Genomic DNA, 230,686 nt, shown 5'->3' with positions numbered 1-230,686 from the left:
GCAAAAGATTATCTGAATTCATTGGTGAGCCATCTTTTCGTTTCTTACGGTCCAAGCGACGGGAGAATTCAATCCGACTGTAATATCGAAGAAATCTTTCTTCCTATGGACAAGGCGGTTCCCTGCGGCTTGATCGTAAACGAACTGCTTTCCAATTCTTTCAAACACGCTTTTCCCGATAAACGAAAAGGATTGATCACCATTCTCTTTCAGAAATCGGCTTCGGGCTATCTGACGTTGGAAGTGGCGGATAACGGAGTCGGCAAGGATTCCGCGGACAAGGACCCTCAGGAAGGAAGTTCTTTAGGAATGAATTTGATCGAAGCTCTTTGTATGCAACTTCGGGGTGAAATGGAAGTCGAAAAAGAAAACGGATTCCGTGTGAGAATCCGCTTTTTTCCTTAATAGGACGCCGAAAAGGATCGCCCTTTGTAAAACGGACGCGTTATGCGCTCTTTCATTTCCACGTTATGCGATCGTTTACATTCGCGCCGGACGCAAAAAGATCCGTCAAACGGAGGATTCTTTCAATCCCGATCCGGAAAGGATTCAAAACAAAGGGTTCGTTCCTTCATAAACGAATGAAACTGTTTGTGACCGGCACATTCTTCTTCGGTGCTCATAAAGTAATCGTAACCGCCCCCGGCCATTTTAATACGACAACAGCCTTGCGCGGCGGGCTTGGAAGAAGTTTCCAAACCTCGTTCGGATTCTTTTTTATCCGATTCTTTGGAAATCAAAGTTCCGCAAAGAAATAAAATCCCGATCAACACGATCCCTATTTTTTGTTCGAATCTTCTCTTCATAACAATACGACCCTTTACGTTCCGCGCATCTGATAAAAAGGCGTTTTCTTTTTTATTGTCTATAAGACGAAACGTTTTGTTTCCTTTCCATCTATCCTTTTTCCATCCTACTTTTTTAATCAAATAAAATCGAAGAACAGATTAAATTAAATTGCATTTATAATTTCTTTACTAATACTGAATCATTATTCTTGATCCACAGGAAATAGTATTCTTATGAAGTTTTTACATCAGTTTTTTTTCAGACCTCTTTTCGTTCCGTTTCGGATCGGATTCGTTCTATTCTTTCTTCCGAGCTTGTTGTTTGCGGAAACGATTCTTTTGAAAACGGGCGAACGGACGTACGCGACCGTGATCGATCAGGATCCCGAAACCGTCACGATCATCAAAGATGGAAAACGGGAAAAATTAGCAAAAACTAAAATTCTCAAGATCATTTTCAAAGAGATCAAGGACGAACAGGAAATCGCAAAGATCATCGAAACGGAAAAAAAGAAACTGAATAAGGAAGGAAAGAAAAGCGATAAGGAAGAACAACTCGACACTTTCTACTTGGAACAGATGATCAAGGAGAACAGCTATAAGATCGTTCAAAAACGTCTCGCTATGATAGAAAAATATCTGGAAGAACGGGACGGCGACTGGGAACGTTATATTTCCGCGAAACGAAATCCCTGGGAACCCGTTTGGAAATCCGCGATCCTTCCGGGTTGGGGTCACAGTTTTATGAGACAGGAAGGCTGGAGTTCCACTTACTCCACGTTATTCTTCGTTTCTTTGATTTCTTACATCGGTCTCGACGCGGCGGAAAAAGACAGAGCCAGTGCGTATAACAAAAAGATCGAAAAGATTCTCGAAACTCAGTTTACGACCAACTTGATCCCTACTTCCGGTTTACCGACCGGTTTTATGGATCAATACAATCAGATCACTCTCTTCAAAAACGTAAATTCCCTGAACGGAATTCGATCGGACGAATCGCAATACAAAAACGCGAAACATGCGGCGATCGGGGTCGCGGTCGGAGTGTATCTGATTCAATTGACGCACGCGTATTTTACGGGAAAAACTTGGGCGCAAAACAACGTGATTCAAAGCCCTACGGGAGAACCCGTCACCGAAGGTTTCGGGGTTCGCGGCAATCCTATGGTTTACAAGGAAATCGCCGGAGGTTCCAAAAGCCTCGATGTCGGCGGCCAACTGTTGTATTCCGTGTTTTTCTAATTTAGAAAAACTGAATCTATTTAAACTCAAAACCGGTCGTTCGCACAATCGGACCGGATCGGTTTTCATTTTTGAAATCGACTTCCGAATTTAGAATCGTTTTGCCGATTCGGGAACGGAAAATCCTTTCGAGGCCAGCCATTCTTCGTTGAAGATTCTGGACTGGTATCTCGCACCGGAATCGCATAACACCGTTACGATCGTTTTTCCCGGTCCGAGTTCTTTGGCGAGTTTCACGGCGGCGCCCACGTTGATTCCCGTGGAACCGCCGAGAAACAATCCGTCCTTGTGCAGTAATTGATAAACGACACCGAGACATTCTTCGTCTGTCACGCGGATCGCGTCGTCCATCGGAGCGCCTTTCATGTTCTCGGTGATTCTTCCGTTTCCGATTCCCTCGGTAAACGAACTGCCTTCCGCAAGAACCTCTCCCTTCTTTACGAAATTATAAATTCCCGAACCGTACGGATCGGCTACGATCGTTTTGATTTTGGAATTCTTTTCTTTTAAAAAGAGGGAAACTCCGGCGTAGGTTCCTCCGGTTCCGAGCGAGGTGATCCACGCATCGATCTTTCCTTCGGTCTGTTCCCAGATTTCGGGACCGGTGGTTTTGTAATGCGCTTCGCGGTTGGCGAGGTTGTCGAACTGATTGGCCCAGATCGCGTTTTCCATTTCTTCCGCAAGTCTACCCGAAACCTTGACGTAGTTGTTCGGATCCTTGTATGGAACGGCCGGAACGGTTCTTACTTCCGCACCGAGAGTTCGCAGCAGATCGATCTTTTCCTGGGACTGCGTATCGGGGATGATGATGAGGGTTTTATATCCCTTGGAATTGCAGATATGCGCGAGCCCGATTCCGGTGTTTCCCGCGGTTCCTTCCACGACGGTTCCACCGGGTTTTAAAATCCCCTTTCGTTCCGCGTCTTCGACGATATACAGAGCGGCCCGATCCTTGACGGAACCGCCGGGATTTAAGAACTCAGCTTTTCCGTAGATCTTACAACCGGTTTCTTCGCTGAAACTTTTGAGTAGAATGAGCGGTGTGTTTCCCACTGCGCTCGAAAAATCTTGCTTAACGTTCATAGCGCCTTCTTTTTTTCGTAGAATGCCCTAATCTTTCGATCGATCCCGAAACGCTTTCACAAAAAACGTTTCACTTGATTCGTATGAAACAAAATACTCCGCGGCAAGCGCGGAGTATTCGTTCTTTTCTTTCGAAACGATCGGAGCCGGTCCGAAAGAATATTCTTCTATTTGAATGTTCTAATTTCGCTTTAACGTAAAATCGAACACGTTTTTGACGAGGCGATTAGGCGATCGTCACGTCCTTGGAGAGATAAACGTCCTGAATCGCGTTCAAAAGAGCGACTCCGTCCTTCATCGGTTTTTGGAACGCCTTTCTTCCGGAAATCAGTCCCATACCGCCCGCTCTTTTGTTTACGACCGCAGCTTTTACCGCGTCGCCGAGGTCGTTCTCACCGGAAGCTCCTCCGGAGTTGATCAGACCCACTTTGCCCATGTAGCAGTTCGCCACTTGATAACGAGCCATGTCGATCGGGTTATCGGCGGAAAGAGTGGTGTACATTCTATCGTCTTTTTTACCGAATTTCAAATCCTTAAACCCGCCCGCAAAAACTTCGGGAAGTTTTTGTTTTACGATGTCCGCTTGGATCGTAGCGCCTAAGTGGTTCGCTTGTCCGGTAAGGTCTGTCGCAAGGTGATAGTCGATTTTGTCGGGTTTGAATCCGTCGTTTCTTAAGTAAGCCCAAAGGATCGTTACAAGTCCGAGTTCGTGCGCTCTGTGGAACGCTTCCGAAATTTCCTGAATCTGACGGGAGGATTCTTCCGAACCGAAATAGATGGTCGCTCCGACCGCAACCGCTCCCATATCGAACGCTTGTTCCACGTTTGCAAAAAGGATCTGGTCGAACTTGTTCGGATAAGAAAGAAGTTCGTTGTGGTTGATCTTTACGATAAAAGGAATCTTGTGCGCGTATTGTCTGGAAACGAGTCCCAAAACCCCCAGTGTGGAAGCGACCGCGTTGCAACCGCCTTCGATCGCGAGTTTTACGATGTTCGCAGGATCGAAATACGCAGGGTTTTTCGCGAAGGAAGCTCCCGCACTGTGTTCGATTCCTTGATCCACGGGAAGAATGGAAGTATAACCGGTACCGGCAAGTCTTCCCGTGTTCAGGATCGCCTGATAGTTTCTGAGAACGGAGTTGTTTCGATCGCTTTTGGAAAGAATATCGTCAACATAGTTGGCGCCGGGGAGGCTCAATGATTCCTTGGGAATCGTTTTACAAGTATGGTTTAAAAGTGAGTCCGCTTCTGCACCCAGTGCGGCTTTGATTTTATCAATCATTCCTAAGTTCCTTGCTCGATTTGAATGTTGAATACAGGTTTTTTCACTGCACTTGGTTTTTCCATCGATTTTCAGTCGCAAAATGCGAACGCCAACGGTTAAATTGAGCCCCCGCTCCGTGCGATTTCGTTTCGGGGAAGAATCGAAATTCTCCCTTAAACCGGAACTTGAATGATAAAATCCCAACCGGCATCGGATTTTTTGAGAAGAAGTTGTCCCCGGTTCGCCTGAAGAATCCCGTAACAAACCGAAAGTCCCATCCCGATTCGAGCGTCGTTGGAACGAAAGTTTTCGAACGGTTCAAAGCGGCTTTCTTCGCTGAAGTTGAGATCCACACCGAGTTTTCCCGAAACCAAAACCTTTAACGTGGAAGGTTCGCCGTCTCCGTTGTCCACGGCGGCTTTGAGATGGATCAGAGCCTTTTTTTGATTTTCGGAATAGTAATACAGAATGTTGTAAAGGACTTCTCGGATCTGATTCGGTCGGAGCAAAACTTCCAAGTCCTCCGGTATTTGTTTTTCCAATTGGATCTCTTGAGACTTGAGCATCTCGGAGATCATTCCTTCCACGGAACCCACGAGTTGTTTTACGTTCGTTTGCACCGGTTGTTCCGGGTCTTTTCGGGAGAATAACAAGAGATTGCGGATGATCGCCGCGATTCTTTCCCCTTGTTCGATGACGAGCCTCGCGTAATTCTTCGTGTCCGCGTCCCCGCCTTTGTGATTTCGGATGATATGTCCGTAGTTGATGATTCCCATCAGAGGATTGTTGATTTCGTGCGCGAGGCCCGCCGCGAGTTTCTGGATCGAATCGAGTCTCCGTTCGGATTGAATGACTTTTTCCATTTCGGAAATCTCTTTCTCGGAAACGGAAAGAGAGGAAAGTTCCGAAAGAGTAATGATGGAACCCGCAATGTCTCCTTCCTCGTCCCGAACCGGTGAAACCCGAAACGCGACTTGAATCCGACTTCCGTTCTTCCGCGTTAAAAGAGAAGGAATGTATTTTACGTGATCGGGTTTGATTCCTCCGATTTTTGTGCGGAGATTTTCTCCGTCGTCGGTCGAAAGACTCAAGACCTTATCGCCGCTTTCGCCCTGCACGTCCGCAAGAGACCAGCCGGTCAGAGCCTCCGCGGTCCGGTTCATAAATAAAATTTTTCCTTCCCGGTCGAGAGAGATCGCCCCTTCTCCGATGTTTTGGATTACGTCCCGGAATTCTTTTCCTTCTTCCCTTGCCTTTCCGAACCTTTGCTGTTGTTTGAGCGCGATTTCGATGGAGTTTTTGAGAGCCTGGGGCTGGAAGGGTTTGGAGATATAGCCGAATAGGGAGGCCTTGTCCACAGCTCGATTGAACGTTTCCTCGTCCGCAAACGCGGTCATAAAAATGACAGGAACGTCCATTCGTTTCTGGATTCGTTCCGCGGCTTGAATCCCGTCCAGTTCGCCTTCGATCCGGATATCCATCAGAATCAAATCGGGTTTCGTTCGTTCCGCGAGTTCCAAAGCCTCGTCCGCGGTCCTTGCGGTGCCCGCGATCAGATAGCCCAGCTTTTGAAGAGAAACTTGAAGGTTGAACGCAATCAGCCATTCGTCGTCCACGATGAGGATCGAAGGACCGGAATTCTTATCGTTGAGATTCATTCTGCGCTGCGCGACCTATGGCGAAAAAAATGTAGGAGTATACGTGAATTGAAAACCTTTTTTCAATTTCAACGAAAGAATTCTACCCGGAACGAAGCTTTTATTCAAAAGATATTAAGCGTTTCGACGGAAAAATTCTTGAACCCGAGGCCGAAAACCCGTAACTTTTCTAGAGATACAAAGGTAACAAATTTTCTGGACGTTGTAAGAACTTGAGATAGATTGCAAATCACACCCATTGAGGAATGCAAAACGATTGTATCGACCGATACGGAGAAGGTAATGTACGTAAAACAGATCCTGGCAAAAAAAGGCCGAAAACTTCTTTCGGTGGAACCGGAAACTTCGGTGATGGACGCGGTCAAGTTTATGACCAAATACGATATAGGATCGGTGATGATCTTAACCGATGGAAAGCTGAAAGGAATTTTCACCGAAAGGGACGTTTTGCATCTTTCCGCGGAATTGGGTCTGGACTTTTTTAAGAAATCGGTTTCGGAAGTCATGTCCACTTCCCTCACCACGATGAGCCCCGAAGACGACGTGGATGAACTCCTTTCCATCATGCTCAAAAAAAGAATCCGTCACATGCCGATTTTGGAAGACGGACTTTTGATCGGAATCATCTCCATCGGAGACGCCGTAAAAGCAAAGATCGAAAAAACGGAAGAAGAGAATAAAAACCTCAAACAATACATGTATAACGAGAACGGATTTATCTAAAAAAAACCCGTTTTACTGCGGGACGATGGAGTTCCCACAACCTGAAATTTTTCGTTTTTTTCCGATTGCCGGAAACAAAACCAGGGTCAGATTAGAATAAGTAGCTTTATGAAATTGATTCTTTTTATTCTGATGACCTATTTGGTGTATCGATTTCTCTCCCGTTTTTTCACGAACCCGGCAGAGCGCAGATCCACCGGTCCTCAGTGGAAAACGTTTTATACGAACGTTCCACCGAATTACGGGCAGCAACCGCCGAAGGAAAAAGACGTTTCCGGACAAGGCCGCGTAATCGATTCCAACTCCTTGGGAGAAAAATGAAATTTCTTTCCTCTTCCCAAAACGCCGCTTTCTGGCTCGCATTCCTTTTCACGAATCGGTTAGACGCCGCATCCGTGCCAACACAACGCGTTCTATTAAAGCGAAAAGCCTCCCCGGTGCCGTTCCGCATTCTCGCCTTTTCGCTGTTATTCGTTACTGCGACCGCCTGTTTTAAACCGACGGGAGATTTCGGTTGGGCCTTGCTCGACGAGGATAAGTTCAACGTACTCGAAAAGAAGATCATGACCGTCGGAGAATATACGATCACAAGGGAGAATCTGATTTTTCCGGACGACAAAACGATCCGTTACATTTACCGATTTTCCAGATCCGTACCCGAAACCGCGGAAACCTACGTGAGTTTGAGCCGCTTCCAACTCGGATACAACGAGATGGACGTTCTACGCAAACGACCCAATCCGATTTCCAGAACGATAGAGGGTTCGTTTCAAGGACTCACACCCGGTAAGTATTTGCTCAAGGTTGCGTATGAAGGGGATGTGATCGACGAGGTGGAATTTTTGGTGCGATCCTCGCAGGCCGCTCCTTATTCCGAAGAGCCGACCTCGCCCACCGACGACGATATCGAAAAGGCGATGAAGTGAAAACGGAACGTTCTCAATAAGAACCGAATCGTCGATCAACGCTTTTAAGCCGAATCGTTTGCCGGAACAATCGACTTTTTTACTTGCGAACGCTCTATAGTGTCACGAGCGACCTTTAGTAAATTAGAATATTCTTAGATTACAACGGTTCGCGTTTGATCCCGTCCTCCAGAATCTTATTGATTCGATCGATGTTTTTTAGGGAAAGGTTGACCTCGATCGGATTTCCGATCCTCACGATGTCCTCGTAGAGTTTTCTCGCCGAGAGAAAATCCTTTTCCTCTTCCAAAAGAATCGAAAGCTTTTTCATAGCCAAAGTCACGGGCGTAGAATTCAATTTGGTTCGAACGACTCCGAGACGGGCGGTCGAAGCTTGAAAATCCATGTTCTTGATCCGATATTCCGCCATCGTAGAATCGTCCGTTCTTTCCAAAAGATTCCGTTTGATCGCGAGCGTTTCCCTTTTCAGGATAGAATTTTGATTCTCCTCTTTTTGATGAATCTCGCGGAGTTTCTCATACGAACGGATCGCTTCGTTTAACAAAAATTTTTCTTCCTTGGGTTTGCGGCGATACGCTTGCAGTTTGGAGGAACCGAATTGAGCCAAAAATTCCTGACGACGAAGTTCGCAAACGTCGATGAAAGGAAGATCCGGGTTTTCAGGATTCGGATGATTTCCGAGCCAAATTCCGTAATACAACGCGGCGCGTTCGAGATCGCCTGTTCGATTCTCGAAAAAGGAACCGAGTTCGTATGTGAACGGAACTTTCTTTTTGGGATCGGTCTCGGCTTTATAGTAAAGTTCATAAAACGAAGAAGCCAAAACGTTCTGTTTGAGTTCCGTATAAAGGGAAGCGATCGAAAAATACGTTTCCGCTAGTTTGGATTCTTCCATTCGTTCGGCACGCGCAAGGTCGAGATACTTTTTGAAGAAGTCGATTGCCTTCGCTTTTTTACCGGAGGATTTTAATTCCTTCGCAAGATCGAGAACGGGTTCCTTCATCGTCGGATCGAGTTTTGTCGCGAGCTCCCAAAGAGCCGCCGTCGCGTAAAAGTCCGTGTTTCGTTTGTAATCGAAGAGAACGAAGATTCCGGTTCCCGCCACCGAAAGATTGTTCACGACTTTCAACCGTTCCTTGTTCTCATTCTCCGCTTGTTTGACTAAGTTCGCCAAATAATAAACGACATCGGCATCTTCTTTGGATTTCTTCTTTCGGAAGTTCTCGTACGAACCCGATTTGGAATCGTTGTATTCCTTTTCCTTAGCTTTGAGATCGTTTTCGTTTTGTGAGATTCTTTCCTTAAATGCGGGAAGTTCGTTCGGCGTCAAAGTCCGTTCGTTGGTCTGTCCGTTTTGCGACCGTTCGGTGATTTTCGTTTCTCTCCCCCGAATCAGATTCGCTTCGAACAGATGATAAAAATCCTTCGAGTCTTTAAGATCCTTTTTGGACTTCTCCCAATTCTCCTTGGATTTGCGATGAGAAAGCGCGGCTTGTTTTTCCGCAGGATCGTAAATTTCAACGAGTCTTCTTTCATCCAAAAATTCCTCTTCGGTATGAGAGAAGTCTCTGTATCGGATCGCCGCCAACGCGGATTCGATCGCCTTCGCGTTTTGTTTCCTCTTATCGTATTCTTTGGAAAGAAGAAGATGCAGTTCGAACAAAATCGGAGAATCCCGCATCATTCCGGAAGGAGTGAGTTTTGCGAACATCCCTAAGATCAAAAGACGGATCGTATTTCGGTTCGTCTTTTCGTCGAAAATTTTTCCGAGACGTTTCTCCTCTTCGATTCTTCGAGAATCGATGAATTGGGAATAATACCGATCGAGCAGCTTTTGAATTTCGGAAACCGCGTCCTTGGAAGGATCCTGAAGATTCTGTTTGAGAGCGGTTAAATCCTGTTCCGTTATTTTGACCGAAGGAGGATCGTATAAATTAGAGGAATCGTATCTTCGATCCTGCTCGTCCGCAGAAACAGAAAATGCCCCGACAAACGCGAGGCATATCAAAAGAAGAACCGTTGATTTTAGAATAGGAATGATTTTTTTTTCATCCGACATTGCTTCCCAATTCGGCCAAGTCTTCCGCTCCCAAAATCTTTTCCACGTCGATGATGATGATAAAACGATCGTCCTTCTTTCCGATTCCCGTGATGTATCTTCCTGAAATTCCTTTTACGGAGGGCGGAGGAGGATTGATGGAATCGGGAGGAAACAATACCACGTTAGCCACCTTATCCACGATGATTCCCACCGATTGACCACCGACCTTGACGACGATTGCTCGGTCGTATACGACCTCTCCTTCTCTCGGAACGGTGAGTTTCACGGCGAGATCCACCATCTTCACGACCTTTCCGCGAATGTCCATGATTCCCGCAAAGTATGTCTTCGCTTTGGGAATTCGGATTAAATTATTGATCTTGATAATCTCGTCTACGAGGGAAATGGGGATCGCGTATTCCTCGTCTCCCAAACTGAACAGAATGTATTGGTGGTCGATTTCGGATGACATGATTTACCTCAATAACGGGTATATCCGACGTAGTAAAAGTAAGATCCCAGACTCATAAAGAGCAGTACTTTTACGAAGAGCGGATTTCTTTTTCTCAGCATCCAGTCTAAACCGCCAAAAAGCAAACCGAAAACGGCAAGTGAAAATCCCAGCAGATAGAAATCGACATACGCGTAATAAATTCCGATCGCGGAACAAGCGCCTAAAGCGAGGTCTTGCAATTCGCTCCAAAATCTTCGTTTGACCCGAACGATCCAAGGTTCTTTGTATTCCCGATTTCTGGAAAAGATTCTTTGCCACCAAGAACGTTCCCGGTTGATTCCGAAAATATGATCGTAACGGCTGGATGTTTCCCAAGGTCTGGGCGACCTCTCCTCGACGTGACCGAGCGGTTGTTTGGAAATTCCGTACAATCCGCCGAGTGTGTTTAATAGATCGGCGTCCGGCAAACAGGAGAATACTTCCTGAAACGGAGCGAGCTTCGCGTAGATGGGAACCATTCTTCCGGAAGAAAGATCTTTTTCCTGAATGACTTCACCGTCTTTCACGGTAGCGATATAAATCTTTCCGTTCTCTCCCGCAACTTCGAGAGTCAAACGGACTTTTTTTTCATGGAAGTTGAGATCCGCCTGAAGGATATCGCCGGTCGGCGTAGTGGCGGAATATGATTTCGTGTAACCTCTCGCAGGAGGCGTTTCTTTTTTCCACCACCTGCGAAAAACGGAATAATCCTGAAATGAGCCCATACCGATTGTATCGGTCGAATCGGAAATGGGCTTAACAGTCCAATGATGTCTCTAGCTTGAATCCGGGACGAACGCCCGGAGAAAGGAAGGAGGATCTACGGATTACTTTTTCTTCTTATGTCTGTTCGCTCTTCTCTTTTTCTTTCTTTTATGAGTAGCGATCTTTCTGCGCTTTCTTTTCTTACCTGAAGGCATTCAGAACTCCTTAGATTTCCTTCCTGTCAGAAAACTATTCCGTGTACTTTTGTAAAGTTTTATTTTTACGGAGTTCCGCGACCAGATTTTTGATGTCGCCTACTCCCGTTTTCGTGCTGATAAACAGAACGTCTTCCTCTTCCACTACGATCAAATCGTTCACACCGAGGATCGCAGTGAATTCTTTCCGAGTCTGCGTGATGTTTCCGGACGACTTGTGAAAGAGAATCGTCTTTCCCATGTGCCTGTTTCCGTTTCCATCGCCCGCCATCACCCTTTCCAGAGAAGTCCAAGAACCCACGTCGTCCCAACCGAAACTCGCTTCCACCATTCTAATACGGGAACTTTTTTCCATGATCGCGATATCGACCGGATCGGAAGGAATGATTTTGAAAGCCGCGGGAAGTTCACCCGCTTTTTTAAACGGGAATCGCTCTTCGAGTGGTCCGAGAATTTTGGGAGAATACGCTTTAAATTCTTCTAATATTGTGGAAGTTTTCCAAAGAAAAATTCCTGGATTCCAGTAGAAGTTCTTCTTTTTGATGTATTTGAGAGCGGTTTTCGCATCCGGCTTTTCATAAAACGATTTAACCGCAAAACATCCGTCAGTCGATTTTCCCGTTTCGATGTAACCGTAACCTACCTCGGGACGATTCGGTTTGATTCCCAAAAGCACAAGATGATTCTCCGCTTGTTCGAGCGCTTTGGAAATCGTCTTTGTGAATTCCTTTACTGGATTGATCCAAGCGTCCGCGGACAACACGACTTGAATCGGATCTCCGTACTTTTCGCGGAAATACAGGGACGCAAGCGCGATGATAGGCGCGGTGTTTTTTCCTTCCGGTTCGATGATAAAGTTCTTTTCGGGGAAATTTTTTTCCTGAGCGAGAATCGATTTTTTCAGACTCGCGTTGGTTCCGATATAAATGCGGTCGATCGAAGTGATCGTAAGAGCGCGTTCCAAGGTTTCTCTCAGAAGCGTTTTATTGGAATATACTTTCTGAAGTTGTTTCGGTGTGGATACGCGGGAACGAGGCCAGAAACGTTCGCCCTTTCCGCCCGCCATAATCAATACTACCGGTTTGTCCTGTTTCATTCTACCTCTTTGGGTCTTTTTACGTTTCCGTTCTTTTTCTTTTTCGACGATGGGATCTCTCCCAAGATCATTTCCGACGGAAGAAGAATCACTTCCACGTGGTCGGATAAACTTTCATACAAGATGAATTCTTTCATGTCCGGATTTTTGTGCACGAAGTCTTTGGTTCTTTCCAAACGTTTCAGAAGCGCGGACGTTTTCGCGTCGTCTTCGATCTTGAGCGCCTCCGCTTTTCCGAGCGCGCTTACGAGTTCCAGTTTTTTCTGAAGAATCAAATTCTGATTTCTGTAAACTCCCGTAATGAGAGCCGGCTCCGGCACCTGCAAATCCAAAATTCTCGGACTGGCCGTTTTGAGCGCGGCTTCGTCCGCAAGCAGATCCGCGGCAAACGAGGTTCTCAGATAATTGTCCAGATTGGTTTTGAGCGTGTTCGGATTGACCAGAAATTCCTCGGTTTTTTTGCGAAGAATCGAATATACGATTTTTTGAATGTACGAACGTATCTTTTCCTCTTGGATTCCGGCGGCTTCCAGAAACTGGGGAGTTTTGCCCGGATCCAGGGAATAACGGATCTCGAGTTTGAATCGGACCTTTCCTTCCGAGGAACTTTCCGGAAACATCCCGGAGGACAAATCCACGTCGCTGGTCACGCTCGCAGTTCGGGCATGTACCGGAAAACGGAGAACTTGATATTGCCAGGGAAGAAGTTTCTTCCATTCGAATACGTAGCCCGGTCCGGAAGTATATTCCAGAATTTCTTCAGAGCCGTCCACGACGAGAAGAGACTCTCCCTCTTTGAGCGGAAAAATACAAAAGATAAGAAGAGTCGCTGCGGATCCGAATATGAGGATCCAGAATAACTTAGACCAAAATCGCATTATCCTTGCGCTGCGTCTTTGGTTTCCTCGGTGTAAAGTTTGATGATCTTAGAAGGAATGATCGTAGAGATCGCGTGTTTGTACACGAGACTCTGTTTGTTTTCCTGCTCGAGTACGATCGTAAAATTATCGAAACTTACCACCTTGCCTTTCAAGGGAACCCCGTTCAAAAGATAAATCGTAAGATCCAATTTATCCTTACGGGCAGTGTTTAAGAGTTGGTCCTGTATATTGTTTTTAGCAGACATCTTTTTTTGTTTCCGTTACTTTATGTGTTTGATACGTTCCAGCGCTTCGGACCTGCCCATCGGTTGAACGTAGGTTTCCTTACGAAACCAAGTGACCTGTCTTTTGGCGTAATTCCTGTGAGATTGACTTAAATCCGCGAGGAATGTCTCTAGATTGGAGTTTCCTTTTTTATTTTCAAGTGCAAAATTATAGCCTAAGGACTTGAGACCGGGACAGGTTTCGCCGTATCTTTCTCGGATTGTCCAAGCCTCTTCGGCCATCCCCGCTTCGATCATCTGTTTGGCTCTTTGATTGATCCGTTCGTAAAGTTCTTTCCGATCCAAATCCAGAAACACACCCAAGGCGACCTCCAGATCGAACTTATGAATCGCGGAAGTCGAAGGGTCGATTTGTAAAGATGACCAACGCTCACCCATCAGATTGACTTCCAAGGCTCGGCCCAATCGATAATCGTCTCCCGGAAAGATTTTAATCAGAGAATCAGGATCCAATTTTTCCAAAAGAATCCGCTTTTCCTCCAAGCTCATGGAAAGAACTTTTTCCCGAACCTCTTCATCGATATCGGGGACAGGAAACATTCCGAACAAAAACGCTTTGAGATAAAATCCCGTGCCCGCGGTAAAGACCGGAATCTTCCCCGCATCCAAAACGGCGCGAAGCGCTTCTTCCGCCAAACGATTGTAAAGACCGGCATCCACGGTTTCCGCCGGGGAAAGAACTTCCACGAGATGATGGCGGATCTTGGCTTGTTGTTGGGCCGTCGGGGCCGCGGTTCCGATCGGCATTTCTTTGTAGATTTGTCTGGAATCGAAGGAAAGAATTTCGAACCGTGTCGGATCGAGTTCGATGATGAGCGAGGTTTTACCCGCTCCGGTCGGAGCGGTAAGAATGAGAATCGGCTTGGCCAAGGAAGAGATTACTCTTCCGTTTCTTCCGCATCGTCGTCTTCATCCAAAGCCTCTTCCAGAGGTTCTTCGGTGAATTCCATTTCTTCGTCGTCGATCAGATTGTCTTCTTCGATTACTTCCTCTTCCTCGACGACTCTCGGACGAACCGTGCGAGTGCGGGTAACGGGACGTTTGTTCTGATCTGCTCCGCATTTCGGACAAATCTTTTCTTCTTTATTGAGATCGTAAAATTTCGTGGAGCAAGTATGACAGGTCCATTTTTTTCCGAGTGGATTGAGGGCCACTCCTTTGGAAGAAGAAGTCTTTTTCGTTCCTGCGGCTTTGGAAGCCGGACTCGAAAGAGCCTTTTTGATGATTTCTACTTTCTTTTTTGCCGAGGCGTTCGCCTTCTTAGGCGCAGCTTTTTTAGCCGTCGCCTTTTTCTTAGCCGCGGCCGAGGCAGTTTTTTTGGATGCAGTTTTTTTACCAGTTGCCATCGGAATTGACCATGCTCTGCGAGAGTTATCCGCCTTCAAGCAGAAATAATATTTAATGTTCGTCTTGAAACTCGGGCGCAAACCCTAACCGATATTCGGAAAAATTGCAAGGAAAGAATCCTTGATTTTCCTATTTTTTTTCGATTCCCGGAAAAACTCCCGTTCTTCTTTTTAGATTAAGAACCGTTCGGGAGAAACTCTTTGAAAACTAAATTGAGCGTAAACATCAATAAAATCGCTACCCTCAGAAATTCAAGAGGAGGAAACATTCCGAATCTCTTGTATTTCGCGGAACTCGTCTTAAACGCGGGCGCTCAAGGAATCACGGTTCATCCGAGAGAAGACGAACGTCATATCCGCAAGGACGACGTATTCGCTTTGAAAGAATTCATCGATTCCTATAACCTAAAAAACAAAACGAAAATCGAATACAATATCGAAGGAGAACCCTCCTCCCGTTATTTGGATTTAGTGTTACAGACAAGACCCGATCAAGCGACCTTGGTTCCGGTGACTCCCGGGGAAATCACATCCGATCACGGATTCGATTTCGGAAAGGATCTGGAGATAGTTCAAGAATATTCTAAAATTCTAAAGAAAGAAGGAATCCGGACGTCGCTTTTCGTAGAAACCGATTTGGAAAACCTGAAACTCGCTCACCTTTCCGGAGCCGATCGAGTGGAATTTTATACGGGACCGTTTGCCGAAGAATTCGATCGTTCCCCTGGGGACGGAAAAAAATCCTTCGAAAGCCGTTACGTCCCCGCCGCCGAAGAAATTCTCCGTCAAAAGATGGAAATCAACGCCGGTCACGATTTGGATCATCGGAATCTCGTTCTCTTTTCGAAACTTCCGGGTCTTTTGGAGGTTTCGATCGGTCATCGATTGATTTCAAGAGCGCTTGAAATCGGAATCGATCGGAGCGTTAAGGATTATCTTCAAGCTCTTTCGTGAGATGACGAAATCCTTCGAAGTTCGGATCTCCTTGGATCAGATAATAAGCCGCTTTTTTCAGATGAATCGCGAGATTCTTTGCCCGTTGGTTTTTTCCGGAGACGACCTCCAGACTTTCTTTGAACTTCTTTAGTTGTTCTGCGGCAAGAGTTTTGTTTTTGGATCGGACCGATTGACGGAATTCCTTCCAATATTTGGTTGCATCTTGATTCGGAACCTGCATCTTTTCCAAGGTTTGTTTGCGCACCGCGCCGCTCACGTCCCAGACTTCCTTATACGGATGAGAATTCTCCAGAAATTTATAATATTCTTTCGTATAATTGACTTCGTTCGGTTTGACTCCCACGAGAGCCTCCGCTTCTCCCACGCATTCGGAGAAGATTCCTTTTTTTAAGGATTCTCTTCCGATTTCCTTCAACGCTGCGAGAACGATCAGATCCGCGAGGGTTTCGTTCTTTTTTCCCTCCTTGCAATTCTTGATCGCTCGAAAATATCTTTTTTCCACTTCGTCGGCCGCTAGGACTTCTCCCTGTTCCAACTCCAAATAATAAGCGACTTGGAAAACCTGATCCCGATAGAGCGTGTCGGTCGGATCGGCCTTTCTTGCTCGAAGCGCATAGTCCAACGCTTCGGGATAATTTTTGGACGAACTCAAGAGAACGGAAAGATTGTAACAAGACAAGGCTCGTTCGGGATGAAGAGAACGACAACTGGAGCGAAGAAGTTTGATCGCGGATTCTTTTTCTTCCGGAGTTCCGTAAAATTCCAAGATCGCCTGCTCTTGAATCATTTCGAGCGCGAATCTTCCCGAGCCGGGCATGGAAACCGTTGAACACGAGAATCCGAAAATCAACAGGACGAAGACGAAACTTCCGCCCCAAAGGGATTGACACTTTGAGATTTGAATAGAGAATGAACCGAAAATTTCCTGAAATCCGAGGGACACGAGTTTGAAAAAAGGATCTGCCGCTCTTTCGTTGTTACTTTCCACTCTTTTGACCATTTTTATCCTGTACTGCGAGCCTACATCCGGCAAGTCCCCGGTCAAGGCGGACTTTACCCTCAAGGATTTCGATAACGTGGTGAGTACCGTTTCCCGGTATTACATCGACAAAAACATCGATAAAAACCGCGCGTATCGGGAAGCCGCCATCTACGCTCTCTTGGCCCTTCCTCATTCCATCTATCTCTATCCCGAAAGTTATTTCAAGGAAAGAGAGAAATACGAAGAGAAAGACGAAATTTTTCCGGGCAAAACATTCAAAATTTCGACGGATGATTCCTTCGTTCTTTTCGATCCGGACTACGCAGAAGTCGAAAAGATCCGCGACCGCAAACTGAAAGAGGATGCGAACAAGGCGAAAGTCAGCGACGACGAAGTCAAAAAAATCGTAGAGCGCGAAAAGATCCGCAAAAACGTTCTTTCCTCCAAGTGGGAACAAACCGGTTTTAGTAAAAAAGATTTTGATAGAATTCTCGCGTTCATCGAAACCAATCTCGACAAATACAAGGATTCTCCGTTGAAGGACCCGTTCGGTGAATCGGAAGAAAAAACGAAAGAACCGTTTACGATGAACGACGTGATGCTCGCTGCGGCAAACGGTTATCTTTCCTCTCTCGATCCTCATAGCAACGTATTCCTGCGATCCGCGTGGGAAGAATCGATGGCGAAAATCCAAGACGGAAGTTTCGAAGGAATCGGAGCGATCCTATCCGGCGGAGGAAACAGAGAAGTCGTCGTGGAAAATCCTCTCGAAGGAAGACCCGCGGTCAACGCAGGAATCCGTTCGGGCGACGTGATCCTCGCAGTCGACGGAAAATCGATCAAAGGAATTCTTTTGGATAAGGTCGTAGAAAAGATCAAAGGAAAAAAAGGTTCCAAGGTCGCGCTTACGATTCAAAGAAAGGGAGTTCCGGGAACTCTGCACATCGAAGTCGTACGAGATACGATCGAAATCAAAAACCTGAGCAGTAAACTCATCGAAGGTCACGAACATATCGGTTACATCAAACTCACCGGTTTCGTAAAATCGGAAGACGGTCCTTCCGTAGACCGGGAACTCGTGGATAAGTACAAAGAACTCGAAAAAGAAGCGCAGGCCAAGGGAACCAAACTCAAGGCGGTGATCTTGGATCTTCGAAGCAACGCGGGCGGTTATCTGGATCTTGCGATCGACATCGCGGATATGTTCATCGAAAAGGGTTTGATCGTTTCCACAAAAAGCCCGAACCGTAGTCCCGAAGACGCTTATGCGAAGAATAAGGACATCACCAATTTACCGTTAGCCGTTCTGATCAACGCGAAGTCCGCTTCCGCTTCCGAGATCGTAGCGAGCGCGATCAAACACCACGGCAGAGGTTTGATTCTCGGCGAAAGAACCTTCGGAAAAGCGACGGTTCAAAAACTGATGCCTCTCGGAAACGACTACCTGATCAAACTCACACAGGCGCGTTATTATTCTCCGTCCGGAAACACGATTCAGGTAGTGGGCGTAAAACCGGACATCGATATTTCCTCCGAAGAAGACGGAAGTTTTCCGTTCCGATTCCGCGAGGAAAACATGTGGAATCACCTTTCCGAACTTCCCGCGGAAGCGGAGGAAAAAAGTTCCTTTGACGTGAAAAAACTCGAGGCTTGGGTTCAAAAGAACGGAAAATCCGCCGAGTTCATCGCGGCGCATAAGAACGATCCGATCAAACCGGACTATCAACTGATTCGTTCCTTGGATTATATCGAAGCACTGATCAACACGCAAAAAAAGAAATAACATGCCCCGCATCAAAACGGACTTTTTAGTCTTAGGGAGCGGAATCACGGGCCTCTTTGCGGCCTTGAAACTCGCTCCCTACGGCTCCGTTCTCATCGTCACAAAAAAATCGGACTACGAATCCAACACGAACTACGCGCAGGGCGGAATCGCTTCCGTCTTTGCGGAAGGCGATAAACTTTCAGACCACATAAAAGACACTCTCGAAGCCGGAGCTTGGCTCTGCGATCCGGCGGCCGTTCAAATCCTCGTGGAAGAAGGCCCTCCTTTAGTCAAAGAACTCCTGAACTACGGCGTTCCGTTCAACCTGGAACCTTCGGGAAAGTTCGATTTGTCCCGGGAAGGAGGACACGGAAAAAACCGGATCGTCCACGCACACGACAGAACCGGAAGGGAAATCGAAAAGACCCTTCTTGGAGTCGTCAAACAAAATCGGAATATTCAAATATTAGAATATCATACTTTGGTGGACCTGATCACTCCCCACCATCTGAAACAGAAAGGACTCGTGTGCTACGGGGCTTATGTTCTTTCCAATCATTCCGGAGAAGTGTTCCCGATTCTCGCGAAAGAAACGATCCTTGCGACCGGCGGAGCCGGTCAGGTTTATTCCCATACGACCAATCCTAAGATCGCGACGGGAGACGGAGTAGCCTCCGCATACAGAGCCGGAGCCCTCATCAAAAATATGGAATTCTATCAGTTCCACCCGACCGCCCTCTATCACGAGGACGGAGATTCCTTTTTGATCTCCGAAGCGGTCCGAGGCAAGGGTGCGATCCTCATGAACAAAGACGGGGAACCGTTTATGAAACGGTATCATACGATGGCCGATCTGGCGCCGCGCGACGTGGTGGCAAGGGCCATCGACTCGGAGATGAAAAAACGAGGAGAAGCGCACGTCTATCTCGACATCACACATCTTCCTTCCGATCAAATCAAAGATTCCTTTCCGTCCATCTATGAGAAATGCAAGGAACTCGGAATCGACATCACGACCGATCGAATCCCCGTCGTTCCAGTCGCGCACTTTCTTTGCGGAGGAGTCGCCTCGGATTTGGACGGAAGAACGACGATCCCCAATCTTTCCACGGCCGGAGAAACGGCTTGCACCGGAGTTCACGGAGGAAACCGTCTCGCGTCCAACAGCCTTTTGGAATGTTTGGTGTTTTCGAATCGGATCGCGAAACGGATCTCAAAGGAAAAACCGGAGTTCACAAAGGCTCACGATGAAATTCCTTCTTGGAACAAGGAAGGAATGGTCAATACCGAAGAATGGGTTTTGATCTCTCATGATTTAAGCGAGATCAAAAGCACGATGAGCAACTATGTCGGAATCGTCCGTTCCAATCTTCGATTGGAAAGAGCGAAACGGAGAATGGATCTGATCTACGACGAAGTCAAGGATTACTACAACCGAACGATCATCACGAATCCGTTGATCGAACTTAGAAACCTCGTGATCGTGGCCGAGCTCATCATCCGTTCGGCATTATCCAGAAAGGAAAGTAGAGGACTTCACTTTTCCACGGATTATCCCGAAAACAGAAATCCTTCCAGAATCGATACGGAAATGAGAAACGACAAGATTTCGCTCTGAGGGAGAATTCTTTCGTGAAAGCGCAATTTGTGGGAACTCCTGCGCGGCTCGAGGTTTAGAGAAGAATTTTAAAATCCGAAGAACTTGTGGGAACTCATACATGATTCCGAAATCAAAAGGAGATCGTAGTTACTCGGTGTGGGAACTCCAGCTTTCAAATCAACGACGAAGTTTGGACCGACAAATCAAATGCGAATCAAACCGCGCAACAGTCTAAAACGATCAAATATTCGAATCTTAGAATACGTGACTGAAGTTTACGAAAAGCTGTTTATCTTCCCTTGAAACCGCGTAGTCGATCATGATGATCGTCGCTTGGTTCCAGGCGATCCTCAAACCCAATCCTTGGGAGTATTTGTAGTCCAGTAAACCGGCCTTGTGTTCGTCGTTCCAAACGCGGCCGAAATCCCAAAAAGGAACAAGGTTCAACGCGAAGTATTCCCCGCCGACGGAAAAATCGTAGAACTTCCAGCGCACTTCCACGGTTCCGAAGCCCATGGCGCGTCCTACGAAACGATCCTGTTTGTAACCGCGGAGAGTTCTTAAACCGCCGAGACCGGACACGGTGCTTTCGGTTCCCCAAAGATTTCTATATTCAAAAAACGGAACGTCTCCGTCCGAAATGCCGAAACCGAAACGAGATGCGAGGACGAGTTTCTCGAAGGTTTTCGGAAACGGGCTATAAAAGAATTTCGCGTGTCCGAAATATTTCTGAAAATCAAAATTGGAGCCGATCGTTTTCGTCGCCTTTTCGTACGTCGCTTCCAGGAAAACACCCGAGTTCGGATCGGGTTCAAAATCGCGCGTATCGTAAACCAAACCTACCTTAGCGGTATTCACAAAGCCGCCGTGATAACCGAGGATCTTTCCGGATTCCGCGTCTTCGGTCAATCTCGTCTTTGCGTTGGGAACTTCTCCCGAATTACTGAGAGGAGTCCCGTCAAAAATCGGATCGATGGATTTTACGAACTTACCGTCGTTCGCCTGCACGATGTTATTCGAAAGACGAAATCCTGCCACGAGGCGAACCGTTCCGTGAAAGAAGGAGCGCTCCGTGCTGAAATTCAACTGGGGAGTCTGGATCGTATACCGGTTGTACATACGATCGGTCACGTTGAACGCGGGACCCGCAGGAATACCGGAATACGTCCTTCCGCCGAGTTCGACTGGATCGCCGGGACCTCCCGGTCTTTGATACATAAACGTGGATTCCTGAGAACCGTATTGCGCGTTCGTGACCTGCGGAGCGCCAGGTTGATTCCGTTCCTGATAGGTAAGCGGCTTTAACGTGGATTCCCCCACTCCGAAATACAAGGTGGTCGGAGTGATCGTGAGAAGCGCGTCCGCGCGCAATCTCCACTGCGTGTTCGCGACATACGGCATGTCCAAACTGAGCTGATGATACTGTGCGTTCTTAGTCGTATTAAAATATTGCGCGAAAAAACGAAGACGATACGGAGTATATTCGAAAAATGGATCGGACTTTTTTCCGTTGTTGTACGCGTAAGCCCGAACCCCGTAACCGATCCCTTCATTCGGATCGGAATTGATCAAAGGAAGTCCCGTCGGATACCAGCCTTCCTTTTTGTTATCCAGATCTTTTTTACACATCTGTTTAACTCGGTCGATTTTAAACGGAAGATCCTTTCTTTCTTCCGGCTTATCGCAGCCCGAAAAATTCTCCTGAGCGGAAACTTCAAAGAAGGAAATCAAAGCGCATCCCATACAAAGCAAGAACGGGAAGGTCTTGGAAAGAAATCGGTTGCGAAAGAAACCCTCCTCTTTGGAAAGAATCTTGGAAAGATAAGAATTCGTCTTTGTGTTCTTCTTCGAATGTTTCATAAGTTTTGCACGGAAAGATTGTGAATTTCTAACCGACCCGTCGACGCTGTCAAACCGAATATGATAAAATGCTCACATTTCAATAGAAACAAAAAACTCGCCCTTTGCGCTTTGTCAAAAGGCGAGTCGGTCGTCGTTGTTAAACGACATGAGGAAATTCTTTCCTTAAGGAAGATTTCTCACACAACGAACGAAGTATCTGCTCGTTTTCGCAAACGCGGTATCGTCTCCGAAATGAGTAGCTCCGAAGTTGACCGCACGCGCAGTATCTACGGCTCCTTCCTTTGCCCACGAACTCCAGTAATAATCTTCCACGGTGTTCGGAAACTTCAAGAGAAGCGCGTTCAAACTTCCCGATGCGGTGAGAGCCTTTAACTCCGGATAGGTGGGAAGTCTCCAATCCGAACGGCCCGCCGTACGATCCGCATTGCAGGAAGTGTAAGCTTCGCTGGTTCCGGTAAATCCGGGGGTTTGTCCGACGAGAACAGGAGGCAACGTGATCGTATTGCAATCGTTCAGATTCAAGGAACAATACTGAAACAAAGCCGCGCCGTATCTTCCGATCACGGTCGAAGTGTTGTTGATTCCTTCGCAGTCATACGATCCGTTCTGCCCTACGCGGAGAACTTGTCCTTGCGTACAGATCTTCCACATAAGTCCGGTCGTATTGTTCGTGATCGTTCCGGACGCAGGGTCGGCGGTATATGGACTGAAAAAAACCATTCCCGCAAGAAGAACTTTCGCGTCCTCGTTGATAAAGCCCAGAGTCGTATCGTCCGGTTTTTCCTCGCAATTCGCAAAGAAAGAAAGCGCAATACTGAGTATTAGAATATTCTTATATTTTTTCATGATTTCCTCAGAAAATGTGGTTAAAGTTCATAAATATCTGTTTGTCTTCCTTGGAAACCGCGTAATCCAACATCAGGATCGTACTTTGATTCCAAGCGATTCGAAATCCCATACCACGGGAATATTTATAATCTTTGAGTCCCACGTTGTGTTCGTCGTCCCAAACCCGACCGAAATCCATAAACGGAACCAGGTTCAACGCAAAGTGTTGTCCCGCAACGGTGAAATCGAAGAACTTCCAACGAAGTTCGATGTTTCCCCATCCCATCGCTCTACCGGCAAAACGATCCTGTTTGTAACCGCGCAAGGTTCGGAGGCCTCCGAGACCGGTGATTCCACCCTCGGTCGACCAAAGGTTTCTGTATTCGAAAAAGGGCGCATCCCCGTCCGTCATCCCGAAAGCTCCGCGACCCGCAAGTACGAGTTTATCAAACGTTTTCGGAAACGGGCTGTAGAATACCTTCATCTGAGTGAAATATTTCGAATATTGAAAATCGGAACCCAAGGACTTTGCGACCTTCTCGTACGTCGCTTCCAAGAAAACCCCACGGTTCGGATCCGGTTCCAAATCCCGCGTATCCAATACCATACCGAAACGGACCGAGTTCACATTTCCACCGTTGGCGCCGATGATTCTTCCCGCTTCCGCGTCTTCGGTCACTTTGGTTTTTCCCGCCGGTGCCATACCGGAATTACTGAAAGGAGATCCTTCCGTCAAAGGATCCGTACTTTTTACGAACTGACCGTCAAACGTCTTAACAATGTTTTGCGAAACGCGAAGTCCCGCAACCATACGAACGAGGCCTCCGAAGAAGATATGCTCTCCGCTGATGTTTGCCTGCGGAGAACGAATGTCGTATCGATTGTACATCCGATCCGTTACGCGAAACGCGTCATTGGTAGGAAGTCCCGAATAATTGGCTCCCTGAAACTCGACAGGATCTCCCGGACCGCCCGGTCTTGTGAAATAAATATTCTTTTCCCGATCGTGATAGGTAGCGTTCCGTACGACTTCTCCGCCGGGTTGGTTTCTTTCCTGATATGAAAGTGTTTCGAGAGACTTTTCGCCGATCCCGTAATACAACGTGTTCGGATTCGTATCATAGATCAAATCCCCGCGCAATCTCCACTTCGAATCGAAGATATATGGAGCGTCGAAGCTGATATCTTGATACTGTCTGTTTTTTGTGGTGTTAAAATACTGCGCGAACATCCGAAAGCGATAAGGAGTATATTCAAAAAACGGATCGGACTTTTTTCCGTTGTTGATCAAGAAGACACGGACCCCGTAACCCACACCCACGTTCGGGTCGGAGTTCAAAAGAGGAAGCCCCGTCGGGAACCAACCTTCCTTCTTTTTACAGATGTCTTCGGGTCTCAAACGTCTCATTTCCGAGATTTCAAATGGCAGATCCGTTCTTGGCTTTCGATTGCTATAATCGACAAACGCGAGCTTGGAACAATCCTCTTTGTCTTGCGCATACACCGACCCAGCCGTTAAGGTCAGAGCGAACAGACAGGTTGCAATACTTACGAGTTTCAGAAATTTCTTCATGGATTTCCTATTTCTATATTTCAGAACAAAACGGAAACGGTTCGGCGGCATACTGTCAATAGGATTTTTCCAAGAATTGGGAAATACGTTAGGAAAACTAGGGTCGAATTCCGGTTATTCATAACAATTGATATAATACCTTGGAAAAGAGGAAACATCGATTATGACGGGCGGATGAAATCGAATTGGCTTGAATGAATTTGCTGCGTAGTGATGGTATTCGACTGACAGTCGATTTTTGTTACGTTGTTCTTTGCGTCATACGTCAGTTCCGCATTTGCGATCACGCTTCCATCCGGCTTTGTGGACAATATGCTTACCGGTAATTTTTCCACCGGTTCAAATCCAATTTCCATCGTTACGCCGTTCCCGCTTACACGCCGCACGGATGGAACTCCGTTCGCGTTTAAATACGGTCCTTGATAGCTCACGACCGTATGTCCAACGCTCGTCCCATCTGCAGAATCCATCGTGATATTCGACAACGTTCCGTTCGTCGAGTAGTTGTTGTGAAGTTTCGTTCCATCAGGTAACGTTTCCGTGATTACGGGCGTTGCCGCTACGCGGCCCGGGCTCTCCGCTTCGGTCAAGTTATTGTGTTTATTAGTTCTCATCGCTTCTCAGAAATCCAATAACTTGACCACGCATCGATCCCTAACGCGGGAAACTGACCCTGTTCTTCTTAACTAAGCTTACCACCCAGGCTTATGGATTACTCGACGGCTTGACTGATAAAAGATCATGCAACCCTCTTCATTTTTTAATCGAATTACACAATCATCTCGACATTCCGCATGGAGGGGGTCTATTGCTTTTGAATATTCTGGATATCGACTATCGCATTTTGCCAAACAGCGACCCAAACGAATGTTGCAATTTTTAATTTTTTCTTTATTTGCATTATCAGTATAATTCATTTGTAACCGCCTAACGAACCACAAGCCCACCGTTTTTTGGCAGATCCTCGCAAGAAAGACTTCTCGGTATCGTTTCCCAAGACTTAAAAAGATCTCGTAAATAAGCGTAAGGATCGATACCTGAGATCTTTGCATTTTGAATTAACGAATAGAATCCCGCGCTCGCAGTTGCCCCTTGTGGACAACCGGAGAAGAGCCAGTTTTTTCTACCGATCACAAAAGGACGAATGTCGTTCTCAACGAGATTCGTATCTAATTGCAATTCCGGATGATCCAAAAAGAGAAGCAGTTTTTCCCACTGGCCAGAAAGATAAGAGAGCGCTTTTCCCATAGAAGATTTGGGAGCAACTTCGACGATCCGTTTGTTCATCCAAGAACGAATCTCATCAACGATAGGCTTAGATTCGGATTGCCTGAGTTTCAGATGTTCTTCAGAACTTAAACTTTCTACCTTAGCTTTTGACTCGATTGTATAAAGCTTACCGATTTTCTTTACGATCCATTCTGCTTGCACATTCTTAGAATCGATTTTTAGAATTTCGAAAAATCTCCTCCTCGCATGATTCCAACATCCCGCGTGAAGAATCTTAGATTTAACTTTCAACAAAGAATCGTAAGATTCAAAACCGTCCGTTTGGATGATTCCTTCAAATCCCTGGATCCATTCTTCTAAAAACTTAGCGCTCCGACTCGGCTCATAATGATAGAGAACAACGGGCTTTTCTCTGATGAACCCTCGGATCACCCACATATACGATTTGGATGTATTCAACTTTCCTTCTTCGTTTAACACTTGAAGAATCGTCTCATCGATCTGCAAATACTTCGATTTGAAAAGTTCCCTTCTCACATCCTCGATCATCGGAGAAAGTTTTTCAAAAACTTGAATTGCGGTATTGGAAAGGGTGCTCCTTGAAATATCCACTCCCGATCTCTGGAGAATCCCGGCTTGTCTGTAAAACGGAAGAGCATCCGCAAACTTTTGAGTAAGCGTGTGAGCTAAGAATCCGGAAGAAAGCATACTCTTCTCAGCGATCTGATGGGGAACCGGCGCGATTCTTACGACAGGTAGAGTTTCATCAGAAGTTCCTTCACAATGCTTACACGCATACTTAGGGCGAATATGAACTTCGACTTGTATTTTAGCCGGGATAATATCTAACTTCTCGGACTTGTCTTCTCCGATACGAGTAAGCTCGTGACCACAAGAACAGGTTTTATCAATTTCAGGAATATCATGTAGGATTTCGATTCTTGGAAAGTAGTCCGGGAAAGGTTTTCTTCCCGTCTTCTTTCTTGTATGGCTTTTAACAGGACTAAAAAGACTTTCTTCTTCGGGTTCAGGAGAATCTTCTTGCAAGGAGCTTTCTATTTCGTTAAAAAGAAATCCTTGATCTTTTTCGATCTGACTCCATTTCTCAGTCTTTCTCCCGAAAAGCTGGATCTTCAATCTCTCGATCTGATCCAAATGTTCGGATTCTTTCTGTTTTTGGAGTCGTAATTCTTCCTGATATTTATTATTCTCTAATATAATGATTCTTTTTAGTTCTTCTACATCATCAGGAAGAGAGTTTAGATCCAAAGACATTCGGATTCAGTCTTAATACTTTCTTTTCTTGAGTCAAACATTTTCAACTGACATTCTTGTATTTTAGTTTCTTGTGCTCTTTGAAAAAATCGATCCCATTCAATAGCCAATGAAACCTTTCAACGGGTATTTTATGCACTTCCTCCTCTGAGTTCGGCCACGGGAATTTACTCTCTTCCAGTCTCTTCTGCCAAAGGCAAAACCCGCTCTTATCCCAGTAGAGCATCTTCAGTTTATCTTTCTTGCGATTGCAGAAGAGAAAGACGCTCGCCGAATACGGATCTTTTTTCATCTTTCCTTCTACGATTACAGAGAGCGTATTGATCGATTTCCTTAAATCCGTCGCCCCAGGTCGAAGATACACTTTTCTGTTTCCGGGATTTAACTCCATCGTCCTAAACTAAACTGAACGTTTACTTGGAGCGATGCCTTCCCCGACGTATCTATCTTTAGGGTCAAAAATTCGGCTTCTACCAATGACTGAGAATTTGTCGAGGAAGGAGGAATTTCTACAAAGTCGTTCTTCTCTGAATGCTTAGAACGTCTCTCCCAATGATATCGAAACGTCGTGTATTTGAGGTGTCTTTCTTTACAATACTGAGGCTGGGAAAGTCCACTCTTTGAAAAGTCATCAAACTCTTTGGGCCAATCTATTTTCGTTTTTTTCATCAAAGACAGTTTACAACATTTATACGATTAGAAAAAGGTGCGGTTGTTTAGGCGCTTACGTTCCTCGAAATCATGTTCCCGCTTGCATCGTATCCGTAATTCAGAGTTCCCGTGCTCGGACTGTTGGCAGTCGTCACCGCATTTGCGTGCGTTCCATCCCCGTAGCTCAAGGTATATGCGCCTTTTTGCGTTAAGTTTCCGTTTGTTGCAAAGTTGTAATTCTGTGTTCCGTATTTTCCAGTTGCCTGTGTGACTCGATTCAAATTGTCCAATGTAAAGTTTTGTGTTCTACTTGGATTCAACTTGTCGTCGATTTTTGTCAGGTTGTTCTTTGCGTCATACGTTAGTTCCGCATTCGCAATCACGCTTCCATCCGGCTTTGTGGACAATATGCTTACCGGTAATTTTTCCACCGCTTCAAATCCGATTTCCATCGTCACACCGTTCCCGCTTACACGCCGCACGGACGGAACTCCGTTCGCGTTTAAATACGGTCCTTGATAGCTCACGACCGTATGTCCAACGCTCGTCCCATCTGCAGAATCCATCGTGATATTCGACAACGTTCCGTTCGTCGAGTAGTTGTTGTGAAGTTTCGTTCCATCAGGTAACGTTTCCGTGATTACGGGCGCTGCCGCTACGCGGCCCGGGCTCTCCGCTTCGGTCAAGTTATTGTGTTTATTCTTTTTCATCGCTTCCCAGAAATCCAATAACTTGACCACGCATCGATCCCTAACGCGGGAAACAAACTGCTTTCTTTTCGAAGAAAAATCCCTCTTCCTTCGAAAATCGTTGTCAAAGATCAAAAACGATTTCGCTCCGACACAAGACTCGTGCTGAGAGATTTTTGGAAAGTCCGGATATCCGGACTTTTCTTTTTCGCTTTCACAGAGGAGGTGCACTGGATCAGGCAACTTAAACCTAAATTCGAATTGATTTTATGTAAACTGGTGCGTCACACTTTTCTTTATAGTCAAGAATACAGTAATCTCGACACTTCCCTTGCCTGAAATCTTTTCGATTTGGATATAGCCTTAAACACTCTGACTGACAATCGTCTAGCTTCTTGTTGCATTTTTTTACTTTTTCTCGGGTCTTAAAATCTATTTCTTGGCCGATTAAAATCGAAAAATCTTGTGCCACTGACCAAATTAAAATAAAATATAAAATTGTTGCTCTAATTCGCATCTATCTCAATTCGAACATCCTAATACATAAACAGGCCAGCACGCATCATAATAATCAAGCGGCTTAGGAAGCGGACTTACTGCTGCCCTTCGCTCCACACATTCAACAAAGCACTTTCTTTTTGCATAATCATCTCCTCGTCCATCAGACTTTTCATGGATTTCATTTACTATGCTACATTCAAAACATAAGCAAATCAATGTTGGCATCGAAATTAAATTTTTCATTTTAAACCACAATAGTTACAAAATTATAATCCAGACTTTTTACCTTGTCGAGTAAGCACGAAATTCATGATCTCTAGAGGAGCGAAAATATAAATAGCATCCTTCCTTGTCGGCCAATGTATCCGCACATTCATCTTTACATTTTTCTCTCACGGCTTTTTCAAAGTAATGATAGGGGAAATCTTGATTACATTTCTTAAAACAACTATCTAACTTTATACCACATTGCTTCAAGAATACCGAATGTTCGCTTTGGACGATTTTTTCAGTCACACTGCGATTTGGATAATCTTCTGATTTAATTTTCAACTCCGAACTACATCCAAAAAGTAGCACTAAGGTTACTACAAATTGCATAACGAGTCCCCTCATCTCATTTATTTGAACTTAAGGGAATTGCATTATTCTCACCTGGACAGCTCAATTCTTTTGTAATATATGGAAGACAGCTTAGTACAAGAATATCGAACGGATCGACTTTTGAGGAAGCCGACTCCTTAGAAAGTTCATATGTAAGTAAGCAATTTTTTAAAGATTCAGAACTGTCCGAATAACATTTTTGCCTCTCAGTTACGCAATTTAAATATAAGGCGAAAGGCAACATCAATAATATACATTTGTATTTCTTCATTTTGAATCCCCTTCAAAGCCACAAGCGTGGCCTTCTTTTATTTTATAATAATAACAAAGCATAGCTAATTTTCCTTTATTGTCATCTTCTGAAGTCGGCCTAATTTTCCAGTCCCACCATCCAGTAGCGAACATAGGGATTGGATCTCTATTAAATTGGTCTTCCTCGCGCTTATAAATAAGACTCGCAGCAAGCCCCAATACTCTACAAAAGTTTTCACCATAAGCTTTTATGCATTCATCCTTTGTAGAATAAGCTCGAACATAAGTCCAAGCCAACCCCTTGGCAGTTAAACCATATTCACCACTTCCATGATTCATCCATCTATTCATCTTATCTATACCGAGAAGCTGTTTTCCATTTATACTCTTTCCATCAAAATAGTATCTCCCTTTTCCGGCAAAAGTCGCATTGTGAAAAAACCGATTCCCGCCAGTCGAGATTCCTCTCGCACTCAAACGCTTGTCCATCCCCTTAGAATTAAAATCCTTCCCAATCGCATGACCGATAATTCGATTCACCATGTGCATCAAACCCGAACCGCTGAGATGCCCACTCGGATCACGGTAGTTCACAGGATTCCCATCAACATACATATAACGATTCATTCCACTCGTTGATTCAGGAACAACAATCGAGTCCGCTTGTAAAAATCTTCCTAATATAGGTTCGTAGTATCTCGACTTGTAATAGTAAAGCCCGGTTTCTTTGTCTTCGATCTGACCGGTGTATTTGTAACGGAATATATCAGGTCCGTAAGAGTCGGTTCGGTTGATAGAACCGTAAGGCTCGTAAGATACGTAACTCACTCCGGGTTCAGGTCCGCTCGCAGGGTTTCCGTATCCGTCCGTTATCATGTTGATTGAACCAAGATGATCCGGGTGATAGAAATACATTCCGTTCACTGGTGTTCCACCGATATTGCCTCCCCCTGTCGTTCCTGCATTTGGGTTTTGAATGCTCGGTGTTCCCGGATTTACATTCGCTCCCATTGCCAACACCCAAGGAGGATCGCCTTCTTTGCCTCCGGAACCAGGTAAAACTCCACAACCCGGAATCGATGTTACGACAAACAGTGCTACGAGCGCCGCTGGAGTTCCAACACCTTGCCAGGAAAGTCTTTGGAGTAGTTCGTTCCCCTTCAAGAAATAAGGGTAGGAAAGATAAAGAACGGTTAAAAGAAGCAAAAAGTAAAACGCGTTGTAAACTTTTGTGGGAACTCCTTCTTGGAATAACTCCGAGTAGCCGAATACGGAACTTACTCGGTCCTTGATTCGGTTTTCGTAATAGTCTACACAGTCAATCGCTACGTCCTTACAGAACGAATTTGTAAGAGTTCCCACAAAAATGGAAACTTTCGATCCTTTCGAGCCATCGTCACTCCCTGTAATTCTTCCGACAAACAATGCAATTGAGTTTTTACTTGACTCCGGAGTTTCTTCCATTTGGGCCAACTGCAACGTCGCATCATCCCTCGTCCACTGAGCGACTAAGTCTCCTTGCAATCCCCTCACATACAACGTATGTCTCTCCGGTTGGCCGGGATTTCTTACGATCTCGTAACCGGGTGACAACGTATATGTCGTCACAAGGGAAATCTGAGATTCTGACTTGATTCTACTTCCGGCATAGTCGTATGTATTCAAGATCGAACTACTCGTTCCATACTGTGTAATTTCAATCAACTTGCCAAAGCTGTTGTAACGGAGTGTATCCCCGTTCCTCGAAGTCATGTTCCCGCTTGCATCGTATCCGTAGCTCATCGTTCCCGTGCTCGGGCTGTTGGCAGTCGTCACCGCATTGGCATGTGTTCCATCCCCGTAGCTCAAGGTATATGCGCCTTTTTGCGTTAAGTTTCCGTTTGTTGCAAAGTTGTAATTCTGTGTTCCGTATTTTCCAGTTGCCTGTGTGACTCGATTCAAATTGTCCAATGTAAAGTTTTGTGTTCTACTTGGATTCAACTTGTCGTCGATCTTCGTCAGATTGTTCTTTGCGTCATACGTAAGTTCTGTATTCGCGATCACGCTTCCATCCGGCTTTGTGGACAATATACTCACCGGAAGTTTCTCAAGTGGCTCAAATCCGATTTCCATCGTCACACCGTTCCCTCTTACACGCCGCACGGATGGAACTCCGTTCGCGTTTAAATACGGCCCTTGATAGCTCACGACCGTATGTCCCACGCTTGTTCCGTCCGCGCTATCCATCGTGATATTCGACAACGTTCCGTTTGTCGAGTAGTTGTTGTGTAGCTTCGTTCCATCCGGTAACGTTTCCGTAATCGGGCGGTTTAAGGAATCGTAATCCGTTTTAAAGATCGCAACGATGTCATCCACACGTTTTGTCTTTTGAATTTGATTTCCTTTTTGATTGTATCGGAATTCAATCTGACCTGACTCATCCGTAACCTTTGTAAGCCTGCCCAAAGAAAACGGAACCGAAGAATCGTCATATACGAATTGAACGGGAACCTCCGGGCCGTTTGTAGTTTGTGCAGTGTTTCGGCCCATCAGGTCATACGAAAAGTTGACCGACTTCCCTCTCGCATCCGTTTGTCTCGAAAGTCTCCCATTCGCATCGTATGAATAGGAAATAGTTCCCGAATTCGGATCTTGAGTCGAAGTTCTTTGTCCAACCGAGTTGTAACCGAAACTTGTAACAAGTCCGCTCGGGTCGGTAATACTCGCATATCCGCCAAACGGGGAATAGGCGTATTGGATCGTTCTTCCCTGCACCGTCTTGCTCGTCACCTGACCCAGTGCGTTCTTAGTAATCGATTCTGACTTCGTCTGCCCGTCGGGATAGATCGTGTTCTTCGTTTCGGTAAGTCCCGAACGAGTAATGTTTGTCTGAATCGTTCCCAAAGAATGAGGCTCCGTAATCGTCGACAATTCTCCGTCCGGATCGTTGTATTGATACAGCGTATATTGAGGAGCAATGTTTGAATAATACTCGTTCGACTTTTTAATCAGTTGTCCTTTGTTGTAATCGTAAAAACTTTCTTCGATCGAAAGAATTCCGCTCACCGCAGTGTTACTTTCGGTCCGAATCGTATTCCCAAGCGGATCGATATATTTCGTAGTCGTGCTCGTATTGCCGCTCGTTGTATCGATCGTATTCTTAGTCACAGATTCGTTGTTGCTCAGTGTTGTTAGGTCATAGAGTCCGGTATTGTTATACACATACGTTTCGTTCGCACTCGATTCGCCGGGATACGTTACGCTCAAAATTCGACCATACGCATCATAGCCAAAACCGGGCGTTGTTGCTTCGCAACCCGGGCTCTCCGCTTCGGTCAAGTTATTGTGTTTTTTCTTTCTCATCATATTTACGAAACTTCAATAACTTGACCACGCTCGATCCCTAACGCTGAAAACAGACTTTTTTCTTTTCGAAGGACGGTCCCCTTCCTTCGAAAATCGTTGTAAAAGATCTAACAAACTTCGCTCCGCACCGCTGGTGCAGTCGAAATCATTCCTTCAATATTTTCGGAAAATCCGGTCCTTTTATCTAAGCATTCAAGATTCTGAATACATTGTAAACTCTTTTCAAGAATTTTTAAAAAGATTCTCTGTTTGTCTGCAAAATCAAACGAAAAGTTCTTCGGGAAATTCATCACATCTACTCACATTCGGAGGTCACTTAGTGAATATTTCACTTAACACAAGTTTTTTTACTAAGTAGATATAGATAACTTTGCACTAAGGACGAATCCAGCCGCGATATCGGTCTGATCGAAAAGTTTGATAATGAATAATACATCCGTCCAAGTGTTCAACACTTGCAACACATGAGTCTCGACATTTTCCTCTATTAGGACGAACGGTGCTTAAATCAGGATACTCAGAATCACAAGACTTCAGACATTTATCTAATTTTATATTACATTCTTTAATTTTTTCTATTTCTCTTCTTGAAGGGCTTTTTTTATTAACTGTATCAGAATACCGCTCCGATTTTGATAATTCGTCTGTAGTCTCACAATTTAAAACGAACGATACAAAACCTGCCATCAAGATCAGGTATATTGCTCTAATCTTTACATGTCGATTTCGATAATTGTAATAGGAGGCAAGCATCTAAATGACTTTTATTGTAATCGGAGCCAGCTTCGGGCGCTGCAAATAGAACTGGAAGGCATACACCTTCAAACAAAAGATCCTTCTGCTCTTTACAAGAAGAATCTATACCGACTCTTCCGCAAGAACAAAGAACAAAGAACAAAATTATTCTTACAAGATAATCAATCAATGTAAGAATTTTTATTTTTAACATATAAATTATTCTCCTGAAGTCGCCTGGCAAAAAGAATATACTAGAAATATCGAAGAAATAATATCAACTTCTTTACTAGATCTTCTAATCGAACCATCCGTTCCAGCGATGCCGCCGTGATTATAATAGTATTCTCCAGTATAATATCCCTCGCTTAATGTTTTAGAGGATTTACAATTAACGTTTCCACCCTTTGTGAAAAAGGAAGAAATTCTCTGTCCGGGATTAAAATTCGAATCGATCATACCTCGCAAGGGTTCGGACAATCTATCATGCTTTGCTGAATAGGATTTCATTACCATTAAATTAGCAACAAATAATACAGCGCAAGCATCGGCACCCAAAGAATCAGCGCAAGCCTTTGACTTAGACCAGGAAGCGATTAGTTGACCACTTTGATAGTTGGCCGTATTTTGTACATCGTTACCCATAAAGTTCCGCCACCATGAACCAATCTTGCGCTGGCTAAAAATGGTATTTCCAACATCCCAATAATACCTGCCTTTTTTAACAAAAGTCGCATTGTGAAAAAACCGATTCCCGCCAGTCGAGATTCCTCTCGCACTCAAACGCTTGTCCATCCCCTTAGAATTAAAATCCTTCCCCATCGCATGACCGATAATTCGATTCACCATGTGCATAATACCAGGCCCAGTGAGATGCCCACTCGGATCACGGTAGTTCACAGGGTTTCCGTCAACATACATATAACGATTCATTCCACTCGTTGATTCAGGAACAACAATCGAGTCCGCTTGTAAAAACCTTCCTAATATTGGTTCGTAGTATCTCGACTTGTAATAGTAAAGCCCGGTTTCTTTGTCTTCAATCTGACCGGTGTATTTGTAACGGAATATATCAGGTCCGTAAGAATCGTTTCGGTTGATAGAACCGTAAGGCTCGTAAGATACGTAACTCACTCCAGGTTCAGGTCCGCTCGCAGGGTTTCCGTATCCGTCCGTTATCATGTTGATTGAACCAAGATGATCCGGGTGATAGAAATACATTCCGTTCACTGGTGTTCCACCGATATTGCCTCCCCCTGTCGTTCCTGCATTTGGGTTTTGAATGCTCGGTGTTCCCGGATTTACATTCGCTCCCATTGCCAACACCCAAGGAGGATCGCCTTCTTTGCCTCCAGAACCAGGTAAAACTCCACAACCCGGAATCGATGTTACGACAAACAGTGCTACGAGCGCCGCTGGAGTTCCAACACCCTGCCAGGAAAGTCTTTGGAGTAGTTCGTTCCCCTTCAAGAAATAAGGGTAAGAAAGATAAAGAACGGTTAAAAGAAGCAAAAAGTAGAAGGCGTTGTAAACTTTTGTGGGAACTCCCTCTTGGAAAAGTTCCGAGTAACCGAAGACGGAAGAAAGTCGGTCCTTGATTCGGTTCTTGTAATAGTTCCCACAATCAATTGCTACGTCCTTGCAGAACGGATTTGTAAGAGTTCCCACAAAAATGGAAACTTTCGATCCTTTCGAGCCATCATCACTCCCTGTAATTCTTCCGACAAACAATGCAATTGAGTTTTTACTTGACTCCGGAGTTCCTTCCGTTTGAGCCAACTGCAACGTTGCATCTTCTCGCGTCCACTGTGCGACTAAGTCTCCCTGCAATCCCCTCACATACAATGTATGCCTTTCCGGTTGGCCGGGATTTCTTACGATCTCGTAGTTCGGTCCCAACGTATATGTCGTCACAAGGGAAATCTGAGATTCTGACTTGATTCTACTTCCGGCATAGTCGTATGTATTCAAGATCGAACTACTCGTTCCATACGGTGTAATTTCAATCAACTTGCCATAGCTGTTGTAACGGAGTGTATCCCCGTTCCTCGAAGTCATGTTCCCGCTTGCATCGTATCCGTAATTCATCGTTCCCGTGCTCGGGCTGTTTGCAGTCGTCACCGCATTCGCGTGCGTTCCATCCCCATATCCTAAAGTATATGCGCCTTTTTGCGTTAAGTTTCCACTTGCAGAAAAATTGTAGTTCTGTGTTCCGTATTTCCCCGTCGCTTGCGTCACTCGATTCAAATTGTCTAATGTAAAGTTCTGAGTTCTGCTTGGATTAAGTCTGTCATCGATTTTCGTTAGGTTGTTTTTTGCATCATACGTCAGTTCCGTATTCGCAATCACGCTTCCATCCGGCTTTGTGGAAAGAATACTTACCGGTAATTTTTCCAACGGTTCGAATCCGATTTCCATCGTTACGCCATTGCCGGATACGCGCCGGACGGATGGAACTCCGCTTGCGTTTAGATAAGGCCCTTGATAGCTTACGACTGTATGTCCCACGCTTGTTCCGTCCGCGCTATCCATCGTGATATTCGACAACGTTCCGTTTGTCGAGTAGTTGTTGTGTAGCTTCGTTCCATCCGGTAACGTTTCCGTAATCGGGCGGTTTAAGGAATCGTAATCCGTTTTAAAGATCGCAACGATGTCATCCACACGTTTTGTCTTTTGAATTTGATTTCCTTTTTGATTGTATCGGAATTCAATCTGACCTGACTCATCCGTAACCTTTGTAAGCCTGCCCAAAGAAAACGGAACCGAAGAATCGTCATATACGAATTGAACGGGAACCTCCGGGCCGTTTGTAGTTTGTGCAGTGTTTCGGCCCATCAGGTCATACGAAAAGTTGACCGACTTCCCTCTCGCATCCGTTTGTCTCGAAAGTCTCCCATTCGCATCGTATGAATAGGAAATAGTTCCCGAATTCGGATCTTGAGTCGAAGTTCTTTGTCCAACCGAGTTGTAACCGAAACTTGTAACAAGTCCGCTCGGGTCGGTAATACTCGCATATCCGCCAAACGGGGAATAGGCGTATTGGATCGTTCTTCCCTGCACCGTCTTGCTCGTCACCTGACCCAGTGCGTTCTTAGTAATCGATTCTGACTTCGTCTGCCCGTCGGGATAGATCGTGTTCTTCGTTTCGGTAAGTCCCGAACGAGTAATGTTTGTCTGAATCGTTCCCAAAGAATGAGGCTCCGTAATCGTCGACAATTCTCCGTCCGGATCGTTGTATTGATACAGCGTATATTGAGGAGCAATGTTTGAATAATACTCGTTCGACTTTTTAATCAGTTGTCCTTTGTTGTAATCGTAAAAACTTTCTTCGATCGAAAGAATTCCGCTCACCGCAGTGTTACTTTCGGTCCGAATCGTATTCCCAAGCGGATCGATATATTTCGTAGTCGTGCTCGTATTGCCGCTCGTTGTATCGATCGTATTCTTAGTCACAGATTCGTTGTTGCTCAGTGTTGTTAGGTCATAGAGTCCGGTATTGTTATACACATACGTTTCGTTCGCACTCGATTCGCCGGGATACGTTACGCTCAAAATTCGACCATACGCATCATACGTTTTAGAATGAGTCGCACCGTTCGGATCGGTGGACGAAATCTCAACCCCAAGTTCCGTATCGAAAACATTCGTCGAAACATGTCCAAGCGCATTCGTTTTCGTGACGGGATAAAAATTTAAGGTAGAATCATACGCAATCGTGCTCACTGCACCGGACGATTCCGTAATCGAAATCACATTACCGAAAGAGTCATACGCAAAGTTAGAAGCCAACGAAAATCCGCTGGACGCAAATTGAGTCTGCGTAACGACGTTGTCTCCGGAATAGGTTCGCAAAGTATCGCTGACAAGCGTTCCGTCTACGATCTTCTTCGTCCTAACAACCCTTCCGATTCTCCAAACGGAAGCGTCATGCGAATACTGAGTCGTATTCGTAATCGTGTTCGAACCGAAATCTTCGGTAGTGCTCGTATTAAACCCGAACGAGTCATATGCAAACGTTTTTAAAACCGAAGTCGTCAAAACACCGTTGTTATAATCGTTCGACACGACGTTACCCGGAACGGCAATCTCCGTTCCGAACGGATTCGGAAAACTAAAGGAAGAATTCGTGGTCGAACTCATGAGATTTCCTAACGCATTGTAACTTCTTTCCGATTGAGGAAATCCCGCCAAACGGTAATCGTTTTGAAAATAATCGGTGATCGAATAAAAGTTTGTTCCAAGATCCGTTTCTTTTACGGAGGCAAAACCCAAACCTCTGGAAACAGATCTCGAACCTAAAAAGTATCTTTGGTTTGTATATTGATAACTCGAATTCTTTACGATCCCCGCTCCCAATTCTTGCGTAGTCGAGACCGCAAGAAAGCCCGGTCCGACGCTTGGAATATTCGGATAATTCCCCGAACCCACGCTCACCGCGCCCGTATGAGCATCCTTGAGTTGATATTGAACCAAGGATCTCTGACCGCCTGAGTTGTTCGAAGTGGAAAGAATCATATCTTCGCCCGAACTCCTCGCTTGATTGTAACGAAACGAAACCGCTCCATACGTCTTATCCACGTTTACAAAACCGACCGTAAGATCGGAAATACCGTCGTTGTTCAAATCGTTCAGCCAGATCTGATACGTATCGGACCGCTCCGTGCCGTTTGCTTCCGTATATTCGTTAAGGGAGAATCCTCCGAAGGAATACGAGTTGTTTCTTGCAAACGATCCGTCTCCAAGCGAAAGATACGTTTCATACCGCGAATTCTCCTTATTCATCAAAACCAAATCCGGCAACCCGTCGCCGTTTACGTCGCCGAAATTAAACTGAACGAGCTTTGAAGAATCACCCGAGTTGAGTCCGCTATAAACGGGACTTGCAAAATCACCTCCCCGAAAAAGAGAAACCGCAATCTGCGTCCCGGTAAACGTAACGAAATCTAAATTCCCGTCTCCGTTTACGTCGGCCACGGTGCTCTTATTCGGATCGATCGAACCGCCGAGAGAATAAACCCGAACCGAAGAAGTTCCGTTTGAAAGATGGAACGATCTTACCTTTAAAGTATAAAACGCGCCGCCTTGACCCGACGCCGCAATCGCACCGATTTGAGAAGCGATCACCTGACTTTGCTGAGCTAAAGGATTGATACGACTGCTTGTAATCGTTTGCAAATCGTTGGAATACACTGCCGCATCGGAAGGTGTAAGACTTGCGCCATTATTCGAACCTTGAAGAGCCCAAATTGTAAAAAGACAACCTAAACCGCAGTTGTTATTGTAAAAATCGATTAAAAATTGAAACTCAATAGGATTGATTGCCCCGTTGTTACCGGCCGCGATCAAATCAACAACAGCCTGCGCTCGATAATATTCCTGTTGAATGGTATCCATTTGACTTGAAAGCGCGTCTCTTTGAGCCTTTAGTCCGATAAGAGCGGAGTTATCGTAATTTTGCACCAATTGAACGTGATCGGCTTTTCCGTCCCCGTTGAAATCCAGCATAAAGTTCAAAAAGAAATCGGCATCCCCTGCGATGTTGATCGCGTTATCGAAGTAGGTTTTACGATTGATATAAATCGAAAAGGCTCCTCCGTTGTAGTGAACAAAGTCGACGAGTTCGTCGCCGTTGACGTCCGCAAAAAAATCTCTCAGAGATTTGTCGTTTGCGATCGGAGTCGGATTCTTCGCCGAGTATTCGAACTTGTATTCGTACGGACTGAATTGAGTCATATTTCGAACAGCACCGTCTATATTCACATTTCCGAATACAACGGGAGAAGAAAAACCGCTTCCGGTTGAATACACAGCCCAAAGTTTACCGCCCGATTCATACCCGAAATCCGTACGACCGTCTCCGTTTAAATCCGCCGTCTGAAAATACGTGTTATAATAAATCGGAAGATTTGCACTGTTAATGTTTCCGGAAGAAGGCGAACCCGCTCGAAGAATATTGGCGGACAAATGAACCGAACCGGAACTCTCAACTCCGTTTAAAGAAACGAAATCACCGATCCCGTCTCCATTGATGTCCATGGGAATCCAGGCGACTAACGCGGCATCATTCCCATTTAAACAACCATTGATCCCTCCCCATCCACCGAAAGAAACGCACGCGCCTGCAACATAAGCAAATACGTCCGGATTTCCTCCCGTACAAGGAAGATACGCGGCGCAAAGACAAGCCGCTAACCCAAGATTACAAGCGTTGCGATCGGGAACCGGCATACGAACGACATACTGCATATCCAAGTCCACGTTGATGTCCTTTGCAGTCGGGTGATACGGAAGTTCTTGATTGAAATAAACGTTTGCAATGTCCATGATTGCATCCGGAATATAAACCGACATGGGAAAAAGATTGGATCGGTTGACCGAATCCACTCCGGAAACCGAAAACTGGCCCGCATGATCTGAATATGTAAAACTAAGATCGTCGTAGCTTTCCGAACCAAAGGCGTTGCTACCGGATCTTTTAATGGTTTGCAGAAGGGAGCGATGCGTAACGGGACCGTATCCGTACTCAAAATCGTATTTACGAAACGAACTTCCCGCAATCGAAACCTCGATCGAATCGAGCCTCTTTTGCGTTCTAACGATCGAACCTTGCGAATAATTCGGATATTTATCGTTTCTATTTTCAAAAGTAAAATCGATCGTTCTGTTATTGTAGGAAATTCTTTGCGGATAATAATCTCCGCTTGTGGAATCAGCCGGGGTGTAAGTGACGTTGTATCCGTTTCCGAAAGAATCTTCTTCTCTATTCAACGCCCATTCTCGTAAAGAGCCCGCCCCTCTTCCGATCGCCGAAATTCTCGAATCCGCTGTGCCGCCGAAACTATCTCGTATGCCGTCTTCTGCTTGAAAAAACAAAGAACATGGCCCATCCCCGCATGCTCCTTTCGGAACAAAACGAATCCAGGATTCTTTTCTGGAATGAAATTCGGATCGGTTTCCGCTAACGTCCACGAGTTCACCGGCAAGCGAGGAAACAAATTGATCGGTTCCGTTGTATTGGATTCCGTAGGAAGGATTTCTGGAAATCGTATGAATTCCGTTCAAACTCCAACCCATTCCGACGATACCGTTGCCGCCGTTCGAGTTGTAAGAGAGGGAAAGATCCGGAATCACGCCTTTGGTACCGGGCGGAAGCTCGATGGAGAATGACGTAGAAGCGGAGCCGTCTTCGTTCGCCTGAATGACTGGTAGCTTTTGCGGAATTCCTGTGGTAAAGGCTGAAGCGACCGCGCTGAAAAAATTTCGAACTCCCCCGACAAACGAAAAGTTCAAAATAAACAAAATTGAAATACCGAAAATAAGAGTTCTAACAATACGAAATTTCATCAGTAGCCCCGATCATCTATTTCACAATCGCACCTGTTTCTAAAGAGCATTTGTCCCTAAAGCTGCATAGTTTTGCGACTATTTTGTCACTACTACAAAACTCTCACGTATTTGATATTATTTTTTCGATTTTAAAAATCTTAAACAATTTTTGAATTATAATAAATCTTAAAACAGTATTTAGGTAAAACCCGCAACTAAATCTTAAAGTTATAACTTGATATTCAACGAACGACCATTCGATTAAAACAATTTCTTTATTCAATTTACAAAAAAGACACACTTTCCATTCCTGGAATGAGTTATTTCTGGAAAATTTCAGTGAAGAAAATCTATATTCTCTTTTTTGCATGTGTTTTGTCTTTAACCGCCCCTCGGTTCGCCTCGGAACTACTCCTAAAAAACGGAGAAGCCTACTTAATCGAAGAAATTAACGAAAGCGCGGATGTCGTGACACTCCGCTGGAAGGGGCGACAATACCGAATTCCAAAGTCCGAGATCCAAAGAATCGACTACCAAAAGAAAGGCCCGGAAATTTCTTACAGTTATTCCGAATTCCGATTAACGGATGGAAGTTCGATACGCGGAATCATAGTAGAACGCAAAAAGGATCGTTTGATCTTTCGAACCGATCTCGGTTTTGTAGAAGTGGAAAAATCCAAAATTCAAAACCTAAGCTCCGGTTCATTGGAAAATGAAACCGAAACTCCCGATTTACCGGAAAAGTATCTGTCGGGTCGATCGGGCGAAAACCGACTTTTTGTAGGAGGAAGCGTTCTCTTTCAAGCAAATCACGGGCAATGGAGCAGTACAAATCCAGGCACCGGCGGATTCGGACTTTTTATCGAAAAAGGATTCTTAAACCATCCGCTTTGGTTTTTCGGTTTTCTTTCCGAATATTCATACGCGCCTTCCGCCCAAGGCTCCATTACACTTTGGAATCAATCGGGCTATATCGGCAAACAGTGGGGATCGTTTGCGCCGTATTTCCTAGCGGGTGGCGGTGTTACCGGTGTTCAATGGGCGCACAATTCCAAATCTCAAAGCGGAATCGATCCCGAAATTTTAGGAGAATTCGGTTGGGCCTGGGAATTCGGAAACGGTTCCAGGCTCCGGGTCGGTGTTCGATCCCAATGCACGTTTGAATCGGCTGATTCACTTTGTCGATCCGGTCTTCGTATTTCTTGGGGGTTGTTGTTATGATTCTACTTCAAAATTTGAGAATGTGGGAGCTCATACGATTTAAAAGCAAGATCTCTTCTACGATCCTGCAAAACGTAAGAGTTCCCACAGATTACGTCACATCGTGCAAATTCGAACAAACCTATCCTACAAAGCAAGCGTATGAGTTCCAACATTTTAAAATGTTCCGTCACATCGAGAATCGATTTCGCAATTCGAATCAATTTCTTTCCAAAACCAAAAGGAACACAACGGCTCGATCAAAAATAAAATCCATCATTCAAAAAGTAAAATATTCGATTTATCTTCTATGCATAAACCTTTTCGTTTTTTTACTCTCAAATTGCCAAAACTCCCCTCTCTCTAAGATCCACGATCAGGAGACAGCAAAAGTAACGTTAGCGGGCGTCACTCAACTCGGACCGCGATCCGCTACGATTTCTTGGGAATGTTCCGCGTCTTTACCGGGTTCGATCATTTACGGAAAAGCCGGAATTGAATCGGCGGCCACAAGTTTAGAAAACTCCAAAATTCATTCTATGACTCTTTCCAACTTAGATTCTAACACGGACTACCTGGCTTATGTATTTTGTTCTTCGGACGTAGAGAATTTGCAAGGAGTTCCACTTGCGTTCAAAACCTGGGTCAGCGATTTTCCGAATCGAACTCGCGGACTTTGGATCGTGGGCGGAATCGGTGCCGATGCCGCTCCGGTTTCTCAAATCGATTTTTATGATCCCGTAACTTCAACTTGGTTTCCGGCGGCAACTTCGGTCCCTACTCCTCGCGCATTTGCAAACGTTGTCTCTCACAATGAAAAAATTTATGTCATCGGCGGCCTTGAAAGACAAGCCGGTGTTTACGTTGCCTCTAAAAAAGTAGAAGCTTACGACCCGTATTCGGAAAAGTGGACTACACTTTCCGATCTTCCCACCGCCAACCAAGGCGGGGTCATTGCAAGCGTCGGAGAAGAAATCTTTATCATCGCGGGAACTACGACGACTGACATGACGACCGGAACTGTAATCAATACAGTTTTACGATTCTATCCCGGACTTGGAACCTCCGGAATTTGGCAAAGTTATACATCCTTGACCGCGATCTTTTCGAGAGTGGATATGAGCGGTTGCGGACTCAACGGTTCCATTCTTTTTACGGGTGGAAGATTTACGAACGACGGCTCCTCTCAAGCAACGTCAGACGCGTATGTCCCTTCCATCAATTCAACATCGAGCGCGGGAGAGCCTTCGATCAATCTTGCAAGACACGGAGCGGGTTCCGCCTGCGTAAAACCTTTAAGTTCCGACCCTTACGCGACGGATCCGGAATGGTTCGCAGTCATCGGCGGTTCCACCGGAACGAGCACGCTGCAGCCCGTTGGTTCAATTACTCCATCCAACAGAACGGACTTTTTTCAAATCGGTTCGGGTGCGTTTACGATCGGACCGATTCTTCCTGCCTCGGTTTATTTTCCCGGTGTCCAAGCCTCGTACGAGACACGAAAACTTTTCGTCTTTGGAGGAGCAAGCGCATTGAACATTCCTACAGATTCCGTTTACTCGATCGGTCTTCAAAATCCAATAGCAAGCACTTGGTCGCTGGATTCTCAGAAAATGCCAAGGGCGCGCTACGCTCACAAAGCAATTCGGATCGACAGGTGATTCTTTATGAAATCAATATTGCAAATTATTCTCCATTCCTTACTCCTTCTCATTCTTTCATTTGGTTTGTCCTCTGAAGAAAACGTGATAGCCGGAAGTCATGAAGACGGAGAAAAGCTCTTAGAAGAAAACCAATATATAAAAGCGGAAAGCCTCGCAATCTCTCTACTCACAAACAACCCCTCCGATCCGAAAGCCGAATTCATTCTTACCAGAGCTTGGATCGGAATCGCAAAAGAAGAAAAGAAACGCGGGAATTACGACCGAGCAAAACAATTTTTCCAGAAAGCATATCTAAAATGGCCTTTGAATCAAGAATTGAAAGCGGAGATTGAATCGATCGGTAAACGAGCGCATCAAAGATCGATCAACCCTACTTCTTACAATCCAAGTTCGCGCCAGGGAAACACGATCATTCTTTTGGATTCGGAGATCTACGGTTCGATTCAAGAGATCAAAGAGGAATTGAATTTCATATTGTCTCAGTCGAAGTCGTTTCGAGAAGGAGCCGAGCACTTTACTTCTAAGGAAAGATTGTATCAGACAGCGATCGGCATTCTCGCTCTCTTTTCATTAGTAAACTTGGTTTTAACGTTTTTGGTGTGGAGAAAAAAATAACTTCGAAGAAAAAAGGAGGGGAGTTTCGATATTTTTATCTCGATTGTTTTCGGGAACCCTTCCATTCTTTCGCGATGCGACAAACCGGAAACACGCTTTAAAAGGTCTGCAAACAAAAGAGATCCATTTTTTTTGAACTTACGTAAGGAGAAGGATTCAAATATCGGCTGTCAACATCTCCCTAATAACGAATCGAATCAATCGAGGACGCAAAACCGCCTCCGACGTTTCCTCGGAAGGCGGACCATTTGAAACATTCAAAATTCCTAAAGTTACTTTGCGATCAACGGCGGCAAGACGAACAACGCCCTTTCGTTCACTAACCCAGATTCAATTTCAAAATCACGTCGTCTTGGGAAACCATCGAACCTTCTCCGGCCAAAACTTCTTCCACCGTTCCTTCGCCCGGAGAAAGAATATTGTTTTCCATCTTCATCGCTTCCACGATCGCAAGCACGGTTCCTTTTTTTACCGAAGATCCGGGAGAAACCAAAACACGGATGACCTTGCCCGGCATCGGACTTTTGATCAAACCGCCGCTTCCCTCTTCCAGATGAATTTCGCGGTTGGACAATACGACTTTGGTATTCCAGCCTTTGTAGTGGATAAAGATCTGGTTTCCCTTCCGGAGAATTCTCCAGTGATTGCCCGGACCCGAAAAAAGCCCGTTGCCTTCGCTCTGAAAATTTCTGGATATCCGAAAATCGTGAACGACACCGTCTAACACGATCGATACGGATGTGTCTCCGGGAGAATTGGATCGAACTCGAACGGGAATTTCTTCTTCCCTATGTCTAAAACGAAAATTCTCCTCGATCACCAGAAACCTCCCTGCCCTACGGCCTCCCAAATTCCTTGGGATTTTTTCTTTTCGGACAACGCGGCGGCCGCAAAGGAAAACGCGTCGGCTTGCACTTCTCGTTCCGGAGCGAAAAGAATCGTCTGTTCTTCGAGAAAGTGAGTGTGCGTCAGTCCTTTCTTAAATTCTTCATGGGAAAGAATTCCGGATAAGTAGAACGTGTTCGTAACAGGCCCGAAGATCACCGTGGACTCGACGGATTCTTTCAAACGGGCGGCGCATTCTTCCCGCGTTTTTCCCCAAGCGATCATCTTGGCGATCATCGGATCGTAATATACTGTGATTTCCGATCCGGTTTCCACCCCCGTATCGACCCGTAAAAACTCCCGATCGGGAAATTCAATATATTCTAATATACCCGTGGACGGTAAAAAATTATTTTCTGGATCTTCGGCGTAGATTCGCGCTTCGATTGCGTGTCCGTTCTGTGTGATTTCTTTTCCTCCGGTTAAATCGGAAAGTTTCTTTCCTTCGGCGACTCGAATCTGCCATTCCACCAAATCTTGTCCGGTGATGTATTCCGTTACGGGATGTTCCACTTGAAGTCTCGTATTCATCTCGAGGAAGTAGAATTTTCCGTCCTTACCCAGAATGAATTCCACCGTTCCGGCGCCGACGTATTGGATCGACTGCGCCGCTTTGACCGCGACCTTGCAGATTTCATCTCGAAGCGCAGCCGGAAGATTCGGCGCGGGAGATTCTTCGATCACCTTTTGATGTCTTCTTTGAATCGAACATTCCCGTTCGAACAAGTGCATTACGTTTCCGTGTTTATCGCCGAACACCTGCACTTCGATATGGCGGGGAGTTTCGATGTATTTTTCGATAAAAACGGTTCCGTCTCCGAAAGCTTTTTGCGCTTCTCTTTGTGCGGACTCAAGGGAAGAAAGAAATTCTCCGGGTTTATAAACCCGCTTCATTCCCTTTCCTCCTCCCCCGGCCGTCGCCTTTATCATCAGAGGATATCCGATCCGTTCGGCTTCCTTTTGAAGCGTCTCCGGATCTTGATTTTGTCCGTTGTATCCCGGAACGACCGGGACACCGGCGGCTTCCATCTTGATCCGGGAGTTGATCTTATCCCCCATCAGCTCCATCGATTCGGGACTCGGTCCGAGGAAAAGAACATTCTCTTTTTCTAATGCTTTTGCGAATTCGGTTTTTTCGGACAAAAATCCGTAACCTGGATGGACGGCTTGCGCTTTCGTTTTACGGATCGCGTCGAGAATATTAGAAATATTTAAATAAGAAGAAGCCGGACTCGGTTCCCCTACATACACCGATTCGTCGGCGAGTTTTACGTGCGGAGAATCCTTGTCCGCGTCCGAATACACGGCCACGGTTTTGATTCCGAGTTTTTGACAAGTGCGGATGACGCGCACCGCAATTTCTCCGCGGTTTGCGATCAGAAGTTTGGAGATCAAGCGGGCACCGATTCCTTTTGGGCCTCGGAGTTCAAAAGCGCGTCGAGCGCCTTTTTTTCGCGGTCCATCGTTTCATATACGAAATCCTTGAATTCTTCCCAAGTCGCGTGTTTTGTCGGATCGTAGGTTCCGATCTGTTTGTATGCGACGACGAATCCTTTCTGCATCGTTTGATATCCTGTGAGTCCTGATTTCAGAACGATCACGACGGGAATCTTATTATCCCACGCGAGTTTGATCATTCCCTTCTGCATATGTTGGATTTCTTCGCTGTAAGAGTTATGACCCTCCGGATAAACGATAAACGAAGCATCCTTCAAACCTTTCAAAAGATTTCTTACCGAGACCGCGATCGTCGCCGCCTTGGAAGATTCGAACACCTGCGATCCCATCGCCTTCATCCACCAATAGGCGATCAGTGTTTTTTTGATCACCTGATTTGCGAGATACGGTTTGTTGATCACGAGACAATCGTACGGAAAGTCGAGTTCGTTGACGTGGTTCACAAAGACCATATGTCCTTTCGTGGGAATTTGAAATTCTCCGATCCGAAAAAAACGGGTTCCCGTCATCCAGCGGATCGCGTCTCCCCAAACCGCGGAACCTTTCAAAAAAGCGGCGTTCTTTTTCTTTTGATTTCCGATCAAAGCGAAGAACAGTCCCGCGATCAAACTCGGGAATGCAAAACTAAAGACGAGGGGCAATGTGATTAAGTAGGTTTTCAGAACGATTCGACGATACGATTTCGGAAAGCGGCCCAAACGGCTTTCCATAAATTTCAATGGGTTCATCGGAAGCAATCTTCTGAAGGAATCCGTTTTTAGAAAAGCTAGTTTTCAAAAGAAAAAGCCCGCTTGTTTGCGGGCTTTTTTTACCGAACACGATTCGGATTACTTGTTGTTCGGAGCTTTGTCTCCCATCAACTGTTTGCGTTTTTCAGGATCCCATTTCAGGAAGATTCTGTTTTTGACTTCGTCGTCGTAGATCTTTTCCAAAACGTCCACTGCGTCTCTGCGGTATTCGTCCGGAATTCTTCTGTCGAACACGGGACTCATTCTATGATCGTATTCCAACGTCGGGTTTTGAGAAAAGTCGTAAGTTACTCCGTTCAACACCACCGGCTCGGAAGATCCCGCCTTTCCTTCGTCGTCTTTGATCGCTTCGGTTTTCGCGTCGCTCTTAAAGAGATAATAGTTGTCATACGGATATTTCAGTTTAAAGATATTGATCGCGTTCGCTCTTGCGTCTCTACAGAGTTGGATCGCCGCGATGTAGTGTTCGATTCTATGCTTTCTATGGCTCGGTTGAAGTTTCTGGTGTTTTTCCAGATGTTTTTCGATCTTGAGAGCGTTGTTGCGCGCTTCTTTTGCAAGACCTAAAAACTTATAACCGGTTTCCATATTCTTTTCGATCGCGTATTTGTTCGTAACGTAATGAAAATCTCTCGGGTTGTACATTCTTCTCGTAAGAGGAGATTCGCGATTCGCGGTCATATCGCGCACGATGAAGGAATTCTTACTCCATTCGATCGCGATGTCGACGAGGTTTCTGTCTTCCGGATTGTTCTGATTCTTCTTTTCAATCGCGGCTTTTAAGATTTCGTCCGTTCTTTCCACGTAATACTGGGACAATTCTTCCAGAAGCATTTCGGTTCCGAGCTGCGCTTCCAGAAATCTGCGGTATGCGTTTACGTGATTGTTCTCGAAGAAGTATTGAAGTCCTTCTTGATAGAGTCGTTTGAGTTCCTTGTATTTGCGGACACGGTCTCCGTCTTGTTCCGGAGCGCCGCCTTGCTGATTGTTAGCCGGAGCCGTTTGTCCGCCCGCGCCTTGCTGATTCTGTCCGCCGGGAACTTCTCCTTTGTAGTTTCGAACAAGCGGTTCGATGGCTCGGAGATATACGAGTAATTCCACCCTCTTTTTGTAGGCTTTGCTGGAAACAGCCTCCCCAAATACGGATACGGGAAGAATGGAGATCGCAATTAGAATCAGAATCAGTCGTTTCATCGGTTAACCTTTATCCCTTCTTTACGGGTTTATAAGCCACGGGCAACGGGAAATTATTGCTTTTCTTCCTACTCTATCGGTTAGAATGGTGTCCGAATTGACAGCCCGTCCCCGTTTTTTTCGGGTTTTTCAAAGATAAGACTATGACAGCCAGCGCTCTCGCACAAGGAAAAAAGATCTCGTTTCGTGCAAAGGAAGATACGGTTTGTCCGATCTGCCACGAAGTTCATCAGAAAGAGAATATGTTTCAGGGCGGCGGCCGTTTGATCGCCGGCAAACTCACGATCGAACTCAGAAGACTCTACGAAAAGAATAAAAAGTTCGGCCGAGTCAGTCCCAATGATTATGTCATCAGTGTTTGTCCCCGTTGTCTTTATTCTTCCTTTACCAAGGATTGGCCCGCGTTAGACGCGGAGGAAAACGAAAAGATCCGTTCCCAATCCGATACGAGACGTTCCAATCTGGAAAAAATTCTCGGACCCTTGGATTTTTATCAGGACCGCAATTTGGTTCTCGGAGCGGCTTCCTATCTTCTCGCAATCGAATGTTACCAAAATAGAAAGGTCACCGTCGCCCCCACTCCGAAAAAGGCGGTTTGCGCGGTCCGAGCCGCGTGGTATTTCGACGATCTGAACAACGACTTCCCGAGTATGGGATTCGATAAGGTGCGCGACCTTCTTTACCAAAAGTCGGCGGGCTGGTACACGGATACGATGGAGATCATGCAGAGCGGTTCCGAGCCGGTAGATCAGGCCTCGTATCTCTTAGGTCCGGACACGGATAAGAACTGGGCCTTTGACGGAGTCATTTATCTTTCCGCCTATCTGACGATGAAGTTCAAAGACGAACTTGCATCCGAACCCGCGGCAAAACTCAATCTTTTAGTCAGAGCCAAACGGACTCTTTCCAGACTCTACGGTTCGGGAAAGGGATCCAAGTCCAAACCTTCCGTCATCATCGACATGGCAAAAGAACTCTACGACGAATACAACAAGCTCATCGAGGAAATGGGAGGAGAAAAATAAACTACGCCCTCCTCGTCGAATACGACGGACTTTGTTTCAACGGTTTTCAAACTCAAAAAGGTCTACCCACCGTTCAGGAAAATCTCGAAAAGGCCGCGAAAATTCTTCTCAAAGAAAAGGTCAACGTCACCGGAGCCGGAAGAACGGATACCGGGGTTCACGCTCGCGGAATGGTCGTGAATTTTAAAACGACAAAGACCTTACCTGTGGAAGAATTCGGCAGATTTCTTTTGGGAATGAATGCAATCACCGATTCGGGAGTTTCCATTCTATCCATGACGGAAGTGGAAGAAAAATTCGACTCCCGCTTTTCCTGCAGTTCGAGAGAATACGAATATTTCATCCTCAATACGAAGTATCCGAGACCGACCTGGAAAAATCGAGCCTTCTGGTATCAACATAAGATTGACGTTCCGCGCTTGGAAGCCGAACTTGAATTATTAAAGGGAGAACACGACTTTCGCAGTTTGGCGAAAGTGGCTTCGATGAAAAACCGTTCCGCGGTCCGGACGATTTTGGATACGAGTCTGGAACGAAGCGCCGAATTTGACGGTCTCCTAAAAGTAAGGATCCGGGCGAACGGCTTTCTCCACAATATGATTCGGATTCTTACGGGTACCCTTCTGGAAATCGCAAACGACAATCGACAAGAAACGAACGTCTTAGACATTCTCTCTTCGAAAGACAGAACGATTGCGGGCATCACCCTCCCTCCTCACGGGCTTTATTTTATCAGAGCATACTACGATTCCAACCCGGCAATCGATTCCATGTATTCGCTTCGGGACTTTCAAAAATAAGTATGTTGTCCCGGTTTCGAATCTCCTCCAAATCATCGATCCTCGTATTGCTCACGATCGTACCGGGAATCTTATCCGCGTCTCCGAAGAAGTTGGACGTGTTCGAACTTCTCGGCGGGTATCAACCGGATCTGGGCAAAAATAAATTCTTTACCGATTTCATTCCGAAACCCTCGGCTCAATCGGGAAACCTTCCTTCCAGCGGAGTGATCGCAAAAGAGGACGAGGAAGCCGAAGCGGCGGAAGAAGAGGAAGAAAAGAAGGAAGGTTTTCACGATAATCGAAAGGCGGAGATCGGAGTTTGGCTCGGTGCTTCCAACCCTTGGCCCGGAACCGAAACGCAGAAATATCTGGATACCACGCTGGGCGGCGGATTCTTTTTTAGAATTCCCTGGCCTTGGATCTTTTATCTCGAGATGGGGGCGTTCTACGCGAACTATCTTTCCGCTACCGAACGCGCCTTGACTACGATTCCCGTTTATCTCGCGTTAGGTTATAAGATTCCGATCGATCTTCCGATTTCGTTCATTCTGCGCGCCGGAGGCGGAGAAGCCTTCGTAGTCGCAAGACCTTCCAACACTTCCCGTTGGGATCACATGATGCTTTTCGGTCTCGAAACGAGCTTTGTGGCCGGAAAAAAGATCCGAATCGGGATTCGGATCGATTACAATAAGATCTACGAATCTCAACTGGACGCTCCGGAAGAATCGAAGTATTATTATGCGAGTCCGTACGCGGATTCGAGACTGAACAACCCGAACTACTATCGGGTAGTGGACACGGAATTCTTTCAATTCGGTTTAATGGTGAGCGTATTTCTATGAAACGATCCTATTTTCCATTCATCCTGATACTTTCCAGTTTTCTAATGTTCTTTTGCCGCGTCGGCGATTGGAACGGAAAGGGAACGAAAAATCCGGTGATCAGTACCCTCTTCAACCAAAGAATGCTTCTTCTCGTAAAGGGAACATACGCGACCGACAATCCGATCGGATTTGAAGCCTACTCGGGCGGTACCGGTCAACTTTATCAGGATACGAGCGGGGAAGGATTCGATCCCGTGTACGATTTATCAGGTCTTCCTTTGGCGCAGAACCTTCCGATCTTTATCGATATCGGAGAAATCCGCATGTCGACCAAATATGAAGAAGGTCTTTACAATCTGAGTTTGATCAAGAATGTGAAGGACACGAAGAAGTTTTGGGATGAGATCGCTCCGAACCGTCAGGTATTCTGCACCGTTCCTTATACGACCAACTCGAACTCCTGTCGTCTCAACGACGGAGAAGTCAAAGCCATTCAATTCTTCAACGGAGAAGGAGTTTCGTATCCTTCCAACGATCCTACTTCCGCGACGGATTGGGGTGCGTTCGGAAACGGGCCCGTTCAATTCTATTATACCGGTTTGTATTTGAGATCCTTAGTTACCGCTTGGGCGACCGAACCCGGCCTTACCTTTTCCAATCTGACCTTATTCGACAACTATCGCGTACCGGGGATCAACATCGTTCCCCGTTTGAGCTACAAACCCGGAGCCGACTCAACCACGAAGACAATCTTCCCTCCTCTTGTATTCCCCGCATTGTATACCGCGGACGGTGGAGACCAGGATATGCTGGTTTATCCCGGATTTGATCCGTATATCTTAGAAGTAAGGATGAACCTCAAAGAAAATCTGATGGTGCATTCTTACGTTTCGAGCGTCGGTGGAGTGAGAACCCTCGTCGGCGTCAGCGATTGGAAAACCGACGGCGATCACAAGGGGGAATCGGATATGGGTGGAGGACTTCTGCTTCGTTCGAGAATCATCCGTCCCGAGATCGCATCCAGCTTGACGGTGTTAGGTGGAACGGCTTCCACGACTCACTATTACGGCGTATATCGTCTCAGTGAAACCGGTATCGAAGGTAAGCTTCCGTTGATCGCATCTCCCGTGCAAGGCGGGGTCACCAAAATGAAATACATCCATCCCGGCGAATATAGAATCCAGTGTTTAGGGGATCTCGCGAGGGTGGACGGTTATCCGGAAACCGTTGTCCGCGAAACCACGTTTGTCGTTCCGGAAAACGCGCCTCGTTCGGAAGTTCAAGTCAACCTGAGTTGTCCATAACGAGCGCCAAACTCAGCAAACGCCTTTCTATGAATCGGCGTTTAGGAAGCGAGTTAGTGGAATTTCAGCGGCGCGTCGAAATTCAACTCTCAGCGAAGCTGAGAAATAGAGCGCCCAACTCAGCAAACGCCTTTCTATGGATCGGCGTTTAGGAAGCGAGTTAGTGGAATTTATTATCTTGCGACCCGTAGAGAGCCAAGATTGAGTTTTTTTTGAGCGGCTTCCACCGAAGTCGGAAAACAGAGCCTTCGGCCCGTTTTCGTCGGAGTTCCGACGAAAATTTCAAGATCCGCCCCCGCCCGAGTTAGGGTGGAGGTGGCGGGTCCGCGGGAAAACTTCGGAGAATTTTTCTCTAACAGAGAATTCAACTTTTGTAAAGTAGAATTCTCGCGTTCGTGTTTGTCGGAACTACGACAAACACGAACGTTTGGGTCTCACTTCAAAATCTCTTCTTGACGTCCCATCAATTTGATGCCGAGTCTCGGACCGATCTCTTGCACGATTCTCGAAGCGACGTAGTTTCCCCAACGGGTGGACTTTTCCAAACTGAAACCGTGCGTCAGTCCGTATAAAACTCCCGCGGCAAAACAATCTCCCGCGCCGGTCGTATCGATCGGTTTAACGGGAAATCCGTCCACATGAGAAATCACGCCTTTCTCGGCGAAGTAAGCTCCGTTCGCGGAATCAGTCATGAATACGAGAGGAGAAAGACCCGCGATGAACTGAAGCGCCTCGAGCTTATCCTCTTTTTGAGAAAGGGCTCTCGCTTCCTCCACATTGCAAAATACGATATCGAAGTAGTCTTTTGTTAAGCGAACAAAGTCCTCGCGGGAACGATTGACGCAGAATGGATCGCTGTATGTGTACGCGACTTTCACTCCGTTCTTTTTGGATTCTTCCATGGTCAAAAGAGAAGCCTCTTTGGTTCCGGACCCGTCCCAGAGATAACCTTCGATGTAGGAAATATTGGAGGCCTTGAGTTTGTCCAAATCCACATCCGATTTTTGTAATGTGATGGAGATTCCCAAGTGGGTCAGCATGGTCCGTTCCGCGTCCGGAGTGGTCAGAACCACGCAGGTTCCCGTATGTCCGTTGTCTTCCGGAGCGACTTCGAAAAGGATTCCGGCGTTTTCCATGTCCTTCTTATAGAATTCTCCGTAAGTGTCCTTGGAAACCTTTCCGGTATACGTTCCGGTTCCGCCCGAATTCGCAAGCGCGATCATCGTGTTGGCCGCGCTTCCGCCGGAACGAAGTTCCTGTTTGCTTCCTTCGAGTGCGACTAAAACTCCCGCCTGTTTTTCCGCGTCGACCAAGGTCATAATCCCTTTGTCGAAACCGAGACGCTGAATGAATACGTCTTCCGTCGGAACCAAAATGTCCACGAGTGCGTTGCCGACTCCGAATACGTCGTAGTGTTTCATCGATTTATCCTTTTCTTTTCCATTCGATCAATTCCCAGCCGGTGTCTTCCTGAAAGAAAACTCCTTCTCCGCCCACCTCGTTTTTCAGAAGTTCCAAAAACTCATCCTTGCGTTCGGTGATGACTCCGCTGAAGAGGAAATGATTCGTTTTTACAGATGCAATTTTTTGAATATTCGCTTTTAATACAGCGAATGTTATGTTGGCGATCAAAAGATCCCATTCTTTTCCCTGAACGTCCGAGTGATCAAAACCGCCTTCGTCCACGACTAAAACGTTAGGCGAAATCTCGTTGTCGTCCCGGTTGAACGTCGCGGAACGCACGCTGTTCGGGTCCACGTCCACCGCGAGAATCGCCGACGCGCCCGATTTCGCCGCGGCCACGCTCAAGATCCCGGAACCGGTTCCCACGTCCGCGATCCGTTTTCCGTTTAAACCGAGACTTCCCATTCTCCCTAAAACGAGACGAGTGGTTTCGTGATGTCCTGTTCCGAACGCAAGTCCCGGATTGATGAGCAAAGGAAGAATTCCCTGCGGGGTCGTGCTGACCGCGGTGTCTTTTTCCCAAGTGGGAATGACACGATACGAACCGATCGTGAAGGGTTTGTAGAATTCCTTATAGGCTTCTTCGTATTCTTTGGTTTCGATCCAACGCGATTCGAGAAAGAAGGATTCGCCCGCGTTGGCTTTCAGAAAAATATGAATTCTGATTTCGTTTTCTTTATCGTCTTCCGCGAGATAAACGCGGAACTTCGTATCGTCGGAGATAATCTCCTCGTGAGGGGCTCTCGGAACTTCCCGGTCAAACAGAATTTCGTAATATCCTGCGACTCCCGCTTCGTCCAAAAACGAAGTGAAGTCTTCCGCGATTTCTTTGGGTAAACTTAGAATGATTTCTCTGTATCTCAAGTTGCTTCTCGGGTCTCATCCAAGATTTCCGCGTCGACCGGTGTGTCACTTACGATTTGCGCGCCACTCCCGTTCTCCAGAATGAAAGTACGAAAATCTTTTACGATCCAAACCCAGATTCCCACGAACAAAGCGGTGGAAAGCCAACCGCCGAATCTCGACTGAGGAAGCACGAAGAAGTTGAAAAGTCCGTGTTGCGATACCGCGAGCAAAAAAGCGAGGAACAAGGCCAAAGGACGATCCTTGATTTCTTTGCGGTTCGATTTTACGAACGCAAGAGCGAAACATAGATTGATGAGAAAGTGCGCGTTGGAAGAACGAATCGTCCGTCCTACGAACATCGCGATTCGATCTTCTTCCTTTGCGTTGAAGATGTAATTCGCGTTTTCGACTCCCGCAAATCCGAGCGCGACAAATCCTCCGATCAAAACCATTTCCTTTTTGAACTCGTATTTCTTCCAATCGAAGGCAAAAAGAAGTCCCGCAAACAAGATGAGAATTCCCTTACAGAATTCCTCCATCATTCCGGCTTGGATGAACGCGATGTGCGCGGTCTGCGTAAGAATATGTCCGCCGCGTCTCGGAGCGGCGATTTTTACGTCCGGCCAAAAGATTGGATGCAGTTTCAAAACGATCTCGGTGGAAAGATATCCCAAAAAAACGGCGAGTAAAATCAGAAAGATTCTCTGCTGCGTATTCTTCCCCGGAAAAAGAAGAATCAGAAAAAATCCCCAAGGAAGAATCGAGAGAAATCCGAGGAGCGCGACGTCGAAACTCATAACTCCTCCATATAACGCCCGTCATACATCGTGACGAGTTCCTTCTGCAACGGAGTCGGCATCGCTTCCGGATCGATGCTTCCGTTCCAAAAAAGTTCGGTGACTCGAACATAACCTTTCGTTCCGGGCGGAGGCATGAGAGGAGAAAGACTTTCAATGAGCTCCAACGTCATCTGATCCTGTTCGGGATAACCGGAAGCCTCGACCAAATCCACGTCCACGACTTCTCCGTCGGGGGTAACCGTATAGGCGACCACGGAAGAATAATTGCGCGGCGCTCTTCTCCAATATTCCATAAACGATTCGGGGCCGCGCATCTTCGCGGAGATGTAGTTCGAATACGTGGAAGGCAATTTTTTTCCGCGAACCTGTTTGACTTCCCCTTTGACGCGTCCTTCGTCCGCGGGTTTGTCGTCCGGAATTTTATCCCCTTCCTTTTGTGTCGGGGTTTCGGTTCCGGAAACGACCCCTCCGTTTAAACCTTCGACCTCGTTCGGAAGATTCGGATCGATAAAGTAGAATTCCAAATTTTCCGGAGTGAAGTGCGTTCTTTGTCTTTCCTTTTCCTTTTGTTCCTTCTTACGCTGAAGAGTGACCGGGATGATCAGGATCAAGGAGAGAAGAACGAAGTGGAGCAGGATGCTATATGATAAATTACTAATAAACGTGCTTTGCGGAGTTGTGTCTTCCGGTTCGGCGCGAAACGCCCGGTTCAAAAGAAACTTGGATATGATATGAATCCCGACGATTCCTCCGAAAAAAACCAGAATCGGAACGACGCTCGAAGTGACCGCGAAAAATTTCTTATCGGCGATTCCGGGTTTGAGTCCCATCGACATGAGAAAACGGATTCCATCCGCGGGCTCGAGCCAGGAAAAAAACGCGGTCGCAAAAAAGAGCAACAGCAAAAGATATAAAAACAGAATCGAAAATCCTTTCCAAAGATTTCCGATATAGATATGCCCCCATCCCGGGAATAACCAATCGCGAATCTTCGCGTATCTTTGTTTACGGACGCCCCCTTCTCCCTCGAAGCCGATTCTGCGTGCGGCTCTCGCCTGACGTTCGAAAAGTTTCCAAGGTCTTCGGAAAAGAAAGAATTGTTTTCCTCGACTGAGAAGCGTATCGCCCGCGATCAACACGGAAAAGAAATAGAGAAAACTGTCTTCCAAGATCCCGAGTTGTCCGTATTCCAACCGATAGGCATCTTGAAAGACGAGCCTCGAAGTCAGATAACCCGCTACAAGAAGCACCAGGATTTTATAATGAACTCTTTCGATCTTTTCTTCGCGCGGATGCGAAGAAGGGTTGAATTGGAATCGGCGCCTTCTTTGCTTCTTCAGATAAAAGGAATGGGAAACGAGAATGACAAGCCCGACGAGCACGTAAAAGCCGATCAGCCATTCTCCCAAATCCATGACAAGCGCGCGGACAAATGCCTCCACGACCGGAAATAAAATCGCGGAAACTTCCAGAGGGTACAAAATTCCCCAGCAAAAAATCTGGAAGAGCAAGGAACCGAAGGCGGAGGAACGGACTTCCCGTCCTTTCGGAAAAGCAAAAAGGACGCCGAGCGGGAAAAAAATTCCCAGCCCCAGAAAGGGGGAACTCCAGGACAAGAAATTGACGCCGAAGATGACTAGTTTCTTTTTCAGGCAAGGTCTCCTTGGACGTTGCAAAACGGATTTCTATCAACCATTGGACCCGAATCCGGGGCTTAGGCAAACAAGAAATCCTTTCAAGTCGAGAATTAAAATACTTTATTCGGAAGTCCTGAACAGAATTCTGGACTCATGGAAAAGAAAGAAAGTCTCGATTCCTCACTGAAGGAAATCGTATCCGTTTGCAAGCGTAGAGGGTTTGTCTATCCCGGTTCCGAAATCTACGGAGGACTCTCCAATACCTTCGACTACGGTCCTTACGGGGTCGAACTTCTCCAAAATCTAAAACAACTCTGGTGGAAATATTTTGTCCATCTTCGGGAAGACGTGGTGGGTTTGGATTCCTCCATTCTCCTCAACCCGAAAGTTTGGGAAGCTTCCGGCCACGTTTCCAACTTCAACGATCCGCTGATCGATTGTAAAAATTGTAAGACCCGAATCCGCGCGGACAAGTTCCTCGAGGATCAAAAGGGAGAGGGCTTTGCCAACGGTTTAACTCTCGAAAAGATGAACCAAGTCATCAAAGAAAGCAACTTCGCCTGCCCGAGCTGCGGTCAACGGGGAACCTTTACCGAAGCGCGCGACTTCAACCTGATGTTCAAGACTTCGCACGGTGCGAGCGCGGAAGACGCGTTGGATATTTATCTCAGACCCGAAACCGCGCAAGGGATCTTCTTGAATTTTAAAAACGTCGTTTCCACCACGAGAAGAAAGATTCCGTTCGGAATCGCACAAATCGGAAAATCCTTCCGAAACGAAATCATGGCGCGTCAGTTCGTTTTTAGAACGAGAGAATTCGAACAGATGGAAATGGAATTCTTCTGCGAACCGGGGACACAAAAAGAATGGTTTACCCATTGGGTCGACTATTGTATGCGCTGGCTCACGGAACAGGTGGGAATCAAAAAGGAAAACTTAAGAGTCAGAGAACACGAAAAGGAAGAACTCTCGTTTTATAGCGAAGGAACCTCCGATATCGAATTCAAATACAACTTCGGTTGGGGAGAATTATGGGGAATCGCTTCGAGAACCGATTACGATCTGAACCAACATCAAAAATTTTCCGGGGAAGATCTGAAGTATCAGGATCAGGTCAACAACCAGAAGTATGTTCCTTACGTCGTTGAACCCGCGTTAGGCGTGAATCGTCTTTTTCTCGCGGTCGTTGCCGACGCGTACGAGGAGGAAAAACTTCCCGACGGAGAAACGAGAACCGTTCTTCGTTTTTCTCCGAAGATCGCTCCGGTGAAAGCGGCGGTTTTCCCTTTGATGAAAAAGGACGGCCTCCCCGAAAAATCCAGGGAGATTTTTGCGGACCTCGCCAAACTCGGAAACATAGAATACGACGACGGAGGCGCGATCGGAAAACGCTACCGCAGACAGGACGAGATCGGAACGCCGTATTGTATAACAGTAGATTATGATACTCTAAAGGACAATACCGTCACCGTCCGCGAACGGGACAGCATGAACCAGGAAAGAATTCCTGTCGGTCAACTGCGGACTTGGCTGTTCGAGAGGTTGTAAGACGGGACACGCAGCAACGTTGTCGTCGTTACGACAACGTTGTGCGGGCTGGAATTCCACTTTACGAAAGAGAAATTGTCCGGTAGAGGAAAAATTTCGCAAAAGTTACCTACGCAATTCGATTCTTCAAAAGCAAAACTCGTCGCGGCGAAACTTCTCCCCCTGATTTTCGTTCTTGTAACATTCTTCCACATTCTTGTTTTGGCGGGTGCGATTCCGTTCACAAAGGAAGCCGTGGATTTTTATAGAGCGACGGGAGCGGGAGACGGAAGAGAAGAAGTAGTTCACTTTAGCAACGAAAACCGTTCTTAAAAAAATTGGATGCAAATCTACGAACTTCGTAGATTTTTACAAAAATCGTTCTACTCAGATCGGACAACGCCCTTTCAAATATCATGCCGAAATCCAAAACGAAGACGGAACCGTTTCAAATCGCGAATCTTCTTCCCGAACATAGGGAAAGCGCGATCGAACTCGTAAATCAATTCTTTCGTCTCGTCAACTCTATGAAACTCGACGGAGTTTTCAAGATCCGCCCCCGGGCCGGAACGAAGATGATCGACGTATATTTAAAATTGAGAGGCACGGGCAAGGTTTTGTTGCTCGGAGGTTTTTTAGGCTCCGAACTCGTATCGCTTCTGATCGCGAGAACGGAAGACAAACCGTATTTGGATGAGGATAAAACCCTTTTTATCGATCTCGCGGTCACGAAACGGGGAAAACAAAAATCGGGTTATATGAAACCGCTCGTTCTCGCCTGCGAATCCTGGGCCAAGGATCAGAATTTCAAAAGCGTGGAACTTAGGGCCATCGCGGAAAACGAAAACGCGGTTTCCTTTTGGAAAGCCATGGGCTACGACCCCTTTTATGTTCGCTTTCGCAAATTAGTTTAGAAATTTAGAATATTCTACTTCCCTACTTTTCCTTCAATCCTTAGCGACCAATTTTCCCGCCAAAAAAGCGAACGGAAGATACGCCCCCGCTATATCTAATACGATGAACCATATAGGCGAAGGAATCATAAATACGCTTGCGATTCCCGCCGCTAAAAAAAGAATTCCGATGCTCAGTGCAAAAAGCAGTTTGTGATTCGCTGCGGCGATGCCGGCAACGGCCGCTCCGGCGAACGTTCCCAATGCGTGCGCTAAAAACGGCATGAGAAAATGTTTCGGCTCGAACAGATGAATCGACGCTTTCAAACCTTCCGTCGTTGTGACGTCGGCACCGGTTGGAGGTGGAATGATCGAACCGCTGACGGTGATGATTCCCATGTTGACGACGCTCCCGACGATCGCTCCCGCGACAAACGCGAGAATATTCTTAAGAATTGGATTCATATCGATTCGTCCTAATGTTTTTTTAAGACGACACTGAAAAGATTCCGGACCGGGAAGCAAGTGAAAAAAATCGGAAAAATTAGAACATTCTTCCCTTGGAACTTCGAACGGTCCGACAAAGGAAAGCGCGACGTTTACCCGCGAATCACGTCGACTTCTACTTTGAGTTTGTGTTTTCCGCCTCCGAATAAAATTCCCTTCAAAGGAGAAACGTCCGCAAAGTCACGGCCGACGGATGTGAATATATACTCTTCGCTTAACATTTTTCCGTTCGTCGGATCGTAGTCCACCCAACCGATTCCCGGAGAATACACCGAGAACCAGGCGTGCGAAGCGTCGCTTCCCTGCAATTTCTTTTGTCCGGGAGGAGGAAAGGTTTCGATATAACCCGAAACGTATCTGCAAGGAATTCCGATGCTTCGTAAAGCGGCGATCGATAAATGCGTGAAGTCCTGACAAACTCCCTTCTTGATTTTTAAAACCTGAGCGGGCGGAGTGTGGATCGTGGTAGCGCCCGACTTAAACTCGAACGTTTTATAAAACTTGAATGTATAATCCATCACCGCCTGTAAAAGCGGCTTATCGGAATCCATCATACCTCGGGCAAACTCGGCGAACATCGGATGTTTGCTGATAAACGAAGAATCCGCAACGTATTCCAATGCCTCCAAATCCTCCCTGAAATGGGAAGACTTCAGCAGAACCGGAATTTCGGAAACCTTGGGAGAATGAGTCAAATCCCCGTAATCGACGGGATGCGTCGTAACGCGACTTTCGGACACGATTTCCAAGGAAGTATGAGAGTCCTCGACGGAAAACGTATATACCAGATTCCCGAAGTAGTCCTTTCGATAACCCGATACGGAAGGTCCGGGTTGAACTCTCAACTTGAGATCGCTGCAATCCTGATGTCGATTGGTCACCGGACACATATGCGCTAGATTATGACAGTGCGAAACCTCTTCCTGATAGCTGTATCGCGTAACGTGTTTTACGGTATATTCAGCCATTGTAATCTCCGAGTTGGATCTGCTCTTCCACGTATCGGAAATATCTGGCTCCGATCGATTCGGACAATGAGGCGATCTGATAGTTGATGTCGTTGAGCCAACGTATTATGCTTAAGGAAGGATTCACGTATTCGAAAAGCCGTTTTGCGTCTTCCTGAATAAAACGGTTTCTCACCTCGGATACGATTCGTTCTTCCGCGGTCGCCTCTTCCTTTTCGGAGTGAGGAAGATAGGAAACATATTCCCCGATTTTACGGAGTTGATATGCGAGCGATCTAGGGTTCGTTTCGTCGAACAGAAGAATGTCCAGAACGGACTCGGCTTCGATCCTGTATCTGTATCTTCTACGATACGTGATCTTGATGTCGTTGATGTTCAAGAGAGCCTCGAACATACTTTTGTTGTAGAGCGTGGAAAGATTCAGAACGGAAGTCACGAGGCGAATCGTATACGAAGCACGCTCGATCCGTTTTCCCATGTTCATAAAATACCAGCCGGTTTCGCGCGACATGCTCTCGATTCCCAAACCGGAAAGCGAAGCGAGTCTCGTTATAAGAAGAATCAAATATTCTAATATTTCATCGTACGAGACCGCCTTTTCCGCGCCTTCGGTTTCGATCATGGAAAGAATATAGCGCATATCCTCCGAAAGCCGGTCTCTTACGGATTTGGATGACCTGACGAACGAATTCAGATCGGACTGAATTCCTCCCGTCACTTGCGGAGAAAATACCTGTGCGAACATCTGTTCTTTGGCGCCTTGCAACGGATCGTCCAGATTAAGCTGCAAAAATCCCGGATACGTCGCGGTTACGTGCGTCACCGTTTGCAGCAAAAGCTGAACGTGATCCTTTTCGTAGGATTCTTCCATGTGAATCATCTTCAAGATGACTTCGCGTAACAATCGCGCTTGGTTTTCCGAACGTTCCGCATAACGTCCCATCCAGAACATATTGTCCGCGACCCGACTCGGAATACTCGCACCCGAACGTTTGATCTGCATTCTTTCGGTTTTGCCGGGAAGAAGCGTAACGTCCTTTTTTTCCTCCGAGGCTAAAACCCAAAGATCTTTGGATACGGCGCCGGTTTGATTGGTCACAATCAAATCTTCGACATTCTCCGTAACACGGACGAGACCGCCCGGCATCGTCATATAACCGTTTTCGGAAAGTGTCGTAAACGCGCGAAACACCGAACGACCTTGAATCAGTTTATCTCCCGAGAGAACCGGGCAAGTCGAGCTGCTCACGATTTCCTGTGCCACATAACGTTCCGGATGCAACAAAGCTTTCTTACGCATCTCTTCGATTTCCGGTTTCGGAAGGGAAGAAAGAAAAACTCCCGGTTCGAGAGGATCGCGCATCGCACGTTTGAATACGAATCGTTCCGGACGGTCAAAAACTTCTTTCATGGATTCGGGATTTCCCATCCACAAAGTCCGCACGTTCGGTAAAATCAGATCTTCGGAAAGATAATATTTGCAGAGAGAGGATAAGAACGGATGGATCGCCCGGTTTTCCAAAAAGCCCGACCCGATCGGATTCGCGACGCGAACGTTTCCCTCCCGAATCACATTCAAAATTCCTGGTACACCCAAAAGAGAATCGCCTTTGAGTTCGAGCGGGTCCATATACGAATCGACGACGCGACGAAAGATCACGTCCACCTGCTGAAGACCTTCGACGGTTTTGATAAAGACGAAATTGTTTCGAACGGTTAAGTCCTCCGCCTGCGCAAGAGTAAAACCCAAATAACCAGCGAGATACGCGTGTTCGAAGTAGGTTTCGTTTCCCGCACCCGGCGTCAAAAGAACGATGACCGGTTCGCGTTCCTGCGTCTTGGATTGGGATTGAAGCGCCTTCCGTAAAGAACGGAAATACAACGCAACGCGATGCACTTGCGAATCCCTGTAAATCGAAGGAAAAATTCTCGAAAGAACGATTCGATTCTCCAGAGAATAACCCGAACCGCTCGGAGCTTGGATGCGATCTCCGATCACCACAAAACTTCCGTTCTCTTGTCTCGCAAGATCGGAAGCCATAAAACAAAGTTCGTTCGTTGTAGAATGGCCGAAGCCGTTGCATTGTCTTAAAAAATCGGGGGAGCTGAAAAGAATTTCCGGAGGAATTTTTTTATCGTATAAAAGTTTTCTCGGACCGTATACGTCCTTGAACAACGCGTCGAGGAGTTCCGCTCTTTGAACGAGTCCCCGTTCGACTTCTTCCCATTCCTTGCTTTCCATCAAAACGGGGAACAGGTCCAAGGACCAAAGCCTTTCCACGGCTCCGGGTTCCTCGTATACGTTGTATGTCACACCGTTTTCCTGAAGAATTCTCAGGGAATCCCTTTTTCTCCGATTGAGATCCTCTTCGCTTAACGATTCGAGGGAATTGATCAGGAATTCGTATTTGGATCTGAGCTTTCCCTCCTCGTCATAGAGTTCGTCGTAAACGGACGGAATCGGGTTGTATCCTTCCCGCAAGTTCAATCTGGCGTTGGATGGGTTGACCATAAAATTCTGAACCATGATTCAATGTCCGTACATTTTGGCGATTCTTTACGGAGACTTTTTTTTCCAACCTGGCCCCGGAGCAAGACGCAAATCCAAGGTATAGGGAGAATGCGGATGTTGAAGACTTTTCGGAGCTTCCGTGGGACCGGCCGTATGTCCCTGATCGATAAACCGATTGATCCTTCTGCTTTCGGCTTCGAAAGAATTCACCGGGAACGTATCATACGCTCTTCCGCCGGGATGAGAAACGTAATACCTGCAACCTCCGATCGACCTTCCGCTCCATGAATCCCAAAGATCGAACACGAGAGGGTTTGTGATCGGAAGATTCGGATGCAACGTGAAAACGGGAGACCAGGCCTTGTAACGAACTCCCGCGACCGCTTCCCCGTTTTTTCCCGTGGACCGAAGCGGAACCTCGTAACCGTTGCAGGAAAGAACGTATCTTCCCGAAGTCCAACCCTCTACCTTTACTTGGATTCTTTCCAGCGCGGAATCGACAGCTCTCGACGTTCCGAAAGAATTCGCCTCCTCTCCGAGAACGTCCCAAGGCTCCAAGGCCATCCTGAGTTCCAAACGGATTCGATCCTTTTGAACGTGACCATATTCAGGAAATCTAAATTCAAAAAATGGAATAAAGTCCTCTTCGTAAAACGGATAACCGTGAGCCTTCAGGTCTTTCAGAACGTCCTTAAAATCCTCCCAAACGTAAAACGGAAGAAGGTATTTGTCGTGCAGTTCCGTTCCTCTTCGAATCGGAGGAAGTCGATAAGGCTCCTCCCAAAAACGCGCCAACAAAGACAATACGAACATCTGCTGCACTACGCTCATCTTGTAATGAGGAGGCATCTCGAAGGCTCTAAACTCGACAAGACCCAAACGCCCCGTCGATCCCGCGGGAGAATACAGTTTATCGATCGAAATCTCCGCTCTGTGAGTATTCCCCGTGATGTCCACGAGCAGGTTACGAAACAAACGATCGACGAGCCAAGGAGGAACACTTTCGAGATGATCGACTTGTCTGCATGCGATCTCGAATTCATACAACGTGTCCTCTCTTCCTTCGTCCATACGAGGAGATTGGGAAGTAGTTCCGATAAAAAGACCGGAAAACAGATACGATAAGGAAGGATGATGCTGCCAATACGTCGCGAAACTTCGGAGGAGATCGGGTCGTTTTAAAAAAGGACTTTCATCGGCGACAAGAGCGCCTAACGTGATGTGATTTCCTCCGCCCGTACCGGACGCCCTACCGTCGATCTGAAACTTTTCCGTGCTGAGTTTGGTTTCGATCGCCTTCTCGTAAAGAATTCTCGTTTTGTTTTCGAGCTCCGCAAAAGAAGTCGAAGGATGAAGATTCACTTCGATCACTCCGGGATCGGGAGTGATCTTGAATTGTCCGATTCGTTCGTCCATCGCCGGTTCGTAACCTTCGATGCGAACTTGAAATCCGGAAGCAAGCACCGCTTGTTCTAAACTCGCGATCAGATCCACCCAAACGTCCGTGGAAGGAACGGGCGGAAGAAAGACGTGCAGAATCTCGTCGCGAACCTCCACGACGATCGTGGATTGAACCGGAAGATCCTTTTCGGAAAACGTTTTTCCGGGAGAATCCACTCTCTTTTGAACGGCCTCATCCAACGATTTGCGAGAAGGAAGCGGGCCCTTCTTTTCGATCGAAGTAAAATACGGAACTTCCCGAAAACGGTCCGCGACCGCCGAAAACGGAATTCGAAGACCCGCGGGAGAATCCCCCGGAATCAAAAACAACTTTTCACGGCGAAAATGCCAAACCGAACTTTCCCATTCCTTCTTTACATAATTATAAAATACCGGAATACCGAACGCGGCTTCCTTCTGAAAACCCTTGTCCAGAAGTTTCAAAAGCCTTTGTCTTTCCAGCGTATCGAACGCGGTGGAAAGTTTTTTCTCCATCTCGAACGGAAGATTTCCCTCTTTCCAAAGATAATAAAGATTGTCCTCGTACATCGGAACGATATACGAAAGATCGATTCCCAGAGTTCTGCAGATCGCACAGGCCAATGTTTCCGAAGCTTTATGAGGATCGAAATTCTCGTCTTTGGGTTTCGAACCGGAAGAATCCGGACCGTCCGCCAACAAAGAAAAATCTTTCCAAAGATCCTGTCCGTCCTTTCGCCAAAAACAACCGATGCTCCAGCGAGGCAGGGGTTCCCCCGGGTACCATTTTCCTTGGGAGAATTGCAGGAAGGAACCGGAAGTAAACTCGTCCTTAAGCTTGTATATTAGATTTTTTGAAAGTTCGAACTTGTTTTCCCCTAGCGCTTCGTGATTCCACTCCGGACTCTGACGATCCAGATCGGCAATGAAGGTAGGCTCCCCTCCGATCGAAACGGAAAGGCCCAAGTCCTTGATCTTGTGATCGAGCGCTTTTCCCCTTCGCAGAATATCGTTCCAACGCTCGGTCGAATACGGAAGCGTAACGCGCGGACTTTCCTGAATCCGTTCGACCTCCATTTTGAATTCGAACTCCGTATCGGCCGGGTCCGCATAACCGAAGATAGGCGCCGCGCTCATCGGCTCAGGTGTTGCGGCTAACGGTATGTGTCCTTCCCCCGTCAAAAGACCGGAAGTCGGATCCATTCCCACCCAACCCGCACCGGGAAGAAAAACCTCAGCCCATGCGTGCAGATCCGTAAAATCCTTTTCGGGACCTTTCGGACCCTCCAAAGGTGTTTGATCCGCTTTCAATTGAATGAGATAACCGGAAACAAAGCGGGCCGCTAAACCGAAATGACGCAAAATCTGAACTAACAGATACGAAGAATCCCTGCAAGATCCCGTTCTTTTGGAAAGTGATTCCTCGCAGGTCTGCACTCCCGGTTCCATACGAATCACGTAACCGATGTCGTTCGAAAGCTTTTGATTGAGAGACACGATAAAATCGATGATGCGCTGCGGCTTTGTAAAACCGTCCGCCTTCAAGCTCTTAAGATAAGAATTCAATAAGGTTCCGTTTTCGGAAGGAACGCCATAGGGAGCCAATTCGTATTTTAGAATTTCCTCATATTCAAACGGAAAATTTTCCGCATAAGATTCCACGAAAAAGTCGAACGGATTGATGACCTTCATATCCGCTACAAGATCTACGAGAACGCTCAGACGATCCGTTTTTTCCGGAAAAACCAAACGAGCCTGAAAGTTTCCGAAAGGGTCCTGTTGCCAATTGAGAAATTGATTGTTCGGTTCCACCTTCAGGGAATACGAAACGATATTCGTTTTACAATGAGGAGCCGGACGAAGACGAATAACGTGGGGAGAAAGCGAAACGTTTCGATCGTAACGATAAACGGTTTCGTGAGTGAGAGCGACTCGAATGGACATAAAAAAATTTTCCGCCTAAAAGCTGTTTCGTATTCGGAAATCCGAATTCTAAAATCGAAAATAACGTTCGTCGATCCGATCGTGAATCCCGTTGATCTGAAGCTGAAGTTTGTCCAGATATTCGTGCATTCCCGAACTGAAAATTTCGTCCACGGATGTGTAACTGAGTTCCGACAACAAAACCCCCACTCGTTTTTCCGCCTCGCAGGAATATTCGTCCGGATCGGTTCCGCTGAGCAATTTCAAACTTTCGAATATTTTACGAAGAGAAAAACGAACCGCCCTCGGAAATTGTCTGTCGAGAATCAAAAACTCGGCTATGTTCTTCGGAGTGATTTTTTGGTAGATCCGGTTGAACATCTCGTGCGCGCTCGTGGATTTCAAAAGGGACAACCATTGGATCAAATCCAGATTCGAACCCACGTCGTGCGAAGGAAGAAGGATGAAATATTTCATGTCGAGAATTCTCGCGGTTTTATCCGCTCTTTCCAGATAACGTCCGAGCTGCGCGAAATACCAAACCTCGTCCCGAGAAATCGTCGCCTCTTGACATCCGTAAAACAGAAGACATTGATTTCGGATCGATTTAAAGAACTCGCTCAGAGCGCTCAGATCCGTATCGGTGAAATGTCGTTTTGCTTTGAAGTTTAGATAGAATTCGTTGATGACTTCCCACATCGGAGTGGAGATATTCTCGCGGATGGTGCGCGCGTTTTCCCGGCAGCGGATCAGACAATTCAGAATCGAATTCGGATTCTCCGTATCGAACGTCATAAAGTGAATCACGTTCTCTTTCGATGCGTCCGAAAATTTTTTCTGAAACAATTCGTTATCTCCGGTCGTATAAACGAGAGGCATCCATTGGCGGTTTACGTCCTCGTTTAAATCCAGGGATAATTGAAAATTTACGTCGATGAACCGGGAATAATTCTCCGCCCTCTCCATATACCGATTCATCCAGTACACGGACTCAGCCACTCTGCTCAGCATAGCAACCTCTTTCGTTCTAATGTGTGTTTTTATGTTTTAGCCTTCGCCCATCACCCAAGTGTCTTTCGAACCGCCGCCTTGGGAAGAATTCACGACAAGAGATCCTTTTCTTAACGCGACGCGCGTCAAACCGCCCGGCATCACATAGATGTCCTCTCCGTAAAGTATGAACGGTCTTAAATCCACGTGCCTTCCTTCGAGTTTATCTTCGATCAGAGTGGGAACTCTGGATAAACTCAGGACCGGTTGTGCGATATAGTTTCTCGGGCTTTTATCGATGAGTTCGCAGAATTCCTTTTGTTCCTTTTTGCTCGAACGAGAACCGATGAGCATTCCGTAACCGCCCGCTCCGTTGGCCGCCTTCACGACGAGATTCGCGATATTCTCCTTCACGTATTCGCGATCCTTATCGTTCGAACAAAGATAAGTGGGAACATTCGGAATGATCGCTTCCTCTCCGAGATAGTATTTGATCATAGCGGGAACGAACGTATAAAGAACCTTATCGTCCGCGACACCCGCACCGGGAGCGTTCACAAGAGCGACGTTTCCTTTTTTATACGCCTCGAAAATTCCGGGAACGCCTAACAGCGATTCTTTGTTAAAGACGAGAGGATCGAGGAACGCGTCGTCGATCCGTCTATAGATCACGTCGACGACCTTGAGACCTCTTGTGGTTCTCATATAAACCTTGTCGTCCTTGACGACGAGATCGCTTCCTTCGACAAGAGGAACTCCCATCTTTTGCGCAAGGAAAGAATGTTCGTAATAAGCCGAATTGTAGATTCCGGGAGTTAAAACCGCGATGGAAGGATTGGATTTGCCGCTCATGTATTCGAGCATTCCCCGTAAACGAATCGGATAGTCGTACGTGGGACGCACGTTCAAACTCGCGAAGAGTTCCGGAAACGTTTTTTTCATCACTTCACGATTTTCTAATACATAGGAAACGCCCGAAGGACAACGCAGATTGTCCTCCAAAACGTGAACCGTTCCGTCCCCGTTGCGGACCAGGTCCGTTCCCGAAATATGAATCCAAGTTCCTTGCGGAGGATGGATTCCTTTACATTCCTTTAAATAACCTGCGGAAGAATAAACGTATTCCGCCGGAACGACTCCGTCCTTGATGATTTTTTCATCGTGATAAATATCGTGGATAAAAAGATTGAGTGCGCGGGTTCTTTGTTTCAAACCTTCTTCCAGTTTTTTCCATTCGTGAGAAGTGATGATACGAGGAATGATGTCAAAGGGCATGATCCTCTCTTCTTCCTCTTCGTCCCCGTACACGTTGAACGTAATCCCAAGAGAAAGAAGGGCCTTTTCCGCGCTCGATTTCCTGCGCACGAGCTCGCGATCATCCATCGTTTCGATTCTGGATTTCAGAAAATCATAACTCTGCCGAATTCCGCCCTCCGGCGAAAACATCTCATCATAGAAAGATTCCGTCTCGTAATTGGTTAGAAGCATATCCACACCTCAATTAGAATTTCCTAAAATAAGCACAACTTGCAAGCAGTTTTTAAAATTAATGTTTATTTTTTAGATAACTTAAGTATATATGCTAATATTTTATACATATTGATCTTTGGATGAAAAATTTCTTTAGAAAATTAGCGGGTTTTGATGAGAATTTGGTCTTTTTGAGGAGAATGCGCGAGGGAATTGGTTGGAGCAATATGGATTCTTTGGCCAAAGGGCGACGGTTATTTGGACCGACAAATCGCTTTTCGGAAGAATCTAGTTGATTCCGGATTTTTAAACGAATCGGAGGTCGCGTTTTCCGCTCGCGAATTCAAACCAAGTGGAAGAATCCATCCTCGTAAATCGATAGGAAACGAATTCGCAATTTTCAAAACGCGTGACTGAAATCGACGAACATCTGCGTATCTTCGCGCGACTTGGCAAAGTCGATCAGAATTACGGTCGCTTGGTTCCAGATGATTCGAAGACCGCCACCCCAGGAATGCTTGTAACCCTGAAGATTGATTCTTTTTTCGGAATCCCAAACGCGACCCACGTCATAAAAGGGCACAAGACTTAAGGTAAAAAGTTCATTACCGATTTTGAATGTAGCAAATCTCCATCGAACTTCCATACTTCCGAAACCGACCATAGGAGCGACAAAACGATCCTGACGATACCCCCGCATCGTTTGCAATCCTCCGATCCCAGTCATCGGTCCGTCCAAGCTCCACATATACCGCACTTCGGAAAAAGGGGCGCCTTTGGAAGTATATCCGAGCGCACCTCGGGTCGCGAAAACCAATTCTTCGAAGACGCTCGGAAGGATTTTGTAAAAGTATTTGGTCTGAAAGAAGACCTTGTTGTAATCGAAATTGGAACCGGTGTGTTTGGATACGTTTGCCACATTCAATTCTACTAATACACCTCGGTCGGGATCGGGCTCGAAGTCCCTCGTATCGTACGCGATCCCGGCGCGCAGATATACGATTTCTCCACCGTTATATCCTCGGATTTTTCCGGCTTTATAATCTTCCGTGAGCTTGGATTCTCCGTTGGGAACGGATGTTTCCCAAATGATTCCCGCCAAATACGGATCTTTCGATGGATTCCAAACCCCGTCCGAATGCCCGATGATGTTTTTAGAAATCTCGTTCGCTACAACCCATTTGAAGGCTTTCCAAAAGGTATAATCGATGCTGTTGAAGAGAGTCGTAGAGTTGAACAGATATTGATTGTATCCTTGATCGCTTACGGTCGGAGTGATTTCGGATGCGGTTCTGGATGGGCGAATGTAGGATTGAGACGCTTCATAAGCGTCGAAACTCGCGTTGCCTACTTGACCTATTCCGGGAAGATTACGCGGCCTGTACGATAAGGCTCCGAGCGAGAATTCTCCGATTCCGAAATATTGGGAATTCGGATTATAATCCAATCCCAAACTGCTTTTAAACCGAAATGCGGTATTAAAAAGATACGGAGAATCGAACTGGATGAAATGATTTTTTACGCCTTCGTTGGTCTGGAACAACTGAAGAGTGACCTTGCTCCGATACGGTTCATATTCGTAATATGGATCGGATTTATTGCCGTTGAAAAAAAGGCTCGCTCGAATTCCCCCGCCTTGTCCGCGCACCGGATCGGAGCTCAACAAAGGAATCGCCGTTACATACCAACCTTCCCTCTTTTCGGCCAATTCTCCCGGATCCAGCCTCTTACTCTCATCCAAAGGAATTCTTACCTGAGGAAGGTTCTGAATCCCCTCCGCCGCAATCGGAAATATATTTCCAAACAAAAGAACGAAAAGCCCGATCATCGTCCGAATTCGAAGGCGATAAAAAAACATAATCCGAGGGCTTCCTTAGGCCAATTGGTCAAATTGATCGAATTTGCATAGACTTATTCTTTGCCGTTCAAACGAAGCCATCCAGGATGAATTCATTTCCTAAATCCGTTCGGTCCACGAACCCCGGATTCGGATCTTCGATTCACGAAAAAATCGTTCGGATGATTAGAACGTTTTTAGGAAAACGCCTAAACCGAACTCGGTATATTCATATTTTATAATAAATTCTCCCGATGCTCGATCGAGGAAAGAATTCTCGGTAAAACCGAATGAGCTTTTTCTTCTCTTCGCATCACGCAATCTATAATCCGCGAGATGAGAAATCGCGATTCGTGCTATTCTCATCGATCATTCCGATCTTTACGTAAAAAGATCGAGGTCGATTGGGGATAATTATGATAAGAACGGTAAAAACGATCGTGTTGATTCTCTTTTTGATTTGGTGCGTCAATTGCGTGAACGGAGATAAAACCAAATTTCCATTTCTCGCGTATTTGAATCTGGGAAGAGAAACGAATTCGTTTGCGGTTTCGCAGATTACTCCAGGTTCAGGTGTGAATGGTATTCCCTTGAATAGCTCCGTTCAGGTGACCTTCAACGCTCCGCTCGACGGTTCAATGGTTCTTTCTTCCACGTTCTTTATAAAACAAGGAAACGTTTCGATTCCTGCAACGATCACGACAAACGATACTACGGCGGTTCTCATGCCGAATTCTTCCCTTGCCGCTACAACCACGTATACGGTTACCGTTTCCCAAGGAATTCAATCCGCGGCGGGGATTTCTCTCAAAGAGGATTTGATCTGGAATTTTACCACCGCTGCAACCGTGGACGCTGTGGCGCCCGCCGTTTCCTTAACGACTCCATCGGTGGGGGCGAACCTGATTCCGAGTAATTCTTCCGTTCAAATTGCATTCACGGAATCCATCAATTGTACAACGATCGATAACGTCGTATTTACTCTCAAAAATAACGCTACCAATGCTGACGAACCGGGCACGGTGAACTGCTTAGGTTCAACTGCTACGTTTACCCCTACGCTTGCACTTGCGTTCAATACTACTTATAGGGTCGATTTAGCCGGAACGGTAAAGGATTTAGCGAACAACTCTCTTCCGAACGCATATAACTGAACGTTCACTACGGGAGCCGGACCGGATTTGATTGCACCTACGGTTTCCTTTAGAAACCCAAGCGCCGGAACACAGGGGATTCCTTTGAATACTTCCGTAACGATCGCGTTCAGCGAGTCGATCAGCTGCGCCACCGTTATAGGCAATATCACGCTGGATGACAATATATTTGTTCCGGGAACGATCAATGTAAATCCCTCCTGCTCCAATACGACCGCCTCCATTACCCCGCTTGTTCCGCTTTCACCAAATACCGTTTATACGGTATCGCTTTCCGGTGTCACAGATTTGAACAACAATCCGGTTGCCGCCGAGACTTGGACCTTTACCACCGGTCCAGCCGCCGATGTTACACCGCCTACCGTCACCTTCCAAGTTCCTACTGCAAACGCGACCGGAGTCGGAATCAATGTAAGTCCGACAGTCGTGTTTAGCGAACTGATGTCTTGTCCTTCGGTGAACGCGGCTTCTTTTCGCGTTAAAAATACTGCAACCGGAGTTTATCTTGTCGGGAGCGTAAATTGTTTCGGAACTTCAGCAACATGGACGCTCGACCCTCTCGCAAATCCTAACTTTGCGACGAACACCCAATACACGGTAGAAGTAAACGCAGGCGCTTTAGACAATACGGCAAATCTTCCGTTAACGCCGGTTGCAAGCTGGAATTTTACGACCGGCCCCGGACCGGATGTTACACCTCCTACAATCGCCTTTGCCACACCCGCGAATGGAGCCTTAGGAGTTCCCACAAATACAGGAGTGAACATTGCCTTCAACGAAGTCTTGAATTGCGGAAGTATTCTAGGAGGCCTCACCCTCGAAGACGCAGCCGCACCGGGCGTTCCGCTTATGATCAACATCAACTGCAACGGAAATACGGTTTCCTTTACTCCGATCGCTCCAAACTTTCCCTTGCCGTTCAATACGATGTTCAGAGTGAATATCACCGGCGCAGTCACCGATCTTTTCGACAATGCGATCCCGCCGCAAACTTGGACATTTACGACGGGCTCCGCTCCGGACGTAACACTTCCTACCGTTTCCTTAGTAAGTCCGATCTCGGCCTCGACCGGCATACCGACAAATTCGAATATTACGGTTTCCTTTAGTGAAACGATTCAATGCGGAAGTTTGAATTTTACGATAAACAACGGAATTACCGGAATTATAAACTGCGCCGGTTCAACGGCAACCTATGTTCCGAACGCAGGAACTCCTCTTCTTGCAGGTACGAACTATACCGCAACGATCGCGGCCGTGCAGGATGTGCAGGGAAATTCAATAGGAGCCCCTTATAGCTGGAATTTTACGACAGGGTTAGGTCCGGATATAATTCAGCCGACTGTTACGATCCGCAACGTGCGAGACAAATCGGTTCTGGAAAGCGGCTTTATTATCGGAACCGCGGCGGACGATAGAGCGGTTGCGAGTGTCGAAATCTCCTTCAATGCAGGCGGATCGTATGCAACGGCCAATGGAACCACGAACTGGAGTTATCAACTACCAACCGGAAACAATACTTGGAAGACCAATTCTCTTCACGATATCCTCGTTCGCAGTAAAGACGTAGCCGGAAATTATTCAATCCCGGTAGCGGTTTCCAACATTCGAAAAGGAACCAATAAGGACGTAAACGGTGATGGATACGGAGATATGGTAGCATCTAGCTACAGCGAGGGTTTGGTTTACATCTTTCATTCCGCCGGAGCCGCGGGAATCACAACAACGACCTCCTCTTCCGCAAACCGTTATATTTTCGGCGGAGCAGCCGATCAGTTCGGAAAGGCTTTGGCTTTAGGGGATATCAATGCGGACGGCTATGCAGATCTGGTCGTAGGCGCGCCTAATTATAGTGCCGGTGCAGCGTTCAGAGGCGCGGCGTATGTCTTTTATTCTTCCGGAATTGCAGGAATCACTACTTCGTTTTCCGCATTTGCAGCGACACAAATCCTAGGCGCAGCACCAAACGATATATTTGGTGCAAGCCTTTCGACAGGAGACATCAATGGAGACGGCTTTTCGGATCTGGTCGTCGGGGCCCCCAGTAACAACGGGGCGAGCGGCGGAAGGGTTTATATCTTCCATTCAGCGGGCGCAACTGGAATTACCGCCACCGACACCACGACGGCCGCGAGTAGCGTAATTGGAAACGCGGCGTTCACCGATTATTTAGGAAATTCTTTAGCAACAGGAAACATCAATGGAGACGCCTACGACGATGTAGTCATCGGAGCTTATAATTACTTCACAGCAAGAGGAAGAGTTTTCATCTATCACGGATCTACGACGGGTATTGCAGAGGCACCAACTTCAACCCTCACGAATACAACAGGAGCCGCCAATCTGGACAAATTCGGCATGTTGGTTGCCTCTGGAGACATCAACGGGGATGGAAACGCCGATGTAGTCGTCGCAGCAGTTGGAAAAAACGCAAATATAGGTAGAATCTTCGTATTTACTTCCAACGGAGCGACAGGGGTAACGACTACGACAAGTCCAAATGGGGTCCCTCTTTACATTTCCGGGGTCAACATGGGAGACTTATTCGGAATGTCTATTCTCGTGAAGGATTTGAATGGGGATGGAAGAGCAGATATAGTTTCCTCTGCCAATAACGGCGGCAACGGAACGGTACATGTATTTATGACCCCAAGTGTCGGCGGGATAGGAGGGACTCTCGACACTTCGAACGCAGCGCAATCCCTGATCGGCGGACTCGGCTTTGGACTTGGTAGCCTCGCAACCAATCCTACCTGCCAAATTTCCGCCGGAGACGTAAACGGAGACGGATATATGGATCTCTTTATTGGTAATGGACAAGGGACAGGGACCCATATCTTTCACACTACTGGTGCAGGATTGGGGACAAATAATCCGGCTTTCGCCTCCACAATCATCAACGCCGTTCCTGGAGGAGGAATCGGAAGCACCGTCTTCTAACTGCCGGAGAGGAGTTCCCACAAGGCAGAGAATACTTGCAAAGAATTCATCCTGCGTTTTTTCCAGCATGTAGGAGTTCCCACAAGCCTGATGACTCTTGAAAATTTTACAGAAACGACTTTTTGCTTTCACTCCAAGGTTTTCCTCGGAGTGAAAAATTTTTTTTGTACTGAATTTGTTTCAAAAAAAAATCGACTTTGGTTTTTTTCTTATCCTTACACAAAGAAAACGAAAATACATGAAAAGTATTATCATCAAACAATTAACAAACCATAATATTCAATTTTAGGTAAGCAAATCTTCTTTTTAGGATTCATTTTGTTCGAAATCTGAGCACACATTTTTAAGCATCGTTAGTCATGCTTTCTTGTTATAAAATGAATAAGATTCTTCAGAATTTTTATGATGGAATTTGCTTCCTGCTTTTTTCCTGCAACTAAACCGATGTACGTAAAAATATTTTTTCATAATAAAGTGTTCATATTAGTGAATTTGACAAGAATTTGAGAAGCAAACAAATGCGTACTTTGGCCTTCAAAGTTTATAATTCAGATTATAACCTAAAATGACCGAGGATACTGATTTATGTTAATCTTTCCGATGAGCGCCGGCGCCAAAAGAGAAAGAGGCCCGGATTTCGTTGGAGGTTACTATGCAAAGAATTACAAAAACCATTCTGCTGGTTCTACTTTTGGTCTGGAACGCGAATTGCGTCAACGGAAGCAAAAATAGCCTTCCTTTTCTCGCGTATTTAGATCTGGGCGGAAAAGGAAATTCATTCAGCGTTTCTCAAATCACTCCCGGCTCGGGCGTGAGCGATATTCCTATGAATACGGCCGTTCAGGTTACGTTCAGTGAAGCATTCGATTCTTCCAGCGTAACAACTTCTACTTTTTTTATCAAACAAGCGACTACTTTGATCCCCGCTAGCTTGACACTAAACAATACAACGGCAGTTCTTACTCCGAATTCCGCTCTTTCTTCCTCAACAACCTATACCGTAACTATTGCAAAGGAAATTAGATCCTCCACGGGAATTTCTCTCAAAGAAGATATGATCTGGAATTTTACAACCGCTGCGACCGTCGATGTAATCGCCCCTGCGGTTTCCTTAACGACTCCGAACAACGGAAATTCGGCGGTTCCAAACAATTCTTCCGTTAGCGTTGCCTTCAGCGAAAATGTGGACTGTACCACGATCGACACGACCACGTTTTTAGTGGATGACGGAGGGGCCGTGGCGGGGACCGTTACCTGCGGAGGAACTTCCGCAACCTTTGCACCGGCTGCCGCTCTTGCACCAAACACGGCTTATACGGCAAGAATTACGACAGGCGCCAGAGATTTGGCGGGCAACCCGTTAACCTCGATATATGCCTGGAATTTTATGACGGGAGCCGCTCCGGATGTAACCGCTCCGAACGTCTCCTTTATTAACCCGGCAAATACTTCCAACAATTTTTCCGTGAACGGGTCTTTGAGTATCGCGTTTGACGAGCCGATAGACTGCGCAACGTTCACAACAGCGAACATCACTCTTACGGATGGATTTACTGCAGTGGTCGGAACGGTCGGTTGTATCGGTTCGGCGACAACCTTCACTCCAACGTTACCCCTGGCCTATGCTACGACTTACACGGCGACGATTTCAACAGGGGTAAAGGATCTTGCTGGAAACCCTCTCGCCGCTCCGTTCACTTGGAGTTTTAGTACGGGTGTTGCACCGGATTCGATAGCTCCGACGGTTTCTTTAGTCATTCCGGCAAACGCTCTCACGGGCGTGGGAATCAATACAAATGTCAGCGCCGTTTTCAGCGAACCGATGAACTGCGCTACGATTACCACCGCAAGTTTTACGTTGAATGGAGGAGCCGCAGTTCCGGGAACTGTTTCGTGTGCAGGAACATCGGCGACCTTTGATCCTACCGCCGCATTGGCATTTAACACAACATACACGGCTTCGATCACTACAACCGCAAAGGACCTTGCGGGAAATTCGATTCCTGCTTTGTATACCTGGACATTTACGACGGGCTTAGCGCCGGATACTACGGCTCCCACCGTTTCTTTTGTCAGTCCGTCTAACGCAGCCACCGCCGTTCCGGTAAACAGCTCTCTCAGCATCGCGTTCAGTGAAGCGATCGATTGTGCTACGATCACAACTGCAAACATCACGTTGAGTGACGGAAGTGCGATCGCAGGAACCGTCGGTTGTTCCGGAACCGCGGCAACGTTTACTCCGACGGTAGCACTTGCCTACGGAACGAATTACACTGCAACGATTGCGACTGCGGTCAAAGACGTAGCAGGAAATTCTCTCACCGTACCGTATACCTGGACCTTTAGCACCAGCGCTGCTCCTGATTCCACAGCTCCGACGGTTTCCTTTGTCACTCCGGCAAACGCTCTCACAGGCGTGGGAATCAATACGAACGTAAGTGCGGTTTTCAGCGAACCGATGAACTGCGCTACGATTACCACCGCAAGTTTTACCTTAAATGGTGGCGTCGCCGTTCCCGGAACGGTTTCTTGTGCAGGAACATCGGCGACCTTCGACCCTACGCCGGCACTCGCATATAACACGACTTATACGGCTTCCCTTACGACCACGGTCAAAGACCTTGCGGGAAATTCGATTCCCGCTTTGTATACCTGGACATTTACGACGGGCTTAGCGCCGGATACGACGGCTCCCACGGTTTCCTTTGTCAACCCGATCGTGGGTGGAACGGCCGTTCCGGTGAACAGTTCACTGAGCATCGCGTTCAGTGAAGCGATCGATTGTGCAACGATTACAACCGCAAATATCACATTGAGTGACGGAAGCGGGATCGCCGGTACAGTTGGTTGTTCCGGAACCGTTGCTACGTTCGACCCAACCCCAACCTTAGCATTTTCTACGACCTATACGGCGACAGTTTCGACTGCTGTCAAAGATGTGGCAGGAAATTCTTTAGCGGTCGCGTATTCCTGGACGTTCACGACAGGTGTCGCGCCGGATACGACTGCACCGACCGTCTCTCTGATTGCTCCTGCAAACGGAAGCACCGGAGTCGCAACGAACGCGAATATTTCCGTTTCTTTTAGTGAGACTATGGACTGTACAACGCTCAATACCGCTTCGTTTACTTTAAATAACGGTGCGGCGGTCGTAGGAACGGTCAGCTGCTCAGGCACGACAGCAACCTTTTCACCGACTGCATTTCTCCCTGCGGGAACGAATCATACCGCGACGATCACCGTAGCCGCAAAAGACCTTGCGGGAAATGCGATCGGGGCGGCGTTTAACTGGAACTTTACGACCGGAGCCGCATTAGACGTCACAGCTCCGGGACTTGTGATCGGAAACGCAAGAAACAATACCGTTTTGGAAAGCGGCTTTGTCTCCGGCACCGCAACCGATGGTGGAGCGATTGCAACCGTAGAAGTTTCCCTGGATAGTGGGCCGTATGCGTTAGCAACCGGAACAAACAACTGGAAGTTTCCACTCCCTGCCGGAGCAGCCACTTGGAAATCCTTTTCCCAGCACACGATCCAAGTAAGAGCGACGGACGCTTCCAATAACGTGACGATCTCTCCCGTAGTCACAGTAAGAAAAGGAACCAATAAGGACATCAACGGAGATGGGTTTACCGATTTAGTAGCGCCGGAATACGGACAGGGACTAGTCTTCATCTTCCATTCTTCGGGAGCAGCCGGAATCACGATCCCCAATGCTCAGTTCGCGAGCAAAATCATCATTGGAACCGCGGCGTCCTTTTTCGGAAAAACCGCAACGATGGGAGATTTTAACGGGGACGGTTATGCGGACGTAGCGATCGGATCTCCAAGATTCCAAAGCGCGGGAACCAACAACGGCCGGGTTTATCTCTTCTATTCTTCCGGAACGGCGGGTATCACTACTTCCTTTGCGGCCTTTGCCAACAGTACGTTGACGGGAACCAATGGAACCACCGATGAATTTGGAAGCGCATTAGCGACAGGCGACATCAACGGAGACGGTTATACGGATTTGATCGTAGGGGCACCGAGCTACAATGGATCCAGAGGAAGAGTCTATGTATTTCATTCCGCCGGTGCAGCGGGAATTACGGCTGCAACCGTAACTGCTGGCGGAGGTGGAGCCTCCTCTTTCAGAACGGGTGGAGCCGCGAGCGAACGGTTTGGATATTCCCTTGCAACGGGAAATATTAACGGAGGCAATGAAGACGATCTCGTGGTCGGAGCCCCCGGATATATTTTCAATGCCGGGTATGCAGGCGGCGGGATCGATTGGGGAAGAGTCTACGTTTATTACGGAGCAGCGGCAGGATTGACCGCGACGATTCATACGATAACGAATAACACCGGAAACGCGCCGGCAGCAGTTGGAGTTCCCGGTGGAGCCGCACAACTCGGATATTCCGTTGCGGTGGGTGATATGAATCTGGACGGTTTCAACGATGTCATAGCAGGAGCCCCTTTCTTCATTCAAGTAGGAAATCCGAACGTAAACCAGCAAGGGCGGATCGTCGCATATTATTCGGCGGGAGCCGGAGGAATCGGAACTCCTTTAACATTGGGAGGCGCCATCCGCGCATTTACAGGAATGAACGGAATCAATGGACAATTCTTGGGACTCACACTTGCAGTTCGTGACATGGATTTGGACGGAAGGGCGGATGTCATGACAGCATCCGCATTCATGGGTCCGAATACTGTGTACGTATATTTGACCCCAGCCGTTGGCGGGGCGACCCGGGACACTACGATGGCAGATGTCACGATGGTGACGGGGGGGCTCTATGGAATCAATTCCATGCTCAACGGTCCCGGAATACCGATCGGAACCAGCGATGTGAATGGAGACGGGCTTCCCGATTTACTGATAAACGGATCGGAGGCGGTTCGAATCTATCACTCCACGGGCGGGGTAGCTCCGATTACGAACAACCCCGCAAGCGCGGATAGCGTAATCTTGGGTTCCGGTTTGTTCGGAGGAATCGGAGGGGCCGCTTCCAATACAAATGAGTTCGGCTCCGCAATCTATTGATCGAATTTACGCAGGATGATCGAACCATCCGGGGTCTTGTGCTGACTTCAAAAGATCTTTATGTAGGAAAATCAAAGGAACAGGCAGACGATAGAAAGTCTGCTTGTTCTTGATTTCGGAAGAATTCAGATTCTTCTTTTAATTATACGAACAGGAAAAACGAAGCGGTGATTTCACCGAAACTTCGTACGCCGAAAGCAGCGATCTTTCGGAAAAGGTCCGAATGATCGTAAAATAAGTACAAAACAGAAGCGATTTCTGTTGTTCCTAAAAGAACCGCCTATGGAATTCACATACTCTCTCACCAAACAGCAACAAAAGAAAAATTATCTCTTCGGATATTACAACCGGCCGATACTTTGGTTTCAAAGAAGATTCACCGGACCGATTCTGCTTCTCATTCCAATACTGGAATACGGCCTTTTGGAGGAATCGCTCTATCGACTGAGCTTTGCATTCTTTTTTGGTATTTTAGGATTCTATCATATTCTTAGGCCGTTTTTATTTTTAAAACGAATCCGGTTCGAGGATTTGCAGGGAACGGTTCGAATCGATGAAAACGAACTTTCAATCGTGGACGACAAAGGAGAACTTCGTTTACAACCGAAAGACGTCATAAAAATCATCCGCAAAAAACATTATGTTTTTCTAAAGGCACGGGTTTATTCGGTCGTCTACTTTTTGCTCGATCGAACCGGCTTCGACTCGGAAGAAAATGCGAATCGATTTTTAACGGAACTCGATCGTTTTTCCGGCAATGCGGAAACGAAAGAGAAGTGAAATCGCATACGACCGTTCTTCTTCCCCGAAAAAGAAAATCAGAACACGATTTCCGTGCGGATTATAACCCACTCGTAAACCTCAAGAAATTTCTATTTTTATCCTTGCGCTTCTAAAACCGCAAACTACCGGACTTCCGCCTATGCGTCATTAGGCGAGGATTTTCGTTCCGGGAATTTCTAAAACGAACTTGGAGCCGAACGCTTGGGCGGGAGTCGTAAAGCCCGATTGAACCCTCCCTTTTTCCACCTTGGCAACGGCGGCCAACGCGGACTCTACGGTAAATTCGTAACCTTCCGCACAACGCATCCGGATCGAAACCTTTTTCGAACTGGCCTCGGTCCAAGCCTCACCCCATAAAAGAACGGAGCCTTTTTTTCTCTTTTCATCCCCCGGACCGCTTACGGTCACTTCGACGAGCTTCTGCATTCCTTTCAGAATCAACGAATTTTTTAAAAAGAACGTGGTCGGCTGCAGCAGTTTCAAAATCTTCGCTTGAGAAGCGGGTAAAGATGAGTAAACCGTAATATTCGGAATTCCTGTTGAAACAAACGCCGTAAAAACGTCTCCCCAGGGAATCGCAAAAAATTCCGCGTAACTTCCGCTGATCTCCACGACCTTTTTCAGACTCAACTGAGGAATCGTTTCGATCTTTCCGTTTCTTCTCACCTTACTTCCGTACGGAAGTTGTGCGAGTGCGCTCTTTAGAGTTCCCCTTGAAATGTCCGTAAACCCGGAAAAACCGAGTTCCAAAAAATGAGCCTTAGGAAGCTTTTCCTTCAACATCACTGCAAGGCAATCGGTGGGAACGATGTCGAATCCGACTCCGGGAAGAAGCATTACTTTTTTCGCAAGCGCTTTGGAAGATAGAGAATGAAGTTTTTCGTAAACGGGAATTTCTCCCGTGATGTCCAGATAGTGAACACCCGACTCGATACAAGCGTTCGCCATCGGAACCGCTGTCTCGATAAAAGGACCCGCGCAGTGTAAGACCAAGAAACAATCGGAGATTTGACTTTGAATTTCTTCCGCAGTATCGAGCGTAAAGATTCGAAACGGTAAATTCAATTCTTCGGCGAGAAGGCGGATCTTCGCTTCGTTTCTTCCGGCGAGAATCGGCGCTTGTCCGCGTTCCACCGCCTTTCTTGCGATCAATTCTCCCGTGTAGCCGTTTGCTCCGTAAAGAAGCCAGTTCTTTTTCTTAGCCGCCATAAAGACCAGATTTTCGCAAAACGGAAGAATTCGTCAAGTGATGACAGAAATTTCCAAAACGTCTTCCGTAGAAGTGAATTGACTTTGAAACGTTTTTATCTTACTTTCTTTTGGAGTTTTTCCCCTTTGATCGTCCCTTATGAATCAGATGAATCTTCGATTGGAACCGATCTCCGAATCACACGCGTCTTCTCTTGCCGTTCACGCGAATTCGGAAAACGTATTCTTAGGTTTACGCGGAGCATTCCCCTTTCCGTATCAACTATCGGACGCCCTCGATTTTATTCGAGCTTGTTTGAGGGATTCCCGATCCAGGACGTTTGCGATCGTATTCGAGGAGAATGCGATCGGGATCATCACTTTGATTTTTAAGGACGACGTCTATCGGTTTAACGGGGAAATCGGCTATTGGATCGGCGAAACGTTCTGGAACCGGGGAATCGTTACTCAAGCAATCTCATATATTCTAAATATTGCATATACGGAACACGGATTGCACCGAATCTACGCGGAGGTTTTCTCAAACCGACCGGCCTCCGCCAGAGCTTTGGAAAAAAACGGATTCGTGTTGGACGGAACGAGCAAGGAAGCCGTGTTTAAAAACGGAACCTTTTTGGACCAATGGATCTATTCCCGTTTACGGGATCACGCTTAAAGATTCGGCTCGTTTCCTTTTTCGTAATTTTCATTCCTCCGGCTCGAACAATCGTTCAAATTCCATAACCTTGAAAAATGGAATTCGCGTTTTGTTATACGACATTCTGATTTCGAATTCGCTTATTTCATAACGTTTGTAATGAAAAAATCCCTTTCTGAACGGCGTTTTTGTTTTTGAATTGACCAAGGAAGAATTCGAAGAATAAACTAAAACCAGAACTTATTTGGGCGGCTCTATGGAAATCAATCTCGTCACGATCGCAATTCCCTTTTTCTTTTTGCTGATCTTCCTGGAAATGGCTTTTTCCGCGTATCACAAACGTAAACTCTATCGGTTGAACGATTCGATCAACGATCTCTCTGCGGGAACCGCGAGCGAAGTGGTGGGTGTTTTTAAAAAAACCGTTACCATGTTCGCTTATATTTTAATCTATGAGAAGTTTCGAATTTTCAATCTCCCTTCTTGGCCGAGCGAAGCTCTTTCCATCGTTCCTGCAGGAACCCTGGGGCTAAGCTCTTTAACCTGGGCTTGGATTCTCGTCGTAGGCGTTTGGATTCTTTGTTTTATCGGTTACGATTTGGCGTATTACTGGACTCATCGCCTCAGTCACGAGATCAATTTCCTTTGGGCAGGACATGTCGTTCATCATCAAAGCGAAGAATACAATCTCACCGTCGCTCTTCGTCAGGCGAGTTTTCACAGTATCTTCACATGGGTCTTTTATCTTCCGCTTGCATTGATCGGTTTTTCTCCGATCGTAATGATTTTGAACGGTCAGCTCAACCTGATCTATCAATTCTGGATTCATACGAAAGCGATCGGCAAACTTCCCCGCTGGTTCGAAGCGATCTTCAACACACCTTCTCACCATAGAGTTCACCACGGAATCAACCCGAAATACATCGATAAGAATCACGGCGGAACCCTGATCGTGTTCGACAAATGGTTCGGAACCTTCGAACCCGAAACCGAAGAACCGGTTTACGGAACCGTAAAACCTCTGCAAAGTTTCAATCCGATCTGGGCGAACCTTCACTATTGGTGGGAAATGATCGAACTCGCGTGGCGTTGTCCCCGTTGGTCCGATAAGATCAAAGTATTCTTTGCCATGCCAGGCTGGAGACCGCAGGAACTCGGAGGACAATATCCGGTCCCCGAAGTTTCGACAAAAACATTCCACAAATATGATGTTCAAATTCCGAAAGGTATGAGTCTTTACTCTCTTGTTTGGTTCGTAATTACCGTGGCGCTCGCGTTCGGAATGCTCGTTAAAGTGAACTCACTTTCCATGTTCAGTATCAGCGTTATCAGCGCAGTCACCCTTCTATCCCTGCTTACGTTAGGCGGAATTCTGGAAAGAAAACGTTGGGCTCTTTTTACGGAACCTCTGCGTTTGGCGGTTTTAGTTGCGGGCGCTTACGCACTTTCGGGAGAAATGAACGTGACTTTGGGAACCTTGGCTCTCAGCGTGATTTCCTCGGTTTGGTTTTTGAGCTACAGAAGTTTCTTCGCTTCCGTCCAGGAAATCAATCCCGTTCAGGAAATTCTCCGAAGAACCGCTTAAATATCATGACGGAACCATACGTTCGGTTCCGTATATTCTCCTAAATTTCTTTCCCGGTCGATGACGACCGGGACCAAACCGCCCGGAATCGCAAATCTACCCGATTCCGGAAATTTCATCCCCGTCCAAATTTCCCAATCCGCGATCGTTCCCTGAATGTGCATCGAGTTGGGTTCGATTCGAATCTTTTTACCTCCGGCCTTTTCATGCACTCGGACCCAAGGATCTTCGCTAACACCGTCCTCCCGTTTTCGTTCGAGATATTCTTCCATCGATAGAAAGGGAAACTTCTCTTTTTGATTGGGTCGAACGCAAGCGAACAACCGAGAGATTCCCTGCGCGCCCGCGTTCTCTTTAAGCTGCGCGAGAATGAGATGAGACAATCCTCCTCCCCGAAAGTCCTTCGCGATTTCGATCGACCAGGCGCTGACCGCATTACAAACCTTCTTTTCCTTCCAATCGCTTACGCTCTTTACGATCGCGGCGTCCCATCCTTTCGGAAGTCCTTCCGGAGTTCCGTCCCATTCGAACGGGAGAATCTTTCCCGTCCCCACGACTCGATTCTCCTGCGTAAAAGCGATACAGTGCAGATGAGCAAATTCTTTTATAATAAAAGAATAATATTTGTTTCCGATCGGATCTTGGTTTAAAAACGTCGGCCATACGTCGAGTTCGAAGTCCGTTTCCGTAAAGCCGGAGCGGATGGCTTCTTGAAACGTCAAAAAACGAAATTCCATTCTTCGATTTCAGCGGCACGGGAGAATGTTGAAAGCACAAAAAAGCCTCCGAAACTCGGAGGCTTTTAAAGGAAGATTTTGTCTTATGCGGTTTACGAAACTCCGAACCTGTTTTCGGAATCGAAAAGACGCTGCGATCGCAAAATTCTCATTCGACAACACATTCGAATTTACATCGAACGCATTTACGACATCAAGGAACGGTTGCGAAAGAGATCGTAATCGCGTCGATATACGCCTTCGTCAGAGTATCCCAACTCGAACCGGCAGGGCTTGTTGTTGCCGCGGACTTTCCGACGGTTCCAACTCGGTCATACAATCCGTCCACGCGAGTCGCTTGGATAAAGTCCGCAGGAATCGCACTCGCGGCAACGCCTTCGGAAATAAAACCGTTGAAGTTGAACAGACCGTATGTCGGCGTAAAGTTTACGAACGCATTTACGGTCGTATTACAAGTGATCGCTTGTCCGGCCGTGATCGCGGCTTGTTCCAAACCGCCCTTTGCGGTTACGTTCAAACTTCCGTCCAGTTTTTGACTATAGGCAAGTTTGTAGTATTCTCTTCCGGCTCCCGGACAAAGTCCTTGATTGGCCGAATATCCCAGCAAAGCTGTTTGTGAGTTGATCGGAACAAGATTCGTAGTCCCGTTGAAACTCACGACCGACTTGAAACAAAACACGGTGCGGTTGTCCATCTCTTCTAAGATGACTCTTCCCGTATCCACGTCTTGGCCGAGAGAATCCGAACCCAACGGTCCTTTCCAAGAATACGTCTGGATCAAACCTTGATTCGGAAATCCGGTGATCACGGGTTGAACCACATAACTTTCAATCAACGCGGTAGCACCGGCCCAACGACTCGGATCGAGTCTGCTCAACTGATACAAAAGAACCGCACCGTCTCCGGAAGCCGACCTCGGATCATCGTCAAAGAAAAACTGCAACGCAGGCTGGTTATCGGAGGAAGAACGAAGTTCGAAAAAGTTCGTATAAGAAGCCGGAGCGGAAAGAGTGGACGGTTGATACGAAACGTTTCCGGAATTCAATTTCAAACGAAGCGTGTATAAATTTCCGTTGAAGTTTTGATTTGCGAGAGTGATGTTCGCGGTCGTTCCTGCGGGGAAAACTCTGCGGATCGCAAAGATCAAATCGTCCATAAACAAAGAGTTTCCGCGGGCCCAGGTTGCCGACTGGCGCACAAATCCCCAACTGTCCGCGCTTGCACGAAGCGGTTCAAGCAATTCCAAACGAACGGGAAAGGGTTTCGGAGAATCCTCTCTCACGAAAAAAGGAACTCGGTCGCTGCGGAAGCTAAGTCCTAAACCTAAAAAAACGAGAATCGCAAATGCGAAAAGAATCCATGACTTCTTCATTTTGATTTTCCTCATTGAGCGATTCCTTTCGGAACGATGATAAAAAAGCCGGTCTTACTCTGTTCCACATAGGGTTGAGTCGCCAACCAAAGAAGAATTGCGTTGTTGGTATCGTCGTTGTTTTCCTTCTTCTTACAGGCTCCGATCAAAAGAGCGCTGAAGAGGACGATCGCAAGAATTCCGGCGGAAAGAATATTGCGAAAAATTTTCATAAACTTCCTCCCTCATGACTGAGGCTTTACTAGTTTCAACATCCAATCGAATCGGTTTTTTCAACTCGATCGAATTTCTCTTTACAGCCGATTCCCTTACTCGAATTTACATCTACGACAAGTCTGCGCCGTTCAGAATCCCATTTTAAGAAATCGGATTCTTATAAACTATAGGAAGGAAAACTCTGGTCAATCAGGATTCTCATTCGATTGGGAACACCATTCCTTACTAATTATAAGGCATTCGGTTTCTCTTTATAAGAGGCTTAAAACCGCACATACGCATGGATAACAAAGAAACTCTCATTCTTTTTTTAAAAAACCCCAGAATCGGCCAAGTGAAAACGAGGCTGGCCGCGGGACTCGGAAACGAAGCCGCGCTGAACGTCTACGAACAGCTCGTCGAAATCACACAAAAGCAAGTCGCGGGTTTAGACCTTCCCGTTCGATTGTATTTCGATTCGATTCCCGAATTTTTATCCGGTAAATGGGGAAATCAAGTCAGCGCCCACCTGCAATCGGGGGAGGATTTGGGTTTTAGAATGTCCAATGCGTTTTCCGAAACGTTCTCGCAAGGAGCCCAAAAAGCGGTCATCATCGGAAGCGATTGCCCCGACCTCGAAACCAAACATATCCGCGAAGCGTTCTCGGCTCTCGATCAGTCCGACGTGGTGCTCGGTCCGGCCTTGGACGGAGGATATTATCTCTTAGGACTTAAGTCATATCTTCCGGAAATCTTTCGCGAAGTTCCTTGGAGCACCGATCGAGTGTTCGCAGGTACATTAGAAAAATTGCAACTTTTACGAAAGAACGTTTGGATTCTTCCCAAACTCGGCGACGTGGACGAACCGGAAGACTTAGGTCCGTACATTCGTTCCGGCAAAATCGTTCTTTAAACGGACCTACTTTTTTCGACGCAGAATTTAAACCGGCCCGCCGTTCCCCGTCGATTAAAAGGTTTTCATTTCGAGAGCGTCGACGAGAATTCGTCCATGCGATTTTTTCGGAACCTGCCGATCCTTGTCTCGATTCTTCTGTTGGCAAACGCGTCGATGTCTGCGCAGGCAAACTCGGAACGCGTCGGTCCCGAGTCTTCGGACGCGTATCTCAAACTCAAAAACGTCAAGTTCCGTCTGGAAGATAAGATCTATTTCACGGTCAACCGTCTCACCGTTCAGGCTTCCTCCAACCGGAAGAATTCTCCCGTGAATTTCAACGATCCGGATTCCTTTCATCTCAATCTGTTTCAAGGAGACACCGAATTCGAGATCTCCGTTTTGGAATTTCTATTCAATGAAAATGTAAAGTCTTTTCCGGACTTTCCATTACGAAATTTGAAACTATCCACGATCGAAAAGGACGGCAAACGCAAGATCCGAATTTTGGGAGAATATAAACTCGTTTTCTGGGTGGACGTGGAAATGATCTGCGATCTGGAACTCGTACCGAACAGTTCGATGCTGATTTTAAAATCGGAACGGATGAACGCGGCCGGAATTCCGGGTGCGGGAGATCTTTTATCGAGCCTCGGTGTGGGACTGAAGGAACTGCTTCCCATTCCGAAAGGAAGAGGTTTGGAAATCGTGGATAAAAGTTTTCGCATTCAATCCTTTCTTCTTTTGCCTCCTCCGAGAATCCAAGGAACCATCAGTAAAATTTCTCTTTTGCCCGATCGGATCTTGGTTCGTTTCGATACGAACAATATTCCTCCTCTTCCGAATCTGGAGTTTCAACCGGGAACTCCGAATCAGATCCGGATTTCCGGCGGAGAAATTCGAGTCGGTTCCGTTTCTCTCAAAAACACGAGTCTGCTTCTGATCGATCAGGATCCTTCGGACCTTCTCGACTTTCATATGAAGAATTTGCTCGTTCAACTTTCTCTCGGTAATCTGAATCTGAATTCTAAGGGAGATCTAAAGGTATTTCTTCCGGATTACGAGGATTTGAAAAAATAAAAAAATTCAATCCGACCCAGATTATAGAAAGACGCAAACCTCCGCAACCCGCCGATTTAATTCCGTTGACGTCCCCCTACAGATTCGGAATGCTGTAGGAAGGTTCCGACAATATCCGAACGGTATTCGCTTTGGTTCCCCAAACTATAACAACAGGTACGTGTTGTGAAAAAAATTATTTCCATTCTTTTTCTTTTATCTTTGGTAACTCCGTCTTTTCTTTTCGCGCAGACGACGGAAACGAATCCGACTCCTCCCACAACGGAAAACGCGGCTCCGACCGAAGAAACCCCTTCCGACGAAGAACAAATTACTTCCACGGTTAAAAAGCTCATCGGTTTTATCCGCTATAAAAAGAACGATAAGGCGATCGCGATCATCAACGTTAAGCAGTTCACAAACCAGCTTTTAAAATCTTCCGGTAAAATCGCGGATGCCGACCGAAAAGAATTCGAAGACGCGATCCAAGAATTCATCATTCACCGCAGTTTTCCGATCGCTCATAAATACTTCGATAAGATCGACATCAACTACGAAAAACCGGTGATCAAAGGAGACAACGCGACTCTCGCTTCCTCCATCATCTGGAACGGTTCCGAAAGAATCACCTTCTCCTGGATTCTGATGAAGATCGAGGGAACCTGGTTCGTCACCGACTTCTTAAACGAAGGCAAATACGCTTCCGAAACGAACCGAGTTAAATCGGTGGAACCTTCCCTCAAAAAGAACGGAATGAAACAAACAATCGCTCTGATCAAAAAAGAAGCAAAGAATTAAAGCGAAATGAGACAACTTCTTTCCAGAGTCACAGATTCGATTCTTTTAAACCCGATCCGCTCGTGCAGCGTCCTCGCCGTGTTTCTTCTTTTGTCCCTATGGCAGGCCTCCAAACTCACGGTAAACAGCAACAACCTCGATCTTCTTCCGAAGGACAACCCTTCCGTCGTCAAGACGCAGAAAGTGATCGAGATGATCGGCGGGAACGGATTCTACATTCTCAGCATCAAGTTCAAAGACGAAAAGGGAATGACGGAACATCTCGTCAAAGCCTTTGCCGCCAAAAAAAAAGGGCAGCCGGAGATCGCCGAGAAAGAGCTGAAAGAAGCCGAAACGATAAAACAAAAAAACGTTTCCTATTACAAAGAGCGGGAGAACGCGATCAAGAAAGCTTCGGACGTCTTAAACGAAAGACTTCTGAAAGAAAAGGATTACGTTCAATACATTTCCTATCGTTATAACGTTTCGTTTTTGCAGGATAGACTTCCCCTCTTCCTAAAAACGGAAGACTTAGTCGAAGTGCGCAAACGGGTCAAACGCAAGATCGACGAAGAAGTCGAAAAAGCGAATCCGTTCTTCATCAAACTGAGCGACGAGGAATATAACCCGGACTTCAACGATATCCTCGCCAAGTATCAAAAACTTGCAAAAAGAGATATATTCGACGAATATAATATTTCTCCCGATAAGGGAATGCTGATCTTTCTGATCAAACCGGCCGGTTCGTTCACGAACATCGAGTTCAACATCGCGCTCGATAAAAAAATCAAGGAAATCGTAACGGAACTCGCGCTGGACAAAAAAGGAATTCAAGTCGGTTATACGGGAACGTATCGTCTTCACCTCGACGACTACGAAACGCTGATGGCTGCGTTGAAGCCGATCGCAGTCGCATCCTTAATCGGAATCGCGATTCTTCTTTTGTTCTTTTTTAGAAATCCTCTTTTTATTCTGATTCTACTCGTTTCTCTTCTTTCGGGAATCCTGTTCTCTTTCGGATTGACTACGATCGTAATCGGTCAACTCAACTCGGTTACGAGCATCATCGCTTCGATCCTGATGGGACTCGGGATCGACTACGGAATCCAATTCTTATATCGTTTCCGCGAAGAATTCACCCGTAAACAGGACATGCTCCGTTCGATCAAGGATACGATCTATCACACGGGGATCGCTTCGTTTATTTCCGCCTTGACGACCACGTCTGCGTTCGTCGTTCTTGCGTTCTCCGAATTTCGAGGATTCAGCGAATTCGGGATCATCGCGACCTACGGAATTTTGATCATCGCGGTTTCCATGTATGGAGTGACCGCGCTTCAGATCACGCTGTTGTTCCGTTTGTTTCCGTCGCTTAAAAGCAAGTTTTTGTTATCCGCAAAAGAGCAGACAACTTCTCCGCTTCTCTACCGTTTTTACAAAAAACCCGGCCTTTTGACGTTAGTCGTCCTTGTGTTCGTCGTGGTGATTTCATTCTTCAGTTTCGCGCCCGGAATCCAGTTCAATTATAACGGACGGGATCTGATGGTGGACAACCTGGATTCCGTCAATCTCTACGACGAGATCGGAGATCGATTCGATATCAGTTCCGATCCGCAAGTCATCGTGGTCGATACATTGGAAGAATCCGAAGCCGTATTCGATTATATGACTCCGGTTCCGGACGAAATCGCGGGTTCGGTGGATCAAGTGGTTTCTCTTTGGAACTTCGTTCCACCGAAAGGACAACAAAGAGCGAACCTGAAGGTTCTGAAACAACTGCAAACGGATATGAAACCGGTCAAAGCGGGATTCTTAAAACCGGAACAAAGAAAGTATCTTCCGGTCGTAAAAAAATATCTGAGCGTAAAGGAATACGACGTTTCCGCAGTTCCAGTTTACTTCAGTTCTCAGTTTAAGGAAGTAAAAGGTTCCAAAGAAAAAGGACATCTCGTATTCATCTATCCGAAGGTGGCGCTTTGGCACGGACAAAAACTTCTGAAGTTTTTTGACGCAGTGGGAGAATTGCATTATCCGAAATTGTCCAGAAGAGTCTTAAACACCCTTCTCTACAATGAAAACGGAAACTCCGCAACCGATCCGGTCAAAGACAAATGGAACTCGGGAGAAGAACGTCTCATCGTAAAAGCCTTGAACACGTATTCGGCCGATCAATTCAAAGACCTCGGACTTTTGGAAGGGACGATTTCCTTTATCTTAAAAACAAGACCGTTTTCGTCTTTGGAACAAGCAAGATCGCATCAATACGTTTCGAACACTGCGGGAAGTTTGATCCTATTCGCGAATCTGATCAAGATCGTTCAAAGAGAAGGAGTCGCCGCCTTCCTCATCACATTGGTCTTGGTCGTGATCGTGTTGATCCTATTCTTCCGAGGAATCGTTCCGGCGCTGATCTCACTCATTCCTCTTGTCCTCGGAATTTTCGTGACGCTCGGAATCATGGCCGCGTTCCGAATTCAGCTGAACTTTATGAACGTTCTCGTGTTTCCCGTGATCGTCGGCTACGGAATCCAAAACGGAATCTATATCTACTATCGATTCCGAGAGGATCACGACGTTGTCCGCGCCATGTCGATGGTGGGACCGGCAATCATCGCTTCCACGTTAACCACTCTTGTCGGATGGAGTTCCCTTTTGATCGCCGATCAGAAAGGTTTGAAGTCGATCGGAGTCGTAGCTTCCATCGGGATCGCATCTTCTTTAATCATCGCATTGAGCCTCGTTCCAGCGGTTTTGGAAATCGTATATCGTTCCCGCAAAGAAGAGGAAGAAGAATCCAAACCGATCGGCTTCGTCGAAGAAGAATCCGATTCTTCTTCGACTACGGAAGGTGCGTTTGCTTCGAAGTCGACGGCTTCGGAGCCCGCTTCTTCCAAAAAAGCGGCCAAGAAGAAAACGACTAAAACCGCCGAGACCAAAAAAGCCTCTCCGAAAAAGAAAAAAGGAACCCATTAGAATGTTACGATATTCTTTTATACTCGTTTTAGTTTCCCTTACGATTGCGAATTGCACCGTAAAATACGTCAAGGCCGCTCCGGTCTGGGAAAAGGAATTGACCACCTTCAAAAGACTGGCCGTTGCCGTTCCCGTGGAAAGCGAGGCCGGGGTTTCCGAAAAAAAACTCGCTTCCAAAATCGCGGAAAACTACCTTTCTCACCATAAGGAATTTATCATCTATCCGTATCGTTCCGGTAACGCCGTTTGCGGAGCTTCCGATAAGAAGGTTCAGGGAATCTTCCAGTTGAAAATCCGAGAGAAGGAAAACGGCGACAAGGTGGAACTGAGCGCCCTTGCGAAAGTGATTCATTGTGCCAAGGGGGAAACTCTCTGGGAAGGATTGGCGGAGAATTCTTATTCTAAAAACACGGAAGAGAATCAATCTCTCATCAACACATACACGCAGCTTTACGGAAAAGAAATCGCCGGCAAGGTCAATGCGTATTTCTTTTTACTTCAAAGCCTTTTGGATAAACTGGAAAGCCCCGTTTTAACGGAGGAAGAAAAGGACGAAAAGATCGAGGTCGAAGCAAGATAAGAATTCTTCCTTTCGAAATCCGCACACTCATTTTTATGACGCGCGGCGCTTCGCGATGGAAAGAACGAGGGTTACTTGGCGGACGGGGAGGAAATCGTTTCGAGGAACGTGTTGTATTCCACACATTCAGGAATTTGATAGGTTACGATCGAACCGCAATCGGCGCGTTCCACGCTTTTGATACAAAGCTCCGCTTCCAATTTCAGATTATCGCTGAGTTTTTTTAATACGATCGGCTCCGACTTATCATAGTCGTAATTGAAATCGCTGTAACACTGCGCGTTATCCGGATAAGTTAAAGCCGCTTCCTTTCTCAGTTTGCCTTCAAGAGAAGCGAGATACGGCTCTTTACAACGGCTCATCTGCGAACAATAAGCCTCCGCGACTTTTTTATAAACTTCCGCGGAAGCGGACTGCGACACCGGATTCTTTTTTCCGCAATCGGCCGTGAGGATTCCCGCTAAAACGAGTCCGAAACTTACCGTAAAAATGCCGCGCATATAGAAAGAATAGAGATCGAACCCTCGTTGGCAAGTTTTTTCCTTACGCCGAACGAGCGCCGAAGTTCCGAATTCACATACAAGAAAAACGTCGATTTAGGACTTCGGATTAAATCGGAATCCCGAAAAGGCGGGCGCTGTTTTCCAGAAAGATCTTTCGTTTGGTCTCGGCGCTCAAGGAAGAATTCAATAAATTGCAGATCGGATGACTGAGCGCATACGGAATGTTCGGAAAATCGGAACCGAAATGAACCCGATCCGGATACCGTTCGAGAATTTCGAGATACGGATCCGTCTTTTCACCAGTCGCCAAAAAATCCACAAAAACCATCGTAGTATCCAAACGAAGCTCGGGAAAAATTCCGAGAAGCTCCGCATATTCCCAAACTTCCGAGGCACCCATATGTGCGACGACCACCTTCAGTTTCGGATAACGTTCGATAAAGGATTTAAAATATCGAATATTCGTATAAACTCCCGGAAGCGGAGCGTCCCCCGAATGAATCACGAGAGGAATTCCTTTCGATTCAAGATATAAAAACGTGTCCGCAAGATCGGACCTCGTCAGATCCAGCCGCCCCACTTCGCAATGAAGTTTAAAACCCCGAAAGCCGTATTCCTCCACGGCGCGTTTCGTATATTCCAGACAACCTTCTTCCGGAAAAAAAGTTCCGAAAAGAATCGCACCTTTCGTATGTTGATGCGTTTCGAAGGTCCAGCGGTTCAGACCTTCCGCCATTCTTTCCTTGTGCGCGTAGTTGAGAGTCGTAAAACGATGAATTTTATTTTTCTTTAAGGTAGCAATTCTTTGCGTTTCATTTTCACGATACGCGATCTCCCAATGAACTCCGTCGAACCATTTCCAAATTCGCTTCATCACGTATTCGGGAAAGAAATGCGAATGAATGTCTATGATAAACGGAAGTCCGTATTTCTCCATCAAAGGGAGGTGAGCGGGAGAATCGTCGTCCCTGAGCGGAGGAAGATTTTTCGGATTCTTCCAAGGAAAGGGAGAATGATCCGAAGCGGCTCGGTTGGAGGAAAGAATATGATGACAACAAGGAAGCATGTCTTCATTTTTCCGTTCGCAAAGAACAAGTCAATCGATTGTCCTCTTTTTTCCTTGACTGATCGATTCGGGAAGGTTCAATAACGGAAATTTTTTTAGGAAAAACAAAGCTAATGAACCCACTCTTACAAGCCGCAAAAATCGTATCCGCATTCTTCTGGATCGTCTTCGGAGCCGATCTATTCGGTTTTATTCAAATGGGAGAACCTCTGGACTTTTTGATCAAGGTGGTCGGATTCGGAACTCTCGCAGTACATTTGATGGAGATCGCTTACTTCTGGCTCACCTTCAAACATAAATCGACTAACCCGGCGTTAGACGCTCTTCAGATTCTTGTCTTCGGAGTCTTTCACATGATTCCTCTCCGAAACAAACAAGCTTAGAAGGCGCAGAAATAAAAAAACGGCCGAACCATTCGAGCCGTTTTTATCCGAGGATCTATTCCGCTTATTCTACAAACCGCTCCTATAATTCGCGACCTTTATGCGAGCGTCGAAATATAGTGGACGACTAATCTTTATTATCCGAATTTAAAACATAACGTTCCAAAACAAAACCTTCCACGACCTTCCTTTCTTGAAGAGAATACTTCGACGAACGGATCTCATACTTCGTATTGATCCATTCGTCGTAAAAATCCTGAGGTGCGTTGATGTCTTTCGGTGGCGTTAAACCGAAGTAAAATACCTGAAACCCCCTCACTCGATTCTTTTCAAGAACCGATTCCAATCCCTTCCAGGAAGTCTCGTCCTTTGCCACAAAATGGGGTTTGTCCAAATAGGAAGTCGAAACCAGAAACATATCGAAAAGACTTTTATGAACCACCGGAAAATCGGGATAAGCTTTCCATTCTCTCTGAAGAATCTCGTGATGTTTTTTTACGAAGTCGACGACTTGAATATTCTTGCGGGTATGAAATAGACAGAAAAAAATCTGAAGGATACACAAGAAATAAACGGCATAATGCGCGCGCCTTCTTTCGGAATTCTGAACTGTATGAATCACAATTCCGATTAACAAAGTAAAACAATAATACGAAATTTCCGTAAATCGTAAACCCGCATACAAACCTCCCGGATTGTACGGACTAAAGGTCTGCACCAAAAGCATTCCTAAAATTCCGGTAAAGAGAAGAACGGAATATGCACCGCTCCAATCGGATTTTTTCTTTTGTAAAAAGAGAAATCCTATCATTCCAGCAATCATCGGAAAACAATACGAAAACAACCCTACCTGAATCGAAGAACCGAAGAAATACCCCTTCAACAATTCGAGTTTTGTCGTCAGATTTAACTTCAGAAAATCGGAATACGAAAGTTTGCTCCTGATCCCAAGCACAGCTCCGAACTCGTGATAATTATACAATGCGAGGAGTACCCCGCCGGCCAAGAATCCGATCAGCAAAAAGCGAAAACGTTTTAAAAGCTCCGGAATGGATAATTTTAAAAACAAAATCGTTCCCAAACCGAGCGCAAAATAATAGAACACGCTTTCGGAACGTAAAAATACCGCAAGAGAACCCGCAAATCCGTAAAGAACAGCCGTCTTAGATTCTTCCGCTTGAAGTGCAACACCCAATGCCGCATTTAAAAACAACAGAAAACATACGTTCGAGATTACGGTTTCCGAATATTCAAAACCCGAATTTTGCGGATAACCAGTAAGCGCAAGAATCCCAACGGCAAACCCGACCGAGTCGGATACTCCGAAACGTTTCACGGATATGCAAACCGTTAAAAAAGCGGCCAAAAAATAAAACGATAGAATCGCGAAATTTAGAAAGCGATATCCGGTCCATCGATACAAAAGAGCAAATCCCTGCGCAAAAAAAGAAGGATATTGAAATCGGCAGGTCCGATCGGATTTTACCTCTTCCATATAAACGACCCAAGGATAATGAAACGGAAAGTATCGAAACTCTAAATCCCAACGTCCCCCTTCGTAATAACAATCGTGATTGTTAATTCCGTTCTTTGCATATTGAGCCGTTTGATAAACCTTGATTTGAGCATCTGTTTGAATCAAAGGAGAAGCTCCCGAATCCCATTGAAACCGTTTCCAAACAAATAGGACTACGATCGAAACGGAAAGAATCGCAAGAACGATTCGAACCGTTCCTTTTACATTGGAATTTAGAAACAACTTTTCCATTCGAACTACAGCCAATGAATTCCTTTCGGAATATATTTCTCAGGAAGTTCGTTTTTAAAAAAACCTTTCTTGGATTGAATCAGATTAAAATACACGATATGGCGCAGCGCTGCCACTCCGTCTTTCCATGTGATCTTTTTCCCTTCCAAATAATTTCTCGGATAATACGAAATCGGAAATTCCTGAACACGGATCTTGAGTCTAGCGATTTTCGCGGTGACTTCCGGCTCGAAACCGAAACGTTTCGATTCTAAGTTCACGTTTTTGATGATTTCGGAACGAAACGCCTTGTAACAGGTTTCCATATCGGTGAGATACAACCCGCTCAGAAAATTGGAAACAAACGTTAGGAAGCGATTGACCATATAATGAAACGTTCTGTGAACCTGTCTTCCGTCCTTCTTAAATCGGGAACCGAAGACTACATCCGCTTTTCCTCGCATCAAAGGTTCGAGCAGCATCGGAACCTCGTCCATATCGTACTCGAAATCCGCATCCTGCACGATGAGAAAATTTCCGGTCGCGGCCGCGATTCCTGTTTGCAACGCGGCACCCTTGCCTTGATTTTTTTCCTGTAGCAAAATTTGATGCGCGGAACGAAAACGAAACGATTGAAGAATAGAACGAGAATCGTCTTTGGAACAATCGTCGATGAATACTAGCTCCTTATCGGTTGGCAATACGAGCGCATCGATTTTGGTCAAAAATTCTTCCAAATGACCGGCTTCGTTGTAAATCGGTATAATGAGAGAAGTTTTGTCGTTTGGTTTTTTTATTTTGCCGCTTGGCACGGATTTCTTATTTGCGTTTGCCATTCTTCATAACATTTCTTTGGAAGAATGGAAATCGTCAACGGTTTAACCGGGGTTCAAACTACGATCAAAGAGATTTCCGCAACTGCCGCCCCTTCCTGGAAAGCGGAGTGTCGATCACGGTTTTTCCTACTTGCGGATACGTAACGCTTTCCGCCATCGCTTGTCCTTCTATAATCCCGATTACGGACGGGCAGATACGACATCAGCGCGGCAAACGATTTAGAATATCATGATATTCTTTAACCATTCCCTGAACCACGTCCTTTGCGGGAATCAAACCTTGGATCTGAGCCACACCGTGACCCGCGGACCAAATGTCTCTCCAGCGTTTGTATTCTTGATCTAAATTCTGCGATTGTCCGCTGTGCGAAAGATCCCCCGCCTTCTCCACCGATTTTTTCAACCAGTTTGCGGGAATTCCCGAAATCTTCTCGGTATAAACGATTTCTTCCGGGCCGGATTCTATGAGCATTTGCTTGTAACCTTCGGACGCCATCGCCTCGGGCGTCGCAATCAAACGAGTTCCCACATAGACCGCATCCGCATCCAACGCAAGAGCGGCCACCATTTGAGCGCCGCTTGAAATCGCACCCGCCGCGACGATGGGAAGACCGGTTTCTTTTTTGAGATACGGATACAAACTGAACGGAGAAATATTTCCCGCGTGGCCGCCCGCGCCTTGCGCGACTGCGATCAAAGCGTCCGCTCCGGCCTTCGCAACGATGTTCGCGTGTTTCAAGGTGGTGACATCGCAGAAAACTTTCGAGCCGACGCTCTTCGCTTCGCTGACGACGGTGCGCGGACTTCCCAAACTCGTGATCAAAAGTTCGACCTTTGCATCGAGAACGACCTCGAGCTGCTTCGACCAATTGGGGTTATGCGATTTATGAAGAATCAGGTTGACCCCGATCGGCTTCTTCGTTTTAGAACGGATCTCCTGCAATCCGTCTTTAAGTTGTTCCGGAGAACGATAATTGAGAGAAGGAAAACAACCGATTCCTCCCGCTTCGGAAACGGCGACTACCAGATCCGGATACGAGACTAAAAACATAGGAGCTCCGATAATCGGCAGGTCGATTCCGAGCATTTCCGTAATTCGAGTATTCAATTTCATTCTGAGAATTCTTTGAATAACAGTTGTTTTAAGCAAGGAGGATTTTTCTTCCCAAAACGAAACGCGTACGAAATTCTGCAAACATGATCGTGATCCTGTCCTCGTATAAGGTTTTGGAAGAAAAGGTGGAAGAGTTTAAAAAGATCAGCCACGAGATGGCTAAGGAATCCCTCGATACGGAAGAAGGAGTTCTAAGACTCGATGTTCTGCAAGCCGACGGAGATCCCGGAAGATTCGTCTTTATGGAAGTGTATAAGAGCGAGACCGCGAGAAAAAAACATCTCGAGACTCCGCAGTTCATTTCCTGGCGCAGAGCCGTGCCGGAATGGTTCAGCCAAGGAAGCACTTCGATTCAATACAATCCGGTTCACATCGATCTTCTCGGATGAGCGTTTGTTCACCCCGCTAAGAAATACGTGGACACGATTCCTTTTCCTTTGATGTCCACTTCTCCTCGTTTTTCCAACTGAAAGAGAGGAGACGCGGCGCGGTAGAATTCTTCCGTTACGTGAATCTTGCCGGGAATTCCGTGCGATTCCATTCTTGAAGCGAGATTGACCGAATCTCCCCAAAGATCGTAGATGAATTTTTTTCTTCCGATCACACCCGCGACGACCGGTCCCGAATGAATCCCGATCCGAATGTTCAGATTCTCGCGGACCAGTTCCTCATTCGTATTCACTTCTTTTAATATATCCAATGCGAGATTTCCGATTCTCTGGATATGATCTTCGCAGGGAATCGGAATTCCAGCGGCCGCCATGTACGCGTCTCCGATGGTTTTGATCTTCTCCACTCCCCTATGCTCCGCAAGTTCGTCGAGTCTGGAAAAAAATCGATCGAGAAGACCCGCGAGTTCGTCCGGCGTTTTGCGCGCGGCAAGAAGAGTAAACCCTACGATGTCCGCGAATAGGATGGAACATTCGGAAAAGTATTCGGAAATTTGGGAATTCTCGTTTTTCAATCGATGAGCGATCGCGTCCGGAAGAATGTTCCGTAACAGAAGATCCGATTTTTCCTTTTCCATTTCCAGATCTTTCGTCTGCGTATCGATCGTCTTTGCCTGCAAAAACAACTTACGAGTGGTCAACTCCAAGGTATAACCGGCGATCACCGCAAAAAACTCGGAGAACCATATTAGAAAACTATAAACCGCTTTGTTCTGGGAATCCAGACTGTCGTCGATCAAAAGTCCGTATTGATACGCGCCCAAATAGGAAGAAGTCGCGATAAACGCGGGTAACGTGCGGATTCGCAATACCAAAAACGCGTAATACGCGATGATGATCAGAATGGTAAGAAGAATCGCGTGCTGATTCCGGATAAACACGAAACCCACATAGACCGCGACGAATCCCGCGCTCGTATTACCGATAATGGAAACCGGAACCATGCTAAACCGAAATCGCTTTAACGTGGAAAGAAAAAGTCCCAAACCGAAAACGGCGCTTCCCTCCAAAATCCAAAGGACGCGATGATCGCGTATGAGAAGAATATCGTAGAAAAGAAGAAATACCGCGATGTAGCCGAACACCGCCGAGATCGCCCCGATTCTTACGAAAACCGCGATATGATCCCGAAGAAAGGATCTGAATTCTTTTTCCAACGCCGGGTCCAAGAATCGAAGAATATAACTCTGAAACATCGGACGTATTCTTACGGTTTCGGAATCGGGAGCAAGTATTTTTGAAAGCGAAGCTTTCACTTGACATGAATTCTCATTTTCTGTAGTCTGTAACTGAGAGCTTTACAGATATGACGAGTCGATTTACGGTCGCGATCCACATTCTTTCCTTGTTGTCTTTGGGAGAAGGGAAAACCAAAACCTCCGAAGAACTCGCGGAAAGCGTAAACACCAATCCCGTCGTAATCCGAAAGATTCTATCTCTTCTCAAAAACCAAGGAATCGTCCGCAATCAGATGGGACCGAACGGCGGCTATTATCTCGCGAAACCTGCGACGGAAATCAATCTGAAGGAAATCTACGAAGCGATCGACGAAAAGATCTTTCAGATGCATTCCAAATCCCCGAATAAAAAATGTATCTGCGGTCACGCGATCCAACCGATTTTGACCAAGGTTTACGACAAGGCGCAAAGGGTTCTCGAAGAAGAGCTCGGCAGCACCAATCTCGACTCCATCACCCGCGAAATTCTAAGCTTTTCCAAACGCTGATCACCGAAGATCAAGTCTTTTATGAACAGAAATCGTTTGTCGTAGGTACGACAAGTCGCGATTTTTTTTGTTTGGCTTCTTTCGGAATCGATCACCGAAACGTTCCGAATGGGTTTTGAAATAAGATTTCGATTCGTATTCCTGATTGTAACTTTTTCGGATACAAATAAATTCCCGTCGGTCTAATACCTACCCGGAGGTTTTATGATTCAATGGGTTCAATCGGATTCGAAAGAATCCCGGCTTACGAATAAAAACACGAATCCCTCTTCCTCGAACGACGACGAGTTGATGGATGCGTATTCGAAAGCGGTCACGAGCGTTGTCGATACCGTAAGTCCCGCAGTCGTTCATCTCAAAGTGAGCGGCAATCGAATGGGAGGTTCCGGCTCGGGCTTTTTGATTTCACCGGACGGCTTTATCGTAACCAATCAGCACGTGGTTGAAAATTCGCAGGAAATCAGCGCGGAGTTTCCAGACGGAAGAAGTCTCAAAGCGATGAAGATCGGAGAAGATCCGATGACCGACATCGCCGTTCTCAAAGTTACGAGCGATCAATTTCCTTACTTGAATTTTTCCGATCCAACCGCCGTGAAAGTGGGACAACTTGCGATCGCGATCGGAAATCCGCTGGGTTACGAATCCACGGTAACCGCCGGGGTTGTGAGCGCACTCGGAAGAAGTCTCCGTTCCCGTTCGGGAAGATTGATCGAAGACGTGATTCAAACCGACGCGGCTCTCAATCCCGGAAACTCGGGCGGTCCTTTGGTCAACTCCAGAGGACAATTGATCGGAATCAACACGGCGATCATTCCTTCCGCACAAGGAATCTGCTTCGCAGTCGGATCGGGAACGGCAGAATACGTCATCACCCGATTGATGAAGAACGGCTTTGTCAAACGCGGTTATCTCGGAATCGCGGGACAAAATCAATCCGTACCGAATCGACTCAAGATCTTCAACAAACTCGAACAGAATTCGGGCGTGCTTGTCGTCGAGATAGAACAGTCCTCTCCGGCGGCGATAAGTCTATTAAGAAAAGGTGATATGATTTTGACCTTGAACGAACAGACGATCCGTTCGATCGACGACATGCATAGAACCTTGGACGAAAGCACGATCCAAAAGGAACTTCCGATCCGCGTATTGCGCGAGGGATCGCTTAGAACGTTTCGGATTAAAAGCGGGGAAATTTAAAGCGAAGTTCAGGCCGCGCCCGAATCGACCGTTCGAGAGAGATCGATTTAGTTCGGGCCGGGCTCTCTGCTCCTGTCAAGTTATTGCAGTAATTTTCGGATCGAGCGAAACCGAATCGAAAAAAGCAATAACTTGACACCGCTTCGATCCCTCGCGGGTGGAATTGACCGTAGCAGCTCCGACATTTTCCGTATTTTCCGGAGAAGTATGAGTTCCAACATTAGTATCACTTACAAACAAATTTCCTCGAAGGATCTTTAAATGTATGAGTTCCAACAGTACTACCGATATCAAACAAACACGCGCAAAACGTCAGAGGAGCAAAGTGTATTTGCTCCTGGAATCCGACATAAATCGTAAACTGTTGGAACTCATACGTTTCCAGGGATTCAAAGCGGAGTATCGATCGCAAGCAATTCCGACTCTTCCAAAAATCGAACCGTGAGTTTCGCGGAAGCAGGAATACCGAATCCGTCCCTCGCAGATAACTTTTTCCCTTCGATTTCGACCGAACCGGAAATCAAAAAGAAATACACTCCCCCATTTGCATTTTTTGGAATATACTGGATTTCTAAATCTTCATTTCCGTGAGCCAGGGAAAACGTAACGTTTTGATTGATCCAAACGGCTCCGCTATTCTTGTCCGGAGAAACGACTTCCTGGAATTTACCGCGGCGATCATCCACGTTGAACTTCTTCTGTTCGTAACGAGGTTTAATTCCGATTTGATCCGGCAAAATCCAGATTTGCAAAAAATTGACCGGATCGGTCGCGGAAGCGTTGAACTCCGAGTGAACGATTCCCGTTCCCGCGGACATGATCTGCACTTCTCCAGATTGAATCACGGAATGATTTCCTTCGCTGTCCCGATGTTCCAGGCTTCCTGAAAGAGGAATAGAAACGATCTCCATATTTTCGTGAGGATGCGGTGGAAAACCTTTTCCGCCTAGAACGATGTCGTCGTTTAAAACTCTCAGTTTTCCGAAATGCACTCGGCGCGGATCGTAATACGAACTGAAGCTGAACGTATGTCTGCTTTTGAGCCAACCGAAATCCGCCTTTCCTCTTGTTTCTTGCGCGTGATAGACCGTTTCCATAAATCTCCTTGTAAGTTATTACATTTTAGACTCGAACAGAGGCTTTCCGGGAGGAATTCGGGAGCTTATTTTCAATTTTTCGAATATTTCAATTCTTCTTGGAACGGAGATAGAATTCCTTTTCCTTTGGATCCAATCGTTCGACCGCAGCCCGCAGCGTAACTCTTGGCAGAGTTGCACAATGTCGGTTTAAAAAATCGAGCAAACGCGGCTTGTCCTTTTTTCCCGCTTCGCGGACCCAACTCCCTACCGCTTTCTGGACCGTTTCATCACGATCATCCTTGAGAATTTCCGCGATTCGAAAGGTCTCGTTCGGATCCTGATTCATGATAAAATACGAGGTGCTTACGATCGCAGTTCTTCTTTCCATTGGATTTTTGGAACGAGCCAACCTATACAAAGGTTCTCTGGATTTGTCGAAAAGAAAACGGCCGATCACCTGGCCCGCGGAACGATCCACGAGATCCCAATTGTTGATATGTTTGTGATTTTTCATGTATAAATCGAAGAGGCGCTTTCTGAACTTTTGATCGCGTTTCTTGTCTCTCGCCGCAAAATCCAGAATACTCACGGCCCCCATTCGAATTTCGTAATATGGATTTTTTATAAGAACCGCGATTTCCCCCAACGGCATGTTCTTATATTTTTTCGCGGTTTCGAATATTTTCCCCATCTGCACGCCGAGACAAAGATTGGTTTCGCTTCCATTGTGCAGAAATCTGGAATTCTTTTCTAAATCGACTTTCGTTTTAAGAGCGGTCAATTCTTTGATGAATTGTTTTGCGGTAAGTCCGGCCGATTTCTCGTTCCGAATCGAAGGCCCGACCGAACCAGTTTTCGTTCTTTGTTTCTTCTCTTGCAACTCCGTATCTTCTTTGACTCGATACTTTACGATCTTTGTGATCAGCTTTAAGGGTAAAGGTTGATCCAAAGGAAATTGAATCGCGCCCTTGGATGTTTTGTATGCTGTCAGCTCGGGTAGAAAAACTTTGACTCCGATCGAACCGGGATAAAAACCGATGTGATTTTTATATGCGGCAAAGTAGACCAAGTTACGATACAAAGCGAACGTAGGCATCTGATACGCGATTTTTTCCGTAGCCTTTGGAGCCGCTTTGGAGATCGTCGTCCTCATCGTTTTTAAGAGAGATCGGATTTCCTTCGGAAATAAGGCGATATATTCATCTATATTCGAATAACGTAACTTACCGGATTGCATCATTACCCCTTTTCCAACACGTTTCTTTACGTCGTTGTTAAACGAAACGGCTTCGATTTACGACAAAGTTCCGCTCGTTCGGATTTTCATTCTTAGCACAAAGGATTGAATTCCGCAATCGAATTCGGATTGATAAAAGGACTTTTACGATTGGAAGGAACCGGTATTCGTACGTATCGAAACTACGAGGACCGGCGAACCTTCAAAAAAAGAACCGCAAAACTCCCGTTAGACTTCCCAGAAAAAAACCGAGAATGCTTCCGTTGATCCGAATGGTTTCCAAAACATTTCGAGTCTTCCATTCCAAATTCTTTCGGAGATCTTTCGGGTCGAGACTTTGCAAACGCGTCGTAATCTGCCTTCCGATATAACCGGAAACGCCTTCGTCCACCCTCTTCTCGACGAACTCCAGCACCGATCGCAAAGGCGCGTATTCTTGAAGAGTTTTGATTTCACCGATTTCCTTAAGATGAGACTGAATCAAAGTTCCTAAAAGACGACTCGCTTGAACCTTTAAAAACCCCATCAAGGATCGAACCGCTTTTTCCCTTTGATCCAGATGAAGTTCGTTCCAGGAAGAAATATACGTTTCCGTGGAAGCAGCCATCAAATTGACGAGCTTCTCGATCGTTTTTTCGTCCTTGGATTCGATCACCAACCCCTGCTTTACGTGATTCCCGTATTCCTTCAGTTTTTTCGGAAAGTCGACCACGAGGTTCAAAACCACCTGGGCAACTAAATTCATTTTTCCTAATATTTCTTGAAGAAGAGATTTGAATTCCTCCGTATCGGCGACTTTGATCATGGACTCCCCGATCAGAAGTTTGATCGTGTCCATAATCTCCTTTTGTCGGTTTAACTCTTTTAATAAAGCGACATCCGTTCCCGAAAACTGATAATGAACCACGTATTGAACGATGTCTTCCTCCACTTTGGAGAAAAGCTGGTTCAAAACCTCGTGGGTTTTTTCCTCGTTTCCGAAGGTTTCGAGTAAAACCTCGTGAACGTCGTCGCGGGTGGTCGGATCTTCCAAAACCATTCTGATTCGCGAACGGATCACCTCGTGATGCAGAAGATCGCCCGCAACCCAGTTGCCGATTTCCGATGCGAGTCTGGAACTGTCCTCTTCGATGGCCTTGTAGGTTTTCCAAACCGCAAACCAATCGCAAAGTCCACCGATCAAACCTCCTTCCAAAGCGGAAAGAACGACCTTGGAAATCGGAGTTTCCGGATTTCCGAAAAACAAAATCGAGAGAATCGCCGCCGAAAAACCGATCAGCAAAGAATTCGAAAAAAGCTGTCTTTTTCGAAACGGGGTTTTCGGAGAATCGGAGGCAAAGAACATCAATTCGATAGTTTCCTACGCGTCAAAAACGTGGCGCCGAAAAATAGAAGCGGAAGCAACAGTTGAATGAACGTGATCAAATACGATCGAATATCATAAAATACGAATCTATTTTCCTTCGCCTTGGAACAAAAATAAAACTGACCTTCCAGAGTGCGATAAACAGTTTCATCCGAATCGGATTTCCAAAGCGGAAAAAAGCCGGAACGAATCAAGATCGGAGAACACGCATTCGTTTCTGCCGTTTCGGAAAGTTTCCAATGAATAATCGAATCGTTCCAAGAAAGAGGATGAATCTCAGCCGAAGAACCGGAGACTTCTTTCTTCTTTTCCTTTTTTAGGCCCGGTTTCCGTTTTAAATCGTTCTCCGCGTCCTCTTCGATTCTTTTTTGAAAGTAAGAATTCAGCTCCGCGATTTCATATCCCGCCGAAAACGAATTCGGATCCGATTGAAATTCCTGTTTGGACAAGGGTATTAAGGAAACTTGATATTGAAACGCGGAGTTCAGGATCGACTCCGACAATTCTTCCGCTTTCAATCCGCGTTTTTTTTCGGGAGAATTCTCCGGCGTCAAAACCGCGATCGGTTTTGACGGAAGCAATTCCAAAAACGGTTTGGAAATATTCAATTTCCAGAATGTCCACTCTCCCCTTTTTTCCAAGGGCGTAAATGCGACCGGATCGGACGAAGCGATCTCGTTCAAAGCGTTCGATCTGAGTAAAACGTAAGACACACCCCGTTCCGCAAGAAGGTTCGTAAACAAACGAGACAACTTTTCGCGTTCTCCGATCGGTTGCGCGCTCCCGTTTTTGTTTTCGTTGTTAAACGAAGTTTTCGGTCCTTGCGACGGAAACAATCCTATGATTTCCTCCGCTGAGGAAGGAAGAGAACTTTCAAATCGATTCTGAAGCGTAAAGTTCCTTCGCAAAGCCTTTCGAATTAGCACGCTCGCCCATCTGGATTCTTGCGATACGTTCCCGCCCGCAATCTCTTCCGACGCGATGAGCGCTCCGTACGCGGTGTTTTCGAACGTGCGCATCCATTCTTCCCTTTGTTCCCAAAGACCGGAATGTTCTTTGGATACGTTTTCGATTCCGGTGGCCGGTCCGGGAATCGAAACGATAAACCGAATCATTCCTAATATGAATAAAGCGAGACCGGTCCATAATTTCCATTTTCCGGGTGGAAGATTTTTCAAAAAGAATCGAGCCGTTACGAGCGCGGAAAAGGTAAGAAACACGAGCGAGACGTTGAGCGCCGTATACCACCGAACATGAAGCCAAGGTAGAATCAAGGAAAGGGAAGAATCGGTCGCCATCCAGTAAAACAAAAGCGTTCCGAAAATCAGAAATCTCGAAATCGGGGGCAATAACTTTCTGATAAACAGAAGACGAATTCCGATCACGAACAAAATCGGAAACAATAGATGAATCCAATACTGATCGATAAAGATCTGTCTGAATACGTCCGGAAACTTTTCCGGTCTTGAAATGCTACCGGAAAATTCTTCGCCTAACAACGATAAAAGACCGTTGATCGGAAAGGAAATCGGCGGATTCTGCTGATACGAAACGTACCCGAAGTAATTCCAAAGAATCGGCGACGCGCACAAAAACGGCAAAAGAAAGATCAAAAGGATTTCGAGAAGTTCGAACTCGTCCTTGTAAAATAAAAAGTAAATCCCGAGAGAAACCGCGTAAAACAGCGAAGTTTCGTAGTGCGTATAAAAGACGATCGTTCCCGTGATAAGATGTTTGAAGAACGAGGAAACTTTTCCCGTATAACGAAATTTTTCTAGATAATAAATTCCTAATAGAGCAAACCCGAGTCCCAACGCGGAAGAAATCGAATTCTGAAACACGCCTACGATACCCGCGCCGACCGTTCGATCGCCAGGGTATAAAAAGTAAAACATAAGCCCCGTCATCGTAAGCAATGCGTTTCCCGGGCTGAGATTCGTTTCGGTGAGAAATAAAAACCCTAGTTTTAAGAACGCGTATGAAAACAAAAAGAGCGAAATCAGAATTCCTAAATTGAACGAAACGCTAAACGGAAAAAAGAACAATAAAAAGGTGTGAAGAAAGGAAACCAAAAAGAAAAAGAACGGAGACTGAAAGTAGAAGGTGGGACTTCCCCCTTGCAGAGAACGATCGTATCCGGATGACAGAAAATTCTTAAATAGAACCTGATAGTCCTGCGCGATGAGATATTGATTTTGCAGAGAAACGGATTCTGGAATTCGATCCGAAAATAAAAACCGGAATTGTATGGATAAAAATAAAAAGACTAGGAAAAATACGAGAGGCTTTCTCGCGGCGTGAGGAATTTTCCATTTCCCCTGGATGATTTGCATGGGATGATTCTTACGAAACCCGATTTCCTGACAAGCAAAACGGGCTTTTCGATCCCTCTTTCAAATTCCGTTCCCGGAAAACGCCTTTCGGATTTATTCTTCCTTTGCGTTTTCCTGAACGTATTTTTTAAATTCCGCTTCCGACATTTTATCGGAGTATAGCGGATAAAGAGCCGCAATCAATTCTTCCAAGGTCGGGAACTTTGCTCCATCCAATTTGTAAGCCATATCAGACTCCTTGCGACTTTTAGAATCCAGCGATCGAACGATTCCAAATCCTAAGAAAGAATCGCAACTCGCGTCTTTGCCATTTTTTTCGATAGGCCTTTTCTATAAATCGAAAAACCGTTCTTAACTTAAAATCGATCTTTCGATCCCGAGCAAAGTTATATCGTCTTTTTTAAACTCGGGTAAACTCAAAGCATTAGCCGAGTCCAACAATTCTTTGCATACGCTTCCGATCGATTGATTGCATCTTTGTTCAAGCCATCGTTGCATAGAAAAATTCTCGTATTCTCCTTCCGAAAAGATGAATCGATCGGGCAATCCATCCGTAAAGAGATACAATCGAAATTCTTTAGGAAGAACCTCGGATAATTCTTCGTATTTGAATCCGGGAATCATTCCGGCATAAGGTCCGATCCAATCGAGAGAAACCGTTTTTTCGTTCGTACTTAAAATGCAGGAAGGATTTCCCGCGCTTGCAATGAGAATCCGATCCGTTTCAAAATCCAAATCCACAATCATACCGGAAAAGAAAGGGCTGACATCTCCGATTCTCGCGCTGAATCGTCCGGAAAGTTCCGTAAGAAATTCTCCGGGAGAAAGTTTCGGATCGAAGATGGAATTGTATTCGCTCTGAATCACCATCGTCATCAGAGAAGCTTGAACCCCGTGACCGATCGCGTCCGCAAGAAAGATACGCAGTTTTTTTTCGGCGATCGGACGCACGATATAAAAGTCCCCGCCCACTTTTGCGATCGGTTGATAGAAAGAATGCAGACGAACACCCGCGTTTTTTAATACGACATCCTCCGGAACTTCCAAAAAGTCCGTTTGAATTTTGACCGCCATATCCAAATCCTCTTCGATCGTTCGGAAGGCCGCGCGAAGTCTCTGCGTTCTCTCTTCGACTTTTCGCTCCAGATTTCTGGAAAGGTCCAAAAGTCTTTGCATGTTTTTAGAATTCCGAACCGAAAGAGAAACGGATTGCGCCGCAAGAAATACGAACGTTCCGATGGAGGAATAATATCCCGTTTCCAAAAAGTAACTTACATAAAGAAGATCGTTGATCATCGCGAGATAGATGAAAATGAATCCGGTCAAAAGAATGAGAGAACCTTCCCTCTTTTTACGAACCGCTTTGACGAGCGTATACAATCCCAAACTTCCCGCGATAAAGGCGTTCAGATAATACATCGGAATCGTATGCGTAAAGATCCGCATCGGAAAAAACAAAACCATCGAAGACGCGACTATAGAGATCCACCATAACACGTCCACAAAGACTCGCTTCAAATCCCGCGGATATAAGGAAAGAATGTAGTTCAAAAAGACCGGAACCGAAAGATAAAAAGTCAAATATTCAATTCGGATCATATTCTCGTAATTGATCGCGTCCGTATATTCCAGGATCAAACGATTTCCGGGAAACAGGCTTCTCGAACCCATGATCAAACAAAATAATCCGAAATACAAAGAGGGAGTCTCCTTTCTTCGTACGATAAAAAAGGAAAGATGAAGAAAGGCCATGATCAAAAGTCCGCCCACCAAAAATGAATCCAATCGAAGAGAACGATTCCATTCGCTGCGGAGCGTTTCCGCTTCCCCGATTACGATCGGAGACCAAAATCCTCCGAGCCGTAAATCTTCATTCGCGATTTGTAATACGATTTGCAGGTCGGAGCTTTCGGGTTGGAATTCGATGAACAGAGGACGAATTCCTTCCTCCACCGCGTCCAAATTTCCGTCTTGGTTGCGAATAATCTTTCCGGAATTTAAAACGTGTTTATCGTCGAGATAGAGTTCATACGACGAACTCTGATCAGGAAGAATCATTCCCAGCTTAAATCGTTTTGCCGGAAGTTTTACGTCGAGAAGATACGTTCCAAATCCCTTTCCCTTTCTGAATTCCCCGTTCCATGCGGAAGGAACATATAAGATCTCTCCGGATTTCGAAAGAGTTTCGTCCTTTCTTCGCTGCGCGTCGAACTTCCAAGCGCCCCAGTAAAACATCCACTCGCCGCGTAAAACGAGTTTTCCTTTGTGAGCAAAGTCCCAGGAGGAAGCGTTTAAAATACCGGATCTTGCGACCGGAGGTTCTTCGTTTTTGCAGTAGGCAAGAAGCGCGCATAACGCGGCAACGATCCAAATAAATCGAAACGATAAAAACGGCCTTCGGGTGAAACGTATCACTCTCGCAGTGAAAGATCCGGTCTTGATCGCAAACATAGAGGGAGAATCCTTTCTCAAATTCACATACTGTTCAAATTCTTTTTCTATTTTTGGAAGGAATCGATTCTGATAAAAAGAATTCGTTCCCTCAATTTTGCAGAACGTACGAGCATAAATTCTCCCAAACTTCGTTCTCCACCCTCTCAAAAACCCTCTTTTTTCCCAGAATATTTGACAAAATAGCAAAAGAATTATCCTAAATTTTAGATTTATATCCAATATAGCAGATTATTTGTTGACTATAACGAGAAGACTCTCTCTTTTAGTAAAAAATTTCTAAAAAGGAGGATTTAGGTGATGCAAACGATTACTCGAATAACGGCAGGAGTTATTTTTATCTGTACTTTTAGCTTTGGCTTACTCTCGCAAGAACCCAAAAAGGAAAAATCGAGAACCGAGTCCACACCGGTCTTAAATCTGGATCCGCCTTCGGATGTGAAATACGAAGAACAACCGAACGATGGAAAGGGAATTCCCGAAATCCAACAGGAACTGGCAAAGGAAGAACCGTATAAAAGTCCGTACAAAGGAAAACTACCCGGTGAATTTATGAAGTCCATGCTCCTTTCGCCGGAACACCAGGACGCGGTGAGGAAGGTGGATCGACTTTGGTTGGGGGATATTTTCCGCGTCGGATTTCAGGTTCGTCCTCGTTTCGATTACAGCCACAACGCCGATTTTGATAAGCGAACTCAGGACGATAGAAACTTCGCGACTCAGAACTCTCAGGTCTCGTTTATCATCGATCCGAACCAGTATGTCGCCGCCAAGGTGACGATCCAAGACGTTCGAGTTTGGGGGGGCGAGCAATCCCGTAAGGACGGCCAACTCGGTTATCTCGGTCTTTCCAACTCGGCGGGCGCGGAACTCAGTTCGGCGCCGACGGCTACGAACTCCGTTAGCATTAAGAACAACACGGACCTCAGAGAGGGTTTTATTCAATTGAAGAATTTCGCGGACGGTTTTGAAGTCTTTCTCGGGAGACAAATCTTCGGATTCGGCGATAACCGATACGTGGGCGGACGAAACGACGGTCAAACGGGAAACTCGTTCGACGGCGCAAGAGTGAAATACTCCTCCAAGTATTTCAACTCGGAGGCGTTCACTTCCATCATAGCGGAAGATTCCAACGCAGGTAGCGGTAACAACACTGCAAACGGCGTCAAACGGGGAACCGTTAACGATACGTATCTTTCCGGTTTATACAACACGATCAAGTTCGAAGACTTTCTCGTGGATCTCTACTACTTCAACATCGATAAGAAATGGGAACAAGGCCCCGCCCCGACTACGAGTTTGGACAGAACCAGACAAAGGGACGACTTAAACACGGTGGGATTTCGCTTAACGAACAGGACTGAAAACAACCGCCTGCCGAAAACCAAAGCTTGGGACTGGACTCTGGAAGCGTCTTGGCAATACGGATTCAACGGTCAAAGAGTCAACGCCGGTTGGGACACCCTCAAACAAACAGTGGACGGAAATCCTAAATCGCAGAGAATTTATACGGAAAACGTGGAATACGACGCGAAGTATTTCATCGCTCAGACCGGTTATACTTTCTTTGATCGCTTTCGTGTAGGTCTTCAATACTCGATCGGATCGGGAGATCCGAATCGTACGGACAATAAGGTTGCGACGTACGACGCTTCGTTCGCGACAAGATCGGGGGGATTCCCCTACTTCGACTCCGGAAACGGGATCGTAAACGCGACATTCTGGTCGAACACGAGAACCAAATCCGTCCATTTGATGTATAACTCTCCGAATTACGGAAGATTCATCTTCGTGGCTTACGATATTCAAAAAGCTTCCGAAAACGACGCTTGGTATTCCTCCGGCGGAACGGCTAACACTGGTTTGACGACCGAGAACTCGACAGGCTCCGCGTTCGGCGGTTACAAACTCGGAGAACGCGGCGGAAAACGTCTGTTCTACGAATTCGACCTGATCTACCAATTCTATCTCAAAGACTACGTATCCATCTGGACGGGCGGCTCTTATCTGTTAGCGGGAGATTCCGTCAGAAACGCGAGAGTGAATCCTTGGGCTCCGAACGTAAACGATCGATACACGTTGGACAACAAGTCCTACAGCTTCTTCCTGTTCGTTCAGTTCGCGATGTAATTTAAATTTAGAAGTTAGGAAACCAGTATGAAAACAAAAATTTTTAAAACAACGTCGATCGTATTTCTCGCGATGACGGCAAATCTAGGGCTCTTTGCAAAAGACGTAAATCTCCTGAACGTATCGTACGATCCGACCAGGGAGTTATACGCGGAGTACAACAAACTTTTCGCAAACTACTGGAAATCAAAAACCGGCGACGAAGTGAGAATCAACCAGTCCCACGGCGGAAGCGGTAAACAAGCAAGATCCGTGATTGACGGATTGGAAGCGGATATCGTGACTTTGGCCCTCGCATACGACATAGACATCATCGCATCGAAGGGATTGATCGCAAGAGATTGGTTGAAAAGTCTTCCGAACAACAGTACGCCTTACACGTCTACGATCGTATTCGTGGTGCGGAAAGGAAACCCGAAGAACGTCAAAGACTGGGACGACCTAGTTCGCAATAAGGTAAGCGTAATCACTCCGAATCCGAAAACGAGCGGAGGAGCGCGTTGGAATTATCTCGCGGCTTGGGCTTTCGCACAGAAGAAGTTCAACAACGACACGAATAAGGTGCAGGACTTTATCAAAACCTTATATAAGAACGTTCCCGTTCTCGACTCGGGCGCGAGAGGCTCCAGCAACACGTTCGCACAAAACGGGATCGGGGACGTTCTTCTCGCGTGGGAAAACGAATCCTTTTTGATCCTCGAAGAATTCGGAAAGGACAAGTTTGAAGTCGTAATTCCATCCTTGAGCATTCTCGCGGAGCCTCCCGTAGCGATCGTGGAAAAGAACGCGGAAAAACACGGAACGTTGGAAACCGCCAAAGCTTATCTCAAATCCCTCTACTCCGAAGCGGCGCAGGAGATCATCGCAAAACACGGTTATCGGCCGAGAAACCCCGCCGTATTAAAGCGACATGAGAACAAGTTTCCTAAACTGGAACTCATCACCGTGGACGGACATTTCGGCGGATGGCATAAGGCACAAAAGGATCATTTTGCAGACGGAGCCTCCTTCGACCAACTCTACGTAAAATAAAAAACGCAGGCAAAGAATGGAGAATATCCCGCGTCAACGCGGGGTATTCTTTCGATTTCCGTATTTTAAAATTGAGGACCGTTTCGTTGTAAGAGTTCCCACACTTTCAAAAGAATCCAGGACTTGCGGCCGAATTCGCTACAAAATTCTTTACTTTCAAACAAGATCTTAAAATATTGGATCAAATTATCTAATAAATTAGATTTTTGTTCACTTTGTTGTAAGACACCCGCAGGAAGGCCCGGGATGAAAACCATCACTTCAAGAATTCAACTCACATCGATCGCGCTATTTTTCTTTGTATTTTCCCTGTATGGCGAAACGAAACTCTTAAACGTGTCGTACGATCCGACTCGCGAACTTTATACGCAGATCAACAAACTCTTTGCGGCTCAATGGAAAAAACAAACCGGAGAAGATCTTACCGTCAATCAATCCCACGGCGGAAGCGGCAAACAAGCGAGAGCCGTGATCGACGGATTGGAAGCGGACGTCGTAACCCTTGCCCTTGCGCACGACATCGAAGCGATCGCGGAAAAAGGAAAACTTCTTTCCACCGATTGGGAGAAACTTCTTCCGCATCAAAGTTCTCCTTATACTTCCACGATCGTATTTTTGGTGCGAAAGGGAAATCCGAAGAACATCAAGGATTGGGACGATCTTACAAAGCCCGGAATCGGAGTAATTACTCCGAACCCGAAAACGGGAGGCGGCGCGCGCTGGAATTATCTCGCTGCATGGGGATTTGCTAAAGCGAAATACGGCTCCGAGGAAAAAGCGAAGGAGTTCGTCAAAAATCTATATAAGAACGTTCTCGTATTGGATTCGGGAGCGAGAGGTTCCTTGACTACGTTCGTTCAAAGAGGAATCGGAGACGTGTTGATCTCTTGGGAAAACGAAGCTCACCTTGCCATCCAGGAAACAGCCAAAAACTCGAACGGTTCCGTCGAAATCGTATTTCCTTCGGTAAGCATTTTAGCCGAGCCTTCGGTTGCGGTCGTAACGAAGAACGCCGAAAAACACAAAACGCTCAAAGTCGCGGAGAGTTATCTCAAATATCTTTATTCACCGGAAGCGCAGGAAGTGATCGCCAAGAATTACTACCGCCCCACCGATGCGAAGGTCGCATCCAAATATAAAAGTCTATTCAAGAATTTGAAACTGTTTACCATCAGAGACGTCGCGGGTTCATGGAAGAACGCGCAGGAAAAACATTTCGCGGACGGAGCGATCTTCGATCAGATCACCTCCAAGTAAGACGTTTACGGAAGAATATCTACAAAGGATTAAAGAGAAGAACATTGAACTTCAGAACCAAACCTTACGGCAAAACGACCTTCGGAATCACGTTAGGTCTTACGGTCACCTATTTGAGTTTGATCGTAATCATTCCGTTAGGCGCACTCTTTCTGAAAAGTTCGGGGATCGGCTGGGAAGGATTTTGGAAACTTCTCACGAACGAAAGAATTTTGGCGGCGCTTTATTTGAGTTTCGGAGCGGGGGCGGTCGCTGCGATCATCAATCTATTGATCGGATTTTTGTTTGCCTGGGTGTTGGTCCGGTACGATTTTCCCGGTAAATCGCTTTTGGATTCTCTCGTCGATCTTCCGTTCACGCTACCCACGGCCGTGGCAGGGATCGCGCTAACTACGATCTACACCCAGAACGGAATCATCGGAAAACTGTTCGTCCCTTTCGATATCAGAATCGCTTACACTCCGATTGGAATCGTAATCGCGCTCGTATTCATCGGATTTCCCTTCGTCGTAAGAACGGTTCAACCCGTATTGGAGGAATTCCCCAAAGAACTCGAAGAATCCGCGTATTGTCTCGGAGCCAATCGCTGGCAGATTTTCAGAAGAGTGATATTCCCCGAACTCGTTCCGCCTTTGATCACCGGCGCAGCAATGGCCTTTGCGAGAGGAATCGGAGAATACGGTTCGGTCGTTTTTATATCGGGAAACCTACCGGGTAAAACGGAAATTCTCCCATTATTGATCGTAACAAAACTCGAACAATATCAATACGAAGAAGCCACGGGAATCGCGTTCATTATGCTGGTAATCTCCTTTAGTATATTATTAGGTATCAATATACTTCAAACGGTTTCCGCAAGGAGAAATGGATGAGACAGGAGTCCTTACTCGTTCGAAGCATTCTGATCGGAACGGTTTTTTTACTAACCGGATTGATTCTACTTCTTCCCATCTACACCGTGTTTCACGAAGCCTTTTCGAAAGGATGGGCGGCGTATTTGGAGGGAATCCAAGAACCCGATACGATCTCGGCGCTCAAACTCACGCTTTTGGTCGTATCCATCGCGGTTCCTTTGAATACGATTTTCGGAATCGTATCCGCAATTTCGATCACACGTTTTGAATTTCCCGGGAAAAGCTGGCTTTTGACTATCATCGACTCGCCGTTTTCGGTTTCGCCCGTGATCTCGGGTTTGATCTTTATTCTTTTATTCGGAAGACAAGGTTGGTTCGGACCTTGGCTTGAAGAAGCGGATATCAAGATCGTATTCAACACTCCGGGACTCGTCATCGCGACGATCTTCATCACTCTCCCTTTCGTTGCGAGAGAACTCATACCTTTACTTGAATCGACCGGAATCGAAGAGGAAGAAGCGGGACTTCTTCTCGGTGCGTCACCGCTTAAAGTATTCTTCAAGATCGTGGCGCCCGGAATCAAATACGGATTATTATACGGCATCATTCTTTGCAACGCGAGAGCCATGGGAGAATTCGGCGCCGTTTCCGTTCTATCGGGTCATATCCGGGGACAGACGAACACCCTTCCGCTGCAGATCGAAGTCTTATACAACGAATACAATTCCGTAGCCGCGTTTTCGGCCGCGTCCCTGCTCGTATTTTTATCCTTAATCACATTGATCGCGAAACAGATCCTGGAAAGAAAGATCAAGATCGGTAAAAAAGAAGATTCTCTTCAAGAGGAGGCATAGTCATGGCAATCGAAGTTAAGAATATTATAAAACGCTTTGGTAATTTTACCGCGATCGACAATCTTTCTTTGGAGGTTCCCTCCGGAGAATTGGTCGCGCTGCTCGGTCCATCCGGCTCGGGAAAGACGACCCTGCTCCGTATCATCGCGGGACTCGAGGACGCGGACGAAGGTCAAGTCATCTTTGAAGGACTGGAAGTCGGTAAAAAGAACGCGAAAGACCGCGGAGTCGGTTTCGTATTTCAGCACTACGCTCTTTTCAGGCACATGACGATTTTTGAAAACGTAGCATTCGGACTCGAAGTTCGGAAACGTTCCGAAAGACCGAACAAGGAAGCGATCCGCGAAAAAGTGATGAGCCTCTTAAAACTCGTCCAACTCGAGAATTTTCACGGCCGTTATCCTTCCGAACTTTCGGGCGGACAAAGACAAAGGATCGCACTCGCAAGAGCCCTCGCGATCGAACCTCGTTTTTTACTGTTAGACGAACCCTTCGGAGCCTTGGACGCAAAAGTCAGAAAGGAACTTCGCAACTGGCTTCGACGTCTTCACGACGAAATTCATATTACAAGCGTATTCGTAACACACGATCAGGAAGAAGCTCTCGAAGTTTCGGACATGGTAGTGATCTTGAAAGCCGGCAAGATAGAACAAGTCGGAACGCCGGATGAAGTCTACAATCATCCTAAGAATTCCTTTGTGTTTCACTTTTTGGGTGACGTGAATCTCTTTCACGGAAGGGTACAAGGCGGACAAACGCATCTCGGAGAAATCAAGGTCGATACCCCGGAGCACTCCGAAATTGAAAACGCATCCGCAGTCGGTTATGTTCGTCCGTACGACGTCGAAATTCTGAAAAGCCCGATCGAAGGTCAAACAATCCCGGCGGAGATTCAGTACATCCACTCGACCGGAAGAACGGTTAAGATCGATCTCAAACGTTTGGATACGGGAACGATTTTGGAATCACAGCTCAACTCTTCCGAGTTTCAAGCGTTGAATCTGCTTCCAGGTGAAACCGTTTATATTCGGTTTAAAAAAGTCAAAGTCTACGTGGAAGATTATACGATCTGATTTAGGAAAATCGGAACGCGCTTTTTGTTAGTCGGAACAATCGTCAGAAACTTTTTGATTCGACTTTCATCGGTTTAAACAAACGCCGCCGGTTTCTTGATTCGAGTTTCGTGTGTCTGGAAAATCGTTTGGGACGTTTCGATTCGAGTTTCGTCTATCGGAACAAACTTCGCGGATTTTTTAAACGGACAAGACGATCTATTTTTTAAACGAAGAATTCTTTGTCTTATTCGCTTTATCTTTTTCCTTCCGCATAGGACGGGTAATCCCGTTTTCGATCGAAAGAGAATCCGCTCCGAAATAGGAATAATCCTCCGGATCGTGTGATACGACTACGACCGGAACTTGAAACAACCTTTGAATTTTTTTGAGTTCTTCCTTCATCTTTTCTTTGAGTTCCAGATTCAAAGCGGCAAAGGGTTCGTCGAGTAGAAGGAGTTCCGGCTTTCCGATGAGCGCGCGCGCCAAGGCAACTCTCTGTTTTTGTCCTCCGGAAAGGTATCTAGGATAACTGCCGGCGATATTTTGTATTTCAAAAATTTCTAATATATCATCCACGAGAATCCGATCCGATTCAGGCAAGCCGAACGAAAAAAGATCCTTTAAAGGAAACTCCAAATTCTTGCGAACCGTAAGATGAGGAAAGAGAGAATAACTCTGAGGCAGATAGCCGATCTTTCTTTCTTGGCTGGGAAGATCGATCCGTTTTTCCGAATCAAAAAACAACGTTTCTCCGAGAAGAATTCTTCCCCGATCGGGTTTGATCAAACCGGCAAGAACCTTAAGCGTCAGCGTTTTACCCGCGCCCGAAGGACCGTAAATAAACAGGAAATCCTGGATAAAACGGAAATCCAAGTCCAAAAAAAAGAATCTTTTCCGATCGGTTAAGGTTTTTTGAATATTTACGGTTAGGGACACTAAGGTTTTCCGAATCGATATTTCTGAAAGATTTTCTTGGCTTCTTTCGACGTTAAAAATTCGACGAATCGTTTCGCTTCGTTCCCATTGGAACTTTTCGCGACGACGATCGCCGGATAAAGAATCGGCTTCGTTTTGAGATTCGCGACCGCAACCTTTACTCTATCTTGAAATAGAACCGCATCGGTTCTATAAACAAAACCGGCGTCCACTTCTCCCCTGGAAACGTAATCCAAAACCTGTCTTACGTTTTCACCGGGAATCCATTTTTTTTCAAGCGCCGCGTCCCATCCCTCTTGTTCCAAAACTTCTTTCGCGTATTTTCCCGCCGGAACGATCGCGGGATTTCCGAAGGAAATTTTCCGGACGGTTTCGTTTCTAAGATCGCTCACCTTTTTTAGATTCAACTTAGAATCGATCGGCGCGATCAACACGAGGGAATTACTTACGAAATTCTTTCTCGTAGCGGGATCGAATAGATTCTTAACCAGACCTTTATCGACATTCTCCTGATCCGCGGAAGCGAATACGTCCGCCGGTGCGCCGTTTTCGATCTGTTGAAGCAAAACTCCGGAAGCCGCAAAATTGAAGGACACTTTAATTCCTTCCTTCTTTTCGAATTCCTTTCCGATTGAAGTAAAAACTTGCGTCAAACTCGATGCGGCGGAAACCAAAAGAACCTTTTCTTCGCCGAATATCGGCGAAAGCTGCAAAACAAATACGAGAAACGCCGGAATCTTGATTCCATTCATATCAGTATTTCCTTATATTCTAAATTACCAATGTGATTTCCGAAAGATCCGCGTAGATACCGTCAAAATCAGGACGGACAAAATCGAAGTCAGAATCACCAGATGGAACGCGACCTGATCGTTTCCCGATTGAACCGCGTCGTAAATCGCAAGCGAAAGGGTTTGCGTTCGTTTGGGAATGTTTCCCGCTATCATCAACGTGGCTCCGAATTCTCCCATCCCGCGCGCGTATGCGAGCATTGCGCCCGCAAGAATTCCTCTCCAAGATAAAGGAAGAATCACTTCCCAAAAAATGGCGAAGTTTCCCTTCCCCAAGGTTTTTGCCGTGTCCTCGTAATCCGGGTCCAGATCTTCCAAAGACGAGAGCGCGGATCTATAGACGAGAGGAAACGAAACGATGATGGAAGCGATCACCGCGCCCGACCAATGAAACAGTACGCTGAATCGAAACGATTCCAAAAGAAAGGAACCGATGACCCCGTTTCTTCCGAATAACACCAAAAGATAATATCCTAACACGGTTGGAGGCAAAACGAGAGGAAGAGTCAAGACCGCGTCCAAAAATTCCTTCCCGAAAAACCGGAACCTGGAAAGGAGATACGCGGCGATCACTCCGAGAATCGTGGCGATCAATGTCGAAAACAAACTCACGCTCAAAGTCAGCGCGATCGGATATCGAATCGTTTCCCAGTCCAACTCGGTCATGCACGGATATTACATCGGGAAAGTCTTCGAGGTCAACCAAAGAAGAATCGATTCCTTCCAGGAAACGAATTCTTTTCAGCGAACCGAACGTTTATCCTGCAACGGAGAAAGCGCTTGTCATTCTTCCTTGTTCCTCTACGGACAGAGGCTTGGGAAAAAACGAATCGATGGACTTCAAATTTTTCTTTTCTTGTTACGGGCTGCGTGTTTTCTAAAAGGAACTTATGAATTCTAAAATCGCGGAAATCAGAACGAGTTATACTTTATCCTCTTTGGACATCGAAGACGCCGGAAACGATCCGGTTTTATTTTTTCAAAAATGGTTTCAAGAAGCCGTTTTATCGGAGGTCGCGGAAGTCAACGCCATGACCCTTGCAACCGCTTCCAAGGACGGAAGACCTGACGCAAGAACGGTGTTGCTCAAAGGAATCACGAACGATTCGTTCGTCTTTTACACGAACTACGAGAGTAGAAAGGGGAAAGAAATGGATGAGAATCCTCGTGCGTGTCTCGTATTTTTCTGGTCCGAACTCGAACGCCAAGTCCGTATCGAAGGTAGCGTCAGCAAGGTTTCAAGGGAAGAATCGGAAGAATACTTTCATTCCAGACCGAGAGAATCCCAAATCGGAGCGGCGACTTCTCCGCAAAGCGAAGAAATTCCGGATCGTAAATTCTTAGAGGAACGTTATCAAAAACTTGTTTCCAAATACGAGGGGAAAGAAATCGATCTTCCCAGTAACTGGGGAGGTTATGCCGTCCATCCGGAAAGGATCGAATTCTGGCAAGGTCGCTCCAGCCGCTTGCACGACCGGATCGTTTTTGAAAAAAAGTCCGATTCTTCTTGGAGAAAATTCAGAATCGCTCCCTAATTCGCGATCCATAGAGAGCGAATTAGCCGATCGGTAGCGGAGCATTATCGAACGACCCGTAGGAAGTGAGATTGAGTTACCGATGGCTCACAACGAAGTTGGGAAATCTTCGCGACCCATAGAGACTCCGGCTTTCTCAGTCCGATATCTCTGCCGTTCCTTTCTCTTTCGCGTCGAATTCGGAACGTTTTCGAGGAAAAAACGGGTCGATCCAGGTGTTGAATTCAATAAGTTTTCGATCGGGAGATTCGCTTTGAAACAGATAGTTCGATTCATTCTCATATTCTCGTTGATATCCGCTTTAGCGTGCGGCAAAGGCGAAGAATCCAAAAACAGTTCCTCCGCTCCTCCGAGCGAGGCGATGAGCAGATCCGTCGGCTCTGCGGATATGAAAAAATCCGCGCCGATGCCCGAAGCGGAAAAGAAAGAAGCGGCCGATGCGGACGATTCGCAGAGTTTTTTCGCTTCGGATAAAGCGGAGAATCAACTCGGTAAAGTTTTCGCACCCGCAGTTTCCGCCGGCAATGAAAGGCTTCTTGAATACAACATTCAACTTGCGTATCAATGTTCCGATCTGATCCAAACGAGAAAGGAACTTTTGGATTTTATCTCGAAATACGGTTACTTGGAAAGCAGTTCCGCTACGAATTCGACTTCTCCGTATATGAGCGCACGAGTTCATGTTCGTTCGGCGAAACTCTACGAAGCTTTATTAGAACTCGATAAATTAGGAACACTCCTTTCGGAGGACATCTCCGCGATCGATCACACGGAAGGGATGGTTTGGCAAAAACGGAAGATGACCCGTGAAAAGATCCGTCTTTCCAGAAGAAACAACGCGAACAGTCAGATCGCAGCAAGCTCCAAGAACTGGGAGGCGATCGAAGAATCCATCGCAAGCAGCGAAGACGAACTCGATCTCGCGGAACACGAAACCTGGAAGATCAAAGACCGCGTAACGTGGGCAACGATCGCAGTCAGTTACAGCCTTCCGACCGCTCCCGATAAGATCGAAGTTCCCGCATATAAGAACGCGTTCGCCGGTCTCTTGAATGCGTTCCTACAACTTACATATTATTTGATTTGGTGGTTGCCGTTCTTGATCATCGGCGGGGTTGCCGTATATTACGCGGGCGTCGCCTATCAGGCGATTCAAAAGAAACTCCGAAAGTAAGAAGGAAAAGGCGCCCGTTTTATTCAAAGTCTTGTCGGAGTTCCGGCAAGACTTCGATTTCGATTCGTCTCAGCCCAAACCGAGAATATGACCGAGTTTCAACTTCTTGGTCATCAAATAACCGTGGTTATCCGAACCCGGTTGAATTTCGATCGGGACGCGTTCAACAACTTCCAAACCGTAACCGTCCAACCCGACGATCTTGCGCGGGTTGTTGGTGAGAATCTTCATTTTACCGATGCCAATATCTCTTAAGATCTGAGCGCCGATTCCGTAGTCGCGTAGATCGGGAGCGAATCCGAGTTTCTCGTTCGCTTCGACCGTATCATATCCTTTATCTTGAATATTATAAGCTTTTAATTTATTGATAAGACCGATTCCTCTTCCTTCCTGTCTCATATAAAGAAGAACGCCCTTTCCTTCTTTGGAAATCATTTCCAAAGCGGAATGAAGCTGAGGGCCGCAATCGCAGCGATTGCTCGAAAAAATATCTCCCGTAAGACATTCGCTGTGAACACGAACCATAACGGTTTCGTCCTTTTTGATATCGCCCTTGATCAGAGCGACGTGAATCTTGTCGTCGATCATCGTAGAATAGGCGCGAATCGTAAAATCGCCGTATTCAGTGGGAAGTTTGGATTCCACTTCGAGGCGGATCAGATTCTCCTTCGCTCTTCTGTAGCGAATCAGATCTTCGATCGTATAAATATTGAGTCCGTGTTTTTGAGCGAACTTTTCCAGATCCGGAAGACGAGCCATAGTTCCGTCGTCGTTCATGATTTCGCAGATCACACCCGCAGAATATAAGCCGGCGAGTTTGGATAAGTCCACTGCGGCTTCCGTATGTCCCGCTCTTCTCAAAACTCCGCCCGGAACCGCCTGCAAAGGAAACAAATGTCCGGGACGCATCAAATCTCCCGACACTGTCTTTTCATCCAGAAGCGCCTGCACGGTGATCGCTCTGTCTTGAGCGGAAATCCCCGTCGATGTTCCGTGTTTCGCGTCGACGGAAACCGTAAACGCGGTTCCGTGTTTGTCGCCCAAAGAATAATCATCCACCATTCGATTGAGTCCGAGTTTTTTCAGACGCTCGGCTTCCATAGGCATACAAATCAACCCACGGCCGAACGTAGCCATAAAGTTGATTTTTTCCTTGTCCGCAAATTCGGCCGCAACTACGAGATCTCCCTCGTTTTCGCGGTCTTCCGAATCCACAAGAATGATCATTCTTCCGGATTTGATTTCTTCGATTGCATTCTCAATGGGCTGGATCATAGTTCTGCTCTATTCTTACCATCTCTTCTATTGGACTATAATTTGGCTACAGAAACTTAAATCTTTGGAACCAAATCCAGGTTTCGAGGCAGTTTCCAAACGAATTAGTTGGAAAACTTAACTATTCCTTAGACTTCAAAAGCTGTTCCAAGTAACGGGCCACGAGATCGATTTCTAAGTTGAGAATCGTGTTGGAACTCCACGACTTCGCGTTGGTTTTCTTGAGAGTTTCAGGAATCAAAACCAGATCGAATTCTCCCGCGCGCGCATCTACGACAGTCAGAGAAATTCCGTCCACGGTAATACTTCCCCGAGGAGCAATATATCGGGAAAGGGAAGAATCGTTTTTTACCGTATAACAGACTACGGAGCCGCCCTCCCTTTCTTCTTTGGTAAGAATTTTTCCGGTACCGTCCACGTGTCCGCTGACCAAGTGGCCTCCGAGTCGCGTCGTAGGAAGAGCGCTTCTCTCGAGGTTGACTTCTTCCCCTACTTTGAGAAGACCGAAGTTGGTGAGTTCGAGGGTTTTAAAGCTCGAGTAGAATCGAAAACGATTTCCGTTGTTCGCGAACTCGGTCACCGTTTGACAACATCCATTCACCGATATCGAATCTCCTAGCTTGATGTCGGGTTGAACCCAAGTCGTTTCTACGAGAAATCCTCTTCCGTCCGGCGTGTCGGAGATCTCTAAAATTTTTCCGGTCGTTTCCACTAAACCCGTAAACATCGATGCGCCTCCCAGCTGTCTTCTCCCACATCCGTTTTCCAAAGGAGAGTTTCCGCATTCGTTTGCAGCGAAGGTAGAATCCCGTTTTGGATCGATCGAGAAGTTTGAATTTTTAGAATGAGATCGTTTTCCTGCATTTTTGCGGAGAAGGTTTCATAAAGCAGATTGCCGCCCTCCACCAGAAGTAAATTGATTCCTATCGAGGAAAAAATAGCGAAACAGTCCTCCGCGAGACGATTCGTCGAAACCGTAAAGAGTTCGTGATCGGTCAATGAGAACAATGCGCGTTTCGTTTCTTCGGAAAGAATCGTTCCTTCTTTTAACAGAAAGATACATTTCTTAGACGCGTTTTGTTCGTTGATGTTTTTCTGTTTTTCGATCCACTCGGACGATATATTCTTTTCTTCGAATATAAGAAACACTCGATACGGTTGATACGCAGTCCTCGCGTCCGAGTGAACGTCCAAAACGTCCGCATTCGTTCCATATCGGAGAATGTTTTTGAGTAAGTTCGCAAATCCGTTTGCGGAACTTTTGGAATTGATTCGTTCGCTCGAGGCAGGCAATTCGTTCCTTAAGTCCTGCCATTGTTTCGATAAAATCCTAAAATCCAAACCCGGTTTATCATAAAACAGAGTTCCCGGACCGACCAAGACTGCGTCGCATTTTGCCCGCAAAAGGGATGTTAGATGGAGAGAAAGTTTCCCCGATAAAAAAATCTGCTTCTTATCCGACGCCGCAAAAGTTCCTTCTTTCGATACGGCCGTTTTTAAAATCAGGGAAGGTCGTTTGTGTTCGATCCGGGAAACGAATCCGAACAGACTTTCGGAGGCGATCTCTGCGAGACCCTTGTCCTGCACGACGTAGATTCCCGCTTGTTCAACCTTCTTCAATCCGTCCGTTTCTCGCACGAGTGGGTTTACGTCCTTCCAGCCGTAATACAAGGTCTTCGGTTTGTGTTCTAAAATCAGATCAAGACAGGGAGGGGTTTTTCCGTGATGCGTACAGGGTTCGAGCGTGACCCAAACGTTATGCGCCGTTCCCGCCAAGCCGTTCTTTACAAATTCTGAATATGCGTTCCGTTCCGCGTGGGGTCCGCCGGTCGGGGAGGTCCGACCTTTTGCTAAGATTTTTTTATTTTCAATGTCGGTGATGATACAAGAAACGGGCGGGTTCGGGGAACTTTCGCCCGTGGATAAGAAGGAGAGCTTGCGCATTTCCTCCCGAATGTTTTCCGGGAGGAAGGTCATCAGCCTCTCGCCTTTCGTATCACATGATCGTAAATGTCTACGAGAGGGGCGGCGATAAAGATGGAGGAATACGTTCCGATGATGATCCCGAACGTTAAAACGTATGCGAAGTCGAAGAGTTCGGTCGCGCCTCCGATGATAATCGCAATGATGGAAATCAAAGTCGCAAAAGAGGTGTTAAACGTTCTTCCGAGAGTTTGGTTGATCGCGGAGTTGATCGTCTGTCCGAAGGTTTCATTCAGATTTCCGGCCGCATTCTCGCGGATTCGATCGAAAACCACGATCGTATCGTTGATCGAATATCCGAGAAGAGTCAGCAAAGCAGCAATGATCGGGACGCTCGGTTTGATTTGAAAGAATCCGATAAACGCAACGGTCAAAACTAAGTCGTGCGTCAAAGCGAGAATCGCTCCCAATGCAAACTTAAATTGAAAACGGAAACTGATATAAGCAAGAATGATCGCCATCGTCAGACCGAGAAGCGTGGTCCCCGTGGAAGAAAGTTCTCCTCCGACTACCGCACCGACCTGGTTCGCACTGAGAACCTTACTTTTATCGATTCCGAAGTCCGTCATAATAATCGCAATCAACGCGTCGATTCCGGAAACTTCGACCTTGTCTTCGGGTTTCAGAGAATTCTTCTGTTTGTATTTTTGCAGAATCGCGTCCACCGAACCGAGTCCGATATCGATCTGGTAATGATTCTTATCCTTATCGAGTAAAAGAAGAACGGCTTCGATCTTGTTTTCCGAAAAGTAGGTTTCGAGCTTCTTGCGGTCCGTATTCTTATCGAATTCGATTACGGTTCTAAGTCCCCCGTTGAAGTCGAGGGAGTTCGCAAAACCTCCGTGAACCGCAAACGTATACGTAAAACCGAATACGATTAACGCGAGAGAAACACTGATGGAAACGTATTTGTATTTTATAAAATCAAACATTCTTAAGACTCCAGTTTTTTAAAGCCGATCTGGAGTTTTTGAACTCCCAGCTTATTGACCAAAAGATCCATCACCAAACGGCTCAGGAACAAGGAGGTAAAAAGAGAAGTAACGATCCCCCAGCAGAGAGTGATCGCAAATCCTTTGATCGGTCCGTTTCCGAGACGAATCATCAGAATTCCCGAAATCAAGGTCGTCACGTTACTGTCGATAATCGTCCAAAAAGCGTTGTCAAAACCCTGTGCGACCGCCACCGAAGCGGATTTACCCGCTTGCAATTCTTCCTTGATCCGTTCGTAGATGATCACGTTCGCATCCACGGCCATACCGACCGTCAAGATGATCCCCGCAAATCCGGGAAGAGTCAGAGTGAATCCCATCAAGGAAAGAAGCGCGCTCAAAATGATGATGTTCGCAAAGAGTGCGACGTTCGCCACCAATCCGGACAACCTGTAGATCAACAACATGTATAACATTACGAGAATGAATCCGATCATTACGGCCTTCATCCCCACTTCGATCGACTCGATCCCGAGAGTCGGTCCGATAAATCGCATCTCCAAAACGCGGAGAGGAATCGGAAGCGCTCCCTCGCTGATTACGTTCGCAAGATCCACGGCTTCTTCTTTTGCAAAAGAACCGTCGATCTGAGCCACACCGCCCGCGATCGCACCGCGGATCGTAGGAGCGGAAACGACTTTGTCGCCCCAAACGATCGCGAGATTTCTTCCTTTGTTTTGGGAAGTGATCTCGAAAAACTTCTCCGCACCGGCGCTGGTCAAAGTAAACGATACGATATAACCGAAGGAATTGTTTTCGAAAGAAGGTCTTGCGTCGCGCATATCCCGTCCGTCGAGAGCGATCGCTTTTTCAAGAACGATAAATCTTCTCGGAAGCAACGGAGAATTCTGATTGTTTCCTCTCGCCCAATACGCGAACACTCTGTATTTATCCTTCGGAATTTTATACTTGTCTTCCAGGGATTGAAGGAACTTATCCTGTTCCGCTTTTCCGAGTTTTTGTTTTACGATGTTCTGGTATTTAACGATATCGGTTTCTTCTCGTTTGCCGCTTTCCAGAAGTTTGTTTTCTTCCTGTTGAATGATCGCGGCGTACGTAACACCCGGACCCGCGGAATTTTCCGATTCTTCCAGACGATATTCCACGGTTTCGGTGTTCTGGATGATTTCCAAAATTTGGGAAGAATTGGTCACGCCCGGAAGGGAAACTTCGATCGAATCCTGATCCTTTTGAATCCGCACCTGCGGTTCGGTCAGGTTCTGGCTTGTCAAACGGTTGTCGATGATGAGTTTCGCTTTTTCGAGTTCCAGAAGTTTACGGCTCGGGGAAAGCTCGAAATAACTTTCGATCTCTTCGAGACGATCCTTCGCCTTTTTCTTTTCCTTTTCGTCCACGGAAGGATCGGCTACGGTTTTGTTTAAGGTTTCAATTTCTTTAATATAGCTTTCACGAAGTTTGGAAGCGTAGTCTTCGAAATCCCCTTTCATCGCGACTCTCATCCCACCTTGCAAGTCGAGACCGAGTTTGATCGTCAAAGGACGTCCTTTGACGATCCATTCTTCCACGAGAGTCGGACGAAGTTTATTCTTCGCTTCTAAAATCAGCTCGGGGTTTTCCTGAGAAATCTGATTGATCTTTGCGGAAGTGATGAATCTTCCTTTGACCAAAAGATAGGATTCTTCATTCAGTGCGCTCGGAGCCGGAGAAATCGTCCAATCGGATTGTTTGTATTCGTGATTCCAACGTTCTTCGAACTTGGAAAGAATCGCTTTTTTCTGTTCCGGCGGAAGCGAAGTGAATTCTTTTCGAACGGCGATTTCCAATTCTCTCGTTGCGAAGTTGGGATAAAGTATGATTGTCGCCGCTAAAATAATAACGAGCGGCAGGAAAATCCATGTCGCAGATTTCAAGGTGAAACTCCTAGTCTCTTCTCATTTTATTGATGGTAACCGGAGATCTGCGGCTGGAACTTCCGCGCGATTTACCGGCTTTCAGTCTGTACAAAGCAAATAATAGAATGAATACTACGATGATGATGGGTTTTTTATACTCGGAAATAAAACCCGTAAAGGAACCGGACTTTTGCCCTTCTTGAACCTTCTTTTTTTCCTCTTCCTTTTTCTTATCTTCGCCTAACTTAAGTATGTCGGCAAGGCGGTTCTGAAACGAAGGTCCTTGTTCGTTTTGCGAAGGTTCCGCGGAAGCGGTGTAGCCCGGAAGATTGTTCGGGCGGATTTTCATTTCCTCGTTCACCCAATACGGTTTCGGAAGATTGCCCGTGTCCACGTTAGACGCGCTTGCAACCTGCTGTTCTTCCAAGTTACGGGAAGAAGTTTGAGAACCGTTGTTCGAAGAATTAGAGGAGGAATTGTTCTGGCCGTTCGAACCGTTTTGGGAAGAATTCGAAGAAGAATTGGATCCTTCCTCTCCGTTGTTCGGCTCTACGTTCTTCTTGGTTCCTTCCGGATTGGAAGGAGTAGAAGAGGATGATTTCTTTTTCTTCTTTTTGGATTTTTTCTTTTCCTTCTTTTTGGAAGACTTCGTGGAAGAAGCGGAAGAAGATCCCGAAGAAGACTTTTTGCTCACGGTCTTTTTGGGTTCCGCAACTTTTTCGAGGAAGTCGATTTCTTCCCCGTCCTGGGCGAACGCAATGGAATTCCCCAGAAATAGAAAGATGGAAATGAAGACCGCGGCTTTTTTCATTTGTCTGCTTGTTTCTTTTTCAAAACGGTGCTTGCCGTAAAGGAAACGTTCGTATCCTTTGCGATGTTGAGAACGACTACTTCGTTGTTGTCCTTGATTTCCACGACTTTACCGTGAATCCCGGAAGACGTTACGACCTCGTCCCCTTTTTTGAGGCTGTCGATCATCTCTTTGCGTTTCTTTTCTTCGCTTCTTTGAGGACGGATCACGAGAAAATACATGATAACGAGCATGATCGGGATCAGGAGAAGAGTGGAAAAAGGGGACTTGTCGCCTTCTCCCGCCGCCTGAGCCAGTTGTAATAGAATGATTGAGTTCAGAGTCATTTTTTATTCCCTGTATTCGAGGATTCTAACCAGTATTTTTCCAGTTTACTCTTTGGAAATTAAATCTTCGAAATACTTCTTTGTTTTTCCCGAAAGAATCGCTTCCAAGGCGATCTTGGTTCCCTCTTCGATGCTTCCGGCCTTTCCCATCACAAAAAGCCCCGCTCCCGCGTTCAAAGCCACCGCGTGTGAACCGGAGATTTCTTCTCCTTTCAATACGCGTCGGGCCAAAGTCTCGGCGTGATCGGAAGAGGAAGCGTAGACTTCTTCCTTTTTTAATGTCGGCAGTTTTAATACGGAAGGATCAAAAGAATGTCTGCTGATGACCCCGTTCTCCAATAAAGAATAGTCCGTAACCGCAAAGATCGAGAACTCGTCCAGTCCGTCCCGAGAATGGCAAACCATCGCTTTCTTCAGTCCGAGAGCCTGCAAGACCTTGATGAAGAGTTCCATGAGCGCAGGTTCGTAGACACCGATGATTTGGAATTGCGGAGCGAACGGATTGGATAAAGGTCCGATCATGTTGAATACGGTTCTAAACCCGAGTTCCTTGCGGACCGGACCCGCGTATTTCATGGACGGGTGCCACATCGGCGCAAATAAGAAGGTAAAGCCCTGCGATACGAGATGTGCTTCGACTTCTTCCTGAGTCTTTTCGGTTTTATATCCAAGTCGGGTTAAAATATCGCTCGATCCCGTATGGGAAGAAACCGATCTGTTTCCGTGTTTTGCTACTTTGACCCCGAGCGAAGCGAGGGTGATCGCCGAAAGAGTACTGATGTTGATCGTTCCCTGTCCGTCTCCTCCGGTTCCGCAAGTGTCCAAAAGATCGAACGGAAATACGGTCTTGGGACGAAGCGCGTTTTTCCGAAGAGCAAGCGTGCAACCTAACACCTCGTCGACGGACTCTCCATTGGCGCGCATCGCGGTTAAAAAAGAGGAAAGAAGAATTTCGGATACTTCTCCGCGCATCACTTGACCGAGGAAAGCTTCGGCTTCCTCAGTCGTTAAGTGTTTGCGGTCTATGAGTTTAAGAATGGCTGCTCTGGGTTCCACGTTTCTGAAACATCCTTTTGAGATTCGAAGGGGTCAACACTTTGCCGTTGGTCACAAGATAACGGAGTCCGGAAATCACTGTGATCGCCGTCGTCACGAGCATTCCCCAGTACGGAACAAATGCCCCGAGTCCGAAGATGACGTCTCCGAGTCCCCTGTATTTGTCCGGGTTTTGAAAAAAGTAGATCGCGTTACCGGTTGCGATCTCGAAGACCGTCAACCCCGAGGCCTTACCGGATGCGTACGCCTCGTTGATGAGAATCCGTTTCTTGCTCGATACGAGAACGAAGAATACGAGGATCAGAACGATCGCTCCCATCTGAAACGCGGTCTTCACCTTTCCGAGCATGGAAGTGCGGATCGATTGTCCCTGACGAATCGCGAGATAACGTAAAGAAGTGATGAGCATATCCCTTCCGATGATCAGACAAACCATCCAAAACTCGATCTGTTCCTGCAAAAAGATAAACGTAACGAAACAACCCGTTACGATGATCTTATCCGCGAGCGGATCCAAAAATTTTCCGAACTCGGTTTCCTGATTCCACTTTCTGGCAAGGTAACCGTCGATCAAATCGGTGAGAGACGCCGCGATAAAAAGAAGAAGCGCCGCGATATGATATTCGACCTCTTTCTGAAACAGAAGCCATACGAAAAAAGGCACCGCCGCAACGCGGAGCATCGTAAGAATATTAGGAATATTGAAAATAACTTTGTTCATTGGGAAACCCAGGTTCCGTTCATGTCATACTCGTAGAAGGAATCGATTCTCACTTTGCCGATCGTTCCGGGAAGCAGGGATGCGTCGTCCACGTAGACGACCTCGTCCATTTCCGGAGCGTCCTGCAGTCTTCTTACGACCGCCTGTCCGTCTTCGATCGCATCCACGATCGCGTCGTAGGTTTTGCCGATTCTGGACTCGTGAATCTCTTCCAAAATCGCGAGATGGGCATCCCGGATCATATTGATTCGCTTGGATTTTTCTTTTTCGGAAACCGTCTGTTTGGTTTCGGCGCCCCTGGTTCCTTCCTGAGGAGAATAAGAAAAGAGATTCACTTTTTCCGGTCTTGTCTCTTCGATAAATCGGAGAATCTGATCTACGTCGTCCGCGTCTTCTCCCGGATAACCGATGATAAACGAAGTGCGGATTTCCAATCCAGGTTTTACTTCTCTTGCGAGCGAAAAAAGATCTTTGAAATAAGAACTTTCTCCGGCACGGTTCATACTTTTTAAAATTTTAGAGGAAACGTGTTGCAAAGGGGACTCGAGATACGGAGCGATTTTCGGAGTTTGACCCATGAGGCGGATCAACTTTTCCGTTTTTTTATCCGGATACAAATACAGAAGTCTCAAAATTTCCAAAGAATCGATTTCGGAAACTTTGCGAACCATATCCAAAAGAACTTCCGAATCCCTTCCGTAATATACGGTGTCTTGAGAGACGAGGCAGATTTCTTTGGCGCCCGCGCGGATCGCGCGGGCGGTATCACGGAGAATATCGTCGACGGGAGATTCTCTGAACTTTCCGCGAAAAGACGGGATGATGCAGAAGGAACAACCGCGGTTGCAGCCGTCCGAAACCTTCACATACGCATACGGCCTCGAGTAGTTTTCGATCCCCGAAGACAGTTTCAATCTTTCTAATAGATCTTCGTTGAATTCGAGTTTCGGTGGGGAAAGATCGGGAAATTTATCCCGGAGAATTTTTCCCGCTTCGGCGTATCTTCCGGTTCCGAAAAACAGATCCACTTCGGGGATTTCCGCGCTGATATTATCGGGATAACGTTCCGCAAAACAACCCACTACCACGAGTTTTTGATGATGTTGTTTTTTGACCTGAGCCGCGGAAAGAATCGTTTGAATCGTTTCTTCCGTCGCGGATTGAATAAAGGTGCAGGTGTTGATAAAATGAAAATCCGATTCTTCCGGAAGAGAGGCCGGCGTAAAGCCCTCTTCCAAAAGAGAATGGTGCATGCTCATCGAGTCCGCGGTGTTCTTTGGACAACCGAGCGTAGTGATGTAGAACTTCTTTTCCAAAGAATTCTACTCTCCCAACTCCCTGATAATGGATTGAGTATTATCGTAAGGGTTTTGCGTTTTTACGAAAATCTTTTTCACGAGTTTTCCCGGACGACCCAGTGTGATTTTCGGTTTTCCGTTCTGAATCATCTCCACGGCCGAACCGTCTCCTACCTTCAATTCTAAACGATCTTTCGCTTCTAAGCTTCTATTTTCTCCGGCTTGAACGAGACCTCGGAATCCCATCTGACCGTCGATGATGAATTCCGCGTAACTCGCTTTGCTGAAGAACAACGTAACTTGGATCGGAACATCGCCGAGCGTCTTGGTATTGTCGACCGCGTTGTTGTTTTCCGGTTTTTGCTCTTCTTCGCTTAAGGTTACGAGAACCTTCGCGGAATTTTCGGTCACGGCCTGCGCGATGATTCTTACGTTGCGTCTGAGACTTGAGATTTCAGGAATCGTATAACTTAGAACTTTTTCCTGACCTTCGCTCAAACGGAATTTGTATACGGTTAGATCGGGATAAACGTTGAACGCAAGAACAGCAGTGTTCAAAGCTCCGCCTTTTTCCACGGAGTCAATAAACAGTTTACACTGCTGATTGCTGACGGAAAAACTCACGCCCTTATCGGGAGTAAGAATAAAGGATTCGCTTCTGTTGTCCGGAATCGATCTCGATAAGAAGTCGATGTTTTCGGGAATGTCCAGTTTCTTACCGGATTCTTCCACGCTGTCGTCGCCGGAAGAGGAACCCATAAAGCTATCGATGATGAGATAAGCGGAGATAAGAATGATCAATACGGACGCGATCGTAAAGATCTTGTTCTTATCCACGTTGATTTTCGTATAATACGAAGTAGTCGGACGTGTGAGTTCTTCGAGAGGAGCTTGGGATTCTTCGATCTTTTCTCCCCGGTATAAGTTGATGAGTTGTCCGGTGTCGAGTTTTAGATAACTTCCGTAATTCTTCAGGAAGCCCATGGTGAACGTTTCACCCGGAAATTGAGAATAATCCTCCGTCTCGAGCGCAAGGATGTATTTAACCGAGATGTTTGTTTCTTTCGCTACGTCTTTAACGCTGAGCTTTTTTTCTTCTCTCGCCTCGCGGAGAATCTGCCCTACTCTTTTCTGATTCAAAGTTTCGCTCCTTCCGGGACTTTCGATTTTTATTGTTCCGACACAAGCGGGTTGTTTACGATTTTCGCGTTTCCGCTGATGTGGAAGTTGAATTGTCCGTCTTCCAGGTCGGGGTTGGTTTCTATATTCAAAAATTCGATTGTAGTTTCCTTTCCTCTTCCGTCGCTCGCGACCGCTTTTTGGATGAAGTAGGATTGCGCGTCCACGTAAAGAAGCATGGTTTCAAATCCACCGACCTTCTCCCTTTGTTCGAGATTGAGTACGAAATATTTGCGTCCGTCTTTCGGAGAAACCTGAGGTTGTTCGATGGAATCGAACTTATAATGATACTTTCTGAAAATTCTGGAAAGACCTTCGTCCGTGAAACTGGAAAAGATCGGTCCGGATTTATTCGATTTATTTAATGTAAGATCCTGTTTTCCCACCGCGTTCAAACGGGCGATGTAAATATAAAGAGTTTTTCCGTCGGATACGATTTCATCGCCGGAAGGATCGCTGAATTGATACCGGATTCTTCCGCCTTTTTTGTAGAGGCAAACCCCTCTCATGTTTTTGCTTTTTTTATTGGAAACCGTTTGGATCTGAAAATCGGCTTTGTAGGAATTCAGATCGGCGAATTTCTTTTTAACCTGTTTTACCACTTCGGACGGAGAATTCCAGTTGTGCGCGGGTTGAGCCAGAAGAGAAGATTCTAAGGCCAGGAATAAAATACAAAAAGAAAGAATGATTGTTTTTTTCATGAGAAAAACCGGATCTCCCGGGATTTTTTTACTAGCTTCGGACGTATCGGGAACCTTGTCACTTTCTAAAATTTTAGGGGACAGAGTTCTGCGGGATTTCAGTCGAAGCATGGATTCTGGCGCCCCTTTCCGCTCGCAAGCGGAAAGGCCGAGCTCGCCGCGACTTCGCTTTCGCTCCGGTCCTGCGGACTGCTTCGCATCGCTTTGATCTCTGGCGCGGATTTTGTTGTGAAAAAGGATTTTGTGGGTGTTCCAACACTTTTCTAAGTACAAAAAATTCTGTATTTCAAACCGAAAACCCCACCTCTTGGAACCGCCTCGGGCATGGGAGTATTATTGCTAAATTCGGATTTTCACATCCGATCGCGTCTTCAGGAAAACAGTACGATCGTAGTAAGCCTCATGATTCCGGAAGAGATTTTGATTCGATATCCCCTCGAGGTTCGGAAAAAACTTCCCAAAAGAATACCGGATCTTTTGAGAAGATATGGAAAATTTCTAACTTCGACCGAACGTCTGGGAAACAAAGCGGGAAGAACCTTGTATCAAGCCAGTCCGGGCAAGGATCAAATGAAAAAGATCAATGCTCGAATCAGCACCGGCAGTTGGGCCCTATTCGGAGCCTTAGCCCAAGCGCACGGCGTATCGAGGTGTTTTCTTTTCAATTATCTTCTGTCCTTGGAAGAGGCCGAGATTGGGGATTGTATCGTAATAACGATGAACGAAGGAGGTCCAACGTTTCATAAGAATTACAGTTATATTCTACACCTCGATCTTTTGAAAAATACGATTTCAAGAACGCTACTCTGCGATCCAAAAGACACCTTTTACGTTTTGGATTACCGAGACTGGTTTTCTTAACCGCCACTTGACCGAAGCACGAAATCGAAGTGTAGCAGTTCCTACGTTTTTCAAAAAAAAGGATCGGGTCCGGGCAGGAACCAAAAAAAAGTTTCCCGGAGAGGGGGTAGCGAAAGACGCAAAGCGGCTGCAGCGAGGGGGAAACTTCCCCCATCGAACGTCCCTTAGGAAGTGAAATGCTGAGTTTCTCCGAACACCTATGGGAATCTTGGGTTTTTCAAACGCCTTCCCTCAGCCCGCCCTTAGAATTTCTCTCCCCTTCGAACCGATTTGCGCGCTGACATAGCCCCTCTCTTCCATCAACTCCATCAAGCGCGCCGCTTTATTGTAACCGATCCGCATTCTTCTTTGAAGATAACTCGCCGAGGCCTTGCGATCCGTCCGAACGATTTCCCAAGCCTGTTCAAAGAGCACCTCATCCTCTTCGTCGACCAAAGAAGAATCCGGTTCCTCGTCCAAATCGAATTCCACATAAGAAGGTTTTCCGTATTTCCGGGCCTCTTCCACGATCTTTTCGATTTCCTCTTCGGAAACGTAAGGGGATTGGATTCTCACTAAGTCGGCCGCGGTCGGAGACTTATACAAAAAGTCCCCTTTGCCGAGAAGAGATTCCGCTCCGTTCTGATCCAGGATGATTTTAGAATCCGTTTTCTGTGCGACGTGAAACGCCATCCGCGCGGGGCAGTTCGCCTTAATCAAACCGGTGATTACGTCCACCGAAGGTCTTTGTGTCGCCATGATGAGATGGATTCCGACCGCTCGCGACTTCTGAGTGATACGGGTGATCGCGTCTTCCAAATCCTTTCCGGAAACCATCATAAGATCCGCCAACTCGTCGATGAAGATCACGATGTAAGGCATCTTCTTGTATCCGTCTCGATGCGCACCCTGTTCCACTTTTTCGTTGTATGTTTTGAAATCGCGACACTTGAGTTTGGAAACGGAATGATAACGCGCTTCCATCTCTTGAATCGCCCAAGCCAAAGCCCGGGTCGCCTTTTTCGGATCGGTGATGACCGGCATCAAAAGATGGGGAATGTCTTCGTATAAAGTGAGTTCCACCATCTTCGGATCGATCATGATAAAACGAACCTCTTCCGGAGAAAGATGAACTACAAGGGAAGAAATCATCGAGTTCAAACAAACCGACTTACCGGAACCGGTGGTTCCCGCAACGAGTAAGTGCGGAAGTTTGTTCAGATCTATGCTGACCAACTTGCCGGAAATATCTTTCCCTATCAAAATCGAAAGATCCTTTTTCGGACGCAAACTCAGATTCTGATGAAGAATATCTCCGAGGTAAACGTCTTCACGCAGGCTGTTTGGAACTTCGATCCCGATCGTGGACTTGCCCGGAATCGGAGCTACGATACGGATGTTCTTAACCGCAAGATACAAACGCAGCTCGTCCGCAAGAGAAGTGATTCTTCCGAGTTTGACTCCGGGAGGCGGAGTAAGTTCGTAACGCGTGATGATCGGACCGCGTTCCATCGAAACGACCTGCGATTCGTAGCCGTATTGACGGATGATCTCTTCGATTTTGCGAGCGACCTTGTCGGATTCGATCTTAAAGAGAGGATCTTGGATTTTTGTCGTGGTCGTTTTCAAACTCTTCAGAGGAACGTGATAGATGGAACGTTTGGATTTTACTTCCGGGATCAAAGTCACGGGAGGGAACGGAAGAGTTTGTTCGCTCTTCGTTTCCTTTCGTTCGGGAACGGCAAACGACTTAGGAGCAAACGTAACGGGAGAAGGCGCAGCCTCGTTCGAGTTTGCCGTTTCGGACGCGTTTTCTTCCTCTTCGGAAGATTCTTCCCACTCATCTGCCGAATCTTGCGTTACGCCATCCTCCGCGGATTCTTCCTCGTCCGCAAAACCTTCCGCATCTTCGTAAAATTCTTCCTCTTCCAAATCGGATTCTTCCTCCGAATTCGAATCTTGAACATAGAAAGAATTCTCGGCAACAGGTCCGGCCGATCGTATTTCGTTCGGCTTCACGGAATCGCGCACGTTCGGTTCGATCGAAGGCGGCACAACCAAAGATACCGCAGGTTCTGACCGCGAAAGAATATTCGAAGATTCTGATGTTCTAAAGTCGATGATTTCCCATTGGGAGGAGGATTCCTGAAACGTTCTTTCCTCGCGGATCTTATCCGAAAGGGAAGTCGATACGGATTGAAAACGGAAAACCTTTCCCTGTTCTTCGAACGTTCCCGAAAACGCTCCCTGATTTTGAAAACGAACCCGCGAAGTTTCGGGCGTAACCAGGGAACTTACGTCGACCTTGGAAAGAAGATCGGACAACCTTCCTTCTTTTCCGAACGTGGAATGAAGTGCGTTTTGTAAAGCGGAAGGTTCGGTTTTACTTCGAGCCTGTTTGTCAGAACGCATCTGCTGATAGAGTTGTTCGGGAGAATGGTTTCCGCCGTTATGCGTGGAAAACCAAGGAGGTGTTTCCTCTTTTCTTTGAAATCGTTCGACCGCCGATTGAAAGAGCGCACCGAGCCCTTCTCCTTTCTTCGCAAAACCCGACTGAAAACCGTCGCGGTATTTCGCTCCGGCGGCGCCGAGAATTCTTCCCAAAAAATGAAGCGGCGATTCGTTTAATAAAAGGATAAAGCCGTAAAAATAAAACACGAGATGGATGAGAGTTTTCCCGGTCGATCCGAAGATGAATTCGAGTCCGGTGGAAAGAAGCTGACCGACCAGTCCTCCCTGCGACGCAAACGGAATCGCGGATACGTGTCCGGCGATCTGAAGCGTAACCGTGAAACAAAATAAGAACACCGGAAGGGAGAAAAGACGGTTCGTGAGTTCGAATCCTTCTTTGACGAGTCGAAGAGACCCGAGTCCGATCGCGAATAGTCCGGGCAAAAACGAAGCCGCACCGAACATAAAAAACATTCCGTAGGAAAGATAGAATCCGAGTCTTCCGAAGAAGTTGTGCCGAATCCCCTGCTCGCCCGCGTCAAAGGAACCCAAGGAAAGGGTCAAAATGATCCCCGCAAAGAGTAATACGTACGGAAGAATCATCTTCCCGTTTTGCAGATTCCAGGCTGGTTTGAGGTCTTTGGATTCCATGCTATTTGTATCGGAAAGAGCCCGGAAAAAGAAAAGAGACTTAATTGTGGTTTTTTGGAAGGGAAATTCAGGGAGAATTCAAAACCGAATCGGTTCCAAATCAAAAACATCCGCAAGCAATTGATACGAACGCAGGCGATCCTCAAAGTCGTAACAAATCGTAGTTACGACCACTTCATCCACGCCGTAATCCGCCGTAAGATTCAAGATCTCTTCTTTGACCTTGTCCGGAGTTCCGGCCACCATTCTGCCCCGATTCTGCGCGATGACTGCCTTTTCAAATTCAGAGTAAGAATGACCGGAAATCTCTTTGTATGAAACGACCCCTTCACTGATTCCTTTGCCGATGTTCAAAAGTTGTTTGTCCATCACGGCTTGCAATTCTTCCGCCTTGCGTTCCGTTTCCGCACAGAGGACGAAGATGCCGATACTTGCTTGCGGAAAATCGAATGCATCCGAAGGTTGAAACCGTTCCTTATACGCTCGTACCGCATTCGGTCCTCCGAACGGATTGATAAAATGCGCGAACGAAAGAGCAAGACCGAAGTTCGCCGCAAGCAAACCGCTTTCTCCGCTGGAAGTAAGAACCCAAAGTTCGGGAACGGTTTCCGCTTTCGGAATCGCCTTCACCTTCGTTTGAATCGAATCCGCCTCGGCCGTATCGGTCAGAAAACATTGCAGATCCAAAAGCTGTTGTCCGAAATCGTTTCGAACGAATTGAGCGCCGGGATTCAAGATGGAAGCGGTAAGACGATCGCTGCCCGAGGCGCGACCAAGACCGAGATCGATTCTCCCGGGAAAAAGAGTTTCGAGCATTCTAAAATTCTCCGCTACCTTGAGAGAACTATGATTCGGAAGCATCACACCTCCTGAGCCGACACGAATCCTCTGCGTTTCGCCGGCGAGATGCGAGATCAAAACTTCCGGAGTGGAACCTGCAAGACCTTGAATATTATGATGTTCTGATACCCAATAACGGGTGTATCCCAGACGATCCGCAAGTCGCGCAAGCTCCACGGTTTCCTGAATCGCCTGTCTTGCGGTTCCGCCTTTGCGGATGGGGGATTGATCGAGAACGCTGAGTTTCAACTTCATCTTAGAATGCCTACTTCACGACTCCGATGTCTTTTACAAGTTAGACTAAAACGGCAACCCCTTGCGATCAAAAACGAACGATCCTATCGACTTAGAGCCGACTCTAAGTCTAAAAAGTCTGCGTAAAAGAATCCTGGATCCCGTTTTAAGAATTCGAATTTGCCGGCAAAAATTCCGACTCGAATTCATCCTCTCCGGCCCAAATAAAAATGACCGTGATACATCCGTGGATCAAGGTCCAAACGAAACAAGTAAATCGAATCGAAATTACGTTCCAATCACGGAATTCTTGGTTCGTTTCTCCCTTTAAACGAAAAAAATCAAAGGCATCTTGAATCCAATCCGCAGCTCCGAAAAAAACGACAACACCCGAAAGGCCGGAGACCAAAGCGACAAGAAATACATAACGAAATTGTAATCTTATGTTTGTGGAATATTCAATAATTTTCATCTCCGCAAAGGAGGAAACTCCAAGAATCAGAAAGAATCGCAAAAAGTTCAGGAATAGAACGATTTGTTCCGTGAAATTCGAGTCAAACATTCCATCAAAATGATACTCGATAAGGCGATTCGAAAGCGCAAATAGGACGGCGAAAAGCAAGAATAAAAGATTCGTAAGAATACAAAATGGAAAAAAGGAAAAGTTTCGTTTCGGTATCAGTTTCACAATGAAATAAAAAGCAAAAGAAAAACCGATCCCGGGCAGTAAAAATGTCGCATAATAAAGAATCGGATGAAGGAGTTTATCGAAATCCGGATAGGTCCAAGTAACCCCCGTAAAAAATCCGGAAGCCAAAAGATATTGAATCGTTTTTATCCATTCGTGAATTCCAAATACTTTCTCGGATGTTTCCGATTTTTCCACCTCCGTCCTCCGGCCCTCTTCAAATCCGACTTTGCTCTCGGTTCTCCGCAAAAAAGAATCGAAGTCGTTTAACAAAACAACACTCGATCCGGAGAAAATTCCGTCCTTTTTAGAGCACCGATCTAATGTCCGGTGGAACCGAAACCTCCCGCGCCTCGCGCGGTCTGATCGGCAAACTCGTTCACGAGTTCCCATTCGGCATACCACGTTCTGCGGATCAAAAGCTGCGCGATTCTCATTCCGTGCTCGACGACAAAGGAAGAATCACCCAAATTCAAAAGAGGAATCATCAGTTCACCGCGATAATCGCTGTCGATCGTTCCGGGAGAATTCGGAATCAAGATTCGATTTTTTGTGGAAAAGCCGGATCTCGGTCTGATCTCGAAATGATATTCCTCCGGAATCGCAAACGAAAGACCGGTTGGCACAAGAAAAACCTTACCGGGTTCCAAAACAAGATTCACATCCAGACAAGCATGGACGTCGTATCCGGCTGCGTATTTCGTTTGTAAAACGGGAAGTTCCGCGTTTGGTTTAAGCTTTTTAACCGAGATTTTCATACGATAAAGATTTCCTTTTGAAAGATCCGAATTTGAATCGAGGTTTAATTTCCCGGCGAGGGAGAATTCCATAATTTGAGGTCGAAGTTCGATCACAATCTTTTTAAAGACGTAAATCGAACAAAGAAGAAAGATTTCGGTGAAATAGCCCTATTGTCCGAATGTGTTATAAATTTATATACACGCCGTATAATTTACTGTGAAAGTCAAAGACAGATTTATTATAAATCTTCATCGATGGTCTTCGTTCGGACAAAGATTCGTTTCATAAATCGGTTTTTTTTTCTTAAAATTCTCACCGAACAAGATTCCGAATCTACCGTAATCGATCCAAATTCTTTGTGCCAGATGATCGGACAATCGATATAGATGAATATGACCTAACAAAACGTATCTGGAACGATCTTGTTTACGGTTTGTAAAATCTGCCAAAAGAACGGGTTCATCCGAATACCATAGAACGACCTTTGTATGATCGCGATCTAGATCCGGTACATCCACCGAATATTTTTTGATGTTCGGGTAGTCGTCATACGCTCCTTGATTTTCCCAACTTGGGAAACGATGCGTAATGTGCCTAATCAGCAAAGATTCTATAGTTCGGACTCTATCCTTCGCGTCGGTAATTCGAACATTTTCCAATAAGACATCATACGAATCGATCGTGACGGCTCGATCCCGCCAATTTAAAGGATTGAATAAACGGAAATAAACGAAAACCCCCGAATAAGGTACATGAGCATTGCCGTCCATGTCGTCTTTTGAAACCGCTCTTCTCGTATACGAATAGGAATCCGGCTCCTTTAAAAAGGATGCCTTCTCTGCGGATAAGATTCTTACTTTTATAATATTGTCGGCGGCAAGAGAAACGATCGGGATCAGAGAGAAAAAAATCGCGAGTCTATAAATATTTTTCTTTCGCAACAAAGTCACTGGACAACCGTTCCATTAAGGATTCGTTTCTAAAGATACAACCGAATATCGATAAAATTTCGGATAAAATCTGCAATCCGCAAAATTCCCGCGTTTTTTCTGCTTTGCGGTGGCAAACACCAACAAAGTCACTTAATGACAAATCGAATATTCTTGATTTTTGGTAAAATCGATTCTCCGGAAATTTCCCCATCATTCCTCTCGCTCACTCAGAAATCAATTTACAGCTTGTCCCAAAACTTATTTCTACTTGGATAGAAATACAAGTTGGTAGGTTCTTGTCCCTGACGCTGCGATCCATAGAGAGCAGTGTCATTGAGTTTCTCGCTGCGATCCATAGAGAGCAGTGTCATTGAGTTTCTCGCTGCGATCCATAGAGAGCAGTGTCATTGAGTTTCTCGCTGCGATCCATCGAGAGCAGTGGCGCTGAGTTTTCTTTGAACAGGTTCTTATTCGAATGTCGTATAAATTTAGTTGATTTATGCGTAGGTCGCATAAATTCCGCGAAAACTTTCGATTCAAAGCCGAAATTTAAAACGAGTTTTTTCGTTGCGAAGCAGAATCGGAACGATTACAAAGACAAACTACTATGATTAAATTCAACCAAGTCATGCTTTACGTAAACGATCAAAAAGGAATCGCCGATTTCTGGGTGAACAACTTAGGCTTTCGGGTGGAAGGAAAAGAGGAATACGGAGAAACCTTCGCCATCATTCTTTCCGACGGAAGACCCAATTCCACCAAACTTGTTCTTCAAAACAAAAAAGCCGTTGCGGCGGCGAACCCGGATATGAATGTCGGAACGCCGTCCATACTCATGTCGACCGACGACGAAATAGATGCACTGTATCAAAGACTAAAAGACAAAAAAGTGAACGTCGGTGAAATGGTGAATTTTCCAAACGGAAAAAAAGTATTCAACTTTTCCGATTTCGAAGGAAACTACTTCGCGATCATCGAAGAATAAACGAGCAACAAAGCGGAAACATCCTTCCAATCCTTTACAACGAATGGAAATTTTATCGATTTAATTTCCGCAACACATCATAAAATCGTAATACATTACCGCAAAACGGAAAAATATGGAGTTCTGTATTACGATTCGATCGATATGAGGAACTTTGTATTCCTTGTTAACACGTTGCATATTTTGAATGTTGTATCGATTCGCCAGAGCACTTTTCGTCGATCCAATCCGATTTCTGCAAATTTCGTATAAATATCCGCGGAAACATCGTAATAACCAAAGCCATCTCGCGCAAATCTACGAACGTCGTAGAAATGTCCAAGAACCGCAATCTACGAACGTCGTAGAAATGTCCAAGAACCGTGATCTACGAACGTCGTAGAAACCACCCGCGCTTACATCTGAATATCGTCGTTAAAAGTTAAAATGAAAACAAACGTTGAACGGCCTTTTCTTCCTTAGATCCGAGATTGCCTAACGCAGAAAGATGCAACTTTGGAATCCCGAAGACGGACTTCGCGAACGAATTGAGATCTTCCAGGGTGATCGAATAAATTTCCTTTACCCGTTCCTCGTACGAATAATTTCTACCGTAATAAAGCTCCATCAGAGCGATCGTGTTCATTCTAGATTCGGTTTGTTCGTAACTAATGGAAAGGGTTCCTTCGTGATTGGACTGTGCATCCCGTAGCTCCTGTTCCGTAATTCCGCGATCCAGGATGGACTTGATTTCGTCGGAAATCGTTTCCATACAAGTGATGAATTTATCCTTTGAAGTGGAACAAACGATGCTGTTGATTCCGATATCGGCGTAAGAAGAAGGATAGGCGGTAATCTGGTAACAAAGACCTTTTTCTTCCCGCACTTTTTGAAACAAGCGGGAAGACGTCCCACCGCCCAAGATATGAGTGAACAGGCTCGCTTTGGAAGCGTTGTGAAATTCCCGCGCGAACCCATCCCCGCCGAGAATAAAATAAACCTGTTCGAGCTTTTTCTTTTTCGGAAAATAACCCCATTGTTTTTTTGGAAGAGAGAGCGAATTCCCTTCCTTCTTTTTCTTTCTGGGTCTGTTAAAATATTTTGCTACGATCGAAAAGATCTCGTCCGGTTCGAAATTTCCCGAAATCGAAAGAAACATGTTTTCCGTATGATAATACGTATCATAAAAATCTAATAGTTTCTTATGATTGACTCCGCCTACGGATTCTCTTGTTCCGATGATGTCGCGACCGAGTGAGTTCTTCGGAAAAAAATTCTGATAATAAAAATCGTGAATATAATCTTCGGGAGAATCCTCATAACCCTGCAATTCTTCCAGAATGACACCCGCTTCGTTTTCGATGTCGGATTGTTTGAGGAGAGGTTCGTAGATCATCTCGGCTAACAGTTCTAAGCCGATGCCGATATGTTTACCGGCAACCGTTACATGAAAATACGTGTATTCCCGGGAAGTAGCCGCGTTCGTAAAACCGCCAACCCTTTCGATGTCCTCGGCTTGCTGTTTCGCGGTCCTCTTTTCCGTGTCCTTGAAGAGCATATGCTCCAAGAAATGGCAATAACCCGCATTCTTCGCGGATTCGTGTCTGGAACCGACCCGGACAAAAACGCCCGCGGAAACGCTGACTGTGTGAGGGGCTTGTTGAAAGAGGACGGTGATTCCCCCGGGCAGAACTTTTCTGTGAACTAACTGTGAAGGTTCTTGCACCAAGGGAATATTAGAAGAATCTTATGCTTCTTGTTCTTCTTCGAGAGCGTCTTTTCTGGAGAGATCGATCTTTCCGGTCTTATCGACGTTCAGAACCTTCACTCGAATAATATCGCCCTCTTTGACGATGTCTTTTACCGAATTCACTCGTTTGAAATCGATCTTGGAGATATGGCAAAGACCTTCTTTTCCGGGAAGAATTTCGACGAACGCGCCGAAGTCGGCGATTCGTTTCACTTTTCCTTCGTAGATCTTCCCTACTTCCACTTCGGTAAAAAAACCGTCGACCATCTTCGCGGCTTTTTCCGCGGACTCTTGGTTCGAACCGGAAATGGTTACGCGCCCGTCGTCCTCGATGTAAAGTTCAGCTCCGGTCAATTCGCTGATACCGCGGACGTTTTTACCGCCCGGTCCGATCAATTCGCCGATTCTATCCTTAGGAATGTTTCGAACGATGATTCTAGGAGCAGTTCCGGCTAACGTAGGCGATGCGGTGGAGATATGTTTCTCCATAATATCAAGAATATAGAATCTTCCTTTTTGCGCCTGAGCGAATACGCTTTCCAAAACGTCGAAGCTGACGCCTGTCACCTTCAAGTCCATTTGGAACGCCGTGATTCCTTTTCTGGTTCCCGCGATTTTGCAGTCCATGTCTCCGAAATGATCTTCCAAACCGGCGATATCGGAAAGAACCGCATACTTACCGGAAGAATCGGAGAAAAGTCCCATCGCGATTCCGGAAACGCTTCCTTTGATCGGAACGCCCGCAGCCATCAGCGCGAGAGAACCGGAACAAACGGAGGCCATCGAACTGGAACCGTTGGATTCTAAGATTTCGGATACGACGCGAATCACATACGGAAATTCGTCCGGCTTCGGAAGAACAAGCTTTAACGCGCGTTCTGCGAGATTTCCGTGTCCGATTTCTCTTCTTCCCGGACCGGAAGATCTGCGAACCTCACCCACGGAAAACGCGGGGAAGTTATAGTGAAGCATAAAGGACTTTTCTTTTTGTCCTTCGAGTGTTTCGTATCTTTGGTTGTCGGCGCCCGTTCCGAGAGTGACCACTCCCAAAGACTGGGTTTGACCTCTGGTAAAAACGGAAGAACCGTGAGGACCGGGAAGAGGATTTACTTCTACGGAAATCTGACGAATTTCGTCCAACTTTCTTCCGTCGAAACGAGTTCCTTTCGACAAAACCTGTTCGCGAACGATTTCATATTCCAATTCGTGAAGGTAAGCTTTGATGTCCTTGATCTTGTCGGACTCTTCCACGGTTTGTTTGAAGAAGTCTACGACTTCCTTATTTACATTAGAAATTTCTTTATTTCTCGCGGTTTTGTCCGGAGTTTGATTGGCTGCGGTCAGCTTATCAAACGCGTATTCCTTCACCTTCGCAAGAAGTTCCGCGTCGCGCACTTTGAGTTTGACTTCTCTTTTAACGACGCCGATTTTTTTCGCGAATTCTTCCTGAAGAGCTACGAATTCCGCGATGTGTTTCTGTGCGAAACGAAGCGCCGCGAGCATTTCCTCGTTGGAAAGCTCCTTCGCTTCTCCCTCGATCATTACGATGTGAGTTTTAGTTCCGGCAACGACGAGATCCAAATCGGAATTTACGAGTTCTTTCGTAGTCGGATTGAGGATCAATTCTCCGTTGATTCTTCCGATTCTTGCGCCCGCGATCGGACCGTTGAATGGAATATCAGAAACCGCTAATGCTGCACTCGCCGCATTCAATGCGTGTCCCGCAACGGAAACGTCTCCGTCCGCGGAAAGAACCTGCACTTGCAACTGAACTTCGCAAAAATATCCTTCCGGAAACAAAGGACGAATCGGTCTGTCTATGATTCTGGAAATTAGAATTTCATGCTCGGGGGGTTTCGCTTCTCTTTTGAAGTAGCCGCCCGGAAAGCGGCCGACGGAATAGAGTTTCTCGGTATATTCGCAAGTAAGAGGAAAGAAGTCCTGTCCCTCTTTTGCTTCGTCGGCGGCGCAAACGGTAGCAAGTAAAACCAGATTCCCGGAACGATAGACTACGGCTCCATGAGCCTGTTTTGCCCAGTTCCCTGTTTCTAAAACGATAGTATCGCGGCCGTATTGGCCGGAGATTGTATGTGCCATGTTTGACTCGCTTACTTACGGAGTCCGAGAGTTTCGATCAGTTTTTTGTAACGGTCTAATTCGGTTCTTTTGAGATAATCCAGAAGTTTCTTTCTTTTGCTTACGAGTCTTAAAAGACCGGTTTTAGAATGAAAATCCTTTTTGTGTGACTTGAAATGTTCGTTGAGTTCTTTGATTCTCGCATCAATCAGAGCGACTTGCACTTCGGTTGAACCGGTGTCTCCCGCTTTGCGGGCAAAATTACTGATAATTTGTTTTTTCTGTTCAGTAGCTATCATATCGTGAATATACCTTTTTACCATTTTTCAGGTGATATACACCGCTTTAAAGCTAATTTTTAGGAAAGACTCTTAAATATTTATAATCTAACTCGTGAATTCCATGTTCTTCTTTTTTGCACCACGCGAGAATCTCTCCTTCGGGTGAAACGAGAAGAAATTCTGTTCCGGGAATCCATTCGAGTTTTGTCTTTCTGCCGTTCAGAACCGCACGAACCTCGGTTCCCGGAATTTCCACGGTCGGGAATTCTAAGATCGCTTCCGGCGGATGAATCGTAACCTTCCCTTCCAACAGATTTTCATAAGAATCCGCTTGGCTCAGGTTTAATTTGCCTATGCTCGTACGGACCAGTCGTTCGAGCCGCATCGGAAACCCCGCACGTTCGGAAATATCCATTACGATCTTGCGGATATAGGTTCCGGCCGAAACCCGGATCTTAAAAACGATCGATTCAGGGGAGAATGTCCAGAGTTCGTATTGATAGATCTTGATTTTTCGAACCGCAGGAACAAGCGCGACTCCTTCGCGAAACAGATCCGATCTTCTTCTCCCATTGACCTTGAGCGCGGAGACATCGGGAGCTTCCTGACTTTCCCAGGTCGGAACTTCGAGAAACAATTGTTTGAGTTTATCCTGGTGTTCGTGAAACCAAGTTTCCGTTTGTTCCCTCGGAAGGGATTCCAAGATTTCTCCTTCTTTGTCGCCCGAGTCGGTGGATTCTCCCGGTCTGACCCAAGCCTCGTAGGATTTTTCTTTTTCCAAGAATACGCTGGAAAAACTCGTGCAGCTTCCGACGGGGAGAATCATAAGTCCGCTCGCGGCCCGATCCAAGGTTCCGGTATGACCGATCTTTTTGAATCTGAGTTTTTTACGGGCGGTGACCACAAGATCCGAAGAGGTCATTCCTTCCGGTTTGTGGATCAGTAAAAATCCGGATTCAGTCCGGATTTGTGGGTTTTCTGGTAAGTCTGAGTGATTCATCCAAACTCTGAATATATTCCTCATCCCAGAGGAATTGCATTCTTGGTGTGATTCTAAGTCCTAACTTTCCGGACAGCGTCGTCTGAAACAGACCGGCTGCGCTGTTCAGTCCGGACAACACTTTTAATTTCTTTTTATCCGTGCAGATCGCGGTCACATAAACGCGCATGTTCTTTCCGTCGTCGGAAATCTCCGCGCGGTGAACGGAAACCATATGAACTCTCGGATCTTTTACCTTTCCCGATAGGATCATCATCGCAACGGTTCGAACTGCTTCCGCTTCGATTTTTCTTCTTCGGATCGGATTCACGGTCCGGGTTTCCTATTCAAGTTTCCGTTTTATCACGGTAACGTTGTAAGCTTCGATGATATCTCCGACTTTAAAGTCGTTGAATCCGTCCACTTGGATACCGCACTCGAAACCGGATACGACGTCGTTCACATCGTCTTTGACCCGTTTGAGGGATTTCAGTTTCCCGTCGAACTTCGTAACTCCGTCGCTGATTACGCGCACATTCGCGGACTTCTGGATTCTTCCCGAAGTAACCATACAACCGGCGATGTTTCCGACCTTGGAAACCTTGAAGATTTCCCGGATCTCCGCGGCTCCGATAACTTCTTCGATCTTTTCCGGTTCGAGAAGTCCTTCCATCGCGAGTTTGATCTCGTCCACGACTTGATAGATGATATTGTAATACTTGATCTGAACCTGTTCTTTTTCCGCCAAAGCGATCGTCTTCGGATTCGCACGAACGTGAAACCCGATGATAAGCGCGTTCGAAGCGGAAGCGAGCATCACGTCCATATCCACGATGGCGCCTGCGCCGGATTGGATTACGTTCAGCTTCACTTCCGGTGTGGAAAGTTTTTCCAAGGATTCCTTGATCGCTTCCGCAGAACCGCGAACGTCCGCCTTGATGATGACCTTGAGTTCTTTCAGAGCGCCTTGTTTGATGAACTCGTTCATGTTCTCAAGGGTTACTTTGGAAGAAGTTCCGGCAGCGGCTCCCGCGTTTCCGATTCTTTCGAACTCGATTCTGTGTTGAGAAATATTTCTGGCTTCTTTTTCATCCGCCATCGCGTCGAACGGTGCGCCCGCATCGGGAACGCCGTCGATCCCGGTAACCTGAGCCGGGAACGCTGGTCCCGCTTCTTCGATCAATTGACCGAGGTCGTTGTACATCGCCCTTACGCGACCGGAGAATACTCCCGCGACGAACGGATCTCCCACGCGGAGAGTTCCGTTTTGGATCAGAACGGTTGCAACCGAACCGCGACCCGGATCGAGTTTCGCTTCGATGATCGTTCCTTTCGCTCTCCGTTTCGGATTGGATTTGAGATCCATCACTTCCGCTTGGAGAAGAATCATTTCCAAAAGTTTATCGATTCCGATGTTTTCACGAGCGGAAATCTTCGCATACATCGTCTGCCCGCCCCACTCTTCGGATTGAAGACCGTGGTTGGCAAGTTCCTGCATGATCTTGTCGGGATTTGCAGTCGGAAGATCGATCTTGTTGATGGCAACGATGATCGGAACTTCCGCCGCTTTCGCGTGACTGATCGCCTCCAGGGTTTGAGGCATTACACCGTCGTCCGCCGCGACTACGAGAATCACGATGTCGGTTACTTTCGCACCGCGCGCTCTCATCGAAGTAAACGCTTCGTGACCCGGGGTATCCAAGAAGGTAATGAGACCGCGAGCGGTTCTTACCTGATACGCACCGATATGCTGAGTGATTCCGCCGGATTCGGTATCGATCACGGAACTTCTGCGAATCGTATCGAGCAATTTCGTCTTACCGTGGTCGACGTGTCCCATGATCGTAACGACCGGAGGACGATTGATATAATCTTCTTCGTTGTCTTTTTCTTCTTCGATGATGGTCTCTTCGTAAAGAGAAACGACTTTCACCTTACAGCCGTATTCATCCGCGAGAAGCGCAGCCGTTTCCGCGTCGATGATGTTGTTGATCGTCACCATCATACCCATTTTCATGAGTTTTCCGATGACGTCCCCCGGTTTGAGGTTCATCTTCTTAGCGAGTTCGCCTACTTGCACATTTTCTAATACTGTAATTTCTTTCGGTACGGAAATCCCGGAAACACCCGCGACCTTCGTCTTTTTGAATCTTTGTTTAAAGAATTTCGTGTTTTCCGCGCCGGAAAAATCCCTCTTATCGGTGGAAGTTTTTTCCTTTCCGTGGTCTTTCTTTTTGTTCGCACCGGCCGCGCCTCGTGCTTGAGAAAGTTCCACTTCCGCGGAAGTAATCGGCATAGGACGGCCACCTGGGCCTCCACCAGTACGGCCACCTGGACCGCCGCCGAAACGATTTCCACCTCCGGGTCCGCCTTGTCCCGGGCCGCGATTTCCTTGGTAACCGCCGCCTTGTCCCGGACCACGATTTCCTTGGTAGCCGCCGCCTTGACCCGGGCCGCGATTTCCTTGGTAACCGCCGCCTTGTCCTGGACCACGATTTCCTTGGTAACCGCCGCCTTGTCCTGGACCACGATTTCCTTGGTAACCGCCGCCTTGTCCCGGGCCGCGATTTCCTTGGTAACCGCCGCCTTGACCCGGACCGCGATTTCCTTGATAACCGCCGCCTTGACCGGAGCCGCTACGCCCTTGATAACCGCCGCCTTGCGTCGGCCTGGATACGATGATATTAGAATCTTCTTTTTGAAAAGGAGAACGGGAAGTCGGATAGGAAGAATCTCCACTTTGTCCTTGCGGGTCCCTGTCTCTTGGAGGACGGGCACCGCCTTGTCCTGGGTCCGGCTTTTTCGGAGATTCTTCGCTTTTAACGTCTCTCTGAGAGGAAGGAGCGGGACGGACGATCGGTGATTGACCGGAATCGCCTCTTGGAGGCAGCGGGGTAACCGGTTTTGCAGGAGCAGAATCGGCGGCCGCTTCTTTCTTAGGAGATGCAGAGGGGGAAGGAGACGGAGTTTCGTCGCCTTTCTTTTTAATGATCAGCTTCTTGCGTTTTCCCGCGTCCGCTGCGCCCTGGAGCGTTTCCTTGATCGTCTTATTTTTGTCTTCCATAATGATACCCTGGCTTTCCGAAGTCACTGAAGCTCCGGCTCTGAAAAAACCCGTTCGGGTTCTCTCAGTTATCCTCCACCCATTCCACGGATTCTCGGAGTAACTTGAGAATCTGTCCGGCGGTCGTATGTCCGATTCCTTGCAGTTTTGCCAGATCGTCTTGGCTGTATTCGATCAGGGTTTCCAGATCCTTGATGCCTTCGCTCTTCAAGATCCCGACAATACGGGCCGAGAGTCCGGGTAGATCTTCCAGAGGAGTCAATCCTTCTTCCTCTTCTTCTTGTTCCGGTTGAACTTTTGCTTCTTCCGCAGGAGTATAAAAAAGCCTTTCCAGTCTTTCTCTCGCCTCCGGAGAAGCAAGTTCCGCGTTGTATTGAGCCACGGTTTTAATATCGATTTTGTAACCCGCCAACTGAGACGCAAGTTTTACGTTGGAACCGTTGATTCCGATCGCCAAAGAAAGTTGATCGTCGGGCACGACTACCATCGCTTCTCTTCCGGAACCGTCCACCTTCACTTCGACCGGTTTTGCGGGAGAAATCGCGTTCGCGATAAATTCTGCAGCGTCGTCGGAAGATTCTACGATATCGATTCTTTCGTTACCGAGCTCCCGTACGATGGATTGGATCCGAACCCCTTTCATACCGACGCAAGCGCCGACCGGATCGATGTCGCCTCGGGTCGCACGAACTACAACCTTCGTTCTGATGGAAGGTTGTCTGGCTACGTTTACGATTTCCACGAGTCCGTCGTAGATTTCCGGAATTTCCATTTCGAACAATTTACGAACGAAATCCGCGGAAGCTCTGGAGAGAGTAATCACTGGGATCGGTTCTCTCGGACGAAGTTCCACTCTTTGAATGATTGCTTTGAGTCTGTCTCCGCTGTGATACTTTTCACCCGGATTCTGTTCACGGCGAGGCATGATTCCTTCCACTTTACCGAGGTCGATGCTCATCGCGTCTTTTTTCCATCTCTGGAAATAACCGTGAGTGAGTTCGCCTTCTTTCGCCTTATACTCGTTATAGAGAAGTTCCTTCTCCATATCTTTCAGTCTTTGAAAGACCATCTGCTTCGCTTGGCTGGAGATAATCCGCGAGAGTTCCACGGGTTTTTCGCGGAACGAAACGACCGAACCGACTTCCGCAGAAGCGTCGATCGCTTTAGCATCTTCTAAACTGATTTCGAGAGCGGAGGAAGCCGCGCCCTCCACTACTTTTTTTGCGATTGCGATGACTACGCTGTCTTTACCGGACGCAAACTCTACGGTAACGGGCGAAGGTGTTTCCGAATCTTCGGACTCTTCCAGACCTTCGAGGCCGGACTTTTTCTTATATGCGGTTATGAGAGAATCACGAATGACTCCCATAACGGCTTCCCGATCGAGGGACTTGTCCGCACAAAATTGTTGGATCGCCTCCAACAGATTTCCTTCCGATTGTGTCTTCTTAACTGCCATATCAAATACTTACGTAGAGATTCCCTTTCAGTATATCCTTGAGGTTCAGGGTCGTCTGCTTTTTTCCCGCAGATTTTTTACCCTTCTGGAATTTTTCCAGAATCACCTGATCCCCTTCGCGTCCCACTATCCGAAAAATTCCTTCCTGGGGATTCTCTGATTGTTCGGATAGAAAAATCAGACGAACCGGTATTCCCCGGAAACGATCCAGGTCTCCCGGAAGGTCGAGTTTCCGTTCCGCCCCTGCGGAGGAAACTTTAAGAGTGTAATCCAGATCCGGTGAGATCCGTTCTAACTCTTCTTTCAGTTTTCTGGAAACATGCTCACATTCCAGAAGGCTGACTGAACCATACGGATGTTCAAGATTGTCCAAGACGATCTCGATCAACGAGTGGTTAGGCCTTTGGTTGACCTTTAATGAGTACAGCTTGACAGGCAAATGCAGGACGCCATCCAGAATACTGCTGATTTCTTCCCTGCTTACTGTCAAACCCCGGCCTTAGAGAGAAAACTCAAAAATGAATGAATTTTTCCTGATATCCTAATCAAACTATTCAAATTTGGCTACAGTGTAAAGTAAAAAAACCCGGGGATTCCCAAGCGGAGGGAATTCCAAGGATTATTGCTTGTTTTCCAATCAATGTGTTGGAATGGTATCGTTACATTCCAAGATCCATCAGGCTTTCATGAGAAATCTCAAATCAATTTCCAAAAATCACACCGCAAAACGCGGGACGTCGATTCTATTCTTTGGAATCGTTTTTTTAGGCGCGGCAATTCTAAGTTGTACACGTTTCAAAGTGGACAATTACAACTCTTATCTTTACGGAAGAATCAAGTTAGGCAGCACGCTCGCGGACATTCAGGCCAAAGTTTTGAACGGCGTTCCCACCAACCTCCCCCAAACCCTGCCCGTAGTTTCGAGCAAGATCTATGTTCCCGACTTCGAACAATCCTTATTGAAAGTATTCTCCACCGATGGAGAACTCAAATTCATCTTGGGAACGACAAAGGAAAAAGTCGGAGACAAATACAAACTGATTCCCGCAAAAATCGGAAAGATCGGACTCGTCGCGGTGAACGGCGACGAAGAGATTTATCTTCAATCCAGAACGGGAAAGGAAGAACAACCCAAAGTGGATCCCGCCAACGAAGATATCTTCCTAAAAAAGAGCGGATCGTTCGACACGGAATACAGAGAAGCGATTCCTTCCGCAATATTACATTTTTCGGATGCTGGAAAACTTTTGAACACGATCTACGTGGAAGGAATTTCGGGAACCACTCCGTTCGGATATATCGAACGGATGGAAACCGGAGAAGACGACCTCCTTTTCGTCTTTCACAGATCCGGAGGAGAAATGAAACTATCCGTGTATGACAACGGAACCCTTCTTCGATCGATCGGAGCTTCCAATTTTTCGGAAGTGATTTCCGATACGGAAACGGCGCAAGCGAGACTGGAAACCATTCTCCCTCATCCGGAAGGAAAATACGCCGTCGCATCGTTCAGCGTGTTCGATAAAAAGAATTCCAGATTCAAATCCCGCAAAATTTTCAAATACGACTTCGAAACCAAAACCGCGACTCCTCTGAAGGAAATCCAAGATCCTTCCGAGTCCCTGTATTGGATATTAAAAGATAATAATTTCTTTATATGGGAAACGGAAACCGAAGAGGAAAGTTCGATCCGCCTTCAGGTTCACGACGACGAAGGAAACCACGTCAACAACATCCGCCTGAACTATCTTCCGCCGAGAGGACTCTGGAGAGAAACCTGGATGGATCTAAACGACGAAATCTATTCCGCCAGGATCAAATCCGGTTATCTGGAAATCCATAAATGGAAATAAAGTTTTTCGAATATTCAGAATCTCTGTTTGACGATCGGGAAAGCGGAGATCTGGATCGAAAAACGATTCTCCAGTCCGGAATTTCCGGCTCTCACTTCATGGGCTTTGCAGCCCTTTCCATATACCAAAAATACAGAAAGAAAATACTCGAACACGACCGCGTTTTGATCCTCTGCGGAAACGGAAACAACGGAGGGGACGGACTTGGCGTTGCCTTCTTTTTGATCCAAGAAGGAATCTTTCCCGCGGTTTATCTCAAAGAAGGAGACTTGTCGGAAGAATCCGCGACCTACAAAAACGCATTCTTAAACGAGGGCGGACAAATTTTTCCTCTGGAGAATTTTTTGACCGAGGAATCGCGCTTTGGAAACGAAAGAATCTTTTTGATCGACGCGCTTCTCGGGACCGGTTTCCGCTCTCCTTTAAAACATCCTTTGGACGAGGTCGTCGCCCGGATCGAAAGAGTAAAACGCTCCGGCCAAAAGCGGATTTTTGTTCTAAGCGTCGACGCCGTATCGGGTTTTACGGAGGACGGAAGCCTTCCGTTCGAAGCGGACGCGTTAGCCGAAATCGGAATGAAAAAATGGAGAAACCGTTTTTTGCCGAGCAGAATAAAAAGAACGTTTCATCGGATCGGTTTCCCGAATCAAAACCTGCGAAAAGATTCGTCAATCCCCGCTCATTCCGAATCCGCGACAAATACGAATTCATCTTTCACGGGAAAAATTCTCTGGAAAAAAATCCCGAAATCCATTCTGAAAAAAACCTTAGAAAGAACCGAAGATTCCCACAAATACAAAAACGGATCAGCCGTGATCGTGGGAGGCTCGCAGGGAATGGCGGGAGCGGCGCTTTCTTCCTTGCTCGCCTTTCACGAGTTAGGCGGAGGGATCTCCCTTTTGCTGACGCCTTCCGAAAAAACGGTGCGAGCCGTTTTAAAAAAAGATCCTTCCCTGATGGTGAATACGATCCCCGAAACTTCCGAAATTCTTTCTCATTCTTTTGTAAAAAAAGCCTCGGTTTTACTTTTGGGACCTGGCTTAAAAACGGAAGAATGTCCCAAGCTTTTATTGCCCGAGGAAAAATTCTGCGTATTGGATGCGGGAGCGATTTTAGCATATAAGAATATTCGAATACACGAAAACGTTTTAATAACCCCGCATACGGGAGAGTTGGAACAACTCTTAGGAGCCAAGATAGAATCGATTTCGCACGGACTTTCCCTTGCAAAAGAATATGCGCGGAACTACGACGTGAATCTTTTGTGGAAACGGCATTCTTCCTTTTTGATCGAATCGAACGGGACGGTTTGGCTTTGGGAAAAACCCGAGCCGAAACTCGCCGTGATGGGAACGGGCGATCTTCTTGCGGGAATTCTTGCGTTTTACGGTTCCAGGGGGTTTTCCATTTCCGAAGCGGTTCAACTTTCGTTTTCTTTGCTGACAAAGGCCGCTAAGAAATCAAAAGGCTTTCCAACCGCGTCCGGAATCCGTAAACTACTCAAGGGAGGAATCTGACATGGGCGGTGGGTATCATTCACGTTCTCCGGAAGAATTCAGAAAATTCTTGGAAGAAAGCAGAAAACAATCCGGCGGGGGAAGATTTTCCAGAGTTCGTTTAATCTTTATCTTGAATTTGGTTTTGGTCGTTTTGGTGATCGGAATGGTCGCGAGAACGATGAACCCGAGCGCGTTTACGATTCAATCTTCCTCATCTAAAGTTAGAATGGAAGCTTCGACTTTGTATATAAAATCAAGCCGCGACGGCAAGGACGGCTTTCCTACCTTCTTTCTTTTTATGAAGAATGAGACCGAGACGGAAATCCGTTTTCCAGATCCGACATGGAAGTTTACGATTTTCTTAAGCGGTAAAGAAGGATTGAATTGCATCGACGCAATCTGGGAAGTTCCGGAAAGAACAATTCATCCGGGTAAAATCGAGTTTGCACGATTTCGAGCGAGCGACGTTACGATCGACTCTCTTCCCCCTGATTGTAAAATCAAATCCTCCGAAAATTTTTGGGAAAGAATTTTCAGAAGGACCGGAGGCAAAAGCGGATTAAAACTGGAAGTGACCGTTTCTCATAAGGAAGACAAACAGATTCTCTCGATCGAGAATTTATAAGAACGCTACCTTCCGCTTTTTGAAAGTGTTTTTTTCCGATGTGCAAGTTGTCGTTCCTCGCGGCGTTTAGGCGACATTCGTATATTTTTAGATGAGTAAAGATCCGTCTTGGTTGAAAGAATTATCTCTGATTTAGGCGACTGTCGTATATTTTTAGATGAGTAAAGATCTGCCTTGGTTGAAAGAATTATCTCTGATTTAGGCGACATTCGTATAAATCAGGGTATTACTTTACGAGTGTTATCGCGTTTTTGAATCGTCTTTCCTACAAATAGACCGATTCTTTTAAAGTTTAAACGGCATTAGACGTTTATACGAGAGTTGTATAAAAATCTCAAAGTCGATTGCAGAATCGCGAATTTCAACACATACATCATTCCGGAATGTATCGGAATATAGATGAAAAGTATGAAAGCCCGAATCGAAACATCAAAGAACTCGGAGCAAAATCAATACTTCTCCCAAAATTCAAAACGATCTTCAATCCGGATTTGCAGCTTAAGAAATGCGGTAGTCATTCCATCAAATCGCCAATGGACGTACAAAATAAAATTCAAACATCGCTAAGAGGACGACAAAACAACCTTCAAATCCCATATGGGCGATTCCGAATCCATTGATAACGGACCAATTCCAAACGATGATTCCAATGCAGACCATTGCCCATGAAAAATTGGCTGTTATCAAAAGATCGATTAAGAATTTCTTAAAGGGAATCCTTAAGACAAGCATTAAAACCAAGGTTCCCGAATAGAATCCATATACAAGATTGACGATCCCGGTAAAAAGAAAAACTTCATCTGTAAGCGAATACCAAGTCGCAAATGGAATCGGAATAAAAAGAAGAACAAGACCGGCAATCAATGCGGCGCCGCTATCGATCATAAGAATCGATCGGCTAAAAGATAAAGAATGATTTTTTACGTTCATGATTGTCTTACAATTTCAGGATTACCGATCCGAGGAGCAATTCGAATTTCAAAATAATAATTTATCGAGTTGTCATAACAAGCACGAATCGACATCTTAGTTTCGATTTCACGGCGATTCTCAATCTTTTGCGAATAAGTCTTTCTGCAAAATGAACACGATTCCGTAATTCATTCTTTAGGAATCCTTCAATATTCAGAATGACTCGTTTGCAGGCAGTGTGTCTCGAAGAATGAAAATCAAAAACGCGAGTAAATCAATCTAGAGAGGTTTTTATGGAAGCAAATTTCTGGCACCAACGTTGGGGAAAAAATGAGATCGCATTTCACGAAAAAGAAGCGAACCCGTTGTTAGTTGAACATTTTGAAAAGCTTTCTCTACCCGAAGGCGCACGCATATTCGTGCCTTTATGCGGTAAAACCTTGGATATTTCCTGGCTTCTATCCAAAGGATATCGAGTGGCGGGGATTGAACTGAGCAAAATCGCTATCGATCAATTATTTTCCCAACTTGGATTGATACCGAAAATAACAAAGATGGGCGCCCTAGAACATTATAGTGCAGACAATATCGACATCTTTGTAGGCGACGTTTTTCTCTTATCGAAGAAATGGCTCGGTTCAGTACAAGCCATCTATGATAGAGCGGCCCTCGTTGCCTTGCCGGAAGAGATGCGAAATCGCTATACAAATCATATATTCGACCTGACCGACTCTGCTCCTCAACTGTTGATTTGTTACGAGTATGATCAGAACTCGATGGAGGGACCGCCGTTTTCCATCAGCAACGAGGAAGTCAATCGACACTATAATGAAAAATATGATCTAAATCTGATCGTAAGCAAAGAAGTGATCGGAGGATTGAAAGGAAAATGTCAGGCGATCGAAAACGTTTGGTTACTGCAAACTCGATGACTATTGGTCGGCGTCGAATCGGGGAATCCTCTCTTTTCTTCGATAAGATACATTCATCTTTCGCTAAGAATCTTACAAAACTTCCTTACACTTCCGTTTCCAACCCCGTTCCTGTTCTCTCAAATATTCGAATACAACGGAATCCGAATCTTTTCCCGAAAGGTAATTCAACAAAAAGCGATCGCCGACGAGCAATTCGATCGCGGGTCGATCGGATCGAAATTCGTACGCTCCCTCTCTGTATGCGAAGTCGTTCGGATATTCTTCCCTCAACATGCGGATCAACTTAAGAGAAAAGAAAAGGCTGTGAAATTTTTCGGGCTTCTTCAACAAGATCTGAAATCCGCCGCAGATTTCATCCTTGTGTTTGTGAAAAGTCGGTATGAATTTCAACGGACGCAAGGTGCAACTTTCATTTTGTGATTCTTCCAGAGCTTTGCGGATTCTATCGTTTTGTTCGTTGATGTAAGGCGCTCCGAACGTTTCAAACGGCCTCGTGGTCCCTCTTCCTTCGGAAAGATTGGTTCCTTCCAAAAGACATTGACCCGCATAAACGTAACAAGTCGAACGAAACGGAATATTCGGAGACGGGGGAATCCAAAGAAATTCGGAATCTTCTTTTGCGTACCAGCCTTTCTTTGCGACTTTGAGTTTCACATTTAAGGAAAATTCTTTTTGATAATACGAAAGTAGTTCTCCCGGCGTTAATCCGTGACGATGCAATACCGTTCTGACTCCGACGAAGGATTCGAATTCTTTTTCCAAAGGAGAACCTTCTACTCTTTCTCCCGCGGGGTTGGGCGAATCGAAAACGACGACTGAAATTTCCTGTTTTCCGGAAGAATTCCATTTCGCGATCTCTTCCAAAAAATAATACGCAGTGGTCAGAAAGGTATAATAACGCGCACCCACGTCCCGGATATCGATTACGATCAAATCCAAACCTTCGAGCGAAACGGAATCGGGCACGAGACTCGATTCATGATCCCCGTAAAGATTGATGAATTCCACTCCGTCCAGGGCGTATTTCAAATTCGATCCGGAAACCTGATCCTGAAGTTCGGCAAACAATCCGTGCTCGGGAAGAAATATTTTCTTTAAATCATATCTCTTACGTAGGGTTTGAAAATGATATTCCCCGTTCGGTCCGAAGGCGCTTTGATTCGTAACCATTCCGATCCTGGAAACGCGGAGCAGTTTTTCGATTTTATGATTCATTCTTCCCGTATGGTTTTCGGAAGGCATACGGAGTCAAGTGCAACGAAAAAAGATCCGATTCCCCGGGAGAATTCTCCCGTTTGCGTTTATACGAACTTCGTAGATTTTCAGAGGTCGGTTTTTTGATTCGGTTCGAAAAAAAGTGTTTTCTCCAAGGATAAGAAATAGTTTCTTTTTCATTTAACCCTCGATAATCTAATTATGGCATTTGATCCCTCAGTTCCACAACAACAAGCCCAAGCTCCCGCAGGAACCTTACTGTTTCCCGAAGGTTCTCCCGCAAATACTCTCAACGTGCTTCACAGTGGAACGGTTCGTTATCTGACCGAAGTTCCCGGGGGAAGAAAACTCGAACTTTTTAAACTGAGCGGAGCCAATTTAACTCCTGGATCGATGGCTCTTTTTACGAGCGGTCGATACCCGTTTCATCTTCAAGCCGAAGATGCCTGCGTCATTTCCACATACGCGATGAACCGCGACACGATCGGCAAGAGCGTTGGTTCCCGAGTCTCGTTGGGGCTCATGGTCGCGCGGACTCTTCTTCGCGAAATCACGGAACTTTTCAAAAAATCCAATCAGATCCGCAAGATCACTTCCGAAATCGAAAAGGTGAACGATAACCTTTCGATTCTTTATTATCAATTCAATCCGAACGTGTTTCCGGACATCAAACCGGGCGCTCCGATCCCCGAAGTTTCCGCGGATGTCGTGGATCCGGTAATGCGTCTTTGTCGGGAGAATTTGAAATTATTTTTTGACAACGGCGGTCTTTTACCGGACAGACCGAGTCCTCAGTTTTTGGAAGAAGAACACGAATCCCAACTCACGAGATTGTATCCCGAAGAGATCGATTTCCAAGACGGAGAATTCAACTTCATCCGAAAGCTCGTCATGCAAGACCCGAAAATTTTGAACGCTCTTTTTACGGCGGACCCAACGATGCTCGCCTATGTTTGTTCGAAACTTGCAAACGTATTGGAGCAGATTTCCGGGATTCTCAAATCATGTCTTTCCGATTTGGACGAGGCGTTTCGCCTGTTCTTTGTAGGCGAACAAAGTCTCGTTGAGAAATTTTATCTGATTCTCGACATTACTTCTTCCGGTTACGGAACCGCTCCGGCGGAATTCGTAGTACCCGTGTTAGGCGCCGTTGCAGGCAAGATCGAAAAATATAAGAACGGTCATCAAGCCCTATTCGGAGTTCCTGTTACAGGTCTTTCTCCGAATGCACAAGCGTTTCAATCCAAAGCGGGAGCGCTTGCAAAAAAGCTGGAGGAAACGACTCCGAAAACCCAAGCACCGGTCGCCTCCGCAGTTACGGCGGGCGTGGACGTGAATGCGATCCGCAAGGAACTCGACAACTCCGCTTCGGTCATCATTCAATTCTCCGGTCTGGAAGCGGAAAAGGTAAAGGAATTCTCCGCCTTGATGGTCAAGGTCAAGAGCTTAAAGAATCCGCTGGATCCCGAAGGGGACAACAGAAAGATTCGAAGAACACTCGGAAGACATTACTGGGATATGTATCAGGAATGTTTTACGAAGTACATGAATTCGAACCGAAACGTTCCGAAGCCGGTCGACCTGATGTTGAAATACGGATATTTCGACGAGACGATGGTGGACGATTCTCAAATCGCCTTTATGTACACGCATAAGGATCCGATGACTCCCGCTTCGGATATTCCGGTTTGGCTGGGAACGGAATGGCTGGAAAGAATTTATAAACGGGAGATCCCGACTTCTCTCGACGAGATGGGGCAGAATTTTTTCGAAAAGGTGAAGATGGAAAACAGAACCATCAACATCAAAAAAGAATCGGATATACCGCCGGAACTCGACAACCCGGACACAAGACTCAAATTCGAATTCGCCTCCCTTTACGAGGCCAACGTTAGACTCACTTCGGGTAGTCCCGCGACTCACTTCCCTATTTTAACCAAGTTTCACAGTCAAATGGCGATTGATAAATCGTACGTTTCCAAGAAGATTCTCGAAGACGTAGTTCACGAACTTCTGGCAGTTGACTATTCCATTTTCCACCGAGAAGTAATCTACAATAACAATGAGTTGGGAATTACGAAAGAATTCATTCAGAAATCGGTGATTCCTGATTTTATTCTCGTTCCCTCCATCGGAACCAAAGTGATGATGTGGCAGGATCTTTCGATTCACAGAGGAGCCGGTTCCAAAGAAAGTCCCGGAAGAATCGTTCTTCCGATCTTCGCGCAAGGCGATTTGAAAACGATGGTGGCGGATGCGCTCGCCGCGTTCCGCTGGGAGCTTACGAAGTCGATTCTCGGAGCGGAATGGAACAACGTCGGAAATCCTTCGATTACCGCGGATTACACGGACTACATTCAGTTTTTTAAAAAGAACAAGGATCTTTCGATCGAGATTAAGGAAAAGCTCGCATCCGACTTCAAACGTTTTAGAAACGACCGCGATATTTTTGCGAACGACTATCAGCTCTGGATGAAATACGAATCCGACGGGGTTCAACGTCTCAATAAGGTCGTTCGAGGAATTTTTTACAGACATATCCCGTTCAGTAAAGCGATTCGGGACAAGGTCGCTAAAACTCCTGCGTTCTCGGAGATTCACAACCGCTTCATCAATATTAGAAATCGTAAATATACGGAATTGGAAAACCGATACAAGAAGTATATGAACGCATTGGGAAGTCTGCCCGATCCGCTACGGGATAATTTAGAATTCTTCAAAGTTTAAAGAAGAAGACCGTTCGATTCCTTTTTAGAAGGGTCTCAATCTTTTTTTTCTTACGATTGTTTGTCGTTAGAATTGGTTCTTAGAGGAAGTTCCATCGTATTCACGAAAAACGTATGAGTTCCCACACTTCGCCCGGAGGAAGTTCCATCCTATTCACGAAAAATGTATGAGTTCCCACATTCTCCCGGAAAAGTTCCATCGTATTCACGAAAAACGTATGAGTTCCCACATTCGCCCGGAGGAAGTTCCATCGTATTCACAAAAAACGTATGAGTTCCCACATTCTCCGATAGAACGGAAAAAACGCGAAACTTAGATTTCTTCCAGAAGATACGGACGCGTATATTCCCGGATAATCTCCACGACAAAACGTCCCCAGCTCTTCGGATCGTGCTGGGAGATTTCGACCTGTTTGATTTTCGGAAAATACGGATTCGGTTTGAAAAGACTGTGCGAAAGTTCGATCGCGCGCAGATAATTATCGACCCGTTTTACTCGGACGAAATTCAACAGCTCGGATTGAACCTGACTTTGCGGAATATAACCGATGATGATTAGTTTCGGAAATAAGGACTTTTTCAAAAGATTGATGAACTCCGCAAAACTGTCCACACGATCGATAAATCCTTCGTAGGCTCCACCCCCGAGGTTCATGATCTGAGTCACGATATCCATCGTAAAGGAAACGCCTTCGGCGGAAGTCATATCGGAAATGATGACAATCCCTTCGTCGGGCTGAAAGGTTTTGAACATCTGAGAACCTTTGAATTGTCTTCTCAAAAGTTTCGCGGCGGAGATGTCGATCTCGGCGGCTTTCGCGAGAATCGTTCTTCCACCGGAATCCAGAATCGGCTCTCTCGTGATGATGTATCTTTTTTTGGCCGCGTTCTGGTTCATGACTCGAAACGCTTTGACCTTTTCCTCGATTTCGTCCAGAGAACAATAACCGATTTTTAATACGTTTTCCCTCGACCTTTTCTCTAACTCTGTATCTTCCATTTAAAGTATTAAGGACGGTGCGACTCGAATGACTCGAATTCGAACTGGATTCCCTTATCCCGCTTTATCATAACATTAAATTTATTTTGAACAACTCACTTCTCGATAAACGAGAAACAAGATTAAAACACTTGCGCCTTATTTCCAGTTTTTCTGAATGGAATCATGCGTCCGGAAACGGAAAATTCTTCCCGATTTCGCTTCTTTTTACGGATTGCGAAGATTCTTTCGGTACTGATTCTACTTTCCACTCTTTTTTCTTGCGAGTCCGTAGAATTTATCCCGGAAACGGTTTTACGAGAAGAATTCGGTTTTTCTCATAAAAGCTCCTGGAACGAAATCGAAATCCGAAATTCTTCCCCTCCGAAGCCTTACCGCACGTACGGTAAAATTATCATTCGCTCCTTTGCGAACGGAAGGGTGCCGGAATACTTGGTCACCGAGCTGAAAAAAGAATTATACGCAAATCATATGGACGGAGTAATCTTCACCGGCAGAGGAATCGTGAACGTTCCGCCGACCCTCGTTCAATCGGGGAACGGAGACGGGAATACGGTCGCCATCGGTTACGTCAACAACGAGATGGGTGTGATCGAAGGCGTGGCGTATCGTTATAAGGATAATTTTAGGTGAAGAATTTTATGGAACCGCAAAGTCCTCATTCCCCTTCTCCTCGAAAATTCAACAGCGAAATTTTTGTCGATTCCGAGGATCGCTGGATTTTCCGCGGAAACCGCATCGATCAAAAAGAGGTGCTTACTTACTTTCGTCAAAATCTTCGCGAAGACGAACTGGGAATCTTCATCGACAATCGTTTCGGAGAATTCGCGGAGAACGGTTATCTCGACTTGGAAGGATATCCGATCCATTTGGTCGCTTGCAGAGAATCGGAAGACACGTTAGTCTTCCTTTCCGAGTCCGAAGCCGCTTATACTTTGAAGGAATTGTATTTTGCCTTGGACAAGGATGGATGTCTTTTTGCGAAAACGCCGCATCATAAAAAGCTAAAATTCCGGCCGGATCGAAACTGTCTTTCGGATCTCAGTCCTTTTTTAGAGGAAACAAAAGACGGAACCGTGATTTGCTTTCGCGGGGAAAGAACCGCAATTCCCGAAACGGGAGAATCTCCGAAAGTTCCGTTACCTCCGGAATTCCGGTCGGCTTCTTCTCAAAACGACTGAGATGTTCAAGCAAATAGATTTGGGTTTTGATCCGATAAACAGGTTGGACCAAAAATTGCGCGGTAGTTCCCGCATTTTTGAGGAGTTCCAACAAAAATGCGAGTGAAAAATTCTTCTTGTATATAAGCGATTTTTCTGATACAGGAAAATTTGCCGAGATTTCCCGCCCCCTCAAAACTCAACGCATTGCTACCTAAGGATCGTTCGTCACCCCACCACCCAAATTTTGGGCGGGGCCGCCTTTAATCACGGAGGATTGTCGGAACTTCTAAACAAGAATATCTCACTCCCAACAGGTCGTTCTTCCGGGCGCGTTAACTCAGCAGAACGCTTCCTATGGGGCGCGTTCTAAATCGCCGAACCTAATTCCTCTTTGAGTTTTCTGGCTTCCTCGAAGTCGGGCTTGATCAAAATCGCGCGGTGCAGATATTGAAGCGATCTTTCCGGACGATTCCAAATCTTATACAATGTGGCAAGATTGTAGAGGGAAATATGCGGCGCGTCGTTGAGCTCGCAACGTAAGGATTTTTTCAGCCAATACACTGCTTCGGTTTCCTTTCCGGCTCTTAAAAGAATGATTCCTATTTCGTTGCAGGGGTTTCCGTAGTTCGGATTCACTTCCACGGATTTGTAGAACTGCAGCAGTCCTTTTTCCGGGTTTCCTTTCTGATTCTCCATAAGCCCTAAAAAGAAATAGGCCTCGTGGTTTTCTTCGTTTTCCAGCGAAAGTTTGAATAGATATTCGGCTCTGTCAGAGTCGCCCGTTTTGTAAAAGTATTTTGCCGCTTCTAGAAAATCCGAAGGAGTAAAGTTTTCCAATTCCATAACCCGTTTTTACTTTGATTTTCGGTTTGGAACCTTCAAGGCTTGATTAAGTTTTTTTTCAAAGCCTCTGCGACGTGTTCGGCGACCTGAGGCGCGTCCAATTTGTACGCATGGAAAATTTCCTTTCTTTCTCCGTGATGAATCGGCTCCGGCGGAAATCCGAACGTCTTGATGTATTTCGAAAGATTTTCCGGCGCGATTCGATTGAGAAGATAACCGGAAGCTCCCGCGTCGACATAACTTTCGTCGAGAATCGCGAAATGTCTGACGTTCGCCAATTCTTGGTTCAACGCTTCGACGTCGAGAGGTCTCAGCCAAATGAGATCGATCAGAGTGACTCCGAAACCGGAAGACTCGAGAATTTCGGCGGCCTTCTTCGCTTCGTCAATCATGGAACCGATCGATAAAAGCGCGATATCTCTTCCTTTTTTGAGAACACGGAACGCACCGGGCTTGATCGGAGATTCTTTGTAAAAATCGAGAGTTTTGATGTCGACGCTCGCTTTCGGAAATCGAATCGCGATCGGAGCCTTATCGTACGTCTCCATCCATCGCAAAGAATCGATCATATCCTGACCGTTCGACGGAACGAACACGTCCATGTTCGGAAGTCCCAAAAGATAACTGAGATCGAAAAGTCCTTGGTGCGTCTCTCCGTCAGGTCCCACGCATCCTGCACGGTCGATCACGAATCGAACCGGAAGATTCATCAGAGAAACGTCTTCCACGAGTTGGTCCATTCCTCTCGTTAAGAACGTGGAATAAATACACATATATGGAACGATATTTCCGTTCGTCATTGCGCCCGCAAACGCGACCGAATGTTGTTCCGCGATTCCCACGTCGAAAAGATGTTCCGGAAATTTTTCGGCGTATTCTTTCAGTCCGCTTCCTTCGATCATCGCGGGTGTTACCGCGGCGATCTTCGGATTTTTTTCGGTAAGAATGGACAACATCTTTCCTACGATCTTACTATAGGCGATTTTGGAAGAATCCCCGCTGTCCATCGCCCCGTCTTCTTTGCGAAACGGCGTAACCCCGTGATATTTGATCGGATCTCTTTCCGCGGGATCGTATCCCTTTCCCTTTTGCGTAATCAAATGAAGAAGGATCGGCCCTTTCATCTTCTTCACTTTTTCGAGCATCTTGACGAGACGAATCACGTCGTGCCCGTCCTCCGGTCCGATATATCCGAACCCTAAGTCTTCGAAAAGACCGCCCGGAGTCATAACGTCCTTAAAGCCCTTTTCCACTTTTTTGAAAAATCTTTCAGTCGCGGGTCCGATGATCGGCAGCCACTTTAGAAACGTATAAAAGATCCGCTTCCAGTGATTGTAAAAATGGGATGTGATTATGTTGTTGAGATAATTCGAAATCGATCCCACGTTCTTGGAGATGGACATGAAGTTATCGTTCAAAATCACGATCATGTCCTTCTTCAAATGGCCCGCGTGATTCATCGCTTCCAGAGCCATTCCGGTCGCGATGGACGCGTCCCCTATGATGGCGACTACGTTGTAGTCTTGTTTGGTAAGATCGCGCGCCGCAGCTTCTCCGAGCGCCTGCGAGATCGAAGTACCCGCGTGACCGGTGTTGTAGAGATCGTACGGAGATTCTTCCCGTTTCGGGAATCCGGAAAGTCCGTTGAATTTACGAACCGTGTTGAGTTTGTCCTTTCTTCCGGTGAGAATTTTATGCGGATACGTTTGATGGCCGACGTCCCAAACCAGTCGATCCTTCGGGGTGTCGAAAACATAGTGAAGTGCGACCGTGAGTTCTACGACTCCCAGATTGCTCGCAAAATGGCCGCCCACTCCCGAAAGAGTGTCGATGATGTAATTTCGAACCTCTTTGCATACCTCGGGAAGTTTTTCCAAAGGTATGTTTCTGAGATCGGCCGGATAGTTGATTCTATCCAGCAGAGTTGGTTCCTGTTGCATGAAAACTTTCTAATCTAATTTTATAAGTCTTTAGTTCGCCTGCAAAGGTTTTCTTAATAGTTTGAGGTCATCCTCGTTCACTAAATCCAATAATTCGTAAATGCGAACGGGTTGAGTTTTTCCCTTCACTTTAATCAAGTCCAGTTCTCTTGCGACGACCCTGTCCTTTACCTTTTCGTAGGTGTACTCGGAGATAATGATATGGGTTCCGTATTCTTTATTCGTTCCTTCCAATCGGGAACCGAGGTTGATCGTATCTCCCATACAGGTGTAATCCATCCTGTGGGAACTCCCCATGTTTCCTACGACGGCGGGTCCGGAGTTGAGTCCGATTCCTATATCCATTTGGGGGAGATCCAAGCTCTTCCATTCTTCCTTTAGAGTTGCGAGTCGTCTCATTTGAGCGAGTCCGGCCGCACATCCGTAGTAAGCGTGGTCTTCCAGAGGCACGGGCGCCCCCCAGAATGCCATGATCGCATCCCCCATGTATTTATCAATCGTTCCCTTAAATTCAATGATGATCTCGGTCATTTCGGAAAGGTATTGGTTCAAGAATTGAACCAACTCTTCCGGTCCCATTTTTTCGGACATGGTCGTAAAACCGCGGATATCCGAGAAGAAAATCGTAATATCCCGTTTCGATCCACCGAGGTTCAAGTTGTCGGGATTTTTCAAAAGTTCGTCCACGACGTCTTTGGATACGAATTTGGAGAACGTGCTTCGGATATATTTTACGTTCTCTTCTTCCGTTAAGATTTTAAATCCGATCAACCCGATGAAAATGAATAGCTGTTCGAGAATCACGGTCGGATAAAGATGCACAAGGTTCAGCTCCGAGAAGTTGACAAGCGTCACTACGGAGAACAGGAAAGCCATCGATAAAAAGAAGATGAACGCAAGCCATGTTTTCAATCTTGGCTGGATCACTCCCACGAGAATTCCCACGATCATAAGAATCAGATATTCTCCCCAAAGAGGAAGTTCGAAAAGGAAGTCTTGGTTTAAGATCGTGTTGATCGCCGCGGCGTGATGTTCGATCCCGGACATATCGCCGAACGGAGATAAGTGCGTATCTTTTGCGGCCCCGGCTCCGGTCGCATAATACATCGCTACGAGAAAGATCGTATTCTGAAACTGAGACGCCGTTTCCTCGTTCCATTCCGTCGCCGCTTCGAAGATTTCATGCGCACGGAAAGAATAGAGTCCGCCCGGAAAGTTGATCTGCATCTGTCCGTCTTCGTCGATCGGAATCGTAATCTCGCGCGTATCGTTCGGACGATTCATGATGTCTTTCGTTTCCATCTTCAGGGTCTTTCGGTTGAAGCTGGTCAGAGTTTTTTGCGGGATATTCTTGATCTTTACGTATTTTCCCATCACCACGTGAACGTCACGTTTCACGTCCACGCCGAGATAATTACAAGCGATGATCAAATCGATGGAAGGATAGTATTCCGTTTCTCGAAGCGGTCCCGCGTTCAAAAGTTTTGCGACGAGAGGCATACGACGGTTGAGGCCGCTTTCGTCTTTTTTAATATTCGCAAATCCTAATCCGGACGCTTTTTCCGCAACGGGTTCGATCGGAGGCTGAGGAAATTTCAACCAGGATCTTCCCGCGTCGCCCGGGTCTTCCACGTTTTCCAATTTGAATTTTCGAAGAACTTCGATCCGCTTTTCCAAATTAAGAATCGAACTTTTCGATTCCAAACTCGTTTCCATCGGGTAGTCAAACATGACCTGCGGATTTTTCGCGAGAGCTTCGGCCATCTCTTCCGTTTGTCCCGGTTTGTAGTCGACGAAGAAAATATCGAACATCAGATGATTGGAAGTGTTCTTAAAAATGTCTATTATGTTTGCGTAATATTTCCAAGGAAGAGGCCATCTTCCCTGAAGTTTTTCCAAGGAAGTGGTGGTGATCCCGATGATCTGAATGTCTTGTCTTGCACCGGGTGGAGGATTGTAACGAGTGTATTCGATCGTTCCTTCTTCGGATTCTTTTTCGCTCTTGTTGACTCCCGCGCGAAGCAGAGTAAATCTCCAGGATACGGAGGATTCTTCCAAATCGGAAAGAGGAGTGAATATTTGATAGAGGAAGAACATGGTGAGAGATACGACGGTCGCGAGCCAGACGCTTCCCGACCTTTGTTTATCGGAGGAATTGGCTTCGATGAACTTGTAGATCGGATACGAACTGATCAAAAGAAGAGCGAATCCTCCCAACAAGAATTCCGTATTGAGGGAGAAGTTCGGAAAAAAAGCCGTAAAAGAAATGAGAACGATCCCCAAGGCTCCCAGAACAAGGGATATGATATGGATGGGAGTGATTTTAAATTTCGTTTCGCTCATGCGTTCCTCCGACAGAGATCGGGGAACAGTATCCAATCCGTCGGAGTTTCGTCAATATTTTCCGGGTTCTTAGGAAAATTATCTCATCGAAGAACGGATCTCGGACGCGTAGGAAAATAATTTCTGAACGCAGACGTCCCGATTCGATCCGTTCTCTTCAATAATTCTCTGCACCGCGGAACCGATGATGACTCCGTCCGCGTACTCGGAAATTTCTTTCGACTGAACCGCCGTGGAAATTCCGAATCCCGCGCAAACCGGAAGGGAAACCAACTTTTTTACGAGTTTGATTCTTTCCTGAAGTCCGTTTGCGATCGAACTTCGTTCGCCCGTTACACCGTACGAAGTCACGTAGTAGATAAAGCCGGACGCGAGAGACTTCATCGATTTGATTCGTTCCTCGGTCGTCGCAGGCGTTACGAGATGGATGAAATCGATTTTCCTTTTTTCGAGTTGGGTGAAGAATTCTTCCGCTTCCGGGGTATCATACGGAAGATCGGGAATGATCAGTCCTTGAATGCCGGAGTTCTTTGCGATCTCCGCGAAGGTCTCCAAACCCATCGCATACAACGGATTGAAATACGTTAGATAAACAAGCGGTGTTTGCGGATGAAGTTTGTGAATCTCCGCTGTGATCTCGAGAATTTTTTTCATCGAGAACGGATGTGCAAGTGCGCGTTTGAACGCCTTCTGAATCACGGGACCGTCCGCGGTCGGATCGGTAAACGGAATTCCGAGTTCCAAAATCCCCGCGCCGCCTCGTATGAGAGCGTCCGCCCAAGCGACGCAGGATTCATAATCCGGATCGCCAAGAGAAATGTAAGGAATAAAAACGCTTTTGTCTTTTGAAAATACGGAAGAGATCGTGCTCAAACAAATTCTCCTTTGCGAAGTCTTGCGACCTCGGCGACGTCCTTATCCCCTCTTCCCGAAAGACAAATGAGAATGTCTTCTTTTTTTCCCATCGTTTTAGCGAGGTCTTTCGCATAACGGAACGCATGCGCGGTTTCCAACGCGGGAATGATTCCTTCGATGCGGCACACTTCTAAAAACGCGTCTAACGCGCCTTCGTCGTCCACGTTTGCATAAGTCACTCTTCCGCTTTGATGAAAGTGCGCGTGTTCCGGTCCGACTCCCGGATAATCGAGTCCCGCCGAAACCGAATGTGCGGGAACGATTTGTCCGAACTCGTCTTGGATCACGAGAGTTTTGGTTCCGTGTAAAAATCCGGTTTTTCCGAATTGGATCGTCGCCGAGTTTTCTCCGGGTTTTGTAGAATAACCGCCCGCTTCCACTCCGTAGAGTTTTACTTTTTTATCTTTGATGAATCCGTAAAACATTCCGATCGCGTTGGATCCTCCGCCCACACAGGCCACGACGGCGTTCGGAAGTTTTCCGTTTACTTTTTTGAATTGTTTTCTCGATTCGATTCCGATCACGGATTGAAAGTCTCTTACGATCGTAGGAAACGGGTGCGGTCCGATCGAGGAACCCACGATATAATGTGTATTAGAAACATTTAATGCCCAGTCGCGCATCGCTTCGCTTGTCGCGTCCTTGAGAGTTGCGGTTCCGCTGGAAACACCGACCACTTTCGCTCCCATCATTCTCATACGGATCGCGTTGAGTTCCTGACGGCGAAGATCCTCGTCCCCCATATACACGACGGTTTCCATTTGGAACATCGCACCCACCGTCGCGGTCGCAACCCCGTGTTGTCCCGCTCCGGTTTCCGCGATGATTCTCGTTTTACCCATCGCCTTTGCGATCAGCACCTGACCGATCGTATTGTTGATCTTATGCGCTCCGGTGTGGTTTAGGTCTTCCCGTTTGAGCCAGATTCTCGCTCCACCCCAAGCCTTGGAAAGACGTTCCGCGTGCGTAAGCGGAGAAGGCCGTCCGATATAATTTTTACGGTAATATTCGAGCTCTTTTTTGAAGTGTTTGTTCTTCTTCAGTTTTTTATACGTAGACTCGAGTTCCACGAGAGCGTCGTGCAGAATTTCGGGAGAATAACGTCCGCCGAATTCTCCGAAATAACCCTCTTTTGGGGAATGATGTTCTTTTCCCATAACTACTCCAATTCCGCGAAGAGTTCCTGACGAAGCGCTTCCACCCTTGCGACAAGATCCTCAAATCCGGTAAACGCAAAAGATTCTTCCTTGTCCGCTTTGCGGTTGTAGATCGATACTTCCCCGTTTTCAAAGAATTTTTTACCGATCGTTACTCGGATCGGAAATCCGATCAATTCGGAATCCTTGAGTTTGAAGCCCGGTCCCACGTCGCGGTCGTCCCAAAAAATTTCTATGTTTTCGTTTTTTAGTACATTATAAAATTCTTCCGCTTTTGCGTATTGCTCCTCGCCCTTTGTGATGCTCACGAGCGCGACTTCAAACGGCGCGATGCTGATCGGCCAAAAAATTCCCTTTTCGTCGTTGCACTGTTCGATGACGGTCGCCATGGTTCGGTTGACTCCGATTCCGTAACAACCCATCGTAAGAGTTCTTGATTTTCCGTTCTGATCGAGGACTTGAATTCCGAACGCTTTGGTGTATTTTTCACCGAGTTTAAAAATATGTCCGACTTCGATTCCTTTTTCGGCTTTGAGAGGAGTTCCGCAGTTCGGACAAAGATCCCCTTCTCTTGCTAATGCGACATCGGCGAACTCGGGCAACCCCGCGATTTCCTTTTCGAGTATAAAACCCTGCGTGTGAAAATCCTCTTTGTTGGAACCGACCACATACGGAAAATCCTTCTGCAAAGAACGATCGTATAACACCTTCACTTTATCGTTGGGGGCTACGGGTGCGATAAAACCGGGAACGAGTCCGAGTTCGCGGACTTCCGCATCGGTCATCAAATCGGAATCCACGATTCTCAGCAAAGAATGCAGTTTATGAAGATTGAGTTCCAAGTCGCCGCGCAAAAACACGAGAATCTTTTTCTTATCCGATTTAAGCGCGACCGCTTTGATCGTTTCGGCTTCCGTGATTCCCAAAAGCGCGCTGACTTCCGCGATCGTTTTTTTGCCCGGAGTAGCGATCTCTTTTTTTTCGGTAAGTTTCGCGGGAGCTATATTCTCTTTTTTGAATATAAACGGGGTCTTTTCGCTGTTCGAGCTGTATCCGCACGAATTGCACAACAGCAGAGTTTCTTCTCCGATCGGAGATACGACCATAAACTCTTCCGACGCGGAACCGCCCATACTTCCCGAGTCGGCTTGCACCGGAATCGTTTTGAGTCCGCAGCGATCGAAAATTTTTCTGTAAGCGACCCGCATCGACTGATACGTTTCGTCGAGCGAACCGTCGTCGATATGAAACGAATACGCATCCTTCATCACGAATTCTCTCGAGCGAATCACTCCGAAACGAGGACGAATCTCGTCGCGGAACTTGGTTTGGATCTGATATACGTTGATCGGAAGATCCTTGTAGGATTTCAATAAAGGTTTAACGAGAGAACTGAAGGATTCTTCGTGTGTGGGTCCGAGCGCGTAAGAAAGATCGTGCCTGTCCTTGATACGAAACATTTCCTTTCCCATCGCGTTCCATCTTCCGCTTTGTTCCCAGAGTTCCGAAGGAGTCAAAATCGGAAGATCGAATTCGAGCGCCCCGGTCGCGTTCATTTCTTCGCGTACGATCTGTTTGATCTTTTGAAGAATTTTTAATCCGAGAGGAAGATAAAAATACAAACCCGCCGAAGACTTGCGTGCGAGTCCCGCGCGGATCATAAGTCGATGGGACGCGACTACCGCGTCCGCAGGATTTTCTTTTTCTGTGGGTAGAATATATTTCGATGCTTTCATGCGTTTTAGAAAATTCGCATTACATCGTTGAAGGTGACGTAGAGTCCGAGCCCGAGCAGAAACAAGAATCCGATTCGAAAGATGGACTCGATCACTTTTCCCGGAAGAGGTCTTCCGGTGATCGCTTCATACGCATACAATACGATATGTCCACCGTCCGCCATCGGAATGGGAAGTAAATTCATTATCATCAGAGCGATCGAGATCCTCGCGACAAACTCGAGATACGTTTCCCATCCTATCTCCAAGCTGATTCCGGCATAGGATACGATCCCGACCGGACCGGACAAACTGTCCTTTACGGAAAGAATTCCGGAGAACAACATTCCGATTCCTTTGAGAGTCGTTTCCACGTTTTCGTAAACGTCTTTGCCGGCGACTGCAAAGGATTCGAAAAATCCGAGTTCGCGTTCCATCGGCGCCGGATTGAATTTCATGTTCGGACGAAAACCGAGCAAACCGATCGGACGGATCTTCGGTTCCGCTTCCAATCGGAGATTTCCCATATCCACGGATACGGTTTCTCCGTTTTTATTTTTGATGTAAGCGAGAAGTTCCTCGAAGTTCGGAAATGTTTTTCCGTCCACGGCTAAGTTTAAAAGTTTTTGACCGAGTTCTGGATCGTAACTTGCGAACTGATACGATTCGAGACCGAGTTCAGGAAATTTTTTATCCCGTAGATTTTTCAGTTCCAATATGTTTGCGCCTAACACCGGAACGTCCACGGCCACGGTTTCGGTGGACCAAGGGTTTACCAGCGGATAGGTTTTCCGATCGACTACGATGTTCACTTTTTGATTTTGAAATTCTCCCAGAATCTTTTGCAGTTCGCCCACGGTGGAAATCGTTTTCCCGTTGATGCTCTGAATCACGTCCCCGTCGTTTAAGTAACTAAGCGCGCGGGACCGAAGAAGATTTTCTTTTTCTTCCTTCTCCTTTTCCAGGAGAACTTCCGCGGGAATATCCCGTCCTTCCACGGCTTTTTTCAGACGTTCCTGATAGTAGTTTTCGGCTTCGTGCGATTTATCCAGACGGGAAGAAAGCCAGTGTTGGAATTGTTCGGAATAGCTGAACGTAGCCACGACCCTTCTTTCTCCGAAGGGCTCGACGCCGATGGTCGGAATTCCGGAAGAACGTTTCGGGTTGTAGACGATGCGAGGAGTGACGCTCCACTCGATCGGTTTGCCGTCGCGCTCTCCCTGAATTTTCAAAGCGCTTCCGGAAGACAATCCTACGTTCGTCACGATGTCCTCGAATTTTTCGGTTTGTTTTCCGTCGATGCTCAGGATTCGATCGCCGGTTCTAAGTCCCGATTGATACGCGGCGGAAAATTCCTGATCGGCCGGATCGATAAAGATGCGGTTGCCCGGAGGATTGTGTCCGAGAAAATTCAAAACTAATAATATTCCAAAACCTAGGAATAGATTGAACAAAGGTCCGCCGAGAACGGGGATCATACGTTTGAGCGGAGGCGTGGAAAGAAGTTCTCCCGGTTCCCCTTTCACTTCTCCGCCGTAATCGTCTCCTTTGAACAAAACGTATCCTCCGACCGGAATCGCGGTGATTTGGTAGGTCGTTTCTCCGACTTTCTTTTTCCAAATCCCCCTTCCGTAACCGATCGAAAAGATTCTCGCCTTCACTCCTACGAGCATTCCGCAAAGAAGGTGGCCTAATTCGTGAATAAAAATCGAGATCGCCAACATAAATACGGCGCCTAATACCATGATCAACATGCGGATACTGCCTTCCTTGCTTTCAGATTTCTGACGGTTTCCCGCGCGATCCGATCGACTTCCTCGTATTCTTCCAGAGAGTCCGGAAAATCGATCGGTATTTCGTCTAACGCGGCGGAAATATAATCCGGAATTTCCACGAAACGGATTTCGTCTTTGAGGAACAATTCCACGGCCGCTTCGTTGGCCGCGTTAAAAATACACGGAGCCGTTCCTCCCGCGCGCCCAGCTTCGAACGCGAGAGCCAAACCCGGATACCGTTTCGGATCGGGTTCGCGGAATTCGAGTTTGCCCCAGTCCTTTGCAGGATGAGACCGAAGAACTTTCGGGACCGGTTCCGGATGAAAGAGAGAATGTGCGATCGGAAAGATCATATCCGGATAGGAAGCGTAAACAAAGGAAGCCCCGTCCTTGAGTTCGATGATCCCGTGCGCGATGCTTTGCGGATGAATTACGACTCCGATCTTTTCGTAAGGAACTCCGAATAGAAAATGAGCTTCGATGACTTCGAGTCCCTTATTGATCATTCCGTTGGAATCGACCGTGATCTTCGGACCCATGCTCCAAGTCGGATGATGAAGCGCTTGTTCCTTTGTGACGTGTGCGATCTGATCGATCGGCAAATCCCGAAACGATCCGCCCGATGCGGTGAGAATGATTTTTTCCAGAGCGTTTTTGTTCACCGATTCGAGAAGTTGAAAGAGAGCGTTGTGTTCGGAATCTACGGGAACGACCACGGTCTTGTGTTTTGCAATGAGCGAATTGATGAGCGGACCCGATGTGACTAACGTTTCTTTATTAGCGATTCCTAATCTTTTTCCGGAAGTGATGGCGGCGATGGTCGGACGCAAACCCACCGAACCCACGATGGCCGTGATCACGATCCGAACGTCAGACTCGCGCACGATGTCGGAAAGAGAGGATTCTCCGTAAAGAATTTGTGTTTTGCCGATTTTGTTTCCGAGGACGGATTTGTCCGCGCGGTTGTCGCTCACGCAGATAAAATCGGGGGAGAATTCTTTTTGAATCGAGAGAGCCTTATCGAGATTGGAATGAACGCTGAACGAATGAAGTCTGAATTCTTCCGGGTACGCGCGCAGTACTTTTAGAGTCGATTCCCCGACGGAACCGGACGCGCCCAGAAGACAGACGGAAGTTGCCATACCGTTTAGACTTGGAATCCAAGATTCCCCTTGATCTGAAGATAATAATAAAGAACGGGAATCGTGATCAAAAGCGCATCCGCAAGATCGAGCATTCCTCCGTGACCCGGAATCAAAGACCCGGAATCCTTGATCTTTGCGTCCCGTTTCATAGCCGATTCTAATAAGTCACCGATCACACTCACGAGAGAAATGATAACCGAAATCAAAAATACTTCCACTCCGGAAATCCCGGAAGCGGTGCCCGTGGAATTTTCCCAAATCGCGTTGAAGATAAAAACGGAACCGATCGCGGTGACGATTCCGGTCGCATAACCTTCCCAGGTTTTTTTAGGAGAAATCGCAAGACCCGCAGGATGTCTTCCGAACCATCTTCCCCCGAAGTAAGCTCCCGCGTCCGTCAAAAACGTGATCACCGAAACGAGAATGATGTAGTAGATCCCCTGTCCCATTCCGAGGAGGAGCATCAGATGTCCGAGAGGAACCGCAACGTAAAACACCCCGAGAAAAGTGGAGGACACGGAAAAGATCGCTCCGTCTAACGGACGTCTGGTGATCTGCAGAGTAAAAATGATGATAAACAGAAGTAAAAACGCGACCGGAACCGCATCAAAGGGAGGAATGAAATACTTGATGTGCTGCAGAAAGAACAACGGAGCTTCGAACTTGTTCTGAGATCCTATAAAACGGAAATAATAAAGGGTGATGACGACGAGCATAAAGAAGGTTCCCGTTCCGCGAAACGGTCTGCCGTCGTCTCCGCGATCGGAAAGATTGTAGAATTCCTTAATCCCGATATAACCGCCCACAAGGAGAATCAAATACGTCTGCAGATAATAAAAACCCGCATAGAATATCATAAAAAGATAAAGTACTACGAGTACAGCCGCCGAAGCGAGTCTTTTGGAAGTTTCACCCATTCGTAAGTCCTCCGAATTTTCGGGTTCTGGTTTCGTACCATTTCAGGGAATCCACCAGAGATTTTTTGTCGAAGTCGGGCCAAAGTGTATCGGTAAAATACAGTTCCGCGTAGGCGGACTGCCATAATAAAAAGTTCGAGAGTCTTTGTTCTCCGGCCGTTCTGATCAGTAAATCTACGGGAGGAAGGGTGGACGTATATAAAAATTTTTCGAGTTCTTTTTCTTTCAGAGGCTTTTCAAACGAAACTTTGGCCCGTTTTCTCTCCAAAAAAAGCTCCTGCGCCGCCCGCAAAATCTCGTCCCGTGAACCGTAGTTCAAACAAAAATTGACGGTGAGTTTTTTGTTCTTTTTGGTTTTGTCGACGGCAAAGTCGATCTTGTCCAAAACCCCGCGCGTTAATTTTTTACGGCTTCCGGAATGATGAATTCGAATTCCCCTATCGTGGATCGTGTCCAATCGGGTTTCGATAAACTCGATCAATAACCCGAAGATCGAACGGACTTCGGTGATCGGACGTTTCCAATTCTCCGTCGAGAACGCGTATAAGGAAATATTTTTCAGACCCAACTCGAGACTTGCGTCCATCAATCGGTCGATGGCCCCCGCGCCTTCCCGATGTCCTTCCGATCTGGATTTTCCTCGGGATGTCGCCCAACGGCCGTTGCCGTCCATGATGACGGCGATATGTTGGGGGAGATTGGACTCGAACAAGCCCACGTTAGATCGTAGTGATTTCCTTTTCCTTCTCTGTGGTCAGAGCGGAAATTTTATCGATGTAGGAATCGGTGATTTTTTGGATCTGATCTTGAACGGTTTGAATCTCGTCTTTAGACATACCCTCGGTATGTTTTTTAAGATCTTCCATTGCGTCTCTGCGGATGTTACGGATCGCAACCTTCTTTTCTTCGGACTTGGACTTTACGACTTTTGCAAGTTCCTTGCGTCGCTCGCCCGTAAGTTCGGGAATGATGATGCGGATCACCACACCGTCGTTAGACGGTTGCAGGCCCAATCCGGAAGCTTGGATCGCCTTTTCGATGTCCTTCATGATTCCCTTATCATAGGGAGAAATCACGAGCACCCTCGGTTCGGGAACGGAAATATTTCCGAGCTGATTGATCGGAGTCAAGGTTCCGTAGTAATCCACGCGGATGTCTTCGACCAGAGAAGGGTTCGCTCTTCCCGTACGAATGGTTCCGAAATCCTTTTTTACCAAGTCGATGGTTTTATCCATCTTGATCTTCATTCCTGAGATGATTTCTTCACTTGCCATCGATTTGAATGTCCTCCGAGTTAGAGATCAGGGTTCCGATGTTTTGTCCGGTGATAAGGTCTTTGAGGTTGCCTCGTTTGAAGATATCGAAAACGATAATCGACATGTTGTTTTCCATGCACAAACTGAGTGCGGTGGAATCCATCACCTTGAGTCTTCGGTTGATCGATTCCATAAAGGAAATCTGAGAATAACGTTTTGCGGTATTGTCTTTTTTCGGATCGGCCGTATAAACTCCGTCCACTTTCGTCGCCTTGAGAATCACGTCGCATCCTACTTCCACGGCGCGAAGACTCGCGGTCGTATCGGTTGTGAAATACGGATTTCCGGTTCCGCCTGCAAAGATCACGATTCTTCTTTTTTCGAGATGTCGAACCGCGCGTCTGCGGATATAACTTTCGGCGATGGAGTTGATTTCGATCGCCGATTGAACCCTTGTATAAAGTCCTTTTTTTTCGCAGGCGTCTTGGAGCGCGAGAGCGTTCTGGATCGTGGCGAGCATTCCCATATAGTCCGCGGTCGCACGGTCGATTCCGGCTTTTGCGAGGTTGGTTCCGCGGATGATGTTTCCGCCTCCGACCACAAGAGCGATTTCCACTCCTAGGTCGTGAACTTCTTTGATTTCTTCCGCGAGAGAATGGGCCTTGTTGGTATCGATCCCGAATTCTCCCTCTCCGGCGAGAGCCTCTCCGGAGAGTTTAATTAGAATTCTCTTATACTTCGCTTCCGTTCCCAAAACTTAGAGTCCGCCTACCTGAAAGCGAACAAAACGAGCGATCAAAATATTCTCGCCGAATTTCGAGATCGCTTCCTTTACTAAGTCGTCGATCGTTTTGGAATCGTCTTTGAAGAAAGCCTGGTTTACGAGACAAGCTTCCGAAACGTATTTCTTGATCTTTCCGGGAAGAATCTTTTCGATCTGCTCCGGCTTTTTGCCTTCGGCTTCGAGCTGAGCTTTCATAATTCCCTTTTCTCTTTCGAGGTCTTCCGCAGGAATCGATTCTTCGTTGAGATACAAAGGATTCATTGCCGCGATCTGCATGCAGATTTCTTTTCCAAGAGCTTCGAAGTCCTCGTTTTTCGAAACGAAGTCGGTTTCAGAGTTCAGTTCAACCAGAACTCCGATCTTTCCGTTACCGTGGATGTAGGAAACGACACGGCCTTCTTTGGTTTCTCTTCCCGCTTTTTTAGCGGCTTTGGCGATCCCTTTTTCACGAAGCCAAGTGATCGCTTTTTCGATATCCGCGTTGTTTTCTTCGAGAGCCTTTTTGCAGTCCATCATCCCTGCGCTCGTTCTCTCTCTGAGTTCTCTGATTAAGTCTGTAGTTACTGCCATTGCTAAGAATCCCTTACTCGTTTTTATCCACTTCGATCGTAGTGGAAGGCGCCGCCGCTTCTTCGGCCGCTTTGGCTTTTTTAGCGTCCGCGTCTTCGTCCATGATGAACTTTCCACTTTCATCATATTCACCTTGGTATTCCAGAGCCAAAGCTTCGGAATCCAGATCTTCGCTGAATCTTGGTTGTTCCACGACTCCGCCGGTTCCTTCGATCACCGCGTTGGACATGGTTTCGAGGAAGAGTGAAATCGCGCGGATCGCGTCGTCGTTACCCGGAATCGGATAATCAATCAGCTCGGGATCGCAGTTGGTATCAACCACCGCGAAGATGGTAAGACCGAGTTTGCGAGCTTCTTTGACCGCGATCTCTTCTTTTTTAGGATCGATCACGAACATAATTTCGGGAATGGTTGCCATGTCCTTGATTCCACCGAGAGTCTTGCGGAGTTTTTCCAACTCTCTTCTCAGGGTAAGAACTTCTTTTTTAGTTTTTACTTCTTTCTCGAAGCTGTTGTCCGCTTCCATTCCTTCGAGTTTTTTCAGACGAGCGATACTTCTTTTTACGGTGTTCCAGTTTGTAAGAAGTCCGCCCGGCCAGCGGTTATTGATAAAGAACATATTCGAGCGGATGGCTTCTCTCTCGATCGCGCCTCTCGCTTGCTTCTTTGTTCCGACAAAGAGAACTTTCTTCCCGTCGGCGGTTAGCTTCTTCAGAGCGTCGTAAGCTTCTTTCGCTTTTTGAACGGTCTTTTGAAGATCGATGATGTGAATCCCGTTTCTTGCCGTAAAAACGTACGGCGCCATTTTCGGGTTCCATTTGCGGGTCTGGTGTCCGAAGTGTACTCCGGTTTCCAGAAGGTTTTTCATTGAAATCACTGACATTGTTTACCCCTTTTTTAGTACGAAATACAACGTCGCTACGAGTCCCATGAGACTAGCAGGGGTAAATTGTATCTCGACCTTGATTACGTAGAGTTCAAATTTGATTGCTTCTCGGAGCAGGTAGGAAGAGAAAAAAGAAACGCCTGTTAGGCGATCGAGAATGACTCCCGTCACGGCTCCTGCGAAAAAACCGAGGAGCAGAATGAGGGCGATTTTGCCTATCTCAGCCCTGTCCGTAGGCTTTTTCGGGTTAGCAGATACCACTTTTTACTGGTTAAAGCGTGGGTCAATCTTTATTGGGCTGGATCATTTCACAGTTCCCGTCAAAGATCACTCCGTCTGCGATTTGTAATTTGGAAGTTTTGATATTTCCATTCACCTTTCCGGTGGATAACATTTCCAGCTTTTGAGTCGCGATTACGTTTCCGGTAATCTCCCCTCCCACGATCACGGTCCCCGCTTTGATGTTGGCACGGACCTTTGCGCCTTCGCTTACGAGAAGAAATCCTTCGGATTCGATCTCACCTTGAAATTCTCCCGAAATTTCGAGAGGTTTTTGGAAGTTCAGAATTCCGGAAAAGGAAGTTTCTTTTCCGAGGACTGTGGAAATCGCTCCGTATTCGGTGATGGGACGAGCGGTTCTAGTTGCTGTTTTTTTGGACATGGATTCTCTTATTTCGTTTTCATTTCAAAAACCCCGTCCCAGTCTTCGGGAGGAGGAGTTGTAATGAATGCCTGGCATCGGCCGATGTATTTTTTGGAAGGACCGTCGTCCGGAGTCAACTCGGTCGCCTTTTTGAATTTTTCTAAGGCTTCCGCAAACTTTCTGGTTTTGTACAAACTCAAACCCTCGTTGTAAAACTGAATGGTCTGTTTCATCGTTTCCGAGATCATCGTTCACTCCTTATAAAGCACCACGACAGCGGTCGAATAGTTCTCAGCGTGACTGATCGAAACCGAACAACCGCTGTAACCTTTGGTAAGAAACAATTCTTTGGATTTTCCATGGAGTACCAATTCTTTTTTTCCGAATTCCTTTCCGAAAAGTTCGATTTCACGCATATCGAGGATGACCTTGTCTCCGGGTTCGATCGCTTTGATGAAGGCTTCCTTGACGCAAAACCTTCCGCTTAGATGAGGAATCGGGTCCTTTCGATTGGAACAGTATTCCCGTTCGGATTCGGAAAATACCCGTTTTAAAAAACGTTCCCCGTGTTTTTCCAAAAGGTCGCGGATGCGGGAATTTTCTACGATATCGTTGCCGACGGAAATTTTCATTCTTCCTCGATCAGTTCCGGATTGGAATCCGGTTCGATCGTATTCTCCTCTTCGGTGGCGTCCGGATCTTCTCCGCCCGTTTTGCTTTGATCCGGTTTGACCTTATACAAAATCGAAATTCGATCCGGGAAAACGCCGAGAATGTCCACGGCTTTCAAAGAAGGAGCCTTGTTGAGACGGATCTTTGCGAATACGGGTTTGTTGTCCGGGAGAATCTTCTTTGTCTTTGGATCGTATTTATGAGAACAGACCACGCTCGCCGAAAGTCCCTTGATGACCTGAATGCTCTTGAGCGGAGTTTTGGATTGTAGTTTTACGGAAACCTCGGGTTCGGAGAATTCCGCTTCGAGATTCTTATCCAAACTTTGGCACTTGATCGGAATTCCGAGAAGAAGGGTCTCTCCCGCGTTAGACGCGCTTGCAAAGATATTCACGCGGACCGTTACTTCTTTTACGTTGTCCCGCACTTTCACCGCCGCCGGGAAATCGGGAAGCCTATGTTTGATCGTAAAGGATTCGGTTTTGTCCTTGAGGGATATCGGAGGAATGTTGATTTTTCCGAGATCCTCCAAAACTCCGGGAGGACCGCTGACATGAACCACCGAAGGTGAAACGAAATGGCTCGTCTTCACGTAGTTCGGCGGGAGATCCCCCGTGAACTTCACTTCGATCGGAAGGGTTCTCCCGGAAGTGGATTCTACGATTACCTTGACCTTATCCTTGAGTCTGGTAATGCGAAGTCCCGCAGGCGCTCCGGAAATCCGAAAAACGGAAACGAGATTCTCCCCTGCTTTGAGTTCGCCCGCGTTGATATGCGCTTTCATAAACTGAGAATAATAATTCACATATTCGCGCACTCCTTCCACCTTTACCGGAACGGTTTTGTCGGAAAGACGGGAAACGCTTAAAGAACCGCTTAATTTGGGATATTCGATCGGAATATGGATTTCTTTTACGAGTATTTTAGAATTTTGTAAATTCACGTAAAACACGATCGCAAGAAGAAGCGATCCGAGTTTGGCCTGCCAGTTGTTGAAGATCCGTTTCAACATCAGCGGTGTTCTCCCGTTTTTTCTTCGGAAGAAGAAGACGTTGTGTTGTGTTTTTCCGATCCGGTTTCACTCTTCTGCAAAATCGTGTTCACGAAATTTTTCAACTCGATCGGTTTGACCGGGTGCGTCATTTCTCCGTCATAACATACGGAAATTTCTCCGGTTTCCTCGGAGGTTACGATTACGATGGAATCCGATTCTTCCGAAATCCCGATGGCCGCCCTGTGTCTTGCGCCCATTCTCGCGTCGTCGAGATTTTGCGTCATCGGTAAGAATGCGCCGGCACACGCGATCCGGTTTTGTTCGATGATCACGGCTCCGTCGTGAAGCGCGGAATTCTTCTTAAAGATCGTGATGAGCAGACTCGTGGAGATGATCGCGTCGAGCTGCACCGATTGATCGATGATGTCTTTCAAACTGTTTTCTCGGACGATGGCGATGAGAGATCCGGTTTTATTCTTCGCCATAATCTTTACGGCTTCGGAAATCGCCTCCAAGTCGGTCGTCTGTTTTAATAGAAAGGGCTGAAAGATTTTCATCCGGGAAAGATCCGCCGTGATCTTTCTAAGTTCGGGTTGAAGCAATACGATGATCGCGAACACAAGAGCCGGACGGATATTCTCGATGATCCAATCGAGCAACTCGAGTTCGAAGGTACTCGCAAAGATTCCCAATAGCCAGATCAGGGCCACTCCGAGAAGAAGCTGAATCCCTCTGGTTCTTCGAATCGTTGTATAAAACTGATAGATGAGAACGCTTACGATGAGGACGTCGACGACGATGACGAGAGGATTTTTACCGAGAGGAAAAAGAGATATGTTCTTAAAGAAAAACAAATCCATTCTCCCCTTGATTACAGTCCTAAAACGGAAAACATATCATACAAACCGGGTTTGCGTCCGACTAAAAATTCCGCGGCATGAACGCTTCCCACCGCGAAGGTTTTGCGATCCTGCGCTTTGTGCGTGATCTCGATTCTTTCTTCGGGAGTGAAAAAATAAACGGTGTGATCTCCGATCACTTCTCCCGCGCGCAAGGTATGAATTCCGATTTCCTTGGGATCTCTTTCCTTTAAAATTCCGTGTCTTCCGTGTACCACGTTCTTTTCCGTTCTTCCCAAGGTCTCGAGAAGAATGCTCTTTAATTTTTCGGCCGTTCCGGACGGCGCGTCCTTTTTATGACGATGATGAATGTCCTGAATTTCGATGTCCGAGATTTCTCCCATCACCTTGGCCGCAATTTCGGTTAACTTAAACAATAAGTTCACTCCGATCGACATGTTCGGTGAATATACGATCGCGATTTCTTTGGACGCCACTCGGACGGAATCTTTTTGCAGTTCCGTAAGGCCGGTCGTTCCGATGACGACCGGTTTTTTGTGCGTTAGACACGCTTTCAGAGTAAGATCCAAAGTCTGATGCGTACTGAAATCGATCACGCAGTCCGCGCTTTTCACGGCCGCGTCGACATCGGAAGTAAAATCGACTCCGTTTTGTTTGACCCCGGAATGCAGACCGGAATCCATTCCGTGAAATACGGAACCGCCGCTGACAACGGCGGAAGAAAGAGAAGATTTGGAAGAAGCGGAAAGCACCGTGATGATGGCGCGTCCCATTCTTCCCGATCCTCCGATCAGAGCGATCTGAAATTTTTGTTCCGACATTTCTTATTCGTATCCTTTTTCTTTCAGACCTTCAAGAGCCTTTTTAAATTTCGCGCTCGTTTCATTTTGAGAAAGAGGGGTCATCGGAAGACGGATTTCGGGAGAACAATGTCCGAACCAACTCATCGCCGCCTTGATCGGAATCGGATTGGTTTCCATAAACGCAAGAGAAAAGACGTCCAGAAAATCGTAGTGAATTCTTCTGGCTTCCGCAAGATTTCCTTCGTGAAACGCGTTGACGAGTTGTACGAGCGCCTTTGGAAATAAATTGGAAACCACCGACACGACGCCTACTCCGCCGACAGCCAAAAGAGGAAGAGTCAAATTGTCGTCTCCGGAAAGAACGGTCATCTTATGACCGACGAGCGAAATCAACTTGGACATCTGCCCCAAATCTCCGGTCGCTTCTTTCATCGAACGGATATGTTTGACTTCGCTGAGTCGAAGCACGGTTTCGGGAAGAAGATTCACCGACGTTCTTCCCGGAATGTTATAAAGCATCACAGGCACGGAAGAATGTTCCGCGATCTCTTTGAAGTGCTGAAACAGCCCTTCTTGAGTCGGTTTGTTGTAATAGGGATTTACGGAAAGAATTCCGTCGACTCCGTCCTTGCACGCCGCCTCGGTGAGTTCGATCGCCTCTCTTGTGGAATTGGAACCCGTTCCCGCGACGACTTGAATCCGATTCTTGACGACCTTGACGGTTTCGCGGATCAACTCCGCGTGTTCGGAATGGGAAAGAGTCGGAGATTCTCCCGTTGTCCCACAAGGAACAACTCCGCTGACCTCTGCCTTGATTTGTTTTTCCAGAAGCTTGAAGTAACTGTCGTAGTCGATTTTTCCGTTTTTGAAAGGTGTGATGATTGCTGTGTAAACGCCCTGGAACATAAGGTTAGGTTCCCCAGTTTGGCCGGATTTGGCAATCAAAATCGTTTTCGATTTCTGATTGCAGGGAGATTCCTTCCGTCTAGCCTGGAATGCCAGTGGAACCGACCTCACATTTCTGGAATCCGGGTATCCTTTCCGTTCTTTTGTTTTTTATCACGGCGATTCTTTCCTGGATGTATTTGCAATCCGATACGTTCGGAATTTCGGACGTCTCCAACGAAAGAAGCATGCACGTCGGAACGACCAAAAAGTCAGGAGGAATCTGGATCTTTCTGAGCGTCTTTTCGATCGCTCTCGTTTGGTTCGGAGGATTCGAGAACGCGGAAGACAAGATTCTCTTTTTCTTTGCGGGACTTTTGTTCTTTTTCGTCATCGGACTCGCGGACGATCTGTTATCGCTCGGAGCGGGAATCCGTTTGTTTCTGGAAATCGCGTTCTTGATTTTCTTTTTCGGTTTTGTTCCGGTTCGTTTCGTATTTTTAGGAATCGATTTGAGCGGGATCCCGGGTGCGTCGACGGCGGTCTTGATCGTCTATGTGCTGTTCGTCGTAAACGTATGCAACTTCATGGACGGGCTCGACACGTATCTCGTGTCTCACTTTCTACTCGCCGTCTTATCGTTTTCATTTTTATTTCATTCTTTTCTGCCCGCATTTTATCTTTGGATCTGCGCCGGATTGTTCGGATTTTTGATCTTCAATCTTCCCAAAGCGCATCTGTTTATGGGAGACGCAGGCTCGCTGCCTCTCGGTTATGCGATCGCCGTTTTGCCGTTGCTTTTTATCCATGAAAAGAATTGGGTTCAGTTCGAATTAACGTCGACCTTCTTTTTATTGCCCGTGTTCTTTGTAGACGGAATCCTAACGATTCTTTTGCGGTTGAAGGACGGGGAGAATATTCTCAAAGCGCACAGAAGACATCTCTACCAGCTCGTAGCAGTGAGAACGGAACACAAAGGACTCGTGTCGATCGCGTTCACGTTAGCGAATCTTCCCGCGATGTTTTTTTTCGGAATTCATAGAGAATTCGGAATTCCGGGAAGCGTCGTTTTCTGGGTTTGTCTCGGTGTTTACGTTGTTGCGTATTTCGTCATCTGGAATCGAGTGAGGCCGTCTAAAAAACGCTCGTGAACTTAGCGCGAAGCAGCTTTTTTAGGGATGGATTCCCTTCTTTTGCCAAACTTCGTGCCATGAGACAAGCTTAGACGAATATTCCGAACAGGGTGAGTTCGATTATACGTTATGTGATCTTTCCTTCTCGTAAATCCGTTCACGTTCAAATTCGAATTGAATTCTGAACGACAAACAAAAATCTGAACTTCAAAGACGGTTCCGATTCTTTAATCCGAATTACAACTCGCAATTCATTTTGAAAACTTGAGAAACATTCTATAAACATTCAAATCGCAAGACATTAGCAAAATATAAACTTCCAAGTCCTTTTTCGTGATTCTCACCGTAAAACTTTTCAAAAACCGAATAGGAAACACAAAAATATCCCATTTTGGTATATTCTGTTTCAGAATGTAGAATTATTCCGCTTTGTTTAAGTCTCTTCATTCCCCCGAGGCGAAAATCTTTTGCAAGAATTTAATCGCCGCCCGAAAAGAAGCCGATCTCACACAACTCGAGATCGCGAAACTTTTGGGAGAACCGCAATCCTATATTTCCAAAATTGAATCCGGTGAACGCAGACTCGATGTGATTGAATTCTGGAGAATTTTCAAAATCCTCAAAAAACCCTACGACTATTACTTTCAGTTCGAGGAAAAACAGGATCTTTCCGAGAAAAGATCCAAAACCTTAAAGGCCGCGAGCAGCAAACGGAAGAAGAAGTGAAGGATAGGGGGGAGATCCTATAGCCCCCTGGGTAGCGAAAACTGTGGGAACTCTTACAAGGTTCTGTGGCAAACAAGTTTGTGGGAGTTCCTCCTATGGTTAGAAAAGCAAACGAGCCGATTCAATTTCGAAATCGGTATGAGTTCCTACAATCGTTCGTAGGCCGGACCGATTCGACGGTCCGCAAATTGTATGAGTTCCCACACTTTGTTCGAAAAAGCCCGACGCAAAACCCGGCGAGCGGGATTCCATTTGCCGGAACGCGATCATTATGGTTTCTTTTTTTCGGATTTTGCTCCGAACAACGACAGCAACGCTCCGACACCCGAAAACAGAAGGAGCAGAAACCACCCGATCCAAAACAAAGGCTCCGGATCGACTGTGGCATGAAATTCCGTCGAACCCGATCGAAGAGCAGCTTTTAACTCGATCGCAATCCGATCGATATCCGATTTCCCGATTGGAGACCGCAATACATCGCGTTCGCCGTCGGGCGTAACAAGAACCAATTGATAGACGATGCTTTTGCCGCGACGGACTTTTAGAACCGTTTTCGAAGAACGTACATCCAACGTTGAATAAGAGACCTTTCGAGACGAAAATGCGAATTTCTCGGAAACATCGCATTCCATCGAAGCGGCGGAATGCAATGAAGTCGATCTATTTCGGGAACAATCGACGGAAATCCATCCTTCCAATGTGGATAAGAACCAGGCCGGCAATGCGGCAAAGAAGAGAGTAATGAATAAAACGGCGGTCAATCGTGAAAGCATAGGAATCCTTCGGTAAAGAAGAGGAGAAATACTTTTTCACTTGGAAACATCCGTTGAACGAACAACTTCCTCATAATTGAAGAGGAATGTAAATGTCCGTAATCGTCACTTCGTATTTTTTCGGACGGAGTGATTTCCGGATCTTCCTGCGAAATCCCGATTCACGGACGATTCTCCGGCAAAGAGTTTTTGGATTATAAAAACGAAAGAAGCGATCGCACTTGCTCGGAATTCGGATCCGTTAGATTCGATTGAAATCTGCGTTTCCTTGATTTGAAAACACCGACTACTCGCCTGTCATCCGGGAATCGGAAGCGAAGATCGTAGAAATTAAAGAGTAGGATCTCCTACGGAATGATAGCGCGAAAAAGATCCGCCGTTCTTCGGTAAATGTTCCTGCAAGAAGAATCGGGATTTTTCGTTAATTGTATCGAATATAAATCCGTTTCAGAGCCAGATTCGCAGGAGGATAATTCGGCTGAATGGCGATCGCCTTTTCGTATTCCAAACGCGCCAATTCGATATGACCTAAAATTTCCAGACAGGAACCCGCGTTAAAATACGGATAGACCGGCACCTCGTACCGCGGAGCGGACTTCGCCCGTTCAAACCAAGGAAGGGCTTCCTGATAGCGTTTTTGCTGAAGCAGATAAACGCCGATATCATTATAAGGATTTCCTAATGTAGGATCGGTTTCGATCGCCTTCTTGCAGAATTCAATGGCACGATCCAACCTTCCCGCCAAGGAATAAGACCAACCCAAAAACGTCCAAGCCTCGGCCGTCGGCTTGGCCGCGATGGACAAACGATAATATTTGGAAGCGAGCTTGAGATTTCCTTTCGTTTGATATTCGTAGGCGGTCAAGAAATGTTTCTTCGCCTCTTCCGATTCGCCGAAGGACTGTAAGTAGAGTGGATTCATTCTACACTTTAGACCGAACTTACTTCGTGGAAAACTTCAAGAATTTCAAAAACGTGCCGTTTAAAAAACCGTCCGCTTCGGGTGAAAAATTGTTGTAGAGAATAAAGCCGCTCCAGTAGATCAGGGTCGCACTCACCAGCGCTTTCGCGAGGGATTTGCTAACCTGCGGAGATGCGGAATAAAAAATCCGAAACAAAGCCACGGGCCAAAGAAAGAAGAGAAAGAAATAAAAACCTTTTCCGATTCCGTAGATCCAAGAAAGAATTTCCACGGGATAACTCGCGGTCAACCGTTCGTAACTCGCCTTTAATTCCGGAAAGTATTGAAAGAAGTAAAAGATAAAAACGAAAACGAAGATGATCTTCCAGACGAACTCGAAGTCGGAACGGAACAATACCAAAGTAAGACCGCAAAACCAAAACAGGAAAATCGGAAATACGATTTGTTCTAAAAGTCCAGGCATAAACCCTCGTTTTTGTTTTTACCGGCGGCGTATGATTACGAAAATCACGAACGATTCCCGACGACTCGATGCAGACATTCTACAAAGCTGGTTGAATCTGCAAGCCCTTTCCCGGCTATGTCGAACGCGGTTCCGTGATCGGGAGAAACTCGGATAAACGGAAGGCCCAAGGTAAGATTCACCCCCTTCTTTCCTTCCCACATTTTAAACGGAATCAAACCTTGATCGTGATAACAAGCCAGATGCAGACCGAACTTCTTTCTTGCTGATTCGCCGAACATGGAATCTGCGGACAAAGGTCCTTCCACCTTCAAACCCTTCTTTTTCAAAAACGCAATCATCGGCTCTAAAATTTCCGCTTCTTCCTTTCCAACCTTGCCGCCTTCGCCCGCGTGCGGGTTTAAACCCAAAAACGCGATCGGCTTTTTGCGGTCGATCTTATCGCAGGAAAGAATCGAGTCCGCAAGAGCGCCGAGATCGATTTGTCTTAAGAACTCGGGAACACGCACCAAAGGAACGTGAGTCGTCAAAGGAAGAACCTGCAGATCCTTACCGGACATGAGCATAAACGTTTTCGTATTGAATTCTTCGGCTAAGAATTCGGTATGACCGCGGAACTGCGAAGCCCCGGACGCAATCACCCATTCCTTGCTCAAAGGAAGAGTGATGAGATCGCCTCCTCCCATTTTCTGAAACTCGACAGCGAGAGAAAGAGAACCTAACGCCGATTTGCCGGACAACGACGAAGGTTTTCCGAACTTCAAGGAAGCGGTTTCCTTTTTGGAAAGAACGTTGTGCGAAACCGCAAACAATCCTTTCGTTCCGATTTCGGCCGACGCGGATCGGTGCGCGGACGCTTCGGCGATAGAATCGGCCGACGCATACGAAGAAGTTTCCGAAACGGACATTTTCGAAATCGACTCCGATCCACCCGAAACTTCAGTCAAGGAAATCGAAACGAATTCTTTCGGAAGCGGAAACTTACCCGAATGAAAATAAACGATCGGTCTGGATTTGGAGATTTTTTTTAAAAGAGAAAGGGAATGAAGGAAGATCTCCGGACCGATTCCACAAGGGTCGCCTTCTGTAATCAGGATCCGGTTCACTGTTTTGGAAGCTGGGTTTTCGATTCGGAGAAGAGCGTTGTAAATTCTTCCCCGAAAAGAAACCGTTTCGATTATTCTTTTGCGGCTCCGGATTGTTTACCGAAGATTTTTTCCACGCTGAGAGAATCTTTCGAGTATTCGAGATCGATCAGATCTTTCGCGGAGTGTTTGAGATCGTTGGAAATCATACAACGTCCTTCGAGGATCACCCCGTTCTGAATGATCAACTCCGGAGTGCGGATGTCTCCGAGAATTTTAGAAGTGGGAAGAAGCATCACTCTGTTTCTTGCGGTGATGTTCCCGATAACGATTCCTTCGATGATAACGCTGGCTGCGGTGATGTTGGTTTTTACCTTACCGGTAACGCCGATATAAAGCTGTTCCGCTTGTAAGGACTTACCTTCGAATTTTCCGTCGATCTTGAGAGATCCGTTGATAAAGAATTTTCCGCTGAAGTAGGAATTTTCTCCGATGGTGGAGTTCGTAACTTCGGATGAATTTTTAACGAGTGCCATGCGCCTGTTTTTCCTGTATGTCCTTTTCGGAGGGAGTTAAAATCACTAAATATGCAGATCCCGTCAGACGGAAAAGGATTTTTCAGACCTTGTCTTGAAAATTGGAAGTCCGGAAAGATCAACGAATATTAGGAACGTTGATGCGATCGAGAGCCTCGGCGGTGAACTCCTGAAACTCCCTGAGAGCGTCCATGATCGCCTTTCCTTCCAGCTCGGTGGCCCGTTCGAATCTCGGATTGAAGCGGATCGGATCTTCCAGGTTCATAATGACCCCGCCCACTTCCTTGGCCTCTTTCAGAACCTTGTTGAGGAATTCGTTGAACTTCTGAAACATCTCGAACGCCTCCGCAATAAAGATCCGAGTCTGTTTGTTCTTCATACGACTGAGCTGTTCGCGGAATTCCTGTTTTTCGGCCGCATGAAATTCCTCGATGGTTTCTGTGAGAACCTTGATGTTTCTGCGGATGTTCTCCATGTATTTGACGACCCCGTCCTTTTCGTTCGTATGGGAGAAGTCGAAACGGACGTGTGTTTCGTTGAGGATCGGAAGATATTCCCGGTCCATGACGTTGATCCAAGTTCCGATCTGATTGACCTCGGGATCGTTGGAGTTCGGAGAAATTTTCATAACCGGATATTTTGCGAGAATTCTTCCGGCCTCGTTCGGATTGTCTTTGTATCGTTTGATCTGTTCGGCGGCCACGTCCAAGTTGTCCGGAATTCCTTCGGGAGAAATGTCCTTCATCTTGTTTCTGTATTTTTCCAAATCCCTCGAAACGCGATAGCGTTGTTCGTCGTTCTTCGACTCCCTCGATATTTTTTCCAGCTGATGGATCATCTTCTGGTATTTCTGCAGTTCGAGAATTTGTTCGTGACTGATTGCCATTGGATATTACTCTCTTGATTCCTTAAGATCACGGACTGCGTCCTATTCGAGGAACGCCATGATGTTTTGTTACGACCCAATTTTCCCCGTTCCCTCAAGATCTGTCAAGGGAAGTTCGGGGCGTAAGCGCTTCTTCCGTTTCTTTCCGAAAACGATTCAAATCTGGATTAAAAATCAGCATGAATAATGCTTGCAAATACATGAAAATTCGTTTTAAATATAAAACGGTAAACGAGAACAATAAATGGCCAATCTGCAAGTGCGCGATATAGACGACAAACTTTACGAATCGTTGAGACGACGGGCGGAAATGGAACACCGATCGATCAGCCAGGAAGTGGTGATGATTATACAAAAACATCTTCAACGCGATCAACTAGAAACGGAATTACAAACGTTAGAATTTCTGAAACTTTCAAACTCATGGCTTGATAAACGGGAAGCAAAAGAAATCGTCAAAGATTTGCGCTCCTCGCGATCCAAAAACAAGCGGGAGAAAATCATTCATGAGCTATTTGATTGATACCGACATCATCATTTACAGCTTGAAAGAACATGAAAAGGTTCATCGGAATTTTTTAGATAAAAAGAACGTTTCTAAATCGATTTCCGTAATCACATACGGTGAACTGGTCTATGGCGCCAAAAAATCCCAAAGTAGGGAAAAAAACCTGGCGACGGTTTACCGGATCGGCGAATTATTTCCCGTAGTAGAACTTACTCGAGGAATCATAGAAACGTTCGGAGAGCTGAAGGCATTCTTACGGAAAAAAGGAACCGCAATCGATGACTTCGATCTGTTAATTGGATCAACAGCCTTGTATCTGAATTATACGATGGTTACGAACAACGAAAAACATTTTCAAAAAATTCCGGATTTAAGAATCGAAAATTGGGCGAAGTAACTCCGAATTGAAAACTAATATTTTAAAACCGGATCGAAACCTTTCTCGGATCCGTATGAGTTCCTACATTTCTCAAGACTGCCTCTTGTAACGCTCCAAAACCAAACGCAGATAATCCGAATCCGGAAATTTCAAAAGAAGACTGTCCAAAATTCCGATCCCCTCGTCGGACCGACCGACCTCGATCAAGGCCAAACCCTGCAGATACAACATTTCGGGAGAAAAACGGAAACGCCCGCATTGCTCCAAAGAGTTTAGAAAATTCTCATATTCTTTTTTGAAAAAGAGAAGCGCCGCTTTCGCCCTACGCGTAAGATAAGAATCCGGAAGTCGTTCCGAAAAACCTCCGATCTCTTTTTGCACGTTCGAAGATTCCGTGGAGTTCAAAAGAATCAGAAGTTCGAAAGGACCGAGAGTGTAAACGAGATGATTTTCCTTCAAGAGCGCATAACGTTTTTCGAGGGACTCGTCCTGGCTCGCGAGGATATTTTCCTGAAGGGAACCGAGCAGAACCGATCTTCCGTTTTTCCGTTTTTCCCCCTCGAGCCATGCCTTTCTGTATTCGCGGGGACGGATTCTTTTTAAAACGAAATAGTTCTCCAGATAACCGTGACGGGAAGAATATGCCTTAAAAAAGGATTCCTTTTCTTCGGAACTGAGATGTTCGATCACAGAAAGCACCCTTCGTTCGATGGGGAACACGGTTCTAAATCCGGTGGTTTCGTGTTTGAAAAGAAGCCACGCAAGTCCGAGCAGCCCGGGCTCCTCCCCCGTGACGACGAGATCGTAGATCGTTTCCCGATCTTCCACCTGAAGACCTCCGAATTTCCAGAGCGCGCCGTACTTTTGAAAACGGGACGAACCCTTATCCATTAAAGATTCGGAATATTCAATTTTTCCCATGAGCGCGAGAAGCTGTTTCGCCTCCACTACGAACGGAAGATCCTGGTCGTAAACCTGAGTCAGTGCGAGATATTCGTCCAATTCCTGTTCGTGCAAAAGAAAGGATTCCAAAACCTGAAAAACTTCCGGATCGGCTTGGTGTTCTTCCAGGGCTTTGTCCAAAAGTTCCTCGAAGAAAATTTTCAGCAGATTTTTTTCGCGCTCGGAAAGACCTTCCTCCTCGAACGGAGAAGTCGCGTCGGATTGAAAGCGGAATTCTCCGAGCAAGTCGATTCTCAAACTGGAAAAAGGAGAATGAACCTTGTTGAGAGCGCCGGAAAAATATTCCAAAATTTTGGATTTGAGTCTTAGGATTTCTGGATTGCGCGGAACCGGACCTTCGTTCTTTTTGCGTCTGGGCAAAACGATCTCTGCGATCGGAGTTTCCTCCGGAGTTAATTTTTTTTCCGCGAACGAGGAGAGAGTGATCTCGGGCCACAAATCGTTCGTTTTTTCTTTTTCCAGGATTTGCATGGGAATTTCCTTTTTGCGATTGAATCCTTAGGCCGAAAAGGTAAGTAAAGAAAGAATACGAATGAAAAAATTCGCCCTGACCAGCCTACTCCTCTTCATTTTCGGCAATCTTTACGCAAACGATGATCTCAAATATCTGATCAAATCCTACAGCCTTCAAAAAATACACCGCATTTTTCGGGAGCGTCATCCGGGAACCGAGTCCGAGGTTTACGCCTTGGTCCGCTATCACGAGGAGCATCCGGACGGTAGCCGGGACAAAAAGTTTTCCTATCTCGTTTCCCTTCTCAAAGGGAGAATGGTGTCTTCTCCGGGAAGACAGGATCTTTTGGAAATCCTGAATTCTCCGCTTCCGTCGATTTCGATCGTCACGCGTCTTTCGCTTTGGAAACTCTATGAAGAAGCCGCGCATCGAAAGATTCTCGGCAAGGAAGAATTGATCGGACTTTTGAAGAAGTTTCCGAGAGAAAACGATCCTCTCTCGCAGAACGCGATCTCCGAAATTTTCAAGATTTATTACGAAGCGGGAATGATCCAGGAATGTCTGGATTTCGCGAAAGGATTCACCGACCGCGAGCAGGCGGAAATTTTTTCTCCGATGATTTTGTACCGTTATGCGAAATCGCTCTATAAATCGGGAAACACCGAAAAAGCCGAGTCGATCTTCTATTCGATCTTGGAGGACCCCGCGGTTTTATCTTCGGTGAAAAAATTCATCTTAGAGGATCTGCAAGTCTGGAAAGGAAATTCCTTTTATCTGTCTCTCACTCCCGAACGGGCGGCCTTGTTTCTTCCGCATTTGGACGCCTCCGGAAAAAAACATCTTCTCTCCGCTAAGGATTTGGAAAAGGTTTCCTTTTCCAAGGGAGAAGCCTTCCGAAACACCGCGCGCGCTCTGGTCGCCTACGAACCGGAATCGCTTCCGAACTTCTTTCGCCGCAACTCGGGACTCGCGAGAGCCAATCCGGATTTCACCGCGGCGATGTCGAGAGAGCTGACCAACCAAAGTTTTTCGGGCAAGGCCTTGGATTTGTTAAACGACTCAGGAGCCGAAAAGAACGACGAGGTTTTATACAGCTACGCCAGAGCGTATAAAAAACAGGGAAACAAGGATTTATATTTCAGAAATCTAATAGACTCTCTCGAAAAAAATCCCACGAATTTAATCCGACAAGACGAACTCATCGACCTCCTCACTGGAAATCACGAAAACTTTATGGGAGACGCGTATTGGAAGGACGCGCTTCGGAAAATTCCCGATCTTCCCGTAAAAGGAAGACTCGTCTATTGGTATCTTCGTTTTTTGAAAAAGAACGGAAGAACCGAAGAACTCAACTCATGGCTCAAGTCGTATTACAAACACATTCCGGGGTCGTATTATACACGGGTGATCCGGGAGGAATTTCAGGAGGAAATCTCCGCCTTCCCTCTTCCTTCCAATCCGACTTGGAACCGCGACAACCTTTTCGAATATCTTTCTTTGACCGCGGGGATTCCCGAACTTTCCGGAAAGATCGTAGGAAAGGATTTGGAATTTGCTACGCAGGCAGCCGCGTTTCAATTGAACGTGCGCATCGACAACGCACATTCTAAGATTCGGGGAAACCGTTATCTCCAAACCGCAAAGGAATATCTCGAAGTCGGAGAGATGGCCTACGCTCTTTCTTTGGTGCAAAGATATAAACTCCAACAGGGAATCGGTGAAAACGAAAAAGAGGAAATTCTCGCGGCGCTCGGCGAACAAACCGGGACCGCCTATCTTACAGTCTTTCACACAAGATCGCTCATGAAAAAAGAAAAACTCAGCGACGACGTGATTCTTCTTCCATCCAAACTCGCGGCGAGAATTTATCCGAGACCGCACAGAGGTTTGGTCTCTTCGATTTCCGGAAACGTCGGAATCGACGAGGACATCGTTTACGCGATCATGCGTCAGGAATCTTTTTTTAAAGAGAACGCGGTTTCGGTTTCCAATGCGAGGGGTTTGATGCAGATCATGGGACCCACGGGAAGAGAGCTTGCTAAACGGATGAATCTGGATTCTTACTCTTTGTTCGATCCCGAGGTTTCGATCGAGATGGGAGCGCGGTTTTTGCGTTATCTAGTCGCTTCGAACGGAAATCTTCAGTGGGCTTCGATCGCCTACAACGGCGGTCCGGGAAATCTCCGCAAATGGAAACGGAATCATTACCGCGGGGACTTCAATCATTTCTTGGAAGAACTTCCCGTAAAGGAACCCCGCGACTACTGCAGGATCGTAAGTTCGAACTATTACAACTATCAGAATTTAAGGAAGTATAAGAACCTCTAAAATTCAATTTTTTAGATTGTCTATCTGGCGGAAAGAATAGGATAGGAATCTGAAACGATTTTAAGCGCAATTTTTCAAGCCGCCGATTGGATCTTAAATTCGGCGAAAACAACGAACAACTACTCTAGGAGAGGAACATGGCCGAGGTAGCAATTCTGAAGATCGACGGGAAGGAATACGAACTCCCGATCATCGTAGGCACCGAAAACGAGAAGGCAGTAGACATTTCAAAACTCCGTCAGCAGACGGGATACGTAACCCTGGACAACGGATATTTAAACACGGGAGCCTGCACGAGCGCGGTGACCTTTCTCGACGGAGAACTCGGAATCTTACGTTACAGAGGAATTCCGATCGAACAACTCGCGGAAAATTCGACATTCACCGAAGTAGCCTACCTTTTGATCTACGGAAAACTTCCTTCCGATGCGGAACTCAAACGCTGGAACGATGAACTCACGATGCACACTTTGATCCACGAGGATCTCAAACGTCTTTACAACGGATTTCCGAAAGACGGTCACCCGATGGCGATCATGTCTTCGATGATCGGTTCCCTCTCCACATACTATCAGGATTCGTACGATCCCGAAAACGCGGAACACAGACATATCTCCATGATCCGTCTTCTCGCGAAATTCCCTACGATCGCGGCGTTCGCGTATAAAAAATCGATCGGACAACCTACGATCCATCCTTTGAACAGCCTGGACTACTGCGCGAACTTCATGAACATGATGTTCTCCGTTCCGAGCGAAGAATACAAAGTCGATCCTGAAATCGTAAAAGCCTTGAACCTTCTTTTGATCCTTCATGCGGACCACGAACAAAACTGTTCCACGTCTACGGTGCGTTTGGTGGGTTCCTCGCTTGCAAACCTCTACGGTGCGATCTCCGCGGGAATCTGCGCCCTCTGGGGACCGAGACACGGCGGAGCGAACCAGGAAGTTCTTGAAATGCTGCAGGAGATTCAAGCGAGTGGACTACCCGTGAAAAAGATCGTGGAAAAAGCGAAGGACAAAAACGATTCCTTCCGTCTTTCCGGATTCGGTCACAGGGTTTACAAGAATTTCGATCCTCGCGCAAAGATCATCAAAAAGGCCTGCGACAGCGTGTTAAAACGACTCGGGGTTCAAGATCCTTTATTAGATATCGCTAAAGAACTCGAGGAAGCGGCTCTTCACGATCCTTACTTCGTCGAAAGAAAGTTGTATCCGAACGTGGACTTCTACTCCGGAATCATCTACCGCGCCCTCGGAATTCCGGTGAACATGTTCACCGTGATGTTTGCGATGGGGCGTCTTCCTGGCTGGATCGCTCAGTGGAAAGAAATGATCGAATCGACCGATATGAAAATCGGCCGTCCACGACAGATCTACGTCGGAGCGACCGAAACTTCCTACAAAGACGCCAAGAAAAAAGCCTGAACGCACACAAAACAAACTTCCGGTTCCGCAGATATCAGCTGAACCGGAAGAGCGAACTCTCTCTTCAACGAAAACATCCCTGGATCTTCAGCGGAAATCTTTCCACAGCGGCTTCTCCGTTTAAAAACGGACAATGGCTGAATCTCGTCTCGACAAACAACGAACCCGTTGCGACCGGAATCTATTCGGCGACGGGACTCGTGCGGATCCGCATCATTCAGTTTTTACCCGAGTTTCAAAAGGAAAAAATACGGGAGAATTTGGTCTCCGCGATTCGACGCCGCGCGGCGGTTCGTAAAGAAACGAACGCGTATCGAATTCTGCACGGAGAAAACGATTTTTTTCCCGGAGTAACCGTGGATCGTTTGGCGCAAACTTGGGTGGTGAGAATTTATTCTTCCTCTCTGATGGGTTACGGCCGTTGGCTCGTTTGGAATCTGTACGATCTATGCAAAAATTCTAAATTAGAAGAACCGCAACCGAAACGGATCGTGTTCGATCCTCCCGAAAAAACGGGAGAGGATCAAATCGGTTCAGCCGGAACGACGGTCGGCGTTTTCAATGTCCAGTCCGTCAACGCGGCCCAATCCCATGTCGCATTAGCAAATTCTTCCGGAACGGTAAAACGACGCGAGCCGAGGATTTGGCGCGGAAAAGCGGAAATCGAAAAGACGAAAGCGGACGCCGGACCTAAAAACAACGAAGATCAAAATTGGAAGACCGGCGCCGACGCAAGACGCATCGTGCAACTCCGCATTCGCGAAACGATCCGATTGAAAGAGGTCTCGTTTCCCGTGGAACTTCCCGGACAAAAGGGCGGTATTTTTTTAGATCTCAGAAACCTGCGCCGCTATTTGCTCGAAAAAAGGGAATTGAGTCGCGGCAAACAATGTCTTCATTTATTCTCGCACACCGGTTTAACGTCGATCTGCATGGAGGTTGCAGGAGCCTCTTCCGTCGTATCCGTTGACGGATCTAAGGAAGCTTTGGATTCGTTTCAAAGAGCGTTGAGCAAACGCCGAAGCGAAACTTCGTGCAAACACAGGTTCGTTCAAAAAAATATTTTCCAGGACTTGGAAGAAGTTCTCCGCGGCCAAACCTTCGGTCTGATCGTGATCGATCCGCCGAATCTGACACCGGACGGGAAGTCGAAACCGAACGCGCTGAAATCCTATTCGTATCTTTTCACAAACTGTCTTGCGTCCTTGGAAGAATCGGGGACGATCATCCTCTGTTCCTGTTCGGGAAGAATTCAGTCGAGGGAGCTGGAATCGCTCGCTAAAAACATTCTCAAAACGAAAGGCTGGAGTTTCGAAACGTTCACCAGCTTACGACCGGAAGAGGATCATCCGGTGCGAAAGAACTTTCCCGAAGGAAATTATTTTAAGGTACATATCTATGAAAACTGCAAAAAAAACTGAAAGCCTAGAAGGAACATACACTCTGATCGACTCCGGAGATTTTCGAAAACTAGAACAAATCGGACCTTATACGATCATACGCCCTTCTCCCGTTTCCGCCTGGCCCGCGACCAAACCGCAGCTCTGGAAAAACGTTCACGGAGAATACGTCCGCTCCGACAAAGGCGGAGGCGCCTGGACCTGGAATAAAAAGGTGGAAGAAGAATTCTATGTTCAAATTTTAGAATATTCCATTAAGATAAAATTCACCCCGTTCGGACATCTCGGAATCTTCGCGGAACAGCTTGAAAACTGGAAAAAAATCCAGAAATTATGTTCCCAACTCAAAAAAGAGGAAGAGGTCTTGAATCTCTTCGCGTATTCGGGAATTTCCACCTTGGCCGTGTTAGACGGAGGGGCGTCCGCGTGTCACCTCGATTCCTCCAAAGGAATGGTGGATTGGGCCCGCGACAACGCAAACGCATCCGGTCTCGCGGATAAAAAGGTGCGTTGGATGGTCGAGGACGTATTGAAATTCTTAAAACGAGAAATCAAACGCGGAAAGGATTACCGCGGCTTCATCCTCGACCCGCCCACCTTCGGAAGAGGAGCGAGCGGAGAAGTTTTCAAAATCGAAAAGGATCTTCCCGAGTTGATGGATCTTTTGATGCAACTTTGCGGAGGCAAACCGGACTTTATCGTTCTTACCTGTCATTCCACCGGATTCAGCCCTCTCGCCTTACAAAGGATTTTGGAGGGAAGAATCCGCAACCGGGGCAAGTTCCATCTCGGCGAACTTTCCATTCCGGAAGAAAGCGGAAGACTTTACCCCGCAGGATCGAATTGTATCTATGTATCGGAGAGACTTTCGCTTTGAACGAAGAAAAGGATATTTCGTTTTTGGAGATCACCAGCTTTTCGAACGAGAAGCTGAAAAATATTTCCAACCTTAAGGAAAAGAAACATCGGGAATCTTCCGGTCTTTTTTTTATCGAAGGGTATCGCGAAATTCTACGCGCTTCCAAATCCGGAAAGTTGAAATTCCAAAACGTCCTTTACTCTCCCGAATGTTTTTTAGGAGAAAACGAATATTCTCTTATCCGTTCGATCGGAGCTAAAAATATACGCGTTCCTAAAAAGGTTTTCGAAAAGATTTCGTATCGGGATCGGCCGGACGGACTCGTTGCGACGGCCCAATTTTTCGACACAGGACTCGACGCATTTCAAAAAGAAACCAACGCATTCAAAAATTCGAAACCGATTCTGGTGATCGAAGGGGTGGAAAAACCGGGAAATCTCGGAACGATTCTTCGCACCGCGGAAGGAGCGGGATTTCACACCGTTCTGGTCGCCGATCCTCGGCTGGATCTATTTAATCCGAACGTGATCCGCGCGTCCACCGGAGCCTTGTTCACCCTCGACGTATATCTGGGCGAAACGGAGGCAATTTATAAAATTCTAAAGAAGAATCAATACAGAACGTTAGCCGTAACACCGGAGGCGAAAAAGCTTTATACGAACGCGGATCTCAAAGGGAAAATCGCGCTCGTTTTCGGCTCGGAACAATACGGACTTTCTCCGTATGCAAGAGGCAATTCCGACGAATACCTGTCCCTTCCCATGTTCGGAGAAGCGGATTCCCTCAATCTCGCAATGTCCGCGGGAATCGTAATGTACGAAGTGATCCGTCAGGTCGGCACGAAATGAAACTCACCTATTACGTCAGCGGACACGGATTCGGTCATATCAGCCGATCCATGGAAATCATTTTATATCTGCTCCGCAGCTTTCCGGATTTGGAAATCGATCTCGTCACGGTCCGAGAACAATTCCTAACGACCCTCTCTTTAAGCGAAGAAGATTCTAAAAACGTCGAGCGTCTGCACGTCCGTAAAAAGCAGGTCGACGTGGGAATGATGCAGAAGGACTCCCTTTCGATCGACATACGCGGAACAGAGGCTAGCCTCGAAGAATTCGAATCAAAAAAATCGTATATTCAAATTTCTGAAATCGAATCCTGTTTGGATTTTGAAACCGAATTGATCCTTTCCGATTCCGCCTCTTTGCCGTTTATAGTCGCCGACAAGATCAAGGTTCCTTCTTTATTCGTTGGAAACTTCACTTGGGATTTTATCTACGGCGGCTACGCGAAAGAATCCGTCGTTTTCGAGCAAACTGCCCGCACCCTCTACGAAGAATATTATTATGCGACGTTCGGCCTTCTTCTTCCCTTTGCCTGCCCCGCGGAATCCTTAGCGGAACAAAAACAAATCGGGTTGGTGGGACGCAGACCGCTTTTGAGTAAAAAAGCCGCAAAAGAACGTTTCGAACTTTCCGAAGACCGTATCTATCTTTTGTTTTCCTTCGGCGCGTACGGAGTGGAAACGACGCATTTCGATTGGGACAAACTCGACCCGGAAAAATATAAGATCGTAATTTCGGGAGCCACCGACTTCGATTTAATGCAGATTCCCAAAAAACAAAGAAACGGTATCCTCAAACTTTCCGATCTGCATTATCCGGATCTTTTGGCCGCCTGCGATTATGTGATCACGAAACCGGGTTATGGAATCTTAAGTGAAGCCGTGTATGCAAACACGCCCGTTCTTTATACGGATCGCGGAAATTTTCCGGAAGTTCCCTATCTGCATCGATCCCTCCGGGAGGAAATTCCTTCGGCCTTTCTTTCGAACGAAGATCTGTTTTCGTTCCGGTTTGAAAGAGCGATCGCGGACGCGAAACGCTGGAATGGAAATCCTTCTCCTTTATTTGCACGGGACGGAAGAGAGGACGTAAAACACGCCGTTTCCGTTTTTCTGAAGTTAGTTTAAATTGCGGTTTGCGGACTTTCAAATCTTTGGATCGATTGATCTGCAAAATCTTGACTTATTATAATTTCAATCCGATCGGTTATCTGCGAATCCATCGATTTACAAAACGAGGAAAAACAGTATTTGTCGGGAAATTTTTTGCCAGTTCTTTTAGATTGGATCGTTTTTCGAATTTGTAGATTGTTTTGTTTATGTAAAAATTTTTTAAACTTTTTTTTGAAAAAATTAGGGAGCAGGTTCGACAAGGGTTCCCTATCGTCGCTCGGTAAAACCGCTTCGGGTATGGGCATTTTATTATTACACTCGAATCATGAGATTCGATCTTCTCTTCAGGAAAAAACAAGCAATGTAGTTACGCTCCTCGTCCCTGAATATACTTTGCTTCGTTATCCCGATCAAGAAAGGCGAAACCTTCCGAAAAGAATTCCCATTTTGTTAAAGAGATATTCTAAATTTCTTTCGACGACAAAACGTTTGGGGAAGAAGGCCGGTAAGACATTGTATCAGCCGAGTCCGGGAAAAGCAAAAATGAAAAAGATCAACGTCCGATTGAGCACAGGCAGCTGGGCTTTGTTCGGCACACTCGCCCACGTGCACGGAGTTTCTCGTTGTTTTCTTTTTAATTATCTTCTGTGGTTGGAAACTTCCGGGGTTGGGGATTCTATCGATAATATTATGAACGAAGGAGGTCCTACGTTTCACCAGAACTACAGATATATCCTCGACCTCGATCTTCTAAAAAACAGCATTGTAAGAAGTCTGCAATGCTATCCGCACGATACATTCTTCATGTTAGACTACCGAGATTGGTACGATTCCTAAGTTTCGCCGACAACTGCCCCGTCGAAAACATCCGAACCGACTTCGTTTAACAAAATATCGCGTTTATAATCCGCGAGAGATTTTCTCCACCAGGAAGAAAGCCCGCGCACGTCCGCCGTCCAAAACCACGAGTGAAGTTCCGCCACGGAATCATGGTCCCAAAGAATTCTTTGCAGTTCCTGATTTTTAAACGTTTCCGGTCCTTCCGTTTTCAATTTGTCGCAGAGAGAGCGCAGATAATTTTTTCGGGCGGGAGTTTCTTTTTCGCGTTTGCGCAATCGGGAACGATGAAATCCGTTCAGACGAGGATCAACGATCGAAAGAAAAATCCCGCGCCTGCGGTCTTCTCCTCCCACAGTTTTCCAATACTCGTTTCTGTTTCGCTCCAGAGCTTCGAGAAGTTTACGTTCTCTTTGCTCCGGCGGGTTGTTCAAAAATCCGAACGACAAATTTTGTATCTTTGGAGTAGAGGAAGTCAAGAGAGCCAACGGATACGCGAAAATCCAACCGAGCAATAAAGGTAAAAACCAAAAGAATAAAATCGGATACGTCACGAACATCCAGATTCCGATTCCCAAACCGTAAAACGAAGCGGGAAGAATGGTATATGCCAATGACCTGTTATCGGGTCCCGATGCCGCGTCCCTGTTTTGCGGTCCCCATTCTATTTTACGATTTAAGAATGTAAGAAGAATGAATCTTGTATATTGAACCATATAAACGGGCGCCATCAAAACCGAATGGAGAAACTCCGTCAAAAAAGAGAACGTCCAAGAGAAAAACGAGGCGCCCCATTCTTTTCTTCTAAAAAAAGAGACTTCCAAAAACGAAACGATGCGCGGAAGAAACAGGACAAACAAGGTATAACCTTGCAGCGTATAGGCGACCGGAAGATAAAGGTCGTCGCGAAACGCGATCCAATCCTCGGGCAACAATGCGAGTCTAAAAAAATCCACGTCCTCGATCGTCGTCAAAGAAGAAGACAAAAGCATCAATGCCCACAGCGGAGAACTGAAATAAGAAAAGATCCCGAGTAAAATCTGCAATCGACTGGAAAAGCGGAGTTTACCCCCGAACAAAAACCAAAAATGCTGAAGATTCCCCTGACACCAACGATTGTCCCGTTTGAGCGCCTCCAGCACGTTAGGCGGAGCTTCCTCATACGAACCTTTCAGATCGGAAGCAAACCAAACCCCGTAACCGGCTTTTCGAAACAAGGCCGCTTCGATCGTATCGTGACTCAAGATTTTTCCGCCGATCGCGCTTTCACCGGGAAGTCCGGGCAACCCGCAGTATTTCATAAACGGCTGTAATCGAATGATCGCATTGTGTCCCCAAAACGGTCCCGAACGAAGCTGCCAGAAAAAAGAACCCGCTCCGAAAACCGGATTTCCTACCCAGGCCGCAAACGCGGAAAGTTTTTGGAAGATGGATTTGGCTCCGATCACTTCGGGAACGGTTTGTATGATTCCCGCGTTCGGAATTTTTTCCATGAGGTATATTAGATTTTTCATACATTCTCCCGTGACGATACTGTCGGCGTCCAGGATGATCATGTATTTATATCGTTTGCCCCATCTTCTGCAGAAATCGGCGATGTTGCCGGACTTCTTGTTCAAGTTGACTCTTCTTTTTCGGTAGTAGATTCTCCCTCGGTTGGCCGGTTTTTGACTTAGGTGATAAAAAGCTTTTTCCTCCAGCGCCCAAAGATTCGGATCGGAAGTGTCGGAAAGAATGAAAAAATCCGTTTTCTGTGCGAGTCCGTTCGAGGCGATCTCGTCCATCATCAGTTCTACCCCGGCGAAAATGCGCGTAACATCCTCGCAATGGATGGGCATTACGACGGCCACGGGGGGAATCTCATCCTCTAGAATAGTATAATTTTCTAATATTCGGGAGATCCGCAACGGGTCCCCTCCCCGGATTTTCTGTACGAAACCGATCAACGCGGTCGCCGCCCCGAAGGATATGACGGGAAACAAAAGGCAGAAAAGAATCAGCGTCGCCCATTCGAACGGACTGATCGACTGAAAGGATAAGAACTGAACTTCCAAAAAGACGCCGATGATTACGAAAAAGAACAACAGTCCCCCGAAACTCAAACGGCGATAACTCTGTGTTTTGGAATCGACAAGCGTTCCCGGTTTTTCTTTTTCGGAGGAATTCAACTTAAAAGTCCGTAGAGTAAGGATGTATATACGATTCCCCAGAAGAGAACGGAAAAAATCACCGCGACAGGTTCCAATTTTTCCTTCGGTTCCGCCAAATCACCTAATGGCCCGAAGTCGACCGGGTTCGGAATCATACTCGACGGTTCGATGGCGGGTAAACCGGCTTCGTTCTTTTTTTCGGAACGAACCGATCCGGATTTCAGAAAGAGTTTCATTGCTTCTTCCTCCCAACCGAACTCGTTCGCTGCGGAACTTGAAAGGGATTTCGTTTCGACCGAACGTAAAAATCGGGTAAGAATTTCGTGCAATTCGATCGGGTCGGTGATTCCGGAAGCGAGACAGTACAGTTTCACTTTGGAATAAACCCGAGCCAGTTCTTCCTTTCGGATTCCGGAACGACTGTCGTGATCAGATCGAGGATTCAAGAGTGAACGTCCAAATCTCGCTCAGGTCTTCCTGATTTTTTTTCAATACGGCGCGCAGTTCCGCGGCTTTGTATCTGTTTTTTTGGACCACGCGGAAAGTAAGTCTCCATACGCCGGTCTCTTCAATTTTTTGAATATTATAATCCGTTAATTCCGCGTTATCTCCCGTGTCGATCGACGCCTGCAGATAAGTGAACGCATCCATTGCTTTGAGCTTTTCGCCTGCAAAGTCCACATAAAACACGCGCATATCGGATTCTCCCGGAACCGGAGCGATCCTTGTGGAAACGGTTTTTGCAAGTTCCTCCGGAAGAGGATCCTCGTTTAACCAGCGTATGGTGTAGCTGAATTCGTAAGGTTGTAAGGGTGCGGGGGAATTCGCGGGCACCCAAAACGCCCCGATGTTATCGTCCGAGTCCTTTACCGTGGGAATTTGCAGAAGTTGTATGCTTCCCTTTCCCCAATTTCCTTCCGGTTCCACCCAAGCGGATGGTCTCAGATGATACTTCATCGAGTTGTCTTGATAACTCGCAAAATTTCGATCCCTCTGCATTAAACCGAAGGCTCTCGGATTCTCATCCTGAAACGAGTTGAGCGTGACTCGTTTCGGATTATCAAGAGGTCTCCAAACCCAATCCCCTTTTCCGCTTTCGATCATGAGTCCGTCCGAATCGTGAGACTCAGGATAGGCTTGCCCTTCCGGAATCCCGCGGGTTTCGGAATACCAATACATCGATGTCAAAGGCGCGATTCCGAATCGATCCACTTTGGTTCGAAGAATAACCTCCGCGTTCACGTGTACGGAAGAAACCTTCCCCGGAGAAATTTGAAATTCATAGGCTCCGGTCGCGGTTCTGCCGTCTAACAATGCATAAACGAAAATCGTAGAATCGGTTTTGTCGGGATGAACGATCCAAAAATGAGTGAAACCCGGAAAGTCCTCGGGATATGGCATTCCCGTATTGATCGCGATTCCGCGCGCCGACAATCCGTAGACCTGTTTCTTGGAAACCATCCTATAATAGCTCGCGCCTTGAAACACGGTGAACTCGTCCGTGTGCTCGGGGGTATTCAACGGATAATGAATCTTAAATCCGGAATAACCTAGATTCTCCGGTATTTTTCCCTGCACCTTCAAATTGGAAAGATCGAAATACGTTTCGTCGTACGGAATCTGTCTCGCGTAATCGGAGCGAACTTCGTGAAGGGTCACGTTCGTATTGTATAAATGTCCCGGATGAAAGAATTGGATCTGAAACGGATTTCCTTCCTTTTTCCAAAGAGAGGATTCGGGTCGAAAGCGGATGTTCTTATACTGATCCCAACTCAGTCCTTTTAAAAATTGTGTGGAAACGAATTGCGGTTTCACATAACGTCCATGCGCCATGCTTCTCGCTTTCTTTTTCAAATCCTCGAAAGAGAATCTGGTCACGGGGATTTTGATCCCGGATACCGGGTCGAGGATTACGGTTTCTTCGGTTTCGGGAAATTTAAAGTCGATCTCCGATTCTTTCTTTTGCTGTCTGTTTGCGACGGCAAAGAGAAGTATCGTAGCGAAAAATGCGAGTGCTATGTGTATTCTTAACATTGTATTCTTTCCAGATCGAAAGCCGCCCTCTTTCGAGAGCGCTTCTTAGAAAATTCTTCAATGAGAAGATTCTTTCTTTTGAATCAAAGAGAAACGATTCGAAATTCTTCCCTGAATCGCCTAATTGCAATTAGGACCGTTTCAGGGAAGTTTCCGTTCGTCGTTTCGAAGGGATTATTTCGGAACTACCTTCACGAAATAATTTTTGTTTCCTTCAAAGTCCTTTAAGATTCCTTCCGAGAGATCGGAACCGGTCAACTTGGAGTGTTCGGAAATCAAGTTCTTGATAATCTCGTAGTCTCCGTTTTCCAGATCCACGGTCTTTACGTATTCCTTATTGAGAAGAGGTTGGATGTCCCATCCCTTTTGGAAGAAATACGCGGTTCCTCCGGTCATACCGGCTCCCATGTTCTTGCCTACGCTTCCGAGACAAACGATGGTTCCGCTGGTCATGTATTCGAGGAAGTGATCTCCTGCGCCCCCGACCACCGCTTCCGCTCCCGAGTTACGGACTCCGAAACGTTCTCCTGCTCTTCCGGAACAGAAAAGTTTTCCGGAGGTCGCTCCGTAAAGACATGTGTTTCCGATGATCGTATTCTCATACGCCTTGAGTTTCGACTTGCGATGTTTTTTGATCACAATCACACCGCCGCAAAGTCCTTTTCCAACGTAGTCGTTCGCATCTCCGTGTAAGGTGACCTGAACTCCTTTGACGAGCCAAGCTCCCAACGATTGTCCTGCGGTTCCTTCCAAAATGATTTCGAGTTTACCCGGCAATCCTTTCGATCCGTATTTTCTCGCGATGAGACCCGAGATCTTCGCTCCCACGGTCCGGTTCGTGTTGCGCACCAAGTAGGAAAGCGCCATGGAAGATTTTCCTTCAAGGGCTTTTTCCGCGTCCTTGATGATACGATCGTCCAATACTTCTCCGATCGGCTCCTTGCGGACCGATCTGTCTTTTTTCTGTTTCGTAGGATCGTAGAAAAGAGGAAGACGAACCAGGATCGGATTGAGATCGAGAGAATCCAAACGATCCCTTTCGTAACGTGTGATCTGCTTGAGAAGATCGGTTCTTCCAATGATTTCGTCGATCGATCTGAATCCGAGTTCCGCAAGATATTCTCTCACTTCGAGAGCGAGACAAGTGAAAAGATTTACGAGTTGATCCGGAGATCCTTTGTATTTCGCGCGGAACTTGATGTCCTGAGTCGCGATTCCGGTCGGACAGTTGTTCAAGTGGCATTTTCTCGCCATGATACAACCTAAAGCTACCAGAGAAGCGGTTCCCACTCCGTATTCTTCCGCACCCAAACAAGCCGCGATGATCACGTCCCTTCCGGATACGATACCGCCGTCCGTTCTTAACACGACGCGGTCGCGCAGTCCGTTCATTACTAAAACTTGATGTGTTTCGGAAAGACCAAGCTCCCAGGGAGAACCCGCATACTTGATCGAAGTGATCGGAGCCGCGCCGGTTCCGCCCACGTGACCGGAAATGAGAATCACATCCGCGTTCGCTTTTGCAACACCGGCCGCGATCGTTCCCACGCCCGCTTCGGACACGAGTTTCACGGAAACTTGAGCCTTGTGGTTCGCCATCTTCAAATCGTAGATGAGCTGCGACAAATCTTCGATCGAATAAATATCGTGGTGAGGCGGAGGAGAAATCAAATCGATCCCCATCGGCGTATGACGGTTGGTCGCGATCTCCTCGTTGTTCTTCTTACCGGGAAGCTGACCGCCTTCTCCCGGTTTTGCACCTTGTGCGATTTTGATTTCGATTTCGGTCGCGGAGTTTAAATACTCCGAAGTCACGCCGAATCTTCCGGAAGCGATCTGCTTGATGGAAGAATTCGCGAGATCCCCTTTTTCGTTCACGACGTAACGGGAAGGATTCTCCCCGCCTTCCCCGGAAGAAGACTTAGCGCCTAAGCGGTTCATGGCGATCGCGAGATCCGTATGCGCCTCGATGGACAGCGCACCGTGAGACATTCCAGGCGTTAAAAAACGTTTTTGAATTTCGGTGACGGTTTCCACTTCTTCGATCGGGATCGGCTTTCTGGCTACGAAGTCGAACAAGTCGCGGATGTTGATCGGATCGCTTTCCTTGAGAATCTTAGTCGCTTCTTTGAACGCTTCGTAGTCGTTGTCGACCGCCGCCTTTCTTAAGAATTTAACGACTCTCGGAGACCAACGGTGAGGTTGATCGTCCTTCTCGGAGATGAAGTCTTCCGGATTGAGTTCTTTGTAGAATGCCTGTTCGTGATTTCGGAGAATGTTCTGTTCGATCCCGCCGATTCCGATTCCGGAAATACGCGAATACGTTCCGGGGAAATACTTGGACACGAGAGTTCTCGAAAGTCCGATCGCCTCGAACACCTGTCCTCCCACGTAAGAGGAAAGAATCGAGATTCCCATTTTGGACATGATCTTGAGAAGTCCGTCGTCCACACCGTAGCGGTAGTTTCCGCAGATCGTGTGGAATGCCGGACGGGTTCCGTCTTCCGCGTCGAATTCTCCCTTTTCCCAAAGATCGAATAACGTGTCCCAGATCAGATAGCTGTTTACGCCGGAAGCTCCGTAACCGAGCAACACGGCCACATTATGAATTTCGAATGCGGAACCGGTTTCCACAAGAATCGAAACGGCGGAGCGCGTCTTATTGCGGATCAAATGGTTGTGAACCGCCGCGACCGCGAGTTCCATAGGAATCGGAGCGCGTTCTTTCGAAAGTTTTTTATCGGAAAGAACGAGAATGTTCGTTCCCGATTTCGCCGCCTGTAACGCTTGTTCGAGAAGAGCGTCGAGGGCTTTTTCGAGATAGTTCCGATTCGTGTTCGCTTCCGCTTCGATATGAGCTTCGAAGGTTGCGTCTAACGTGAGAATTTTATACGGTTTTCCGTCCATCTCGCGGATCCGTTTCAGATCCAGATTGGTGAGATACGGATGGGAAAGAACCAGACAGTTCTGCGGTTTATCGTCTCCGAACAGGTTCATCTTTTTGACAAGACGAGTGTAAAGAGAGGTCACGCCCTTTTCACGGATGTAGTCGATCGGAGGATTGGTTACCTGCGCGAATCTCTGACGGAAATAGGTGTAAAGACCGATGCGCGAAAGCATCAGAATCGACAGAGGAGTATCGTCCCCCATGGAGCTGATCGCTTCTTTTCCCTGATGCGCCTGCGGTTTGATCACCGACTTTTGTTTAAACGGAGAATAAGCGAAAAGAACCTGTCTTCTTCTGAGATCGTCTCCTTTGTAGGTGATCGTCTCCTGTATCGACGCGTCGAGATCCTGGTTGAGATACGAAACGTTCTCTTTGGACCATTCTCTATAGTCGTATTTCTTTTCGAAGAGAGAATTGATGTCCTCGTTGTAGTAGAGCTTTTTCTCTTTTAAATTGATCCCGATCATCTCTCCGGGACCGAGACGTCCTTTTTTGGTTACGATCTCTTCGTCGACTTGAACGAGTCCGGCTTCCGATCCCATGATCAAAAGACCGTCTTCGGTGACCGCGTAACGGGCCGGACGAAGTCCGTTTCTGTCGAGCGCGCCGCCGATCCAGTCGCCTTCCGCAAACGCAAGCGCCGCGGGACCGTCCCAAGGCTCTATTAAAGTATTATTATATTCGTAAAAGCTTTTCAACTCTTCCGACATCGTAAGGTTTTTGGACCACGCGTTCGGAACGAGCATCGCCTTCGCCTGAAGAACGTCCTTTCCGGAACGGACGATCGCTTCCATCGCGTTGTCCAAACTCGCGGAGTCGCTCATGTGAGGACGGATGATCGGATGGATTTCCTTTTGATATTCTCCCCATTTTTTGCACTCGAGTTCCTCTTCGCGTGCGAGCATCCAGATTCTGTTTCCGGCGATCGTGTTGATCTCTCCGTTGTGCGCGAGAATCCGAAAGGGCTGCGCGAGCGCCCAAGATGGGAACGTGTTGGTGGAATATCTTTGGTGAAAGATACAATACGGAGAAACCATTTCTTCCGAGTTCAAGTCTTCGTAGAACTGGGAAACCTGGTTTCCGTTGAAGAGTCCTTTGAACACGATTCTTTCCGAGGAAAGGGAACAGATGTAAAGATCTCCCGCAAGCGAAAGACGATCCGCGTCTCTCATCAGTTTTTTCTGGATTAAGAATAACTTCGTTTCGAAGTCCTCGTTGGACATTCCTTCCGGTTTACCGATCAGAACCTGTTCGATTTGAGGTCTGGATTGGTTCGCCTTCGGCCCGAGAACTTCCGGATTTACCGGAACGTATCTCCATGCATAAAGTTTAAAATTGAATTCCATGAGCGCGGACTCGACGAGACTGCGACACATGTCCTGTTTATCGATGTCTTCTCTCGGAAGAAAGATCATTCCGACACCGATGGAATCCTCGTCCGGTCTGCGGTGACCCATTTCTTCGATGTAGGTTGCAAACAGCTTCTTAGGAATTTGAATCATGATACCGGCTCCGTCTCCGGTAACCATATCTGCGTCGACCGCCCCCCTATGCGTCAGGCATGCGACCGCCTTGAGTCCCATAGAGACGATTCTGTGACTGTTTTCTCCCTGAAAGGAAGCAACAAATCCCACTCCGCAGTTATCATGTTCAAACGATCTTTCATACAGACCGTTCTCCTCAAGATACTTTTGAAGCTGCAACTGTTCTCTTACATCATTCATCATTTGCCGAGATCCCTCATGATACAAATTCCCTGGTTAACAACGACGTCGGGCGCGCCTATGGCTGAAATTTCAGCAAAATTCCCCAGCTATTATCCAGTAAATTGAGAGTTGCGTAAATTGAAAACATTCTTTTAAAAGGCAGGATTGAAATAAGAAACGCAGATTTCCGCTTATCAAATTCTCGTTCTTCCCTTCCTCTCGTTCGTTCAAGTATAACACGGCCTCCTGCTTCGATCCATTCGGTTTCAAGAACGCGTTCTTCGCAAAACGACATCCTCATCTAAAAAAAGATCTCTTCGAGTTAGACTGTTTCGAAGGCAAGTGAGTCGTTTATCTTCGTCGCCTTTTGCTCGAAGTTTAAGCAGGAAAACGTTCGTAAACGAGGTTAGAGTTTTTGTGCGACTGGAAGAAAAAGATCTCCGAGTTTTTTTCTCTGATTCGCGTCCGGGATCCTCAGAAAAAGCTGATCCAATTTTTGACGCAGAGAAGTCGTGTCAGGATATTCTTCGAAAATTTTCAGGATATGAGGCCAGGCTTTTTTCACGAGTTCTTCCATTCCCGGTCCCGCGTTTTTGGAAGAGACAAAGGCTCTTTCCAATCCGGCGCGCAGGTCCGCGAACGTTCGAGTCAAATCGAGAATCTTTCGAACCCTCGTATCCTTCAATCCAATGCGGGAAGAAATCGGTGCGATCACGGAATCCCAATCCACGGGTTCGTTTTTCATTTCCTTCAACACAAACGAATGAAGTTGGATGAGAGCGCTGAGTTCGGGAGGAAGAGTCATCACCCAGCGTTTGTAAGCGTCGGGTTGTCCTTCCTTTTGAAACTGACGCACACGGTTTACGCTTTCCATATATTTGGAAAACGGAATGATCACGGGCGGTTCGGAAGGAACGATCGGTTCCTCTTCGACAAACGACGGTTCGTCGAATCCGCCGAACTGAAGATCCTCCACTTCGGTTAACAAATCTTCGTTGCCGCCGACCGCGACCGGATTCGGGACTTCGTCTTCTTCCAATTCTTCGCGTTTTAATACGAGTGCGTTGCCGGAAAAATCGGAGCCGAATCGTTCCACGAGTTCCGTGAGAATCAACTTCTCCGGAGGTTTTTTCAATGGCACGGGCGGCGGAGCGGGCTTACGGACGGCGGCGCTTCCTTCTTCTCCCGGCTTAGGAGCTTCGCCAAAAGAAGAGATCGAAGGTTCCAAATCCTTACCGGTAGCATCGTCGCGAAGCACGACGTAACCTTCCATTCCGATGAACCGTTTTCCGGGAGGAACCAGCGTGCCGAATGTTTCCACGATTTCTTCGGAGATGCGCGCGTATTTTTTTCTTCTCGGTTTGCCTGCGTTTGACTTTTCCTGCTCGATGAGTTTATTCTTGATCCCCGCGTGCGTGTTCATGAAGTTTTTGGTCATGAACGCGGAAAGATCGTTCTGCGACATTCCGAGATATTCGGCGAACTTGGGAAGATGATCGAAGAATTGTTCCGTTTTTTGAATATTGGTTACGATGTAGGAACGCATCTTTTGTTTGAGCGCTTCCTGATCGGTGGGGGAAATTTTTTTACCGGAGATCAATCCGTTGAAGAGCTGGATGTGAGTATGAAAATAACTTAAAAATTCTCCATAGGCGGTAAGTTCAAATTCGCCGTGGGAATTCTGCTCTATGATCTTTTTATCGTTTCCTGACATACGATTCTAAATTTCCGGAGCCTTGGACTTTTTCCATTCTTAGATCGAATCGAATCATACGAACCGTCTAAAGGCTTGGTCTTTGGCAAACCTTCGCCAGTTTTCCCTTCGTTTTCAGGAATTCAAGACATTTCGAACGACCGGGACGACCGATTCACTGGGAAACAAAATCGTTCCATGAAAGAAAATATGCCCATTCTTTCGATCCGGAAATTCCGTGGAAAGCGCTCGTATCGTGGAAAGCGCTCGTATCGTGGAAAACGGGAAATTCGGGAAGAATAGAACGGCGTGTTCCGATTTTAACCCACAGACTTTAATTCCAGCTCGAATCGATTCAGAAATTCGAAATAGTTCTCCTCGGAAAACAGGAATTCTTCCGAATCGGAAAACCAACGCACCGTATTTCCGATCCGTGAAAGATCGGAATCCGTTAAATCGGAATCGTCCAGACCGAATCGTTTCCAACGAATAAACTCCTCCGTTCTTTCGATTTCCACTACGATCAACGTGCAAAAAAAATCGCAATCGTCCGGGCACATCAGTATGGGCGCAACGGCGCTTTCTCCGACTTCGGGAAGAATTCTTTCCCAGACGATTTTTCTTTCTCCCTCATCGTAAAGCCAATCCAACAGAGTCGGGACCAAACCGATCCAATCTCGATTCGGAAATTTTCGATTTATATACGAAGTCAAAATTTCTCCGTCGATCCGAATATCGAGATGATCCCCCGCGGAATAGAAAGAACGATCGTAAACCGCTTCGATTCGATTCATTGAAAGTACTGCGGGTTCTGCAAGAATCAATATCCCGCTTTCAGTTGACGGCAATAATAACGGATCGGGTCGTCTTCGGAATTTTCTCGAAAAAGTCCGATCGACGCAAGTTCCGGTTTTTTGGAATCGGTTTGTATTTCCAAAACGAAACGAAGAGGAAATTCGGAGGTTTCGACGCGGACCAGATGTTTTTCCCCCTTTCTTTCGTACGTAGCTGGAAGCGCGATCTTTGTATCGAAGTTATATTCAGGATCCTTTATGTTCTTTTCCTCGCCCTGATACAATGTGACGAACGGATTCCGATACGAATCGTTCTTCGGGTAGGCGTAGAATTCGATCACACAAACGTCGCGAGAGGAACAACGGGGTTTTTCCATTCTACACTTGAACAACAATTCTCCGTATTTGAGTTCCGCGGACCAGAGTCCTGTAGAATAGGACAGAAGACCTAAAAGAATCAGAACGTTTCTCGAAACCGGTTCGGAACTTTGAAACCGGCTTTTTTTTACGAAACGAAATACGAATTTGAAACAGTTCGTTAGAACTCCGCCCAAGGATGTCATTGTTTTCTCCGTGTTCCTGCAACAACGGGTCGCTCCGTCGTTTGCACGCAAAAGAATTTCAATCCGTTACTCGATGGATACGATTGCGCAAGAATTTATTTCGAAGGTCTGCACTTCGCTTAACGATGGATTGCAAAGAAGTCGTCCGCGTTCGTTCCTGCGGAGCCCGCTGATGAAGAAAAAGCGCGCGGGTCATTTTTAAGGAATCGCGGCGCAGTGGCACTTTCATCAAAGTCCGCGTAAACAATCAACGAACAGGCATCGAACGGTCTCACTGGTTGGTTTGAATGGTCGATTTTCGGTCCGTCTTCAGGGATTCAAGGATTGAACACGAATGTCCGCGTCGATCGGCTTACTGAATTCTCTCCTTAATCAAACCCTCTCCCGATTTTAAGGAAAGAATTCGATAACGCAGGAACGTATTGCAGGTCGCCTCTTCGGTATAACGGACCAAATCGTAATCCGGCCTCGGAGAGCGAAAAAAATTCGAATGTAGAAGACGTTCGGAAACTTCTTTCTGAATGTGCGCCCTCGCCTCGGTTCTTCGGAAATACTCCGAAGGAATGATAACGTCGTTTTTATAAGACAGAATATTTCCCCGGTAGATCGCGACCGTAACACGGATCCGATACGTTTCGGCGGGTTTCAAAGAAGGAAAATCCATAAGCAATTTATTTCCAGAGATGTGTATGTACTATCGGAAACGAGAGGTCCGGAATCAAATCTCGTCGATGAAAAACGACGCGGGAATCCCGCAAAAAAGGAGAATGACGGGGCGACCATTGCGTCCAAAATTGTCTTAGGATGAGAGGGAATTTCCGTTGGATCGGGGATTCTTATGAACGGAATGAATTTTAGATACAACCACACGCCCTTCGGCTATCAGAGAAGAAGAACGAGAGAAGTAAAAGTAGGAGACGTGAAAGTCGGAGGCGCAAATCCGATCGTCATCCAGTCGATGATCAACAGCGACACGACCGATACGCAAGGCTCGGTAAAACAAATTCTCGAGTTGGAGCGAGCTGGCTGCGAAATCGTACGATTGACCGTTCCTTCTCAAGCGGACGCGGACAATCTGCCGGCCATTCGACAGGAGTTGAAAAAAGCGGGCAGCAAGGTTCCCCTCGTCGCGGACATTCACTTCACCCCAAGCGTCGCGATGAAGGCCGTGGAATACGTTGAAAAAATAAGGATCAATCCGGGCAACTTTGCGGATAAGAAAAAATTCGCGGTTCGGGATTATACGGATTCGGAGTACGACGACGAGCTGGGAAGAATCAGCGAAATTTTTTCTCCGCTTGTTCTGCGATGCAAGGAGCTCGGCGTCGCTATGAGAATCGGGACCAATCACGGTTCCCTTTCGGATCGGATCATGAACCGCTACGGCGACACTCCGCAGGGGATGGTCGAGTCCGCGCTCGAATTCATACGCATCGCGGAAAGTTTAAATTATTATGATATTATTGTAAGCATGAAAGCCTCGAATCCGCAGGTGATGGTTCAGGCGTATCGATTGCTCGCTTCCAGATTCGACGAACTTAGAATGGACTATCCCCTTCACTTGGGCGTGACCGAAGCGGGAGACGGAAAGGACGGAAGAATCAAGTCCGCAATCGGAATCGGCTCCTTGCTCGAGGACGGACTGGGAGATACGATTCGTGTCTCTCTCACCGAAGATCCGGTTCTGGAAGTTCCCGTCGCAAAACTCCTCGCCGACAGGTTCAATGCAAGGAGCGCGGCCCCCGAACGTTCGAAAGGATATTCCGAATTTCGAAATCCGTTTTCGTACGAAAGATTTTACAGCGGCGAAATCCGAATCGGAAAATTCGAAGCGGGAGAATCGCATCCGGTGCGCGTGGAAACGGTCCTTCCATTCGAAAACTCCAATTCGTTTCTTGCGAACGTCGCCAAACTCTACCAATACGGGAAACCACTTTCGATCGAACCCGAAAGCATCTTGGTCGATTCCCCTTCTCCCGATTTATTAAGCGAAATCACGGAGTCCGCAAAGGCTTTGGAAATTCCGGTCGGAATTCTTCTCGCCAAGAACGTTTCTCTCAACGAAAAACTCCAAAAGGAACTCAAACGGTTTCCCAAGATCGTATTCGATCCGTTTCTCCAATTTCAAGACGGAGAAAAGATGCTGGCCTTTCTGCGGGAAAGACAAAGCGCCGGATTGTATACCGAGATTCATACGAGCGGAGAACGGATCGAATCCCTCAAGGGACTTCCGGAAACGTTAGCCGAAATTGGAATCAAAAACGTGATTTTTTCCCTCGAAACCGGAGAAATCCTCTACGACTACCGCAAACTCGGAAATATTCTGAGCCGTCACGAATTTCCGATCCTGTTGCACGGATCGTTTGCAAATACGGACGAGGCTCTATACGGTGCCGCCATCGGAATCGGCGGACTTCTAATCGACGGAATCGGAGATCTGATCCGGATTCAAACGCCGAAACTCGAGGAGCTCGAAGAAACGTTCCAACTTTCTTATGACCTTTTGCAGGGTACAAGACTCCGTTTGACAAAAACCGAATACATTTCCTGTCCTTCCTGCGGAAGAACGTTATTCGACCTTCAGGAAACGACCGCGAGAATCAAGGCCAGAACGGGACATCTCAAAGGCGTAAAAATCGCCGTAATGGGATGTATCGTAAACGGGCCGGGAGAAATGGCGGACGCGGATTTCGGGTACGTAGGTGCCGGCCCAGGGAAAGTACACCTCTACCGAGGGAAGGAAATCGTAATGAAGAACGTTCCGAGCGAAGTTGCGGATGAAAAACTCGTGGAACTGATCAAAGACAACGGAATGTGGCGGGAATCGAGCGCCCCTTAGGAAGCGAGATTACCAAAAGGCAACGGAGTGTCGCCGTTGGTTCTCAGCGAAAGCTGAGATGCGCGGAAACGTCAGACACACACCTTTCCTTATTTTACGAAGCAAAGACAACGATCAGTTAATTTTTTTCCAAGATTTGTTTTGATTTTTCTTTTACCGCGCGTCCCCCAGACCTCGGGCACACTTTGTCAGAAAGATCGAGCCGAAAGACGCCGCGCCGGCTACGAGACAGCGTTTTATAGAATGGAAATCGAATGAGTTTCGTTTATTTGCTCGATTCTGAATGCCCGAAATCCGATCATTTTAAGAGAATCCGCAAAATAGTGTTGTTTTATAGATTGTTCCGGGTGACATAGACTCTTTTATCGGATAGCAAGACGCGAACGGAAACGTTATGAATTCATTTCTCAATTTATACAACTGGAATATCCGCCAAAAGTTGATGGTGATTATTTCCTTCATCATCCTGGTTTCTTTGGGAGTCATCATCGCTCTCGCAACGTATTTTTTCAAATCGGACAACGAGGTTCGGATCAAGGAGAACAACCTGAAACTGACCGACGTGATCAGTCAGAAAGTCCGTTCCGATATGGCATCGTTGACCAAACGTTCCCTACTTCTTGCAAGGGCCGTCGCAAATTCCGAAGGTTCGAACGATATTCTTCAAAACGACGAAGACATCTTCTATCTGAAAATTTTCAGAAAAGAAAACGGAGATTACGCCGGAGTCAAACGGATCGTCAACGAAAACTCCCTCAAAGAACTGAAGATCTCCCCGGAAGAATCGGATAAGATCGTCCGCAAATATTTGAACGGACAACGAAAAGCCCAACCGGGAAAACCCGTAGTATTGAACGTATCTCCCGATTTCCAAAAACCGGTCTTATATCTTATGATCACAATCGGAGACGGGGTGAATACCGCCATCGTGATTTCCCTCGTAAAGATGGATTCTATATTAGATTCTTTTAAAACGTCCGGAATCACCCAATTTTTTCTCGTGAGTCAGGACGGAAAACTGATCGCGCATTCCGATCCGAAATTGATTCTGCAACCGATCAATGTTTCGGACGATCCGATCGTGAAGAATCTTTTGGACAGCACGATGAGCAACGGGCAAACACGTTACAAAGGAAAAGACAATCAGTTCTATCTCGGCTCTTTCCGAAGGATCGGTTATGCGGGACTTGGAGTGATTTCAAGCACTTCGGAAAAGAAAGCCTTTGAAGAAGTTTATAATATTCAAAAACGAAATATCTATCTGATGATCGTCGTGGTAAACGTATCGATCCTCTTCGTATTCTTTTATTCAAGAAGATTGACCCGTCCGATTCTCAAACTCGTGGACGCTTCCAAAGAAATCGAAAAAGGAAATTTTCATCTTACGTTGGAACCGGAATCCGGAGACGAAATCGGAAAACTCACTTCTTCCTTTGTCGAGATGGGAAAGGGACTTTCGGATCGGGATAAGATGAAGGACGCGTTCGGCAAGTTCGTCAACAAGGACATCGCCGAAATGGTTCTCAAAGGAGAAGTCAAACTCGGAGGAGATAAACGGGAATGTGTGATTCTTTTCTCCGATATCCGAAGTTTTACTTCGATCTCCGAAAGAATCGAACCGGAACTCGTCGTCGAATTCTTAAATCAATACTTTACGGCGATGGTTAAGTGCATCAACGCAAACGGCGGAAGCGTCAACAAATACATCGGGGATGCGATCATGGCGGTTTGGGGAGAATTGGGACATACCGATTCCGATACGGAAAACGCGATCAACGCGGCGCTCGATATGCGTAAGAGTCTTTTGCAGTTCAATAAAGGAAGAGGCACCGATAAAAAACCGAGGATCTCGATCGGAATCGGAATCAATACGGGAGAAGTCATCGCCGGTCAAATCGGTTCCGAGGATCGTCTGGAATATACTGTCATCGGAGATACGGTCAATCTCGCTTCCCGAGTAGAATCCCTCACGAAAGAATTCGGAGCGGACATTTTGATCACCGGAAATTCTTACGAAAAGGTGAAAGGAATCTATAACGTGGAAAAACTAAAGCCCATCAAGGTAAAGGGAAAACAATCCCTGCAAACCATCTACGCGGTTTTGGGACATTCCAAAGATAAGAATTGCCCTAAGAATTTGAAAGAACTCAGAAAACAAATCGGACTGGAGTTCAAGTCGGGCGGGTCTAAATAACGGTATGAGAGATCGCTTTCTTTCAGGCGACAGACCGTTGTTGTTGATTTTGATCTTCAACATAGTCCTGTTTACGGCCGTATTCTTGTATGATTATACGCAATACGGATATCAGGGTTCTCAAAAAGTCATCGGGACCATTCTTTATAAGTCCAATACCATTCAGAGAAAGTACGATTCCGAAGTCGTTTGGAGAGAGATCGAAACGGGGAATTCGATTCAAAACCGCGACACGATTTTAACCTCGGAAGGCTCCCAAGTCAAGGTTCGCCTTTTGGACGGAAGCGAGATTATGATCGCGGAAAATTCCATGGTCTTTATCGATTATTTGGACAACCGCGCGAGTTTGGAAATTTCTTCCGGGGGTCTTCAGGTAACGAGAAAACCGAACAACAAAGAGAACCCCTCTTCTCTTGGAATCCGTTCCGGGGACGGAGTTCTGAAACTCGTCGAAGGGATCGTCAATGTCGAAAAACGGAAGGATCGAAAATCGCTGGAATATTCCATTCTTTCCGGATCGATCAAAGCGGATCCGAGCAATCCGTATCCGATGATTCCGAAAAAGTCTTTGGATGGATTTGAAAAATTATTTCCCGTTCCCGATAGCATTCAAACAGCCGCGTCGATCACGGCGGCCGCCAATTCTTCCGCAAACGGAAACAATTCCGCGGCTTCCTCTTCGTCCGGCGCTACGTCTGCTTCGGCAAACACCTCTTCGTCTAACACGGGTTCAACGACCGGCGGATCATCTGCCACGAGCCCAGGCAACTCCACGAATTCCGAGTCTAACTCCAATTATGGAACCTATGACAACGGAAATCCGAATTACAGATCCACCACCGGTTCCAATTCAAACAGCGGTGGAACAAATTCTTCCAACCCAAACTCGGGAACATCCGCCAGTGGTAATGGAAACACAGGTGCGCATACCAAGTCCGGATTAAAACTCGATCGCCCCGGAGATACGAACAAAAACAACGCTTCAAAACAAAACGAAACCGGCGCTTCCAAATCCGGTTCGACGTATGATCCTGGCGACTATGTCAATAAACAGAAATACGAACAGACGAAGATCCAAGAAAAATCCGATTCCACTCCGAATCAAAACCGCGGAGAATTCAAAAACACCGAATCTTCTCAAAAAGACAACAAAGGCGGCGGTTCCACTTCCTCACAGGAAATGAAAAAGACAAAGCCGGCCCGCGAATGGACTCCCGAAGAACTTCTGAAACAAGAGAAAGAAAAACGCAGAAGAGAACGGGAAGACAAGGAACAAAGAGAATTCTTAAGAATGTAATTCGCGACCCGTAGGGAGCGAATTAGCCAAAAGGCAGCGGAGCGTCGCCGTTGGCTCTTAAGTCAAACTTGAGAAATAGCGACCCGTAGGGAGCGAATTAGCCAAAAGGCAGCGGAGCGTCGCCGTTGGCTCTCAAGTCAAACTTGAGAAATAGCGACCCGTAGGGAGCGAATTAGCCAAAACACGCTGGGCGATCAGGCGAAAGCTTTCCGCGAAGTGGGTGTCGCGATCCGAAACGCAACCCTCAACGTCTTTGTAGATTCTTTATTTTCGAGATTGTAGGAACTACCACGTTTTCCTAAAAGACGGTTTTTGTCGAATTTCAGCGATCCGTAGGAACTCCAACAGAACACGCATTTGAACTCAGCATCTCACTCCCTACGGGTCGTTCGATGGTCGGCATAACTCAGCGGCGTGTTCTATGCCGGAACTACATCGGCCGGAGTGAGAGTTTCGATATTGTGGGTAAAACCTTCTTTGTCGTGAAACAAAACGACGAGCTTGTCGCCCTCAAAGGAAATCACTTCTACGATCGTGTTTGTGTGAACGAAAATTCCGTTGTGAAGAAAGGTACGTTTGGTAATCTTAACTTTGTCGCCCGGTTTCATTCGGCCTCTTTGTTGAGATAAAGATCTTTTCCTTCTTTTTTCATCACGCTGAATAGATGGATCTGCTTTTGATCCAAACGCGTTCCGATATCGTAGATCGCATCCGTAAAATCGGCGCCTTCCACATTTGCTCCCGCGAGTTTCGCCCAACGCAAATCGGCTCCGCGAAAGTTCGCGTTCCGAAGATCGGCGTTGTTCAAGAAGGAACCTCTGAGTTTCGCGCCCGAAAAGTTCGCGCCCACAAAGGAAGAATTCTGAAGGAACGCGTGTCCGAGGTTAGCCCCGCCGAAATCGACTCCGTCAAAATTAAGTTTTTCTAATATAATACTGGAAAGGTCTTCGCCTTTGAGAGAACCTTTTTCCTTGAGAATCTCCAGGGCCTTACCCGCGGTGATTCTTTTTTCCTTAGGAACCCCTTCTCCGCTTTCATAGTCTTTCACCGCTTGCAAAAGTGCTGCGACCGCAGACTCGGGATAATTTTTACGTCTTTCCGGAAACTCGAACATCTTTTCAAGATCGGCCGGAGTTACGTCCTTCAGTTCTTGAACGGATTTGCCTTTGGCGAACTCGGTCGCCATCGCCAGAGCGACGATTCCAAAACCGCAACCGGTCGTGGTATAACTCGCGTCCGTTACATGATCTGTAGAATCGATTTTAAGATAAATGCGGTAACCGTCGCCGCAACCGACGTTGCGGTAGTTGGAAACTACGGTCGCATCCTCCATCTCACGATAGTTGACGCGATCGTCGTTGATCTGTTTGTACCGTGCGAAGTCCATTACACTCATGAAAGTTCACCTGCCCGGTTTTTAGACGGCATAAAGGAGGATAGGAGAGAGAAAACTCTCACTGCATCTTGTATTTTTTCTTAAACTTGTCAACCCGACCGGTCGTATCCACGAGTTTGGATTTTCCGGTAAAGAATGGGTGGCAAGCAGAACAAATTTCCACGTTGATATCGCCGATGGAAGTTCTCGTTTCGTAAACGGTTCCACAGGATGCGCAGCTAATTTTCGCCGCTCTATAGTTTGGATGAATTCCGGTTTTCATAAATTCCCTTTTTAAGCGCTTATTGGGTATTCATACTGGCCAAAAATGCGTCGTTTGTCTTGGAAAGACGCATTTTTTCCAGCAATAATTCCATGCTTTCCGTGATGCTCATAGGAGAAAGTACTTTTCGCAGGACAAACACTTTCTGGAGAACGTCTTTGGTGATCAGGAGTTCTTCCTTACGGGTTCCGGACTTATTGATATCGATCGCGGGAAAAATCCGTTTGTCGGAAAGTTTCCGATCGAGGTGAATTTCCATATTACCCGTTCCCTTGAATTCTTCGAAGATGACCTCGTCCATTTTGGAACCGGTGTCGATCAGAGCGGTCGCAATGATGGTCAAAGAACCGCCTTCTTCGATGTTTCTCGCGGCTCCGAAAAACCGTTTCGGTTTGTGAAGCGCATTGGAATCCACCCCGCCGGAAAGAATTTTCCCGGATGTCGGAATGACCTGGTTGTAGGCTCTCGCCAAACGAGTGATCGAATCCAGAAGAATGACGACGTCCTTACCGTGTTCCACGAGACGTTTCGCTTTTTCGATGACCATCTCCGCGACTTGAACGTGTCTTTGTGCCGGTTCGTCAAACGTGGAAGAAACTACTTCTCCCTTAACGTGACGAGCCATATCGGTCACCTCTTCCGGACGCTCGTCGATCAAAAGGACGATCAGAGTACATTCTGGATGATTGGAGGTGATCGCGTTCGCGATATTCTGCATGAGAATCGTTTTACCGGTTCTCGGAGGAGCCACGATCAAAGCGCGTTGTCCTTTCCCGATCGGACACATGAGATCTAAAATTCTCGTGTCGAGCATCGAAGGATCGTATTCCATCTTGAGCCTTTCGTTCGGATACAGAGGAGTTAAGTTGTCAAAAAGGGCACGTTTGCCTGCGACGTCGGGAGTATAACCGTTTACCGTTTCCACACGAAGCATCGCAAAGAATCGTTCGGATTCTTTCGGAGGACGGATCTGACCTTCCACCGTATCCCCCGTTCGAAGACCGAAAAGTTTGATCTGAGAAGGGGAAACATAAATATCGTCCGGACCCGGAACGTAGTTATAATCGGGAGATCTTAAAAATCCGTAACCGTCCGGTAACTTCTCCATAACACCCGCGGCGTGAACTTGACCGTCTCTTTCCGCCTGCGCTTGGAGAATGGCGAAGATCAAATTTTGTTTTTTAAGACCGCCGGTATTTTCAACTCCGAGACCTTTTGCGACTTCGATTAAATCGGCGATCGCTTTTTTCTTCAGTTCGACGAGATCGATAGGAGCGGGAGTCGGACCTTCGTATCCTCCCCGTTTGCGTTTGTTGCGGGATCTTTGATCCGCGTTATCGGAAGATTCGAAATCTTGAGATTCTTGACTGACGCCTTCTTCTTCGATTGAATCGGTCGTTTCGGACTCGTTTTGGTTGTGGTTATTATTCTGGTGGTGGTGTCTGTTCTTATTGTCTCGTCTTGCTGTTGCCATATTAAGGAGCTACTTGAGTTTTAAAAAAGGGGAAGGATTCGCCTTTTTGAGATTTTATTTTTGAGAATACAGGGTGGAGAAGAGATCTGTTTAGATCGGCTCTACTCATGAAGTAACCGACTTTATAGAAGGCTGTCAACGAAATTATTCAGCGGGCTTTTCTTTTTTTTGCGGTAGATTTAGAAGCGTTCGATTTCGAAGAATTCTTTTTGGGAGAAGAACCGGTTTTCACAACATTCTTCCCCTGCTTTTTGGAAGGAGAAGTTTGTTTGGAAACGTTCGTTCCTTCTACTGTTTTCGGATGCGTTCCTTTGTCTTCGGATGGTGAGGACGTTATACCCGCCTTTTTACGAGGAATCGGATTCTCCCTCGAAAGCGAATAACGGCTTTGCAGATCCAAAAATTTGATCCTATTTTGAAGGGTTGTTCGAGGAACGCCGAGCTCCAAAGCCGTATGAGAGATATTGTCCTGATTTCGCTTTAACGAATGGAAGATAAACGAGCTTTCCACTTCTTTTAGCATGGTTTCGAGCGGAAGCTTTTGAAAGAAAGCATCGCTTACGGATGGGAATTCCAAACCGCTTTCATCCTGACGGCCGACCGAAGAACGCGGAGAAACGAAATGATACAGATAACCCGCGATCTTGGAATTTTGTTTGAGAACGATGATGCGAACGTTACACTCGAGTTCGGTGACGTAGGTTTGCAGAGAGAAGGGAGAATTTCCGTCGAGCTTGAGTTCGTTGGATTTCAGATAGTCCGCCAATAAATTCTTGCTCATTTCCTTGAGAATTCGTTCCGCTTGCAGGATCGAATCGCGGAAGTATTTTTTGGGAAGAATGTTCTGTTCAAAGGTTTCGTTGTAAAAGATCGAACTTCCTTCTAGATCCGTCGCAAGTAGTCCGTCCGGAAAATTCTGCAGAATGAGTTCCATAAACCAAAAACGGGAATTCTGCTCTTGTTCCTGTTTTTTTTCTTCGGTGATCGGAGCCGGTTCGGGACGATTTCCGGAAACGAGTTTTCCCAAACCCGCCATGACTTGAACTTTATCCCATTCTTCCTTTTTTTCACCGGTTTTCGTAAGCACCGGAATCGAGCTTTGTCTTTGGAAGTATTGAAAAAAGGACTCGGGGATTTCCGTTTCTAAAAAGGATTCGGGAAGTTGGGAATATTCTCGGTCGGACGAACTAAGATCCGCCATTTCCATCTGAATCAACTTGCGCGATAAAAGCCCGACGAGATCCCCCGATTCGTCCACTACCGGAAGATGCGTGGCCGGAGTGATGAGAAAGTATTTGTATAAGGCTTCTATTTTCATGAAAACGGATCTTTTTTCCAAGTGCCGATTTGGCGTCAGAATACTCTTATTTTCCGGTCTGTCAGAAAATTCCTCTCTTTTTTGAAGTGCTAAAAAGCCGGTCGGGGGAAAAAGATTTCTCGCAATTGCGGGGAGTTCCCACAGTTCGAGAGTTGTTTTCCGTCCGACGGTTGTGACTGTGGTAGTTCCCACAATTCGGAAGCAATTTTCCATTCTATCGCTGTGAACGTGGGAGTTCCCACAGTTTCCAAGACATATGTAGTCCGCCGACGTAAGAATCCCGAGATTCGTTTCCCCAAAATTCCTGCGAGAAAAGCCGGAGAAGCGTCGTTCGACTGTGGCGATATCGGATCTCAAAATTCGGACAGTTTAGCTGTATTCGCGACTACGTTCGTTTCATCAGATGCGTTGCGTCTAAGTCCGCTCTACCCAAATGCCCGATCGGGAAAATCATCGAATGTCGCTTGGTTTATGAGTTCATACCCGTTTCGAAAAAGCGGAGACTGAGAGCGGAATCGGAAGCAGCGGGTAGGAATCTTCGAAGATCGAACTCCGTCGATTTCAATGTGCAAAAAATTCGAAAGAAACAGGATGTGTGAGCAGCGAGCGAGACCAAAGGACGATCAACTTACAATAAGATGACTACATTATAGTTTTCAAATAATCTAACCCATAAGACGATTCCTATATTACAAGCCTGCTCTTTTTGTTTGGAATAAAATTTGACAAAAAGAATTTCAAGCACGTTGCTATCTACAATAGAGGTCTAACGTTCGCACAAGCGGTCGTCACTAAATCACTTTTGGCCCATAACGCGCAAGTATACAATGAAACTATAAATTACAAAAATAGAATGGTGCATCTATGAAATTTGGACCGGAGTTCCGTCCACCACTGCCTTATAAAAAAAGAAAATCCGTTTTTAAAATGAAACAAGTCGCAGCCTTGATTTTTCTGCTATCAGCTTCCTTCTGCAAGCCGACCGGCGGATCGGATGACTTAAGCGCTCTTTTGATTTCCTTAGCCGGTGGTAGTTCCAACAAGATCGGAACGGGTGTGAATGGAAATGATACTGGAAATCCAAGTCAGCCCGAATCTCCGTTTAGGCCGATCTTAAACGACTTAGCTGTTCAAACTGCGTACGTAACCGGAGCGGGTGGCGACGATCGGCAAAGAGTTACAGTTACTTTTTCGTTTCAAAATGTTCCATCCGGACCTTTGACTCTAAAAGCATACTTAGGAAGACCGAACATTATTGCGCTCAGTGCGGACGGAACTACGGTACAAAACTATATTCAAGAACGCCTCAATCCCGACCCAATGTTCCCGAATGAATTTACGTTTTTATCTCCGGAAACGACACAACCCTATCGGATCTTTGTGCTGGCTTCGAATTCGTTCGGGAAATCATCCAAGTCCATTCTTTCCACGGCGCCTACTCCCCCGGCCGGTCCTTGCGCCAACGCCGTCTCCGCACCGACTACGATCGGGAATTGTGCGGAACATTGTATTCAAGTAACGACCAACGGAAATCTGATCGAGTTTCGAGGAAGTGTAACTACGGTTAACGCAGAGGAATATCTATATATGGACCTGACATCTTCCACTCCTTCCGGAGGAACAGGACCATTTCCGTTCTCTTATATCGAGTTATTCAGCGCAGGCGAACCCCCCGTTTCGGTCGCTCCGGGAACCTATACAACCGAACTTCACAGTGTAAATTCGGATACATATAACGAGAACGCTTGTATCGGAATCAGTTCGTATCAGGTTTCGGATGGCTCGGGCGGATTCAAGGACAGCTACTTATTTAAAAAAGTCATCATTCCTTGATCAGTTTTGGCGTCAAAAGACGTCGAGTTGTAAATTGAAAGTTCAATCGGCATTTTAATAACAAATCGTTTTTCTCGATTTTTAATTTCGCACACGACACATACAAAAAGTGCTACGAAAGAAGGCGGAATATCCGTTATTGAATCCAACACATTCTCCCGACACGGTGACTCATGATCTTCCAACCGAAAGACTTTCAAAAAGAAACGGACCGCAACTATGACTCCGAATTCTACGGACGAATTCATACTTTCGATTTCGACGGAGCGATGCAATTGCTCGAAACGATCTTCCAAGAAAAAACGAACCAAGGAAGAAAAGGAGAACCGACGGATTTTCTTCACGATGACGACGAGCAAAAAAGAGGAACCTTGTCGGGACATTTCAAGGAAATGGTCGAACAGTTTCACTTCGACGAACCCTTGCAGCACAGGGTCGATCGGATTCTCGAAATTCTGGAAGAAAGTTTAACGGAAGCGGCCCTCCAATCCCATCGATTCAAACCGTTCAACGGAATTTTATTCAAGATGAGCGATTACGAATTCTGCAATGCGGTCGCGGATTCGATTCACTTCGATACAAAGACCCATGAAATCTCGCCGATCTTCGGACTCAATCACGAACTGATCTGGGACTCCGATTCCTATCCTCCGGAAGAATCTTCCGAATCCTACGATTTCATCTATGATCTAAAATCGGGAAAATATAATGTTTCTTATCTCGGCGAAAAGTTAAAGGGGAAGAAGCTTCACATTCACATTAAGTTATTATTATTTTCTAAAATGATTCGTAAAATCGTAGAAACACTTTTATTAAACGAACGCTTTGCGAAATTTCCGAAGGCTTTCCCGTTCTACGTTCTTATCAATGCGGAGGGTTGTTACGACTTAGACAAAAAGGACCGTTTTCTGTTGGAGGTTCGTTCTCCGATCGGGCTGAAGGATCTAACGGACAATCCTCATCAATCCTTGCATGAAAAATCCTCAGAGGCGAAAGAACCCCCTTCCCCTCTGGAAGAATTTTTGTTTTCCTTGGATTTTTTGAACAAATCCGATTCCAACGAATTCCAGACTCTGCTCCGTTTGACCCACGGCGAACCGCAGTGGAAAAAATTCCTGGAACGAGCCTCTCAAAATTCCTTTCTCGAATATGAGGAAAAGAAAAAAGAAATCGAACAATTGGAAGCGAATGCGAAGAATCGGGAGTTCGCAGCAGTTCTGAAAAAAACCATGAAGTTCGGACCGACCGCGTTCTCTTCCTTCTTTTGGAGACTCGCCCGGAAAGATCCGCAATCACATCTGGAATCCGCAAAACGATTTCAAAAACAGGTTTTTCTCAATCCTCCCGCTCCACTGGAAGACAACTACAAGCAAGCCCTCCCTTACATTCAGGATTTCACATATATCATCACCAGTTCTTACGTTGAAATTCCCGAAGAATTCAAAAAAGAATCGGAAGCGTATTTCAAGGAAGCGATCGATCGAATGAAACATTCTCCCCATCCCGGATTTCGCATCCGCGCTTTCGAGATCGAATACAGACTAAAGGAAAACGATTGGAAACCTTCCGAACGGCATCCGATCGAAAAAAATCCGCCGGAAGAGTATCTGGATTTAATGACAGAACTCGTTCGTTGTTTACCCGAAGAATTCCCTTGGTTTGGAGAAGCCTGGGATTTCGTATTCGAAGACCGCCTCCATTCTCTCGGACAAAAGGCAAAACGTTCCGTCCCAGCGGTGATCGAAGTTCTGGAACGGTACAATCAAGAACGTTTCAACGAAGACGTTACGCGAAACATCGCTCCGGTTTTGTATAAAATCGGTTGCGAAGACATCCATCCTTTGATTCATCAGCTCCACCAAAGAAACGAATTCTACATGGAGGATTTCTATCATAAATGGTCCAAACAAGCTCCGGCCAATCGTTGGAAACAATTTGCCGAAACGATTCGAACCGATATCGATTCCCTCGCGAAGGCGTCCGTATGGGAGAATCTACTCTACGACAGCGATCCCGGTTTTTCGTTATATTACGAAAACATCGAAAAAGAAGCCGATCGAAATCGAATCTTCAAATTTCTTTTAACGGCTCTCTTAAAAGACGCCGGACCGATCCTCCAACGCTTTGCGTTCTTTTATAGCGAACGAATCAAAAAGTCCGCCGGCAAAAACAAGGAACGGTTTTTTAAAATCGTTTCTGAAATGACCGAACTCCTTCAAAGATTGAATGCGATCGAATCGCTCGAACCGAGTCATCAGTTTTCTCTGCGATGCGGAATCGCCGCAAAAGCGATCGAATCCTATCTGAACGACGAACCGAACTCGCTCGAACATATCCAAAAGACGATCGAAGAATTTCCGAAAAATTCTTTATTATATTTTTTGAAAGTATCCCATATCGAGCGAAAAAACGGAATTTCAAAAGCGATCGAAGAATTAAGATCCGTTTTACCGATTTTGTGGAAGGACGATTTCGTATTTACAAAAGCGTTCTTTTTATACCTGCTTGCTTCCGAGCACCGATGGGAAATACTTTCCGCGGGAAAACTGTACGCATTTTACGAAAAAGTCAAAATCGATTTCGAAAAGGATTTTTTTACGGACGGAAAATTTTCAGGAAGGCTGGATTCTTTCGAAAACGATCCGTTTTCCAAAGTCCTCAAGGAGGAATATTCCAAAATCGTAATTGATTTGCATAAAGATTGGCTTCGATCCAAAACCGAGAAATACGAAGTCGTTTCGAAAACCGATTCTCTTAGCGTCGAAGAATTGGTCGCATCTTTAAAACCTGGAAATTCTTCGCTCAATCGTTCCATCGCACACAAGCTGATCGATCAGGCAGCAAATTTCACCGAAGAACTTCTACAGATCTTGGATTGGGAAGAAACACAGGAATCCTCTTTCCCGATCTTGAAATTATTCTATCAAAATC

At 46.5% G+C, this 230,686-nt stretch carries 186 protein-coding genes and 8 pseudogenes (2 of these 194 only partly in view); 66 read left to right on the top strand and 128 right to left on the bottom strand.

The window, feature by feature from the left end; translation table 11 throughout:
- On the top strand, positions 1–405 hold the end of the coding sequence (locus LFX25_RS07010; protein ID WP_238731533.1) for a sensor histidine kinase. It extends 861 nt beyond the left edge of the window; 405 of the gene's 1,266 nt are visible here — the last part of the coding sequence; the start codon falls outside the window, past its left edge; it ends in the stop codon at positions 403–405.
- Positions 406–527: 122 nt separating this feature from the next.
- Here the strand turns inward: LFX25_RS07010 and LFX25_RS07005 are convergent, their stop codons facing one another.
- Positions 528–806, bottom strand: a complete 279-nt coding sequence (locus tag LFX25_RS07005; RefSeq protein WP_118957400.1) for an LIC_11321 family protein — start codon at positions 804–806, stop codon at positions 528–530.
- 216 nt (positions 807–1,022) lie between these two features.
- Here LFX25_RS07005 and LFX25_RS07000 point away from each other — a divergent pair, with 216 nt between their 5' ends.
- Positions 1,023–2,030: an LA_0442/LA_0875 N-terminal domain-containing protein gene (locus LFX25_RS07000; RefSeq protein ID WP_238729580.1), complete on the top strand. Its 1,008-nt coding sequence runs from the start codon at positions 1,023–1,025 to the stop codon at positions 2,028–2,030.
- Between the two features lie 90 nt (positions 2,031–2,120).
- Here LFX25_RS07000 and LFX25_RS06995 read toward each other — a convergent pair whose 3' ends face one another.
- The 3 genes from LFX25_RS06995 to LFX25_RS06985 all read right to left on the bottom strand — a co-directional run bounded on the left by LFX25_RS06995 (position 2,121) and on the right by LFX25_RS06985 (position 6,035).
- On the bottom strand, positions 2,121–3,113 hold the full coding sequence (locus LFX25_RS06995; protein WP_238729579.1) for a cysteine synthase A: 993 nt from the start codon (positions 3,111–3,113) through the stop codon (positions 2,121–2,123).
- Between the two features lie 226 nt (positions 3,114–3,339).
- Entirely contained in the window at positions 3,340–4,395 is a 1,056-nt protein-coding gene (locus LFX25_RS06990; RefSeq protein WP_135590632.1) for a class I fructose-bisphosphate aldolase, read from the bottom strand.
- A gap of 155 nt (positions 4,396–4,550) precedes the next feature.
- A complete protein-coding gene (locus LFX25_RS06985) occupies positions 4,551–6,035 on the bottom strand; it encodes an ATP-binding response regulator (protein WP_238729578.1) in 1,485 nt (494 codons plus the stop codon).
- Positions 6,036–6,317: 282 nt separating this feature from the next.
- On the opposite strand from LFX25_RS06985, the gene LFX25_RS06980 reads away from it, so the two are divergent.
- From LFX25_RS06980 to LFX25_RS06970, 3 genes are all read left to right on the top strand, one after another.
- A complete protein-coding gene (locus LFX25_RS06980) occupies positions 6,318–6,758 on the top strand; it encodes a CBS domain-containing protein (RefSeq protein ID WP_238729577.1) in 441 nt (146 codons plus the stop codon).
- 108 nt (positions 6,759–6,866) lie between these two features.
- A complete protein-coding gene (locus tag LFX25_RS06975) occupies positions 6,867–7,079 on the top strand; it encodes a hypothetical protein (protein WP_238729576.1) in 213 nt (70 codons plus the stop codon).
- Positions 7,076–7,684 (top strand): LIC_12238 family plasminogen-binding lipoprotein, encoded by a 609-nt coding sequence (locus tag LFX25_RS06970; RefSeq protein WP_238729575.1) that lies wholly within the window; start codon positions 7,076–7,078, stop codon positions 7,682–7,684. Before LFX25_RS06975 ends, LFX25_RS06970 begins: the two co-directional genes overlap by 4 nt.
- A gap of 139 nt (positions 7,685–7,823) precedes the next feature.
- Here LFX25_RS06970 and LFX25_RS06965 read toward each other — a convergent pair whose 3' ends face one another.
- From LFX25_RS06965 to LFX25_RS06930, 8 genes are all read right to left on the bottom strand, one after another.
- A complete protein-coding gene (locus LFX25_RS06965; RefSeq protein ID WP_238729574.1) occupies positions 7,824–9,743 on the bottom strand; it encodes a hypothetical protein in 1,920 nt (639 codons plus the stop codon).
- Positions 9,733–10,197, bottom strand: coding sequence for a chemotaxis protein CheW (locus LFX25_RS06960; protein ID WP_238729573.1), 465 nt, complete (start codon positions 10,195–10,197; stop codon positions 9,733–9,735). The genes LFX25_RS06965 and LFX25_RS06960 overlap by 11 nt, the downstream gene beginning before the upstream one ends.
- A gap of 8 nt (positions 10,198–10,205) precedes the next feature.
- Complete coding sequence (locus tag LFX25_RS06955; RefSeq protein WP_238729572.1) at positions 10,206–10,943, bottom strand: hypothetical protein; 738 nt, start codon at positions 10,941–10,943, stop codon at positions 10,206–10,208.
- Between the two features lie 229 nt (positions 10,944–11,172).
- Positions 11,173–12,234, bottom strand: a complete 1,062-nt coding sequence (locus tag LFX25_RS06950; protein WP_238729571.1) for a mannose-1-phosphate guanylyltransferase — start codon at positions 12,232–12,234, stop codon at positions 11,173–11,175.
- Entirely contained in the window at positions 12,231–13,112 is an 882-nt protein-coding gene (locus tag LFX25_RS06945) for a hypothetical protein (RefSeq protein WP_238729570.1), read from the bottom strand. Before LFX25_RS06945 ends, LFX25_RS06950 begins: the two co-directional genes overlap by 4 nt.
- The gene (gene hfq / locus LFX25_RS06940; RefSeq protein ID WP_118957412.1) at positions 13,112–13,360 is read right to left on the bottom strand and encodes an RNA chaperone Hfq; all 249 of its coding nucleotides are present in this window, start codon (positions 13,358–13,360) and stop codon (positions 13,112–13,114) included. Before hfq ends, LFX25_RS06945 begins: the two co-directional genes overlap by 1 nt.
- Positions 13,361–13,375: 15 nt before the next feature.
- The gene (gene miaA / locus LFX25_RS06935; RefSeq protein WP_238729569.1) at positions 13,376–14,269 is read right to left on the bottom strand and encodes a tRNA (adenosine(37)-N6)-dimethylallyltransferase MiaA; all 894 of its coding nucleotides are present in this window, start codon (positions 14,267–14,269) and stop codon (positions 13,376–13,378) included.
- A gap of 8 nt (positions 14,270–14,277) precedes the next feature.
- Positions 14,278–14,745, bottom strand: coding sequence for a TIGR02300 family protein (locus LFX25_RS06930; protein ID WP_238729568.1), 468 nt, complete (start codon positions 14,743–14,745; stop codon positions 14,278–14,280).
- 201 nt (positions 14,746–14,946) lie between these two features.
- Here LFX25_RS06930 and LFX25_RS06925 point away from each other — a divergent pair, with 201 nt between their 5' ends.
- Positions 14,947–15,699, top strand: coding sequence for a pyridoxine 5'-phosphate synthase (locus LFX25_RS06925; protein WP_238729567.1), 753 nt, complete (start codon positions 14,947–14,949; stop codon positions 15,697–15,699).
- Here LFX25_RS06925 and LFX25_RS06920 read toward each other — a convergent pair.
- Complete coding sequence (locus tag LFX25_RS06920; RefSeq protein WP_238729566.1) at positions 15,671–16,702, bottom strand: hypothetical protein; 1,032 nt, start codon at positions 16,700–16,702, stop codon at positions 15,671–15,673. The genes LFX25_RS06925 and LFX25_RS06920 overlap by 29 nt on opposite strands.
- Between LFX25_RS06920 and LFX25_RS06915 the strand changes: the two genes are divergently transcribed.
- Complete coding sequence (locus LFX25_RS06915; RefSeq protein ID WP_455032234.1) at positions 16,650–18,467, top strand: S41 family peptidase; 1,818 nt, start codon at positions 16,650–16,652, stop codon at positions 18,465–18,467. The genes LFX25_RS06920 and LFX25_RS06915 overlap by 53 nt on opposite strands.
- Position 18,468: 1 nt before the next feature.
- Positions 18,469–20,067, top strand: coding sequence for an L-aspartate oxidase (gene nadB, locus LFX25_RS06910; RefSeq protein ID WP_238729565.1), 1,599 nt, complete (start codon positions 18,469–18,471; stop codon positions 20,065–20,067).
- Between the two features lie 237 nt (positions 20,068–20,304).
- Here the strand turns inward: nadB and omp85 (LFX25_RS06905) are convergent, their stop codons facing one another.
- From omp85 (LFX25_RS06905) to LFX25_RS06855, 11 genes and pseudogenes are all read right to left on the bottom strand, one after another.
- The gene (gene omp85, locus LFX25_RS06905; protein WP_238731531.1) at positions 20,305–21,792 is read right to left on the bottom strand and encodes an Omp85 family outer membrane protein; all 1,488 of its coding nucleotides are present in this window, start codon (positions 21,790–21,792) and stop codon (positions 20,305–20,307) included.
- Between the two features lie 282 nt (positions 21,793–22,074).
- Positions 22,075–22,758, bottom strand: coding sequence for a surface adhesin Lsa25 (gene lsa25 / locus LFX25_RS06900; protein WP_238729564.1), 684 nt, complete (start codon positions 22,756–22,758; stop codon positions 22,075–22,077).
- Positions 22,759–22,765: 7 nt separating this feature from the next.
- Positions 22,766–24,313 (bottom strand): Omp85 family outer membrane protein, encoded by a 1,548-nt coding sequence (gene omp85, locus LFX25_RS06895; protein WP_238729563.1) that lies wholly within the window; start codon positions 24,311–24,313, stop codon positions 22,766–22,768.
- A gap of 203 nt (positions 24,314–24,516) precedes the next feature.
- Positions 24,517–24,858, bottom strand: a pseudogene (locus tag LFX25_RS06890) (hypothetical protein); the annotation flags it as partial.
- A gap of 382 nt (positions 24,859–25,240) precedes the next feature.
- Complete coding sequence (gene tnpC, locus LFX25_RS06885) at positions 25,241–26,818, bottom strand: IS66 family transposase (protein ID WP_118966396.1); 1,578 nt, start codon at positions 26,816–26,818, stop codon at positions 25,241–25,243.
- Positions 26,819–26,861: 43 nt separating this feature from the next.
- Positions 26,862–27,209, bottom strand: coding sequence for an IS66 family insertion sequence element accessory protein TnpB (tnpB, locus tag LFX25_RS06880; protein WP_118966397.1), 348 nt, complete (start codon positions 27,207–27,209; stop codon positions 26,862–26,864).
- Positions 27,200–27,487 carry an IS66 family insertion sequence element accessory protein TnpA gene (gene tnpA, locus LFX25_RS06875; protein WP_118966454.1) on the bottom strand — a complete coding sequence of 96 codons (288 nt, stop codon included), beginning with the start codon at positions 27,485–27,487 and terminating at the stop codon, positions 27,200–27,202. The genes tnpB and tnpA overlap by 10 nt, the downstream gene beginning before the upstream one ends.
- A gap of 59 nt (positions 27,488–27,546) precedes the next feature.
- Positions 27,547–28,110: pseudogene (locus LFX25_RS06870) on the bottom strand (hypothetical protein); the annotation flags it as partial.
- Positions 28,111–28,941: 831 nt separating this feature from the next.
- Positions 28,942–29,259: a hypothetical protein gene (locus tag LFX25_RS06865; protein ID WP_238729561.1), complete on the bottom strand. Its 318-nt coding sequence runs from the start codon at positions 29,257–29,259 to the stop codon at positions 28,942–28,944.
- Between the two features lie 675 nt (positions 29,260–29,934).
- Positions 29,935–32,781: pseudogene (locus tag LFX25_RS06860) on the bottom strand (RHS repeat-associated core domain-containing protein); the annotation flags it as partial.
- A gap of 1,032 nt (positions 32,782–33,813) precedes the next feature.
- Entirely contained in the window at positions 33,814–40,938 is a 7,125-nt protein-coding gene (locus LFX25_RS06855) for an RHS repeat-associated core domain-containing protein (protein ID WP_238729559.1), read from the bottom strand.
- A 321-nt stretch (positions 40,939–41,259) separates the two neighbouring features.
- Here LFX25_RS06855 and LFX25_RS06850 point away from each other — a divergent pair, with 321 nt between their 5' ends.
- The 3 genes from LFX25_RS06850 (at position 41,260) to LFX25_RS06840 (ending at position 44,399) form a co-directional block, all read left to right on the top strand.
- Entirely contained in the window at positions 41,260–42,141 is an 882-nt protein-coding gene (locus tag LFX25_RS06850; protein ID WP_406600483.1) for an LA_3334 family protein, read from the top strand.
- 161 nt (positions 42,142–42,302) lie between these two features.
- A complete protein-coding gene (locus tag LFX25_RS06845; RefSeq protein WP_406600522.1) occupies positions 42,303–43,781 on the top strand; it encodes a Kelch repeat-containing protein in 1,479 nt (492 codons plus the stop codon).
- Between the two features lie 6 nt (positions 43,782–43,787).
- On the top strand, positions 43,788–44,399 hold the full coding sequence (locus tag LFX25_RS06840) for a tetratricopeptide repeat protein (RefSeq protein WP_238729557.1): 612 nt from the start codon (positions 43,788–43,790) through the stop codon (positions 44,397–44,399).
- Positions 44,400–44,718: 319 nt separating this feature from the next.
- On the opposite strand, the gene LFX25_RS06835 is transcribed toward LFX25_RS06840, so the two are convergent.
- From LFX25_RS06835 to LFX25_RS06820, 4 genes are all read right to left on the bottom strand, one after another.
- On the bottom strand, positions 44,719–45,219 hold the full coding sequence (locus LFX25_RS06835; protein ID WP_238729556.1) for a biotin/lipoyl-containing protein: 501 nt from the start codon (positions 45,217–45,219) through the stop codon (positions 44,719–44,721).
- Positions 45,216–46,679: an acetyl-CoA carboxylase biotin carboxylase subunit gene (locus tag LFX25_RS06830; protein WP_238729555.1), complete on the bottom strand. Its 1,464-nt coding sequence runs from the start codon at positions 46,677–46,679 to the stop codon at positions 45,216–45,218. Before LFX25_RS06830 ends, LFX25_RS06835 begins: the two co-directional genes overlap by 4 nt.
- On the bottom strand, positions 46,676–47,470 hold the full coding sequence (locus LFX25_RS06825; protein WP_238729554.1) for a lysophospholipid acyltransferase family protein: 795 nt from the start codon (positions 47,468–47,470) through the stop codon (positions 46,676–46,678). Before LFX25_RS06825 ends, LFX25_RS06830 begins: the two co-directional genes overlap by 4 nt.
- 99 nt (positions 47,471–47,569) lie before the next feature.
- Entirely contained in the window at positions 47,570–48,685 is a 1,116-nt protein-coding gene (locus LFX25_RS06820; RefSeq protein WP_238729553.1) for an LIC11274 family protein, read from the bottom strand.
- A gap of 143 nt (positions 48,686–48,828) precedes the next feature.
- On the opposite strand from LFX25_RS06820, the gene LFX25_RS06815 reads away from it, so the two are divergent.
- From LFX25_RS06815 to LFX25_RS06800, 4 genes are read left to right on the top strand one after another with little or no spacing between them, the layout of a single operon-like run.
- Positions 48,829–49,710: a DUF2225 domain-containing protein gene (locus LFX25_RS06815; protein ID WP_238729552.1), complete on the top strand. Its 882-nt coding sequence runs from the start codon at positions 48,829–48,831 to the stop codon at positions 49,708–49,710.
- Positions 49,617–50,510 carry a tRNA pseudouridine(38-40) synthase TruA gene (gene truA / locus LFX25_RS06810; RefSeq protein WP_319937435.1) on the top strand — a complete coding sequence of 298 codons (894 nt, stop codon included), beginning with the start codon at positions 49,617–49,619 and terminating at the stop codon, positions 50,508–50,510. Before LFX25_RS06815 ends, truA begins: the two co-directional genes overlap by 94 nt.
- Before the next feature lie 2 nt (positions 50,511–50,512).
- Positions 50,513–51,334 carry a hypothetical protein gene (locus LFX25_RS06805; RefSeq protein ID WP_238729551.1) on the top strand — a complete coding sequence of 274 codons (822 nt, stop codon included), beginning with the start codon at positions 50,513–50,515 and terminating at the stop codon, positions 51,332–51,334.
- Complete coding sequence (locus LFX25_RS06800; RefSeq protein ID WP_238729550.1) at positions 51,331–52,620, top strand: LIC11270 family surface protein; 1,290 nt, start codon at positions 51,331–51,333, stop codon at positions 52,618–52,620. Before LFX25_RS06805 ends, LFX25_RS06800 begins: the two co-directional genes overlap by 4 nt.
- Before the next feature lie 434 nt (positions 52,621–53,054).
- Here the strand turns inward: LFX25_RS06800 and LFX25_RS06795 are convergent, their stop codons facing one another.
- Genes LFX25_RS06795 through LFX25_RS06780 form a run of 4 tightly spaced genes read right to left on the bottom strand, consistent with a single transcriptional unit; the run spans position 53,055 to position 57,346 of the window.
- Complete coding sequence (locus tag LFX25_RS06795; protein WP_238729549.1) at positions 53,055–54,041, bottom strand: adenosine kinase; 987 nt, start codon at positions 54,039–54,041, stop codon at positions 53,055–53,057.
- 4 nt (positions 54,042–54,045) lie between these two features.
- The gene (locus tag LFX25_RS06790) at positions 54,046–54,948 is read right to left on the bottom strand and encodes a 50S ribosomal protein L11 methyltransferase (protein WP_238729548.1); all 903 of its coding nucleotides are present in this window, start codon (positions 54,946–54,948) and stop codon (positions 54,046–54,048) included.
- Positions 54,945–55,727, bottom strand: coding sequence for a PrsW family glutamic-type intramembrane protease (locus tag LFX25_RS06785; RefSeq protein ID WP_238729547.1), 783 nt, complete (start codon positions 55,725–55,727; stop codon positions 54,945–54,947). The genes LFX25_RS06790 and LFX25_RS06785 overlap by 4 nt, the downstream gene beginning before the upstream one ends.
- Positions 55,724–57,346 (bottom strand): energy transducer TonB family protein, encoded by a 1,623-nt coding sequence (locus tag LFX25_RS06780; RefSeq protein ID WP_238729546.1) that lies wholly within the window; start codon positions 57,344–57,346, stop codon positions 55,724–55,726. Before LFX25_RS06780 ends, LFX25_RS06785 begins: the two co-directional genes overlap by 4 nt.
- Positions 57,347–57,520: 174 nt before the next feature.
- Between LFX25_RS06780 and LFX25_RS06775 the strand changes: the two genes are divergently transcribed.
- From LFX25_RS06775 to LFX25_RS06765, 3 genes are all read left to right on the top strand, one after another.
- Complete coding sequence (locus LFX25_RS06775) at positions 57,521–58,915, top strand: glycine--tRNA ligase (RefSeq protein WP_238729545.1); 1,395 nt, start codon at positions 57,521–57,523, stop codon at positions 58,913–58,915.
- A gap of 75 nt (positions 58,916–58,990) precedes the next feature.
- Positions 58,991–59,227, top strand: coding sequence for a hypothetical protein (locus LFX25_RS06770; protein ID WP_238729544.1), 237 nt, complete (start codon positions 58,991–58,993; stop codon positions 59,225–59,227).
- A gap of 83 nt (positions 59,228–59,310) precedes the next feature.
- On the top strand, positions 59,311–59,808 hold the full coding sequence (locus LFX25_RS06765; RefSeq protein ID WP_238729543.1) for a GNAT family N-acetyltransferase: 498 nt from the start codon (positions 59,311–59,313) through the stop codon (positions 59,806–59,808).
- A 33-nt stretch (positions 59,809–59,841) separates the two neighbouring features.
- Here the strand turns inward: LFX25_RS06765 and LFX25_RS06760 are convergent, their stop codons facing one another.
- The 7 genes from LFX25_RS06760 to omp85 (LFX25_RS06730) all read right to left on the bottom strand — a co-directional run bounded on the left by LFX25_RS06760 (position 59,842) and on the right by omp85 (LFX25_RS06730) (position 71,404).
- On the bottom strand, positions 59,842–60,252 hold the full coding sequence (locus LFX25_RS06760; protein ID WP_238729542.1) for a hypothetical protein: 411 nt from the start codon (positions 60,250–60,252) through the stop codon (positions 59,842–59,844).
- 134 nt (positions 60,253–60,386) lie between these two features.
- A complete protein-coding gene (locus tag LFX25_RS06755; protein WP_238729541.1) occupies positions 60,387–61,262 on the bottom strand; it encodes a transglutaminase family protein in 876 nt (291 codons plus the stop codon).
- Complete coding sequence (locus LFX25_RS06750) at positions 61,255–63,789, bottom strand: circularly permuted type 2 ATP-grasp protein (protein ID WP_238729540.1); 2,535 nt, start codon at positions 63,787–63,789, stop codon at positions 61,255–61,257. Before LFX25_RS06750 ends, LFX25_RS06755 begins: the two co-directional genes overlap by 8 nt.
- Positions 63,790–63,819: 30 nt before the next feature.
- Positions 63,820–67,137 carry a transglutaminase family protein gene (locus tag LFX25_RS06745; protein WP_238729539.1) on the bottom strand — a complete coding sequence of 1,106 codons (3,318 nt, stop codon included), beginning with the start codon at positions 67,135–67,137 and terminating at the stop codon, positions 63,820–63,822.
- A 48-nt stretch (positions 67,138–67,185) separates the two neighbouring features.
- Positions 67,186–68,127, bottom strand: a complete 942-nt coding sequence (locus LFX25_RS06740; protein WP_238729538.1) for an alpha-E domain-containing protein — start codon at positions 68,125–68,127, stop codon at positions 67,186–67,188.
- A 36-nt stretch (positions 68,128–68,163) separates the two neighbouring features.
- On the bottom strand, positions 68,164–69,594 hold the full coding sequence (locus tag LFX25_RS06735; protein ID WP_238729537.1) for a circularly permuted type 2 ATP-grasp protein: 1,431 nt from the start codon (positions 69,592–69,594) through the stop codon (positions 68,164–68,166).
- 382 nt (positions 69,595–69,976) lie between these two features.
- A complete protein-coding gene (gene omp85 / locus LFX25_RS06730) occupies positions 69,977–71,404 on the bottom strand; it encodes an Omp85 family outer membrane protein (protein WP_406600521.1) in 1,428 nt (475 codons plus the stop codon).
- Positions 71,405–71,829: 425 nt separating this feature from the next.
- Here omp85 (LFX25_RS06730) and LFX25_RS06725 point away from each other — a divergent pair.
- From LFX25_RS06725 to LFX25_RS06715, 3 genes and pseudogenes are all read left to right on the top strand, one after another.
- Positions 71,830–75,507, top strand: a pseudogene (locus tag LFX25_RS06725) (Ig-like domain-containing protein).
- 652 nt (positions 75,508–76,159) lie between these two features.
- Positions 76,160–80,539: an Ig-like domain-containing protein gene (locus LFX25_RS06720; protein WP_238729535.1), complete on the top strand. Its 4,380-nt coding sequence runs from the start codon at positions 76,160–76,162 to the stop codon at positions 80,537–80,539.
- A gap of 282 nt (positions 80,540–80,821) precedes the next feature.
- Positions 80,822–81,319, top strand: a complete 498-nt coding sequence (locus LFX25_RS06715; protein ID WP_238729534.1) for a hypothetical protein — start codon at positions 80,822–80,824, stop codon at positions 81,317–81,319.
- 150 nt (positions 81,320–81,469) lie between these two features.
- Here LFX25_RS06715 and LFX25_RS06710 read toward each other — a convergent pair whose 3' ends face one another.
- The gene (locus LFX25_RS06710; RefSeq protein WP_238729533.1) at positions 81,470–82,531 is read right to left on the bottom strand and encodes a saccharopine dehydrogenase family protein; all 1,062 of its coding nucleotides are present in this window, start codon (positions 82,529–82,531) and stop codon (positions 81,470–81,472) included.
- 139 nt (positions 82,532–82,670) lie between these two features.
- Between LFX25_RS06710 and LFX25_RS06705 the strand changes: the two genes are divergently transcribed.
- Positions 82,671–83,186 carry a GNAT family N-acetyltransferase gene (locus tag LFX25_RS06705; RefSeq protein ID WP_238729532.1) on the top strand — a complete coding sequence of 172 codons (516 nt, stop codon included), beginning with the start codon at positions 82,671–82,673 and terminating at the stop codon, positions 83,184–83,186.
- A 238-nt stretch (positions 83,187–83,424) separates the two neighbouring features.
- On the top strand, positions 83,425–84,753 hold the full coding sequence (locus LFX25_RS06700; protein ID WP_238729531.1) for a sterol desaturase family protein: 1,329 nt from the start codon (positions 83,425–83,427) through the stop codon (positions 84,751–84,753).
- On the opposite strand, the gene LFX25_RS06695 is transcribed toward LFX25_RS06700, so the two are convergent.
- The 3 genes from LFX25_RS06695 to LFX25_RS06685 all read right to left on the bottom strand — a co-directional run bounded on the left by LFX25_RS06695 (position 84,750) and on the right by LFX25_RS06685 (position 87,074).
- The gene (locus LFX25_RS06695; protein ID WP_238729530.1) at positions 84,750–85,490 is read right to left on the bottom strand and encodes a GNAT family N-acetyltransferase; all 741 of its coding nucleotides are present in this window, start codon (positions 85,488–85,490) and stop codon (positions 84,750–84,752) included. The genes LFX25_RS06700 and LFX25_RS06695 overlap by 4 nt on opposite strands.
- 193 nt (positions 85,491–85,683) lie before the next feature.
- Positions 85,684–86,862, bottom strand: a complete 1,179-nt coding sequence (locus LFX25_RS06690) for an LIC_12337 family protein (protein WP_238729529.1) — start codon at positions 86,860–86,862, stop codon at positions 85,684–85,686.
- An 11-nt stretch (positions 86,863–86,873) separates the two neighbouring features.
- Positions 86,874–87,074 (bottom strand): LIC12338 family lipoprotein, encoded by a 201-nt coding sequence (locus LFX25_RS06685; protein ID WP_238729528.1) that lies wholly within the window; start codon positions 87,072–87,074, stop codon positions 86,874–86,876.
- A gap of 284 nt (positions 87,075–87,358) precedes the next feature.
- Here LFX25_RS06685 and LFX25_RS06680 point away from each other — a divergent pair, with 284 nt between their 5' ends.
- From LFX25_RS06680 to LFX25_RS06660, 5 genes are all read left to right on the top strand, one after another.
- Positions 87,359–87,970 (top strand): TIGR04282 family arsenosugar biosynthesis glycosyltransferase, encoded by a 612-nt coding sequence (locus LFX25_RS06680; protein WP_238729527.1) that lies wholly within the window; start codon positions 87,359–87,361, stop codon positions 87,968–87,970.
- Positions 87,971–88,066: 96 nt separating this feature from the next.
- Positions 88,067–89,029 carry a hypothetical protein gene (locus tag LFX25_RS06675; protein ID WP_238729526.1) on the top strand — a complete coding sequence of 321 codons (963 nt, stop codon included), beginning with the start codon at positions 88,067–88,069 and terminating at the stop codon, positions 89,027–89,029.
- 165 nt (positions 89,030–89,194) lie between these two features.
- Positions 89,195–89,806, top strand: a complete 612-nt coding sequence (locus LFX25_RS06670) for a toluene tolerance protein (RefSeq protein WP_238729525.1) — start codon at positions 89,195–89,197, stop codon at positions 89,804–89,806.
- 6 nt (positions 89,807–89,812) lie between these two features.
- Positions 89,813–92,758, top strand: a complete 2,946-nt coding sequence (locus LFX25_RS06665) for an efflux RND transporter permease subunit (RefSeq protein WP_238729524.1) — start codon at positions 89,813–89,815, stop codon at positions 92,756–92,758.
- A gap of 1 nt (position 92,759) precedes the next feature.
- Entirely contained in the window at positions 92,760–93,338 is a 579-nt protein-coding gene (locus LFX25_RS06660; protein ID WP_238729523.1) for an MXAN_6521/LA_1396 family lipoprotein, read from the top strand.
- Positions 93,339–93,409: 71 nt separating this feature from the next.
- Here the strand turns inward: LFX25_RS06660 and LFX25_RS06655 are convergent, their stop codons facing one another.
- Together LFX25_RS06655 and LFX25_RS06650 are read right to left on the bottom strand one after the other, a co-directional pair.
- Entirely contained in the window at positions 93,410–93,838 is a 429-nt protein-coding gene (locus LFX25_RS06655) for an LA_2478/LA_2722/LA_4182 family protein (protein WP_238729522.1), read from the bottom strand.
- Between the two features lie 109 nt (positions 93,839–93,947).
- A complete protein-coding gene (locus LFX25_RS06650; protein ID WP_238729521.1) occupies positions 93,948–94,907 on the bottom strand; it encodes an amidohydrolase family protein in 960 nt (319 codons plus the stop codon).
- A gap of 113 nt (positions 94,908–95,020) precedes the next feature.
- On the opposite strand from LFX25_RS06650, the gene LFX25_RS06645 reads away from it, so the two are divergent.
- Positions 95,021–95,290, top strand: coding sequence for a DUF1145 domain-containing protein (locus tag LFX25_RS06645; RefSeq protein WP_135573288.1), 270 nt, complete (start codon positions 95,021–95,023; stop codon positions 95,288–95,290).
- A 127-nt stretch (positions 95,291–95,417) separates the two neighbouring features.
- Here LFX25_RS06645 and LFX25_RS06640 read toward each other — a convergent pair whose 3' ends face one another.
- The 3 genes from LFX25_RS06640 to LFX25_RS06630 form a co-directional block, all read right to left on the bottom strand.
- Entirely contained in the window at positions 95,418–97,073 is a 1,656-nt protein-coding gene (locus LFX25_RS06640) for an LA_3751/LA_3752 family putative glycosyltransferase (protein WP_238729520.1), read from the bottom strand.
- Positions 97,064–97,873: a glycosyltransferase family 2 protein gene (locus LFX25_RS06635; protein ID WP_238729519.1), complete on the bottom strand. Its 810-nt coding sequence runs from the start codon at positions 97,871–97,873 to the stop codon at positions 97,064–97,066. The genes LFX25_RS06640 and LFX25_RS06635 overlap by 10 nt, the downstream gene beginning before the upstream one ends.
- 202 nt (positions 97,874–98,075) lie before the next feature.
- On the bottom strand, positions 98,076–98,987 hold the full coding sequence (locus LFX25_RS06630; protein ID WP_406600482.1) for an NAD(P)H-dependent flavin oxidoreductase: 912 nt from the start codon (positions 98,985–98,987) through the stop codon (positions 98,076–98,078).
- 83 nt (positions 98,988–99,070) lie between these two features.
- Here LFX25_RS06630 and LFX25_RS06625 point away from each other — a divergent pair, with 83 nt between their 5' ends.
- Positions 99,071–99,376, top strand: a complete 306-nt coding sequence (locus tag LFX25_RS06625) for a putative quinol monooxygenase (RefSeq protein WP_238729517.1) — start codon at positions 99,071–99,073, stop codon at positions 99,374–99,376.
- On the opposite strand, the pseudogene LFX25_RS06620 reads toward LFX25_RS06625, so the two are convergent.
- Positions 99,318–100,632, bottom strand: a pseudogene (locus LFX25_RS06620) (adenylate/guanylate cyclase domain-containing protein). The gene LFX25_RS06625 and the pseudogene LFX25_RS06620 overlap by 59 nt on opposite strands.
- A gap of 110 nt (positions 100,633–100,742) precedes the next feature.
- Here LFX25_RS06620 and LFX25_RS06615 point away from each other — a divergent pair.
- Together LFX25_RS06615 and LFX25_RS06610 are read left to right on the top strand one after the other, a co-directional pair.
- Positions 100,743–101,162 carry an Rrf2 family transcriptional regulator gene (locus LFX25_RS06615; protein WP_238729516.1) on the top strand — a complete coding sequence of 140 codons (420 nt, stop codon included), beginning with the start codon at positions 100,743–100,745 and terminating at the stop codon, positions 101,160–101,162.
- A 204-nt stretch (positions 101,163–101,366) separates the two neighbouring features.
- Positions 101,367–102,359 (top strand): S1C family serine protease, encoded by a 993-nt coding sequence (locus LFX25_RS06610; protein WP_238729515.1) that lies wholly within the window; start codon positions 101,367–101,369, stop codon positions 102,357–102,359.
- A gap of 389 nt (positions 102,360–102,748) precedes the next feature.
- Here LFX25_RS06610 and LFX25_RS06605 read toward each other — a convergent pair whose 3' ends face one another.
- From LFX25_RS06605 to LFX25_RS06580, 7 genes and pseudogenes are all read right to left on the bottom strand, one after another.
- Positions 102,749–103,456 carry a pirin family protein gene (locus LFX25_RS06605; protein ID WP_238729514.1) on the bottom strand — a complete coding sequence of 236 codons (708 nt, stop codon included), beginning with the start codon at positions 103,454–103,456 and terminating at the stop codon, positions 102,749–102,751.
- A gap of 88 nt (positions 103,457–103,544) precedes the next feature.
- The gene (locus tag LFX25_RS06600) at positions 103,545–104,318 is read right to left on the bottom strand and encodes a DNA alkylation repair protein (RefSeq protein ID WP_406600520.1); all 774 of its coding nucleotides are present in this window, start codon (positions 104,316–104,318) and stop codon (positions 103,545–103,547) included.
- Positions 104,304–104,675 (bottom strand): annotated as a pseudogene (locus tag LFX25_RS06595) (iron chaperone); the annotation flags it as partial. The gene LFX25_RS06600 and the pseudogene LFX25_RS06595, both read right to left, overlap by 15 nt.
- A gap of 202 nt (positions 104,676–104,877) precedes the next feature.
- The gene (locus LFX25_RS06590) at positions 104,878–106,023 is read right to left on the bottom strand and encodes a DUF445 family protein (RefSeq protein ID WP_406600481.1); all 1,146 of its coding nucleotides are present in this window, start codon (positions 106,021–106,023) and stop codon (positions 104,878–104,880) included.
- Positions 106,020–108,374: a hypothetical protein gene (locus LFX25_RS06585; protein WP_238729512.1), complete on the bottom strand. Its 2,355-nt coding sequence runs from the start codon at positions 108,372–108,374 to the stop codon at positions 106,020–106,022. The genes LFX25_RS06590 and LFX25_RS06585 overlap by 4 nt, the downstream gene beginning before the upstream one ends.
- 93 nt (positions 108,375–108,467) lie before the next feature.
- On the bottom strand, positions 108,468–108,602 hold the full coding sequence (locus LFX25_RS20810) for a hypothetical protein (RefSeq protein WP_118955234.1): 135 nt from the start codon (positions 108,600–108,602) through the stop codon (positions 108,468–108,470).
- A gap of 123 nt (positions 108,603–108,725) precedes the next feature.
- Entirely contained in the window at positions 108,726–110,825 is a 2,100-nt protein-coding gene (locus tag LFX25_RS06580) for a PP2C family protein-serine/threonine phosphatase (RefSeq protein WP_238729511.1), read from the bottom strand.
- 300 nt (positions 110,826–111,125) lie between these two features.
- Between LFX25_RS06580 and LFX25_RS06575 the strand changes: the two genes are divergently transcribed.
- The 6 genes from LFX25_RS06575 to LFX25_RS06550 all read left to right on the top strand — a co-directional run bounded on the left by LFX25_RS06575 (position 111,126) and on the right by LFX25_RS06550 (position 118,025).
- Positions 111,126–112,955, top strand: a complete 1,830-nt coding sequence (locus LFX25_RS06575) for an alginate export family protein (protein WP_238729510.1) — start codon at positions 111,126–111,128, stop codon at positions 112,953–112,955.
- 27 nt (positions 112,956–112,982) lie between these two features.
- A complete protein-coding gene (locus tag LFX25_RS06570) occupies positions 112,983–113,987 on the top strand; it encodes a sulfate ABC transporter substrate-binding protein (protein WP_238729509.1) in 1,005 nt (334 codons plus the stop codon).
- Positions 113,988–114,233: 246 nt separating this feature from the next.
- Positions 114,234–115,244 carry a sulfate ABC transporter substrate-binding protein gene (locus tag LFX25_RS06565; RefSeq protein ID WP_238729508.1) on the top strand — a complete coding sequence of 337 codons (1,011 nt, stop codon included), beginning with the start codon at positions 114,234–114,236 and terminating at the stop codon, positions 115,242–115,244.
- 17 nt (positions 115,245–115,261) lie between these two features.
- On the top strand, positions 115,262–116,116 hold the full coding sequence (gene cysT, locus LFX25_RS06560; RefSeq protein WP_238731527.1) for a sulfate ABC transporter permease subunit CysT: 855 nt from the start codon (positions 115,262–115,264) through the stop codon (positions 116,114–116,116).
- Positions 116,113–116,952 (top strand): sulfate ABC transporter permease subunit CysW, encoded by an 840-nt coding sequence (gene cysW / locus LFX25_RS06555; RefSeq protein ID WP_238729507.1) that lies wholly within the window; start codon positions 116,113–116,115, stop codon positions 116,950–116,952. The genes cysT and cysW overlap by 4 nt, the downstream gene beginning before the upstream one ends.
- A gap of 2 nt (positions 116,953–116,954) precedes the next feature.
- Positions 116,955–118,025, top strand: coding sequence for a sulfate/molybdate ABC transporter ATP-binding protein (locus LFX25_RS06550; RefSeq protein ID WP_238729506.1), 1,071 nt, complete (start codon positions 116,955–116,957; stop codon positions 118,023–118,025).
- Between the two features lie 198 nt (positions 118,026–118,223).
- Here the strand turns inward: LFX25_RS06550 and LFX25_RS06545 are convergent, their stop codons facing one another.
- Genes LFX25_RS06545 through modB form a run of 3 tightly spaced genes read right to left on the bottom strand, consistent with a single transcriptional unit; the run spans position 118,224 to position 120,400 of the window.
- Positions 118,224–118,943 carry an ATP-binding cassette domain-containing protein gene (locus LFX25_RS06545; RefSeq protein WP_238729505.1) on the bottom strand — a complete coding sequence of 240 codons (720 nt, stop codon included), beginning with the start codon at positions 118,941–118,943 and terminating at the stop codon, positions 118,224–118,226.
- Positions 118,943–119,695 (bottom strand): molybdate ABC transporter substrate-binding protein, encoded by a 753-nt coding sequence (modA, locus tag LFX25_RS06540; protein ID WP_238729504.1) that lies wholly within the window; start codon positions 119,693–119,695, stop codon positions 118,943–118,945. Before modA ends, LFX25_RS06545 begins: the two co-directional genes overlap by 1 nt.
- A 24-nt stretch (positions 119,696–119,719) precedes the next feature.
- Positions 119,720–120,400, bottom strand: a complete 681-nt coding sequence (modB, locus tag LFX25_RS06535) for a molybdate ABC transporter permease subunit (protein ID WP_238729503.1) — start codon at positions 120,398–120,400, stop codon at positions 119,720–119,722.
- A 224-nt stretch (positions 120,401–120,624) separates the two neighbouring features.
- Between modB and pdxH the strand changes: the two genes are divergently transcribed.
- Both pdxH and LFX25_RS06525 read left to right on the top strand, forming a co-directional pair.
- Positions 120,625–121,269 carry a pyridoxamine 5'-phosphate oxidase gene (gene pdxH / locus LFX25_RS06530; RefSeq protein WP_238729502.1) on the top strand — a complete coding sequence of 215 codons (645 nt, stop codon included), beginning with the start codon at positions 120,625–120,627 and terminating at the stop codon, positions 121,267–121,269.
- 253 nt (positions 121,270–121,522) lie between these two features.
- Positions 121,523–122,443 carry a DUF4349 domain-containing protein gene (locus tag LFX25_RS06525; protein ID WP_238729501.1) on the top strand — a complete coding sequence of 307 codons (921 nt, stop codon included), beginning with the start codon at positions 121,523–121,525 and terminating at the stop codon, positions 122,441–122,443.
- Between the two features lie 69 nt (positions 122,444–122,512).
- Here LFX25_RS06525 and LFX25_RS06520 read toward each other — a convergent pair whose 3' ends face one another.
- The 12 genes from LFX25_RS06520 to LFX25_RS06465 form a co-directional block, all read right to left on the bottom strand.
- Positions 122,513–123,718, bottom strand: a complete 1,206-nt coding sequence (locus tag LFX25_RS06520) for a bifunctional 3,4-dihydroxy-2-butanone-4-phosphate synthase/GTP cyclohydrolase II (protein ID WP_238729500.1) — start codon at positions 123,716–123,718, stop codon at positions 122,513–122,515.
- Positions 123,719–123,839: 121 nt separating this feature from the next.
- On the bottom strand, positions 123,840–124,445 hold the full coding sequence (locus LFX25_RS06515; protein ID WP_238729499.1) for a riboflavin synthase: 606 nt from the start codon (positions 124,443–124,445) through the stop codon (positions 123,840–123,842).
- On the bottom strand, positions 124,430–125,695 hold the full coding sequence (locus tag LFX25_RS06510; RefSeq protein ID WP_238729498.1) for a bifunctional diaminohydroxyphosphoribosylaminopyrimidine deaminase/5-amino-6-(5-phosphoribosylamino)uracil reductase: 1,266 nt from the start codon (positions 125,693–125,695) through the stop codon (positions 124,430–124,432). The genes LFX25_RS06515 and LFX25_RS06510 overlap by 16 nt, the downstream gene beginning before the upstream one ends.
- Positions 125,695–126,633, bottom strand: coding sequence for a protein translocase subunit SecF (secF, locus tag LFX25_RS06505; protein WP_238729497.1), 939 nt, complete (start codon positions 126,631–126,633; stop codon positions 125,695–125,697). The genes LFX25_RS06510 and secF overlap by 1 nt, the downstream gene beginning before the upstream one ends.
- Before the next feature lie 2 nt (positions 126,634–126,635).
- Positions 126,636–128,564, bottom strand: coding sequence for a protein translocase subunit SecD (secD, locus tag LFX25_RS06500; protein WP_238729496.1), 1,929 nt, complete (start codon positions 128,562–128,564; stop codon positions 126,636–126,638).
- A 10-nt stretch (positions 128,565–128,574) separates the two neighbouring features.
- A complete protein-coding gene (locus LFX25_RS06495; protein ID WP_238729495.1) occupies positions 128,575–129,357 on the bottom strand; it encodes an SRP-less Sec system protein in 783 nt (260 codons plus the stop codon).
- A complete protein-coding gene (gene yajC, locus LFX25_RS06490) occupies positions 129,354–129,677 on the bottom strand; it encodes a preprotein translocase subunit YajC (RefSeq protein ID WP_174714579.1) in 324 nt (107 codons plus the stop codon). The genes LFX25_RS06495 and yajC overlap by 4 nt, the downstream gene beginning before the upstream one ends.
- A gap of 51 nt (positions 129,678–129,728) precedes the next feature.
- Complete coding sequence (gene trpD, locus LFX25_RS06485) at positions 129,729–130,739, bottom strand: anthranilate phosphoribosyltransferase (RefSeq protein WP_238729494.1); 1,011 nt, start codon at positions 130,737–130,739, stop codon at positions 129,729–129,731.
- Positions 130,714–131,460, bottom strand: a complete 747-nt coding sequence (gene pgsA / locus LFX25_RS06480; RefSeq protein ID WP_238729493.1) for a CDP-diacylglycerol--glycerol-3-phosphate 3-phosphatidyltransferase — start codon at positions 131,458–131,460, stop codon at positions 130,714–130,716. Before pgsA ends, trpD begins: the two co-directional genes overlap by 26 nt.
- Complete coding sequence (gene rimO / locus LFX25_RS06475; RefSeq protein ID WP_238729492.1) at positions 131,457–132,776, bottom strand: 30S ribosomal protein S12 methylthiotransferase RimO; 1,320 nt, start codon at positions 132,774–132,776, stop codon at positions 131,457–131,459. The genes pgsA and rimO overlap by 4 nt, the downstream gene beginning before the upstream one ends.
- A 6-nt stretch (positions 132,777–132,782) precedes the next feature.
- Positions 132,783–133,898 (bottom strand): helix-turn-helix domain-containing protein, encoded by a 1,116-nt coding sequence (locus LFX25_RS06470; protein WP_238729491.1) that lies wholly within the window; start codon positions 133,896–133,898, stop codon positions 132,783–132,785.
- Between the two features lie 29 nt (positions 133,899–133,927).
- The gene (locus tag LFX25_RS06465; protein WP_319936997.1) at positions 133,928–134,638 is read right to left on the bottom strand and encodes a LolA family protein; all 711 of its coding nucleotides are present in this window, start codon (positions 134,636–134,638) and stop codon (positions 133,928–133,930) included.
- Between the two features lie 324 nt (positions 134,639–134,962).
- On the opposite strand from LFX25_RS06465, the gene LFX25_RS06460 reads away from it, so the two are divergent.
- Positions 134,963–135,499, top strand: a complete 537-nt coding sequence (locus LFX25_RS06460; protein WP_238729489.1) for a DUF1564 domain-containing protein — start codon at positions 134,963–134,965, stop codon at positions 135,497–135,499.
- 231 nt (positions 135,500–135,730) lie between these two features.
- On the opposite strand, the gene LFX25_RS06455 is transcribed toward LFX25_RS06460, so the two are convergent.
- The 5 genes from LFX25_RS06455 to LFX25_RS06435 form a co-directional block, all read right to left on the bottom strand.
- Positions 135,731–138,580 carry a DNA translocase FtsK gene (locus LFX25_RS06455; protein WP_238729488.1) on the bottom strand — a complete coding sequence of 950 codons (2,850 nt, stop codon included), beginning with the start codon at positions 138,578–138,580 and terminating at the stop codon, positions 135,731–135,733.
- A 78-nt stretch (positions 138,581–138,658) separates the two neighbouring features.
- On the bottom strand, positions 138,659–139,675 hold the full coding sequence (locus LFX25_RS06450; protein ID WP_238729487.1) for an LLM class flavin-dependent oxidoreductase: 1,017 nt from the start codon (positions 139,673–139,675) through the stop codon (positions 138,659–138,661).
- A 145-nt stretch (positions 139,676–139,820) separates the two neighbouring features.
- Positions 139,821–140,540, bottom strand: coding sequence for a hypothetical protein (locus LFX25_RS06445; RefSeq protein WP_238729486.1), 720 nt, complete (start codon positions 140,538–140,540; stop codon positions 139,821–139,823).
- A 122-nt stretch (positions 140,541–140,662) separates the two neighbouring features.
- Complete coding sequence (dut, locus tag LFX25_RS06440) at positions 140,663–141,100, bottom strand: dUTP diphosphatase (protein ID WP_238729485.1); 438 nt, start codon at positions 141,098–141,100, stop codon at positions 140,663–140,665.
- A gap of 231 nt (positions 141,101–141,331) precedes the next feature.
- Complete coding sequence (locus LFX25_RS06435) at positions 141,332–142,033, bottom strand: hypothetical protein (RefSeq protein ID WP_238729484.1); 702 nt, start codon at positions 142,031–142,033, stop codon at positions 141,332–141,334.
- A gap of 589 nt (positions 142,034–142,622) precedes the next feature.
- Here LFX25_RS06435 and LFX25_RS06430 point away from each other — a divergent pair.
- Complete coding sequence (locus LFX25_RS06430; protein WP_238729483.1) at positions 142,623–143,000, top strand: VOC family protein; 378 nt, start codon at positions 142,623–142,625, stop codon at positions 142,998–143,000.
- A gap of 421 nt (positions 143,001–143,421) precedes the next feature.
- On the opposite strand, the gene LFX25_RS06425 is transcribed toward LFX25_RS06430, so the two are convergent.
- From LFX25_RS06425 to rimP, 8 genes are all read right to left on the bottom strand, one after another.
- Positions 143,422–144,705 (bottom strand): M16 family metallopeptidase, encoded by a 1,284-nt coding sequence (locus LFX25_RS06425; RefSeq protein ID WP_238729482.1) that lies wholly within the window; start codon positions 144,703–144,705, stop codon positions 143,422–143,424.
- A gap of 21 nt (positions 144,706–144,726) precedes the next feature.
- Positions 144,727–146,826 (bottom strand): polyribonucleotide nucleotidyltransferase, encoded by a 2,100-nt coding sequence (gene pnp, locus LFX25_RS06420; RefSeq protein ID WP_238729481.1) that lies wholly within the window; start codon positions 146,824–146,826, stop codon positions 144,727–144,729.
- 11 nt (positions 146,827–146,837) lie between these two features.
- Positions 146,838–147,104, bottom strand: a complete 267-nt coding sequence (rpsO, locus tag LFX25_RS06415) for a 30S ribosomal protein S15 (RefSeq protein ID WP_010575366.1) — start codon at positions 147,102–147,104, stop codon at positions 146,838–146,840.
- A 52-nt stretch (positions 147,105–147,156) separates the two neighbouring features.
- A complete protein-coding gene (gene truB / locus LFX25_RS06410) occupies positions 147,157–148,086 on the bottom strand; it encodes a tRNA pseudouridine(55) synthase TruB (protein WP_255717763.1) in 930 nt (309 codons plus the stop codon).
- Complete coding sequence (gene rbfA, locus LFX25_RS06405) at positions 148,043–148,396, bottom strand: 30S ribosome-binding factor RbfA (protein WP_118955265.1); 354 nt, start codon at positions 148,394–148,396, stop codon at positions 148,043–148,045. The genes truB and rbfA overlap by 44 nt, the downstream gene beginning before the upstream one ends.
- A gap of 12 nt (positions 148,397–148,408) precedes the next feature.
- Positions 148,409–151,129, bottom strand: a complete 2,721-nt coding sequence (infB, locus tag LFX25_RS06400; protein WP_238729480.1) for a translation initiation factor IF-2 — start codon at positions 151,127–151,129, stop codon at positions 148,409–148,411.
- Between the two features lie 64 nt (positions 151,130–151,193).
- The gene (nusA, locus tag LFX25_RS06395; RefSeq protein WP_238729479.1) at positions 151,194–152,588 is read right to left on the bottom strand and encodes a transcription termination factor NusA; all 1,395 of its coding nucleotides are present in this window, start codon (positions 152,586–152,588) and stop codon (positions 151,194–151,196) included.
- 1 nt (position 152,589) lies between these two features.
- Complete coding sequence (gene rimP, locus LFX25_RS06390) at positions 152,590–153,078, bottom strand: ribosome maturation factor RimP (protein WP_255717762.1); 489 nt, start codon at positions 153,076–153,078, stop codon at positions 152,590–152,592.
- Between the two features lie 196 nt (positions 153,079–153,274).
- Here rimP and LFX25_RS06385 point away from each other — a divergent pair, with 196 nt between their 5' ends.
- From LFX25_RS06385 to LFX25_RS06375, 3 genes are read left to right on the top strand one after another with little or no spacing between them, the layout of a single operon-like run.
- The gene (locus LFX25_RS06385; RefSeq protein WP_238731524.1) at positions 153,275–154,441 is read left to right on the top strand and encodes an LIC_12708 family protein; all 1,167 of its coding nucleotides are present in this window, start codon (positions 153,275–153,277) and stop codon (positions 154,439–154,441) included.
- Complete coding sequence (locus LFX25_RS06380; protein WP_238729478.1) at positions 154,432–155,958, top strand: bifunctional ADP-dependent NAD(P)H-hydrate dehydratase/NAD(P)H-hydrate epimerase; 1,527 nt, start codon at positions 154,432–154,434, stop codon at positions 155,956–155,958. The genes LFX25_RS06385 and LFX25_RS06380 overlap by 10 nt, the downstream gene beginning before the upstream one ends.
- A 1-nt stretch (position 155,959) precedes the next feature.
- Positions 155,960–156,565: a hypothetical protein gene (locus LFX25_RS06375; protein ID WP_238729477.1), complete on the top strand. Its 606-nt coding sequence runs from the start codon at positions 155,960–155,962 to the stop codon at positions 156,563–156,565.
- A 522-nt stretch (positions 156,566–157,087) separates the two neighbouring features.
- Here the strand turns inward: LFX25_RS06375 and LFX25_RS06370 are convergent.
- Positions 157,088–157,495 carry a hypothetical protein gene (locus tag LFX25_RS06370; protein WP_238729476.1) on the bottom strand — a complete coding sequence of 136 codons (408 nt, stop codon included), beginning with the start codon at positions 157,493–157,495 and terminating at the stop codon, positions 157,088–157,090.
- Positions 157,496–157,770: 275 nt separating this feature from the next.
- Between LFX25_RS06370 and tmpT the strand changes: the two genes are divergently transcribed.
- On the top strand, positions 157,771–158,409 hold the full coding sequence (tmpT, locus tag LFX25_RS06365; RefSeq protein WP_238729475.1) for a thiopurine S-methyltransferase: 639 nt from the start codon (positions 157,771–157,773) through the stop codon (positions 158,407–158,409).
- A gap of 72 nt (positions 158,410–158,481) precedes the next feature.
- Here tmpT and LFX25_RS06360 read toward each other — a convergent pair whose 3' ends face one another.
- On the bottom strand, positions 158,482–159,654 hold the full coding sequence (locus tag LFX25_RS06360; RefSeq protein ID WP_238729474.1) for a DUF1343 domain-containing protein: 1,173 nt from the start codon (positions 159,652–159,654) through the stop codon (positions 158,482–158,484).
- A gap of 174 nt (positions 159,655–159,828) precedes the next feature.
- Here LFX25_RS06360 and LFX25_RS06355 point away from each other — a divergent pair, with 174 nt between their 5' ends.
- Positions 159,829–162,354: a cyclic nucleotide-binding domain-containing protein gene (locus LFX25_RS06355; protein WP_238729473.1), complete on the top strand. Its 2,526-nt coding sequence runs from the start codon at positions 159,829–159,831 to the stop codon at positions 162,352–162,354.
- 312 nt (positions 162,355–162,666) lie between these two features.
- On the opposite strand, the gene LFX25_RS06350 is transcribed toward LFX25_RS06355, so the two are convergent.
- A complete protein-coding gene (locus tag LFX25_RS06350) occupies positions 162,667–163,353 on the bottom strand; it encodes a hypothetical protein (RefSeq protein ID WP_118955279.1) in 687 nt (228 codons plus the stop codon).
- 165 nt (positions 163,354–163,518) lie between these two features.
- Between LFX25_RS06350 and LFX25_RS06345 the strand changes: the two genes are divergently transcribed.
- Positions 163,519–163,986: a hypothetical protein gene (locus tag LFX25_RS06345; RefSeq protein WP_240009037.1), complete on the top strand. Its 468-nt coding sequence runs from the start codon at positions 163,519–163,521 to the stop codon at positions 163,984–163,986.
- 8 nt (positions 163,987–163,994) lie between these two features.
- Positions 163,995–164,534, top strand: a complete 540-nt coding sequence (locus LFX25_RS06340) for a hypothetical protein (RefSeq protein WP_238729472.1) — start codon at positions 163,995–163,997, stop codon at positions 164,532–164,534.
- A 348-nt stretch (positions 164,535–164,882) separates the two neighbouring features.
- On the opposite strand, the gene LFX25_RS06335 is transcribed toward LFX25_RS06340, so the two are convergent.
- The 22 genes from LFX25_RS06335 to dapA form a co-directional block, all read right to left on the bottom strand.
- On the bottom strand, positions 164,883–165,359 hold the full coding sequence (locus LFX25_RS06335) for a tetratricopeptide repeat protein (protein WP_238729471.1): 477 nt from the start codon (positions 165,357–165,359) through the stop codon (positions 164,883–164,885).
- Positions 165,360–165,394: 35 nt separating this feature from the next.
- Positions 165,395–167,299 carry a 1-deoxy-D-xylulose-5-phosphate synthase gene (gene dxs / locus LFX25_RS06330; RefSeq protein ID WP_238729470.1) on the bottom strand — a complete coding sequence of 635 codons (1,905 nt, stop codon included), beginning with the start codon at positions 167,297–167,299 and terminating at the stop codon, positions 165,395–165,397.
- A 30-nt stretch (positions 167,300–167,329) separates the two neighbouring features.
- Positions 167,330–169,642 (bottom strand): CHASE2 domain-containing protein, encoded by a 2,313-nt coding sequence (locus LFX25_RS06325; protein ID WP_238729469.1) that lies wholly within the window; start codon positions 169,640–169,642, stop codon positions 167,330–167,332.
- 78 nt (positions 169,643–169,720) lie between these two features.
- Entirely contained in the window at positions 169,721–170,515 is a 795-nt protein-coding gene (gene trpA, locus LFX25_RS06320; RefSeq protein ID WP_238729468.1) for a tryptophan synthase subunit alpha, read from the bottom strand.
- Positions 170,512–171,714 carry a tryptophan synthase subunit beta gene (gene trpB, locus LFX25_RS06315; protein ID WP_238729467.1) on the bottom strand — a complete coding sequence of 401 codons (1,203 nt, stop codon included), beginning with the start codon at positions 171,712–171,714 and terminating at the stop codon, positions 170,512–170,514. Before trpB ends, trpA begins: the two co-directional genes overlap by 4 nt.
- A gap of 2 nt (positions 171,715–171,716) precedes the next feature.
- Positions 171,717–173,450 carry a proline--tRNA ligase gene (locus LFX25_RS06310; protein WP_238729466.1) on the bottom strand — a complete coding sequence of 578 codons (1,734 nt, stop codon included), beginning with the start codon at positions 173,448–173,450 and terminating at the stop codon, positions 171,717–171,719.
- A gap of 5 nt (positions 173,451–173,455) precedes the next feature.
- On the bottom strand, positions 173,456–175,183 hold the full coding sequence (locus LFX25_RS06305; RefSeq protein ID WP_238729465.1) for a site-2 protease family protein: 1,728 nt from the start codon (positions 175,181–175,183) through the stop codon (positions 173,456–173,458).
- Positions 175,177–176,346: a 1-deoxy-D-xylulose-5-phosphate reductoisomerase gene (dxr, locus tag LFX25_RS06300; protein WP_238729464.1), complete on the bottom strand. Its 1,170-nt coding sequence runs from the start codon at positions 176,344–176,346 to the stop codon at positions 175,177–175,179. Before dxr ends, LFX25_RS06305 begins: the two co-directional genes overlap by 7 nt.
- Before the next feature lie 5 nt (positions 176,347–176,351).
- The gene (locus LFX25_RS06295; protein WP_238729463.1) at positions 176,352–177,266 is read right to left on the bottom strand and encodes a phosphatidate cytidylyltransferase; all 915 of its coding nucleotides are present in this window, start codon (positions 177,264–177,266) and stop codon (positions 176,352–176,354) included.
- Positions 177,259–177,939, bottom strand: coding sequence for an isoprenyl transferase (locus tag LFX25_RS06290; protein ID WP_238731522.1), 681 nt, complete (start codon positions 177,937–177,939; stop codon positions 177,259–177,261). The genes LFX25_RS06295 and LFX25_RS06290 overlap by 8 nt, the downstream gene beginning before the upstream one ends.
- A gap of 46 nt (positions 177,940–177,985) precedes the next feature.
- Positions 177,986–178,540: a ribosome recycling factor gene (gene frr, locus LFX25_RS06285; RefSeq protein WP_238729462.1), complete on the bottom strand. Its 555-nt coding sequence runs from the start codon at positions 178,538–178,540 to the stop codon at positions 177,986–177,988.
- On the bottom strand, positions 178,530–179,276 hold the full coding sequence (gene pyrH, locus LFX25_RS06280; RefSeq protein ID WP_118955294.1) for a UMP kinase: 747 nt from the start codon (positions 179,274–179,276) through the stop codon (positions 178,530–178,532). Before pyrH ends, frr begins: the two co-directional genes overlap by 11 nt.
- Positions 179,277–179,279: 3 nt before the next feature.
- On the bottom strand, positions 179,280–179,876 hold the full coding sequence (gene tsf / locus LFX25_RS06275; RefSeq protein WP_118955295.1) for a translation elongation factor Ts: 597 nt from the start codon (positions 179,874–179,876) through the stop codon (positions 179,280–179,282).
- Between the two features lie 13 nt (positions 179,877–179,889).
- Positions 179,890–180,759 (bottom strand): 30S ribosomal protein S2, encoded by an 870-nt coding sequence (gene rpsB / locus LFX25_RS06270; protein ID WP_118955296.1) that lies wholly within the window; start codon positions 180,757–180,759, stop codon positions 179,890–179,892.
- A gap of 3 nt (positions 180,760–180,762) precedes the next feature.
- The gene (locus tag LFX25_RS06265) at positions 180,763–181,023 is read right to left on the bottom strand and encodes a hypothetical protein (protein WP_118955297.1); all 261 of its coding nucleotides are present in this window, start codon (positions 181,021–181,023) and stop codon (positions 180,763–180,765) included.
- A 22-nt stretch (positions 181,024–181,045) separates the two neighbouring features.
- Positions 181,046–181,423, bottom strand: coding sequence for a bactofilin family protein (locus LFX25_RS06260; protein WP_238729461.1), 378 nt, complete (start codon positions 181,421–181,423; stop codon positions 181,046–181,048).
- An 8-nt stretch (positions 181,424–181,431) separates the two neighbouring features.
- Positions 181,432–181,653 carry a tetratricopeptide repeat protein gene (locus tag LFX25_RS06255; RefSeq protein WP_135781099.1) on the bottom strand — a complete coding sequence of 74 codons (222 nt, stop codon included), beginning with the start codon at positions 181,651–181,653 and terminating at the stop codon, positions 181,432–181,434.
- Between the two features lie 3 nt (positions 181,654–181,656).
- A complete protein-coding gene (acpS, locus tag LFX25_RS06250; RefSeq protein ID WP_100761604.1) occupies positions 181,657–182,037 on the bottom strand; it encodes a holo-ACP synthase in 381 nt (126 codons plus the stop codon).
- Positions 182,034–183,086, bottom strand: a complete 1,053-nt coding sequence (locus LFX25_RS06245; RefSeq protein WP_238731521.1) for a CdaR family protein — start codon at positions 183,084–183,086, stop codon at positions 182,034–182,036. The genes acpS and LFX25_RS06245 overlap by 4 nt, the downstream gene beginning before the upstream one ends.
- A 2-nt stretch (positions 183,087–183,088) precedes the next feature.
- Positions 183,089–183,925: a diadenylate cyclase CdaA gene (cdaA, locus tag LFX25_RS06240; protein WP_238731520.1), complete on the bottom strand. Its 837-nt coding sequence runs from the start codon at positions 183,923–183,925 to the stop codon at positions 183,089–183,091.
- Between the two features lie 17 nt (positions 183,926–183,942).
- On the bottom strand, positions 183,943–184,752 hold the full coding sequence (gene dapB, locus LFX25_RS06235; RefSeq protein WP_238729460.1) for a 4-hydroxy-tetrahydrodipicolinate reductase: 810 nt from the start codon (positions 184,750–184,752) through the stop codon (positions 183,943–183,945).
- A 3-nt stretch (positions 184,753–184,755) separates the two neighbouring features.
- Complete coding sequence (gene dapA, locus LFX25_RS06230) at positions 184,756–185,640, bottom strand: 4-hydroxy-tetrahydrodipicolinate synthase (protein WP_238729459.1); 885 nt, start codon at positions 185,638–185,640, stop codon at positions 184,756–184,758.
- Positions 185,641–185,735: 95 nt separating this feature from the next.
- Between dapA and LFX25_RS06225 the strand changes: the two genes are divergently transcribed.
- A complete protein-coding gene (locus LFX25_RS06225) occupies positions 185,736–186,770 on the top strand; it encodes an MraY family glycosyltransferase (RefSeq protein WP_238729458.1) in 1,035 nt (344 codons plus the stop codon).
- Between the two features lie 411 nt (positions 186,771–187,181).
- Complete coding sequence (locus LFX25_RS06220; protein WP_238729457.1) at positions 187,182–187,478, top strand: helix-turn-helix transcriptional regulator; 297 nt, start codon at positions 187,182–187,184, stop codon at positions 187,476–187,478.
- A gap of 1,194 nt (positions 187,479–188,672) precedes the next feature.
- Here LFX25_RS06220 and LFX25_RS06215 read toward each other — a convergent pair.
- From LFX25_RS06215 to LFX25_RS06195, 5 genes are all read right to left on the bottom strand, one after another.
- A complete protein-coding gene (locus LFX25_RS06215; RefSeq protein WP_238729456.1) occupies positions 188,673–189,173 on the bottom strand; it encodes a tetratricopeptide repeat protein in 501 nt (166 codons plus the stop codon).
- A 19-nt stretch (positions 189,174–189,192) separates the two neighbouring features.
- A complete protein-coding gene (locus LFX25_RS06210; protein WP_238729455.1) occupies positions 189,193–189,636 on the bottom strand; it encodes a hypothetical protein in 444 nt (147 codons plus the stop codon).
- 44 nt (positions 189,637–189,680) lie between these two features.
- The gene (locus LFX25_RS06205) at positions 189,681–190,742 is read right to left on the bottom strand and encodes a PdxA family dehydrogenase (protein ID WP_238729454.1); all 1,062 of its coding nucleotides are present in this window, start codon (positions 190,740–190,742) and stop codon (positions 189,681–189,683) included.
- A 71-nt stretch (positions 190,743–190,813) separates the two neighbouring features.
- Positions 190,814–191,257, bottom strand: coding sequence for a bactofilin family protein (locus tag LFX25_RS06200; RefSeq protein ID WP_010575404.1), 444 nt, complete (start codon positions 191,255–191,257; stop codon positions 190,814–190,816).
- A gap of 118 nt (positions 191,258–191,375) precedes the next feature.
- Complete coding sequence (locus LFX25_RS06195) at positions 191,376–192,143, bottom strand: hypothetical protein (RefSeq protein WP_135781095.1); 768 nt, start codon at positions 192,141–192,143, stop codon at positions 191,376–191,378.
- A gap of 244 nt (positions 192,144–192,387) precedes the next feature.
- On the opposite strand from LFX25_RS06195, the gene LFX25_RS06190 reads away from it, so the two are divergent.
- Positions 192,388–192,666: a FitA-like ribbon-helix-helix domain-containing protein gene (locus tag LFX25_RS06190; protein WP_238729453.1), complete on the top strand. Its 279-nt coding sequence runs from the start codon at positions 192,388–192,390 to the stop codon at positions 192,664–192,666.
- On the top strand, positions 192,650–193,048 hold the full coding sequence (locus LFX25_RS06185) for a type II toxin-antitoxin system VapC family toxin (RefSeq protein WP_238729452.1): 399 nt from the start codon (positions 192,650–192,652) through the stop codon (positions 193,046–193,048). Before LFX25_RS06190 ends, LFX25_RS06185 begins: the two co-directional genes overlap by 17 nt.
- Positions 193,049–193,120: 72 nt before the next feature.
- Here LFX25_RS06185 and LFX25_RS06180 read toward each other — a convergent pair whose 3' ends face one another.
- On the bottom strand, positions 193,121–194,464 hold the full coding sequence (locus tag LFX25_RS06180) for a tetratricopeptide repeat protein (protein ID WP_238729451.1): 1,344 nt from the start codon (positions 194,462–194,464) through the stop codon (positions 193,121–193,123).
- Between the two features lie 61 nt (positions 194,465–194,525).
- Here LFX25_RS06180 and LFX25_RS06175 point away from each other — a divergent pair, with 61 nt between their 5' ends.
- From LFX25_RS06175 to LFX25_RS06145, 8 genes and pseudogenes are all read left to right on the top strand, one after another.
- Positions 194,526–196,775 carry a lytic transglycosylase domain-containing protein gene (locus LFX25_RS06175; protein WP_238729450.1) on the top strand — a complete coding sequence of 750 codons (2,250 nt, stop codon included), beginning with the start codon at positions 194,526–194,528 and terminating at the stop codon, positions 196,773–196,775.
- A 137-nt stretch (positions 196,776–196,912) separates the two neighbouring features.
- Positions 196,913–198,202: a citrate synthase gene (locus tag LFX25_RS06170; RefSeq protein WP_238729449.1), complete on the top strand. Its 1,290-nt coding sequence runs from the start codon at positions 196,913–196,915 to the stop codon at positions 198,200–198,202.
- Between the two features lie 38 nt (positions 198,203–198,240).
- Positions 198,241–198,727 (top strand): annotated as a pseudogene (locus tag LFX25_RS20930) (SAM-dependent methyltransferase); the annotation flags it as partial.
- Between the two features lie 224 nt (positions 198,728–198,951).
- Positions 198,952–199,623 (top strand): annotated as a pseudogene (locus tag LFX25_RS20925) (class I SAM-dependent methyltransferase); the annotation flags it as partial.
- The gene (locus LFX25_RS06160; protein ID WP_238729448.1) at positions 199,601–200,479 is read left to right on the top strand and encodes a class I SAM-dependent methyltransferase; all 879 of its coding nucleotides are present in this window, start codon (positions 199,601–199,603) and stop codon (positions 200,477–200,479) included. The pseudogene LFX25_RS20925 and the gene LFX25_RS06160, both read left to right, overlap by 23 nt.
- The gene (locus LFX25_RS06155) at positions 200,446–201,309 is read left to right on the top strand and encodes a TrmH family RNA methyltransferase (RefSeq protein ID WP_238729447.1); all 864 of its coding nucleotides are present in this window, start codon (positions 200,446–200,448) and stop codon (positions 201,307–201,309) included. Before LFX25_RS06160 ends, LFX25_RS06155 begins: the two co-directional genes overlap by 34 nt.
- Positions 201,306–202,433: a glycosyltransferase family protein gene (locus tag LFX25_RS06150; protein ID WP_238729446.1), complete on the top strand. Its 1,128-nt coding sequence runs from the start codon at positions 201,306–201,308 to the stop codon at positions 202,431–202,433. The genes LFX25_RS06155 and LFX25_RS06150 overlap by 4 nt, the downstream gene beginning before the upstream one ends.
- A gap of 282 nt (positions 202,434–202,715) precedes the next feature.
- On the top strand, positions 202,716–203,255 hold the full coding sequence (locus LFX25_RS06145; RefSeq protein WP_238729445.1) for a DUF1564 domain-containing protein: 540 nt from the start codon (positions 202,716–202,718) through the stop codon (positions 203,253–203,255).
- Here LFX25_RS06145 and mdoH read toward each other — a convergent pair.
- The 8 genes from mdoH to LFX25_RS06105 all read right to left on the bottom strand — a co-directional run bounded on the left by mdoH (position 203,252) and on the right by LFX25_RS06105 (position 215,731).
- Complete coding sequence (mdoH, locus tag LFX25_RS06140; RefSeq protein ID WP_238729444.1) at positions 203,252–205,423, bottom strand: glucans biosynthesis glucosyltransferase MdoH; 2,172 nt, start codon at positions 205,421–205,423, stop codon at positions 203,252–203,254. The genes LFX25_RS06145 and mdoH overlap by 4 nt on opposite strands.
- The gene (locus tag LFX25_RS06135) at positions 205,420–205,851 is read right to left on the bottom strand and encodes a hypothetical protein (protein ID WP_238729443.1); all 432 of its coding nucleotides are present in this window, start codon (positions 205,849–205,851) and stop codon (positions 205,420–205,422) included. Before LFX25_RS06135 ends, mdoH begins: the two co-directional genes overlap by 4 nt.
- Positions 205,835–207,439, bottom strand: coding sequence for a glucan biosynthesis protein (locus LFX25_RS06130; RefSeq protein ID WP_238729442.1), 1,605 nt, complete (start codon positions 207,437–207,439; stop codon positions 205,835–205,837). The genes LFX25_RS06135 and LFX25_RS06130 overlap by 17 nt, the downstream gene beginning before the upstream one ends.
- A 174-nt stretch (positions 207,440–207,613) precedes the next feature.
- Positions 207,614–212,110: a glutamate synthase large subunit gene (gene gltB / locus LFX25_RS06125; RefSeq protein ID WP_238731518.1), complete on the bottom strand. Its 4,497-nt coding sequence runs from the start codon at positions 212,108–212,110 to the stop codon at positions 207,614–207,616.
- Between the two features lie 388 nt (positions 212,111–212,498).
- Entirely contained in the window at positions 212,499–213,806 is a 1,308-nt protein-coding gene (locus tag LFX25_RS06120) for a hypothetical protein (RefSeq protein ID WP_238729441.1), read from the bottom strand.
- Between the two features lie 299 nt (positions 213,807–214,105).
- The gene (locus tag LFX25_RS06115) at positions 214,106–214,579 is read right to left on the bottom strand and encodes a hypothetical protein (protein WP_238729440.1); all 474 of its coding nucleotides are present in this window, start codon (positions 214,577–214,579) and stop codon (positions 214,106–214,108) included.
- A gap of 26 nt (positions 214,580–214,605) precedes the next feature.
- Positions 214,606–215,142 carry a hypothetical protein gene (locus LFX25_RS06110; protein WP_238729439.1) on the bottom strand — a complete coding sequence of 179 codons (537 nt, stop codon included), beginning with the start codon at positions 215,140–215,142 and terminating at the stop codon, positions 214,606–214,608.
- A 352-nt stretch (positions 215,143–215,494) separates the two neighbouring features.
- Entirely contained in the window at positions 215,495–215,731 is a 237-nt protein-coding gene (locus LFX25_RS06105; protein WP_238731517.1) for a hypothetical protein, read from the bottom strand.
- 258 nt (positions 215,732–215,989) lie between these two features.
- Between LFX25_RS06105 and ispG the strand changes: the two genes are divergently transcribed.
- From ispG to LFX25_RS06090, 3 genes are all read left to right on the top strand, one after another.
- Positions 215,990–217,981, top strand: a complete 1,992-nt coding sequence (gene ispG, locus LFX25_RS06100) for a (E)-4-hydroxy-3-methylbut-2-enyl-diphosphate synthase (protein WP_238731516.1) — start codon at positions 215,990–215,992, stop codon at positions 217,979–217,981.
- Positions 217,982–218,375: 394 nt separating this feature from the next.
- Complete coding sequence (locus LFX25_RS06095) at positions 218,376–220,175, top strand: adenylate/guanylate cyclase domain-containing protein (protein WP_238729438.1); 1,800 nt, start codon at positions 218,376–218,378, stop codon at positions 220,173–220,175.
- Between the two features lie 4 nt (positions 220,176–220,179).
- On the top strand, positions 220,180–221,472 hold the full coding sequence (locus tag LFX25_RS06090; RefSeq protein ID WP_238729437.1) for a FecR family protein: 1,293 nt from the start codon (positions 220,180–220,182) through the stop codon (positions 221,470–221,472).
- 419 nt (positions 221,473–221,891) lie between these two features.
- Here LFX25_RS06090 and LFX25_RS06085 read toward each other — a convergent pair whose 3' ends face one another.
- The 5 genes from LFX25_RS06085 to LFX25_RS06065 form a co-directional block, all read right to left on the bottom strand.
- Positions 221,892–222,080 carry a hypothetical protein gene (locus LFX25_RS06085; protein ID WP_238729436.1) on the bottom strand — a complete coding sequence of 63 codons (189 nt, stop codon included), beginning with the start codon at positions 222,078–222,080 and terminating at the stop codon, positions 221,892–221,894.
- Positions 222,077–222,868, bottom strand: a complete 792-nt coding sequence (locus LFX25_RS06080; protein WP_238729435.1) for a pentapeptide repeat-containing protein — start codon at positions 222,866–222,868, stop codon at positions 222,077–222,079. Before LFX25_RS06080 ends, LFX25_RS06085 begins: the two co-directional genes overlap by 4 nt.
- Positions 222,869–222,926: 58 nt before the next feature.
- Complete coding sequence (gene rpmE, locus LFX25_RS06075) at positions 222,927–223,130, bottom strand: 50S ribosomal protein L31 (RefSeq protein WP_118955328.1); 204 nt, start codon at positions 223,128–223,130, stop codon at positions 222,927–222,929.
- Between the two features lie 19 nt (positions 223,131–223,149).
- A complete protein-coding gene (rho, locus tag LFX25_RS06070) occupies positions 223,150–224,604 on the bottom strand; it encodes a transcription termination factor Rho (protein WP_238729434.1) in 1,455 nt (484 codons plus the stop codon).
- 148 nt (positions 224,605–224,752) lie between these two features.
- Entirely contained in the window at positions 224,753–225,922 is a 1,170-nt protein-coding gene (locus LFX25_RS06065) for a transcriptional regulator (protein WP_238729433.1), read from the bottom strand.
- Positions 225,923–226,849: 927 nt separating this feature from the next.
- Here LFX25_RS06065 and LFX25_RS06060 point away from each other — a divergent pair.
- Both LFX25_RS06060 and LFX25_RS06055 read left to right on the top strand, forming a co-directional pair.
- A complete protein-coding gene (locus LFX25_RS06060; RefSeq protein ID WP_238729432.1) occupies positions 226,850–227,755 on the top strand; it encodes a hypothetical protein in 906 nt (301 codons plus the stop codon).
- Positions 227,756–227,928: 173 nt separating this feature from the next.
- Positions 227,929–230,686, top strand: partial view of a TPR end-of-group domain-containing protein gene (locus LFX25_RS06055; protein ID WP_238729431.1) — the 5' portion only. Its footprint extends 686 nt past the window's final position; 2,758 of the gene's 3,444 nt are visible here — the first part of the coding sequence; it begins with the start codon at positions 227,929–227,931; its stop codon lies off the right edge, out of view.

The organism is Leptospira sanjuanensis (genome assembly GCF_022267325.1).
Classification (GTDB): domain Bacteria; phylum Spirochaetota; class Leptospiria; order Leptospirales; family Leptospiraceae; genus Leptospira; species Leptospira sanjuanensis.
Note: the sequence above shows the minus strand (reverse complement) of the source record. Positions and strands in the feature narration are given on the sequence as shown.

Coding starts and splice junctions, on each gene's coding strand:
- LFX25_RS06795 (WP_238729549.1), bottom strand. CDS start 54,041: ATGAAACACTACGACGTATTCGGAGTCGGCAACGCACTCGTGGACATT.
- LFX25_RS06610 (WP_238729515.1), top strand. CDS start 101,367: ATGATTCAATGGGTTCAATCGGATTCGAAAGAATCCCGGCTTACGAAT.
- rpsO (WP_010575366.1), bottom strand. CDS start 147,104: ATGATAGCTACTGAACAGAAAAAACAAATTATCAGTAATTTTGCCCGC.
- LFX25_RS06380 (WP_238729478.1), top strand. CDS start 154,432: ATGGAAATAAAGTTTTTCGAATATTCAGAATCTCTGTTTGACGATCGG.
- LFX25_RS06635 (WP_238729519.1), bottom strand. CDS start 97,873: ATGGCAAACGCAAATAAGAAATCCGTGCCAAGCGGCAAAATAAAAAAA.
- modB (WP_238729503.1), bottom strand. CDS start 120,400: ATGACCGAGTTGGACTGGGAAACGATTCGATATCCGATCGCGCTGACT.
- LFX25_RS06570 (WP_238729509.1), top strand. CDS start 112,983: ATGAAAACAAAAATTTTTAAAACAACGTCGATCGTATTTCTCGCGATG.
- LFX25_RS06865 (WP_238729561.1), bottom strand. CDS start 29,259: ATGCAATTTGTAGTAACCTTAGTGCTACTTTTTGGATGTAGTTCGGAG.
- LFX25_RS06985 (WP_238729578.1), bottom strand. CDS start 6,035: ATGAATCTCAACGATAAGAATTCCGGTCCTTCGATCCTCATCGTGGAC.
- rpmE (WP_118955328.1), bottom strand. CDS start 223,130: ATGAAAACCGGAATTCATCCAAACTATAGAGCGGCGAAAATTAGCTGC.
- LFX25_RS06215 (WP_238729456.1), bottom strand. CDS start 189,173: ATGAATCCACTCTACTTACAGTCCTTCGGCGAATCGGAAGAGGCGAAG.
- acpS (WP_100761604.1), bottom strand. CDS start 182,037: ATGAAAATTTCCGTCGGCAACGATATCGTAGAAAATTCCCGCATCCGC.
- pnp (WP_238729481.1), bottom strand. CDS start 146,826: ATGGCACATACAATCTCCGGCCAATACGGCCGCGATACTATCGTTTTA.
- LFX25_RS06095 (WP_238729438.1), top strand. CDS start 218,376: ATGAATTCATTTCTCAATTTATACAACTGGAATATCCGCCAAAAGTTG.
- omp85 (WP_406600521.1), bottom strand. CDS start 71,404: ATGATCGGGCTTTTCGTTCTTTTGTTTGGAAATATATTTCCGATTGCG.
- LFX25_RS06450 (WP_238729487.1), bottom strand. CDS start 139,675: ATGAAGTTGAAACTCAGCGTTCTCGATCAATCCCCCATCCGCAAAGGC.
- LFX25_RS06310 (WP_238729466.1), bottom strand. CDS start 173,450: ATGAAAGCATCGAAATATATTCTACCCACAGAAAAAGAAAATCCTGCG.
- LFX25_RS07005 (WP_118957400.1), bottom strand. CDS start 806: ATGAAGAGAAGATTCGAACAAAAAATAGGGATCGTGTTGATCGGGATT.
- LFX25_RS06990 (WP_135590632.1), bottom strand. CDS start 4,395: ATGATTGATAAAATCAAAGCCGCACTGGGTGCAGAAGCGGACTCACTT.
- tnpC (WP_118966396.1), bottom strand. CDS start 26,818: ATGTCTTTGGATCTAAACTCTCTTCCTGATGATGTAGAAGAACTAAAA.
- LFX25_RS06305 (WP_238729465.1), bottom strand. CDS start 175,183: ATGTTGATCATGGTATTAGGCGCCGTATTTATGTTGGCGATCTCGATT.
- LFX25_RS06290 (WP_238731522.1), bottom strand. CDS start 177,939: ATGGACGGCAACGGCCGTTGGGCGACATCCCGAGGAAAATCCAGATCG.
- LFX25_RS06750 (WP_238729540.1), bottom strand. CDS start 63,789: ATGGTTCAGAATTTTATGGTCAACCCATCCAACGCCAGATTGAACTTG.
- LFX25_RS06685 (WP_238729528.1), bottom strand. CDS start 87,074: ATGAAAATTTTTCGCAATATTCTTTCCGCCGGAATTCTTGCGATCGTC.
- LFX25_RS06840 (WP_238729557.1), top strand. CDS start 43,788: ATGAAATCAATATTGCAAATTATTCTCCATTCCTTACTCCTTCTCATT.
- LFX25_RS06765 (WP_238729543.1), top strand. CDS start 59,311: ATGCCGAAATCCAAAACGAAGACGGAACCGTTTCAAATCGCGAATCTT.
- LFX25_RS06345 (WP_240009037.1), top strand. CDS start 163,519: ATGCGTCCGGAAACGGAAAATTCTTCCCGATTTCGCTTCTTTTTACGG.
- LFX25_RS06180 (WP_238729451.1), bottom strand. CDS start 194,464: ATGCAAATCCTGGAAAAAGAAAAAACGAACGATTTGTGGCCCGAGATC.
- LFX25_RS06695 (WP_238729530.1), bottom strand. CDS start 85,490: ATGGAATTTCGTTTTTTGACGTTTCAAGAAGCCATCCGCTCCGGCTTT.
- LFX25_RS06455 (WP_238729488.1), bottom strand. CDS start 138,580: ATGGAATCCAAAGACCTCAAACCAGCCTGGAATCTGCAAAACGGGAAG.
- LFX25_RS06665 (WP_238729524.1), top strand. CDS start 89,813: ATGAGACAACTTCTTTCCAGAGTCACAGATTCGATTCTTTTAAACCCG.
- rho (WP_238729434.1), bottom strand. CDS start 224,604: ATGGCAACAGCAAGACGAGACAATAAGAACAGACACCACCACCAGAAT.
- LFX25_RS06675 (WP_238729526.1), top strand. CDS start 88,067: ATGCGATTTTTTCGGAACCTGCCGATCCTTGTCTCGATTCTTCTGTTG.
- LFX25_RS20810 (WP_118955234.1), bottom strand. CDS start 108,602: ATGGCTTACAAATTGGATGGAGCAAAGTTCCCGACCTTGGAAGAATTG.
- LFX25_RS06930 (WP_238729568.1), bottom strand. CDS start 14,745: ATGGCAACTGGTAAAAAAACTGCATCCAAAAAAACTGCCTCGGCCGCG.
- LFX25_RS06650 (WP_238729521.1), bottom strand. CDS start 94,907: ATGCTTCCTTGTTGTCATCATATTCTTTCCTCCAACCGAGCCGCTTCG.
- LFX25_RS06815 (WP_238729552.1), top strand. CDS start 48,829: ATGACAGCCAGCGCTCTCGCACAAGGAAAAAAGATCTCGTTTCGTGCA.
- LFX25_RS06690 (WP_238729529.1), bottom strand. CDS start 86,862: ATGAAGAAGTCATGGATTCTTTTCGCATTTGCGATTCTCGTTTTTTTA.
- LFX25_RS06645 (WP_135573288.1), top strand. CDS start 95,021: ATGAACCCACTCTTACAAGCCGCAAAAATCGTATCCGCATTCTTCTGG.
- LFX25_RS06465 (WP_319936997.1), bottom strand. CDS start 134,638: ATGAAAAAAACAATCATTCTTTCTTTTTGTATTTTATTCCTGGCCTTA.
- LFX25_RS06085 (WP_238729436.1), bottom strand. CDS start 222,080: ATGAAACCGGGCGACAAAGTTAAGATTACCAAACGTACCTTTCTTCAC.
- LFX25_RS06495 (WP_238729495.1), bottom strand. CDS start 129,357: ATGAAAAAAGCCGCGGTCTTCATTTCCATCTTTCTATTTCTGGGGAAT.
- LFX25_RS06550 (WP_238729506.1), top strand. CDS start 116,955: ATGGCAATCGAAGTTAAGAATATTATAAAACGCTTTGGTAATTTTACC.
- LFX25_RS06260 (WP_238729461.1), bottom strand. CDS start 181,423: ATGTCCAAAAAAACAGCAACTAGAACCGCTCGTCCCATCACCGAATAC.
- LFX25_RS06585 (WP_238729512.1), bottom strand. CDS start 108,374: ATGCAAATCATCCAGGGGAAATGGAAAATTCCTCACGCCGCGAGAAAG.
- LFX25_RS06660 (WP_238729523.1), top strand. CDS start 92,760: ATGTTACGATATTCTTTTATACTCGTTTTAGTTTCCCTTACGATTGCG.
- LFX25_RS06995 (WP_238729579.1), bottom strand. CDS start 3,113: ATGAACGTTAAGCAAGATTTTTCGAGCGCAGTGGGAAACACACCGCTC.
- tsf (WP_118955295.1), bottom strand. CDS start 179,876: ATGGCAGTAACTACAGACTTAATCAGAGAACTCAGAGAGAGAACGAGC.
- rpsB (WP_118955296.1), bottom strand. CDS start 180,759: ATGTCAGTGATTTCAATGAAAAACCTTCTGGAAACCGGAGTACACTTC.
- LFX25_RS06960 (WP_238729573.1), bottom strand. CDS start 10,197: ATGTCATCCGAAATCGACCACCAATACATTCTGTTCAGTTTGGGAGAC.
- LFX25_RS06145 (WP_238729445.1), top strand. CDS start 202,716: ATGGGCATTTTATTATTACACTCGAATCATGAGATTCGATCTTCTCTT.
- LFX25_RS06805 (WP_238729551.1), top strand. CDS start 50,513: ATGTTGTCCCGGTTTCGAATCTCCTCCAAATCATCGATCCTCGTATTG.
- dut (WP_238729485.1), bottom strand. CDS start 141,100: ATGAAAATCTCGGTTAAAAAGCTTAAACCAAACGCGGAACTTCCCGTT.
- lsa25 (WP_238729564.1), bottom strand. CDS start 22,758: ATGAAAAAATATAAGAATATTCTAATACTCAGTATTGCGCTTTCTTTC.
- LFX25_RS06150 (WP_238729446.1), top strand. CDS start 201,306: ATGAAACTCACCTATTACGTCAGCGGACACGGATTCGGTCATATCAGC.
- LFX25_RS06090 (WP_238729437.1), top strand. CDS start 220,180: ATGAGAGATCGCTTTCTTTCAGGCGACAGACCGTTGTTGTTGATTTTG.
- LFX25_RS06325 (WP_238729469.1), bottom strand. CDS start 169,642: ATGAGCGAAACGAAATTTAAAATCACTCCCATCCATATCATATCCCTT.
- modA (WP_238729504.1), bottom strand. CDS start 119,695: ATGAATGGAATCAAGATTCCGGCGTTTCTCGTATTTGTTTTGCAGCTT.
- LFX25_RS06340 (WP_238729472.1), top strand. CDS start 163,995: ATGGAACCGCAAAGTCCTCATTCCCCTTCTCCTCGAAAATTCAACAGC.
- LFX25_RS06110 (WP_238729439.1), bottom strand. CDS start 215,142: ATGACATCCTTGGGCGGAGTTCTAACGAACTGTTTCAAATTCGTATTT.
- LFX25_RS06630 (WP_406600482.1), bottom strand. CDS start 98,987: ATGAAATTGAATACTCGAATTACGGAAATGCTCGGAATCGACCTGCCG.
- pgsA (WP_238729493.1), bottom strand. CDS start 131,460: ATGAACAAAGTTATTTTCAATATTCCTAATATTCTTACGATGCTCCGC.
- ispG (WP_238731516.1), top strand. CDS start 215,990: ATGAATTTTAGATACAACCACACGCCCTTCGGCTATCAGAGAAGAAGA.
- LFX25_RS06680 (WP_238729527.1), top strand. CDS start 87,359: ATGGATAACAAAGAAACTCTCATTCTTTTTTTAAAAAACCCCAGAATC.
- omp85 (WP_238731531.1), bottom strand. CDS start 21,792: ATGGGATGCGCTTTGATTTCCTTCTTTGAAGTTTCCGCTCAGGAGAAT.
- LFX25_RS06975 (WP_238729576.1), top strand. CDS start 6,867: ATGAAATTGATTCTTTTTATTCTGATGACCTATTTGGTGTATCGATTT.
- LFX25_RS06120 (WP_238729441.1), bottom strand. CDS start 213,806: ATGTCAGGAAACGATAAAAAGATCATAGAGCAGAATTCCCACGGCGAA.
- LFX25_RS06825 (WP_238729554.1), bottom strand. CDS start 47,470: ATGAACCCATTGAAATTTATGGAAAGCCGTTTGGGCCGCTTTCCGAAA.
- LFX25_RS06970 (WP_238729575.1), top strand. CDS start 7,076: ATGAAATTTCTTTCCTCTTCCCAAAACGCCGCTTTCTGGCTCGCATTC.
- nusA (WP_238729479.1), bottom strand. CDS start 152,588: ATGGCAGTTAAGAAGACACAATCGGAAGGAAATCTGTTGGAGGCGATC.
- LFX25_RS06605 (WP_238729514.1), bottom strand. CDS start 103,456: ATGGAAACGGTCTATCACGCGCAAGAAACAAGAGGAAAGGCGGATTTC.
- LFX25_RS06190 (WP_238729453.1), top strand. CDS start 192,388: ATGGCCAATCTGCAAGTGCGCGATATAGACGACAAACTTTACGAATCG.
- LFX25_RS06820 (WP_238729553.1), bottom strand. CDS start 48,685: ATGAAACGACTGATTCTGATTCTAATTGCGATCTCCATTCTTCCCGTA.
- LFX25_RS06370 (WP_238729476.1), bottom strand. CDS start 157,495: ATGAACGTAAAAAATCATTCTTTATCTTTTAGCCGATCGATTCTTATG.
- LFX25_RS06705 (WP_238729532.1), top strand. CDS start 82,671: ATGAATCAGATGAATCTTCGATTGGAACCGATCTCCGAATCACACGCG.
- trpB (WP_238729467.1), bottom strand. CDS start 171,714: ATGGGAAAAGAACATCATTCCCCAAAAGAGGGTTATTTCGGAGAATTC.
- LFX25_RS06580 (WP_238729511.1), bottom strand. CDS start 110,825: ATGTTTGCGATCAAGACCGGATCTTTCACTGCGAGAGTGATACGTTTC.
- LFX25_RS06785 (WP_238729547.1), bottom strand. CDS start 55,727: ATGAGTTTCGACGTCGCGCTCCTCGGATTTCTCTCGATTCTTCCTTGG.
- LFX25_RS06565 (WP_238729508.1), top strand. CDS start 114,234: ATGAAAACCATCACTTCAAGAATTCAACTCACATCGATCGCGCTATTT.
- LFX25_RS06945 (WP_238729570.1), bottom strand. CDS start 13,112: ATGCGATTTTGGTCTAAGTTATTCTGGATCCTCATATTCGGATCCGCA.
- LFX25_RS06760 (WP_238729542.1), bottom strand. CDS start 60,252: ATGAATCCAATTCTTAAGAATATTCTCGCGTTTGTCGCGGGAGCGATC.
- LFX25_RS06845 (WP_406600522.1), top strand. CDS start 42,303: ATGTTCCGTCACATCGAGAATCGATTTCGCAATTCGAATCAATTTCTT.
- frr (WP_238729462.1), bottom strand. CDS start 178,540: ATGGCAAGTGAAGAAATCATCTCAGGAATGAAGATCAAGATGGATAAA.
- LFX25_RS06575 (WP_238729510.1), top strand. CDS start 111,126: ATGCAAACGATTACTCGAATAACGGCAGGAGTTATTTTTATCTGTACT.
- LFX25_RS06965 (WP_238729574.1), bottom strand. CDS start 9,743: ATGTCGGATGAAAAAAAAATCATTCCTATTCTAAAATCAACGGTTCTT.
- truB (WP_255717763.1), bottom strand. CDS start 148,086: ATGAATCACTCAGACTTACCAGAAAACCCACAAATCCGGACTGAATCC.
- LFX25_RS06655 (WP_238729522.1), bottom strand. CDS start 93,838: ATGCGCGGCATTTTTACGGTAAGTTTCGGACTCGTTTTAGCGGGAATC.
- LFX25_RS06920 (WP_238729566.1), bottom strand. CDS start 16,702: ATGGTCAAAAGAGTGGAAAGTAACAACGAAAGAGCGGCAGATCCTTTT.
- LFX25_RS06710 (WP_238729533.1), bottom strand. CDS start 82,531: ATGGCGGCTAAGAAAAAGAACTGGCTTCTTTACGGAGCAAACGGCTAC.
- LFX25_RS06715 (WP_238729534.1), top strand. CDS start 80,822: ATGGAATTCACATACTCTCTCACCAAACAGCAACAAAAGAAAAATTAT.
- LFX25_RS06195 (WP_135781095.1), bottom strand. CDS start 192,143: ATGGCAATCAGTCACGAACAAATTCTCGAACTGCAGAAATACCAGAAG.
- LFX25_RS06200 (WP_010575404.1), bottom strand. CDS start 191,257: ATGGCACTCGTTAAAAATTCATCCGAAGTTACGAACTCCACCATCGGA.
- LFX25_RS06255 (WP_135781099.1), bottom strand. CDS start 181,653: ATGATCTCGGAAACGATGAAACAGACCATTCAGTTTTACAACGAGGGT.
- dxr (WP_238729464.1), bottom strand. CDS start 176,346: ATGGCAACTTCCGTCTGTCTTCTGGGCGCGTCCGGTTCCGTCGGGGAA.
- LFX25_RS06175 (WP_238729450.1), top strand. CDS start 194,526: ATGAAAAAATTCGCCCTGACCAGCCTACTCCTCTTCATTTTCGGCAAT.
- LFX25_RS06335 (WP_238729471.1), bottom strand. CDS start 165,359: ATGGAATTGGAAAACTTTACTCCTTCGGATTTTCTAGAAGCGGCAAAA.
- LFX25_RS06510 (WP_238729498.1), bottom strand. CDS start 125,695: ATGACCTTCCTCCCGGAAAACATTCGGGAGGAAATGCGCAAGCTCTCC.
- LFX25_RS06950 (WP_238729571.1), bottom strand. CDS start 12,234: ATGAAACAGGACAAACCGGTAGTATTGATTATGGCGGGCGGAAAGGGC.
- LFX25_RS06980 (WP_238729577.1), top strand. CDS start 6,318: ATGTACGTAAAACAGATCCTGGCAAAAAAAGGCCGAAAACTTCTTTCG.
- omp85 (WP_238729563.1), bottom strand. CDS start 24,313: ATGAAGAAATTTCTGAAACTCGTAAGTATTGCAACCTGTCTGTTCGCT.
- LFX25_RS06130 (WP_238729442.1), bottom strand. CDS start 207,439: ATGTTAAGAATACACATAGCACTCGCATTTTTCGCTACGATACTTCTC.
- LFX25_RS06515 (WP_238729499.1), bottom strand. CDS start 124,445: ATGTTTACGGGTTTAGTGGAAACGACCGGAAAAATTTTAGAGATCTCC.
- cysW (WP_238729507.1), top strand. CDS start 116,113: ATGAGACAGGAGTCCTTACTCGTTCGAAGCATTCTGATCGGAACGGTT.
- tmpT (WP_238729475.1), top strand. CDS start 157,771: ATGGAAGCAAATTTCTGGCACCAACGTTGGGGAAAAAATGAGATCGCA.
- LFX25_RS06755 (WP_238729541.1), bottom strand. CDS start 61,262: ATGGCTGAATATACCGTAAAACACGTTACGCGATACAGCTATCAGGAA.
- LFX25_RS07000 (WP_238729580.1), top strand. CDS start 1,023: ATGAAGTTTTTACATCAGTTTTTTTTCAGACCTCTTTTCGTTCCGTTT.
- LFX25_RS06385 (WP_238731524.1), top strand. CDS start 153,275: ATGAGAAATCTCAAATCAATTTCCAAAAATCACACCGCAAAACGCGGG.
- LFX25_RS06625 (WP_238729517.1), top strand. CDS start 99,071: ATGATCGTGATCCTGTCCTCGTATAAGGTTTTGGAAGAAAAGGTGGAA.
- LFX25_RS06745 (WP_238729539.1), bottom strand. CDS start 67,137: ATGTCCATTCGAGTCGCTCTCACTCACGAAACCGTTTATCGTTACGAT.
- LFX25_RS06115 (WP_238729440.1), bottom strand. CDS start 214,579: ATGAATCGAATCGAAGCGGTTTACGATCGTTCTTTCTATTCCGCGGGG.
- LFX25_RS06185 (WP_238729452.1), top strand. CDS start 192,650: ATGAGCTATTTGATTGATACCGACATCATCATTTACAGCTTGAAAGAA.
- infB (WP_238729480.1), bottom strand. CDS start 151,129: ATGGAAGACAAAAATAAGACGATCAAGGAAACGCTCCAGGGCGCAGCG.
- LFX25_RS06065 (WP_238729433.1), bottom strand. CDS start 225,922: ATGAAAATAGAAGCCTTATACAAATACTTTCTCATCACTCCGGCCACG.
- dapB (WP_238729460.1), bottom strand. CDS start 184,752: ATGTCGGAACAAAAATTTCAGATCGCTCTGATCGGAGGATCGGGAAGA.
- secF (WP_238729497.1), bottom strand. CDS start 126,633: ATGTTTGATTTTATAAAATACAAATACGTTTCCATCAGTGTTTCTCTC.
- LFX25_RS06740 (WP_238729538.1), bottom strand. CDS start 68,127: ATGCTGAGCAGAGTGGCTGAGTCCGTGTACTGGATGAATCGGTATATG.
- LFX25_RS06700 (WP_238729531.1), top strand. CDS start 83,425: ATGGAAATCAATCTCGTCACGATCGCAATTCCCTTTTTCTTTTTGCTG.
- gltB (WP_238731518.1), bottom strand. CDS start 212,110: ATGAATGATGTAAGAGAACAGTTGCAGCTTCAAAAGTATCTTGAGGAG.
- LFX25_RS06360 (WP_238729474.1), bottom strand. CDS start 159,654: ATGCCTTCCGAAAACCATACGGGAAGAATGAATCATAAAATCGAAAAA.
- LFX25_RS06720 (WP_238729535.1), top strand. CDS start 76,160: ATGCAAAGAATTACAAAAACCATTCTGCTGGTTCTACTTTTGGTCTGG.
- pdxH (WP_238729502.1), top strand. CDS start 120,625: ATGAATTCTAAAATCGCGGAAATCAGAACGAGTTATACTTTATCCTCT.
- LFX25_RS06355 (WP_238729473.1), top strand. CDS start 159,829: ATGGCATTTGATCCCTCAGTTCCACAACAACAAGCCCAAGCTCCCGCA.
- LFX25_RS06170 (WP_238729449.1), top strand. CDS start 196,913: ATGGCCGAGGTAGCAATTCTGAAGATCGACGGGAAGGAATACGAACTC.
- tnpB (WP_118966397.1), bottom strand. CDS start 27,209: ATGGAGTTAAATCCCGGAAACAGAAAAGTGTATCTTCGACCTGGGGCG.
- LFX25_RS06080 (WP_238729435.1), bottom strand. CDS start 222,868: ATGAGTGTAATGGACTTCGCACGGTACAAACAGATCAACGACGATCGC.
- dapA (WP_238729459.1), bottom strand. CDS start 185,640: ATGTTCCAGGGCGTTTACACAGCAATCATCACACCTTTCAAAAACGGA.
- LFX25_RS06060 (WP_238729432.1), top strand. CDS start 226,850: ATGAAACAAGTCGCAGCCTTGATTTTTCTGCTATCAGCTTCCTTCTGC.
- LFX25_RS06375 (WP_238729477.1), top strand. CDS start 155,960: ATGGGCGGTGGGTATCATTCACGTTCTCCGGAAGAATTCAGAAAATTC.
- LFX25_RS06350 (WP_118955279.1), bottom strand. CDS start 163,353: ATGGAAGATACAGAGTTAGAGAAAAGGTCGAGGGAAAACGTATTAAAA.
- LFX25_RS06210 (WP_238729455.1), bottom strand. CDS start 189,636: ATGCCTGGACTTTTAGAACAAATCGTATTTCCGATTTTCCTGTTTTGG.
- LFX25_RS06800 (WP_238729550.1), top strand. CDS start 51,331: ATGAAACGATCCTATTTTCCATTCATCCTGATACTTTCCAGTTTTCTA.
- LFX25_RS06295 (WP_238729463.1), bottom strand. CDS start 177,266: ATGGGTGAAACTTCCAAAAGACTCGCTTCGGCGGCTGTACTCGTAGTA.
- LFX25_RS06955 (WP_238729572.1), bottom strand. CDS start 10,943: ATGGGCTCATTTCAGGATTATTCCGTTTTTCGCAGGTGGTGGAAAAAA.
- hfq (WP_118957412.1), bottom strand. CDS start 13,360: ATGTCTGCTAAAAACAATATACAGGACCAACTCTTAAACACTGCCCGT.
- dxs (WP_238729470.1), bottom strand. CDS start 167,299: ATGCAACAGGAACCAACTCTGCTGGATAGAATCAACTATCCGGCCGAT.
- LFX25_RS06735 (WP_238729537.1), bottom strand. CDS start 69,594: ATGCTTCTAACCAATTACGAGACGGAATCTTTCTATGATGAGATGTTT.
- LFX25_RS06855 (WP_238729559.1), bottom strand. CDS start 40,938: ATGAAATTTCGTATTGTTAGAACTCTTATTTTCGGTATTTCAATTTTG.
- LFX25_RS06775 (WP_238729545.1), top strand. CDS start 57,521: ATGGAAAAGAAAGAAAGTCTCGATTCCTCACTGAAGGAAATCGTATCC.
- nadB (WP_238729565.1), top strand. CDS start 18,469: ATGCCCCGCATCAAAACGGACTTTTTAGTCTTAGGGAGCGGAATCACG.
- tnpA (WP_118966454.1), bottom strand. CDS start 27,487: ATGAAAAAAACGAAAATAGATTGGCCCAAAGAGTTTGATGACTTTTCA.
- LFX25_RS06160 (WP_238729448.1), top strand. CDS start 199,601: ATGAAAACTGCAAAAAAAACTGAAAGCCTAGAAGGAACATACACTCTG.
- LFX25_RS06460 (WP_238729489.1), top strand. CDS start 134,963: ATGGGAGTATTATTGCTAAATTCGGATTTTCACATCCGATCGCGTCTT.
- LFX25_RS06430 (WP_238729483.1), top strand. CDS start 142,623: ATGATTAAATTCAACCAAGTCATGCTTTACGTAAACGATCAAAAAGGA.
- LFX25_RS06520 (WP_238729500.1), bottom strand. CDS start 123,718: ATGATCCAGCCCATTGAGAATGCAATCGAAGAAATCAAATCCGGAAGA.
- LFX25_RS06615 (WP_238729516.1), top strand. CDS start 100,743: ATGACGAGTCGATTTACGGTCGCGATCCACATTCTTTCCTTGTTGTCT.